General features: G+C 69.2%; 227 protein-coding genes (2 of these 227 only partly in view). 110 read left to right on the top strand and 117 right to left on the bottom strand.

Features of this window, described 5'->3' with window-relative positions; translation table 11 throughout:
- The 8 genes from AMK34_RS29960 to AMK34_RS29925 form a co-directional block, all read right to left on the bottom strand.
- Positions 1-763: the 5' portion of a carbohydrate ABC transporter permease gene (locus tag AMK34_RS29960; protein WP_073847561.1), read on the bottom strand. 227 nt of this gene lie to the left of the window's left edge; only the first 763 of its 990 coding nucleotides appear in the window; it begins with the start codon at positions 761-763; the stop codon falls past the left edge of the window.
- Positions 764-767: 4 nt separating this feature from the next.
- Positions 768-2150, bottom strand: coding sequence for an extracellular solute-binding protein (locus AMK34_RS29955; RefSeq protein ID WP_037332011.1), 1383 nt, complete (start codon positions 2148-2150; stop codon positions 768-770).
- A 10-nt stretch (positions 2151-2160) separates the two neighbouring features.
- Entirely contained in the window at positions 2161-3411 is a 1251-nt protein-coding gene (locus tag AMK34_RS29950; protein WP_073847560.1) for an ROK family transcriptional regulator, read from the bottom strand.
- Positions 3412-4203: 792 nt separating this feature from the next.
- On the bottom strand, positions 4204-5217 hold the full coding sequence (nudC, locus tag AMK34_RS29945) for an NAD(+) diphosphatase (protein ID WP_073847559.1): 1014 nt from the start codon (positions 5215-5217) through the stop codon (positions 4204-4206).
- The gene (locus AMK34_RS29940) at positions 5217-6593 is read right to left on the bottom strand and encodes a M16 family metallopeptidase (protein WP_038518922.1); all 1377 of its coding nucleotides are present in this window, start codon (positions 6591-6593) and stop codon (positions 5217-5219) included. The genes nudC and AMK34_RS29940 overlap by 1 nt, the downstream gene beginning before the upstream one ends.
- Entirely contained in the window at positions 6590-7894 is a 1305-nt protein-coding gene (locus AMK34_RS29935; protein ID WP_073847558.1) for a M16 family metallopeptidase, read from the bottom strand. The genes AMK34_RS29940 and AMK34_RS29935 overlap by 4 nt, the downstream gene beginning before the upstream one ends.
- Before the next feature lie 21 nt (positions 7895-7915).
- Positions 7916-9505 carry a DUF2207 family protein gene (locus AMK34_RS29930; protein WP_073847557.1) on the bottom strand — a complete coding sequence of 530 codons (1590 nt, stop codon included), beginning with the start codon at positions 9503-9505 and terminating at the stop codon, positions 7916-7918.
- Between the two features lie 31 nt (positions 9506-9536).
- Positions 9537-11306, bottom strand: coding sequence for a DUF2207 domain-containing protein (locus AMK34_RS29925; RefSeq protein WP_338020568.1), 1770 nt, complete (start codon positions 11304-11306; stop codon positions 9537-9539).
- Between the two features lie 267 nt (positions 11307-11573).
- On the opposite strand from AMK34_RS29925, the gene AMK34_RS29920 reads away from it, so the two are divergent.
- Positions 11574-12836, top strand: a complete 1263-nt coding sequence (locus tag AMK34_RS29920) for a neutral zinc metallopeptidase (RefSeq protein WP_083650032.1) — start codon at positions 11574-11576, stop codon at positions 12834-12836.
- A 205-nt stretch (positions 12837-13041) separates the two neighbouring features.
- Here the strand turns inward: AMK34_RS29920 and AMK34_RS29915 are convergent, their stop codons facing one another.
- On the bottom strand, positions 13042-13923 hold the full coding sequence (locus tag AMK34_RS29915) for an RDD family protein (protein WP_073847555.1): 882 nt from the start codon (positions 13921-13923) through the stop codon (positions 13042-13044).
- Between the two features lie 61 nt (positions 13924-13984).
- Here AMK34_RS29915 and AMK34_RS29910 point away from each other — a divergent pair, with 61 nt between their 5' ends.
- Positions 13985-14992, top strand: coding sequence for a stage II sporulation protein M (locus tag AMK34_RS29910; protein WP_038518935.1), 1008 nt, complete (start codon positions 13985-13987; stop codon positions 14990-14992).
- Between the two features lie 17 nt (positions 14993-15009).
- Positions 15010-16083: a hypothetical protein gene (locus AMK34_RS29905; RefSeq protein ID WP_038518938.1), complete on the top strand. Its 1074-nt coding sequence runs from the start codon at positions 15010-15012 to the stop codon at positions 16081-16083.
- Between the two features lie 80 nt (positions 16084-16163).
- Here AMK34_RS29905 and AMK34_RS29900 read toward each other — a convergent pair whose 3' ends face one another.
- The 7 genes from AMK34_RS29900 to AMK34_RS29870 form a co-directional block, all read right to left on the bottom strand.
- Complete coding sequence (locus AMK34_RS29900; protein WP_073847554.1) at positions 16164-16946, bottom strand: RICIN domain-containing protein; 783 nt, start codon at positions 16944-16946, stop codon at positions 16164-16166.
- Positions 16947-17031: 85 nt separating this feature from the next.
- Positions 17032-17778, bottom strand: coding sequence for a maleylpyruvate isomerase family mycothiol-dependent enzyme (locus AMK34_RS29895; protein ID WP_073847553.1), 747 nt, complete (start codon positions 17776-17778; stop codon positions 17032-17034).
- A 58-nt stretch (positions 17779-17836) separates the two neighbouring features.
- On the bottom strand, positions 17837-19123 hold the full coding sequence (locus AMK34_RS29890) for a DUF58 domain-containing protein (RefSeq protein ID WP_073847552.1): 1287 nt from the start codon (positions 19121-19123) through the stop codon (positions 17837-17839).
- Positions 19123-20082, bottom strand: a complete 960-nt coding sequence (locus AMK34_RS29885) for an AAA family ATPase (protein WP_073847551.1) — start codon at positions 20080-20082, stop codon at positions 19123-19125. Before AMK34_RS29885 ends, AMK34_RS29890 begins: the two co-directional genes overlap by 1 nt.
- 17 nt (positions 20083-20099) lie before the next feature.
- On the bottom strand, positions 20100-21224 hold the full coding sequence (locus AMK34_RS29880; RefSeq protein WP_073847550.1) for a DUF4350 domain-containing protein: 1125 nt from the start codon (positions 21222-21224) through the stop codon (positions 20100-20102).
- On the bottom strand, positions 21221-21862 hold the full coding sequence (locus AMK34_RS29875) for a DUF4129 domain-containing protein (RefSeq protein ID WP_038518953.1): 642 nt from the start codon (positions 21860-21862) through the stop codon (positions 21221-21223). Before AMK34_RS29875 ends, AMK34_RS29880 begins: the two co-directional genes overlap by 4 nt.
- A complete protein-coding gene (locus tag AMK34_RS29870) occupies positions 21856-22989 on the bottom strand; it encodes a hypothetical protein (RefSeq protein ID WP_038518956.1) in 1134 nt (377 codons plus the stop codon). Before AMK34_RS29870 ends, AMK34_RS29875 begins: the two co-directional genes overlap by 7 nt.
- A 216-nt stretch (positions 22990-23205) precedes the next feature.
- Here AMK34_RS29870 and AMK34_RS29865 point away from each other — a divergent pair, with 216 nt between their 5' ends.
- A complete protein-coding gene (locus tag AMK34_RS29865; protein WP_228694704.1) occupies positions 23206-24291 on the top strand; it encodes a neutral zinc metallopeptidase in 1086 nt (361 codons plus the stop codon).
- A 609-nt stretch (positions 24292-24900) separates the two neighbouring features.
- On the opposite strand, the gene AMK34_RS29860 is transcribed toward AMK34_RS29865, so the two are convergent.
- A complete protein-coding gene (locus AMK34_RS29860; protein WP_143202652.1) occupies positions 24901-25305 on the bottom strand; it encodes a hypothetical protein in 405 nt (134 codons plus the stop codon).
- Between the two features lie 126 nt (positions 25306-25431).
- Positions 25432-26508, bottom strand: coding sequence for a potassium channel family protein (locus tag AMK34_RS29855; RefSeq protein ID WP_037332041.1), 1077 nt, complete (start codon positions 26506-26508; stop codon positions 25432-25434).
- An 88-nt stretch (positions 26509-26596) separates the two neighbouring features.
- Between AMK34_RS29855 and AMK34_RS29850 the strand changes: the two genes are divergently transcribed.
- A complete protein-coding gene (locus AMK34_RS29850) occupies positions 26597-26983 on the top strand; it encodes a DoxX family protein (protein ID WP_038518959.1) in 387 nt (128 codons plus the stop codon).
- On the opposite strand, the gene AMK34_RS29845 is transcribed toward AMK34_RS29850, so the two are convergent.
- Positions 26980-30237, bottom strand: coding sequence for an ATP-dependent helicase (locus AMK34_RS29845; RefSeq protein WP_073847549.1), 3258 nt, complete (start codon positions 30235-30237; stop codon positions 26980-26982). The genes AMK34_RS29850 and AMK34_RS29845 overlap by 4 nt on opposite strands.
- Positions 30234-33449 carry an ATP-dependent helicase gene (locus AMK34_RS29840; protein ID WP_198941768.1) on the bottom strand — a complete coding sequence of 1072 codons (3216 nt, stop codon included), beginning with the start codon at positions 33447-33449 and terminating at the stop codon, positions 30234-30236. The genes AMK34_RS29845 and AMK34_RS29840 overlap by 4 nt, the downstream gene beginning before the upstream one ends.
- A 54-nt stretch (positions 33450-33503) precedes the next feature.
- Here AMK34_RS29840 and AMK34_RS29835 point away from each other — a divergent pair, with 54 nt between their 5' ends.
- Positions 33504-33827, top strand: a complete 324-nt coding sequence (locus AMK34_RS29835) for an MGMT family protein (RefSeq protein ID WP_073847548.1) — start codon at positions 33504-33506, stop codon at positions 33825-33827.
- Between the two features lie 14 nt (positions 33828-33841).
- Positions 33842-34672 carry a siderophore-interacting protein gene (locus tag AMK34_RS29830; RefSeq protein ID WP_073847547.1) on the top strand — a complete coding sequence of 277 codons (831 nt, stop codon included), beginning with the start codon at positions 33842-33844 and terminating at the stop codon, positions 34670-34672.
- Positions 34673-34938: 266 nt separating this feature from the next.
- Here the strand turns inward: AMK34_RS29830 and AMK34_RS29825 are convergent, their stop codons facing one another.
- The 3 genes from AMK34_RS29825 to AMK34_RS29815 are packed head-to-tail and all read right to left on the bottom strand — an operon-like array spanning position 34939 to position 38053.
- The gene (locus AMK34_RS29825) at positions 34939-36228 is read right to left on the bottom strand and encodes a sensor histidine kinase (protein ID WP_038518965.1); all 1290 of its coding nucleotides are present in this window, start codon (positions 36226-36228) and stop codon (positions 34939-34941) included.
- Between the two features lie 54 nt (positions 36229-36282).
- Positions 36283-37092, bottom strand: a complete 810-nt coding sequence (locus AMK34_RS29820) for a uroporphyrinogen-III synthase (RefSeq protein ID WP_073847546.1) — start codon at positions 37090-37092, stop codon at positions 36283-36285.
- Entirely contained in the window at positions 37085-38053 is a 969-nt protein-coding gene (locus tag AMK34_RS29815) for a helix-turn-helix transcriptional regulator (RefSeq protein WP_073847545.1), read from the bottom strand. The genes AMK34_RS29820 and AMK34_RS29815 overlap by 8 nt, the downstream gene beginning before the upstream one ends.
- 60 nt (positions 38054-38113) lie before the next feature.
- On the opposite strand from AMK34_RS29815, the gene AMK34_RS29810 reads away from it, so the two are divergent.
- The 3 genes from AMK34_RS29810 (at position 38114) to AMK34_RS29800 (ending at position 40912) form a co-directional block, all read left to right on the top strand.
- Complete coding sequence (locus AMK34_RS29810; RefSeq protein ID WP_073847544.1) at positions 38114-38509, top strand: DUF3224 domain-containing protein; 396 nt, start codon at positions 38114-38116, stop codon at positions 38507-38509.
- Positions 38510-38518: 9 nt separating this feature from the next.
- Positions 38519-39637, top strand: coding sequence for a DNA glycosylase AlkZ-like family protein (locus tag AMK34_RS29805; protein ID WP_073847543.1), 1119 nt, complete (start codon positions 38519-38521; stop codon positions 39635-39637).
- A gap of 93 nt (positions 39638-39730) precedes the next feature.
- A complete protein-coding gene (locus AMK34_RS29800; RefSeq protein WP_241832891.1) occupies positions 39731-40912 on the top strand; it encodes a Kelch repeat-containing protein in 1182 nt (393 codons plus the stop codon).
- 62 nt (positions 40913-40974) lie between these two features.
- Here the strand turns inward: AMK34_RS29800 and AMK34_RS29795 are convergent, their stop codons facing one another.
- Genes AMK34_RS29795 through AMK34_RS29770 form a run of 6 tightly spaced genes read right to left on the bottom strand, consistent with a single transcriptional unit; the run spans position 40975 to position 49804 of the window.
- The gene (locus AMK34_RS29795; protein ID WP_038518978.1) at positions 40975-42078 is read right to left on the bottom strand and encodes a uroporphyrinogen-III synthase; all 1104 of its coding nucleotides are present in this window, start codon (positions 42076-42078) and stop codon (positions 40975-40977) included.
- Positions 42075-42422: a nitrite reductase small subunit NirD gene (nirD, locus tag AMK34_RS29790; RefSeq protein ID WP_073847541.1), complete on the bottom strand. Its 348-nt coding sequence runs from the start codon at positions 42420-42422 to the stop codon at positions 42075-42077. Before nirD ends, AMK34_RS29795 begins: the two co-directional genes overlap by 4 nt.
- A complete protein-coding gene (gene nirB / locus AMK34_RS29785) occupies positions 42419-44923 on the bottom strand; it encodes a nitrite reductase large subunit NirB (protein WP_073847540.1) in 2505 nt (834 codons plus the stop codon). Before nirB ends, nirD begins: the two co-directional genes overlap by 4 nt.
- Positions 44923-46281, bottom strand: coding sequence for a nitrate/nitrite transporter (locus AMK34_RS29780; protein WP_038518984.1), 1359 nt, complete (start codon positions 46279-46281; stop codon positions 44923-44925). The genes nirB and AMK34_RS29780 overlap by 1 nt, the downstream gene beginning before the upstream one ends.
- Positions 46282-46310: 29 nt before the next feature.
- On the bottom strand, positions 46311-47738 hold the full coding sequence (locus AMK34_RS29775; protein WP_073847539.1) for an FAD-dependent oxidoreductase: 1428 nt from the start codon (positions 47736-47738) through the stop codon (positions 46311-46313).
- Complete coding sequence (locus AMK34_RS29770; protein WP_241832890.1) at positions 47735-49804, bottom strand: molybdopterin oxidoreductase family protein; 2070 nt, start codon at positions 49802-49804, stop codon at positions 47735-47737. Before AMK34_RS29770 ends, AMK34_RS29775 begins: the two co-directional genes overlap by 4 nt.
- Before the next feature lie 518 nt (positions 49805-50322).
- Between AMK34_RS29770 and AMK34_RS29765 the strand changes: the two genes are divergently transcribed.
- The 3 genes from AMK34_RS29765 to AMK34_RS29755 are packed head-to-tail and all read left to right on the top strand — an operon-like array spanning position 50323 to position 53783.
- Positions 50323-50847 carry a PadR family transcriptional regulator gene (locus AMK34_RS29765; protein ID WP_038518989.1) on the top strand — a complete coding sequence of 175 codons (525 nt, stop codon included), beginning with the start codon at positions 50323-50325 and terminating at the stop codon, positions 50845-50847.
- Positions 50848-50862: 15 nt separating this feature from the next.
- Positions 50863-51543, top strand: coding sequence for an ABC transporter ATP-binding protein (locus AMK34_RS29760; protein WP_038518992.1), 681 nt, complete (start codon positions 50863-50865; stop codon positions 51541-51543).
- Positions 51540-53783: an ABC transporter permease gene (locus AMK34_RS29755; RefSeq protein WP_073847538.1), complete on the top strand. Its 2244-nt coding sequence runs from the start codon at positions 51540-51542 to the stop codon at positions 53781-53783. The genes AMK34_RS29760 and AMK34_RS29755 overlap by 4 nt, the downstream gene beginning before the upstream one ends.
- A 1-nt stretch (position 53784) precedes the next feature.
- On the opposite strand, the gene AMK34_RS29750 is transcribed toward AMK34_RS29755, so the two are convergent.
- Entirely contained in the window at positions 53785-54582 is a 798-nt protein-coding gene (locus tag AMK34_RS29750) for a TIGR02569 family protein (protein WP_038518996.1), read from the bottom strand.
- 105 nt (positions 54583-54687) lie between these two features.
- Here AMK34_RS29750 and AMK34_RS29745 point away from each other — a divergent pair, with 105 nt between their 5' ends.
- Entirely contained in the window at positions 54688-55656 is a 969-nt protein-coding gene (locus AMK34_RS29745) for a hypothetical protein (protein WP_073847537.1), read from the top strand.
- A 229-nt stretch (positions 55657-55885) separates the two neighbouring features.
- Here the strand turns inward: AMK34_RS29745 and moeZ are convergent, their stop codons facing one another.
- From moeZ to AMK34_RS29730, 3 genes are all read right to left on the bottom strand, one after another.
- Positions 55886-57064 (bottom strand): adenylyltransferase/sulfurtransferase MoeZ, encoded by a 1179-nt coding sequence (gene moeZ / locus AMK34_RS29740; protein WP_073847631.1) that lies wholly within the window; start codon positions 57062-57064, stop codon positions 55886-55888.
- 119 nt (positions 57065-57183) lie between these two features.
- On the bottom strand, positions 57184-58365 hold the full coding sequence (locus tag AMK34_RS29735; RefSeq protein ID WP_038519003.1) for a DUF3152 domain-containing protein: 1182 nt from the start codon (positions 58363-58365) through the stop codon (positions 57184-57186).
- An 81-nt stretch (positions 58366-58446) separates the two neighbouring features.
- Positions 58447-59304 carry an alpha/beta fold hydrolase gene (locus tag AMK34_RS29730; RefSeq protein ID WP_073847536.1) on the bottom strand — a complete coding sequence of 286 codons (858 nt, stop codon included), beginning with the start codon at positions 59302-59304 and terminating at the stop codon, positions 58447-58449.
- 244 nt (positions 59305-59548) lie between these two features.
- On the opposite strand from AMK34_RS29730, the gene AMK34_RS29725 reads away from it, so the two are divergent.
- The gene (locus AMK34_RS29725; protein ID WP_037332079.1) at positions 59549-60172 is read left to right on the top strand and encodes a TetR/AcrR family transcriptional regulator; all 624 of its coding nucleotides are present in this window, start codon (positions 59549-59551) and stop codon (positions 60170-60172) included.
- A 73-nt stretch (positions 60173-60245) separates the two neighbouring features.
- Here AMK34_RS29725 and AMK34_RS29720 read toward each other — a convergent pair whose 3' ends face one another.
- Both AMK34_RS29720 and AMK34_RS29715 read right to left on the bottom strand, forming a co-directional pair.
- The gene (locus tag AMK34_RS29720; RefSeq protein WP_073847535.1) at positions 60246-61664 is read right to left on the bottom strand and encodes an amidohydrolase family protein; all 1419 of its coding nucleotides are present in this window, start codon (positions 61662-61664) and stop codon (positions 60246-60248) included.
- A gap of 35 nt (positions 61665-61699) precedes the next feature.
- Positions 61700-62740: an amidohydrolase family protein gene (locus tag AMK34_RS29715; RefSeq protein WP_073847534.1), complete on the bottom strand. Its 1041-nt coding sequence runs from the start codon at positions 62738-62740 to the stop codon at positions 61700-61702.
- Positions 62741-62819: 79 nt separating this feature from the next.
- On the opposite strand from AMK34_RS29715, the gene AMK34_RS29710 reads away from it, so the two are divergent.
- On the top strand, positions 62820-63356 hold the full coding sequence (locus AMK34_RS29710) for a carboxymuconolactone decarboxylase family protein (RefSeq protein WP_038519011.1): 537 nt from the start codon (positions 62820-62822) through the stop codon (positions 63354-63356).
- A 207-nt stretch (positions 63357-63563) separates the two neighbouring features.
- Here the strand turns inward: AMK34_RS29710 and AMK34_RS29705 are convergent, their stop codons facing one another.
- Both AMK34_RS29705 and AMK34_RS29700 read right to left on the bottom strand, forming a co-directional pair.
- Complete coding sequence (locus AMK34_RS29705) at positions 63564-64487, bottom strand: alpha/beta fold hydrolase (protein WP_073847533.1); 924 nt, start codon at positions 64485-64487, stop codon at positions 63564-63566.
- The gene (locus AMK34_RS29700; protein WP_037332087.1) at positions 64484-65392 is read right to left on the bottom strand and encodes an AurF N-oxygenase family protein; all 909 of its coding nucleotides are present in this window, start codon (positions 65390-65392) and stop codon (positions 64484-64486) included. The genes AMK34_RS29705 and AMK34_RS29700 overlap by 4 nt, the downstream gene beginning before the upstream one ends.
- A 50-nt stretch (positions 65393-65442) precedes the next feature.
- Here AMK34_RS29700 and AMK34_RS29695 point away from each other — a divergent pair, with 50 nt between their 5' ends.
- Entirely contained in the window at positions 65443-66210 is a 768-nt protein-coding gene (locus tag AMK34_RS29695; RefSeq protein WP_038519016.1) for a TetR/AcrR family transcriptional regulator, read from the top strand.
- Positions 66207-66533 (top strand): DUF4873 domain-containing protein, encoded by a 327-nt coding sequence (locus AMK34_RS29690; RefSeq protein WP_016331491.1) that lies wholly within the window; start codon positions 66207-66209, stop codon positions 66531-66533. The genes AMK34_RS29695 and AMK34_RS29690 overlap by 4 nt, the downstream gene beginning before the upstream one ends.
- 112 nt (positions 66534-66645) lie before the next feature.
- Here AMK34_RS29690 and AMK34_RS29685 read toward each other — a convergent pair whose 3' ends face one another.
- The 3 genes from AMK34_RS29685 to AMK34_RS29675 all read right to left on the bottom strand — a co-directional run bounded on the left by AMK34_RS29685 (position 66646) and on the right by AMK34_RS29675 (position 68985).
- Entirely contained in the window at positions 66646-67926 is a 1281-nt protein-coding gene (locus tag AMK34_RS29685; protein ID WP_073847532.1) for a heparan-alpha-glucosaminide N-acetyltransferase domain-containing protein, read from the bottom strand.
- A 114-nt stretch (positions 67927-68040) separates the two neighbouring features.
- Positions 68041-68271, bottom strand: coding sequence for a DUF3107 domain-containing protein (locus AMK34_RS29680; protein WP_005167610.1), 231 nt, complete (start codon positions 68269-68271; stop codon positions 68041-68043).
- Positions 68272-68331: 60 nt separating this feature from the next.
- Complete coding sequence (locus AMK34_RS29675) at positions 68332-68985, bottom strand: ferritin-like fold-containing protein (protein ID WP_037335764.1); 654 nt, start codon at positions 68983-68985, stop codon at positions 68332-68334.
- A gap of 463 nt (positions 68986-69448) precedes the next feature.
- Here AMK34_RS29675 and AMK34_RS29670 point away from each other — a divergent pair, with 463 nt between their 5' ends.
- Together AMK34_RS29670 and AMK34_RS29665 are read left to right on the top strand one after the other, a co-directional pair.
- Positions 69449-71041, top strand: a complete 1593-nt coding sequence (locus AMK34_RS29670; protein ID WP_073847531.1) for a DEAD/DEAH box helicase — start codon at positions 69449-69451, stop codon at positions 71039-71041.
- Between the two features lie 35 nt (positions 71042-71076).
- Entirely contained in the window at positions 71077-72471 is a 1395-nt protein-coding gene (locus AMK34_RS29665) for an Rv3212 family protein (RefSeq protein WP_038519023.1), read from the top strand.
- Between the two features lie 41 nt (positions 72472-72512).
- Here the strand turns inward: AMK34_RS29665 and AMK34_RS29660 are convergent, their stop codons facing one another.
- The 7 genes from AMK34_RS29660 to AMK34_RS42840 all read right to left on the bottom strand — a co-directional run bounded on the left by AMK34_RS29660 (position 72513) and on the right by AMK34_RS42840 (position 77042).
- Positions 72513-73157 carry a hypothetical protein gene (locus tag AMK34_RS29660; protein ID WP_038519026.1) on the bottom strand — a complete coding sequence of 215 codons (645 nt, stop codon included), beginning with the start codon at positions 73155-73157 and terminating at the stop codon, positions 72513-72515.
- A 118-nt stretch (positions 73158-73275) separates the two neighbouring features.
- Entirely contained in the window at positions 73276-73614 is a 339-nt protein-coding gene (locus AMK34_RS29655; RefSeq protein WP_073847530.1) for a hypothetical protein, read from the bottom strand.
- Between the two features lie 34 nt (positions 73615-73648).
- On the bottom strand, positions 73649-74509 hold the full coding sequence (locus AMK34_RS29650) for a RecB family exonuclease (protein ID WP_073847529.1): 861 nt from the start codon (positions 74507-74509) through the stop codon (positions 73649-73651).
- 246 nt (positions 74510-74755) lie between these two features.
- Positions 74756-75385 (bottom strand): MarC family protein, encoded by a 630-nt coding sequence (locus AMK34_RS29645; RefSeq protein ID WP_016331481.1) that lies wholly within the window; start codon positions 75383-75385, stop codon positions 74756-74758.
- Positions 75382-76245, bottom strand: coding sequence for a PHP domain-containing protein (locus AMK34_RS29640; protein ID WP_038519030.1), 864 nt, complete (start codon positions 76243-76245; stop codon positions 75382-75384). The genes AMK34_RS29645 and AMK34_RS29640 overlap by 4 nt, the downstream gene beginning before the upstream one ends.
- 51 nt (positions 76246-76296) lie before the next feature.
- The gene (locus tag AMK34_RS29635; RefSeq protein WP_016331479.1) at positions 76297-76857 is read right to left on the bottom strand and encodes a PH domain-containing protein; all 561 of its coding nucleotides are present in this window, start codon (positions 76855-76857) and stop codon (positions 76297-76299) included.
- Positions 76858-76880: 23 nt separating this feature from the next.
- The gene (locus tag AMK34_RS42840; RefSeq protein WP_005167589.1) at positions 76881-77042 is read right to left on the bottom strand and encodes a hypothetical protein; all 162 of its coding nucleotides are present in this window, start codon (positions 77040-77042) and stop codon (positions 76881-76883) included.
- Between the two features lie 186 nt (positions 77043-77228).
- Between AMK34_RS42840 and AMK34_RS29630 the strand changes: the two genes are divergently transcribed.
- A complete protein-coding gene (locus AMK34_RS29630) occupies positions 77229-77648 on the top strand; it encodes an NUDIX hydrolase (RefSeq protein ID WP_038519033.1) in 420 nt (139 codons plus the stop codon).
- Between the two features lie 340 nt (positions 77649-77988).
- On the opposite strand, the gene AMK34_RS29625 is transcribed toward AMK34_RS29630, so the two are convergent.
- The gene (locus AMK34_RS29625; protein ID WP_073847528.1) at positions 77989-79104 is read right to left on the bottom strand and encodes a DUF2332 domain-containing protein; all 1116 of its coding nucleotides are present in this window, start codon (positions 79102-79104) and stop codon (positions 77989-77991) included.
- Positions 79105-79137: 33 nt separating this feature from the next.
- Entirely contained in the window at positions 79138-79716 is a 579-nt protein-coding gene (locus AMK34_RS29620; RefSeq protein WP_225949972.1) for a MaoC family dehydratase, read from the bottom strand.
- A gap of 250 nt (positions 79717-79966) precedes the next feature.
- Here AMK34_RS29620 and corA point away from each other — a divergent pair, with 250 nt between their 5' ends.
- The 3 genes from corA to AMK34_RS29605 all read left to right on the top strand — a co-directional run bounded on the left by corA (position 79967) and on the right by AMK34_RS29605 (position 82717).
- Positions 79967-81055: a magnesium/cobalt transporter CorA gene (gene corA / locus AMK34_RS29615; protein WP_037332108.1), complete on the top strand. Its 1089-nt coding sequence runs from the start codon at positions 79967-79969 to the stop codon at positions 81053-81055.
- Positions 81056-81233: 178 nt separating this feature from the next.
- A complete protein-coding gene (locus AMK34_RS29610; RefSeq protein ID WP_037332110.1) occupies positions 81234-81881 on the top strand; it encodes a metallophosphoesterase family protein in 648 nt (215 codons plus the stop codon).
- Positions 81878-82717, top strand: coding sequence for a ParB N-terminal domain-containing protein (locus AMK34_RS29605; protein WP_016331473.1), 840 nt, complete (start codon positions 81878-81880; stop codon positions 82715-82717). The genes AMK34_RS29610 and AMK34_RS29605 overlap by 4 nt, the downstream gene beginning before the upstream one ends.
- Positions 82718-82795: 78 nt before the next feature.
- Here AMK34_RS29605 and AMK34_RS29600 read toward each other — a convergent pair whose 3' ends face one another.
- On the bottom strand, positions 82796-84319 hold the full coding sequence (locus tag AMK34_RS29600; protein WP_073847527.1) for an MFS transporter: 1524 nt from the start codon (positions 84317-84319) through the stop codon (positions 82796-82798).
- A 122-nt stretch (positions 84320-84441) separates the two neighbouring features.
- Here AMK34_RS29600 and AMK34_RS29595 point away from each other — a divergent pair, with 122 nt between their 5' ends.
- Complete coding sequence (locus AMK34_RS29595; RefSeq protein ID WP_038519045.1) at positions 84442-85122, top strand: TetR/AcrR family transcriptional regulator; 681 nt, start codon at positions 84442-84444, stop codon at positions 85120-85122.
- Positions 85123-85189: 67 nt separating this feature from the next.
- Here the strand turns inward: AMK34_RS29595 and AMK34_RS29590 are convergent, their stop codons facing one another.
- A complete protein-coding gene (locus AMK34_RS29590; RefSeq protein ID WP_038519047.1) occupies positions 85190-86113 on the bottom strand; it encodes a hypothetical protein in 924 nt (307 codons plus the stop codon).
- 199 nt (positions 86114-86312) lie between these two features.
- Here AMK34_RS29590 and AMK34_RS29585 point away from each other — a divergent pair, with 199 nt between their 5' ends.
- On the top strand, positions 86313-86513 hold the full coding sequence (locus tag AMK34_RS29585; RefSeq protein ID WP_063774594.1) for a PspC domain-containing protein: 201 nt from the start codon (positions 86313-86315) through the stop codon (positions 86511-86513).
- Positions 86514-86520: 7 nt separating this feature from the next.
- On the opposite strand, the gene AMK34_RS29580 is transcribed toward AMK34_RS29585, so the two are convergent.
- The 7 genes from AMK34_RS29580 to AMK34_RS29550 form a co-directional block, all read right to left on the bottom strand.
- The gene (locus tag AMK34_RS29580) at positions 86521-87282 is read right to left on the bottom strand and encodes an NPP1 family protein (protein WP_038519050.1); all 762 of its coding nucleotides are present in this window, start codon (positions 87280-87282) and stop codon (positions 86521-86523) included.
- Between the two features lie 262 nt (positions 87283-87544).
- Positions 87545-88723, bottom strand: a complete 1179-nt coding sequence (locus AMK34_RS29575) for an ABC transporter ATP-binding protein (protein ID WP_073847525.1) — start codon at positions 88721-88723, stop codon at positions 87545-87547.
- A gap of 3 nt (positions 88724-88726) precedes the next feature.
- Positions 88727-89569, bottom strand: a complete 843-nt coding sequence (locus tag AMK34_RS29570) for a carbohydrate ABC transporter permease (protein WP_038519055.1) — start codon at positions 89567-89569, stop codon at positions 88727-88729.
- On the bottom strand, positions 89569-90519 hold the full coding sequence (locus AMK34_RS29565; protein WP_038519058.1) for a carbohydrate ABC transporter permease: 951 nt from the start codon (positions 90517-90519) through the stop codon (positions 89569-89571). Before AMK34_RS29565 ends, AMK34_RS29570 begins: the two co-directional genes overlap by 1 nt.
- Entirely contained in the window at positions 90516-91838 is a 1323-nt protein-coding gene (locus tag AMK34_RS29560; protein ID WP_038519060.1) for an ABC transporter substrate-binding protein, read from the bottom strand. Before AMK34_RS29560 ends, AMK34_RS29565 begins: the two co-directional genes overlap by 4 nt.
- Positions 91839-92063: 225 nt before the next feature.
- Positions 92064-92579 (bottom strand): general stress protein, encoded by a 516-nt coding sequence (locus AMK34_RS29555; RefSeq protein WP_073847524.1) that lies wholly within the window; start codon positions 92577-92579, stop codon positions 92064-92066.
- A 60-nt stretch (positions 92580-92639) separates the two neighbouring features.
- Complete coding sequence (locus AMK34_RS29550) at positions 92640-93836, bottom strand: acyl-CoA dehydrogenase family protein (protein WP_037332128.1); 1197 nt, start codon at positions 93834-93836, stop codon at positions 92640-92642.
- Positions 93837-93994: 158 nt separating this feature from the next.
- Here AMK34_RS29550 and AMK34_RS29545 point away from each other — a divergent pair, with 158 nt between their 5' ends.
- Genes AMK34_RS29545 through AMK34_RS29535 form a run of 3 tightly spaced genes read left to right on the top strand, consistent with a single transcriptional unit; the run spans position 93995 to position 95430 of the window.
- A complete protein-coding gene (locus tag AMK34_RS29545; protein WP_051972673.1) occupies positions 93995-94312 on the top strand; it encodes a DUF4190 domain-containing protein in 318 nt (105 codons plus the stop codon).
- 31 nt (positions 94313-94343) lie between these two features.
- The gene (locus AMK34_RS29540; protein WP_038519068.1) at positions 94344-94733 is read left to right on the top strand and encodes a DUF4190 domain-containing protein; all 390 of its coding nucleotides are present in this window, start codon (positions 94344-94346) and stop codon (positions 94731-94733) included.
- Between the two features lie 52 nt (positions 94734-94785).
- Complete coding sequence (locus AMK34_RS29535; protein ID WP_038524390.1) at positions 94786-95430, top strand: DUF4190 domain-containing protein; 645 nt, start codon at positions 94786-94788, stop codon at positions 95428-95430.
- An 18-nt stretch (positions 95431-95448) separates the two neighbouring features.
- Here AMK34_RS29535 and AMK34_RS29530 read toward each other — a convergent pair whose 3' ends face one another.
- Both AMK34_RS29530 and AMK34_RS29525 read right to left on the bottom strand, forming a co-directional pair.
- Positions 95449-96537 carry a hypothetical protein gene (locus AMK34_RS29530; protein ID WP_241832889.1) on the bottom strand — a complete coding sequence of 363 codons (1089 nt, stop codon included), beginning with the start codon at positions 96535-96537 and terminating at the stop codon, positions 95449-95451.
- 66 nt (positions 96538-96603) lie between these two features.
- Complete coding sequence (locus AMK34_RS29525; protein ID WP_073847523.1) at positions 96604-97449, bottom strand: slipin family protein; 846 nt, start codon at positions 97447-97449, stop codon at positions 96604-96606.
- 88 nt (positions 97450-97537) lie between these two features.
- On the opposite strand from AMK34_RS29525, the gene AMK34_RS29520 reads away from it, so the two are divergent.
- From AMK34_RS29520 to AMK34_RS29505, 4 genes are read left to right on the top strand one after another with little or no spacing between them, the layout of a single operon-like run.
- The gene (locus AMK34_RS29520; protein WP_073847522.1) at positions 97538-98449 is read left to right on the top strand and encodes an aminoglycoside phosphotransferase family protein; all 912 of its coding nucleotides are present in this window, start codon (positions 97538-97540) and stop codon (positions 98447-98449) included.
- Between the two features lie 44 nt (positions 98450-98493).
- On the top strand, positions 98494-99792 hold the full coding sequence (locus AMK34_RS29515) for a magnesium transporter MgtE N-terminal domain-containing protein (protein ID WP_038519074.1): 1299 nt from the start codon (positions 98494-98496) through the stop codon (positions 99790-99792).
- Positions 99785-100294 (top strand): DUF1003 domain-containing protein, encoded by a 510-nt coding sequence (locus AMK34_RS29510; protein ID WP_037332140.1) that lies wholly within the window; start codon positions 99785-99787, stop codon positions 100292-100294. The genes AMK34_RS29515 and AMK34_RS29510 overlap by 8 nt, the downstream gene beginning before the upstream one ends.
- Before the next feature lie 9 nt (positions 100295-100303).
- Positions 100304-101449: an Mrp/NBP35 family ATP-binding protein gene (locus AMK34_RS29505; protein ID WP_037332142.1), complete on the top strand. Its 1146-nt coding sequence runs from the start codon at positions 100304-100306 to the stop codon at positions 101447-101449.
- A 97-nt stretch (positions 101450-101546) separates the two neighbouring features.
- Here the strand turns inward: AMK34_RS29505 and tatB are convergent, their stop codons facing one another.
- Together tatB and AMK34_RS29495 are read right to left on the bottom strand one after the other, a co-directional pair.
- The gene (gene tatB, locus AMK34_RS29500; protein WP_073847521.1) at positions 101547-101957 is read right to left on the bottom strand and encodes a Sec-independent protein translocase protein TatB; all 411 of its coding nucleotides are present in this window, start codon (positions 101955-101957) and stop codon (positions 101547-101549) included.
- 55 nt (positions 101958-102012) lie between these two features.
- Positions 102013-103554, bottom strand: coding sequence for a trypsin-like peptidase domain-containing protein (locus AMK34_RS29495; protein ID WP_073847629.1), 1542 nt, complete (start codon positions 103552-103554; stop codon positions 102013-102015).
- A 160-nt stretch (positions 103555-103714) separates the two neighbouring features.
- On the opposite strand from AMK34_RS29495, the gene AMK34_RS29490 reads away from it, so the two are divergent.
- The gene (locus tag AMK34_RS29490) at positions 103715-104350 is read left to right on the top strand and encodes an LppU/SCO3897 family protein (RefSeq protein ID WP_073847520.1); all 636 of its coding nucleotides are present in this window, start codon (positions 103715-103717) and stop codon (positions 104348-104350) included.
- A 9-nt stretch (positions 104351-104359) separates the two neighbouring features.
- Here the strand turns inward: AMK34_RS29490 and AMK34_RS29485 are convergent, their stop codons facing one another.
- Both AMK34_RS29485 and sigE read right to left on the bottom strand, forming a co-directional pair.
- Entirely contained in the window at positions 104360-105055 is a 696-nt protein-coding gene (locus AMK34_RS29485; protein WP_073847519.1) for an anti-sigma factor family protein, read from the bottom strand.
- Positions 105052-105672, bottom strand: coding sequence for an RNA polymerase sigma factor SigE (gene sigE, locus AMK34_RS29480; protein ID WP_037332153.1), 621 nt, complete (start codon positions 105670-105672; stop codon positions 105052-105054). Before sigE ends, AMK34_RS29485 begins: the two co-directional genes overlap by 4 nt.
- Before the next feature lie 178 nt (positions 105673-105850).
- Between sigE and AMK34_RS29475 the strand changes: the two genes are divergently transcribed.
- Positions 105851-106501: an O-methyltransferase gene (locus AMK34_RS29475; RefSeq protein ID WP_038519085.1), complete on the top strand. Its 651-nt coding sequence runs from the start codon at positions 105851-105853 to the stop codon at positions 106499-106501.
- 13 nt (positions 106502-106514) lie between these two features.
- On the opposite strand, the gene AMK34_RS29470 is transcribed toward AMK34_RS29475, so the two are convergent.
- The gene (locus AMK34_RS29470; protein WP_073847518.1) at positions 106515-107759 is read right to left on the bottom strand and encodes an MFS transporter; all 1245 of its coding nucleotides are present in this window, start codon (positions 107757-107759) and stop codon (positions 106515-106517) included.
- A gap of 105 nt (positions 107760-107864) precedes the next feature.
- On the opposite strand from AMK34_RS29470, the gene AMK34_RS29465 reads away from it, so the two are divergent.
- On the top strand, positions 107865-108749 hold the full coding sequence (locus AMK34_RS29465) for a LysR family transcriptional regulator (RefSeq protein ID WP_073847517.1): 885 nt from the start codon (positions 107865-107867) through the stop codon (positions 108747-108749).
- Between the two features lie 69 nt (positions 108750-108818).
- Complete coding sequence (locus AMK34_RS29460) at positions 108819-109430, top strand: phosphatase PAP2 family protein (protein WP_073847516.1); 612 nt, start codon at positions 108819-108821, stop codon at positions 109428-109430.
- A gap of 8 nt (positions 109431-109438) precedes the next feature.
- Here the strand turns inward: AMK34_RS29460 and AMK34_RS29455 are convergent, their stop codons facing one another.
- Together AMK34_RS29455 and AMK34_RS29450 are read right to left on the bottom strand one after the other, a co-directional pair.
- Positions 109439-110902, bottom strand: a complete 1464-nt coding sequence (locus AMK34_RS29455) for a leucyl aminopeptidase family protein (RefSeq protein WP_073847515.1) — start codon at positions 110900-110902, stop codon at positions 109439-109441.
- Positions 110903-110992: 90 nt separating this feature from the next.
- Positions 110993-111160 (bottom strand): DUF3117 domain-containing protein, encoded by a 168-nt coding sequence (locus tag AMK34_RS29450; protein ID WP_005155393.1) that lies wholly within the window; start codon positions 111158-111160, stop codon positions 110993-110995.
- 196 nt (positions 111161-111356) lie between these two features.
- Here AMK34_RS29450 and AMK34_RS29445 point away from each other — a divergent pair, with 196 nt between their 5' ends.
- Both AMK34_RS29445 and AMK34_RS29440 read left to right on the top strand, forming a co-directional pair.
- Complete coding sequence (locus AMK34_RS29445; RefSeq protein WP_073847514.1) at positions 111357-112151, top strand: enoyl-CoA hydratase-related protein; 795 nt, start codon at positions 111357-111359, stop codon at positions 112149-112151.
- Positions 112152-112260: 109 nt separating this feature from the next.
- Positions 112261-112734 (top strand): hypothetical protein, encoded by a 474-nt coding sequence (locus AMK34_RS29440; protein WP_073847513.1) that lies wholly within the window; start codon positions 112261-112263, stop codon positions 112732-112734.
- Here the strand turns inward: AMK34_RS29440 and AMK34_RS29435 are convergent.
- From AMK34_RS29435 to AMK34_RS29405, 7 genes are read right to left on the bottom strand one after another with little or no spacing between them, the layout of a single operon-like run.
- Positions 112731-113300 carry a DNA-3-methyladenine glycosylase I gene (locus tag AMK34_RS29435; RefSeq protein WP_073847512.1) on the bottom strand — a complete coding sequence of 190 codons (570 nt, stop codon included), beginning with the start codon at positions 113298-113300 and terminating at the stop codon, positions 112731-112733. The genes AMK34_RS29440 and AMK34_RS29435 overlap by 4 nt on opposite strands.
- Entirely contained in the window at positions 113293-113742 is a 450-nt protein-coding gene (locus AMK34_RS29430; RefSeq protein WP_038519104.1) for an SRPBCC family protein, read from the bottom strand. The genes AMK34_RS29435 and AMK34_RS29430 overlap by 8 nt, the downstream gene beginning before the upstream one ends.
- Entirely contained in the window at positions 113739-114041 is a 303-nt protein-coding gene (locus AMK34_RS29425; RefSeq protein WP_037332168.1) for a DivIVA domain-containing protein, read from the bottom strand. Before AMK34_RS29425 ends, AMK34_RS29430 begins: the two co-directional genes overlap by 4 nt.
- On the bottom strand, positions 114038-114712 hold the full coding sequence (locus AMK34_RS29420) for a permease prefix domain 1-containing protein (RefSeq protein WP_083650031.1): 675 nt from the start codon (positions 114710-114712) through the stop codon (positions 114038-114040). The genes AMK34_RS29425 and AMK34_RS29420 overlap by 4 nt, the downstream gene beginning before the upstream one ends.
- Positions 114709-115359 carry a permease prefix domain 1-containing protein gene (locus tag AMK34_RS29415; protein ID WP_073847511.1) on the bottom strand — a complete coding sequence of 217 codons (651 nt, stop codon included), beginning with the start codon at positions 115357-115359 and terminating at the stop codon, positions 114709-114711. Before AMK34_RS29415 ends, AMK34_RS29420 begins: the two co-directional genes overlap by 4 nt.
- A complete protein-coding gene (locus AMK34_RS29410) occupies positions 115356-116021 on the bottom strand; it encodes a permease prefix domain 1-containing protein (protein ID WP_073847510.1) in 666 nt (221 codons plus the stop codon). Before AMK34_RS29410 ends, AMK34_RS29415 begins: the two co-directional genes overlap by 4 nt.
- Positions 116018-116344 (bottom strand): helix-turn-helix transcriptional regulator, encoded by a 327-nt coding sequence (locus AMK34_RS29405; RefSeq protein ID WP_005155407.1) that lies wholly within the window; start codon positions 116342-116344, stop codon positions 116018-116020. The genes AMK34_RS29410 and AMK34_RS29405 overlap by 4 nt, the downstream gene beginning before the upstream one ends.
- A gap of 140 nt (positions 116345-116484) precedes the next feature.
- Between AMK34_RS29405 and AMK34_RS29400 the strand changes: the two genes are divergently transcribed.
- From AMK34_RS29400 to cydC, 4 genes are read left to right on the top strand one after another with little or no spacing between them, the layout of a single operon-like run.
- The gene (locus AMK34_RS29400) at positions 116485-117663 is read left to right on the top strand and encodes a cytochrome ubiquinol oxidase subunit I (RefSeq protein WP_073847509.1); all 1179 of its coding nucleotides are present in this window, start codon (positions 116485-116487) and stop codon (positions 117661-117663) included.
- Positions 117664-117666: 3 nt separating this feature from the next.
- A complete protein-coding gene (locus tag AMK34_RS29395) occupies positions 117667-118659 on the top strand; it encodes a cytochrome d ubiquinol oxidase subunit II (protein WP_073847508.1) in 993 nt (330 codons plus the stop codon).
- 11 nt (positions 118660-118670) lie between these two features.
- Positions 118671-120230: a thiol reductant ABC exporter subunit CydD gene (gene cydD, locus AMK34_RS29390; protein WP_073847507.1), complete on the top strand. Its 1560-nt coding sequence runs from the start codon at positions 118671-118673 to the stop codon at positions 120228-120230.
- Positions 120227-121777, top strand: a complete 1551-nt coding sequence (gene cydC / locus AMK34_RS29385; protein ID WP_073847506.1) for a thiol reductant ABC exporter subunit CydC — start codon at positions 120227-120229, stop codon at positions 121775-121777. The genes cydD and cydC overlap by 4 nt, the downstream gene beginning before the upstream one ends.
- On the opposite strand, the gene AMK34_RS29380 is transcribed toward cydC, so the two are convergent.
- Positions 121766-122668: a glucosyl-3-phosphoglycerate synthase gene (locus tag AMK34_RS29380; protein ID WP_073847505.1), complete on the bottom strand. Its 903-nt coding sequence runs from the start codon at positions 122666-122668 to the stop codon at positions 121766-121768. The genes cydC and AMK34_RS29380 overlap by 12 nt on opposite strands.
- A 51-nt stretch (positions 122669-122719) precedes the next feature.
- Between AMK34_RS29380 and AMK34_RS29375 the strand changes: the two genes are divergently transcribed.
- Positions 122720-123394, top strand: coding sequence for a lysophospholipid acyltransferase family protein (locus AMK34_RS29375; RefSeq protein WP_038519126.1), 675 nt, complete (start codon positions 122720-122722; stop codon positions 123392-123394).
- Between the two features lie 258 nt (positions 123395-123652).
- Here AMK34_RS29375 and AMK34_RS29370 read toward each other — a convergent pair whose 3' ends face one another.
- From AMK34_RS29370 to AMK34_RS29360, 3 genes are all read right to left on the bottom strand, one after another.
- The gene (locus AMK34_RS29370) at positions 123653-124231 is read right to left on the bottom strand and encodes a TIGR00730 family Rossman fold protein (protein WP_037332184.1); all 579 of its coding nucleotides are present in this window, start codon (positions 124229-124231) and stop codon (positions 123653-123655) included.
- Positions 124231-125016, bottom strand: a complete 786-nt coding sequence (locus tag AMK34_RS29365; RefSeq protein WP_016331429.1) for a TIGR00730 family Rossman fold protein — start codon at positions 125014-125016, stop codon at positions 124231-124233. Before AMK34_RS29365 ends, AMK34_RS29370 begins: the two co-directional genes overlap by 1 nt.
- Before the next feature lie 113 nt (positions 125017-125129).
- Positions 125130-126992: a glycoside hydrolase family 9 protein gene (locus AMK34_RS29360; protein ID WP_073847503.1), complete on the bottom strand. Its 1863-nt coding sequence runs from the start codon at positions 126990-126992 to the stop codon at positions 125130-125132.
- 182 nt (positions 126993-127174) lie between these two features.
- Here AMK34_RS29360 and AMK34_RS29355 point away from each other — a divergent pair, with 182 nt between their 5' ends.
- The 6 genes from AMK34_RS29355 (at position 127175) to AMK34_RS29330 (ending at position 136305) form a co-directional block, all read left to right on the top strand.
- Positions 127175-128497 carry a helix-turn-helix domain-containing protein gene (locus tag AMK34_RS29355; protein WP_083650030.1) on the top strand — a complete coding sequence of 441 codons (1323 nt, stop codon included), beginning with the start codon at positions 127175-127177 and terminating at the stop codon, positions 128495-128497.
- Between the two features lie 277 nt (positions 128498-128774).
- Positions 128775-131042 (top strand): M4 family metallopeptidase, encoded by a 2268-nt coding sequence (locus tag AMK34_RS29350; protein WP_143202627.1) that lies wholly within the window; start codon positions 128775-128777, stop codon positions 131040-131042.
- A 96-nt stretch (positions 131043-131138) separates the two neighbouring features.
- Positions 131139-132725, top strand: coding sequence for a M28 family peptidase (locus AMK34_RS29345; RefSeq protein WP_073847501.1), 1587 nt, complete (start codon positions 131139-131141; stop codon positions 132723-132725).
- 203 nt (positions 132726-132928) lie between these two features.
- The gene (locus AMK34_RS29340) at positions 132929-133984 is read left to right on the top strand and encodes a chitinase (RefSeq protein ID WP_073847500.1); all 1056 of its coding nucleotides are present in this window, start codon (positions 132929-132931) and stop codon (positions 133982-133984) included.
- Positions 133985-134167: 183 nt separating this feature from the next.
- On the top strand, positions 134168-135421 hold the full coding sequence (locus tag AMK34_RS29335) for a helix-turn-helix domain-containing protein (protein ID WP_073847499.1): 1254 nt from the start codon (positions 134168-134170) through the stop codon (positions 135419-135421).
- Positions 135418-136305 (top strand): aminoglycoside phosphotransferase family protein, encoded by an 888-nt coding sequence (locus AMK34_RS29330; RefSeq protein WP_198941766.1) that lies wholly within the window; start codon positions 135418-135420, stop codon positions 136303-136305. The genes AMK34_RS29335 and AMK34_RS29330 overlap by 4 nt, the downstream gene beginning before the upstream one ends.
- A 163-nt stretch (positions 136306-136468) precedes the next feature.
- Here AMK34_RS29330 and dapE read toward each other — a convergent pair whose 3' ends face one another.
- A complete protein-coding gene (gene dapE / locus AMK34_RS29325; protein WP_038519142.1) occupies positions 136469-137545 on the bottom strand; it encodes a succinyl-diaminopimelate desuccinylase in 1077 nt (358 codons plus the stop codon).
- Positions 137546-137587: 42 nt separating this feature from the next.
- Here dapE and AMK34_RS29320 point away from each other — a divergent pair, with 42 nt between their 5' ends.
- From AMK34_RS29320 to AMK34_RS29310, 3 genes are all read left to right on the top strand, one after another.
- Complete coding sequence (locus AMK34_RS29320; RefSeq protein WP_083650029.1) at positions 137588-137983, top strand: hypothetical protein; 396 nt, start codon at positions 137588-137590, stop codon at positions 137981-137983.
- A gap of 28 nt (positions 137984-138011) precedes the next feature.
- Positions 138012-138998 carry a 2,3,4,5-tetrahydropyridine-2,6-dicarboxylate N-succinyltransferase gene (gene dapD, locus AMK34_RS29315; RefSeq protein WP_073847497.1) on the top strand — a complete coding sequence of 329 codons (987 nt, stop codon included), beginning with the start codon at positions 138012-138014 and terminating at the stop codon, positions 138996-138998.
- Between the two features lie 242 nt (positions 138999-139240).
- Positions 139241-140212, top strand: coding sequence for a CHAD domain-containing protein (locus tag AMK34_RS29310; RefSeq protein WP_073847496.1), 972 nt, complete (start codon positions 139241-139243; stop codon positions 140210-140212).
- On the opposite strand, the gene AMK34_RS29305 is transcribed toward AMK34_RS29310, so the two are convergent.
- Complete coding sequence (locus AMK34_RS29305) at positions 140188-141591, bottom strand: FAD-dependent monooxygenase (protein WP_073847495.1); 1404 nt, start codon at positions 141589-141591, stop codon at positions 140188-140190. The two genes, AMK34_RS29310 and AMK34_RS29305, sit on opposite strands and share 25 nt — an antisense overlap.
- Positions 141592-141672: 81 nt before the next feature.
- Between AMK34_RS29305 and AMK34_RS29300 the strand changes: the two genes are divergently transcribed.
- On the top strand, positions 141673-142281 hold the full coding sequence (locus tag AMK34_RS29300; protein WP_073847494.1) for a TetR/AcrR family transcriptional regulator: 609 nt from the start codon (positions 141673-141675) through the stop codon (positions 142279-142281).
- Between the two features lie 76 nt (positions 142282-142357).
- Here the strand turns inward: AMK34_RS29300 and dapC are convergent, their stop codons facing one another.
- From dapC to AMK34_RS29285, 3 genes are all read right to left on the bottom strand, one after another.
- Entirely contained in the window at positions 142358-143449 is a 1092-nt protein-coding gene (gene dapC / locus AMK34_RS29295) for a succinyldiaminopimelate transaminase (RefSeq protein WP_073847493.1), read from the bottom strand.
- Complete coding sequence (gene fdxA, locus AMK34_RS29290; protein ID WP_016331413.1) at positions 143446-143766, bottom strand: ferredoxin; 321 nt, start codon at positions 143764-143766, stop codon at positions 143446-143448. Before fdxA ends, dapC begins: the two co-directional genes overlap by 4 nt.
- A 111-nt stretch (positions 143767-143877) precedes the next feature.
- Complete coding sequence (locus AMK34_RS29285) at positions 143878-144078, bottom strand: hypothetical protein (protein ID WP_073847492.1); 201 nt, start codon at positions 144076-144078, stop codon at positions 143878-143880.
- 53 nt (positions 144079-144131) lie between these two features.
- On the opposite strand from AMK34_RS29285, the gene AMK34_RS29280 reads away from it, so the two are divergent.
- The 8 genes from AMK34_RS29280 to AMK34_RS43295 all read left to right on the top strand — a co-directional run bounded on the left by AMK34_RS29280 (position 144132) and on the right by AMK34_RS43295 (position 149940).
- Positions 144132-144866, top strand: a complete 735-nt coding sequence (locus AMK34_RS29280; protein ID WP_073847491.1) for a GNAT family N-acetyltransferase — start codon at positions 144132-144134, stop codon at positions 144864-144866.
- Positions 144863-145861, top strand: a complete 999-nt coding sequence (gene cofD / locus AMK34_RS29275; protein WP_038519166.1) for a 2-phospho-L-lactate transferase — start codon at positions 144863-144865, stop codon at positions 145859-145861. Before AMK34_RS29280 ends, cofD begins: the two co-directional genes overlap by 4 nt.
- Positions 145854-147191, top strand: a complete 1338-nt coding sequence (locus AMK34_RS29270) for a coenzyme F420-0:L-glutamate ligase (protein WP_038519168.1) — start codon at positions 145854-145856, stop codon at positions 147189-147191. The genes cofD and AMK34_RS29270 overlap by 8 nt, the downstream gene beginning before the upstream one ends.
- On the top strand, positions 147188-147733 hold the full coding sequence (locus AMK34_RS29265; RefSeq protein WP_038519171.1) for an NUDIX hydrolase: 546 nt from the start codon (positions 147188-147190) through the stop codon (positions 147731-147733). The genes AMK34_RS29270 and AMK34_RS29265 overlap by 4 nt, the downstream gene beginning before the upstream one ends.
- Before the next feature lie 30 nt (positions 147734-147763).
- A complete protein-coding gene (locus tag AMK34_RS29260; RefSeq protein ID WP_233629594.1) occupies positions 147764-148426 on the top strand; it encodes a hypothetical protein in 663 nt (220 codons plus the stop codon).
- A gap of 71 nt (positions 148427-148497) precedes the next feature.
- Positions 148498-149283: a hypothetical protein gene (locus AMK34_RS29255; RefSeq protein ID WP_073847490.1), complete on the top strand. Its 786-nt coding sequence runs from the start codon at positions 148498-148500 to the stop codon at positions 149281-149283.
- Positions 149284-149316: 33 nt separating this feature from the next.
- Positions 149317-149718, top strand: a complete 402-nt coding sequence (locus tag AMK34_RS29250; protein WP_073847489.1) for a GntR family transcriptional regulator — start codon at positions 149317-149319, stop codon at positions 149716-149718.
- Between the two features lie 54 nt (positions 149719-149772).
- Positions 149773-149940, top strand: coding sequence for a hypothetical protein (locus AMK34_RS43295; RefSeq protein ID WP_198941764.1), 168 nt, complete (start codon positions 149773-149775; stop codon positions 149938-149940).
- A gap of 1 nt (position 149941) precedes the next feature.
- On the opposite strand, the gene AMK34_RS29245 is transcribed toward AMK34_RS43295, so the two are convergent.
- Entirely contained in the window at positions 149942-150838 is an 897-nt protein-coding gene (locus AMK34_RS29245; protein WP_038519179.1) for a DNA-3-methyladenine glycosylase family protein, read from the bottom strand.
- Between the two features lie 74 nt (positions 150839-150912).
- Between AMK34_RS29245 and AMK34_RS29240 the strand changes: the two genes are divergently transcribed.
- Positions 150913-151365, top strand: coding sequence for an adenylyltransferase/cytidyltransferase family protein (locus AMK34_RS29240; protein WP_038519182.1), 453 nt, complete (start codon positions 150913-150915; stop codon positions 151363-151365).
- A gap of 125 nt (positions 151366-151490) precedes the next feature.
- Positions 151491-151991, top strand: a complete 501-nt coding sequence (locus AMK34_RS29235) for a hypothetical protein (RefSeq protein ID WP_038519184.1) — start codon at positions 151491-151493, stop codon at positions 151989-151991.
- Between the two features lie 59 nt (positions 151992-152050).
- On the opposite strand, the gene AMK34_RS29230 is transcribed toward AMK34_RS29235, so the two are convergent.
- Together AMK34_RS29230 and AMK34_RS29225 are read right to left on the bottom strand one after the other, a co-directional pair.
- Positions 152051-153091: a serine hydrolase domain-containing protein gene (locus tag AMK34_RS29230; protein ID WP_073847488.1), complete on the bottom strand. Its 1041-nt coding sequence runs from the start codon at positions 153089-153091 to the stop codon at positions 152051-152053.
- Positions 153092-153149: 58 nt separating this feature from the next.
- Positions 153150-154013, bottom strand: coding sequence for a glycosyltransferase family 2 protein (locus AMK34_RS29225; protein ID WP_198941762.1), 864 nt, complete (start codon positions 154011-154013; stop codon positions 153150-153152).
- 234 nt (positions 154014-154247) lie between these two features.
- Between AMK34_RS29225 and AMK34_RS29220 the strand changes: the two genes are divergently transcribed.
- Positions 154248-154586 carry a hypothetical protein gene (locus tag AMK34_RS29220; RefSeq protein WP_241832888.1) on the top strand — a complete coding sequence of 113 codons (339 nt, stop codon included), beginning with the start codon at positions 154248-154250 and terminating at the stop codon, positions 154584-154586.
- Between the two features lie 123 nt (positions 154587-154709).
- Here AMK34_RS29220 and AMK34_RS29215 read toward each other — a convergent pair whose 3' ends face one another.
- Both AMK34_RS29215 and AMK34_RS29210 read right to left on the bottom strand, forming a co-directional pair.
- Entirely contained in the window at positions 154710-155846 is a 1137-nt protein-coding gene (locus AMK34_RS29215; RefSeq protein ID WP_037332234.1) for a glycosyltransferase family 4 protein, read from the bottom strand.
- Positions 155847-155916: 70 nt separating this feature from the next.
- The gene (locus AMK34_RS29210; RefSeq protein ID WP_073847625.1) at positions 155917-156972 is read right to left on the bottom strand and encodes a glycosyltransferase family 4 protein; all 1056 of its coding nucleotides are present in this window, start codon (positions 156970-156972) and stop codon (positions 155917-155919) included.
- Positions 156973-156991: 19 nt separating this feature from the next.
- Here AMK34_RS29210 and AMK34_RS29205 point away from each other — a divergent pair, with 19 nt between their 5' ends.
- From AMK34_RS29205 to AMK34_RS29195, 3 genes are read left to right on the top strand one after another with little or no spacing between them, the layout of a single operon-like run.
- Positions 156992-157903, top strand: coding sequence for a glycosyltransferase family 2 protein (locus AMK34_RS29205; protein ID WP_073847487.1), 912 nt, complete (start codon positions 156992-156994; stop codon positions 157901-157903).
- 32 nt (positions 157904-157935) lie between these two features.
- Positions 157936-160449: a glycosyltransferase gene (locus tag AMK34_RS29200; protein ID WP_073847486.1), complete on the top strand. Its 2514-nt coding sequence runs from the start codon at positions 157936-157938 to the stop codon at positions 160447-160449.
- On the top strand, positions 160442-161530 hold the full coding sequence (locus tag AMK34_RS29195) for a glycosyltransferase family 4 protein (protein WP_073847485.1): 1089 nt from the start codon (positions 160442-160444) through the stop codon (positions 161528-161530). The genes AMK34_RS29200 and AMK34_RS29195 overlap by 8 nt, the downstream gene beginning before the upstream one ends.
- A gap of 59 nt (positions 161531-161589) precedes the next feature.
- Here AMK34_RS29195 and rfbD read toward each other — a convergent pair whose 3' ends face one another.
- Together rfbD and rfbB are read right to left on the bottom strand one after the other, a co-directional pair.
- On the bottom strand, positions 161590-162462 hold the full coding sequence (rfbD, locus tag AMK34_RS29190) for a dTDP-4-dehydrorhamnose reductase (RefSeq protein WP_073847624.1): 873 nt from the start codon (positions 162460-162462) through the stop codon (positions 161590-161592).
- 4 nt (positions 162463-162466) lie between these two features.
- A complete protein-coding gene (rfbB, locus tag AMK34_RS29185) occupies positions 162467-163450 on the bottom strand; it encodes a dTDP-glucose 4,6-dehydratase (protein WP_038519200.1) in 984 nt (327 codons plus the stop codon).
- Positions 163451-163601: 151 nt separating this feature from the next.
- Between rfbB and AMK34_RS29180 the strand changes: the two genes are divergently transcribed.
- From AMK34_RS29180 to AMK34_RS29170, 3 genes are all read left to right on the top strand, one after another.
- Positions 163602-165134: an LCP family protein gene (locus AMK34_RS29180; RefSeq protein ID WP_038519202.1), complete on the top strand. Its 1533-nt coding sequence runs from the start codon at positions 163602-163604 to the stop codon at positions 165132-165134.
- Between the two features lie 88 nt (positions 165135-165222).
- Positions 165223-166548: an LCP family protein gene (locus AMK34_RS29175; RefSeq protein ID WP_073847484.1), complete on the top strand. Its 1326-nt coding sequence runs from the start codon at positions 165223-165225 to the stop codon at positions 166546-166548.
- Between the two features lie 10 nt (positions 166549-166558).
- Positions 166559-167266 (top strand): TIGR03089 family protein, encoded by a 708-nt coding sequence (locus AMK34_RS29170; protein WP_073847483.1) that lies wholly within the window; start codon positions 166559-166561, stop codon positions 167264-167266.
- A 63-nt stretch (positions 167267-167329) separates the two neighbouring features.
- On the opposite strand, the gene AMK34_RS29165 is transcribed toward AMK34_RS29170, so the two are convergent.
- Positions 167330-167755 carry a DoxX family protein gene (locus AMK34_RS29165; protein ID WP_007031884.1) on the bottom strand — a complete coding sequence of 142 codons (426 nt, stop codon included), beginning with the start codon at positions 167753-167755 and terminating at the stop codon, positions 167330-167332.
- A 135-nt stretch (positions 167756-167890) separates the two neighbouring features.
- Between AMK34_RS29165 and AMK34_RS29160 the strand changes: the two genes are divergently transcribed.
- Positions 167891-168343 carry a hypothetical protein gene (locus AMK34_RS29160; protein ID WP_073847482.1) on the top strand — a complete coding sequence of 151 codons (453 nt, stop codon included), beginning with the start codon at positions 167891-167893 and terminating at the stop codon, positions 168341-168343.
- Here the strand turns inward: AMK34_RS29160 and AMK34_RS29155 are convergent.
- Positions 168291-168719, bottom strand: a complete 429-nt coding sequence (locus AMK34_RS29155) for a hypothetical protein (RefSeq protein ID WP_037332246.1) — start codon at positions 168717-168719, stop codon at positions 168291-168293. The two genes, AMK34_RS29160 and AMK34_RS29155, sit on opposite strands and share 53 nt — an antisense overlap.
- 106 nt (positions 168720-168825) lie before the next feature.
- On the opposite strand from AMK34_RS29155, the gene AMK34_RS42355 reads away from it, so the two are divergent.
- Positions 168826-169092 (top strand): DUF3027 domain-containing protein, encoded by a 267-nt coding sequence (locus AMK34_RS42355; RefSeq protein WP_083650027.1) that lies wholly within the window; start codon positions 168826-168828, stop codon positions 169090-169092.
- Positions 169093-169168: 76 nt separating this feature from the next.
- Here the strand turns inward: AMK34_RS42355 and AMK34_RS29145 are convergent, their stop codons facing one another.
- Positions 169169-170341: an acyl-CoA dehydrogenase family protein gene (locus AMK34_RS29145; protein WP_174492065.1), complete on the bottom strand. Its 1173-nt coding sequence runs from the start codon at positions 170339-170341 to the stop codon at positions 169169-169171.
- Positions 170342-170446: 105 nt separating this feature from the next.
- On the opposite strand from AMK34_RS29145, the gene AMK34_RS29140 reads away from it, so the two are divergent.
- Positions 170447-172096 (top strand): class I adenylate-forming enzyme family protein, encoded by a 1650-nt coding sequence (locus AMK34_RS29140; RefSeq protein WP_073847481.1) that lies wholly within the window; start codon positions 170447-170449, stop codon positions 172094-172096.
- A 73-nt stretch (positions 172097-172169) separates the two neighbouring features.
- Here AMK34_RS29140 and purE read toward each other — a convergent pair whose 3' ends face one another.
- From purE to AMK34_RS29115, 5 genes are all read right to left on the bottom strand, one after another.
- A complete protein-coding gene (purE, locus tag AMK34_RS29135) occupies positions 172170-172667 on the bottom strand; it encodes a 5-(carboxyamino)imidazole ribonucleotide mutase (RefSeq protein ID WP_038519216.1) in 498 nt (165 codons plus the stop codon).
- Between the two features lie 12 nt (positions 172668-172679).
- Positions 172680-173864, bottom strand: a complete 1185-nt coding sequence (locus AMK34_RS29130) for a 5-(carboxyamino)imidazole ribonucleotide synthase (RefSeq protein WP_073847480.1) — start codon at positions 173862-173864, stop codon at positions 172680-172682.
- Between the two features lie 13 nt (positions 173865-173877).
- Positions 173878-175083 (bottom strand): glycosyltransferase 87 family protein, encoded by a 1206-nt coding sequence (locus tag AMK34_RS29125; RefSeq protein WP_073847623.1) that lies wholly within the window; start codon positions 175081-175083, stop codon positions 173878-173880.
- Entirely contained in the window at positions 175058-176410 is a 1353-nt protein-coding gene (locus AMK34_RS29120) for a glycosyltransferase 87 family protein (protein WP_038519224.1), read from the bottom strand. Before AMK34_RS29120 ends, AMK34_RS29125 begins: the two co-directional genes overlap by 26 nt.
- Before the next feature lie 82 nt (positions 176411-176492).
- A complete protein-coding gene (locus tag AMK34_RS29115) occupies positions 176493-177365 on the bottom strand; it encodes a hypothetical protein (protein ID WP_037332256.1) in 873 nt (290 codons plus the stop codon).
- Positions 177366-177622: 257 nt separating this feature from the next.
- Here AMK34_RS29115 and AMK34_RS29110 point away from each other — a divergent pair, with 257 nt between their 5' ends.
- The 8 genes from AMK34_RS29110 to AMK34_RS29075 all read left to right on the top strand — a co-directional run bounded on the left by AMK34_RS29110 (position 177623) and on the right by AMK34_RS29075 (position 185596).
- Positions 177623-179857: a sigma-70 family RNA polymerase sigma factor gene (locus AMK34_RS29110; protein WP_073847479.1), complete on the top strand. Its 2235-nt coding sequence runs from the start codon at positions 177623-177625 to the stop codon at positions 179855-179857.
- Between the two features lie 10 nt (positions 179858-179867).
- Positions 179868-180368, top strand: coding sequence for a GtrA family protein (locus tag AMK34_RS29105; RefSeq protein WP_038519230.1), 501 nt, complete (start codon positions 179868-179870; stop codon positions 180366-180368).
- Positions 180369-180547: 179 nt separating this feature from the next.
- Positions 180548-181087: a GtrA family protein gene (locus AMK34_RS29100; RefSeq protein ID WP_016331373.1), complete on the top strand. Its 540-nt coding sequence runs from the start codon at positions 180548-180550 to the stop codon at positions 181085-181087.
- 248 nt (positions 181088-181335) lie between these two features.
- On the top strand, positions 181336-182694 hold the full coding sequence (locus AMK34_RS29095) for an MDR family MFS transporter (protein WP_038519233.1): 1359 nt from the start codon (positions 181336-181338) through the stop codon (positions 182692-182694).
- An 11-nt stretch (positions 182695-182705) separates the two neighbouring features.
- Positions 182706-183542, top strand: a complete 837-nt coding sequence (locus tag AMK34_RS29090; protein ID WP_073847478.1) for an NAD(P)H-binding protein — start codon at positions 182706-182708, stop codon at positions 183540-183542.
- 220 nt (positions 183543-183762) lie between these two features.
- Positions 183763-184410: a response regulator gene (locus AMK34_RS29085; RefSeq protein WP_073847477.1), complete on the top strand. Its 648-nt coding sequence runs from the start codon at positions 183763-183765 to the stop codon at positions 184408-184410.
- A gap of 135 nt (positions 184411-184545) precedes the next feature.
- Positions 184546-185178 (top strand): helix-turn-helix transcriptional regulator, encoded by a 633-nt coding sequence (locus AMK34_RS29080; RefSeq protein ID WP_016331368.1) that lies wholly within the window; start codon positions 184546-184548, stop codon positions 185176-185178.
- 4 nt (positions 185179-185182) lie between these two features.
- Positions 185183-185596: a hypothetical protein gene (locus tag AMK34_RS29075; RefSeq protein WP_037332271.1), complete on the top strand. Its 414-nt coding sequence runs from the start codon at positions 185183-185185 to the stop codon at positions 185594-185596.
- Here the strand turns inward: AMK34_RS29075 and AMK34_RS29070 are convergent.
- The 3 genes from AMK34_RS29070 to AMK34_RS29060 form a co-directional block, all read right to left on the bottom strand.
- Positions 185574-186086 (bottom strand): hypothetical protein, encoded by a 513-nt coding sequence (locus AMK34_RS29070; protein WP_228694714.1) that lies wholly within the window; start codon positions 186084-186086, stop codon positions 185574-185576. The genes AMK34_RS29075 and AMK34_RS29070 overlap by 23 nt on opposite strands.
- 64 nt (positions 186087-186150) lie before the next feature.
- Positions 186151-187434, bottom strand: a complete 1284-nt coding sequence (locus AMK34_RS29065; protein WP_037332277.1) for an ATP-binding protein — start codon at positions 187432-187434, stop codon at positions 186151-186153.
- Position 187435: 1 nt separating this feature from the next.
- Positions 187436-188140, bottom strand: coding sequence for a response regulator transcription factor (locus AMK34_RS29060; protein WP_038519243.1), 705 nt, complete (start codon positions 188138-188140; stop codon positions 187436-187438).
- 42 nt (positions 188141-188182) lie between these two features.
- Between AMK34_RS29060 and hisN the strand changes: the two genes are divergently transcribed.
- A complete protein-coding gene (gene hisN, locus AMK34_RS29055) occupies positions 188183-188968 on the top strand; it encodes a histidinol-phosphatase (RefSeq protein ID WP_073847476.1) in 786 nt (261 codons plus the stop codon).
- Between the two features lie 142 nt (positions 188969-189110).
- Here hisN and AMK34_RS29050 read toward each other — a convergent pair whose 3' ends face one another.
- The 5 genes from AMK34_RS29050 to AMK34_RS29030 form a co-directional block, all read right to left on the bottom strand.
- Positions 189111-189386 carry a hypothetical protein gene (locus tag AMK34_RS29050; RefSeq protein WP_007031910.1) on the bottom strand — a complete coding sequence of 92 codons (276 nt, stop codon included), beginning with the start codon at positions 189384-189386 and terminating at the stop codon, positions 189111-189113.
- Positions 189383-190183: a TNT domain-containing protein gene (locus AMK34_RS29045; protein WP_073847475.1), complete on the bottom strand. Its 801-nt coding sequence runs from the start codon at positions 190181-190183 to the stop codon at positions 189383-189385. Before AMK34_RS29045 ends, AMK34_RS29050 begins: the two co-directional genes overlap by 4 nt.
- A gap of 119 nt (positions 190184-190302) precedes the next feature.
- The gene (locus tag AMK34_RS29040) at positions 190303-191235 is read right to left on the bottom strand and encodes a hydroxymethylglutaryl-CoA lyase (protein WP_073847474.1); all 933 of its coding nucleotides are present in this window, start codon (positions 191233-191235) and stop codon (positions 190303-190305) included.
- On the bottom strand, positions 191235-191807 hold the full coding sequence (locus AMK34_RS29035) for a PH domain-containing protein (RefSeq protein ID WP_037335809.1): 573 nt from the start codon (positions 191805-191807) through the stop codon (positions 191235-191237). Before AMK34_RS29035 ends, AMK34_RS29040 begins: the two co-directional genes overlap by 1 nt.
- A 97-nt stretch (positions 191808-191904) precedes the next feature.
- The gene (locus AMK34_RS29030) at positions 191905-192729 is read right to left on the bottom strand and encodes a biotin--[acetyl-CoA-carboxylase] ligase (protein ID WP_073847473.1); all 825 of its coding nucleotides are present in this window, start codon (positions 192727-192729) and stop codon (positions 191905-191907) included.
- An 80-nt stretch (positions 192730-192809) separates the two neighbouring features.
- Here AMK34_RS29030 and AMK34_RS29025 point away from each other — a divergent pair, with 80 nt between their 5' ends.
- Both AMK34_RS29025 and AMK34_RS29020 read left to right on the top strand, forming a co-directional pair.
- Positions 192810-193925, top strand: a complete 1116-nt coding sequence (locus AMK34_RS29025; protein WP_174492066.1) for a C40 family peptidase — start codon at positions 192810-192812, stop codon at positions 193923-193925.
- 53 nt (positions 193926-193978) lie between these two features.
- Complete coding sequence (locus tag AMK34_RS29020; RefSeq protein WP_143202624.1) at positions 193979-194449, top strand: hypothetical protein; 471 nt, start codon at positions 193979-193981, stop codon at positions 194447-194449.
- Between the two features lie 95 nt (positions 194450-194544).
- Here AMK34_RS29020 and AMK34_RS29015 read toward each other — a convergent pair whose 3' ends face one another.
- On the bottom strand, positions 194545-195315 hold the full coding sequence (locus AMK34_RS29015) for a histidine phosphatase family protein (RefSeq protein WP_241832887.1): 771 nt from the start codon (positions 195313-195315) through the stop codon (positions 194545-194547).
- Positions 195312-196142, bottom strand: a complete 831-nt coding sequence (locus tag AMK34_RS29010) for an alpha/beta fold hydrolase (RefSeq protein ID WP_073847471.1) — start codon at positions 196140-196142, stop codon at positions 195312-195314. The genes AMK34_RS29015 and AMK34_RS29010 overlap by 4 nt, the downstream gene beginning before the upstream one ends.
- A 27-nt stretch (positions 196143-196169) precedes the next feature.
- Between AMK34_RS29010 and AMK34_RS29005 the strand changes: the two genes are divergently transcribed.
- The 5 genes from AMK34_RS29005 to AMK34_RS28985 all read left to right on the top strand — a co-directional run bounded on the left by AMK34_RS29005 (position 196170) and on the right by AMK34_RS28985 (position 198825).
- Positions 196170-196565, top strand: a complete 396-nt coding sequence (locus AMK34_RS29005) for a nitroreductase/quinone reductase family protein (protein WP_073847470.1) — start codon at positions 196170-196172, stop codon at positions 196563-196565.
- Positions 196566-196607: 42 nt separating this feature from the next.
- Complete coding sequence (locus tag AMK34_RS29000) at positions 196608-197003, top strand: MerR family transcriptional regulator (protein WP_016331353.1); 396 nt, start codon at positions 196608-196610, stop codon at positions 197001-197003.
- Positions 197004-197339 (top strand): thioredoxin, encoded by a 336-nt coding sequence (gene trxA, locus AMK34_RS28995; RefSeq protein ID WP_073847469.1) that lies wholly within the window; start codon positions 197004-197006, stop codon positions 197337-197339. It abuts the gene before it with no gap.
- A 390-nt stretch (positions 197340-197729) separates the two neighbouring features.
- A complete protein-coding gene (locus AMK34_RS28990; RefSeq protein ID WP_073847622.1) occupies positions 197730-198353 on the top strand; it encodes a LysE/ArgO family amino acid transporter in 624 nt (207 codons plus the stop codon).
- Between the two features lie 46 nt (positions 198354-198399).
- Positions 198400-198825 (top strand): VOC family protein, encoded by a 426-nt coding sequence (locus AMK34_RS28985; RefSeq protein ID WP_073847468.1) that lies wholly within the window; start codon positions 198400-198402, stop codon positions 198823-198825.
- On the opposite strand, the gene AMK34_RS28980 is transcribed toward AMK34_RS28985, so the two are convergent.
- The 5 genes from AMK34_RS28980 to AMK34_RS28960 are packed head-to-tail and all read right to left on the bottom strand — an operon-like array spanning position 198822 to position 203162.
- Positions 198822-200582 carry an alpha/beta hydrolase family protein gene (locus AMK34_RS28980; protein WP_073847467.1) on the bottom strand — a complete coding sequence of 587 codons (1761 nt, stop codon included), beginning with the start codon at positions 200580-200582 and terminating at the stop codon, positions 198822-198824. The genes AMK34_RS28985 and AMK34_RS28980 overlap by 4 nt on opposite strands.
- 4 nt (positions 200583-200586) lie before the next feature.
- Positions 200587-201027 (bottom strand): SRPBCC domain-containing protein, encoded by a 441-nt coding sequence (locus AMK34_RS28975; RefSeq protein ID WP_038519273.1) that lies wholly within the window; start codon positions 201025-201027, stop codon positions 200587-200589.
- A complete protein-coding gene (locus AMK34_RS28970) occupies positions 201024-201341 on the bottom strand; it encodes an ArsR/SmtB family transcription factor (protein ID WP_038519275.1) in 318 nt (105 codons plus the stop codon). The genes AMK34_RS28975 and AMK34_RS28970 overlap by 4 nt, the downstream gene beginning before the upstream one ends.
- A 59-nt stretch (positions 201342-201400) precedes the next feature.
- Positions 201401-202099: a lysoplasmalogenase family protein gene (locus AMK34_RS28965; protein WP_037332304.1), complete on the bottom strand. Its 699-nt coding sequence runs from the start codon at positions 202097-202099 to the stop codon at positions 201401-201403.
- A gap of 52 nt (positions 202100-202151) precedes the next feature.
- Positions 202152-203162, bottom strand: a complete 1011-nt coding sequence (locus AMK34_RS28960) for a GlxA family transcriptional regulator (protein ID WP_073847466.1) — start codon at positions 203160-203162, stop codon at positions 202152-202154.
- Positions 203163-203205: 43 nt separating this feature from the next.
- On the opposite strand from AMK34_RS28960, the gene AMK34_RS28955 reads away from it, so the two are divergent.
- From AMK34_RS28955 to AMK34_RS28905, 11 genes are all read left to right on the top strand, one after another.
- The gene (locus AMK34_RS28955; protein WP_073847465.1) at positions 203206-203976 is read left to right on the top strand and encodes an NAD(P)H-dependent oxidoreductase; all 771 of its coding nucleotides are present in this window, start codon (positions 203206-203208) and stop codon (positions 203974-203976) included.
- A gap of 52 nt (positions 203977-204028) precedes the next feature.
- Complete coding sequence (locus AMK34_RS28950) at positions 204029-204847, top strand: SRPBCC family protein (protein WP_073847464.1); 819 nt, start codon at positions 204029-204031, stop codon at positions 204845-204847.
- A gap of 68 nt (positions 204848-204915) precedes the next feature.
- Positions 204916-206067 carry a sensor histidine kinase gene (locus AMK34_RS28945; RefSeq protein ID WP_073847463.1) on the top strand — a complete coding sequence of 384 codons (1152 nt, stop codon included), beginning with the start codon at positions 204916-204918 and terminating at the stop codon, positions 206065-206067.
- A complete protein-coding gene (locus AMK34_RS28940; RefSeq protein WP_073847462.1) occupies positions 206064-206726 on the top strand; it encodes a response regulator in 663 nt (220 codons plus the stop codon). The genes AMK34_RS28945 and AMK34_RS28940 overlap by 4 nt, the downstream gene beginning before the upstream one ends.
- A gap of 470 nt (positions 206727-207196) precedes the next feature.
- Complete coding sequence (locus AMK34_RS28935; RefSeq protein WP_016331340.1) at positions 207197-208834, top strand: acyl-CoA carboxylase subunit beta; 1638 nt, start codon at positions 207197-207199, stop codon at positions 208832-208834.
- Positions 208831-209049, top strand: coding sequence for an acyl-CoA carboxylase subunit epsilon (locus tag AMK34_RS28930; RefSeq protein WP_037332313.1), 219 nt, complete (start codon positions 208831-208833; stop codon positions 209047-209049). The genes AMK34_RS28935 and AMK34_RS28930 overlap by 4 nt, the downstream gene beginning before the upstream one ends.
- Before the next feature lie 61 nt (positions 209050-209110).
- On the top strand, positions 209111-209944 hold the full coding sequence (locus AMK34_RS28925; RefSeq protein WP_073847461.1) for a helix-turn-helix domain-containing protein: 834 nt from the start codon (positions 209111-209113) through the stop codon (positions 209942-209944).
- 197 nt (positions 209945-210141) lie between these two features.
- Positions 210142-210348 carry a DUF397 domain-containing protein gene (locus tag AMK34_RS28920; protein ID WP_038519296.1) on the top strand — a complete coding sequence of 69 codons (207 nt, stop codon included), beginning with the start codon at positions 210142-210144 and terminating at the stop codon, positions 210346-210348.
- Complete coding sequence (locus AMK34_RS28915) at positions 210345-210665, top strand: hypothetical protein (RefSeq protein WP_016331336.1); 321 nt, start codon at positions 210345-210347, stop codon at positions 210663-210665. The genes AMK34_RS28920 and AMK34_RS28915 overlap by 4 nt, the downstream gene beginning before the upstream one ends.
- Before the next feature lie 99 nt (positions 210666-210764).
- Positions 210765-211391, top strand: a complete 627-nt coding sequence (locus AMK34_RS28910) for a PadR family transcriptional regulator (RefSeq protein WP_038519299.1) — start codon at positions 210765-210767, stop codon at positions 211389-211391.
- Positions 211372-212982: a DHA2 family efflux MFS transporter permease subunit gene (locus AMK34_RS28905; RefSeq protein WP_073847460.1), complete on the top strand. Its 1611-nt coding sequence runs from the start codon at positions 211372-211374 to the stop codon at positions 212980-212982. The genes AMK34_RS28910 and AMK34_RS28905 overlap by 20 nt, the downstream gene beginning before the upstream one ends.
- A 123-nt stretch (positions 212983-213105) precedes the next feature.
- Here the strand turns inward: AMK34_RS28905 and AMK34_RS28900 are convergent, their stop codons facing one another.
- On the bottom strand, positions 213106-214911 hold the full coding sequence (locus tag AMK34_RS28900) for a glycoside hydrolase family 3 protein (RefSeq protein WP_073847459.1): 1806 nt from the start codon (positions 214909-214911) through the stop codon (positions 213106-213108).
- A gap of 166 nt (positions 214912-215077) precedes the next feature.
- Between AMK34_RS28900 and AMK34_RS28895 the strand changes: the two genes are divergently transcribed.
- Positions 215078-215704, top strand: a complete 627-nt coding sequence (locus AMK34_RS28895; protein WP_073847458.1) for a Maf family protein — start codon at positions 215078-215080, stop codon at positions 215702-215704.
- A 100-nt stretch (positions 215705-215804) separates the two neighbouring features.
- Positions 215805-217169, top strand: coding sequence for a dicarboxylate/amino acid:cation symporter (locus AMK34_RS28890; protein WP_038519306.1), 1365 nt, complete (start codon positions 215805-215807; stop codon positions 217167-217169).
- A gap of 118 nt (positions 217170-217287) precedes the next feature.
- On the opposite strand, the gene AMK34_RS28885 is transcribed toward AMK34_RS28890, so the two are convergent.
- Positions 217288-217971, bottom strand: a complete 684-nt coding sequence (locus tag AMK34_RS28885) for a hypothetical protein (RefSeq protein ID WP_083650026.1) — start codon at positions 217969-217971, stop codon at positions 217288-217290.
- 83 nt (positions 217972-218054) lie between these two features.
- On the opposite strand from AMK34_RS28885, the gene AMK34_RS28880 reads away from it, so the two are divergent.
- The 5 genes from AMK34_RS28880 (at position 218055) to AMK34_RS28860 (ending at position 221719) form a co-directional block, all read left to right on the top strand.
- Entirely contained in the window at positions 218055-218339 is a 285-nt protein-coding gene (locus tag AMK34_RS28880) for an SAV_915 family protein (RefSeq protein WP_037332331.1), read from the top strand.
- A gap of 110 nt (positions 218340-218449) precedes the next feature.
- Complete coding sequence (locus tag AMK34_RS28875) at positions 218450-220240, top strand: acetyl/propionyl/methylcrotonyl-CoA carboxylase subunit alpha (protein ID WP_073847456.1); 1791 nt, start codon at positions 218450-218452, stop codon at positions 220238-220240.
- 46 nt (positions 220241-220286) lie between these two features.
- Positions 220287-220751 (top strand): DUF1707 SHOCT-like domain-containing protein, encoded by a 465-nt coding sequence (locus tag AMK34_RS28870; protein WP_073847455.1) that lies wholly within the window; start codon positions 220287-220289, stop codon positions 220749-220751.
- A gap of 41 nt (positions 220752-220792) precedes the next feature.
- A complete protein-coding gene (locus tag AMK34_RS28865; protein WP_038519317.1) occupies positions 220793-221167 on the top strand; it encodes a DUF1707 SHOCT-like domain-containing protein in 375 nt (124 codons plus the stop codon).
- Between the two features lie 21 nt (positions 221168-221188).
- A complete protein-coding gene (locus AMK34_RS28860) occupies positions 221189-221719 on the top strand; it encodes a GNAT family N-acetyltransferase (RefSeq protein ID WP_125732402.1) in 531 nt (176 codons plus the stop codon).
- Between the two features lie 93 nt (positions 221720-221812).
- Here AMK34_RS28860 and AMK34_RS28855 read toward each other — a convergent pair whose 3' ends face one another.
- Together AMK34_RS28855 and AMK34_RS28850 are read right to left on the bottom strand one after the other, a co-directional pair.
- A complete protein-coding gene (locus AMK34_RS28855) occupies positions 221813-223276 on the bottom strand; it encodes an aldehyde dehydrogenase family protein (protein WP_073847454.1) in 1464 nt (487 codons plus the stop codon).
- 98 nt (positions 223277-223374) lie between these two features.
- On the bottom strand, positions 223375-225114 hold the full coding sequence (locus AMK34_RS28850; RefSeq protein ID WP_052120197.1) for a glycerol-3-phosphate dehydrogenase/oxidase: 1740 nt from the start codon (positions 225112-225114) through the stop codon (positions 223375-223377).
- Positions 225115-225348: 234 nt separating this feature from the next.
- Here AMK34_RS28850 and AMK34_RS28845 point away from each other — a divergent pair, with 234 nt between their 5' ends.
- Both AMK34_RS28845 and glpK read left to right on the top strand, forming a co-directional pair.
- Positions 225349-226104, top strand: coding sequence for an MIP/aquaporin family protein (locus tag AMK34_RS28845; protein ID WP_174492067.1), 756 nt, complete (start codon positions 225349-225351; stop codon positions 226102-226104).
- A gap of 14 nt (positions 226105-226118) precedes the next feature.
- Positions 226119-227248, top strand: partial view of a glycerol kinase GlpK gene (gene glpK, locus AMK34_RS28840; protein WP_073847453.1) — the 5' portion only. It continues 382 nt past the right edge of the window; only the first 1130 of its 1512 coding nucleotides appear in the window; the start codon lies at positions 226119-226121; its stop codon lies beyond the right edge, outside the window.

Here is a 227248-nt window from a genome sequence, read left to right as displayed (position 1 = left end):
ATCCCGCGACGATCGCCTGCGTGAAGAACTGCAACGCGAAGATCATCGAGTTGACGATGCCGAACAGCAGCACCGGCGAGATCGACGGGAGCGTGACGTGCCAGAACCGGCGGACCGGCCCGGCACCGTCGAGTTCGGCGGCCTCGTACTGTTCCTGCGGCACGTCGAGCAGTGCCGCCAGGATGATGATCATCAGCTCGCCCGAACCCCACATCACCAGCAGGGTCAGCGCGGGCTTCGACATCGCCGGATCGTTGAACCACAGGCCGCCGTCGATGCCGACCGCCCGCAGGAACGCGTTGACCGGGCCGTATTCCGGGTTGAACAGGAACACGAACGCCAGGGTCGCCGCGGCGGGCGGGGCCAGCGAAGGCAGGTAGCAGAGCGTCCGCACCAAGCCGACGCCCGACTTCAGCCGCGAGATGATCGACGCCACGCCGAGCGAGAACACGACCCGGCAGAACGTCAGCACGATCACCAGCCACAACGTGTTGTACGCGGCGGTACCGACCAGCGGTTCGCTGGTGAACATGCGGATGTAGTTGTCGAAACCGATGAACTCGGGCGCGTTGATCAGGTCGTAGCGGGTGAACGAGTAGTACACCGTGGCGATCAGCGGGTACCCGAAGAAGATCAGGAATCCGAGGGTCGCCGGTGCGATGAAGTAGAAGACGGTGCGACGGCGGCGCGCTGCGTTCCCCTTCCGCGTCCGGGTGGACGCGGAAGGGGAGGCGACCGCCCTGGAATCCAGGGTCGAAGTCATGCGATCAGCCGCCGGCGCGTTTCTGGGCCAGCTCGTCGTTGATCTGAGCGTCGACCTGCTTGAGCCCCGCGATCATGTCGGGGACGTTGCCCGCCTGCCACTTCTCCGCGAAGTCGTTGACGGCCTTGAGGTGCGCGTCACCGATCGGCGTCGACGGGTTGGGCATGAGCTTTCCGCCGTTGTACAGATCGAGGAACGTCTTGAACTCCGGCGTGACCTCGAGCTTCGGGTCGGTCAGCGCGGCCTTGGTGCTCGGGACGTTCTTCAGGCCGTTCGACAGGTCGACCAGCGTCGAGGTGTCGAGGGTGACCTGCTTGATCAGTTCCCAAGCCGCGCCGGGGTTCTTGGCGCCCTTGGGGATCGCGATGATCGTGCCCGTGGTGAACGCGCCGCCGTAGCGGTCCGGCTTGCTGTCGAGCACCGGCGGGGCCGCGGTGCCGAACTTGAGCTCCGGCGCCTGGTCCTTGATGAACGCGGTGCGGTACTCGCCGTCGATCATCATCGCGAGCTTGCCGCGCTGGAAACCGTGGTCCGCCGAGTACTCCTCGCCGAGGCCGGCCTTGAACTGTTCGACCTTGGCGTGGCCGCCGTAGAAGTCCACGAGCTGCTTCTGGAAGTCGAACATCGCCTTCCACTCGGGGCTGTCGGCGAGGTGCGACTGGCCGTCGGGGCCGATGTAGGTGGCGCCGAAGTTCGGGGCCCAGTACTGCGCCATGTTGGCGTAGAACGGCATCGAGGGCAGGAAACCGGCGACCTTGATGGAGCCGTCCGGGTTGAACTCGGTCAGCTTCTTGGTGGCCTCGAACAGTTCCGAGGTCGTCTTCGGCGGCGACGTGATGCCCTTCGCCGCGAACATGTCCTTGTTGTAGTAGAAGCCGTAGACGTCGGCGAGCAGCGGCATGGCACAGCGCTTGCCCTGGTATTCGGTGTAACTGCGGACGGCGTCCGGGATCTGGTTCAGGTCGATCTTGTCGCGATCGATGTAGGGCTTGAGATCCTGGAAGCTACCCGTCGAGCACCACGCGCCGAGGTTGTCGGTGAAGAACGAAATCGCCACGTCCGGCGGGTTGCCACCGCGGATGGACTGGGTGATCTTGTCGTCGTCCTGCTGGCCTTCGTGCTTGATCTCGATGTTCGGGAACTTCGCCTTGAGCTTGTTGAGCCCGGCGGTGACCACGTTGTACTCACGGTCGGTGAACTTGCTGTAGACGGTCAGCGTGAGCTTCGCGTCCGCGGCCGGGGCGGCCGCCGCGTCACCCGACCCGCCGTTCGGGCCGCTTGCGGCGCCCGAACAGGCGGACACCAGCGCGGCGACGGTGACCGCGCCGAGCACTATCGAGCCGCGCCAACGGCGGCCGCTTCTCCGAACCTGGGTCGTGGAACTCATGACCCTCCTCCTAGTTGGTTGGGGCGGGAGACGGTGGTTCTGTTCGTGAATCCGGGATAGCCACGATCGGGTTCGGCTCTCCCGCCCCGGACCGTCTCGGCCCGAGGAGCGAAGGGGTGTTGACGCCGAAGACGTCCCTGCGCACGGTGGCGAGCGCCGACTGGAGGGCGCCCGCGCGGACCGCGTTGCCCTGCACCGAAGCGACCCCGACGGGGGTGCGGGGCAGGACCAGTTCGTGCAGCCTTTTCGCGACCAGCGCGGCGAATTCGTCGCCACCGGCCCGGCTGGTGTCGCCGGAAAGCAGCACGAGTTCGGGGTCGACGACCGCGATCAGGCTGGCCGCTCCGCCCGCGACACGGCGGGCGAGGTCGTCGAGGAAGGCTTCATTGCCGCTCTCGCGGGCTTTGGCGACCGCGTCGGCGCCGGTCTCGGCCTCGAAGCCGTGCGCGGCGGCCAGCTCGACGACGGCCGGCGACGCGACGAGGTCGCCGAAACGATCTCCCCCGCGTGCCGTTTCCTTCCGTGTGGCAACGGAAACCGGATCGGGGACGCGCATCCAGTCGATCTCGCCGCCACCGCCGGTCGCGCCGCGCAACAGCCTGCGGCCGACCACCACCGCACCGCCGACGCCGTCGCTGAGCCAGATCATCACGAAGTCGTCGAGCCCGACGGCCTGGCCGACCGTCATCTCCACGATCGCGACGAGGTTGACGTCGTTCTCGATGGTGACCTCGACACCGAGCTCCCGGCTGAGCCTGCTCGGCACGTCGAACCCGAGCCAGCCGGGGATGTGCGGCGCGGAGGAGAGCAGGCCGGTGCGCGGGTCGAACGCGCCCTGTGCGCCGATGACGACGTGGCGGAGATCGGTGGCGGCGAGCCCGGCGCTGTTCGCGACGTGGGTGAGCGCCGCGCCGAAGGTGCCGACGACGTCCGCGCCCTCGTGGACCGGCAGCGGGACCTGGTACTCGGCGAGCACCGCGCCCGTGACGTCGGAAACGACGAAGTCGGCCGTCTGCGGGGTCAGGTCCACGGCCGCGACGTAGGCGACGCCGCCGTTGACCTGCCAGAGCTGCGCCCTCGGGCCACGGCCGCCACCGCGGACGCCGGCCTTGGTGACGACGTCGTCCTGTTCGAGGCGGGTGAGCAGCTGCGCCGTCGCGGGTTTGGACAGGCCGATCGCGACTTCGAGCTCGGAGCGCGTCAGCGGGCCTTCCCTGAGGAGGACCTCGATGGCCGCGCGATCGTTGATCTCGCGCAGCATTCGCGGACTGCCGGCTCGCACTGGAGTTCACTCCCGACTTCGTTAGGAAACTTTACAGACGGTTTCCGGGGACTGTAGTGAGCCGAGCCACAGCCGTCAACGGGGTCGGGAAACGGGGAGGTAACGCTTGCCGTGTTCCGCACAGCGGGTATACGTACCGGTGCGGAGGGTGGCTGTTCGGGCGGACCTGCCTGGTGAGTGGTCCGTGCCAGACGACGAAGGGCCGCTCAGGAGGTTCGAGGCCTCCCGGGCGGCCCTTCGGCGACGCGGTGGGGACGGCGAACCGCCGCAAGGTGTTCTTCGCCGCCTTGAGGGCGAATCGCCAACCCTTCGGCTCTGGCTACCGGCTCGTGGTCGAACCCGCCTGAGTACATGAAGGCCCCCTTCATGGCGCTAGGCGCAATGAAGGGGGCCTTCATGTACTCGGCAAAGGCGTGAAGGTCGAGTTTCCTCGGCTGAGCCGAGGAAAGGGGCCTTCACGCGCAGCCGTTGTGACTGCTGGTGCGAGTGAGGCGAACGCGGCGATTATCGAGTCCGTGAAGGCCTCCTTGAGGGACTCTGGGTCCCTCAAGGAGGCCTTCACGGAACGATATTTGTTGATCTACGGCTGACCTGTGCGTGGGCGCCGTTCCGGACCGGGCCGAGCGTTGTCGATGAAGGATTTGGGACGTTCACTGTCCCAAATCCTTCATCAACGGATGTACAACGCCCCAAACCCGTCAGGCGCGACCCACACCAGCGGGCAAGCAAAGACGAGTCCCTCAAGGAGGCCTTCACGGACCGGGTCAGCCGTCAGACGCCGGCCCAGGCCGCCAGCATCACGCGCGCGATCGACGAGTTCCCCGGCAGCACCAGCTGCCGCGTCCCACCGGCGATCGGGGTCGGCACGGCGCCCGCGTTCCGCAGCTGACTGTTCGCGAAAGCGGCCCGCACCTCCTCGCGCGAAACCCAGAACGCCTCTTCGATCTCGCCCTCGGCGGGCACCAGCTGAGAAGAGATGTCCGCCCGCGCGGTGAAACCGAGCATGATCGACCGCGGGAACGGCCACGGCTGGCTGCCGAGATAGCGCACATCGCGCACCTCGACGCCGACCTCTTCGCGGATCTCCCGCTCGACACAGCCTTCGAGCGACTCCCCCGCCTCGACGAAACCGGCGAGGATCGAATACCGGTCCGGCGGCCAGATCGGCTGCCGCGCCAGCAGGACGTGCTCGCCGTTGACACCGGCGTCGTCGTGCACGAGGCAGATCACGGCCGGGTCGGTGCGCGGGTACTCCTCCCGGCCGCAGCCGGTGCATTTGCTCGCCCAGCCCAGCTGGACCAGCTCGGTCGAGCTTCCGCAGCGCGTGCAGAACTTCGCCTGCCGCCGCCAGGCCTGCAGCGCCTGCGCGGTGGTGAACAGCCCGGCCGACGTGTCGTCGAGCAGGTCGCCGTAGCCGCGCAGGTCGACCCAGATCTCGCCTTCGTGCCGGGCGACCTGTTCCACGACGCCCCAGCTGCCCGCCATTTCGACGGTCTCGGTCTCGCCGGCGGGGCGGCCGGGCATCGACCAGTAGTCGGTGCCCTGCCACTCCCCCAGGAAGACCGCCTCGGCGGGCGGCTCGGTGCCGAACTCCTGCGACTTGCGGGTCGCGAGGCTGCCGGAACCCTCCACCACCGGGGTGCGCGCGTGCTCGTCGAGCAGCACGACCCGGGCGTTCGGCCAGCGCTCGGCGAGCCTGTCCGGGTTGGTGCGCAAGGATTCCTGACGGTCCGCCGTGGAGCGCGAAAGCGTCGGGAGCGCCCCTAACCCGAACGGCGTCTCCATCAGGCGGGCTCCCCGACGGTCACGTCGCCCAGCGCCGTCAGCTTCGGCGCGAGGACGTCCGCGTCGCCGACGACGACACCGGTGAACCGCTTGGGCGCGAAGAACTCCAGGGCGGCGTTCGCGACGTCTTCGGCGGTGACCGCGGCGAGGCGCTCCGGGTGCCCGGCGAGCCATTCGACACCCAGCCCCGTCGCGGCGAGCGCGGACAGCTGCGCGGCCAGGCCGCCTTGCGACGACGCGGCCGTCACCAGCGAACCGATCGCGTACTGGCGCACCGACTCGACCTCTTCGGCGGTCGGCGGCACGAGACCGAGCCTGGCCAGCTCGTACCGCGTCTCCATGAGCGCGGCGGCGGTCGCGTCGGTCGCGGTGTCCGCGTCGACGTTCACCACGGCGGTCTTGTCGGTGAACTCGAATCCGGAGTGCGCGCTGTAGGTGTAACCCTTGTCCTCACGGATGTTCTCGACCAGCCGCGAGGAGAAGTACCCGCCGTAGACGAGGTTCGCCAGCTGCAGCGCCGGGTACCGCGGGTCCGTACGCGACACGGTCTGCGCGGACAGCCGGATCTGCGACTGCACGGCACCGGCCCGCGGCACCAGCAGGACATTGCCGCCGACGAGGTCGGGCAGCGGGGGCAGGCGGACGGCGGAACGATCCGAAGCCCAGCCGCCGAACGCCTTCTCCAGGTCGCCGATGACGGTCTCGGGGTCGATGTCGCCGACGATCACCAGCACGGATCCCCGCGGCAGCACCGAAGCCCGGTGCAACGCGCGAACCTGCTCCGGCGTCACGACGGCCACGTCTTCGGCCTGCGGGACCTCGCGCACGGCGGGGTGGTCGCCGTAGCGGTGCTTCTGCAGCGCCTCACGGGCGATCGTCCTCGGCTGCGTGCGGGACACGGCGATCCGCTCGATGAGCCGCTCGCGTTCCCGCTCGACCTCGGCGTCCGCGTACGACGCGCCGGTGAGCGCGTCGGCGAGGACGTCGAGCATCGTCGGCAGGCCGTCGGCCAGCGAGGTGCCGGTGACGACCAGGCGCTCCGGGTCGACGCCGGACGCGAGGTCGCCGCCGATCAGCGCCAGATCCGCGTCGATCTCGATGCGGTCGCGGCGGGCGGTGCCGGTCAGCAGGGTTTCGGCCAGCACCTCGGCGGTGGCCGGGTGCAGCTTGTCCTCACCGGCGAATGGGATCCAGACGCGCAGCTCGACCAGCGGCACGGTCGGCTTGCGGACGGCGAGCACCCGCAGGCCGTTGCTCAGCGTGGTGTCCACATGGGACAGATCCGCGGCGGCGCGCTGCGTCCCCAGCGACGGGACCGGACGCGGCCCGGCGGCCGTGCGGCCGATCTCCTCGGCGGTGCGGTGCGGTGCGCTCACTGCTCGGAACCTTCCTGCTCGGAATCAGCACTACCGGGACGGATGACGAGGACCGCCCGCGAGTCCGGCCGCAGCGCCTTCGCCGCCGCCGAAACGGCTTCCGCGGTGACCGCCGACATCTTCTCGGCGAGCCGGTACACCAGCGACGCGTCGCCGTAGAGCAGCTCGAACGAGCCGAGCGCCAGCGTGCGGGACACCAGCTTGTCGTGCTCGGAGTGCAGGCTCGCGGCCCAGCGCGCGGTGACCTTCTTGAGTTCCTGGTCCTCCGGCGGCGTGGCCGCCAGCTTCTCCAGTTCCTCGTCCAGCGCGGCGAGGACCTGGTCGGTGCTCACCTCGTGCGGGTGGATCGCGGTGATGGTGAACGTGTCCGGGTCGCGCGCCTCGAACGGGCCGAAGAGCCCGGCGCCCGCGCCGATGTCGACGACCAGCGGCTCACGGTGCACCAGCCGCTGCTGCAGCCGGGAGCCGTCGCCATCGGTCAGCACGCCGGCGAGCACGAGGTTCGCCAGGTAGCCGTCGAGGTCGTTGATCGGGTCCGGCATGCGGTAGCCGACGCCGACCGCGGGCAGCGGGGCGTGCGGGTCGACGTGCTCGCCGCGCAGCTCGCCCTCGGGGGCGGGCTCGGCGAACGACGGACGCTGCGGCGCGGGCCGGTGCGGAACGTCGCCGAAGTGCTTCTCGATCAGCTCGCGGGCCTCCTCGACGGTGAAGTCACCGGCGACGGTCAACACCGCGTTCGCGGGCGAGTAGTAGGTGTCGAAGAAGGCCGCGCAGTCGTCCAAGGTGGCCTGTTCGAGATCCTCGAAACCGCCGTAACCGTTGTGCGCGTTGGGGAACGTGGAGTACAGCACCGGCGGGAGCAGGATCCACGGGAACCCGCCGTACGGCCGGTTCAGCACGTTGAGGCGGATCTCCTCCTTGACCACGTCGATCTGGTTGGCCAGGTTCTCCTGCGTCAGCTTCGGCGCCCGCATCCTGTCCGCTTCGAGGAACAGGGCGCGCTCGAGAGCCGCGGCGGGGAGTACCTCGAAGTAGTCCGTGTAGTCCGGATGGGTGGAGCCGTTGAAGCTGCCACCACTCGACTGGACGTACCGGAAGTGCGCGAGCTTCTCCAGGCTCTCGCTCCCCTGGAACATCAAATGCTCGAAGAGGTGCGCGAAACCGGTGCGCCCTTCGGGCTCGGAACGGAAGCCCACGTCGTAGTGGACGCTGACACCCACCACCGGAGCGGTCGTGTCGGGCGCGAGCACCACGCGCAGACCGTTGTCGAGGGTGAATCGGACAAGCTCGGGATCGGCCATGCGCACCACCCTACGGGCTACTCAGGCCTCCAGGCGACGACCCTGGCGGGTCGCGGCGAAGGTTCCCACCAGTGCGGCGGTGAAGTCGCTCACCCGCGCGATCGGGACCTCGCCGTCGTCTTCCTTGCCGTACCAGTAGATCTTGGGCGGACCCTTCAGTTCGGCGAATCCGGCGACCCACCGTTCTTGTTCGCCGAGAGCGAGCGCGTACGGCAGCGCCCGGGAAAGGAGCACCTCGCGTTCGAGCTTCGGGACGTCCGTCGCCTTGGTCGCCAGCAGTGCCTCACGGACGCCGAGCAGCCGCCGGTGCAGCAGCACTCCGGCGCCGGTGCGCACCGGCAGCCATCGGGCGGCGACGGCGAGTACCGCGCCCGCGGCGATGACGATCAGTCCGAGCTGGGCGTAGCCGACGGTCAGGGCCAGCAGGACGGTGAGGAACAGGCCGTAAAGGCAGATCCGCAGGCCGACGCGCGTCAGCCTGCCCGGCAGACGCGAATACCAGCGGCGCTCGACAACGCTGTCGTCCAGCTTCTCCCGCACCGATTCGACGCCGATCCGCGCGGCTGGGATCTCCGACAGCAGTACCGACTCGCTTTCGCCGGGCAGGAGGAGGTCGAACACGGCGCGTTCGTAGTCGGTCAGCTGCTCGTCCGGCGGATTGCGGCGGACGAGCCGCCAGCCGGTCAGCTCGCCGGGCTCCTCACTCACCCAGAGGTAGTTCCGGACCGCGAGGTCGACGACCGTCGCGGCCAGGTCGACGGCGTCGGCGCGGCCCGAGAGGACGGTCCCGACCTGTCCGGGAAGCACACCGTCGGGTGACGAGAACGCCTTCCCGGTGAGCAAGCGGACCGGGAGCGCGTCACCCGGGTGCCTGTCCCGCCTCCGCAGGAGGGCCAGGCCGACGGCGGCCGCGATCAGCACGAGGGCGAAGCCACCCCACGCCCAGCCGACCGGGGCGGTGAGCACGAACGCCCCGGCGAAGGTCTTCGACGGCTCCAGCCGCGCGTTCGCCGGGACGGTGCCACCGGGCAGTTCGACGGAGATCTCCATCCGCTGCCCCGGCGCGAGGTTCTGCTGGCTGAACCGGGTCAGCCCGGAATGCGCGATCTGGGCGGTCGCGCAGTGCGCGCGCGACCCCTCGGGCCCGGCGTAACAGGAGACCGCGTTCGGGATGGCCGGCGCGGCGAAGCTCGCCCGCACGAGTTCGAGCCGGGCGTCCCAGCCGCCCGCGAGCTGCCAGCTTACCCGGGTCAAGCCGTCGGCTTCGGCGACCGCACCGTCCACTGTGTACCGGACGATCGAGGTGCCGCCCTTGAGCTTGACGGTGAACTCGTCATCGGTCAGCTCGGCGTTGCCCGCCCCCTCGATGACGACGTCCCGGATGCCGATGATCCGGTCGCGGTCGCGCGGGGCGGCCGTGCGGAGCGGGATACGGCGGGTCATCGTCGCCTCACTCGGCACGGAGACCGCCTCGACGACCGTGAGGGCGCCGTCGCGTTCCACCTTGAGCGAGATCTCCGCGCTGTTCGGCAGTGCGGGCAGTTGCGGTTCGCTCTGCGCCCCCGCCGGTGCCGCACCCAGCACCAGCAGGAGAAGCACCGGCAACAGCACGCATTTAGTCCTCTGAATGCGGTACTTCACGTCAGGCGGGGACCGGCTCCGGGCGCAGCGAGCGCAGATGCCCGGATTCGGCGAGCAAACCGTCCAAAGCGGACAGGAACGACGGCAGATGCGCGGCGAACCGGCGCAGATCCCGATCGCCCTCGAGCCCGCCGAACCAGTACAGCCCGGCCGAACCGTCCGCCGACGGGTCGAGCCCCTCGAACGTCCGGAGCCAGTGCTCGGTGTCGCCGAGCACGATGGCGTACGGCAGCGACCGGGAGAACACCATTTCCCGGTCCCCCAACGGGATGTCGGCGACCTTGACGGTGTGCAGATATTCGAGCAGCCCGCGCACCTGGCCGACCAGGCGCCTGCCGCGCGTGGTCCTCGGCGGCACCCACGCGGCGCCCAGCAACGTCGCGACCCCGGCGAGCGCGACCGCGACGCCGAGCAGCGCGTGGCCGGCCGTGAAGGTCAGGACGACGGTGGCCACGAGTCCGAGCGCGATCAGCCCGATACCCGCCCAAGTCAGCTTGCTCTTGCCTTTGTCCGGGCGCCGGGAGAACCAGCCCTTGCGCACGACGTCGGCGTACATCGCCTCGCCCGCCACGCGGAGATCGACGGTACCGCGGCCGCGGAGTTCCGACAGCAGCACGGAATCGGTGCCCTCGGGCAGGAGCGCGGTGTAGATCTCGCGTTCGAAGGCGGCGAGGTGCTCGTCCGGCGCGTTGCGGCGCGCGATCTGCCAATCGACCGTGCCGGCGCCGCGGACCTCGGCGATCCACAGGTAGTTGCGGACCGCGAGATCGACCACCGTTCCGCTGACGTCCACGACGTCGACCGTCTCGTCGACGACCGTCCCGACCTGTCCGGGCAGGACACCGTCGGGCGAGGCGAAGGAGACCCGATCGCCCTCCCGCATGAGGACGTCGACCGGGCCGGTGCCCGCGGCGAGCGCGCCCCGGTCACGGCGGCGCAGCAGCCAGACGGCGAGCGCGCCGAGGATCAGGAACAGAGCCAGTGCCCCGAATCCGATACCGGCGAGGGTGGTGAGAGCGAAGGCGCCGCCGACCGAGGCGATCTGCTCGAAGCGCGCGTTCGCGGGCACCGTGCCCGCCGGGAGCTGGACGGCGAGGTCGACCCGTTCGCCCGGCGCGAGCTTGTCCTGCTCGATGCGGACGACGCCACTGTGGTCGGTCTCCGCGAGCGAACACTGCCGGTCCGAACCGAGCGGCCCGGCGAAACAGTCCACTGTGGGCGTTTCGCGCGTCGGCGCGCTGAACGAGGCGGACACCCGGGACAGTTCGCCGTCCCAGCCGCTCGCGACCTGCCAGCGCACCTGCTGCGCGCCGTTGACGTCCGCGACCGCACCGTCCACTTTGTACTTGAGGGTGGCCGCGCCGCCATCGAAGGTGGCGACCAGCTGTTCGCCGTTCGTCTCCGTCTTGCCCGTGCCCTCGACCGAGACGTCACGGATCGCGTACACGCGGTCCTGCTCTTCACCCGCGGGAACCTTCAACGGGATCCGGCGCACGAGGTGCTGTCCACCCGGGACGGTCACCTGCTCGGTGATCGACAGCGAACCGTCGCGTTCCACCTTCACCGCGACGTTCGCGGACGCCCCGCTCGGCGGCTGGAGCAGGCCGAGCTGGCCGCGCGCGCCCAGCGGCGGCGGCTTCGGCAGCTGTGGCGCGTTGGTCAGCGAAGGGCCCGCTCCGGGCGCCTCCGGAACGTTCGTATCCGACGGCGGGGCCATCAAGGCCGAGCTCGCCGCGACGGCCACGACCGCCGTCCCCCATTTCGTCAACACAGCCACACACTCTAGGGCAGCCGATCTATGCTGACCGCCGAAACGCCGAATCCGCCACCTGGGCGAACGGCGTTGCCGAACGCATGGGGGATCCACTCGATGAACCAGCAGCCGCCCGGCCCGCCTGATCCGCGGCGCCGGCCGACTCCGCCACCGCCACGGCAGCCACCCCGGCCGCCGCAGGGCGGCCGACCGCTTCCGCCACAGGGCGGGCGTCCACTCCCGCCGCCGGGAGCGCGTCCGCTTCCACCGCGCGGGGGCCGGCCGATGCCGCCGCCGAACCGGCCGGGTCCCGTCCCGCCCGGTCGCCCGCCGATTTCCCGGCCGACGCCGGTTCCGCCGCCGTTCCGGCCGGGTCCGCCGAGCGGTGGCATGCCGCTGCCCCCGCCGGGCGCGGCACCGCTGCCGCCGCCGCAGATCGGCGCGCCGGTCCCGTTCCGGCCCGGAGCCGTCGGCCCGCCGCAGCTTCCGTACGGCCCGCGGTTCGCTCAGCCCGCTTTCGCGCCCTACGGCGGATACCAAGCCAAGAAGTCGAACGGCGGGGTGATCGCGGCGGTCGCGATCGTCGCCGTGATGGCGGTCATGGGCGGGCTGCTCATGGTGATCACCATCGCGAACGGCAAGTCGAAACACGTCGCGGACGTCGGCTACTCCAGCTATTCGGCAACCTCCACTTCGGACTACACGACGACCAGCGATACAACTTCGTCGACGACGACGGCCACAAGTTCGCGTGATTCGACCGGCACACGCGAGACGTCGACCGGCTCCACCCGGGAGACGTCCGCGAGCCGTGCCCCGTCCGGCCCGCAGCCGCACCACAAGCTGGCGGACAACCCGCTGTGGCTCGATTCCCAGGTCGGCCTGCCGAACCAGCCGTGCAACCTCTCGCGCTGGGCGAACAACCCGGACGCGGCTGCGGCGTTCTTCGAAAGCGCGCGGCCGTGCCTGGACAGCGTCTGGCAGCAGGTCATGAACTACACGAAACTGCCGTTCCGGGTCCCGACCGTGAAGTACCCGTCCGGCAAGAACTGGTCGAGCCCGTGCGGTGACGCCAGCGGCGGCTCGGTGGCGGCGTTCTACTGCTCGCAGAACGAGACGCTGTACATGCCGTACGAAGGCCTTCAGGTCTCTCAGTACGGCAACCGGCCCGGGGTCTATCTGGCGGTCTTCGCCCACGAGTACGCGCATCACATCCAGGCGCTTTCGGGGATCTCAGAGGCCTATTGGGACGCACGGTACGAGGCGGGCACAGACTCGGCGGCGGGACTGGAGATGTCGCGGCGCAACGAGCTTTCGGCGCAGTGTCTCTCCGGGACGTTCCTGGGTTCGACGGTGGGGCGCGGCGGCTCGGTCGATCAGGCGATGTACCGCGACGCCTGGCAGACACAGGACCGCGGCGACCACAACGGCGGCCCGCGCGACCACGGTTCCGACGCGCACGCCGTCTCGTGGTGGCAGCACGGCGCGCAGAAGAACCGGATGTTCCAGTGCAACACGTGGGCGGCGAAGTCGGCCGACGTTTCCTGATGCGCGGCTGCGATCCGGGTCGCGAGTGGCGGCGGGTTCGCGTGACCAGCGGGACGACACACGTGACTGGACGGACGACACACGGTGGCACCCCGGCCGCGCGAGTGTCGTCCGTCTGGCCGCGTGGGTCGTGAGTGGCAACTGTCGTTCTAACGCTCTTTACCACTCACGACCCACCCGAGCGGCGGCTATGCGACTTTGCCGGTCAGCCCGGAGGCGCGAAGGGGTTTTCCGGGGCCGGTTCCGCGGGCGGTTGCGGTTGGGCGACCGGGGCGGGGGCAGTCGGCTGCGGATAGGACTGCACGGCAGGCGGCCCGTACTGGACCGCCGGCTGCAGCTTCGCCTGGTCCCGTTGCCGCCGCTCGGCCAGCACCGCCGACAGGTACGCCCAGGACGGCACCCCCGGCGGCACCGGCGCCCCGATCGCCGCCGCGACCTGCTGCGCGAGCCCGTACCCGAGCGCTTCGGCCGCTTCGGGGCGAAGCTCGCTCGTGCGGCCCAAGTACTGGCGGACGGCCAGCGCGAGATCGTTCGGCAGCCGGGTCAGGTCCAGCTGCGAAGCCCAGTACGCCAGCTGCGGCGGCATCCCGACGTACGGCGTGCGGGCCGCGGGCATGCGTTCCCTGATCACCAGCGTGCCGGCGAGGTAGTCGCCGACGCGACGGCCGTTGGGTGACAGCAGCGACGTGACCACCGCCACGACGCCGAGCATGCCCAGCGCCCAGAAGTCGATGAAGAATCCGGCGAGCCCGCGGACCAGCGCGTGCCGGAACCGCACCGGGCCGCCGTCGGTGCGGACCACCCGCAGGCCGAGCGCCATCTTCCCGAGCGTGCGGCCGCGGCTCAGTGTCTCGCAGATCACCGGGTAGCCGACCATGATCAGCACAAGGGTCACCAGGAACAGCGTCAGCGCCAGCGCCTCGTCACCGAAGACGGCGACCTGGCTGAGCACCAGCATCGCGACGATCAGGGCGATCAGCTGGAGAGCGACGTCGAGCATCATGGCGAGCCCGCGGCTGGCCAGTTTCGCCGCGCGCACGTCCAGGACGACGGCCTCACCGGTGACGAGTTCGGACTCTTGTTCCACCCGGCAAGCGTAGTGACGAATAGGCTGGGCGACCAAGGACGATCGCCGGGAGGGCTCCGAGTTGGACGTGGACGTGTTCGTCGCCGCGCACCAGGCCGAATGGAACCGGCTGCGTGACCTCGTCGGCCGCGCCGGGAAGCTCAGCGGCCCGGACGCCGACGAGCTGGTGACGCTGTACCAGCGCGTCGCGACGCATCTTTCGATCATCCGCTCGGTCGCGCCCGACCCGGTGCTCGTGGCGCAGCTGTCCGGCCTCGTCGCGAAGGCGCGCTCGGCCGTCACCGGTTCGCACAGTCCCGCCTGGCGCGAGGTCGGCCTGTTCTTCACCCACCGGTTCCCGGCGGCGCTGTACCTGAGCCGTCGCTGGTGGCTGGCGTCGGCGGCGGCGTCGATCGCGGTGATGGCGATCGCGGCGGTGTGGATCGCCGGAGACCCGCAAGTGCTCGCGTCGCTGGCGTCGCCCGAGGAGTTCAAGGACCTGACCGCGCCGGGCGGGAAATACGAGACGTACTACTCGTCCGACCCCGCGGGTTCCTTCGCCGCGCGCGTCTGGACCAACAACGCCTGGGTGGCCGCGACCTGCCTGTTCCTCGGCGTGGTGCTGGGCGTCCCGGTGATCTACGCGCTCTGGGCGAACTCCCTGAACCTCGCGATCGGCGCGGCGCTGATGTCCTCGGCCGGACGGCTCGACGTGTTCTTCGGGCTGATCCTGCCCCACGGCCTGCTGGAGCTGACCGCGGTGTTCGTCGCGGCCGGGACGGGCCTGAAACTCGGCTGGACGGTCATCGACCCGGGACGCCGTTCCCGGACGGCGGCGCTCGGCGAGCAAGGGCGGTCGGTCGTGGTGATGGCGCTGGGGCTGACCGTCGTGCTGCTGATCTCCGGCGTGATCGAGGGTTTCGTGACGCCGTCGGGCCTGCCGACCTGGGCGAGGATAGGAATCGGAGTAATCGCCGAGATCGCATTCTTACTTTACGTGTTCATTGTCGGGCGTCGCGCCGCGAAAGCGGGCGAAGTGGGTGATGTCGACTGGCGATACGCTGGAGATTCTCGACCGGAAGCGGGCTGACCTGGTTAGCTCCTTTCATGGGGAGAAAACGGTTACGCGCCTTCGCGATCGTCGTCCTGTCCGTACTCGCCTCGACGCTCCTCGTCGGCGCGTCCCAGGCCAGGACCGTGTCCGCGCCGTCGGGCAAGCTGAACTGGGTGGTGAGCGTCGGCGGATTCCGGACCGACGCCGACCGCAATTACGTCCGCCTCGGCTATCTCGTGTTCAACCCGGCCGACAACACCGTCGCGCACAACTTCTGGACCTGGAGCCAGGCGGGCTTCCCCGTCCCGGTCGACAGCGGCGACGTCTACTACTGCGGTGACTGGGCGCCGGGTACCAATCCCCGCAACAACTGCCCGATCAAGACCGCGCCCGGTTTCACCGGCGCTCCGAACGGCCACTTCACCGGCACCTACGCCGAGAACTCCGGTCAGGTGGCCATCACCTGGACCAGCAGCACCGTCGACGGCACCACCACTCCCGTGAACCTCACGGAGACGTGGGCCGTTTCGGAGACGCGGCCCGGTCTCGGACGTCTGCAACTGGTGAGCGACAACTACTCGATCACCAGCGGCATCGCCTACGGCAGCAACGCCTCCCTCGCGCAGACCAGCAAGGCCCCGATGAGTTCGGTCCGCGCGACCCAGCGGTCGTACCTGCTCGAAGGGCAGGGCGTGAACCGCCGCGCGATCACGAACTGGACCCGCGGTAGCAGCGGCGCGCTCGGCGTCGGCCCGGCGTGGAACAAGTGCGACGACGGCTCCTGCCTCGGGTACGTGCAGTACGACTCCGGATGCGACCCGACCTCCTGTTGCCTCCCCGGCGCCGGATACGAGGCCTGCGCGAAGAAGATCATCGACACCGGCGACAGGCGGTTCTACTACCTGAGCGACGCCTTCGGCGGACGGCGCAACAGCTACGAGTTCTGGTGCGAATGCCTGTCCTACAACGGTTGCTACCTCGGCAACAGTCACGTCCGCCCGCTGCTGCAGGTGATCGACGACGCGGGCGCGTTCCAGGGCTGGGTCGGCGCCGAGGTCAGCCCGGACCGGAACGGTTCGCGGGATCCGTCGGCTGAGTACTACTCGAGTTTCGCGCTGGTGGCTTAGGTCCGCGTGGGCCGGGTTGGTCGTGAGTGGCGTTTCGGGTTAGAACCCGAAACGCCACTCACGACCAACCCGGCCGAAGCTCAGCAGGTGCAGCTGCCCTCGAAGGTGATGCTGTTCCCATCCTCCAGGCTCGCGCTGCCGGTGAACCGGATCTCGAACTCGCCCGGTTCGGTCAGCACGATCTTCGGGCTGGTCGCCGAACCGTCGGCGCCGGTCTTGGCCGCCGCCGTCTCGGAGCCGCCTTCGAAGACCAGCACGTTCTTCGGTCGTGCCGCGCGGACGAAGAAGTTCACCGGCACGTCCGCCGCGGGCTGGCCGTTCTCACCGATCACGCGCACCACGAACGGCTGGCCGGGCGTCTTCGTGGACAGCCGCTGCCCGTTCCCCGACAGGATCGCGAGTGTCCGCACCCCCGCCGCCCAGGTGTTGGACAGCCCCGGCAGCGAACAGACCTCCTGGTACAGACGCGATCCGACGGCGGGCGCCTCCGCGGTCAGGCAGCGCGCGGTCGCCACGTTCGCCAGCAGAACCAGCCCGGGCAGCCCGGCGTTGCGGCGCCACTGCTGGTGGCGGTCCTTGCCGTCGCACGCCACGAGTTTGACGCCGACACCGTCGACGGGGCTGATCGCCGTCAGGCACTGTCCACTCGCGACATGCTTGTACGACAACGCCGCCTTGTCGTACACCCATTGCGCGTTGGCGTCCTTCGCGTCCGCGAGCGAGAGCTTGCCGTCGGCCGCGGCCAAGGAGACGGTTCCGCCCCCGTCGGCGAGGTAGACGGGCTTCCCGGCGGGCTGCGCGGAAGCGGGTGACACGAGCAGCACCACCGGAAGCACCGCGAGGAACAGCACGAGCTTGCGCAAACCTGGCCCCATCCTGTCGGTCCGGATCTCCTTCCGAGCTAACCGCCCGCGCCCCCGCCCGCCAACCGGCACCACTCCATCGGGTTCAGCCGAACCGCACATGCGTCTGCCACAGCTTGAACAGATCAAGATCACCGACGACGTCCTCGGCGTCCTCGCGCTGGTAGAGCGCCAGCAACAGATTCGTCAGCGAGCCACGCACGGTCACGGCGGCCCCGCGCCGACCCCGCTCCCAGGTGACGACCGGGCCGTCGAGGCCGAGGAACCACGCGTGCTCCCCCGACTCGAAACCGACGGACCGGCCGGAACCGAGGATCTCCCGCTTCTCCGGCCTGAACTCGAAATGCAGCGGGAGCGATTCGAGTTCCATCCACTCGTCGATCGCGTCGCGGACGACTTCGGACGAAGCGCGGAACTCCAGGCCCGCGGACAGCGTCGCGTCGGCGCGGTGAACCAGCGTCTCGTGGGTGAAACGGCGCGCGTAGAACGACGCGGTCCGGTAGTGGAACGGCACCCAGACTTCGGCGTCGGGCCCCGCTTCCCGCAGCGCCGACGCCAGCGCGGAAGCGCCGTCCACCAGCCAAGACGCGGGCAACGGGCCGGAATCGTCGCCGTCCACCCGGCGCACCTGGTCGTCGGGAACCGGCGCCGTCGCCCGGCTCCGGACGATCTCGGCCGCCCAGCGGTGCCCGCCGCCGAGATGCCGCACCAGCGCGCCCAGCGTCCAGCCGGGACAGGACGGCACGGGCGCCGTCAGGTCGGCGTCCGCCAGTTCGGTCGTGAGCAATTCGGCCTGGGTGACGATCTCCGCGCAGTGCCGGTCGAAATCCATCGTGTCCTCCTGGTGATCGGTTCGCCAGGAGGTCGGAGCCGGCGCGCGGCTCTCGACATCAGAGCCGTCCGGCGGCCTTCAGCGCGAGATACCGGTCCGCCAGCCGCGGCGGCAGATCCTCGGGCACGGCGTCGACGACCTCGACCCCGTGCCGCGCCAGCCGCGCGGTGACCTGGCGCCGTTCGGCCAGCACCCGCTCGGCCGCCGCCGCGTCGTAGACGGCTTCCGCGTCGCCACGGCCCGCCGCCATCTCGGCGACCCGCGGGTCCGCGACCGAAGCGATCATCAGCTGATGCCGTGAGGTCAGCTTCGACAGCACCGGGAACAGGCCTTCTTCCAGCGGCGCCGCGTCCAGCCCGGTCAGGAGGACGACCAGCGCGCGCCGCCGGGTCCGCCGCAGCACCTCCGCGACCATGCCCCGCGCGTCGGTCTCGACCAGCGACGGTTCGAGCGGCGCCATCGCGTTCACCAATGCGGGCAACAGATCCGTCGATCCCTGGACCGCCGCGTGGACCTGCCGGTCATACGCCAGCAGATCGACGCGGTCACCCGCCCGGGCGGCGAGCACGGCCAGCAGCAGGGCCGCGTCCATCGCCGCGTCGAGCCGCGGCGCGTCCCCGACCCGGCCGGCCGAAACGCGGCCGGTGTCGAGCACCAGCACCACGTGCCGGTCGCGTTCGGGGCGCCACGTCCGCACCATGACATCGGACGCGCGCGCCGAGGCCCGCCAGTCGATCGACCGGACGTCGTCGCCGATCACGTACTCGCGCAACGAGTCGAATTCCGTGCCCTGGCCCCGGATCAGCACCGCGTTGCGGCCGTCGAGCTGCTGCAGCCGCGCCAGCCGCGACGGCAGATGCTTGCGGCTGTGGAACGGCGGCAGCACCCGCACGGTCCACGGCACGTCGTGCGAACCCTGCCGGGCGGCGAGCCCCAGCGGCCCGGTCGACCGGACGGTGACCCGGACCGCCGTCCGGTCACCGCGACGGGTCGGCAGGAGTCGTGTGGTCACGACACGGCGTTCGCCCGCGGGCAAGGTGAGGCGGTGCCGGTCCTCCGCGCCGGCGCTGGGCGGCCAGGCGTCGCGGAGCCACGCGCGCACCGGACGGCCGCCGGGATTGGCCACGGTCAGCGTGACCTCGCACTCCTCCCCCAGCCGCACGGACGTCGCGCCGGACCGCGCGAACTGAAGCCGTCGCACACTCCCGGCGAGCAGGAGATCCAGCACCACCAACAAAAGCAGCACCGCCGCGGCCAGCCCGATCCCGGCCCACGAGGGCAGCAGGAAACCGACCACCGGCGCCGCGAGGAGCGCCAGCAGCCCGAGCCGCCCGGTGACGGCCATCAGCGCGGAACGGGCACGGACGCGAGGACGCGGTCCAGCACGCCGTCGGCGGTCGCGCCTTCGAGTTCGGCCTCGGGCCGCAGGTCGAGACGGTGCCGCAAAGCCGGCCGTGCCAAGGCTTTGACGTCGTCCGGGGTGGCGTAGTCACGGCCCGCGAGCCACGCCCACGCCCGCGTCGCCGCCAGCAGCGCTGTCGCGCCACGCGGGGAGACGCCGAGCCGCACGGACGGCATCGACCGCGTCGCCCGGCAGACGTCGACGATGTAGGCGAGCACCTCGGGCCGCACGGTGACCCCGGCGACGGCGCGCCGTGCGGCGTCGAGCTGGGCGATCCCGGCGACCGGAGTGACCCCGGCCGCGCCGAGGTCACGCGGGTCGAAACCCTGCGCGTGCCGGGAAAGGATGCCGAATTCGTCCTCGCGGGACGGCATCGGCATGGTCAGCTTCAGCAGGAACCGGTCCAGCTGCGCCTCGGGCAGCGGGTACGTGCCTTCGTATTCGACCGGGTTCTGCGTCGCGATGACGATGAACGGGTCGGGCAGCGGCCGCGTCTTGCCGTCACTGGAGACCTGACGCTCTTCCATCGCCTCCAGCAGCGAAGACTGCGTTTTCGGCGGCGTGCGGTTGATCTCGTCGGCCAGCAACAGGTTCGTGAACACGGGGCCCTCGCGGAAGGAGAACTCGCCGCTGTGCGCGTCGTAGACGATCGAGCCGGTGATGTCGCCCGGCATGAGGTCCGGCGTGAACTGAACCCGGGTCGTCTCCAGGTCCAGCGCGGCCGCCAACGCCCGCACCAGCAAGGTCTTCGCCACCCCGGGAACGCCTTCGAGCAGCACGTGTCCCCGGCACAGCAACGCGATGATGAGCCCGGTGACGGCCGCGTCGTTGCCCACCACGGCCTTCCCGACCTCGGCGCGCAGGGCGATCAGCGCCGCCCGGGCTTCGGCCGCACCGTCCATACTGGACTGATCGCTACTCAAGACCGCTCCACCTCTCGTTCCACGACATCGAGTCCGTCCGCCAGCCGCACCAGCGCGGCGTCATCCGCGGGCGGATCCCCGTACAACAGCGCGCCGATCTCCGCGGGCGCCCGGCCGGTCCGCGCGGCGACGGACTCCACCAACGCGGCCGGTTCGGCGTCTCGGGTGAGCCCCAGCAACGGCCGGAGCCGCGCGCGGGCCGCCTCACGCAAGGTTTCCCCGGCGTGCGCGGCGGCCTTCGCCTTGCGATACAACCTCGCCCTGCCCTCGGTGGCCTCGGCCGCGCGGACCACGACCGGGATCGGCTCGGTCACCACCGGCCCCAGCCGTCGCGAGCGCCACAACGCCAGCAGCACCACCGCGACCCCGGCCTGCAGAGCCGCGTACGACCAGCCCGCCGGGATCAGTTCGGACAGCGGCTTCTTCTCGGTCTCCAGCGACGGGTCGGCGGGCGTCGGCAGGTACCAGACGAGCCGCTCGTGCTTGCCGAGCATCCGCATCGCCAGCGCCGCGTTGCCCTCGTCGGCCAGCCACTCGTTGGTCAGCGGGGCGGGGGTGCCGAGCACGGTCACCGTCCCTTGTGGACCGGGGACCTCGAGATACGAGCCGCCGTAGCAGTCCAGCGCCCGCGGTTGCGTGGCCGAATACTTCAGGCCGCCCATCGTCGCGCTCCCCGCCGCCACGGGATCCACGGCCTCGCACTCGGGCGTGCGGGTCTCGATCTCGGCCTGGCCGCTCACCCGCACGCCGGGAAGGACTTCCTCGACCGTGCCGGGGCTCGGCTGCACCAGCACGATGTGCTCGGCGTTCTGCCTGATCTCCGCGAAGGCGCTCTTGGGCACGTACTCGGGTTTGGTGATCAAGACCGTCGCGTCCCTCGCGACCCCCTTGGCCTCGGCGGCGGTGCGCACGATCGGGATCTTGACGCCTTCCCGTTCCAGCAACGTCGCCAGCGCGCGGCCGCCGCCGGGCTCGTAGGAACCCGGTTCGAGCGCGCCGGTGGTCTGCTCGCCCTGGAGGAGCACGAGCAGCGTGCCGGTCAGCACGATCATGAGGACGACCGCGAGCGGGAGCCGCACCCCGCGCCAGATCCGGCGGGCGTCGGGCGAAACCGAGGTCATCCGGCCGCCAAGGCGACCGGCCGGGCACGACGGCAGCGTTCGTCCAAATCGGACAGTGACCGGTAGCCGTCCGCCGTGGCGGGGATGTCTCCATAGTGGACGTCGTCGAACAGCCGGGCGCCGGCGCGCAGGGGCTCGGCGACGTCGGGAAGCAGCCGTCCGGCTTCGAGGGCGGCCTCGTCGGCGGTCCGTCCGGACTTCTCGTCGAGCAGCGCCCGCTCCTCCAAGGACCGCACCACGGCACGGAACCGCTCACGCACGGCGTCGTCGAAGTCGCCCCGCGCCGCGGCTTCCTCGGCCGCCTTGCGATGTTCGCCGGAAGCCTTGCGCTGCCCGGCGAACACGGCGCGCCCGCTCCTGGCCGACGTCGCCAAGGGTCCGGACTTCAGCCGGATCACCACGACCAGCACGATCAGCACGACGGCCAGCAGCACCACGGCGAAGATCCCGCCGGGCACGACGCCATTGACCGTTTCGAGGAAACCCAGCAGTTTCTCGACCACCCAGGTGAACGCCTCGGACAGCCAGCTCGGTTTCGCGGCCTGGTAGGCCGGTCCCGAGAGCTCCTCGGCGGCGCGCAGCCGGGCGGTGTCCCGGTCGATGTCGACCGGGACCTCGGTGAGGAAGCGCGTCACCATGCCTGCGGCGGAGGCGGCGTCTGGATGCCGGCCGCGCGGGCCAGCTCGATGTCCATGCCCTCGCGTCGCATCCGCTGGTCGATGTAGAGGATCACGGTGACCAGCGCGGTGAACGGGCCGACGATCGTCTGGGCGATCACCGTGCCGACCGACTGGAGGATCAGGTCACCGGTCGACGGGACGTAGATCTGGTCCAGATTGCCGAAGATCGACAGGAAGGCGCTGAAGCTGAACGGGATCGTGATGATCGACGCCAGGAACGACGAGATCACGTACGCCAGCAACAGGATCCCGAAGACCCGCCAGAACATGCCGGAGACCAGCTTCACCGACCGGCGGAACGCCTCCATCACGGTGCCGCGTTCGAGGATGAACGCCGGGCTGGCCAGCGCCCAGAAGGTGTAGGGGATGATCGCGGGCAGCAGGCAGAAGATCGCCCCGACCAGGATCGCCAGCGTGTAGAGCACGGTCAGCCCGAGCAGCGGCAGCAGCCGGGGCGCCGCCTCCTTCGCGGCCTCTTTGAACGTGACCGGTTTGCCGAGGACGGCCTTGCCCATCAGGACGGTCAGGAATCCGGTCAGGACAGTCGTCCCGAGCAGGGTGGCGACGAGGGTGATGAACGACGTCGCCAGCGTCCCGCCGAGGATGCCGACCATCTGGTTCATCAGTTCCTGATCGGTGGCCGCCGGGCCGAGATCACGGACCTGTTCGAGGTCGCCCGTCGTGTCGACCAGCAGCAGTCCGACCAGGTTGATGGCCGCGGTGAGCACGGCGGTGACCGCGGCGGCGCCGAAGACCATCCGCCAGTACTTGCGCATGGCCGTGACCGCGCCGTCGAGGATGTCGGTCAGGTTCAGCGGGCGCAGCGGGATGACGCCGGGCCTGCCGAGGCCGACCTTCCAGTTCGGGTACTGCTGCTGCGGCGGGGGCTGGTACGACGGCAGCGGAGGCGGAGGCGTCGCCCCGGAGGGTGACTGCCACTGCTGCGCCGCTTGCCCCTGCGGCGGCGTCGGCGTGTCCGACTGCGGCGGGGCCGGTGTATCCGCCTGCGGCTGTGGTGATTCCCCCGCCTGCGGCTTCGGCGTCTCGGTGCCTTCCGGCCCGGACGGTCCGCCGGTCTCCGTCATGCGACAGCCCCTTACCCGTTCACGTTGCTTACGAACACTCTTCCAGAGGGTCCGACACCCGGCCAGAGCTGGGGGGACGACACTGATGGGTGACCGCTCGCCTCACGCTGGATACCCTCTGCAGCCGAGCTGTGGGTGGGGACGCCGTTAGCTCGTTATGCTGAACATCGGACCGGGTGCCCCCGGTTCGCCCCTAGAACCACCGGGACCGACTTGATGACGCAACCGCCCCACGGCCAGTGGCCGCCACGCGGCGCCGTCCAGCCACCGCCGGTGCACGGCCAGCCCCCTGCCCAGTGGCAGGGCGCGCCGCACCACTTCCCGCCTCCGCCGCCGCGCCGGTCCGTTGGCGCGATCGTCGCCATCTGCCTCGGCGCGGTCGCCGTGCTGGTCCTCGGCCTGGTCGCGATCGTTTCACTCAATCGTGACGACTCCGATCACGTAGCGAATGCGGGCTACAGCACCCTGCCGAACACGCCTTCGCAGGCTGGGCTGCCGCCGAGCGGGTCTTCGTCGCCCTCGTCGTCGACGAACCCGTTCCCGTCGTCACCGACCAAGGCGCCGTCTTCGTCGAGCGGGCCGCAGAAGATCCTCAAACTCGGTGACCACCCGATCCTCCAGGACCCGAACGCCGGCCTGCGGAACCGGGTCTGCACGCTGCCGCAGTGGCAGAGCAGCCAGCAGGCCGCCGAGGCGTTCTTCACCGCCGCGGGCAAATGCCTCGACAACGCCTGGGGCCCGTTCCTCGACGCCTACGACCTGCCGTTCACCCCGCCCGCCCTGCACTTCCCGACCGGGGCCAGCTTCGAAACCGAATGCGGCACGATCCAGGTGGGCATCGCGACGGCGGCGTACTACTGCGAGAACAACCTCTACGTGCCGTTCCGCGGTCTGCAGACCGACCAGTACGGCAACAACCCCGGCGTCTACCTGGCCCTTTTCGCGCACGAGTACGGACATCACGTGCAGGAGGTCGCCGGGCTGATGGACGCGGCCTGGCAGAAGATCTACGACGCCGGCCAGAACAGCCCAGCCGGCTTGGAGATGTCGCGGCGCAAGGAACTGCAGGCGCAGTGCTTCTCCGGGATGTTCCTCGGCGCGCACGTCGACCAGGGCGGCACGGTCAGCCGGGACATGTACAACAAGGCCTGGAACGACCAGGAGACCCGCGGCGACAACACCTCGCGCAGCCAGGACCACGGGACGAACGCGCACTACGCGTCGTGGTGGCGGGCCGGTGCGAGCAACAACCGGATCGCCGACTGCAACACCTTCTCGGCTCCCTCGAGCGCCGTTTCCTGACTTTTCGCGCGTGAAGGCCCCCTTCCCTCGGCTAGACGCGAGGGTCCCGGCAAAGTCGCCTAAGCGCTGGCCGGTACCGCTCTCGGCGAACGGTGGGGTCGTGAGTGGCGATTGTCGTTAGAACGACCAAAAACACTCACGACCACCCCAGAAAACGCCCAAACCGGGCATGACCGCCTTGGCGGTGTCCCCTGTGAACGGTCGAGCGATGTGGGGATCAGTGACGAACCTCCCTTGGCCGCCGCTTGACCAGTGCTTGTGCGCCTTTGCCGTGCCCTGGCGCAAGACGCAGCGAGAGGGCCTTCACGTACTTGGAGGTGGGGTGCCGCTCGCCGACGGATGCGGTGCCGTGGGCGATTCCGGCTTGCCCGGTGCGGCCGATCGCCCCAGAACGCCGACTGTGTGGATTTTGGGGCGTTGGATGACCAGAAATCCACACAGTCCCCCCATGACCGGTTCGGTCACGACGGGGTGTGTGGAAATAGGGACATTGAACGTCTCTATTTCCACACACCCCTCACCCGCGGTAACGCTCACGCGCTCTCGACCACGTCGAGTAGCCATAGGAGGCAGCGCGTCGGGTCTTAGCGGCCACTCACGAGCCAGGGATCAGGCCGTCACCGGAACCCGAGGCCCTCGCAACACCAGGAAGACGTACATCCCGCCCGCGAAGCAGCTGAACACCAGCAGCGCCAGCCCGAGCGGCCGCCGCGCGTCGCTCGCTCCGGCCGTCGCGTCGGCCGCGTGCACCGACACGGCGTCCCCCGCGGCCCCGTCCGGGACGACGACCTCGATGCGCTCACCCTGGCCGTGTCCGCAGCCGTTGAGCGAACCTTCCATGGGCGCGCCGCCGAATTCGAACTTGACCCTCTCGGTGGCGCCGCCGGTACAGGGTGCGGGCTGAACGACCTCCGCCTGCACGGTCGTCCCCTTGGTCTCGTTCGAGATACCGAACAGTCCCGGCCCGGCGAACCACGCCAGGAAGACCACCAGCAGGCCGACCCCGGCCGCCACGGCCAGGGAGTTCCACCCCGGGGTGAGCCCTCTGGCGGGGTCCGATCGCTTGCGCACGAACGCCATGCTCCCAGAACCTCGCGGCAAAACACAGGAGCCCGCGAGCGTGGTAGCAAAGGTCCCCTGCTACCGCTCGATCGTCTCCGCCGCGGTCACCTTGCGGATGTACAGCAGCTTGTCCCCCGGCTCGATCGCGTCCGCCTGCGGGGCGTCCACCCGGTACAGCACGCCGTCGCGGACGACACCCAGCACGATGTCCGGCAGATGCCGCGGCGACCCGCCCTCTTCGGACGGCTCCACCGGGCGTTCGGCGATCGCGAGACCGGACTCGGGAGTGAGCAGGTCCTCGACCATGTCGACCACCAGCGGCGTCGACGTCGCCATGCCGAGCAGGCGCCCGGCGGTCTCGCTCGACACCACGACCTGGTTCGCGCCCGACTGCTTCAGCAGGTGGACGTTCTCCGCCTCCCGCACCGACGCCACGATGTGCGACTTCGGCGCCAGCTCACGGGCGGTCAGCGTGACCAGCACGGCGGTGTCGTCCCGGTTCGGGGCGACGACGACGGCGCGTGCCCGCTGGACCCCGGCGACGCGCAGCACGTCGGCGCGGGTGGCCGAGCCGTGCACGGTCACCAGCCCGAGTGACGTGGCCGCTTCGAGGGCCTGCTGGTCGGTGTCGACGACGACGATGTGGTCGGGTTCGACGTTCTCGTCCCCGAGCAGCGCGTTGACCGCCGACCGGCCCTTCGTGCCGAATCCGACGACGACCGTGTGGTCACGCACCTTCGTCCTCCACTTTTGGATCTTGAAAGCCTGGCGGGAGCGCTCGGTGAGCACTTCGAGTGTGGTACCGACCAGGACGATGAGGAAGAGCACCCGCAGCGGGGTGATCACCAGGACGTTCACCAGCCGCGCGGACGGCGTCGCGGGCGCGATGTCGCCGTAACCCGTGGTCGACAGCGACACCGTCGCGTAATAGAGGCTGTCGAGGAACGTGAGCCCGTCGCCGTTCGCGTCGCGGTAACCGTCCCGGTCGAGGTAGACGATCAGCACGGTCGCCAGCAGGGCGAGCATCGCGCCGATGATCCGTTTGAGGATCGACCGCAGCGGGCTGACCGTCAGCTCCGGCATCCGGATCACACCGACGAGCTCGTGGTCCGGGCGGTCGCTCAGCCTGACCGGGAAACGCTTGAGAACCCTCATGCACAGGCTCCGGCCTGGTCCGCGTCACTCACGGTCGGGAGGATAGCCGAAGTACCTTCCGTTCAGCTCGGTATGCGAAGCTCAGGGCATGTCTTCGGATTCCCGACCGTCTCAGCGGCCCGCCCATTTCCTCGCCGGCCTGCTCGGCGCGGCCGGTGTCCTGCACTTCGTCCAGCCGAAACCGTTCGACGCCATCATCCCGAAGCAGCTTCCCGGCTCCCCTCGGGCGTGGACCTACGGATCCGGCGTGGCCGAGCTGGGCGTCGCCGCCGCGGTCGCCAATCCGAAGACGCGGCGGCTCGGCGGGCTCGCGGCCGCGCTGCTGTTCGTCGTGGTCCTGCCTGGCAACGTGAAGATGGCCGTCGACGCCGACCGCCGGAAGGCCCCGAAGCACTGGCGGGCGGCCTTCTGGGCCCGAGTCCCGCTGCAGATCCCGTTGGTGACCTGGGCACTCAAGGTCCGCGACCGCGCTTAGATCGTCGGGACGCTTCGCAGGAGCCGGCGTAGTCCTTCGGCGTCCAGCAGATCCGCCGGGCGGACGGTCTTGTCGTGTTTCACGTAGTGGAACGCCGCCCGTACCTTCTCCACGGGGATGTTCTTCAACGCCGCCCAGGCCAGCCGGTACGCCGCCAGCTGCACGGCCAGCGACTCGACCCGGTCGGCTTCCGGAACGGCACCGGTCTTCCAGTCGACGACGGTCCAGCCGCCGTCGGCGTCGGCGAACACCGCGTCCATCCGCCCGCGCACCGTCACGCCCACGACGTCCGCCGAGAACGGCACCTCGACCGCGTGCGGCACCCGGTGCGCCCACTCGCTCTTCTCGAACGCGGTCTGCAGCGCTTCCAGTTCGGTGTCGGGCGCCTCGTCGACGTCCGCCGCCCCCGGCAGGTCGTGGATCTCCAGCAACTGCTCGCCGCCGAACCGCTGCTCCAGCCAGCCGTGGAACGCCGTCCCTCGCCGCGCGTACGTGTTGGGGCGTACGGGAAGTGGCCGCCGAAGCCGTTTGGCCAGCGCGACGGGATCGGCCGACAGCTCGACCAGCTGGCTCACCGACAGATGCGGCGGCAGGACGACCTGCTGCACCCGGTCCCGCGCCCGCGCCCGCTCCTCCAGCAGCACCTTGGTGTCGGAGATCCAGCCGTCCGGATCGTCCTCTTCCTCCTCTTCCGCATGCTCGGCGTCCTCCATCGCCCCGAGCACCATGTCGACGCCGTTCGTGACGCCCTCGCGCCGCGGCCACAGCGGATCGACCGGCCACCGCGACCGGCGGGCGTCGGCGACCAGCGGGTTCTCGCCGTCGGTCTCGGGCTCGTCGGCCCAGTACTCGATGCGGCCGACCGAGTTGCCCCGCATCACCTCGCCGATTTCCAGCAAGAACTCCGACGGCCCCTTCGGCCGCGCGCTGCTCTCGTTCCACCAATGGCCGGAGATCAGCATGGTGTGCTCGGAGCGGGTCAGCGCGACGTAGCAGAGCCGCCGCTCTTCGTCCGCTTCCCGCGCGACGAAGCCTTCTTCGTGCAGTTCCAGCGCTTCCTGGACTTCCTTGCGGTCCGCGCCTTCGGGGATCCGCAGCTCCGGCAGATCCTCCGAGTCCCCGCGCAACGCGGCGGGCAGCGAGGTCGACGTCCGCAGCCACGACGACGAACGCCGCCGCCCGGGGAAGACCTCCTTGACCAGATGCGGAATCGCGACGATGCGCCATTCCAGCCCCTTGGCCGAATGCACCGTCAGCACCTGGACCCGATCCGGGACCACCTCCACTTCACCGGGGGTGAGCCCGTCTTCCGCGTGCGCGGCCGTGTTCAGATAGTCCACAAAGGACAAAAGGGTGGCCGTCGGCGAGGTCTCGGCGAAATCCGTGACGACGTCGGCGAAAGCGTCCAGGTGCGCGCGCCCGGCCGGGCCGGGACGGGCCAGTGACTCGACGTCGAGCAGCATCGTGCGTTCCACGTCGGCAACCAGTTCGGGCAGCGATTGGTCGAGCCGCCGTCGCAACGCCGAGAGCTCGGCGCCGATCTTCCGGATACGCCGGTATCCCTCGGTCGAATAGCGTTCCGGCGTCCCGGGATCGTCGATGGCGTCGGCGAGCCCTGCCTGCTCGACCCGCTCGGTCACCAGCACCGGTTCGTCCACATCGGACTTTCCCGACGGCGGCACCGGCGACGAGAGTTCACCGGCCCGGCGCCACAACGCCGCGAGGTCGGCCGCCGCGATTCGCCAGCGCGCCCCGGTCAGCAGCCGGGCGGCAGCGCTGCCCGCGAGCGGATCGGCGAGCACCCGCAACGTGCTCACCAGATCCGCGACCTCGGGTTCGTCGAGGAGGCCGCCGAGACCGACGACCTCCACCGGAAGCCCACGCGCCCGCAGCTCCGCCGCGATCGGCGCCATGTCGGCACGACGACGCACCAGAACCGCCGCGGTCGGTGGCTTTCCGGTCTCCTCCACGGTTTCGAACCAGCGTTTCGCCACCGCGTCGGCCACCCACTCGCGTTCGGCGCGGATGTCCGGCAGCAGCGCGGCGGCGATGTCGGCGGCCCCCGCGCCCTCCAGCGCGCGCAGCCGCGCGACACCGAGGCCGCGTTCCCGCAGCGGCTCCGAGATCGCGTTCGCGAGTTCGAGCACCTCGGGCGGATTGCGGAAACTGGTCAGCAGCCCGAAATCCAGGGCCGGAACGAGCCGCTCGCCGTTGTCACGCGGGAAGTCCGTGGTGAACCGGGGCAGGTTCGCCGCGCTCGCGCCGCGCCAGCCGTAGATGGCCTGCGCCGGATCGCCGACCGCGGTCACCGGCATCGGCGGATGTTCGACCCCGCCGAACAGCGAACGCAGCAGGATCCGCTGGGCGTGCCCGGTGTCCTGGTACTCGTCGAGCAGGACGGCGCCGTAGCGTTCGCGCTCCCCCGCGACCACCGCCGGATAGCTGCTGGCGAGCTGCGCGGCCAGCGACATCTGGTCGGCGAAGTCGAGCGCGCCTTCCGCTCGTTTCCGCGTGTGATACGCCTCGACCAGCGGCAGGAGCGCGAGGCGGAACCGTTGCGCCGTCATGACTTCGGCCAGCTTCTGCGGCAGCGAAGCGCGCTGCCCTTTCGCCCTCGGCGCGTTCTCGATGACCTCGCACAGCCAAGACGTGTACTGCGCCAGCCGTTCGGTCTCGACGAGGTGTTCGCCGAGTTCCCCGGCCAGCGCCAGCAACTGCGCCGTCACCGTCGAGGGCACGCGATCGGTGTCGAGGTCGTTGTCCCAAGTGGACACGACGCGATGCGAGAACTGCCACGAAGACGTCTCCGACAGCAGCCGGACGCCGGGCTGGACGGGCAGCCGCAGGCCGTGTTCGGACAGCAGCCGCCCGGCATACGCGTGATAGGTCAGCACCGTCGGCTCGCCGGCGGTCACCGTCGTGCGCAGGTCGCCGGTCGGGTCGATCTTGTCGAGCAGCCCCGATCCCACGAGCCGCCGCAGCCGGGTGCGGACGCGTTCGCCGAGCTGACGAGCGGCCTTGCGGGTGAAGGTCAGGCCGAGCACGCGTTCCGGCGGCACGACACTGTTGGCCACCAGCCAGACGACGCGCGCGGCCATCGTCTCGGTCTTGCCCGCGCCCGCGCCCGCGACGACCAGCGACGGCTCGATGGGTGCCGCGATGACCTCGGCCTGCTCGTCGGTGGGGCTGTGCAGGCCGAGCGCGCGGGCGATCTCGCCCGGTTCGACCTGGCGGCGCTGGAGTTCGGAGATCAAGGGCCGGTCACCTGCCTGCCCTCGGGGCGCAGCGGACAGCAACCCCTTGCCGGGCAACGATCACAGTCCGGATTCTCGGTGACGCCGTACTCCGGTCCCGCGGCGGATCCGGCCGCCGAGCGCACCAGTTCGAGCCATTGCTTGCCGCCGTCCTCGTCCAGCGGCGCCTGCTCACGCTGAGTGGATCCGGTCTTGTTGTTGGACTTCGCGACGTAGACCAGCCGCGCGCCACCGGGTTTCGAACCGCCCTCGACCGCGCCTAGCAGCACGGCGAGCTGATACGCGGCCAGCTGCGGATGTTGTTCGGCGTCGGCGGCGGAGATCGGGACCTTGCCGGTCTTGATGTCGATGACGACCGGACGGCCGTCCTTGTCCATCTCCACGCGGTCGACGCGGCCGCGCAGGAGCACACGAACGTCGTCATCGCCGACGGGCAGTTCGACCTCGATGTCCTGCTCGACCCCGGCTTCGATCAGCTCCTTGCGGCTGGATTCCAGCCAGGAGATGAAGTTCCGCAGCATCTGCTCGACCCGCGACCGCTCGCGGCGCGAGAACCACGGCGCCCCGGCGTCGACCCGCACCCAGGCGTCGTCGAGGGCGGCGCGGATCTGCTCGTCGCTGCTGCCGCCGGCGACCGCCTGCGCGAGCCCGTGCACCAGCGTTCCGGTGACCGCGGCGAGCTGCGCCGGGTCACTGCCGCCGTGGCGTTCGATCAGCCAGCGCAACGGGCATTTGACCAGAACCTCCACAGTGGACGGTGAGATGCGGATGAGGTCGCCCGGCCCGTGCACGGGTTCGCCGGTGGACGGTTCCAGCAGGCCGTACCAGGTGCCCGGATGCGCGCCCGGCACGCCCGCGGAGGCCAGCTTCGCGAGCTGACGGGCCGCCCGCTGCCGCCGTTCCGAGTCGCTCGTCTCGTCACAGACGACCTCGCGCAGCTCACCGACGAGTTCGGCGAGCACCAGCGAACGTCCCGCCGGTTTCATCCGCGAGTCGAGCCCGCCGTCGTCCGCGCCGTTCTCCTCCAGATCGTCGATGAACCGCGAGGGCTGCTCGTCCTCCCCCGCGACCGCGCTGACCAGCAACGTCTTCCGCGCGCGGCTCGCGGCGAGGTAGAACAGCCGCCGCTCTTCGGCGAGGATCGGCGCGGTGGCGGACACCTTTTCGTCGTCGACCCCGGACATGAGGTCGACCAGCCGCTCGACGCCGAGCACGGATCCGCGCAACCGCAGATCCGGCCAGCTGCCTTCCTGGACACCGGCGATCGAGACGACCGTCCACTCGCGACCCGCGGACGCGTGCGCGGTGAGCAGCGAAACGCCTTCGCTCTTCATGGCCGCGGGAGCCAGCGTGTCACCCGCGATGTTCTGCGAGGACAGGTAATCCGCGAACGAAGCGACACTCGCCTTCGGCAATCTGTCGACATAACGACCGGCCGCGTCGAAGAGCGCGACGATCGCGTCGAGATCCCGATCCGCCTGCGAACCCAGCGATCCGCCGCGATCGACCAACCGCAGCAAACGCTGCTCCAGCCCACTGGCCTGCCACAGATCCCACAACACCTGCTCGACGCCGTCACCGCGCACCACGGCCTGATGCGCCGCGTGCAGCAGACCGCCGATCCGGCGCATCGGGAGCGACTCGGCTTCCGCGAGGCCGGTGAGAACATCGTTGGCGCGTAAGGCTTTGACCAAAAGTTCGTCGCTTGAGCGTTGCCCACCGCCCGCGAGCTCCAGCCTGCGCAAACCGCGCCGCAGCCGCCTCAGGGCGAGCGGATCCGCGCCCCCCAAGGGCGAGGAAAGCAGCATCTCGGCGAGGTCGACGTCGAGCAGTTCCGGATCCGCGGCGAGCCGCAGCATCGCCAGCAGAGGACGAACTGCGGGTTGTTTCGCGAGCGGCAGCTCTTCGGTGGCGGAGCCGATGGGCACCCCGGCCGCGCGCAGAGCACGTTGCAGGACAAGAAAAGTACGGGCAGGCGACCGGACGAGTACCGCCATCTCCGACCACGGCACGCCGTCGACGAGGTGCGCGCGACGCAGCTGATCGGCGATCCAGCTCGCCTCTGAGGCCGGGGTCGGCATCAAGCGCACACGGACGACACCGCCCTCGGCGTCCGGCGCGTCGACGAGTTTGCGCTGCGGCGACGACCCGGGCAGCACGGAACCGAGTTTCGTGACGGCCGTGCGGATGACCGGCGCGAGCCGATGCGCCGTGGTCAGCAAAACCGTGCGCTCGCCGTCCTCGTCCGCGTCGGCGAACAGGCGGGGATCCGCGCCACGGAAGGAGAACACGGACTGATCGGGGTCGCCAGCGACGACGAACTCGTCGGCCGCGTGCCCGATGAGCCGGACGAGCTGGGTCTGCAGCGGGTCGAGATGCTGCGCGTCGTCGACGAACAGGTGCCGGACGCGCCGCTGCTCGCGTTCACGCAGGTCCGGGTCGTCCTCCAAGGCGAGCAGGGCGGAAGTGACGAGCTCCGCCGCGTCCAGCGCGGGCGCGCTCGCCACGCCGAGCGCGTTGCCGCCCGCGCCCTGCAGCAGGGTGACCTCTTCGTACTGGCTCCAGAAGCGCCCGGCCGCGATCCACTCTTCGCGGCCGCGCCGCCTGCCGAGTTCGACCAGATCCTCCGGGCCGAGCCCGCGTTCGGCGGCGCGAAGCAGGAGGTCTCGCAGCTCCTCGGCGAAACCGGGCACGCCCAGCGCGGGGCGCAGCTGCTCCGGCCAGTCGAGCGCGCCTTCCTCGATGTCGCCGGCGAGCAGATCGCGGACGACGACGTCCTGCTCCGCCCCGGCCAGCAGTCGGGGCGGCGGGAGTTCGTCGGCCTGCGCCTCCATCCGCAACAGCGCGTACGCGTACGAATGCACCGTGCGCACGAGCGGCTCGCGGATCGTGCGCGGCAGCGGATCCTCTTCGGGATCGGTGGTGAGCCGATGGGTGATGTCGGCGCGCAGGGCCTCGGCCGCCTTGCGGGACGTGGTCAGGATGAGCACGCTCTCCGGATTCGCGCCCTCCGCGATACGCCGCGACGCCGCCGACGCCAGCAAGGCCGTCTTACCGGTGCCGGGGCCGCCGAGGACCCTGCGGAACCCGTCCGGGGCGGCCAGCAGGCGGCGGGCGCCGGAATCCCACTGGAAGGACGGCGTGCCGGTGACCGGCGTGCGGACCAGCCGCGCGTCGGTTCCTGCCGCTGTTCGCCGCCCGTTCACGCCCACGATGGAACCACGCCCCGCCGACACAACCTCGCAGCGGCACGGCAAAGTGGTCCCATGGATGACGAACTGCACGAGCGGGTGCGCGAGGTCATCGCGAGCGTGCCCGCCGGCTCGGTCGCGACTTATGGGGATATAGCGTCGGTTTCGGGAGCGCCGTCACCGCGGCTGGTCGGCCGGATCCTCGGCGAGGACGGCCAGGACCTGCCTTGGCACCGCATTCTGCGGGCCGACGGGACGCCGGCTCCGCATTTGGTCGACGAACAGCTGCAACGACTGCGCGCGGAAGGCGTCATACCCGACGGACAGCGCGTCGACCTGCGGAAATACCGCTGGCAACGTGATCCCGACGACGACGCTGGTCCCGGCGCGCTCTTTTAGGTTAGCCTCCCCTAATGAGCTACATCGAGGCGAAGGTGACCGGCGTCAGGCGGCTCACCCCGCATATGAGCAGGGTGACCTTCTCGGGGGCGTCGCTGGTGGACCAGGCGCCCGACCAGTACCTGAAGGTGTTCTTCCCGCAGCCCGGCCAGGCGGAACCCGTGCTGCCCGCGCCGCTGAGCGGCGACGAAGTGCTGTCCTGGTACCGGACCTACCTCGCGATGCCCGACGACGTCCGCCCGCCGATGCGCACGTACACCGTGCGCGCGCTGCGGCCGTCCGTGCAGGAGGTCGACATCGACTTCGTACTGCACGGCGACGAAGGCCCCGCCTCCGCGTGGGCTTCGCGCGCTTCGGAGGGCGACAGGGTCGCTTTCCTCGGGCCGCACGGGCTCTACGACGTGCCTTCGGAGACGAACTGGCAGCTGCTGATCGGCGACGAGACCGCGATCCCGGCGATCGGCGCGATCGTCGAGGCGCTGCCGGCTGGGACGCGAGCGCTGGTCTACATCGAGATCAGTGATCGCGAAGACCGGCAGGTCTTCGAAACGCAGGGAACCGTGGAGCTGCACTGGGTGGTGCGCGGTTCCGGCGACGTCGGCTCGGCGGTTCTGGAGGCCGTGCGGAAGGCGGAACTGCCGGGCGGGACGGCCTACGCGTGGATTTCCGGCGAGGCGAACATGGTGAAGCTGGTGCGGCGGCACCTCGTGCGGGAGCGCGGGATCGACAAGCGGGCGATCTGCTTCACGGGGTACTGGCGGCAGGGGGTCAGCGAAGAGGCCGCTGGGCGTGAGGCGATGCGGCAGGCGGAGGCTGGGGAGGCTCCGGCGGCCGAGGAGGACTGAGGGGCTTCTCGCGTTGTGTCATGAAAGGGCCGTTCAGGACGTTTTTCGTCCTGAACGGCCCTTTCATGACATGCGGCATGCCGGTGGCATGCCCTGAAGGCCACCTTTGGGACGTTGGACGTCCTGAAGGGCCCCTTTGAGACATCAGCACCGGCCCTAGTAGGCCCTGACCTGCGGAAAGAGAGCAAGGGACCTTTGCTACCACTTACGTAGCCATGCTAAGCAAGCGAGAGCAAAGGTCCCTTGCTCCCGGAGCCCGTCGGCGCTCAGTGCGGCACCCAAAGCGTCACCCGGGTTCCCCGCCCCGGATGCGAATCGATCGTCCCCCGCCCGCCGACCTCCGCCAGCCGCGCCATGATCGACTGGCTGATCCCGAAGCCCGGCGGCCGGTCCAGCATGCTGAAGCCGGTCCCCTGATCCCGCGCGATGACCGCGACGCCGCCTTCGCACTCCTCGACGCGAAGCACGACCTGTTTCGTCCCAGCGTGCTTCACAGTGTTTCGAAGCGCTTCGCGGACGGCGTCCCGGATGGCGGTCCGGCGCGCGTGCGAGAGGCGGTAGTCCTCTTCGGTCTCGGCGGCGACGAGCTGGGTGCGGAGGCCGTCGCGCGCCATTTCGGTGGCGACCTCGGCGAGATCCGCCGCGAGGCCCCGGGCCGAGGGCGCGTCGGGGCCGGTCAGTTCACGCCGGAGTTCGGCAGCCTGCGCCCGCGCCGTCGCGCGCATCTCCGCGAGCCGTTCCGAAGCGGCGGAATCGTCGTCCGGCGCTTCGAGCCCCATCGCTTCCAACGTCTGCAGCACGGAATCGTGCATCACCCGCTGGGTCCGCAGACGTTCGGCGCGCTGCCCCCGCCGCATCCCGATACCCAGCGCGAACCGGGTCCCGACGCCGAGCAGGATCAGGATCCCGGCCGTGGTCACCATCGCCACGACGAGCGCGACCATGCATCCCACCGACCGGCTCAGCGCGAGCGGATGATCGAGCGGGAGCCCACCGACCCACGTCAGGAAGGCCCGGAACGGCACGGCCGCGATCAGCAGCAGACAAGCCGCGGGCAGCCCGAACGACAGCGTCCACAACGCCACCGTCCCGACCATCCACGTCCACGCGACGTCGATGGCGAACGGCTGGATCTCAGTGGGCGCCGCGGCGGCCACGATCGTCGTGAGCACCACGCCCACGGCGAGATCCGCGTACATCAGCCGTCCGGACGTCTTCGCCCGGATCCCGCGGCCGCGCACCACCCACCAGACCGCGAAGACGTTGAGCAGCATCCCGAGGATCGTCGTGCTCAGCACCGGCACGATGCCCGCCGAGCCGTTCGCGACCAGGAAACCGATGTACACCTTCGGAAACGCGGCCACGCGGTAGAAGATCGGGCCCAGCGCCGAGTACCGGATCGCGCGCATCAGCAGCGTGTCCGCGGAGTCCTCGCGATAGCGCCAGTCCGGCACCGAATCCGGGTCGGGTGCTTCGTCGGCCGGGCTGGCGCCCAGTACCGAAGAGCCCTTTCGCAACATCGCGCGCACGAAGGTGACCGATTGAGACTCGGACATCCGCCGCCCTCCCCGCGTCCGATGTGTCGAGCCTGGCAAAGCGGACTTCCCGCGTCAAGACGGCCGAATGCGCAGTTCCGCGACGAGAAGTTTGACCAACGCGCCGAGCCGCTGACGTTCGGGCTGGACGGTCGGCACCCCGGCGGCTTCCAACGGCGCCGCGGTCACCGGGCCGACGCACGCGCACAGCACCGGACCTCGCAGTGCGGCAAGAAGTTCCTCTCGGCGCGGGCCCGCCAGCGTGAGCAGGTTCGCCGCCGCGGGAGCGGAAGTGAAGGCCAAAGCGTGCACCCGTCCGGCGATCACGCTTTCGACGAGTTCGTGCACAGGTGCGACGTCCACGGGCGAAAGCCAGCGGTACGGCTGTGCCTGGACGACGTCCGCGCCCGCGTCCCGCAGCGACGCGGTGAGCTCGGGCAGCAGGGTGCCGTGCAACTGGACCGCGACCCGTTCGCCATGAACCCCGGCGTCCCGCAATCCTTCGAACAGTTCGGCGTTGCTCTCCTCGGGCGCGGAAAACTCCTCCCGGAGGCCGAAACCACGCACGGCGCCCACCGCCTTCGGCCCGCGCGCGAAGATCCGCGACGCCGCCAGCCGCTCCAGCAACGGTTCGCGCAGCCCCCAGCCTTCGGCCGCCGAAAGCCAGCCACGGAATCCGGCGCCAGTGGTGACGGCGGTGAACCCGACCGGGCCGGCCAGCACGGCGTCCGTCGCCGCCCGCAGTTCGGTGTCGTCGGGCAACGGGACGATCCGGATGGTGGGCGCGTGCAGCACCGTCGCGCCCTGCCGGGTCAGCGCGCCGATGAAGTCGTCGGCCCGCCGCTCCGCGGTGATCCCGATCGTGATGCCGTCCAGGTCAGCCATAAACCGCGCCCATCTTCTTGATCTCCTCCGCCAGCCGCTCGCGCAGCTCCGGCGGTTCGAGCACTTCGAGGTTCCCGCCGAACCGCAGTAGCTCGCCGACGGCCGATTCTCCCGGTTCCACGGGCAGTTCCATCGTCAGCCAGCCGTTTTCGTCGGGCTCCGCGGGTGTTTCCCGCAACGCCCGGGCCCCGACGGCCCCGAGATAGAACGGCAGCAGTATGCGGGCGAATTCGTTCAACCGCACCACCGCCGTCCGCGAGTACATCCGCTTTTCGAACTGCTCCGACCATTCGTGCCAGTAGCGCGCGAGGTCGAAGTCCGACGGCCGCTCGAAGGTCTCGCCGAGATCTTCGAGTTCTTCGATGCGGGAGATGCGGTACGTCCGGTCGGTGCCGTCGCACCGCGCCGCGAGATACCAGTTCCCCGCCTTGAGGATCAGACCCAGCGGATCGAGCACGCGGTCGACCTTCCGCTGCCCCCAGCGTTCGTACCGGACCTTGACGCGCCGCCCGTGCCAGACCGCGTCGGCCAGTTCGGACAGTCGCGGCAGGCTTTCGATCCCGCGATGCCAGCCGGGGACGTCGAGGTAGAACCGTTCGGAGATCTTGCTCGCCCCGGCACGCAGCTCCGACGGCATGGCCGCGTGCAGTTTGAGCTGAGCGGCGGCGAGGACCGTGCCGAGCCCGAGTTCGGTGGCCGCGCCGGGCAGGCCCGCCAGCGAAAGCGATTGCGCCTCCTCCTCGGTCAGCCCGGTCAGCCGCGTGCGATAGCCGTCGACCAGCTGATAGCCGCCGGTGCGCCCGCGATCGGCGTACACCGGCACGCCGGCCGCGGACAGCGCCTCGACGTCGCGGTAGACCGTCCGGACCGACACCTCCAGCTCGGTCGCCAGCTCCTCGGCCGTCATCCGGCCGCGGTTCTGCAGCAGGAGGAGGACCGACAGGAGTCTGCTCGCGCGCATGAATCCAGTATCCCCTAAAACCTGACACATCCTGACAGGTATGGCTGACAGGGTGAACCCATGAACACGTTCGCCATGAAGAACTGGGAAGAATCCGTCGTCAGCGGCACGGAGGGCGCGCCGCGAGTCGCCTACGCGCACGCCACGCTCGCCTACAGCGGGCTGATCGAAGGTGAGTCCGTCCTCGACTACCTGCTGTACTACGCGGGTGAGGGCTACGACGGCGGCGACACGACCTCTCCCGGCCTCGAACGGATCGAGGGCAGCGTGGACGGACGCAAGGGAAGCTTCGTGATCAAGCACGACACCGGGTTCGACACGCAGGGGATCAAGTCGGCGTTCACGGTGGTCGAGGGCTCCGGAACGGGTGAACTCGCCGGGATCACCGGCAGCGGCACCACGACGGGCGCCCTCGGCGAGCCGACGATGTCGTACACGCTCGACTACTCGCTTTAAGGAGGACAGGTGCTCGAGGTCGATCGCGAGCAGGTGCTGGCGTACCGGATCGCCGCGCACGGCCTGCACCGTGAGGAGACGGATCCGGCCGCGGCGGCCGTGTTCGACCTCGGGCTGCAGGATTCCGTGCGGGACACCGCCCTGCTGGGCCTCGCCGCCCGGATCGACGGCGACATCACGCCCGGCGTCTGGGACGACGACCGTTTCGTGCTCGCGTGGACGCATCGCGGCGCGCCGCATTTCCACCGCCGTGCGGAGCTGGACGCGATCCGGGCCGCTCTCGTGCCTCTCGACGAGAAGGACGCGATGGCCCGGATCCTCTGGCAGCGCAAGCAGGTCGACGACGCGGGCATGTCCGCGACGGACGCGTTGTTCACCGCGGCGAAGGCGATCCGCGAGGTCGTCACCGGCGTCCAGACCAAGGGCACAGTGAGCGGCGCGGTCACGAAACTGATCCCCGACGGCCTGTCGTACGCCTGCCGCGGCTGCGGGGTCGTGCACATCTACGAGCAGTTGATGCGGGTCGCGTCGCTCCACGCCGGGGTCCGGCTGGAGGCGGGCGCGACCCCGGCGACGTTGGCACCGCTGGAAAGACGCGGACGGCTCAAGACGTCGCCGGACGCCAAGGCGGCCACCCGCGTGGTCGAGGGTTACCTGCGGATCAACGGTCCCGCCGCTCCCGGCGACGCCGCCGCCTATGTCGGGACGACCCGCACCGGGGTCGACGCGATGTGGCCGGACGGCCTGGCCGAGGTCCGCGTCGACGGCAAGAAGGCCTTCCTGCCGGAAGACCGGGTGGCGCTGCTGGAGAATCCGCCGGAGCCGGACGTGGTGCGCCTGCTGCCGCCGCTCGACCCGTTCGTCCAGGCACGCGACCGAGCCGTGCTGGTGCCGGACAAGGCCCGGCAGAAGGAGGTCTGGAAGATCCTCGGCAGCCCCGGCGCGCTGCTGGCCGACGGCGAGATCGCCGGCGTGTGGCGGGCCAAGGCGAGCGGGAAGAAGCGGCTCGACTTCACCGTCACCCCGTTCGACGCGCTCCGCCCGGCCGTCCGGAAAGCGGCCGAAGCGGAGGCGGCCCGTGTCGCCGCCGCCCGGGAGTTCCCCGGCTTCCGCGTCACCTGGGCCTGAAGGCGGTCCGATCGGTCCCGTTCCGGGTGCCCAAGAGGTAGGCCATCGCGCAACCGCTTGCCGCCGGAGAACCCGGCGGCGACCGTCGAAGACATGAGCACACAGACGGAATCCCGGACGATGGCGAGCGGCTGGGCGGCCACCGGCGACCTGCCATGGGCGCGCCAATGGGACGGCATGAACGAAGGCCCGGTCCTGCTGCCGGACGGGCGTGTCCTCGCCGCGGGCGGCGGCAACAACCGCGGTGCGGTGACGTACGCCGACGCCGCGCTCTACGACCCGGGCAGTGGCCAATGGACGGTCACCGGATCGCTGGCGACCAGCCGTCGCCTGCACTCGCTGACCGTCCTGCCGGACGGCAAGGTGCTGGCGGCGGGCGGTTTTCACGGCCATCCGTCCACTTCGCCCAACATCCTCACCTCCGCGGAGGTCTTCGACCCGGCGACCGGGACCTGGAGCCCGACCGGCTCGATGCACACCGCCCGCTGCAACCATCACGCGATCGCGCTGGCGGACGGCCGGGTGCTCGTGATGGGCGGCGGGAGCGAACGGCCGCCGATCGATTCCCTCGTGATCGCGGCGGCGGAGATCTACGACCCGGCGACGGGAACCTGGACCGAGACCGCGCCGATGATCCACGCCAGGGCGGCGTTCCCCGCGGTACTGCTGCCGGACGGCAAGGTGCTCGTCGCGTCGGGTCTCGTCGAAACCGGCGGCGATCTCGTCGGCCTGACCTTCTGCGAGATCTACGACCCGGTCGACGGCACCTGGAGCCCCACCACGCCGATCGGTACCCCGGTCCCGCTCGAAACCGGGCGGCCGCGTGTCGGCGCGCAGATGGTCGCGCTCGCCGACGGGACCGTGCTGCTCACCGGCGGCCACACCGGCGGGCCGCAGAACTGGAACTACGCGCCGTTCAGCCTCGGCGAATCCGAACGCTACGAACCGGCCACCGGCAAATGGACCGACGCGGCGCCGATGGGGATCCCGCGCGACGAATTCCGCCTGATCCGCTTGGACTCCGGAAAGGTGCTGGCCATCGGAGGCCTCGAATACGGCGGGTACGACGCCGGGTATCAGAACTCCGAGATCTTCGATCCCGCGACCGGGCAATGGGGGCCGCTGATCGGGCTCACCATCGGCAGGGCGAAGTTCGGCGCGGTCAAGCTCGCCGACGGCCGCGTCCTCATCGCGGGCGGCGCCGCCGTGCTGGCCAACGCCGGCCCGGACGGCAACCACGTCCTCATCACCAAGACCGACCTCTTCACCCCGTGACCCACCCCCCGCATTTCGTCCTCTGAATGCGGTATCCGCATTCAGAGGACGAAACGCGGGCGTCAGGGGTCGACGGCCAGGCGGTAGCCGCGTTTCACCACCGTCTGGACCAGTTTCGGCGTGCCCAAGGAGTTCCGCAGGCGGCCGATGGCGGTCTCGACGGCGTGTTCCTCGCCGCCGTCGGGGAGCGCGGAGACCAGCTCCCGCCGGGAGAACACCCTCCCCGGCGATTCCGCCAGCGCCCGCAGGATGGCCATCGGCGCGGGCGCGATGTCGCACCACTGCCCGTCGACCAACGCCGCCTGGCCTCGCAGTTCGATACTCCGCCCGCCCGCGGTCAGTCGCGGCGAACGGGCTTCGAGCGCGTCGGACACCGTCCGCGCCAGCGCCCCGATCCGCGACCGTGTCGGCTGCACCGTCGGGATCCCGAGCGCGGCCAGCGGTGCCGCGGTGATCGGCCCGACGCAAGCCGCCACGACCCGCTTCTCCAGTGCTCCCACGACTCCCGGCAACCGCCCGGTCCGCTTCGCCACCGCCAGCAGGGACGCCGCCGCGGGCGCGCTGGTGAACGGCAACGCGTCCACCGAACCGTCGAGGACACCGTCCAGCAGCCGGTCCAGCGGCCCGGGATCGGACGGCCCGACCCACCGGTACACCGGCACTTCGATCACTTCGGCGCCCGCGGAACGCAGACTGTCCACAAAGTACGGAAGCGGCTCGCCGTGCAGCTGCACCGCGATCCGCTGACCGTCCACACCGGAATCGAGCAGATGTCTCAGCACCTCGGCGTTGCTCTCCGACGCGGGCGAGTAGTCCTCCGAAAGCCCGGCCGCGCGGATCGCCCCCTTGGCCTTCGGGCCGCGCGCGAGCAGCGAAGACTTCCCCAGTCTGTCCAGCAGCTCCTCCCCCAGGCCCCAGCCTTCGGCCGCCTCGACCCAGCCGCGGAAGCCGATCCCGGTCGTCGCGACGACGACGTCGACCCGGTCTTCCAGCAGGCGCATGGTGGCCGACCGCAGTTCGGTGTCGTCGGCGAGCGGCACGATCCGGATCGCCGGGCCGTAGCGCACGGTCGCACCTTTACGCACGAACAGCGCGCCGAGCTCGTCAGCCCGTCGCGCCGCCGTGATCCCGATGACGAATCCCGCCAGGGGAAGAACGTCCGTCACGGCGAGAATTCCACCTCCACCACACCCCCGGCGACCCGGACCCGATACGCGGCGACCGAGACCTCTTCGGCGTCGATACAGGCGCCGGTCCGCAGATCGAAGCGTTCCTTGTACACCGGCGAAGCCACCACGGGAACGCCGCCCGCGTCACCGACGATGCCTCGCGAAAGCACCGCCGCTCCGCTGATCGGGTCCACATTGGACAGTGCGTACCACCGGTCGCCGGGGAGCCGGAAGATGGCCACCTGCGTCCCGCCGTCGAGCAGGGCGGCGACACCGGACCATTCGGGGACGGCGCCCGCCGCGCAAACGGCGGTCCAGGTGCGCTCGATCGACGTCGTCACTGTTTCACCTCCGGGATGCCCAGCAGTACTGGCACTTTCTGGTCGCGTTCGGTACGGAACGAGATCGTCGGATCCGGTGTGCCCGGCGCGTTGACGAACGAGCTGAACTTCGCCAGCTTCTCCGGATCCTCCAGCACGCCGCGCCATTCGTCGGCGTAGTCGCCGACGTGTTTGGCCATCGCCGCGTCGAGGTCCTCACAGATGCCGAGCTTGTCGTCGACGATCACCGCGCGCAGGTGGTCGAGCCCGCCTTCCATCTCCTCGACCCACGGCGCGGTGCGCTGCAGGCGGTCGGCCGTGCGGACGTAGAACATCAGGAACCGGTCGATCGTGCGGATCAGCGTCTCGGTGTCCACTTCGGACACGAGCAGATCCGCGTGCCGCGGGGTCGCGCCGCCGTTGCCGCCGACGTAAAGGTTCCAGCCCTTGTCGGTGGCGATGACGCCGAAGTCCTTGCTCCGCGCCTCCGCGCATTCCCGCGCACAGCCCGAAACGGCCGACTTCAGCTTGTGCGGCGAGCGCAGGCCGCGATACCGCAACTCCAGCTCGATCGCGAGCCCGACGCTGTCCTGCACGCCGTAGCGGCACCACGTCGAACCGACACAGGACTTGACCGTGCGCAACGACTTCCCGTACGCGTGCCCCGACTCGAACCCGGCGTCGACGAGCCGCCGCCAGATCAGCGGCAGCTGGTCGACGGTGGCGCCGAACAGGTCGATCCGCTGCCCGCCGGTGATCTTGGTGTACAGCCCGAAATCCATCGCCACCTGCGCGATCACCATGAGCTTCTCCGGCGTGACCTCGCCGCCGGGGATGCGCGGGACCACCGAATACGTCCCGTTGCGCTGCAGGTTCGCGAGGAACTTGTCGTTGGTGTCCTGCAGGGTCGCCTGCTCGCCGGCGAGGATGTGCCCGTTGCCCAGCGTGGCCAGGATGGACGCGATCGCCGGTTTGCAGATCGCGCAACCGGTCCCGGTGCCGTAGCGGTCGATCATCTCGCTGAACGTGGTGATCCGGGTGGCCTGCAGGATCTGGAACAGCTCCGCGCGCGACTGCGTGAAGTGCTCGCACAGCGCCTTCGACTGCTCGACACCGCACGCCGTCAGCAGCTTGCCCAGCAACGGGACGCACGAGCCGCACGCCGTTCCGGCCCGCGTGCAGCCCTTGATCTTGGCGACCGAATCGCAGCCCTCTTCGGTGATCGCGTGCGTGATCGCGCCCTTGGAAACCGCGTTACACGAACAGATCTGCGCGGCGTCCGGCAGCGCGTCGACGCCGACCGCCGCTCCACCACCGGCCGGGGCGAGGATCGCACCCGGTTCGGCGGGCAGCGGCCTGCCGACCATCGCGCGCAAGGTGTTGAACTCGCTCGCGTCGCCGACCAGGACACCGCCGAGCAACGTCTTCGAGTCGTCCGAGACGACGAGCTTCTTGTACGTCCCCGCGACGGCGTCGTTGAACGCGACCTCCAGCGCGCCCTCGGTCGCCGCATGCGCGTCGCCGAAGCTGGCGACGTCGACGCCCATGAGCTTGAGCTTCGTCGACATGTCCGGCTCGGGGAACGTGCCCTCGCCGCCGGTCAGCCGCGCCGCGACGATCTCCGCCATCGCGTAACCGGGCGCCACGATGCCGTACACCTTGCCGTCGACGGCCGCGCATTCGCCGATCGCGTACACCGCGGGATCGGCCGTCCGGCAGGTGTCGTCGACCAGGATCCCGCCGCGCGCACCGACTTCCAGCCCGGACGAACGCGCCAGGTCGTCGCGCGGACGGATACCGGCGGAGAACACGACCAGGTCGACGTCGAGCTCGGTGCCGTTGCCGAGCCGCGCGATGTAGCGTTCGCCATCCGGCTCGATGGCGTCGGTCGAAGTTCCCGTGTGGACGGTCACGTCGAGGTCGGTGATCAGCCGCCGGAGCAGGCCGCCGCCGCCCTCGTCGACCTGCAGCGGCATCAGGCGCGGCGCCATCTCGACGACGTGCGGCGAGAGACCCATGTCCCGCAACGCCTTCGCGGCTTCCAGCCCCAGGAGCCCGCCACCGATGACGACCGCCGAACGACGTCCACGGCCGGGCCGCTGAGCCGCTTCCCGGATGGCGTCGAGGTCCTCGATCGTCCGGTAGACGAAACAGCCGGGGAGATCGTGTCCCGGCACCGGCGGGACGAACGGCCGCGAACCAGTCGCGAGGACGAGCGTGTCGTATGGCTGCTCGTGACCCGCTTCGGTGACGACGATCTTGCGCTCGCGATCCACCGAAGCGACGGTATCGCCGAGCCGCAGCTCGACCAACGGATCACCCGCGTAGTCCGCGCCCTCCAAGGCGAGGGAGGCCGGATCCCAGGTGTCCACATAGGACGTCAGGGCGACCCGGTCGTACGCGGGACGCGCCTCCTCGGCGAGCACCACGACCTGCCACTGGCCGTCCTTGTCCTCCGCGCGCACCGCTTCGACGAGCCGGTGCGCGACCATGCCATGTCCGACGACGACGAGTTTCCGCATCAGACCTCCGCTCCGGCGAGCGCCAGGCCTCGGGTGCTCGCCACCTCCGACTGCTGTTTGCGCAGATACACCGCCCACGTGACGGCGAAGCACAGGCCGTAGAAGACCAGGAAGGCGACGAACGCCGGCACTCCGCTCTTCGTGTCCGCGAACGACTGGCGGAAGGCCAGGTTGATGAACAACCCGCCGAGTGCGCCGATCGCGCCGGCCAGCCCGATCAACGCGCCGGAAAGCTTGCGCGCCTTGAGCATCTCCAGCGTCTCGTCCGCGCCCTCGCTGATCGCGACCTTCGCCTTGGCGCGGAAGATCGCCGGGATCATCTTGTACGTCGAGCCGTTGCCGATTCCGGTGAGCACGAACAGCACGATGAACGCGACGGTGAACAGCGCCAGCGAATTCGACGTCGAGGCCAGGATCAGCACCACGGTCGCCGCGGCCATGCCGACGAACGTCACGAAGGTGATCTTGCCGCCGCCGATCCGGTCGGCCAGCCAGCCGCCCGTCGGCCGCGAGAACGAGCCGAGCAGCGGGCCGAGGAACGTCACCGCGGCCGCCTGCAGTGGCGTGCGGCCGAACTGGTTCTGCAGCACCAGCCCGAAAGCGAAGCTGTAGCCGATGAACGAACCGAACGTGCCGACGTAGAGGAACGACATCACCCAGGTGTGCGGATCCTTGACGACCTCGCGCATCGCCTTGGTGTCGCCCTTCATCGACGCGAGGTTGTCCATGAAGAAGTACGCGCAGGTCGCGGCGACCACGATCAGCGGGATGTAGATGTAGAGCACCACCCGCGGCGCGGTGGCGCCGACGGTGCCGATGACCAGCAGACCGATCAGCTGGATCGCGGCCACACCGAGGTTCCCGCCGCCCGCGTTCAGCCCGAGCGCCCAGCCCTTGTGCTTCTCCGGGTAGAACGCGTTGATGTTGGTCATCGACGACGCGAAGTTCCCGCCGCCGACCCCGCCGAGCGCGGCGATCACCAGGAACGTGCCGAGCGAAGTGCCCGGCTGCATCGCGATCGCCGCCAGGATCGTGGGCGCCAGCAGCAACAGCGCGCTGACGATCGTCCAGTTCCGGCCACCGAACTTCGCCACCGCGAACGTGTAGAGCGGCCGCATCAGTGCGCCGATCAGCGTCGGGGTCGAGACCAGCAGGAACTTGTCGGCGGCGGAGAAGCCGTACTGCGGGCCCATAAACAGGACCATGACCGACCACAGTGTCCAGACGGAGAAACCGATGTGCTCGGCCAGGATGGAGAACCAGAGGTTCCGCCGGGCGATCTTCTTCCCGGTCTCCTCCCAGAATTGCTCGTTCTCGGGATCCCAGTGCTCGATCCAGCGCTTTCCACGAGCTTCCATGAGGTCCTCCTTGGTGGATGCGTTCGGGTTCACTGGGCGGCCAGCCATTTCGCGACCCCGCTCACGGCGTCCTTGCAGCCGCCGCAGCCGGTCGTCGCGCGGGTCGCCCCGGCGAGGGCGGGGACGTCGGTGGCGCCGCCGCGCCACGCTTCGACGAGCCGCCCCTTGGTCACCGCGTTGCAGCGGCAGATGACCGCCGACGCGGGCAGATCGGCCGGGCTCGACGCCGACGGCGCTCCCGGCGGCAGCGAGCGTCCTAAAAGGACAGCCAGCCGGTCTTCGGGCACCGGGGTGCCCCGGTCGTAGAGCTGCGTGATCGTCGCGGCAGCGTCGGGCAGGCCGAGCAGGATCGCGCCGGCCACCCGGTTCTCGCGGACGACGAGCTTGCCGTAACGGCAGCCCGCCGGGTCGCTGAACGTGAGCACTTCGGCGGCCGGGTCGTCCGCGCCGGTCATCGTCTCGCCGAGCGCGGTGAGGTCGATGCCGCGCGCCTTGAGCCTCGTCACCGCTTGAGTACCGCGGTACCGCGACGCGGATTTCGCGCCGGTGACCAGATCCGCGACGACGGCGGCCTGTTCCCACGCGGGCTGCACGAGCCCGCCGAACGCGCCGGGATGCTTGGCACAGTCACCGATCGCGTGGATCCGGCCGTCGCTGGTGCGCAGCAGATCGTCGACGACGATGCCGCCCTCGACGGTCAGCCCGGCGTCCACGGCCAGTTTCGTCTCGGGCCGGACGCCGGTGGAGACGACGATGAGATCGGCGGGAACGTGCGTGCCGTCGTCGAGTTTGAGCCCGTCGCCGCTGACGTAGCGCGCCGCTCCGACACCGAGCCGGAAGGCGACGCCGAGTTCTTCGAGCTTCCTGGTCAGCACCCGCGCCGATTCCGCGTCCAGCTGACGTTCCATGATGTGCGGCATCGGATGCACGACGGTCACGAGATTCCCGCGTCCGGCGAGACCTCGCGCGGCCTCCAGGCCGAGCAGCCCGCCGCCGAGCACCGCGACCGGCGCGCCCAGCCTGGCGGCGTCGAGAATCCGGGCGCAGTCGTCAAGGGTGCGGAACGCGACGACGTCCGGGCCGGGTTCGAGCCCTTCCACCGGCGGCATCCACGGATTGGCGCCGGTGGCGAGCACGAGCGCGTCGTAGTCCACAGTGGACCCGTCGTCGAGGTGAACCCGCCGCGTGTCCCGGTCGATCGACGTCGCGGAGACCCCCCGGCGAAGATCCGCACGGGTACGGGACGGCCATTCGTCGTCGTGCAGCCGGACGGCCTCGGGCCGCATGGTGCCGGCGACCACCGACGAGAGCAGTACCCGGTTGTAGGCGGTGTGTTCCTCCGCGCCGACGACGGTGAGCCGCACGCGCTCACCCTCCGGGTCGCGGCGCTGGATCTCGTCCGCGAGCCGCGCGCCCGCCATCCCGTATCCGGCGATGACCACCGACCGGGGGCTCACGCGACGACCTCGGCCGGGGCGAGCGCGACCGCGCACGCCTTGAACTCGGGCATCCGGCTCGTCGGGTCGAGCGCCGGGTTGGTCAGCAGGTTCGCCCTGCCCTCACCGGGGAAATGGAACGGCAGGAACACCAGGTCGGGGCGCAGCGACGCCACACAACGGACGCGTGCGACGGTCTCCCCGCGGCGGGAGCGCACGAGCGCGAGGTCGCCCTCGGCCAGCCCCGCGCGGGCAGCGGTGTCGGGATGAACTTCCACGAAGGCCTCCGCCACGACGTCGTTGAGTTCCTTGACCAGCCGGGTCTGCGCCCCGGACTGGTAGTGCTGCAGGACCCGCCCGGTGGTGGCCTGCAAGGGGAATTCGGCGTCCGGCAGCTCGGCCGGGCCGACGTGGTCCACCGGCACGAACCGCGCGCGGCCGTCCGGGTGAGCGAAGGAGTCGAGGAACATCCGCGGTGTACCGGGATGTGATTCCGCCGGGACGGGCCAGTAAAGGGCTTCGCCGTCGCGGAGCCGGTCGTAAGTGATGCCCGAGTAGTCGGCGACGCCGCCCTTGGACGCGCGGCGGAGCTCGGTGAAGACCATCTCGGCGTCCGTCGGGAACCGTCCGTCGGGCTGACCGAACCGGCGGGCGAGTTCGGAAAGCACATAAAGATCGGTCTTCGCGCCGGACGGCGGATCGATCGCCTTGCGCCGCAGGAGGATCCGGCCTTCGAGGTTGGTCATCGTGCCGTCCTCCTCGGCCCACTGGGTGACCGGCAGGACGACGTCGGCCATCGCCGCCGTCTCCGAGAGGACGAGGTCCGAGACCACCAGGAAGTCCAAAGAGGACACTTTGTCCTGGATGTTCCCGGCGCCGGGCGCGGAAACGACGAGGTTGCTGCCGAACACCATCAGCGCGCTCGGCCCGTCTTCGGTGCCGAGCGCCTCCAGCAGCTCGACGGCCGAACGGCCCGGCCCCGGCAGGGATTCCGGTGGCACACCCCAGACCCCGGCGACGTATTCGCGCGCGGCGGGGTCGTCGATCTTGCGATAGCCGGGCAGCTGGTCGGCTTTCTGCCCGTGCTCGCGACCGCCTTGGCCGTTGCCCTGCCCGGTCAGGCAGCCGAAACCGGATCCCTTGCGCCCCGGCAGGCCGAGGGCGAGCGAGAGATTGATCCAGGCGTTGACCATCGCGGTGCCGTTGGCGTGCTGTTCGGTGCCGCGCGCGGTGAGGACGTAGGCGTTGCGGGCCGCGGCGAGCTTGGCGGCGACCCGGCGCTGGTCCGCGGCGGAGACGCCGGTGATCTGCTCGACGCGCTCCGGCCACCAGGCCGCGACCGAACGCCACAGCTCTTCGAAACCGTTCGTCCTCGAGACCACATAGGACTTGTCGAGGAGGCCGTCGGCGACGACGGCGTGCAGGATGCCTTGCGCGAGCGCGAGGTCCGTACCCGGCGCGGGCTGCAAGTGCAGTCCGGCCAGTTCGGCGGTCGGCGTGCGGCGCGGGTCGACGACGATCAGATCCGCGCCCCGCAGGTGCTGGGTGAACGGCGGCATCGTCTCGGCCGGGTTGGCGCCGATCAGCAACACCGCGTCGGCGTCGGCGAGATCCGTGACCGGGAACGGCATCCCACGGTCGGCGCCGAACGCCTTGATCCCGGCGGCGGCCGCCGACGACATGCAGAACCGGCCGTTGTAGTCGATCTGCGAGGTGCCCAGCGCGACGCGGGCGAACTTCCCCAGCAGATAGGCCTTCTCGTTGGTCAGCCCGCCGCCGCCGAAGACGGCGACCGCGTCGGCACCCTTGGCCTCGCGGATCTCGGTGAGCCGCCGGGCGACGAGGTCGAGCGCTTCCGTCCAGCTCGCGGGCCGGAGTTCGCCGTCGACCCTGATCAGCGGCGTCGTCAGGCGGGACGGCGAAGTGAGCAGCTCCCCCGACGTCCAGCCCTTCTGGCACAGGCCGCCGGCGTTGACCGGGAAGTCGCGCGGGGCGACCCGGGCGCCGTCGAGGCTCATCCCGCACTGCAGGGCGCAGTAGGGGCAGTGCGTGTCCACCGCGGTCACGGTGGGGGCGGCGAGCGGCACGGGCACCTCCTCCAGGCGTCGATAGCGCTTGAAGGTAGGTAGGCCGTGTTACCTGAAAACTCCTGAATGTTTCAGGCGTTTGACATTGCCCGCCGCCGATGGACGTCACACCGTGAGGTCGCCGGGCAGGTCCGTGAAGGCAACCGATGCCCCCAATGCCACATTGGGGACACTCGACCGCCGACGAGCCGAACCAAACGGTCATTCAGTCGAAATCGGGCAAGATCTCCCCAAGGCTTCGGTGATCCGACACAGCCAGCGAACTCCTCGACACGGCTCCGCCCCCTTGTCTCCCGGATCGCGCGCGAAAGCCACTTTCAGGACATCTGACGTCCCGAAAGTGGCTTTCGCGACACCTCTCGATGCGGCACAGATCCCATGAGGGCCGAAGGGGCCCTTCACCGCATGCCACGCGGCGAAGGGAGCTTTCACCACGTCACATGCGGCGAAAGGCCCCTTCAGCAACTATTCACCATGTGTATAGACCGTGCGTATACACACTGTGTATAGTCGCCCGCATGTCCATCGGGAACACCCTGCTCGGCCTGCTCGAAGCCGGTCCGAAGCACGGTTACGACCTCAAACAGCTCTACGACAAGCAGTTCCGCCAAGACCGTCCACTGCACTACGGACAGGTCTATTCGACGTTGAACCGGCTCCTGAAGAACGGCCTCGTCGAGGAGAACGGCGTCGAAGCGGGCGGCGGTCCGGACCGGAAGCGGTACGCGATCACCGACGCCGGCGTCACCAACGTCGAGGAATGGCTGAAGAGCCCGGAAAACCCCTCCGTCTACCTGCAGAACACGCTCTACACCAAGGTCGTGCTCGCGCTCCTGTCCGGCCGCGGCGCCCAGGATCTGCTCGACGCGCAGCGGAGCTCCCATCTGCGCGCCATGCGCGAGCTCACCGCCCGCAAGACCGCCGGAGACCTCGCCGACCAGCTGATCTGCGACCACGCACTGTTCCACCTGGAGGCGGATCTGCGGTGGCTGGAGCTCACCGCCGCCCGCCTCGACGACCTCGCGCGCCAGCTGACGCGCTGATCTGGGGACCACACAGTGGAAACACCGTTGTTACACGGGCTGGGCCTGCACAAGGCCTTCGGTCCGAATCAGGCGCTGGCCGGGGCCGGGTTGACGCTCGAACCCGGCGAGATCGTCGCGGTCATGGGGCCGTCGGGGTCCGGGAAGTCGACCCTGCTGCACTGCCTGTCCGGGATCGTCCGGCCCGACGAAGGTCAGGTCTCCTTCCGCGGGCGTGACCTCGCGAGCATGTCCGACGCCGAACGCAGTGCCCTGCGGCGTACCGAATTCGGTTTCGTCTTCCAGTTCGGGCAGCTCGTGCCGGAGCTGACCTGCCTGGAGAACGTCGCGCTGCCGCTGCGGCTGAGCGGGATGAGGCGCCGCCCCGCCGAGCGGATCGCGCGCGGCTGGCTCGACCGGCTGGCGGTCGGCGACATCGACGACAGCACGCCCGGCCAGGTTTCCGGCGGGCAGAGCCAGCGCGTCGCGATGGCCAGGGCATTGGTCACCGAACCGTCGGTGGTCTTCGCCGACGAACCGACCGGCGCGCTGGACACGCTCAGCGGAGAACTGGTCATGCGCCTGCTGTCCGAGGCGGCGAAACAAACCGACGCCGCCGTCGTCCTGGTCACCCACGAACCGCGGGTGGCCGCTTACTCCGATCGGGAGGTCATCGTGCGCGACGGCCGGACACGGGAACCGGTGGTGACCCGATGACCGGGCGCGAAGACCTGATGCTCGGGTTCCGGCTGGCCGTCGGGGGCGGCCGGGGCTCGATCGTCAGGCTCCTCCTGAGCACGGTCGGCATCGGGCTCGCGGTCGCGGTACTCCTGATCGGCGCCTCCGCGGGCACCGTCAAGGAGAACCGCGACCAGCGGACGTACGCCGCTTCCCCGCGGTACGGACAGATCCCGGGTATCGCACCGCTGAACTACCACGCGACGACGACCGACTTCCGCGGTCAGGCGATCTCGCTCGTCCATCTTCAAGCCACCGGGCCGAACTCGCCGATCCCGCCGGGAGTGGACCGGCTGCCCGCGCCGGGCGAGGTCTTCCTTTCCCCGAAGCTCGACGAACTCGTCGCGGCCGACACCAGTGGCCTGTTGCGGCCCCGTCTGCCCGGCAAGCCGGTCGGGATCATCGATGCGGAAGCCGTGCTCAATCCGAATGATCTCGTCGTCTACGCAGGCACGGGCAATCCGCGGAACGGCGTCGCGATCTATGCCTTCGGTGCCCCTCCCGGCTACGAAACGCCGTTCGAGCGGGGACTCCTCTCGCTCCTGCTGCTCGGGCTCTTCGTCCTCCTCACGCCGGTGTTCATCTTCGTCGGGACGGTCTCCCGGCTCGGCGGCGCGGCCCGGGACCGGCGGCTCGCCGCGTTGCGGCTGGCGGGTTCGTCCCTCGCGCAGTTACGCCGGATCACCGCGGCGGAATCCCTAGTGGGCGCCGCGGCCGGGTTGGTCGTCGGTACCGCGCTGTTCCTGCTCTTCCGCGGCACGGCGGCGAACTTCCAGGTGTTCCGGTTCGGGTTGTACCCGGACGACCTGACGCCGTCGTGGCCGCTGGTGGTGCTGATCGTGCTCGCGGTCCCGGCCCTGACCGTGGCGACGGCTTGGGCGTCCCAGCGGCACCTGGTCGTCGAACCGCTCGGCGTCGTCCGCGAGACCGCGCAGCCGAAGCGAAGGTTGTGGTGGCGGCTGCTGCCGGTCGTCATCGGAATCCTGTTGATCGCCCCGGATTTCGGTGTCGCGAGCGAACTCGGCCGCTGGGCGCTGATCGGCGGCGCGGCACTGCTGATGGTCGGGATCCCCGCGCTGCTGCCGTGGCTGCTGGAACGCGTCGTTTCCCGGATCAAGGGCGGGCCGCCGTCGTTCCAGCTCGCGATCCGCCGTATGCAGAGCGACAGCGGGACCCCGTCACGGGTGGTCGCGGGTCTCTGCGTGGTCCTCGCCGGGGCGATCGCGCTGCAGAGCCTCCTGGCGGGACAGGCCGCGATGGAGGCCGATCGCCACGACGACACGGGAGGCCGGATCACCGTCTACGCGGACGGTTCCGTGGCCGATCGGGCGATCGCCGCGGTCCGCACGGTCCCCGGCGCGGCTGATTTCCAGGTGTTGCGTTCGCTGTTCGTCGAGGGGAAGCGCCAGGACGGCATGCTCGTACTGATCGCCGTCGCCGACTGCGCCACGATCGAGGCGACGACCACCGCTACCGGTTGCCGTGACGGCGACGTGTTCGCCGACCCGTCCTTCCTCCACATAGGACAGTCAGCGAAGATCACGGACAACGACAAACGGGAGCAGCCGTGGACCGTTCCGGTCACACCGCGACCGTTCGAGGTGAAGCCATCGAGCGTCACCGAGACTCTGGCGCCACAAGTGCTCGCGACGCCCGCGGCGGTGGCGGGTGTCGACCTGGCCGCGGCCTTGGTCACGGCGACCCTGCGCGGGACGACCGGGAATCCGGATTTCGTCGAGCTGGTGCGGAACTCCGCGGCACCGTACAGCGGGCAGGTCACCGTGGCGGCCTACAAGGGGGAACGGGCCTCCACCGAGGCCCTGATGTTCGACGACGCGCGGGACATCCTGCTCGGCGGCGCGCTGTTCGTCCTGCTGCTGGCCGGGGTGAGCCTGCTGGTGCTCGCCCAGGAACAGGTCCGTGAACGGCGGCGAGCCCTCGGCGCGCTGTCCGCCACCGGCGTCCCGGTGCGCGTGATCGTCCGGTCCTTGCTGTGGCAGAACGGAATCCCGCTGCTGCTGGGCATCGTGCTCGCGACGGCGACCGGGATCGCCGTCGCCGCGCTGGGCAAGCGGCTGTTCTGGGACGGGCTGTACGTCGACTGGTCCGCGGTCGCGCTGCTCGCCGCGGCGGCCGTCGTGATGGTGCTGCTGGTGACGGCATCGACGGTGCCGTCCGTGCGTTCGGCGGCGAAGGCGGAGAACCTGCGCACCGAGTGACCTACAGTACGGCGCTCACGTCCCGGGCGGCGGCACGAAGTCCGTCGTGCGCCGCCCGGGTCGACCGCGGGTCGAGGGCGTTGGCCGCCAGGCGGAAGAGGACGGCCCGCAGGAGAAGCTGCGGCCATTCGGGCAGATGCGCCCAGCGTTCGAGAAGATCGATGGTGGCGCCGCCCCAGGCCAGCGCGTCGACCGCGACGATCGCGGCGCCCCATTCACCCGGCCGGTAGTACGGCACGAAATCGACGATGCCGGGCGCCGCGTCGCCGTCGAACAGCACGCCGGCGAGCAGCTCCCCGTGGACGACCTGGTCGGGCAGTTTGACCGGTCTTCGGGACCCCGCCAGTACCTCGAACCAGCGGCCGCCCTTGTTCTCGTCGAGGGACATGTCCGCCTCGCCCCAGGCGAGTTTGTCGGCCAGCGCCTCGAGATCGGTGCGCCGTCCCAGGAAATCCGGCCGGGGCAGACCGGCCGTCGCGCGATGCAGTTTGACCGCCGCGTGCACGACCTCGTCGTACCGGTGCTCGGCCGTGCCGGACACGAACCGGTTCGCCGACCAGCCGCCGACCACCCAACGGCCGTCACTGGACCGGACCGGTTTCGCGACCCGCAGACCCGGCTCGTCGACGGCTTCCAGCGCCCGTGCCGTCCACAGGGTCCGGGACTTGTCCACGACCGGCTTGAGCACGAGATCGTTGTAGCGCCAGGAATCGGTGCCGGGCATCGGTTCCGCGTCACCGGTACGTCCGCCGAACGCCGAACAGACGTGTTCCGGAGGGCTCTGAAGGGTGGCACGCACGGCTCGGCACGTTACCCCGTCTTCCGCGCCACGAACGAGAAGACGCGCTGGTCTTGAGTAGCGATACTCAAGACACGATCGCTTCTGACCTGCCATTCTTCGACCGTGATCCCCCGAACGGCGCAGCGCCGCCTCACCGACGGGCAACTCACCGCCCTCGCGCTCGGTTCACTGTGGCTGCTCGGCACGCTGGGCGCGGTCACCATGGGCCTGTTGCTCCTGCTCGCCGCGTTCCTGCACGTCCCGTGGATCGCGTTGCCGGTTCCGCTCGCGTCGATCGGGATGGTCTACGTCGTCGGTCTCGCGGCGCCAGAGGCTTTTCCGGCCGTCGCGAAGCCTTGGCCGCGGCTGGCGTGGGCTTCCGTGGCCGGGATGTCCGGCGTTTTCGGCGCGATCTTCGTGCTGGAGGTGGCGGAGGCGTTCGATCCCTGGTTCGCGTTGCCGTTCTTCGGCGTGCCGGTGCTGCTCGTCGCGGGTCTGTTCGCGCGGGGGCCGGGCGTCCGGGCGGGCGCGGGAGTCCTTTTGGTCGCGTTGGTCGCGGGCGGGATCGCCGTGCCCGCGTCGCTGCCTTCGGACACCGCCGCCCGGCGGCTCGCCGCGACCGGCGTCCCGCACGACCGCACCCTCGCCGCGGACCTCGGCCCTCATCGGCTCCCGACCAAGACGACCGAAGACTCCGGGTCGCTGATCGTCGAGTACGCGCCTCAGCTGTGGATCTCGCCCGTCTGGACCTTCGCGACCGATGTCGTCGAGAGCTGCGAGACAGCGGTGAAGACCGCTTGGCGCCTCGAAAACGCTACGTGCACCCCGGTCGGCGACGGCGAGTTCGTGCGGCGCGACGCCGAGCGGATCGAGTTCGTTCAGCGCCGTGGCGCGCTGTCGGTGCACGTCGCGGGCAACCACAACTGGAAACCCGAGGAACTGCGGGAACTGGCCGGGAAGACCCATCCGCTGACCGACGCCGAGATCATCGCCGCGGTGCCGAAGTCGCGGGGCGGGAACCGGACCGATGTCTTGGCGGGATTCACGGTCTTCGTGCGGGCGATCTTCACCGGCCGCTCGATCGGCTACTGACGCTCGGGGGAGCAAGGGACCTTTGCTACCACCCGCGCCTAGGTACATGAAGGACCCCTTCCTGTACCTAGGCGCAAGGAAGGGGGCCTTCATGTACTCAGTCTTGTGGCGTGCGCGCTGTCGGGGACCGTGTGGATTTTGGTGCGTCAGATGACCCGAAACCCACACGGTCACCACGCCGACCTGCAGAAAGAGAGCAAGGGACCTTTGCTACCACCCGCGCGTAACGTCAGTAGGTCGGCAGGCTCTGGTCGATCTGCCGCGCCCAGGCCAGCACGCCGCCACCGAGGTGGGTCGCGTCCTTGAACCCGGCCTTGTGCAACGCCGCCAGCGCCTCCGCCGAACGCGCGCCCGACTTGCAGTGCAGCACGATCGGCTTGTCCTGCGGCAGTTCCGACAGCGCCTCGCCCGAAAGGATCTTGTCCTTCGGGATCAGCGTCGCGCCCTTGATGTTCACGATCTCGTACTCGTGCGGCTCGCGGACGTCGATGAGGGCGAAGTTGTCGCCGTTGTCGAACTTGGCCTTGAGCTCCGCCGGAGTGATCGTGCTTCCCGAAGCGGCCGAAGCGGCTTCGTCGGACACAACGCCACAGAACGCTTCGTAGTCGATGAGTTCGGTGATCTTCGGGGTCTCCGGATCCTTGCGGATCTTGACCTCGCGGTACTTCATCTCGAGCGCGTCGTAGCTGACGAGCCTGCCCAGCAGCGGCTCGCCGATACCGGTGATCAGCTTGATCGCCTCGTTGACCATGATCGAGCCGATCGACGCGCACAGCACGCCCAGCACGCCACCCTCGGCGCACGACGGCACCATGCCGGGCGGCGGCGGCTCGGGGTAGAGGTCGCGGTAGTTGAGGCCCTTGCCGTTCGGCGCGTTCTCCCAGAACACGCTCGCCTGGCCCTCGAACCGGTAGATCGAGCCCCACACGTAGGGCTTGCCGGTGAGCACGGCGGCGTCGTTCACCAGGTACCGCGTCGCGAAGTTGTCGGTGCCGTCGAGGATCAGGTCGTACTGCTCGAACAGTTCGAGCGCGTTCGACGACTCGAGCCGGTCGGTGTGCAGGTGCACCTTCACGAACGGATTGATCTCGGCGATCGTCTCCTGCGCCGACGCGGCCTTGAGCTTGCCGATGTCGGACTGTCCGTGGATGACCTGGCGGTGCAGATTCGATTCGTCGACCTCGTCGAAGTCGACGATGCCGAGCGTGCCGACCCCGGCCGCGGCCAGGTACAGCAGCGCCGGGCTGCCGAGGCCACCGGCACCGATGACCAGCACCTTGGCGTTCTTCAGCCGTTTCTGCCCGGTCACCCCGACGTCCGGGATGATCAGGTGACGGCTGTACCGGGCCACCTCGTCCTTGGTGAGCTCGGCGGCCGGCTCTACGAGCGGCGGCAGCGTGCCTGACATCGGGTCCTCCATCTCGCGTGGATCGCGGGTCGCATCCCAGTATCTACAACACGAAGAGACGGAAACGCCTTCCCCTGTTTCACATCCTGGGATTTCCCAGCAGGCGAGACGGCCTGGACTTAAGGTGCCTGATTCGGCCAGGAGCCCGGCTTGCAGACCTTGCCGTCCGCGGGCACCTTGCCGCGGTCACCGCCGGGGAGATTGTTCAGCTGCGCCACGAAGTCGTTGGAGACGCCGAACGTCTGCTGCATCATCACCGGCGCGATCCCGCCGTTCTCCTTGCAGCCCTGGTGCTTTCCGCCGAGGGCATGCCCGACCTCGTGATTGATGGCGTACTGCCGATACCCGGTCATGTCGCTCTCGAACGCCATCGCACCCCGCACCCAGCGGGCGAGGTTGATCACCACGCGCTTGTCGAAGCTCGCGCGGTAGCACGAGGTCTCGTAAGTGATCTGGAACATGCAGACGTCCGCGCGATGCGTCGTGTTCGGTGTGGTGAGACTCACCCGGAAGCTGGGGTTCGGGAAACTCGCGTCGACGCGCTGAAGCGCCTTCCTGCCGTCCCACGTCCAACTCTTGGGATTGGACAGGGTGGCCTCCACCATCGTGGCGAAGCTGTCGTCACCGCCGTAGCTGGCCTGATCGATGCCGTCCTCGACCTCGACGGTGTACGTGTACAGCTGCCCCGTCCCGACCTTGTCCCCCTTGCCCGGCACCACGTGATAGGTGCCCTTGCCGGACTCGGTGAAGGGGCCGCCCTTCGGCAGGTCCGCGGTCGGGATCTTGAGGTCGATCGGTTTGGCCGGGTTCTCGGGAAGGACGTCGCCGCCCCCGTCCACACCCGCGCCCGGCTCGCCGCCGTTGCCGGCGGATCCGTCGGCACCGTCGGCCGCGGCCGAAGTCGTCCCGTCGGAGGCGATCGGCTCGGCCGGGCCGGTGGCGGTGTTGAACACGACCAGCGCGGTGATCACCACGAGGATCGGCAGCGCGTACACACGCCAGCCGTAGGTCTTGGCGAACTGGCCGATGCCGCCCTTGCCCTTGCGTTTGGCGGCCTTGGCCTTGGCGGCGCCGGTCTCGTGCGGCTTCCAGGACGCGCTGAGCGGCTGGGCGCTGGTCCGGCGGCCGCCGGGACGGTAGCGGTCCTCGTCGAGCCGCTGCGACGGCGGCGGCGTCGGCCGGTACTGGCCCGTGCGCGGCACGTCGGAAGACCGGGGCTGGGCGCGCGGCGGACGGCGGGCGGATGCGGAGTACTGAGACCGCCGACCCTCGCCCTGCGCGCCTTGCTTTACCCGATCCACGCGCACCAGGGTGCCATAACCGAACTGTGATGTTGTGAGCGACCGGCGCTTCGCACGGCGTGTCCTACCCACCCGAATGGGCTACCAGGTGCCCGATTCGACCGATTCCCACATCCCCAAAACGGCCTTCGCTACGACATTCGGGCGTTCCATCTGCGCCACGTGGCCGGTTCGGGGCAGAACGAGCAACCGCGCGTGCGGAAGTAGCCGAGCGGTGCGCTCGGCGCGCCGGACGGAGATCACCCGGTCGTGCTGCCCCCACACGACGAGCGTCGGCGCGTCGACGGTCGGCGCGACCGCCCACAGCGACGCGGGACCGCGTGCGGACCACGTCCGGAAGATGCCAAACGTGCTGCGCGCCAGCGCGGGGGCGGCCCAGGCGAACCCGGCGCGGGCGCTGTGCTCCTCTTCGAGCTCGTCCAGCCTGCTCTCGGCGAAGCGGCCCGGGTCGGCGAAGCACAGCTTGATGACCTGCATGGCTCGTTCGCGCGGGCCGAGCGCGGCGAGCTGACGGCGTACGGCCGGGCCGATCAGCGGCAGGTACGCGAACGCCATCCGTGGGTCGGACAGCCGCTTCATGCTGGGGCGGAGGTCCGGCATGGCGGGCGAGATCAGCGTCAGCGTCTTCACCAGCTCCGGGCGGCGGGCCGCGACGAGCAGCGCGACGGCGCCGCCCATCGAGTTGCCGAACAAGTGCACCGGCCCCGCTTCGAGGCTCTCGATGTGGCTCGCCACGACGTCGGCATGCGCGTCGAGGCTGAAGTCGAAGTCGTCGGGCGGCTCCGAATAGCCGAAACCCGGCAAATCGACCGACGTGCCCGCGGCTTGGGGCGCCAAGAGGGCGGCCAGGTCGGTCCAGTTCGTGGACGAACCGCCGAGACCGTGGACGTAGACGGCCGTCTCGGGACCGCCCGGTGTCCGGCGGATGTGCAATTTCACCCCGCCGACACCTATTGTTTCCCCGGGCCAAGGGGGCGGCGCCGGGTCCAGCGACGGCAATGACCTGCGCGACAGCGGCACATGGGTCAGCGGAGAGCGGCCCCCGGCGGCACGGGAAACTGAAGAAGACACAGCATCAAGGATGCCCGACCCTTGGCGGTCCGGCCGTACCGGCGAGTAATCTCGAGCTCACTTCACGCGGCGGTGACCCCGCCCCGCGGAGCCCGCGGCTACTGGAGGAACGATGACAGAAATGGCGCGACTGCAGGCCCGAGGTGTCCGCCTGCCCCGAACGGAACGCCGCGCCCAGCTGCTGGCCGCCGCGCAGCGGGTGTTCGCCGCGAACGGATACCACGCCGCCGCGATGGACGAGATCGCCGAAGAGGCCGGAGTCAGCAAGCCGGTCCTCTACCAGCACTTCCCCGGCAAGCTCGACCTCTACATCGCGCTGCTGGAGAGCCACGTCGACGAACTGGTGCGGCGGGTCAAGGACGCGCTCGACTCCACGTCGGACAACAAGCAGCGCGTGCCGGCGACCGTCGGCGCGTTCTTCGACTTCGTGAACAACGACGCCGGCGCGTTCCGCATGGTCTTCGAGTCCGACCTGCGCGGCGAGCCCGCCGTCCAGGAGGCGGTGGACCGGGCGACGTCGGCCAGCGTCGACGCGATCACCGAGACCATCACCGCCGACGCGGGCCTCGACGAGGACAAGGCCCGGCTGCTCGCCGTCGGCCTCGTGGGCCTCTCGCAGGTCAGCGCGCGCTTCTGGCTGGCGCACCACAAGTCGATGAGCCGCGAAGAGGCCGTCGCGCTCACCGCCAACCTCGCCTGGCGAGGCATCGGCGGTGGCTTCCCGCTCCAGCACTGACCCCCGCGTTTCGTCCTCTGAATGCGGTCCTTGCGCGTGCAACGACCGCATCCAGAGGACGAATTGCGTCAGGTCACTGGGGCAGGAGCTTCTTCAGGCGGTCGGCGGCGGCCTGGGCGTCGGCGACGACCTTCGCGGTGTCGATACCGACAACGCGGCCTTCGCGCTTGAGGGCGCGCCCGTCGACGAACACCCATGAGACGTTCGCGGGCTGGGTGTTGAAGACCAGCTGATTCACCCAGTCCACCTTCGGCGCGAAGTTGACCGCTTGGGCGTCGACCAGCTGGAGATCCGCTCGCTTGCCCGGCGTCAGCGACCCGATCTCCTTGTCCATCCCGAGCGCCTCCGCGCCGCCGAGGGTCGCCATGCGCAGGACGTCCGTCGTGGTCGGGTAGACCGCCGGATCCGTCGTGGTCGCCCGCTGGAGACCGACGGCCGCGCGCATCACGTTGAACATGTCGCTCGTGTCGTTGGTGCCGCCGTCGAGGCCGAGCCCGACCTTCATGTTCCGCTTCTTCATCTCCGGCAGCCGGATGACGCCCGACGCGAGCCGCATGTTCGACAGCGGGTTGTGCGCCACGCCGACCCCGGCGGCCGCGAGTTCGTCGAGATCGGCGTCGGTGGTCTGGATGACGTGGTTCGCCACCAGCCCGGAGTGCACCGCGTTCGCGCGCCGGAGCGCGTCCATCTGCCCCGCGGTCAGATCGGCCTTCGATTCGAGCAGGTGCACGTTCAACGAGACGCCGAGCTCGCGCGCGAGCTTCTCCGAGGCTTCGACGCTCGGGAAGTTCCCCGTGGACGGATGCGTGCCGATCTGCAGGCGTGCCAACGGGTTCGGATCGATGACCTCGCGCTTCACGCGGCGGATCTCGTTCTGCAGCGCGGGATCGGTGGTGCCGTTGTAGGAGTAGAGGAACCGCAGCTTCGACTCGCCGAGCGCGCGGAGACCGCCCTTGGCGAAGTCGGTGTTGAACGCGTGCGACCAGTCGGTGACCGTGGTGATCCCGGTCGAGACGACGTCGGCCGCGGCGAGTTTCGTGCCCGCGTACGCGTCCGCGTCGGTCACGGGGGCGCGGTACAGCGGGATGACGCATTTGCCGAGCCAGCCGATGAGTTCCTTGTCGGCCGCGCAACCGCGGATGAGCGACTGCCACAGGTGGTTGTGCAGGTCGACGAAGCCGGGCAGCACGATCTTGCCCCTGCCGTCGACGACTCTCGCGGTGCCGGCGTCGAGGTCCTTGCCGACCTGCTTGATCTTGGTGCCTTCCAGTACGACGTCGGCGTCGGCGAGGGCGCCGAGCGGTCCTTCGCCGAGGCTGGGATCCATCGTGAGCACCATCGAAGCGTCACGGATGACGACCCGGCCTGCGCCGGTGAATTCCGCGTCGCCGGCTTCAGTGGTCTCGCCACCCAGGTCGGTGAGCAGAGCCGCTCCGAGGACGACGGCGATGGTAAGGCTGAAAACGGACAGGATCGATCTGTTTCGTTTCATCGTTTCAACTCCCCAGTCGAGAAGATCACGCTAGCTCACCTGACGCGGACGCCCCGCAGAATCACCGCGACGGGATGCTCCAGCCGTGCCAGATCTTCGCGCGGATCCTCCGCGTAGACGACGGCGTCGGCGGGCGCGCCCGGGACCAGTCCGGGCAACCCCAGGTATTCGCGCGCGGCCCACGAACCCGCGGCGAGGGCGTCGTGCGGTCGCAGCCCCGCTTCCGCGAGAGCGCGGATCTCGACGCCGACGCGGCCATGCGGCCGGGAGTCTGTACCGGCGAGGATCTTCACCCCGGCTTCGGCCGCCGCCGCGATCAGCCCCGGATGCGCCTCCGCCCCGCCGACGAACCACCGTTTCCGCGGGGTGTCCTCACGGTTCCGCGCCTGTCCCAGCGCCGCTTGGAAGACCGAAAGCGTCGGTGTGAGCGCGGTTCCGCGGGCCGCCATGTCCGGCAGGTACCGGGGATCGAGCCACATCCCGTGTTCGACGGAGTCGACTCCCGCGGCCACCGCCGCTTCACCGCCGGCGGCGTGCTGCGAGTGCACGGCGAGCCGCCCGCCCACCGCGTGCACCGCCTCGACGACGGCGGTCATGACGTCGGACGGCACGGCGTCGTCCCCGACCTGCCAATCGGCGATGATCTTGGCCCAGCCGGTGCGTTTGGCCTGCGCCGCGGCCAATCCGGGGAGCTCCGCGTGCGTGGCGCGGCGGCCCCAGCCGTCGAAGAACTGGCCGTGCTGGGCGATCCACGGACCGGCGTGCACCGCGCGGGGCACGCCGGGTTCTGCGCCGAACCACTCGGGCGGCTCACCGGGCAGCCCCGGCGAACGGATCATCGTGACCCCGGCGTCGACGTGCCGGCGCAGATCGGCGCGCAGGATCTCCTCGTCCATCGGGTCGCCGGGCTCCTCGGCGCCGGGATGCGTGTGGGCGTCGACGAGGCCCGGCAAGAGCCAGCCCTCGGCGACCAGATCCGCTCCCGGGACCGGATCGGTTGTCCAGCGGTCGCCGTCGGCGTAGAGATCGACGTACTCGCCGTCGGGAAGCGCACGGCCCCGGATTCTGACGATCACAATGCCCCCTTGCTCTCGTGTCGAGCCCGTTTTCGGCTATGAATCAAGTGACCGCGTTGCCGATCCGCGAGGAGTCACCATGCCGCATATCGCGCTCGACGAGAACCTTCCCGGCATCATCGCCTTGTTCGCGTACCGGCCGGAGACGGCGGCGCCGCTCGGGCAACTCGCCGATGTCCTGCTTCGCGGCCCGAGCAGCCTCAGCGTGGGCGAGCGCGAACTGATCGGCGCCGTCGTCTCGCGCGGCAACGACTGCACGTTCTGTTCACGCAGCCATGCCGCCGTCGCCGCCGAAGCACTCGAAGGCGGCATGCCGGTCGTAGAGGCGGCGTGGAAGGACGTCGACGGCGCCCCCGTCTCGGCCAAAATGAAGGCGCTCCTGCATATCGCGGTCGCCGTTCGCGAAAGCGGGAAGTCGGTGGGCGAAGACCTGATCGAGACCGCCCGCGCGGAGGGCGCGACGGACGTCGAAATCCACGACACGGTCCTGATCGCGGCCGCGTTCTGCATGTTCAACCGCTATGTCGACGGGCTGGCCACGCTCGCCGTCGACGACCAGGACGCCTACCAGGCGGTGGGCGTCCGTCTCCTGGCGAACGGCTACACGAACCTCTGAAAGGGAGCAGGGGACCTTTGCTACCACCCGCGCCGGCCACACGTCGCGAACGCCACTTTCGCGACGTCTGATGTCCCGAAAGTGGCTTTCGCGACACCTCGAACACCTCGCCCGAGACCCTGACCTGCAGAAAGAGAGCAAGGGACCTTTGCTACCACCTGTCTCAATGTCGAGAGAAGTGGTAGCAAAGGTCCCTTGCTCCCTCTTTCAGACCCTCGCGGCGCGGCGGACAAGTGCCGCGATGCGGTCCGAAACCTCCTGAGCCCGTTCCTGCGGAAGCATGTGCCCCGCCCCCGGATACCGCACGAACTCGGCCTCCGGCAGCTCGTCGGCGATGACCTTGGCGTGCGGCGGCGGACAGAGCCGGTCCCGCTCCCCCGCCAGCACGATCACCGGCTTGCCCTGCAGCGCAGCCAGCGTCACCCGGCAGTCGTGCCGCGAAATCGCGTCCTGGAATCCCGCGACACTCGCCGGATGCGCGCACAGCAACTGCTCGGCGACCGAGTCGACGTCGGCGCGCTGAGGCCGCCGCCCGAAGACGAGCAGCCGCGCACCGGGCCGCACCACCGACAGCGGCAGCGGCAAGGCGTCCCGGCGGTTCTTCGCGAGCAGCTTCGCGAGCCTCCGTTCGAACCTCGCCGCGCCGCTGCCCGCGATCCCCGGCAGGCCGAGGGTGATCCGGTCCATCTCACCGGACGACGTGGCGACGAACGCGACCCCTGCGACGCGCCGGGCCACGAGATCGGGGTGCCTGCGGGACAGTTCCATGATCGTCATACCGCCCATGGAGTGTCCGGCGAGCACGATCGGCCCGTTCGGGACGCGGTCCTCGATCAGCTCGGCGAGGTCGTCGGCGAGGGTCGCGATCGTGGCCGTCCCCGGTTTCGCCGGCGCGGAACCGCCGTGGCCGCGCAGGTCGTAGCGCAGGGTCCGGACGGAGTCGCCGAGCCGCGCCACCACGCCGTCCCAGGTCCGATGGTCCTGCGTCCAGCCGTGCACGAGCACCAGCGTGAGCTCGGAGTCGGCGGGCCCGCTCGTCTCGACGTGCAGGGCGGTGCCGTCACCGGTCACGAACCGATGTTGCCGCGACGGGTCCCACGAGACGGCGTCGCGCTGCTTGACGCTCCTCATCGCTTCCCCGGCAGCAGGAAGGACTTGCGCCAGAAGTACATGCCCGGTTTGCCGACCAGGCCGGATTCCTGCAGGAACGGCATGATCTTCTCGCCTGCCCATTGGATGCTTTCGCGCCAGTTGGGGTTGTTCAGCGCGGCCTCGACGCCGTCACGCGGACGGATGCCGACGGCCTTGTAGACGTTCGGATTGATGAAAGCCCGGGTCACGAAATACGAAACGAGCGCGATGATGAACTGCTGATAGACGATTTCCTTCTTCGACAGTTTCGCCATCCCGCGAGTCACCTCTTCGCGGGCGAAGGTGACGTGCCGGGCTTCTTCGAGCACGTGGATCCGGTTGACCATGCGCACCAGCGGCTGGATGTCCGGGTCGTTCATCTGCTCGCGCTGAAGCCGGTCGAGTACCTCTTCGGCGACCAGGATCGCGCCGTAGCGCGCGGGGCCGTAGCTGATCGCCGGCATCAGTTTCGCCAGCCGCCGCAACCACGGCACCGGCCCGTAGGACGGGCAGCCGATCCGCGAAGCCATCCGCGCGAACATCGTCGAGTGACGGCATTCGTCCGCGATCTCGGTCAACGCGTACTGGGCGTGCGAACTGGTCGGATCCTCTTCGTAGACCTCCTTGAGCAGCATCTGCATCAGGAGGATTTCGAACCACAGGCCGGTCGTGGCGACGCTCGCGACCTCGTGCTTGCCGAGTTCGATGCGCTGCTCTTCCGACAGCGAGTCCCACAATTTCGTGCCGTAGAGCGAAGAACGGTGTGCCGGGATGAAGCGCTTCCCGTCGACGAGCGGGGCGGTCCAGTCGATGTCGACGTCGGGATCGTAGAACTTGTTCGCGGAGGACTTGAGCAGCCGCTCGGCCGTCTTCTCCCGGTCTGTTTCCTTCAGCGCCCGCGTCATTGCCGACACACCCCTATCTGTAACTCGTGGTAACAGTTACCTCTGGTAGCATGACTGGGGTGATCGAACGTGTCAAGCGCAACAGCAAGCAGTCGAGCAAGCACCCCACGGCGGGTGAGGCCGACACGGGCGACGCCCGTCGCGACCGCTGGCGCAAGCACCGGATCGCGCGCCGCGCGGAGTTCGTCGAGGCCGCCCTTCGCGCGCTCGACACGCACGGCCCGGACCTCGGCATGGAGGACGTCGCCGCCGAAGCGGGCGTCACGAAACCCGTGCTGTACCGGCACTTCGACGACAAGGCGGATCTGTACGTCGCGCTCGGGCAGCGCGGCACGGAGATCCTCTTCCAGCGGCTGATCCCGGCCATCAACTCCGAGCTCGCCCCGGTCCCCCGGATCCGGATGGCGCTCGACTCCTTCTTCAGCGTCATCGAGGAGCACCCGAACCTGTACCGCCTGCTCGCGCGCGGCGGCCTCCAGGAGAAGGTGGTCGTCAAATCCGACGTCGTCGCCGAGGACAAGGAACTGATCGCCACCGCGCTGACCGCGCTGCTCGGCGACTACATGCGGATGTTCAACATGGACTCCGGCGCCGCCGAACCGTGGGCGCACGGCATCGTCGGGATGGTGCAGAGCACCGGCGAATGGTGGCTGGACCGGCGCTCGATGGGCCGCGACAGCGTCGTCGAGTACCTGACGCAGATCATCTGGGCCGCGATCGACGGCCTCTCCCGGCAGCAGGGCATCGTCATCGACCCGAACCTGCCGCTCGAAGAGAACAAGGTCGTCCAAATGCGGAAGGAATCGGAGGCACAGTGAGCGAGCACGACGAAGACGGTTACGCCGGCGAAGCGGTCCTCGTGATCGACGGGACCGAGATCGCGACCACGGTGGACCTGCGGGGCTACTTCCAGCCCATCGACGGGTACTACCGCTGGTACGGCCGCGTCGCCACCAACGAACAGGTGTCCGCGGCCGCCGGCGGCAAGAAGACCGCCGTCGAGATCCGCGCGGGCGAGTACAGCGCGAAGGGCGAGCTCTCCGACCCGGACCCGTGGGACCGCTACCGCATCATGGGCACCAGCACGCCGCCCTTCCACGTGCCGACCAGCCTCGAAGAACTGAACGAACTCAACGCCTGACCAGGCGGAAGTACATGAAGGCCCCCTTCCTTGCGTCTAGCGCAAGGAAGGGGGCCTTCATGTACTTTCCGTGAGCGCGGGGAGCAAGGGACCTTTGCTACCACTTCGCAGGTCAGCCCCGCCGTTGAGCGGGCACCCGAGCACCGGGCACCAGGTACTTCGGCCAGCTCGACAGCTTGTTCATCGTCCATTCCAGCGGTCCGCGCCCGATGAATTTCCGCCACAGCACCGCGGCGGTCAGCGCCACCACCGAGAACTCGACGAAGTGCAGCACGCTGAAGATCGAATCGCCGTCGCTCTCGTCCCACAGCAGCGCGATCGCCACGAAATGCAGTACGTACGCGCTCAGCACCCGCCCGCCCAGATCCGAAAGCGGCCACAGCACGCGCTCGAACTTCGGCATCAGCAGCTGGCAGCCGCCGATCACCGCCGCCGCGATCCCGATCGAGATCAGCAGGTCGAACGGCGTGTACGAGGTCCCCGTCGGCAGCAGCTCCCAGGCCCAGCTGGTGGTCGGCGGCGTGCCGTGGATCCAGGTCTGGTGCAGCCGCAGGAATTCCGGCGGCGTCATGCCCATCTGCGCGGCGGCCGGTTCCAGCGAGCGGTAGATCGCCTGCATGCCACCGAGCGGCCCGGTCGCGAGCCAAGAAACGAAATATCCGCCCACCGCGAGCGCCGAACCACCGAAGAACAGCCGCCGGCAGACGCCGCGCGAGGTCAGGTCCATCCGCCCGATCGCCATCCCGGCGAACACGTACGCCATCAGCGTCAACGCGGGGAAGGTGCCGGTCAGGACGAGGACGGTCGCGGCCTTCAGCAGCCCGGTCGAGGTGACGTCGTCCGCGGTCAGGTCCGGCGCGAAGAACAGCAGGTCACGGGGAAGCAGCTGCGCCCTGATCACATGTGAGAGCAGCGGGCCCACCACGGCGACGGTGGCCGCCGCGATCGCCAGCGTCTTCGCGCCCGCGCGCAGCCACGGGATCGCGAAGAGGAAACAAGCCCCGTAGTAGGCCAGGATCACCATGTAGCCGGTTTCGAGGCTGGTCAGCCACAGCCCCAGCACCACCAGGAGCGGGGCGCGGGTCGCCAGTTTCAGCGCGACACGGGTCCGGTCGCGGCCCTCTTTGGGACGGCGTCCGCCGGACATCAGCGCGATCGAGACCCCGGCCAGCACCGCGAACAGCGCGGCGGAATGGCCTTCGAACGGTTTGAACAGCACCCCGATGCCGCCTTTGGCCGGATCGGGGCCGACATGCACCGCGTACATGCCGAGTACGGCCAGGCCGCGGGCGACGTCGATACCGGTCAGCCGCCCTACGGCCCGTTTGCCTTGTTCGGGAACAGTGCGCACGCCGTCGACCAGCGCGCGGTCCATCACAGTGACGCCGTCCACCTCATTTCTCGGCTAGCCCCCTGCCGTCCCCGCCTTAGCGTGACGATCAAATCTGAGAGCTGGCTGAGACGCGGCGGTGACGCCACTGTGACATCCGACTACAACCCGATCGGGTTAGCCACCAACAGCGAAGCCGACCTTGCGAACATCCGACGGCGCGATCTCGACGTAGGCGATCCGGTCGGTGGGCACGATGTACTTACGGCCCTTTTCGTCGTCGAGGCGGAAGATCCCGTCGCCGGCCCTCAAGGCGTTCGCGACCAGTTCCTCGACCTCGTCGGGCGACTGGCTGCTGGACACCACGAGCTCCCGCGGCGTGTCCTTGATGCCGATCTTGACCTCCACGTGGGACCTCCGCTTGAAAGTTCGAAATTTACTGGTGCGCCAAGGCTAGCCGAAGTGACCTCAGCCGAGGCCCAGCACCTGCATGCGCTTGGTGTGCCCCTGCTGCAACCGGCGGAACAGCGCGGCGATTCCCGAAAGGTCACCAGAGCCCTCGACGATCAGTTCGGCGAGCCCGTCCCGCTCGGCCACGACGTACTGGGCCTGCGTCAACGCCTCTCCCAGCAGGCGGCGGCCCCACAGCGCGAGCTTGTCGCGCGCCTTCGGATCGGCCTCGATACCGGCCGCGACTTCGCGCTCGGCGAACGCGGAATGGCCCGTGTCGGCGAGCACGGTGAGCACCAGGTCCTTGGTCTCGGGGTCGAGCCAGCTGGCCATCTCGCGGTAGAGGTCCGCGGCGAGCCCGTCGCCGACGTAGGCCTTCACCAGGGACTCGAGCCAGGAACGCGGCGCCGTGGAGGCGTGCCAGGCGTCGATGTGCCCGACGAAGGGCCGCATCGCGTCCTCGATCGCGACGCCGTGCCCCCCGAGATGCTTGGCGAGCAGGTCGTAGTGCCCGATCTCGGCGGCCGCCATCGACGCCAGCGCGGCCCGGCCGGACAGCGTCGGCGCGGTGCGCGCGTCCTCGGCCATGCGATCGAATGCGGACAATTCCCCATAGGCGAGTACGCCGAGCAAATCGACTACGCCTTCACTGATCTGCTTTGCCTCGGTCACGGCGGAAAGGGTATCGCCGAACACACCCGCCCGGTCCGGAAGAGACCGATCCCACCTTCGTCGGCGCGCCGGGGGCTATCGAAAAACCGCAGATCAGGTAGACTGGCCGCCGGATACGACGGATCTTCCGTCCCGGATCGGGACGCCGCTGCGGCTGAAGGACAGCCGGTGTGGCCCCGTTCAGCACAAGAATGATGTGCGTGCACGCCATCCTGCGGCATTCCCACGAAGGGCCGCTCCAGCGCCAGTAGCGCGGAGCCCGAGCGAAATTTCGTGGTCGAGTGTCGATCGGTGACCAGGGCAGTGCGCGCTGGTCACGAGAGAGGCGAGCACCCTGACCACGAACGAAACCACAACCGAAGAGAACATCACCACCGGCGTCCCGGAGGCCGTCGCGCTGGAGCACAGCGAGACCGGCCCGGCCGCGCTGGACACGTCGCACCCGCTGCAGGCGGGCGCACCGGTGGAGCCCGAATCCCCCACCTTCGCCTCCTTCGGCGTCAAGCCGGAGATCGTGAAGGCCCTCGGCGAGGCCGGCATCGAGCGCACCTTCGCCATCCAGGCGCTGACGCTGCCGCTGGCCATGGCCGGCGACGACCTGATCGGCCAGGCCCGCACCGGTATGGGCAAGACGCTGGGCTTCGGCGTCCCGCTGCTGCACCGCGTCGAGGTCCCCGGCGACGGCACCCCGCAGGTGCTGGTCGTCGTGCCGACCCGTGAGCTGTGCATCCAGGTCGCGAACGACCTCAAGGGCGCGGGCAAGCACCTCGGCATCCGCACGCTGGCCATCTACGGTGGCCGCCCGTACGAGCCGCAGATCGCGGCGCTCCGCAACGGTGTCGACGTCGTCATCGGCACGCCCGGCCGTCTGCTGGACCTGGCCGAGCAGAAGCACCTGGTGCTGGGCAAGGTCCGCGGTCTGGTGCTGGACGAGGCCGACGAAATGCTCGACTTGGGCTTCCTGCCCGACATCGAGCGCATCCTGCGGATGGTCCCGGACAAGCGCCAGACGATGCTGTTCTCGGCGACCATGCCGGGCCCGATCATCACGCTGGCCCGCACGTTCCTGACCCAGCCGACGCATATCCGCGCCGAGGAGAACGACGCCGGCGCCATCCACGAGCGCACCACCCAGTTCGTCTACCGGGCGCACTCGATGGACAAGCCCGAGCTGATCGCCCGCGCGCTGCAGGCCGAGGGCCGCGGCCTGACGATGATCTTCACCCGCACCAAGCGCACCGCGCAGAAGGTCGCCGACGAGTTGGTCGAGCGTGGCTTCGCGGCCGCCGCCGTGCACGGTGACCTGGGTCAGGGCGCCCGCGAGCAGGCACTGCGCGCGTTCCGTTCCGGCAAGGTCGACGTGCTGGTCGCCACCGACGTCGCCGCTCGCGGTATCGACATCGACGACGTCACGCACGTGATCAACTACCAGACGCCGGAGGACGAGAAGACCTACGTCCACCGCATCGGCCGCACCGGCCGCGCGGGGCGCACCGGCGTCGCGATCACCCTCGTCGACTGGGACGAGGAGCCGCGCTGGAAGCTGATCTCCGACACCCTCGGCCTCGACATGCCCGAGCCCGCCGAGACGTATTCGTCGTCGAAGCACCTGTTCAGCGACCTGGGCATCCCTGAGGGGACCACTGGCCGCCTGCCGCTGTCGAAGCGGACCCGTGCCGGCCTTTCGGCCGAGGTCGAAGAGGATCTGGGCGGCAAGCGCCGGGGCCGTGGCCACGGCCCGGCCTCGAAGGATGAAGAGGCTCCTCGCAAGCGGAACCGCGCACCGCGCAAGCGGACTCGCGGTGGCGCCGACGCGGCAGCCAAGATCGAGGCGGCGGACGCCGCCGCGGCTTCGGCGGAGGGCACCGAGGGCGAGACCTCGTCCGAGGGCCGCACGCGGACCCGTCGCCGCAGCCGAGGTGCCGCGAAGCCGAGCCCCGAGGTCAGTGGCCCGGCGGTCGAGAAGGAGGCGGGCGACAGCGCCGAGCGTCCGGCTCGCCGACGCCGCCGTCGCCGTCCGTCGGCGACTTCTGATACACCTGCGTCGGCAGACTGAGCTTTCATACTGCGGACATGGGGAGCTAGGGGCACGTGAGCGAACGCTGGGACGCCGCGCCGGACAACGAACCGGCGCGGCCCGTGCCCGCCGATCCCGAGCAGTCGACCGGCGGCGAGCCGGAGACGGCCGAGAACGCGATCGGCACCGAGGACGTGCTGGACGCCGACCCCGCTCAGCCGGTGGCCACCGAGCCGCCGCTGGGCGGGAAACGCGCCCGGCCCTCGCCGTGGAATCGCAAACGGGATCGCGTGATCGCCGCGGCGATCGTCGTGGTCGTCGCGGTCACCGGTGTCGTCATCGGCGTGACCAGCGACAACGCGGCCACGGTCGCGCAGGTCGCCACCACCCTGCCGCCCGGGCTCCCGCCCGCTCCGGCGCAGGTTCCCGGCTCGTTGAGCGAACTGTGGCAGGCGCCGAGTGCGTCGACACCCGTCCCGATCGGCGAGGCCAACAGCGTCGTCACCGCCGACAAGGGCGAAGTACTCGGCCGGGATCCGTACACCGGCGACGTCCGCTGGCGCTACTCGCGCGATCTCGAACTGTGCACCGTCGCGCTCGCCGGCATCAAGGTGGACGCGGTGTACCGCAAGGACACCGGTTGCAGCGAGGTCACCCAGCTAGACGCGGGCACCGGGCGCCGCACGGCACAGCGCAACGGAGACGCCGAGCTCGGCACGAGGCTGGTCGTCGACGGATCGCATGTCACCACGACCGGCAAGAAACTGCTGAACACCTGGCGCGATGACCTGGTCAAGAGCATGGAGTACGGCCAGGTCCCCGCCATCGTGAACCCGAACAAGCAGCCGAGGACGGGCTGCACCTACGGCACGGTGGCCGCCGCGGCGGGCAAGATCGGCGTGATCGAGCGCTGCCCCGGCGACCCGGCCGACCGGTTCACCGTCTACCGCGCGACCAACGACGAGGCCGACGACCCGAAGGTCGACTACAGCACCGTGCTCGCCGGGAAGAACGCGAAGGTCGTCGCGATGTCCGGCGATCTCGCGCTGATCGTGCTGCCGGAACAGAAACTGCTGGTCATCTACGGCGGCGACGGCCTGCAGAAGTCGGCCTACCCGCTCGACCTGCCCGAAGCGGAAATCACGCAGGATCCGGTGGACGGCGTCATGACGACCTCGTGGACCGCGCAGGGCGTCTACTGGTTCACCGGCTCGAAGACCATGGCGTTCTCGCGGGACGACCTCACCCCGCGCTGGACGCTGAACAACTCGACCGGTCCGGGCGTGACCTTCGGGGAACAGCTGGTCGTGCCCATCCAGGGCGGCCTGGCCGTACTCGACGAGACGACCGGCGCCACCATCCGCACCGTCGGTGTCGACAGGCGAGGCTACACCGGCCCGGTGCTGCTCTCGTCGGTCGGGCCGGTGCTGCTGGAGCAGCGCGGCCCCACCGTCGTCGCCCTCAAATGACCGGCGAGTGGTAGCAAAGGTCCCTTGCTACCGGCCCGCCGTCATCGCGTCGTCGTCGAGGTCTTGCTCCGCAGCCGTCCGATTTCCTTCCAGCACCACTTGCCGCCCTCGGAGGCGAGCTTGCCGGAACCGCTCCGGGCTCGCCCTTCGACGGTCACCGTGACTGCCACCGTGTACTCGGTTTCGGAGACCTTCGTGACCCCGTCGAGCGTGGCGCTCGAAACGTCGTTGACGCGCTCGATGGACTGGACGACGTCCTGTTCCGCGTCGCTGCACTTGAGCGCCGTCAGGGCGGCCCTGTCATGGGCGTTGATCCCGTCGACGATCGCCTGAGCGGTGCTTTCGGGGCCGGACGACTTACCGGCCTTGTCGTCGCCGAGGAAGAAACCGGGAGCGACGAATCCGGTGATACCCAGGACGATCACCACCACGGCCGCGGCGGCGATGCCGACGATCAGGCCGGTCTTGTTGTTCTTCGGCGGCGCGGGCGGCCCGCCGAAGCCCTGGGGATACTGCTGGTTCTGACCGTAGGGCTGCTGGCCGTAGCCGGGGTATTGCTGCTGCTGCGGATACGCGCCGCTCTGGTCGTAACCGCCCTGCTGGTACTGCTGCCCTGGGTATTGCTGTCCCGGGTACTGCTGCCCGCCTTGGCCGTCGGGCTGTCCTGGCTGGGGTGGGTAGGTCATTTCAACGGTGCCCTTCGTCCTCGCCGCGGGGCAGCGTGTTCTCTACGACGTGCCCCGTGAGCCACAGTTTCGCAGGGGAGGAAGGGTTTTTGGGCGAACTGGCACTTTCCTGCCGTGGTCAGCTCCACCAGAAGAGGCTCAGCGCGGCCGTCACGCTCACCACGACACCGAGACCGGCGAAGCCCGCGACGCGGCCATTACGCGTGTCGGCGACCCGCTGTGCCAGCAAGGCGAGGACCGCCGCGACCGGATGCCCGATCAGCATCAGCGGCCCCGGCCCAGGCGCACCGGTGAGCAGGCAGATCCCGGCGATCGCGAGGACGCACACCGCGAGCACGACCATCCCGGCCGCGAGCGATCCGGTCAGCCCGCGCCAGAACCGACCGCTTCGGGGCGTCTCGGGCTCGTCCGCGGGAGGTGGGGTGGTCGCGAGCTCTTCGGTGTCCGGTGACGACACGTCCTCGCCTGTCCAATCGTCGGGTCTCGAGAATCTAGGGCGCCAGCAACTCCCACGGCTGAGCCGCGGGACCGGCCTCCTGGCCGGCCGCGCAACTGGGCCGGAAGTCGCACCATGAGCAACGGCGGCCCGGGCGCGCCGGGAACAACACGTCCTCGTCGCCGCCGGCGTCCAGGGTATCCGTTGCCAGCCGCAGGTCCCCGGCGGTCTCGTCGGCGCGTTGGAGATGCCGCTTGAGGCTCTGCTCGGTGTGCTCGGCGGCCGCGATGGTGCCGGTGGGCACGTGGTGCAGCTCGACCTGGTAGCACGGCGTGCGCAGGGTCCTGGCGGCCGCGACCGCGTACAGCGCCAAGGCCTGCGACGAACGGGCCTCGTACTCGTCCGGCTCACGACGGCCGGTCTTGTAGTCGATGATCACCAATTCCCGGCCACGCTGGTCGATCCGGTCGGCGCGGCCCTCGATGATGAGGCTGGGCCCGCTGCCCTGCTCGAGCGTGACCGGCGCCGAAACCCAGCGCTCCAGCCCGACCGGATCGACGCTGACGTCGTTGTGCTCGACGTACTCCGCGACCCAGGCCTTGGCCCTGGCGCGGTACCGGGCGGCCTGGTCGGCGTCTTCGAACCCGGCGTCCTTCCAGTGTTCGGCGACGAGCGCCATCGCCCGCTGCGGCACGCGCTTGACCACCGGCAGATCGAACAACGCCCGCAAAGCGTTGTGCACCACCGCACCCAGCGTGCTGTGCGCCCACGCGCCGGTGCGTACCGGAGACGGACGGTCCAGATACGACATGCGGTAGCGGCGCGGGCAATCTTCGAACGTCGCGAGGCGCGCGGGCGAGACCTTCGTCAGCTTGCGCGGCGCTTCGACGCCGAAGTCGAAACCAATCTGCTCCATCGGATCACCCCGCGCGCAACGCTACGCACCCCCACCGACACTTTTCGAGGGGATCCCCGCCGAAGGGAGCAAGGGACCTTTGCTATCACCGCACGAGGCCGCAGGCCGTGCCGGGGGTCGAGTGGGTCGGGCGTGCAATGAAAGGCTCTTTCCTTGCAAATTTTGCAAGGAAAGAGCCTTTCATTGCATCGGGCAGGCGGGAGCGCGAGGCGGAAGGAGCAAGGGACCTTTGCTACCACCCGGCGGTCACGTGCCCGAGATGAAGCCCTTCACCGAGTTCGCCACCAGCTCGACCGCGATCGCGGCCAGCAGCAGACCGGCGATCTTCGCCAGCAGCGTGATCCCGCTTTCCTTGATCAGCCGGATCACCACGCCCGAGTACCGCATGCACAGGTACAGCACGAAGTGCACCGTCACGATCGAAAGCGCGAGAGCCACGTACGCACCGACGTGACCATCGGCCTGCCGCACGAAGACGATGGTCGCGGCGATCGCGCCCGGGCCGGCGAGCAGCGGCGTCCCGAGCGGGACGAGGGCGACGTTGACGTCGTCGCCCGCCGCCTCGGCCTCGCCGCCGGTCTTGCCGGTCAGCAGTTGCAGCGCGATGAGCAGCAGCAACAGTCCGCCCGCGCCCTGCAGCGCCGGGATCCCGATGCCCAGGTAGGACAGGATCGCCTGTCCCGCGACGGCGAACAGCGAGATCACCAGCAACGACACCAGCACCGCTTGCCGCGCGGCCTTGGCACGGAACGCCACCGACTTGCGGCCGGTCAGGCTGAGGAACACCGGCACCGTGCCGGGCGGGTCCATGATGACGATCAGCGTGATCGTCGCGCTCATGAACAGGCGCGCGTCGAAGAAGTCCGTGATCGTCACCGGGTCACGACCTGATAGCCGGTGGACCGCGCGACGAGCTCTTCGAGCGCGAGCGGATCGGTGGTCTCGTCACCGAGGTCGATGGTCTTGTTCGTGCCGTGGTAGTCGCTCGACCCGGTGCGCACGAGCCCCAGCTCCCCCGCCAGCCCGTGCAGCCGGACGCGGGTCTCCTCGTCGTGGTTCGGGTGGTCGACCTCGACACCGGTGAGCCCGTGCTCGGCCAGTCCGGCGAGCACGTCGACGCTGATGGTCGCCCCGCGTGTGTAAGCGAAGGGATGCGCGATGACGGTGACCCCGCCCGCCTCCGCGATCATGTCGATCGCGTCCTCGACGAGCGTGTCCTGCCGCGCCACGAAGTATCCGCTGCCGTTGCCGAGATAGCTCGCAAAGGCCTCGTTCACCGACGAGACGACACCGGCACGCACCAAGGCCTGCGCGAGATGCGGCCGTCCGGCGGAACCGTCCTCGGGAAGCAGCGACATGACCTCGTCGGGATCCACCGGGAGACCGTCGGCGGCCATCCGTTCGGCCATCACCCGCAGCCGCCAACGCCGCTCCGACCGCAGCCGCGTCTGCTCGGCGACGACCGCCGCCGACTCCGGGTCGAAGAGGTACGCGAGCAGGTGGACGCTGATGTGCCGCCCGGTCACCGGGTCGACGGAGATCGTGGACAGCTCGGCGCCGGGCACCAGGGTGAGCCCCGGCGGAAGTGCCTCGGCGGCCGGGGCCCAGCCGGCCGTGGTGTCGTGATCGGTGATCGCGACGACGTCGAGGCCCGCCTTCGCGGCGGCGGCGACCAGCCCGGCAGGGCTGTCGGTACCGTCGGAGGCGGTGGAGTGGGCGTGCAGGTCGATGCGCATCGCGGATCAGTATCGACGATGCGCCAGGTCACAGCGACCCCGGGACCTGCGCTAACCGACCTTCTTCTTGCCGCGGGCCGCACGCTGCGCCTTGATCATCGAAAAGCGCTCGGCCTGCTTCTGCTTGTCGCCGAAGACGAGCTCGGAAATCGTGTCGTAGAACTCTTCCGGCTTCGGCAGGTAGTCGATGCGGTTCAGCGCCTGGATCTGACCGGCGGACTCGACCACCATCGTCCCGTACCCCATCATCCGGCCCCACGCCGAACGTTCGTAGGTGAGGTCGGTGACCTTGGTGATCGGCATCATCAGCACCTTGGTGGTGTAGACGCCGGTCGTCATCACGAACCGTTTGTCCGTGACGACCAGTCGCTCGACCCACCACTCCATCACCACGTACGCGAAGCGCAGGATGACGAGCAACGCGGCATACCAGAGGATGTTCTGGATGACCCACGCGGCGGGCGGCAGCAGGTAGGACACCAGGACGCAGATGGCCAGCAAGGCCACCGCCTCGAAGGTGTCCCACAGCAGCACCGCCCAGTGACGGCGGATCCTGATGACCCGCCGCTCGGTGTCGAGGAGATACTCGTCTGGATCGCGTGGGGCGAACATACCGATAGAGTATCCGCCGTCCGCTAGCTGAAGACGTTGCTGACGAAGGTGATCACCGATTCGGCCGAGTCACGCAGGAAGCCGATGATGTTTCCCACGAGGCCCGCGGCCTGACCTGGCTGCGCGATCACGAAGAACAGCACCAACGCGATTCCTGCGAAAGTGAGGAGCTTTTTCGCGTTCACAGCGATCAATCCTGTCTCTTACGGTGACTGACTGCGGATACTGACCATTCATTTTGTACCGCACCTTCCACCGGCGCGGGAGAGAAGTCCCGCGCTTGGGTCAGCCGGCAGGGGGAAGTGTACCGCACGGCTACTCTCCGTGTACAGGACAGCCATTGTCAGGAAGCCCGCGTCTACCATTCGGGAATGAACACCGTTTCGGACAGCACCGTCCGCTGTGTCGGCGGCATCGTCCATGACGAACTCGGCCGGATTCTGCTGATCCGGCGCGCGAATGAACCCGGACGTGGACTGTGGTCGGTCCCCGGCGGACGCGTCGAACCAGGCGAAACGGACGAAGCGGCCGTCATTCGCGAGATGTGCGAAGAGACCGGGCTCGACGTGATACCGGGCACACCTGTCGGCAACGTCCGCCGCGGCCCGTACGACATCCACGACTACGCCTGCACGGTCACCGGCGGCACTCTCCGTGCCGGGGACGACGCCACCGACGCCCGGTGGATCGACGCCGAAACCTTGATCGAACTCGACAAAGGCGGCCACCTGGCCGAACTCCTGTTCGTCACTCTCCGCGACTGGGGAGTGCTGCCGACCGGGCGCTCGTGAAAGACGCGGGGATAAAGCGGCGCGCGAGGTGAAAATTATCCTCGCCGATGCTTTCGCGTCATCTTCGAAGAGCGGAAACGCTAACGACCATCAGTCGCTGGCGTCTTGGGCACCTACTGACGATCTTGCGTGGCTGGATGGACGACACACGTGATCCGACGGACGACACGCGTGTCTGGACGGACGACTCGCAGCGAGGGGCTCGCCGCGGTCGTGTCGTCCATCTGGTCACGCGTGTCGTCCGTCGGATCACACGTGCTGTCCGTTCAATCACGCGAAACCCCAGCCTGACCTCACGTTGGTCGTGAGTGGCGATTCGGGTTAGAACACGAAACGCCACTCACGACCGGACCGGCAGCCAGGTCATCCGCTGCCCGTGCGGCGCCGTTCTGGCCAGCGCCCGCACGTCCGGGACGCCGGCTTCCCACCGGACGAGCCCGAGCACGGCCTGGTCCGCCGGTTCGGCCAGATCGGTCCTGCCGGGCACCAGCGGCTCCAGCGCGGCGGCGTAGAACTCCTCGCTGACCCACCACAGCGGCCGGTCCGCGGCGAGCTTCCGGAGCGCTTCGAGGAAGTCGGCCCGCCGCTCCCCCAGGTACGCCAGCACGTGGCTGGTCAGCACGACGAGCGGCGCGTCGGCGGGCAGCGTGGCGGCCGCGGAGGCGAGATCGTCGACGGCGTCGCCGGCGATCAGTTCCGGCCGCTGCTTGCCCTGTGCCGCCGCGGCCGTGCGCAGGAGCCGGATCCGGTCCGGCTGGTCGGCCCAGACACACGCTTCGAGCCAGGCGAGTTCGTCTTCGTCGGCCAGGTCCACCGGGGCGCGGTCGAGGCCGGCGCGGGCGGTGATCGTCAGCTTCTTCGGCACCTTCGGCGTGACGGCGCCGGGCGCGAGGTCCAGCGCGCAATGCAGGCCGACGGCCGTCTTCGCGGGCCCGGCGGTGAGCTGCTCGCCGCCGTCGCACTGATAGCGATAGCCGTACTTGTCCAGGCCGAGGAGCAGGCCCGCGCTGCAGCCGACCTCGAGCAGCGCGATCTTGCCGCCCGCCTCCTTCGCCGCCGCCGTCACCGCGGGATAGAGCAGCGCGGCCCGGCGGACCTCGTTGGTCTGCGTGTACCGCGAGGAGATGATCGCGCGCGCCTTGTCCGCCCGCTCCAGCAGGAACGAGCGGAACAAGGGCCACGTCTCCGAATCCACGCCGTCGAAACCGCCGACGGACGGGTAATACCGCGAGAGCGGGTGGATGGGGTCGGCCTGGATGAGCCGGTGCGCGGTCGCCATGAGCAGCGTCCCGCGTGCTTCACCGTCACCGCCGCGGGCGTCGGTCAGCAGCCCGGCGACGTCGTCGTCCTCGGCCGCCTGCGCCGCCAGGTGCTCGTACAGCGGCGAAACACCGGCCGCCTCGACCGTCGCGAATTTCCGCAGGCGGCTCTTGATCTCATCCAGCCCGATGGGCATCGACGCGCTCCCTTTTCCCGTTCGTGACACCCATTATTCGTGCGGCACGGGACGGCCGGGCTGTTCACCGCCCCTGGAGTCACCGTAAGACCGCTTCGGCACCATCACCTTGCGACGGAACACACAGACGATCGTGCCGTCCTGCTTGTAGCCGCGGGTCTCGACGTAGACGACGCCCCGGTCGTCCTTCGACTTCGACGGCGTCTTGTCCAGCACCTCGGTCTCGCCGTAGATGGTGTCACCGTGGAAGGTCGGCTTCACGTGTTTCAGCGATTCGACCTCGAGGTTGGCGATCGCCTTGCCGGACACGTCCGGCACCGACATCCCCAGCAGCAGCGAGTAGATGTAGTTGCCGACCACGACGTTCTTGCCGAAGTCGGTGGTCTCCTCGGCGTAATGCGCGTCGAGGTGCAGCGGATGGTGGTTCATGGTGATGAGGCAGAACAGGTGGTCGTCGTACTCGGTGACCGTTTTGCCCGGCCAGTGCTTGTAGACCGCACCGACCTCGAACTCTTCGTAATAGCGACCGAACTGCACCCATTCCTCCTGCACGAGTAACGCGGCGTGAGCCTGGAACGACAGGCCTTCGTGTTGAGGAGTACCCTCGACCATTGGTGTCGGGTCGTCAACGCGACCCACACCACTGCGTAACCGTCCGCCGAGCCGAAGGAGGTGAGGAACCCGATGTCCAGTGGCGATAGTCCGCTTCCTAGTAGTCGCAGCGTTTCCGCCTTCACATCTCGCCGGATCCCCACCTGGCAGGGCTGACGAAACCGGGAACGCTGGCCTAGCCGAGCGGCCCCCCGACCGCTTGGCCCGTCGTCTTCGCGCTTCAACGCACGACGTCTGCCCAGGAGATCCCATGCCTGCCATCCCCTCGCTCGGCGGCCTTCGCGGCCGGAGCAACGGCCGCGCCAAGAGCGTCCCCGAACGCCCGCTGCCCGTCCCCCTTTCGGCGTACGTCGTCGATTGCGCGGTGTACGTGGAGGGCAAGCGCCTGCCCGGCCGCTGGACGCACGCCGAGGCCATCAAAGAGGTGCGCAAGCGGCACGCCGGGTTCGTCTGGATCGGCCTGCACGAGCCCGACGCCGTCCAGATCCAGGGCATCGCGGACACCTTCGGCCTGCACGAGCTGGCCGTCGAAGACGCGCTCGAAGCACACCAGCGGCCCAAGCTGGAGCGCTACGACGACACGCTGTTCATGGTGCTGAAGACCGTCCGGTACGTCGAGCACGAATCGCCCGCGACGGCGAACGAGATCGTCGAGACCGGCGAACTGATGGCCTTCCTCGGCCGCGACTTCGTGATCACCGTGCGGCACGGGAACCACTCGGGGCTCGCGAGGCTGCGCCGTGAACTCGACCAGGACCCGGAGCGGCTCGACCTCGGGCCGTCCGCGGTGCTGCACGCGATCGCGGACCACGTCGTCGACCACTACCTCGACGTCACCACCGCGATCGAGTCGGACATCGACGAGATGGAGACGCACGTCTTCGCACCGCGCTCCAAGGTGAGCGCCGAGCAGATCTACTTCATGAAGCGCGAGGTGCTCGAACTGCGCCGAGCGGTCATGCCGCTCGGCACCCCGCTGCAGCGGCTCGCCGAGGGCTACACGCGGCTGATCCCGGACGAGGTCCGCTCCTACTTCCGCGACGTCTCCGACCACTTGACGACCGTTTCGGAGCGGGTCTCGAACTTCGACGAGCTGCTGACCACCCTGGTGGACGCCACGCTGGCGAAGATCACGCTCCAGCAGAACACGGACATGCGCAAGATCACCGCGTGGGCGGCGATCATCGCGGTCCCGACGGCGCTGGCCGGCATCTACGGGATGAACTTCGACTACATGCCGGAACTGCATTGGCGTTTCGGCTACCCGGTGGCGATGACGGTCATCTTCGGCGTCTGCATCCTGCTCTACCGAATATTCAGGAAGAACCGCTGGCTCTGACCTTTCTTCCCCTTTCGGTAGTTCTGGAGTTCCCTCATGCCAAGGATCCTGACCAACCTCAAGTTCTGGGCGCTGGCCTTCTGCGTCGTCTGGCTCGGCATCGTGATCGCGATCATCGCCAAGGACCCCGCGTTCGCGCACGGCACGAAGTAGCGCCGCCGGGCTTACCCTGGAGCGCATGAAAGCGCTGGTGGTCGCGGACGAGGTCGAAGAGCGGCTGTGGACGTCCGCCGTCCGCAACCACCCGGCCGACCTCGTGATCGGCGCCGGCGACCTGCCGTACGACTACCTCGAATTCCTGGCGGGCGCGCTCGACGTGCCGTGCGTGTTCGTCCCCGGGAACCACGACCCCGACCTGTCCGGCTACACCCGCTACGGCGGACTGTCCATGAAGGACGGTTTCCCCGCGGTGTGGCCCGGGCCGGCGGGCGGGGTGAACGCGGACGGCCGGATCGTCGACGTCGGCGGGCTGCGGTTCGCCGGGCTCGGCGGCTCGGTCCGCTACAACGACGGCCCGAACCAGTGGACGCAACGTCAGCAGGCGCGGCGTGCCCGCAGGCTGGTGCGCCGGGCCCGGTTCCGTCGCTGGCGGGACGGCCGGGACGTCGACGTCCTGCTCACGCACGCGCCGCCGCGGCACTGCGGCGACCGCGAGGATCCGCCGCACCGCGGGTTCGACTGTCTCCATCGCACGATCGAGTTGCTGCGGCCGAAATGGTTGCTGCACGGGCATATCCACCCGCACGGTGAACCCGTGCCGGACCGGGTGGTCGGCGGGACCACGGTACGCAACGTGGTCGGGCACCGGATCATGGAGTTCGTATGAAGGACACCGGTTTTCCCCGTGCGGACGCGGAACACGACTTCCTGCGCGCACGACGACGTCAGGTGTTGTCACGGCTGGCGAACTGGCTGCGCGGCGAGCCCGACGACGTCAACATCATGCTGCCGTTCCACGAGGTGGTCGACGCGCTCGGTTATCTCGGCGAGCGGAAGATCGGGGCACGGGTGATCCGGCTCGACTCGATCGTCGGCAGCGTCGACCGCGGCCGCGATTTCGACCGCCGTTTCCGCCCCACGTCCGGGCGGGTGCGCGAACGCTGGGAACGGCTGGCGCTCGCCACCCGGCGCGGCGAATCGATCCCGCCGATCGAGGTGTACCGCGTGGGCGAACTGCATTTCATCATCGACGGGCACCATCGTGTCTCGGTGGCGCACGCGATGCGACTGTCCACAATAGAGGCGATGGTCACCGAGGTGCGGACCAAACTGGACCCGAGCGGGATCCGGTACCGCGGCGACCTGATCGTCAAGGACTACCGGCGGCTGTTCCTGGAGCGGGTCCCGCTTTCGGGGCACGCGCGGGCTTCGGTGGTGTTCACCGATCCGTGGGATTACGCGCGGCTCGGCGAGCACGTGGAGGCGTGGGGTTTCCGGCTGATGCAGGACGAAGGGGCGTACTCGGATCGGGCGACGCTGGCGCAGCGGTGGTTCGACGAGGAGTTCGTGCCGGTGGTGGCGATGTTGCGGCAGGCGGACCTGATCGGCGCGCGGACGGACGCCGAGGCGTATCTGTGGGTGGCTTGTGAACGGTACCGGCTGATCCGGACGCATCGGTGGGACGACGAGGTCTTCGAGGCGGTGCGGTCACAGTCCCGCTGATGCCCCCACCCCGTGCTAGGAAAGGACCGTTCCTTGCAAATTTTGCAAGGAACGGTCCTTTCCTAGCATTCGAGGGGCCTACATGTGCACGGCGACCGGCGTAGCCTCCGAAGCGCCTTCGGCAGCCTTCGCCGGAGCACCCGACCGCAGCAGCAGCCCGCAGATCACCGCACCGATGACGAAGATCCACCCGCCCCACACGAAAGCGGTCGTGTAGCTGTGCACCGCCGCTTCGGCCGCCAGCTGCGCCGAAGGCACCTTCCCGGCCGTGAACGACGTCGCCGCGTTTCCGGCCAGCGTGCTCAGCAGCGCGGTCCCGATCGAGCCGCCGACCTGCTGCGCGGTGTTGACCGCCGCCGACGCGACACCGGCGTCGTGCGTGTCGACGCCGAAGGTCGCGACGCTCATCGCGGGCGCCATCGCGAGGCCGATGCCGACGCCCATGACCATCAGCGGGAACAGCACCCCGCCGGTGTACGTGCTCGTGACGTCGATGGCCGAGAGCCAGAACAGCCCGGCCCCGGCGATCAGCATTCCCAGTGACACCAACGGTTTCGCGCCGAACTTCGGCAGCAGCACGGCCGTCGCCGACGTCGCGCTGGCCATCAGGGTGGCCACCATCGGCAGGAACGCGACACCGCTCTGCACCGGCGTGAACCCGAGGTTCAGCTGGATGTAGAAGGTGAGGAACAGGAAGATCGAGAACATCCCGATGGCGAGCAGGAACATCGCGAGGTACGACCCGCCGCGGTCGCGGTCGAGCAGCACGCGCAGCGGCAGGAGCGGATGTTCGGCACGCTGCTGGATCACCACGAAAGCGGCGAGCAGCACGACACCGGCGGCGAGGAAACCCCACACCGAGATCGAGGACCACGAGTCGCGCTCGGCGTTCGCGAAGCCGTAGACGAGCGCGAAGAGACCGGCCGACGCGGTGATCGTGCCGGGGATGTCGAGCTTCGGGCGCGGGCCCTCGGTCTCGGAGTTCTTCAGCAGCACGAACGAACCGGCGAACGCGATCACCGCGAAGATGATGTTGACGTACATCGACCAGCGCCAGTCGAGGTACTCGGTCAGCACGCCGCCGAGCAGCAGGCCGATCGCCGCGCCGCCACCACCGATGGCTCCGAAGACACCGAACGCCTTGCCGCGCTCCTTCGGATCGGTGAACGTCGTGGTCAGCAGCGAAAGGGCCGCCGGGGCGAGAAGCGCGCCGAAGACACCCTGTGCCGCACGGGCGACCAGCAGCATTTCGATACTGCTCGCGGCGCCGCCGATCGCGGACACGATGGCGAAGCCGGCGAGCCCGACGAGGAACGCGCGTTTGCGGCCGAAGAGGTCCGCGAGCCGCCCGCCGAGCAGGAGCAGGCTGCCGAACGCGAGCGCGTAGGCGGTGACGACCCATTGGCGGGCGTCGTTCGAGAAGCCGAGGTCCTGCTGCGCCGACGGGAGCGCGATGTTCACGACGGTGGCGTCGAGCACCACCATCAGCTGGGCGAGCCCGATCATCACCAGGATCAGCCATCTCCTGGCGTGGTGCGGGTTGGAGTGCTGCGCGGCCGCGTCCCCCGGCGGCGTGGCGACAGCGGTGGATGAGTCAGACATACGGGCGGTTTCCTCACCGATAGTGACGAAGAAGCTATGTGGAGTAGGTATCTCCCCTTTCCGCGCCCAAGGTACACAAGAAGTGGAGAAGTGTCCTCTACTTCGTTTGTTAAGCTGGACGAATGGCTCGGGACCTCGCTCCCGCCGCACCGGCGCGGCCGCTGCGGCGCGATGCTGAACTCAATCGGCAACGCATCATCGCGGCGGCACGCGATGTCTTCGGCGAGCGCGGGCTCGAAGCGACACTCGACGACGTCGCGCATCACGCGGGCGTCGGCGTCGGCACCGTCTATCGCCGCTTTCCCAGCAAGGAACACCTGGTCGAGGCGATGTTCGTCGACCAGTTCGAGACGATCCGCGAGTTCGCCGAAGAAGCGCTTCGCGCCGAAGACCCGTGGGACGGCTTCGCGGACTTCACCTGGCGCGCGGCCGAACTGCACGCCGGTGACCGCGGGTTACGGGAAGTCATGCTGTCGAACGTCTTCGGCCAGGAGCGCGTCGCCGAGGCGAAATCGCGCATGGTGCCGTTGATCACACAGCTCGTCGAACGGGCTCAGACGGCCGGAGTGCTCCGCGCCGACATCGTGCCGACGGACATGCCGCTGCTGCACCAGATGATCGGCTCGGTCATCGAGTTCACGCACGGTATCCAGCCGGACCTGTGGCGCCGGTGCCTCGCGATGCTGCTGGACGGCCTGCGTGCCGAACCCGGCCGCGCCACCCCACTGCCGCATCCCCCGCTGGACGTCGAAGCGCTGGAAGAAGTCATGTGCTCCTTCCGGCTGCCGAAGCTGCGCTCCTGACCCCGCGTTTCGTCCTCTGAATGCGATCCTTGCGCGTGCAAGGACCGCATCCAGAGGACGAAACGCGTCAGGGGAGCTTCGGGAACACGGCGGCGGCGACCTCCCGCGCCGCCCCGCAGGTGACGTCCTCCGCCGCGCCGTCGACACCGACCACGGAAAGCGCCGCCTGCTCGACCCGGTCCGGAGTGCCCGGGATCGGCCGGTGCGTGGTCACCTGGCAGAACGCGCCGGAAGTGGCGACCTGGGCCTGCCGGCCGCCCAGCGCCTCCGTCGCGCCCGGCGTGGTGTCCGCGCCGACGGACAGCGAGAAGCTGACCTTGCCGCGGATGCAGCTGTGCCCGGACAGCGCCGGGGCCGGTTTGGTCTCCGCTCCGGCGGCGGCGTCGAGTTCGTGCTGATCGAGCAGCGCGCACGGGGCGACGCGGCCCCACGAGCGCTGGTCGAGGTTCAGCCGCCCGACCGTGCGCGCGGCGATCACCCCGGCCGCGCTGCCGACCGTCGCGTCCGCGGTCCGGCACCGGTCGGCCTGGTCGGCAGGCGCCTTGTCGTCGGAGGTGACGGCGACGGACAGCCGGATCCCGTCGGCGAAGGTGAGCAGCCGCGTGCAGACGGTGTCCTCGTTGAACGTCGACTGCTGGACGCTGAGGCCCTCCGGCAGCGGCCCGGCGTATTCGTAGGGCTGATTGTTCGGATCCTGCCCGGAAGTGATCGGGCCGGTGGTCACGGTGTAGCGATTGGCGCCCTCGACGAATTCGAGGCGGCAGAACTCGAAAGAGGACAGCGGCGGTTTGACCGCGTTTCCGCCGCCGATCACTTTCCGCTGGTCGACAAGGCTGCAGTAATCGAGCGACGAGTATTCGCCGAGCGCCTCGGAAGCGGTCAAGGCCTCGTCGCCCGCCGTGGTCGGCGAAGGCACCGCCGGTTCGGGCGTGGCACAGGCCGCGGCGAGGAACAGGCCGCAGAGTACTGCGCTCAGTCTCTTCGGGGGCACCGGAGCAGTATCGTCAAAAGATCCGGGAACACCACCCCCTACGGGCGAAGAACACAGGGCTCGCCGCGTTTTCCCAGGTGGGTGCTTTACCTCGATTTCACGCCCTTAGGGGTGCGTTTCGTTCCGCGGTGGGATGCGGGCGGGCCGCCACTCGACGAAAATGGGTTTCACACACAGTGATGACAGAGAGGGAAGACCCGTGACGAACCCCGTAGCCGCCCGCTTGACCCGACCGCGCCAGGGCCGCATGATCGGCGGCGTCTGCGCCGGGATCGCCAAACGTTTCGGCACCACGCCGGGCAAGGTCCGACTGCTCGCCGTGCTGTCCTGCCTGCTGCCCGGGCCGCAGTTCATCGTCTATCTCGTGCTGTGGCTCGCCCTGCCCGAGAGCGAGTACTGAGCCGGCCTCAGGCGTTGGGATCGAAGGGGATCCCGGCCGGTTTGGCCTTGCCGAGGTTGTATTCGAACGAGCCGTCCTTGATCGCGAGGCTCGCGCTGCCGAAGTCGGCGCGGACGAGCGTGTCGCGGATACCGGGCGGGAATCCGTCCCAGCTGACGAGATCCGGGTACTGCCAGGCGTTGTAGTGGTTCTCCGGCGGCTCGGTCGCGCTCGCGATGCGGAAGCAGTGGGTGCTCGCGCCGTCCTTGTGATAGACGATCTTCGGGTGCGTCCCCTCCCAGGAGACCTTCGAGCGGTCGTAAGTCGAGTAGTTGCCGTGCGCGGACGTCGAGACGTACCGGGCTTGGCCCTCGTTGACCCAGACGACGACGTGTTCGATGTCGTGCCGGTGCCCGCAGCAGTCGACGAGCGGGACGGCCTGGTCCTTCTCGAAGTACAGGTCGTACAGGTGGGCGCACCAGCCGTTGTTGCACTTCGATCGCGCGTAGGAGTTCGTATTGTCGAGGTCGGACCTGTCCCGGCACTGACCGTTGAGGGCTCCGGAGTTCTTGAGTCCGGTCGCCACCGCGCCGGTGGGCGAGATCGCGGGGGTCGGGTAGCAGCCGTCGGTGTCGTAATCGAACGCGGGCTGCCAGGTGCGGTCGGCCTCGGTCGCGTTCGACGGCAGCGCCTGCGGGGGTTCGGCCCAGGCGACGGCCGGGGCGAGCGTGGTGAGCAGGACCGCGCCGACCAGGCCCTGCAGGAGACGGCGTGAAAGCTTCTTCGGCAAGGCAGGCGCCCTTCTCTCGGTACCGGGGAGGATTCCCGATCACCTCCAGAGACGTAAACCGCCGAAGGTGGGGAGTCGCGTGAATGCCGCACACGCGTGATCGGACGGCGAACTCGCGTGATTGAAGGCGGAACTCGCGTGATTGGGCGGCGAACTCGCGTGATTGGGCGGCGAACTCGCGTGATTGGGCGGCGAACTCGCGTGAAGGCCCCCTTTCCGCGGCTGAGCCGCGGGAAGGGGGCCTTCACGCGCAACAGGAGACCTAGTCGGTGTAGGTCAGGTTCTTGCCGCTGGCCCCGTCGAACAACTTGATCTTGTCCGCGTCGAACCACAGTTCGACGTTCTGGTTCTCCGCCGCGGAGGACGCCGCCGAGAGGCGGGCGACGATCTGCGACTCGGCGCCCGGAACGTCCGAGGATCCGCTGTCGGCGGCGAGATCCGCGAGGTCGGACGACGACGCGGCCTCCCCTTCGACCGAGAAGTGCGCGAACTTCTCCGAACCCATCGACTCGAGGACGTCGACGTGGGCGGTGAACGTCGCACCCTGACGGGCGTTGGCGTCCACCAGCGAGGCGTCCTCGAAATGCTCCGGCCGGATGCCGACGATGACCTCACGCGGCGCGTCGGCGGCTTCGACCAGTTGCCGCACCCGGTCGGTGAGCGGGATGTCGCCCAGCGCGCTGCGGGCGGTCCCGTTCTCCAGCGTGGCGGGCACGAAGTTCATCGACGGGCTGCCGATGAATCCGGCCACGAACAGGTTCGCCGGGTTGTCGTAGAGGAACTGCGGCGACCCGATCTGCTGCACGTAGCCCGCCCGGAGCACGACGACCCGGTCGCCGAGGGTCATCGCCTCGGTCTGGTCGTGCGTGACGTAGAGCGTCGTCGTGCCCAGCTGTTTCTGGATCTTCGACACCGAGGTCCGCATCTGGCCGCGGAGCTTGGCGTCCAAGTTGGACAGTGGCTCGTCCATCAGGAACGCCTTGGGGTTGCGGACGATCGCGCGTCCCATCGCGACGCGCTGCCGCTGCCCGCCGGAGAGGTTCGCCGGCTTGCGGTCGAGATGCCCGGTCAGATCGAGGATCTGCGCCGCCTCCTCGACCTTGGCCCGCACCGTCCGGTCGTCGACCTTGGCCAGCCGCAACGGGAACGCCATGTTCTCCCGCACGCTCATATGCGGGTACAGCGCGTAGGACTGGAACACCATCGCGATGTCCCGGTCCTTGGGCGCCTTCTCGTTGACGCGCTGGCCGTCGATACGCAGTTCGCCGGAGGAGATGTCCTCCAGGCCCGCGACCATGTTCAGCGTCGTGGACTTGCCGCAGCCGGACGGGCCGACCAGGATGATGAACTCACCGTCGGCGATCGTGATGTCCACTTCGGACACCGCGAGGGCGCCGTCGGGGTACTTCTTGGACACTTTTTCGAGAACGATTTCAGCCATGGGTCAGCCCTTCACCGCACCGGACGTCAGCCCCGCCACGATGCGACGCTGGAAGAACAACACGAACAGGATGATCGGGACGGTGATCACCACGGCGGCCGCGGAGATCGTCCCGGTGGGGTCTTCGAACTGCGAGGACCCGGTGAAGAACGACAACGCCGCCGGGACCGTGCGCGAGGCCTCGGTCGAGGTCAGCGAGATCGCGAACAGGAAGTCGTTCCAGCAGAAGATGAACACCAGGATCGCGGTGGTGAACACGCCCGGTGCCGCCAGCGGCGCGATCACCTTCCGGAACGCCTGCGCCGGGGTCGCGCCGTCCATCTTCGCCGCCTTTTCCAGCTCCCACGGGATTTCCCGGAAGAACGCGGAAAGCGTGTAGATCGACAACGGCAGCGCGAACGTGATGTAGGGCAGGATCAGCCCCGGCCAGGTGTCGAACAACCCCAGCTCACGTTCGATGTTGAACAGCGGCGTCACCAGCGAGACCTGCGGGAACATCGCGATCAGCAACGACATCCCGACCAGCACCTGCTTGCCGGGGAAGTCCAGCCGCGCGATCGCGTACGCCGCCATCGTGCCGAGGACGACCGCGATCACCGTCGCGATGATCGCGATACCGATCGAGTTCACCAGTGCCCTGATGAACTCCGTGGTCTCGAAGATGTCGGCGTAGTTCTGCCACGTCCATTCCGACGGGATGAAGTTCCCGTCGTCCAAGGTCTCCTTGGTCTTGAACGAAAGCGAGACCACCCAGAGCACCGGGAACAGCGCGAACACGAGGACCAGGAGGTCGACGAGGCCCCATTTGAATTTGCGGCCGGGAGTGACCGCTCCACCGATGGCCATCAGCGCTTACCCCCATTGTCACTACCGGGTGCGGCCGTGCCGAACACCTTGATGAAGATGAACGCGATGATCGCCACCGTGATGAAGATCAGCACCGCCATCGTCGACCCGATCCCGAGGTTCAACCCCTTGACCAGGTTGTTGTAGGTCTGCATCGACACCGACGACGTGTCCTGCGCCCCGTTGGTGAGCACGAAGATGTTGTCGAAGATGCGGAACGCGTCCAGGGTGCGGAACAGCAACGCCACCAGGATCGCCGGCTTCATCACCGGCAGCATCACCTTCGTGAACCGCTGCCACGCCGTCGCGCCGTCCATCGACGCGGCCTTCAGCAGGTCGTCCGGCACCAGCGCCAGCCCCGCCATCAGCAGCAGCGCCATGAACGGCGTCGTCTTCCACACCTCGGCCAGCACGATGATCGCCAGCGAAGGCCAGTATTCGGTCAGCGGCGCGCTGTCCGGGAAGAACAGATTGGCCAGATAGCCCGTGTCCGGCGTCCAGGCGTAGTACCAGGAGAACGCGGCGACCACGGTCACGATGCCGTACGGGATCAGGGCGACCGTCCGCACGAGGCCCCGGCCGACGAGCGTCCGGTGCATGATCAGCGCCAGGCCCATGCCCAGCACGAACTCGATCACCACCGAAACGATGGTCAACCCCATCGTCGTCCCGAACGCCGTCCACCAATAACCGTTGGACAGCACCGCGATGTAGTTGTCGAGGCCGACGAACTCCTGCTGCGCCGGGAACCTGAGGTCGTAGCGCTGCAGGGAGAGCCAGATCGAGTAGATGATCGGATACCCGGTGACCGCGATCATCACGATCGCCGCCGGGGCGCACAACCACAGCCCGAGCCTGCGCTCGGCCTTCTTTCCTTCGCTGAGAACCGGTTTCGCCTTCTTGCCCGGTTTGCTCGCGGTCGCCGAACCGGCGGTCTCCTGCACGGTCACGGGATCACTCCCTTCGACTGGAGCGCGTCGGCGAGCTGTTCCTTCAGCTTCTCCGCCGTCTTCTGCGGATCGATTTCAGAAGGCGGGGAAAGCACCTTCGACAGCACTGTCGAGGCGTTCTGGTACGCCGGGGTCAGCGGACGCACCGCCGCGTCCTTGAGCGCGTCCAGGATCGTCTCCCGCATCGGGTACTTCGTTTCCATACTCGGGTTGTCGTCGCTCTGCGGCGCCGTCGCGTCGAGCGGCAGCGTGTCCGTGTAGAGCGATTCGATCGTCGGCGGGACGCCGTCCTTGAGCGCGGAGAACTTCTGGTTTTTCGCGCTGCGCAGGCACAGCGCGACCTCGGTGGCCTCGGCCTTGTGCTTCGACGTCGAACTGACCGCCAGGTTGTAGCCACCGATCGTGGTCTTGGCGGGCTTCCCCGCTTCGAGCTGCGGATAGGTGGTCCACTTGAAGTGCTTCAGCTCGTCCTTCTTCTCCTTGGCGTAGGAGGCGTAGACGAACGGCCAGTTCAATTCGAAGGCGGCGTTGCCGCGCTGGAAGGACTGACGGACCTCGTCCTCCTTCGAGTTGGTCAGCGACGGGTCGGTGATCCCGGCCGTGGTGACCTTCTTGAGCATCTCCAGTGCCTTGATCGCGCCGGCGTCCATCACGACCGACTTACCGTCGTCGGAAAGGATCTTCCCGCCCGCGGACTCGACGAGCGTGTTGTAGATGACGACGAGGCCCTCGTACTGCGCGCCGGTGAACACGACGTTCGCCGGTTTGCCCTGCGCCTTGAGCGCCTTCGCCTGGTCGATCATCTCGTCCCAGGTCTTCGGCGGCGTCGGCGTCAGCCGGTCGTCGTACCAGAGCAACTGGACGTTGGTGTTCTTGGTCGCCGCGTAGAGTTTTCCGTTCCACGTGGCGGTTTCGAGCGGTCCCGGCAGGACACCCTCGGTCGCCTCTGCCTTGGCCTCGCCCGTCCATTCGTCGATCCAGCCCGCCTCGGCGAACTCCGAGACCCACGTGACGTCCAGCCCCAGTACGTCGAGCGAATCGTCCCCGGCGGCCAGGCGGCGCACCATCTGTTCCCGCTGGCCGTCGGCCGGTCGCGGGAGCTTGTTGTAGACGACCTCGTACCGCCCGCCCGAGGCCTTCGTGCAATCGTCCACAACGGACTGGAAATTGTCTTCGGGCGCGTAGTAGACGTTGATCTTCAGTCCGGCATCCGAACCGCAGCCCGCCAGCAGGCCGACCGTCAGCGCTGTCGCGCCGAGTAGCGAGCCGGTGCGGCCTGGTGAGCGGCCCCTCCGGCTCGCGCTCATCCTCTTCCCCATGAGGCCTCCTCACCCGCGCACGCCTGGGGAACGGCGGCACTAGGACGCGTTGAAGAAGCCCGCGCGCCAGCACCCCGACGTGCTAGTGCTCGGGCGGACACGCTGGAGTACATGACCGCCCGACTGGTGTTGTGCAACCTATTCCGGGCGATCACCGCCCGCAAGCAGTATCGGTAACGATTCAGCGGACTGCACGACGAACAGGTGAACGAGTACCGCCGAATGTCATCCGGCGGGGCGGCCGCCCAACGCCAGCTGGGCCAGGAGCTCACGGCCCTGTTCGGCCGAACGCGGCTGGCAGAGTACGTCGTAACGGCCGGCGACCAGTTGGCTCGCGGAGGAGAAGTCGCGGCGGGACATGCTGTAGCTGATCGCGGCGAAGACCGTCCACGCCAGGATGCCGAGCACGAGCCCGCCGATCATGGGCTGCCAGGCGAAACCCTGGTTGTTGAACATGCCCAGCAGCAGACCGATGATCAGGCCGAACCACGCGCCGGACACCGCGCCGGTGCCCAGCACCCGTCCCCAGCTCAGCCTGCCGACGACGCGCTCGACGAGCATCAGGTCGACACCGACGATGGTCACGTCGGTGACCCCGAACTCCTTCTCCGCGAGGAAGCCGACGGCTTGCTGGGCTTCGCCGTACGTCGCGTAGGAACCGATCGGCCAGCCGGAAGGCGGTGTCGGCAGCCTGGGCAGCCCACCCGCGGCCCGGCCGCTTCCGCCAAAGGGAGCACTCACGTAATCACCTCTCGCCCGTCCTGGTCCATCTTCTCAAGGACGGGCGAAAGGCGCGAACGTTCAGGAGCGGGACTTGTACTCGCGGAGCAGACCCCGGCTGATGATGGTCTTCTGGATCTCGCTGGTGCCCTCGCCGATGAGCAGGAACGGCGCCTCGCGCATGAGGCGCTCGATCTCGTACTCCTTGGAGTAGCCGTAGCCGCCGTGGATGCGGAACGAGTCCTGGGTGACCTCGGCGCAGTACTCGCTCGCGATCAGCTTCGCCATTCCGGCCTCGACGTCGTTGCGCGCGCCGGAGTCCTTGAGGCGGGCGGCGTTGACCATCATCAGGTGCGCGGCCTCGACCTTGGTGGCCATCTCGGCGAGTTTGAACGCGATCGCCTGGTGCTCGGCGATCGCCTTGCCGAAGGTCTTGCGCTGCTGGGCGTACTCCACCGCGAGTTCGAACGCGCGGATCGCGATACCGCAGGCGCGGGCGGCGACGTTGACCCGGCCGACCTCGACACCGTCCATCATGTACGCGAAGCCCTTGCCCGGCGCTTCGCCGAGGACCTTGTCGGCACCGACCTTGTAGCCGTCGAACACGGCTTCGGTGGTGTCGACGCCCTTGTAGCCCATCTTGTCGATCTTGCCGGGGATGGTAAGGCCGGGCGCGACCTCGCCGAAGCCCTCGGGCTTCTCGATCAGGAACGTGGTGAGGTTCTGGTGGGCCTTCTCCGCGCCTTCGTCGGTCTTGACGAGCAGCGCGATCAGGTTGGAGCTGCCGCCGTTGGTCAGCCACATCTTCGAACCGTCGATGACGTAACCGTCGTCGGTCTTGCGGGCGCGGGTCTTGATCGCGGCGACGTCGGAACCGAGGTCCGGCTCGGACATCGAGAACGAGCCGCGGACCTCACCGGTCGCCATGCGCGGCAGGAAGTGCTGCTTCTGCTCCGGCGTCCCGTGCTGTTTGATCATGTGCGCCACGATGAAATGCGTGTTGATGACGCCGGAGACGCTCATCCAGCCGCGCGCGATCTCCTCGACCACGAGCGCGTAGGTCAGCAGCGATTCGCCGAGGCCGCCGTACTCCTCCGGGATGGTGAGCCCGAACAGGCCCATCTCCTTCATCCCCTCGACGATTTCGGCGGGATAGGTGTCGGAGTGCTCGAGTTCCTGCGCGCGCGGGATGACCTCCTTGTCCACGAACTGGCGGACCGTGGCCAGGATTTCGGACTGCACGTCGGTCAAGCCGGCGGTCTGGGCGAGGCGAGCCATCGCTGCTCCTAAATTCGCGCGCACCGGGCTCCCGGCGCTGGGTTACCGGTGAGTATGCCGTCTGACGTGGGACCTCGCTATGAGCGCAGTCACGCGTACGCCATCCGTGAGCATGCCACTACAGTGACAAGCCGATCACAGTCCGAGGGGGACGAAACGTGGCTCAGCAGCCTTTCGGCGGGTTCCCGCCGCAACAGCAGTACGCCTTCCCGAACCAGCCTCCGGCGCGGAGCAAGGATTCCGGCCTCGCGACGGTCGCCTTGATCTTTTCACTCTTCGGGCTGATCGGGCTGGTGTCCGTGATCCCGGGGATCGTCCTGGGGCACGTCGCGTTCGCGAAAGCCCGGCGCGGTGAGGCCGGCGGCAAGGGCATGGCGCTCGCCGCGTTCATCGTCGGCTACCTGATGATCGTCCTGTACGCCATCGCGATCCCGGTCCTGCTCAACGTCGCCGCGAAACACGGCGCTTTCCGGTAGCGATACGGTCCTCGTCTACGAGGGGACCAGCATGACGAATCCGCACGACCCGTATGGGCAGCAGCCGTACGGGCATCAGCCGTCCGGGCAGTTCGAGCAGCCCTACGGACTCCAGCCGTACCAACCGCCGCCGCAGCAGTACTACGTCCAGCAGGCCTATGTGCGGCCGCCGGACCAGGGCATGGCGGTGGCGTCGCTGGTGTGCTCGCTGATCGGGCTGCTCATGTGCTTCCCGGCGATCCTGGGGATCATCTTCGGGCACATCGCGCTCTCGAAGGCCAAACGCGGTGAAGCCGGCGGCCAGGGCATGGCGCAGGCGGGCATGATCATCGGGTACGTCGTCACCGGGCTGTGGCTGATCCCGGTCATCCTGTGGTTCATCTTCGTGGTGCTCGCGATCGGTGCCGCGGGCGTCTCGTGACCCGTCCCCGGACGATACGGTGGTGTCCCGCACGAACCAGGGGGCCAACCGGATGAGCAGTTCCGACTCGCAGGACACACCGTCGACGTCGTCCTACACCGACTCGAACACCTTCTCGGATCCGACTTCCGCGTCCTCGGCGTCCGAGACCGCGTCGAGCCCGCAGCCGTTCCAGCCGCCGGAGCCGTTCACCCCGCCCCCGCCGTTCGTGCCGCCCGCCCCGTTCGAGGTGCCTTCGGCTTCCGCGCCCGACCCGGCTCCTGTTCCCGAGCAGACTCCCGTCCCGGTCGAGACGTACGGGCAGACCATCGACCCGCTGACCGCCGAGCCCGTCCCGCCGCCCTTCACGGCTCCGGACACTTCGGTCCCTCCGGTGTACACGCCCGTGCCGTTGCCTGCCGCTTATCCGCCGCCGCAGCCGTACAACCCGTACGCGATGGCGGCACCCCCGCGTTCGCAGGACAACGGGATGGCGATCGCCGGGCTGGTGTGCTCGCTCGTCGGGATCTGCTCGTGCGTCACCGTGATCGTCGGGCTGATCCTGGGGCACATCGGGCTGGCGAAGGCGAACCGTGGCGAAGCGGGCGGACGCGGCATCGCGCTCGCGGCGGTGGTCATCGCGTACATCGTCATCGCGCTGTACGTCGGGTTCATCGGGACGATGATCATCCTCGGGGTGAACGGCGAACTCGATTAGCGTCGGGCCTCGTCCGGCCTAGAGGTCGGCCGTCGTCGCCGCGTTCTCCAACGAGTGCAGGGAGACATACCGCTGCCGCTGGACGAATGCCGAGCCTCTGCCGGTGCCGAGGTGGGGTAACGCCGCCCGTAGCCGCCGGTGGTCGGGATGGCCTGGACCGGTCAGCAAGAAGACCTGATAGCGGCCATCCCTCCAGTTCTCGTCCGACGCTTCGATGACTTTGGCGATCTTGCGGTCGAGCCGATCGTCGGAGGCACCGAGCCGCGCTGCCTCTTCCGAGGACCACTCGACATTGTCCCGGCGGTGAAGCACGGCGGGCACGTCGAGCTTCACCTGACGGTCCGCGTAGAACGCCACACGCTCGATCGGCCGGAATGCCCGCCCGGATTGGCACACGTAAGCGGAGCAGGTCTCGTACAGCGGCCAAGCGTGCTTCGCCGACACGACGACGGTGTCGTCGATCGTGACCGGTCGTTGTGCGTAGACGGTCATCAGTCCGCTGCACCGCTTCAGCCATCGCGCGGCATCCGCGTCGATATACGCTGCCAGTTCGAACATCTGGCGAAGCTCGAAGGGTATGTCGACGTTGATCGTCGAGTCGTGGTGCGCGAGCCGGTTCCGGAACTTGCGGACCCGCTCGACCGCGACGGCGACCTGTTTTCGCTTTCCCGACGAGTTCGGGAAAGCGCGATGAAGACAGTCGCGCCAGAGTTCCTCGTACTTGGGGCCGAGCAAACCGGACCAGAAACCGAAGCTCAACCCTGCGATGATCTGATGCCGGGTTTCCTTCCGCTGGGGGCGCAGCCGCTCCCGCACGGCGGCGACGGCCTCCGCCACATGGTCCCCTCCCGGAGTCGGCAGCAAGAACCACGGGATGCCGCACTGATCCTCTCGGAAGTGCTCGCGAAGACACCTATCCAGAGCGTTACGAAGGAGCACCTCGAGATGACCCACCACCTCGAAAGCGGCGGAGGACGTGCGCGCGCTCCACTCGTACAACCGCAGGGCCGCGACCTGGTCTCCCGACGCTCCTTCGAGATAGGGAGCCATTCGGGGTTCGGACAGCAGGTTCCAGACCATGGACTCTTCGGTCTCGACGGATGGCACCCGAAGATGCTACCGTCAGTGACGAACGCCCCAGTGTCGCCTCTGATGCAAGCGCCTGGGGCTTCTTCACGTCTCGGAAACTTGCCCCACGTCGCCCGGTTCCCTCGGCGCCGGCGCCACCTGACCATTGGCCGGCGCGTCCTCCGGAAGCGCCTCCTTCTTGGGCGTGTTCGCGTCCAGGAAGCGCAGCAGTTCCACCGGGAACGGCAGAACCAGCGTCGAGTTCTTCTCCGCCGAGACCTGCACGACCGTCTCCAGCAGCCGCAGCTGCAGCGCCGCCGGGGTGTCGGCCATGGTCGCCGCCGCCTGCGAGAGTTTGTGCGACGCCTGCAGTTCGCCGTCGGCCGAGATGACCCGCGCCCGCCGCTCGCGTTCGGCTTCGGCTTGGCGTGACATCGAGCGTTTCATCGACTCCGGCAGCGCGACGTCCTTGATCTCGACCCGGTCGATGTGGATGCCCCAGTCCAGCGCCGGGCTGTCGATCATCAGCTCCAGGCCCTCGTTCAGCCGCTCACGGTTGGACAGCAGGTCGTCCAGGTCGCTCTTGCCGATGATGGACCGCAGCGAGGTCTGCGCGACCTGCCCGACGGCCGAGCGGTAGTCCTGCACGTTGACCGCGGCCAGCACCGGGTCGATCACCTTGAAGTACACGACCGCGTCCACCCGCACGGTGACGTTGTCGCGGGTGATGCCGTCCTGTGCGGGGATCGGCATCGTGACGATCTGCATGTTGACCTTCTGCAGTCTGTCCGCGATCGGCACGAGCAGCGCGAGCCCCGGCTCCCGGATGGCCGGGCGCACCCGCCCGAACCGGAACACGAGACCGCGTTCGTACTGTTTCACCACGCGAAGGCTGGCCGCGAGCCAAGCTCCGCCCGCGACGGCGACCGCACTGAGAATCTCCACCACCATGGCTGCTCCCGGGGTTGTTCTCGCTGTTCACGGTACGCCCGGCGAGTCACGGGGGAAACACGGTGGACAGGCCTGCCAAGGTGGGTTCGTGACCGGTTTCAAGATCCCGCCCAAGTTCCTCGACCGCGCCGCCGACCTCGGCCCCGGAGCCGCCGAGTGGCTCGATTCCCTCCCGTTCCTCGCCGAGAAGTACACCGCCAAGTGGCAACTCGAATACGACGGCGAGGCCATGCACGGTTTCGTCGGTGTCGCGCAGCCCGTGCGCCGCGCGGACGGCTCCCCCGCGATCCTCAAACTCGGCTGGCCGCACGAGGAGTCCGACGACGAACCGCTCGCACTGTCCACTTGGGCCGGTCAGGGCGCGGTCCTGATGTACGACAACGTGCCCGAGGACGGTGTGCTGCTCCTGGAGCGGCTCGACGCCACCCGGTCGTTGGAAACGGAGCCGATCCAGGAGGCCGTCGAGACCGTCGGCGCGCTGGCGCGGCGGCTGGCCGTCCCCGCTCCCGAAACACTGCAGCGATCTCTTCGGGAAGAGGCCGCGGAGCTGGTCACCGAACTCCCGGAGACCTGGAGCGAACTGGGCGAACCGTTCGAGCGCAAGTACGTCGACGCCGCGGTGGAAATCTGCGTGAACCTCGGGCCGGAAGCCGGTGAGCTGATGGTGAACGAGGATCTGCACTTCGAGAACGTCCTCGCCGGGACGCGCGAACCGTGGCTGGTGATCGACCCGAAGCCGCTTTCGGGTGATCTGGAGTTCGGCGCGATCTCGATCCTCTGGAACCGCGCGGAAGAGTCCACAATGGACGACAAGCTCAAGTGGTTCTGCGCGGCGGCCGGGGTGGACGCGGAACGGGCGCGGGCGTGGACGCTCGTGCGCGCGGTGCAGAACTGGACCTGGCTGTACGAAGACCTCGCCGAGGGCGCCTCGCCCGAGACCATCGCCGAAGACCCGGCCTACGCCGCCGTCCCCGGAATCGCGGCGTGGGCATTGCGGTGATCACACGAATCGTCGCGGGCCCCGGGAGCGGATAACCTTCGGGCATGGCAGCCGTGAACAGGGTATTCGCAGCTCAGCTGGCCGGTTTGCCGGTTTTCGGGCCCGATGGCGAATCGATCGGCAAGGTGCGGGACCTGGTGGCGGGCCTGCGCCTCGATCAGCAGCCGCCGCGGATCCTGGGCATCGTGGTCGAGCTGACGACGAGGCGCCGCGTGTTCGTGCCGATGTTGCGGGTGACCTCGATCGAGCCCAGCGCGGTCACGCTCGCCACCGGATCGGTGAACATGCGGCGCTTCCACCAGCGGCCCAACGAGGTGCTCGTGGTCGGGCAGCTCTTCGACGCGTACGCCACGCTCGCGGGCTCGGACACCAGGATCACCGTCGTCGACGCCGCCATGGAACCGACGCGGACGCGGGACTGGGTGCTCGCGAAGCTCGCGATCCGCGAACGGTCGAGCAGGCTCGGGCTCGGCAGGCGGCGTTCGGCGATGCAGGTGCTGCCGTGGTCGGAGGTGTCCGGGCTCGGGCTCACCGACCTGACCGGCCAGACCCAGGGCGCGGCACAGTTGCTGATGTTGTTCGACACGATGCGCCCTGCCGACGTCGCCGCCACGGTCCGCGATCTGCCGCTCAAACGACGACACGAGGTCGCCGACGCGATGGACGACGAGCACCTCGCCGACGTCATCGAGGAGCTTCCCGAGGACGACCAAAAGGAACTGCTGTCCTATCTCGCCGAGGAACGCGCCGCCGACATCCTCGAAGCGATGGACCCCGACGACGCCGCCGACCTGCTGGCCGAACTGGCGCCCGCCGAGCAGAACCGCTTCCTGGAGCTGATGGAACCCGAGGAGTCGGCGCCGGTGAAGCGGCTGCTGGAGTACTCCTCCGACACCGCGGGCGGTCTGATGACCCCCGAGCCGGTGGTGCTGACCCCGGACGCCACGATCGCCGAGGCGCTCGCGCACATCCGCAACGCGGACCTCCCGGTGGCGCTGGCGAGCATGGTGTTCGTCTGCCGTCCGCCGACGGAGACGCCGACAGGGCGCTTCGTCGGCGTCGTCCACTTCCAGCGGCTGCTGCGCGAGCCACCCGCGGAGATGGTGGCGGCCGCCATCGACTCCCAGCTGCCCGCGCTGCGACCGAAGGCCACCTTGTCCGAGGTCACGCGCTACTTCGCCGCCTACAACCTCACCTGCGGGCCGGTGGTGGACGCCGAGGACCACCTGCTCGGCGCGGTCACCGTCGACGACGTGCTCGACCACCTGCTCCCGGAGGACTGGCGCGAGACCGGGCTGCACGACATCACCGGCGAGATCACCGAGGAGGCCGAACGTGCCTGAACTGACGTCCGGGCGGCGGCTCGACCAGCCCCGCGGCCAGAGCCGGTTCAGGCTGAACATCGACCCCGACTCGTTCGGCCGGTTCACCGAACGGATCGCGCGGTTCCTCGGCACCGGCAAGTACCTGTTCTGGCAGACGCTGATCGTCATCGTCTGGATCGTGCTGAACCTGGTCGCGGTCTCGCTGCGGTGGGACCCGTACCCGTTCATCCTGCTGAACCTGGCGTTCTCGACGCAGGCCGCGTACGCCGCGCCGCTGATCCTGCTGGCGCAGAACCGGCAGGACGACCGCGACCGCGTCTCCCTCGACGAGGACCGGAACCGCGCCGCGCAGACGAAGGCCGACACCGAATACCTCGCGCGGGAGCTCGCGTCGCTGCGGATCGCGCTCGGCGAGGTCGCCACCCGGGACTTCCTGCGGGGCGAGCTCGACCGGCTCCGTGAGGATCTTGACGCCAAGCCGCGCAAGGCCAAACCCGACCGCACGCCTACCGGTACGTAACATGGTGGGGTGACCAGTACGCAGCAACTCCCCAGCGTCGACGATGTCCGCACCGCGCTGAAGGCCGTGTACGACCCGGAGATCAAGAAACCGATCACCGAACTCGGCATGGTCAAGGACGTGGAGGTCGGCTCGGACGGTGTGGTCACCGTCGGGATCTACCTGACGGTCGCCGGCTGCCCGCTGAAGGCGACGCTGACCAACGACACCACCGAAGCCGTCAAGAAGCTCCCCGGCGTCAACGACGTCCGGGTCGAGCTCGACGTGATGAGCGACGAGCAACGCACGGAGCTGCGAAAATCCCTGCGCGGTGACGCCGCCGAACCGGTGATCCCGTTCGCGCAGCCGGGCTCGCTGACGCGCGTCTACTGCGTCGCGTCCGGCAAGGGCGGCGTCGGCAAATCCTCGGTGACGGTGAACCTCGCGGCCGCGATGGCCGAACGCGGGCTGTCCGTCGGCGTCGTGGACGCGGACATCTACGGGCACTCGGTGCCGCGGATGCTCGGCGCGCGGGAGAAGCCGACCAAGGTCGACACCATGATCATGCCGCCGCAGGCACACGGCGTGAAGGTGATCTCGATCGGCATGTTCACCCCGGGCAACACCCCCGTGGTGTGGCGCGGGCCGATGCTGCACCGCGCGCTGCAGCAGTTCCTCGCCGACGTGTTCTGGGGCGACCTCGACATCCTGCTGCTGGACCTGCCGCCGGGCACCGGCGACATCGCGATCTCGGTGGCGCAGCTCATCCCGAACGCGGAGATCCTGGTCGTCACCACCCCGCAGCAGGCGGCCGCCGAGGTGGCCGAGCGCGCGGGCGCGATCGCACTGCAGACGCGGCAGCGGGTGGCCGGGGTCATCGAGAACATGTCGTGGCTGGAGACGCCCGACGGCCAGAAGATGGAGATCTTCGGCTCCGGTGGCGGGCAGTCGGTCGCCGACTCGCTGTCGAAGTCGGTCGGCTCGACGGTGCCGCTGCTCGGGCAGGTCCCGATGGACCCGCGCGTGGTCTCGAACGGCGACGCGGGCACGCCGATCGTGCTGGCCGAGCCGGACGCGCCGGCGTCGCTCGTGCTCAAGGAGGCGGCGAAGAAGCTGACCGTCCGGGCGCGCGGGCTGGCCGGGATGATGCTGAACGTCACCCCCGCTGGCCGCTGACCGTCCCCCTACTCATGCATTTAGTCCTCTGGATGCGGTACTTGCGCACGCAAGGATCGCATCCAGAGGACTAAATGCATGGGGTCGAAGGCCTGGGTCAGGTGGCGTCCGGGTCGACCGGAGGGCGCTCACCGGGCTTCAGCGGCTCAGGCTGCGAAGCCGGCGCCGGGTGCCCGTTGGGCTTCGAGGCACCGTTGGCGCCGTTCGCCCCGTTGACGTTGTTGAGCCCCAGCGGATCCGTGTCACCGTCGAACAGGTGCTGGGTGACGACCCTCTTCGGGTCGAAGTTCCGCAGGCCGCGCAGATCCTCCAGCGGCTTGCGCAGCTGATCGAACTCCGGGCCCATCTCCTCGCGCAGCTGCGTCTTGGCCCCGGTCGCGAAGTCGCGGACCTTGCGGACGCTCTTCGCCACCCAGGACGCCGCTTCAGGCAGCCGCTCCGGACCGAGGATGAAAAGACCCGCGACGACGATGATGAGGATCTCTCCCCAGCCGACACTCTCGAACACCCGTGTGAACCTCCGCCTCGGCGTCTTCCCCGTTCAGGGTACCCGTCCGAACTCGCTAGTCCGAGGCCAGTTTCACGTCCACGACAAGTGAAGACCCATCCCGGACAAGCCGGACAGGGACCACTTCGCCGACTTCGCGGGCGCGGACCGCGACGAGCAGTTCCGCCGAGTCGCGCACGAGCCGGCCGCCGACTTCCGTGATGACGTCGCCTTCTTTGATCCCCGCCGAGGCCGCGGGGCCCCCAGGGGCGACGTTGCGGACCTGTGCGCCCATGGTGCTGGAGCCCGCGACGGTCGACGAAGCGTTGATGCCGATGTCGGGGTGGACGACCTTGCCGTCCTTGATCAGTGTTTTCGCGATCTTCACCGCGTAGTCGCTGGGAATGGCGAATCCGATGCCGATGCTGCCGCCTTCGGCGCTGGACGAGCGGATCGCCGAGTTGATCCCGACCAGCGCGCCGGTCGCGTCGACGAGCGCGCCACCCGAGTTGCCGTGGTTGATCGCCGCGTCGGTCTGGATGGCTTCGTAGATCACCGGCGCGCTGCCGCCGTCGCCGCCCGCGGTCACCGGGCGGTTGAGCGCGCTCACGATGCCGGCGGTGACCGAGTTCTGCAGCGCCAGCGGCGAACCGACGGCGATCACCGAGTCGCCGACGGCCAGGTCGGAAGACTTCCCGACCTGCAGCGCGGTGAGGTTCTTGACGTCGACCTTGACCACGGCCAGGTCGGTTTTGGCGTCGGCGCCGACGACCTTCGCCTCGACGCGCTTACCGTCGAAGAACACGGCGGTGACCTTGGTGGCCGCGTCGGCCGTCGCGGCGGAGATCACGTGTTCATTGGTGAGCACGTAGCCCTGGTTGTCGATGACGACACCGGAGCCCTGCTGGCCCGCGTCGGCGCCGGGTTTGAAGACTTCGAGGGAAACCACGGCGGGCGCCACTCGGTGGGCGATGTCCGCGATCGAACCCGCCGGACGCTCCTTGGCCGCGTCGGCCTCGGAGATGCTGGCCTGGCCGGTCAGTTCGGTGCCGGTGTCGGCGAACCACCAGCCGATCAGCCCGCCGACCGCGCCGATGACCAGCGCGACCGCGGCGAGCATCGCCAGTGCCTTCGTCTGCACACGCCGCCCGAAGAGGACCTCCGGAAGGCTCAGCAGCGCACCCTGCGGGCGCTTCGCCTGCTTCTCTTCTTCCGTGTCCTGCTGCACGGCGGGCCCGGCGAGCACCGCGCCGGAACCGGGATCACGCCACGGGTCCGACGTCGTGGTCCAGAGCGGGTCTTCCGCGCCGTTCGCGGACGGCCCGGAGCCGTTGGTCCCGTGCGGCCGCTCCAGCACGACACCTTCGGCGCCCGGCGGGCGACGGAAGGCTTCGGCGAGTGATTCCGGCGTCGGCGGCGCCAGATTCAGGCCCGGTGCGGGCTGTCCGTTCGGGCTGGGCTGGTACAGCTTGTCGAAGGCGCCATCGACGCCATGCGGCCTCCCGAACGTGGCCGCCTGCGCCGGATCGACGGCGGGCCGGGCCAGCGGGCGCGGTGCCAGCCGATCCCCCGCCGGGTCACCAGGCTGCTGCGGTTTCGCGTTCGGCTGCTCGGTCATCATTCCCCGGGGCTGAGATCAGGTTGGCCGGACGCGAGAGTACGCCAAGCCTCACCGTGGATTCTGCCGTGACCACGGTGAAGTGCGCGTTGATTCCCCGGACCGGACAGAAATGTGACACTTGCCGCGAAGATGTCTCACTTGTGGCACGCTGACGGCCATGTCGCAGAACCCGGGGGCCCCTTATCCGCCCCAGAACGTCCCTCACCAGCAGTGGCCGCAGCAGCAGGGCTGGCCGCAGCAGCCACCCCAGAAGAAGGGCATGTCCACCAAGCTGAAGGTGCTGCTGCTCGTGGCGGCGCTCGTCGTGGTCGGCGGCGGGATCGGCCTGGTCGTCGTGATGAAATCGGTCGCGGGGCCGGAGAAGCAGGCCGCCAAGGTGGAGGCCGGCGACTGCGTCCAGCTGACCGGCGCCGGCAAAGAGGCGGACGCGGTGAAGGCCGCCTGCGACGACCCGCAGACGCCGTACGTCGTGAGCGTCAAGGGCACGGTCAAGGGCGACTGCCCGGAGGGCTTCTACACCTACTCGGTGGCGACGCCGCTGCGCGGTGAAGGCGTCGGACTCTGTCTGGGGATCAACGCCCGGATTGGCCTGTGTTTCGACGACATCAAGACCAAGACCCCGCCGCCGCTGGTGAACTGCTCGGGAGCGCGGCTGAGGATCAGCGAGGTGTTCGGCGAGGCCAGCTACGTGAACAGCCCGTGCAAGGAGGGCACAGAAGAGGTGATCTCCTACTCGGCGTACGGCGCGACGCAGAAGTTCAAGAGCGCGACGATCTGCTTCGTCAAACCCTGACGAAGCGGATCAGCGGGCCGAGACGGGCATGGGCCGGCTGGACGTGCTCGGGCTCGGCGTGGTGCTGCGCGGCGGTTCCGGCTGGGTGCCGCCGCCCAGCTGCGCGGGCAGCAGCCCGGCGTTGACGCCCTGCGGCGGGGTGAAACCGGTGGCGGGCTGGTCTTCGGTGCCGTCACCCGAGGTCGCGACCAGGGCCAGGGCACTCAGCACCAAGCCCGAAACGACGACTCCGGCGCCTTGCGCGTACTTCCGCCGGGCGAGACCGAACCGCCCGCCGCCGAGGACGTTCGGCGACTGGCCCAGCGGCGCCGATGATCCCAACGGCGCTGTGCCTCCCAAAACCCCCGTACCGCCCAAGACCCCGGTGTCGCGAAGGCCGGCGACCCGGTCGGGGCGCTGGATGGCCACGAGCTGGCCGTCCGCGGTCATCGCCAGATTGTCCGGCGTGCCGGGAAGTTCGGTGTTCTGCGGGATGGAGCAAAGGCTGGCCAGGAAACCCGCCGACATCGACGGGGCTCCCGCCTGCTTCACGGCCGCGACGGCCTGGCGCTGGGCGGTCACCTCGGCGGCGCAGGACTGGCAACGGGCGATATGCGCCGAAGCCCTGTCCTGGGCGCCGAGGGTCAGCTCGCCGTCCACGAAGGCGACGATGGCGTCCGGAAGCAGATGCGACTCGGGGAGTCCCCAACCTCGCGGTGCGGTCATACCCCCACCTTCGCAGACTCCTGCGCCGCGGCGCGACGACGCTCCAAAGAAGCGCGAAGCGCCTGGCGGCCGCGGTGGATCCGGCTGCGCACGGTGCCGAGCTTGACACCGAGGGTGGCGCCGATCTCCTCGTACGAGAGGCCTTCGACGTCGCACAGCACGACCGCGGCACGGAACTCGGGCGGCAACTCGTCGAGCGCGGCCTGCAGGTCCGGGTCGAGATGCGTGTCCGAGTAGACCTGCTCGGGGCTCGGGTCGTCACCGACGATGCGGTCGGTGTCCTCGGGGAGGCCTTCCATCCGCACGCGCGAGCGGCGGCGGGCCATGTCGAGGAAGAGGTTCGTGGTGATGCGGTGCAGCCAGCCTTCGAACGTGCCGGGCTTGTAGGACGCGAGGGAGCGGAAGACCCGGATGAAGGTCTCCTGCGTCAGGTCCTCGGCGTCGTGGGCGTTACCGGTCAGGCGGTATGCCAGCCGGTACACGCGGTCGGCGTGCTCACGCACGACCTCGTCCCACGAGGGCGGCGTCCATGCGGCCTCGTCCACCGTCACCGGCGTGACCTGGTCCGCGTGCTGGTCCTGCATCGTGTCCTGCATCGGGGAAGTAGGCACCTCCATCAGCGTCTTCTCCCAACTACTCCACCCAACGCGGGCGATGAGCACGGTGTTCCCGTTGTCGAGGACCAGTCTGTCCGGCCTGCTTATGTTTCTAGTGAGACTGGACTGAGAGGAGGCTGAGAAGTCGTTACCAGGAGTCTTCTGCTCTTTTGGCGATAGGCAGCGCTAACCTCCGCGTGTGAATTCCGGGACGCATGCGGGCTCGCCTGCCGAGGCCGCCGACGCCGATCTCGTCGACGGCTACGTCCCCGACGACGAGGTACTGGCCGCCGCGCGGGCGCGGTCGGCCGATCTGGGATGCGGCCCGCTGAGCGCGGGCGCGGGCGCGACTCTCCGTTTCCTGGCCACGACGCTGCGGGCGAAGGCCGTCGTCGAGGTCGGGACCGGGGCCGGGGTGAGCGGGTTGTGCCTGCTCGGCGGCATGGTCGACGACGGGATCCTCACTTCGATCGACATCGAGCCGGAGTACCACCGGGCGGCGCGGGCGGCGTTCCGCGAGGCCGGCTACCCGCCGGGGCGGACCCGGCTGATCATGGGTCGCGCGCTCGACGTCCTCCCCCGGCTCACCCCCGGAGGCTACGACCTGGTGTTCGTCGATTCGGCGCCGGTCGAGTACCCGAGTTGCTACGAGAAGGCCGTCGCGCTGCTGCGGCCCGGCGGGATACTGGCGTTCCACAACGTCTCGGGGACCAGGGTGACCGATCCCTCACGTCGTGATCCGGACACCCTCGCGCTCCGGGAGGTCGCGCGGGCCTTCCGGGAGGACGAGCGGCTGGTCCCGGCGCTGTTGCCGGTGGGCGGCGGGCTGCTGGTCGCCGCGATCGCGTAGCAAGGGACCTTTGCTACCGCCGGGGGCTGAAGGACGCTTTCACCGCATCGGACGCGGCGAAGGGCGCTTTCATCGCGTGTGATGCGGGGAAAGTCCCCTTCAGCACGGCCACCGCGGCGATGGCCAGCCAGGCGGCGGTGAGCACGATCAGCCAGGTCCAGCCCGCGTGTCCGTACACGGTCGCACCGACGGCACCGCCGACACTGCTGCCGAGGTAATACGAAAGCGTGTAGAGCCCGCCCACCTGGCCCCGAGCGTTCTCGGGCGCCTCCGCCGCGGCCCAGCCGTTGGCGACGGCGTGCGCGGCGAAGAACGCGCCGGTCAGCACCACGAACCCGGCGACGACCATGGGCAGTGAGTCGGACAGCGTCAGCGCGGCGCCCGCGATCGTGAGCAGCAGGGCACCGGCGAGCGCGCGGCGTCGCCCGAAGCGGCCGACGAGCTTGCCCGCCGTCGCCGAAGAGACCGAGCCGATCGCGTACGCGAGGAAGACGAGCGACGCGATCGCGGGCGAGAGGTTCAGCGGCTCGCCGGTCAGGCGGAAGCCGGCGGCGTTGTAGAGCGCGACGAACGAGCCCATCGCCAGGAGCGCGACCGCGTACTGGACCAGTAGGACCGGCTTCCGGACGGCCGCGCCGAGCCCGGCCAGCACCGCCTTGCCCTGGTCGCGAAAGCGCTCTGACCTGCGCCGATCCGCGAAAGTGGTAGCAAAGGTCCCTTGCTCCCCCGGCGGCAGGGCCAGCACCGTGACCACAGTGCAGACCAGCCCGATCACCGCGACCACGAGCAGCGCGCCCTGGTAGCCGAACGGTCCGGCGGTGAACCCGGCCGCGAGCCGTCCGACCATGCCGCCGACGGTGTTCCCCGCGATCATCGCGCCCACCGCCGCCGCCAGCCCGGCCTTGCCGAGCCGTTCCGCGAGGTAGGCCGCGGCCACGCCGGGGAACCCCGCGATGGCGACCCCCTGCAGTGCCCGCAGCACGAGCAGCGCCGGATAGCTCGGCGCCAGCGGCAGCAGGAAACCGAACACGACCGACGCGACCACCGAGGCGATGATCACCGGACGCCGCCCCACGACCTCCGAAAGCGCCGCGATCGGCAGCACGGCGATCGCGAGCGCGCCGGTCGCGACACTCACCGCGAGCGAGGCGCCACCGGGATCGAGGTGGTACTGCTCGGCCAGTTGCGGCAGCACCGGCTGCGGCGCGTAGAGCAGCGCGAACGAGGAGATCCCGGCCGCGGCGACGGCGATCGTCACGCGGCGGGTGGTTCCGGGGGCAGGCACGACCTCGAAGCTAAGCCTGGCTAAACGATACGTCTAATACGCTCATCTGCCACAATCGATACCGTGCTGAATGAAAGGATGACCGCCCAGCTAGCCCCCCAGCTCGCTCTGCTCACCGCACTGCGCCGCACGACGAACGTCACACGCGCGGCCGAACTGCTCGGTGTCCCGCAACCCACGGTGAGCCGCCGGATCGCGGCGCTCGGCGAGGCCCTCGGCGCACCGCTGACGGTCCCCGACGGCCGCGGCATCCGGCTCACCCGGGCCGCCGAGCTGCTCGCCGACGCCGCGGAGCGCGCGCTCGCCGCCGTCGACGCCGGGGTCCGCCAAGCCCGCGAGGAGGTCGACCCCGAATCCGGGCACATCGTCCTCGGTTTCCTGCACCTGCTCGGCCGGTCGCTGGTCCCCACGCTGCTCCGCGGCTATCGCGCGGACCACCCGGGAGTCCGGTTCACGCTGGTCCAGGGCTCACGTCAGGACATGGTCGACCGGCTGACCAGTGGCGAGCTCGACCTCGCGCTGCTCGCACCCGCCCCCGTCGACGATCCGCTGCTCGACACCGCCGTGCTGTCCGAGCAGGAGATCTTCCTGTCCGTACCGACGTCGCACCGCCTCGCCGACCGGCCCAGCGCCGCCATCGAGGACCTCAAGGACGAGGAGTTCGTGCTCCTCGAGACCGGCTACGGCCTCCGCACCATCACCGACGAACTGTGCGCCGCGGCCGGCTTCGAGCCGAAGATCGCCTTCGAAGGGCAGGAGTCCGACACCGTGCGAGGCCTCGTCGCGGCGGGGCTCGGCGTCGCGCTGCTCCCCCGTTTCGAGCCGGGCAGCCCGGCGGGTGTCGCCGAAGTCCCGCTGGTGCCGCCGATCGGACGGACCATCGGGCTGGCTTGGCGCAGGGACGTCGTCCTGCCGCCCGCCGTCCTGCGGTTCCGGGAACGGGTCCGCGCGCACCCCTGGTGACGATCGTCAGGGTCGATCCCTGCCGTTCGTCCACCCTGCGGGCGCGTCGTTTTCGCTAACTTCGGGTGAATGTACGACGACATCGTGGAGTTGGCGGGGGAAAGCCCGAGCTGGCTTCAGGCGGCAGGAATCCTGTTCACCGAAGCAGGACTGCTCGTCTTCGCGGGGCTTTTCGCCTGGATGTTGTGGCGGGCGCGCACTTCGCCCACCCGGATCGCCGTGGCGCTGCTGCCGCCCGCCGCGACCGCGATCGCGTACCTGATCAGCGAAGGCCTGAAGAGCGTGATCCAGGAGGACCGGCCGTGCCGGAACCTCGTGACGCTCGTCGACTGCCCGCCGATCGGCGACTGGTCCTTCCCGAGCAACCACTCCACCATCGGGGCGGCGGCCGCCGTCGGGCTGGCACTCGCCTGGCGGCGACTCGCGCCGTGGGTGCTCCCGGGTGCGGTACTGATGGGCTTCTCGCGGGTCTTCGTCGGCGCGCACTACCCGCACGACGTACTCGCCGGGCTCGTCCTCGGCTCCGTGACGGCGTGGCTCGTGTACCGATACCTGACCGGTCCCGCGACCGGGATCGCCCGGCGGCTCACCGCCCACGCCGGGGACGCGCCGACCCAGCCCATGCCGAAGGTCGATCTGCGGGGTGGGAGCAAGGGACCTTTGCTACCACCCCGCAGATAAACCGCAGGTCAGGCGTAAGAAGCGACCAGTTCGACCAGCGTCCGCGCCGCGAACCCGGTGGCCCCGGGCACGACGTCCACGTAGGTCTTGTCGGCCCGCGCGGGGCCGGCGATGTCGAGATGCGCCCACGGCACGTCCCCGACGAACTCGCGCAGGAACAGCGCCGCGACGATGCCGCCGGGGCCGCCCGGCGCCTGCCGGACGTCGCCGAGCGAGCCCTGGACGGTCTCGGCCAGATCCTCCAGCAGCGGCATCCGCCACCACGCCTCGCCGACCCGCTCGCCCGCCTTCGTGACCCGCTCCGCGAGCGCGTCCTCGGTGGCGAAGACACCGCCGGTGCGGACGCCGAGCGAGACCTTCATGGCGCCGGTCAGGGTCGCCGCGTCGATCACCGCGTCCGGCTTGTGCTTCTTGATGCCGTAGACGAGGGCGTCGGCCAGGACCATGCGGCCCTCGGCGTCGGTGTTGCCCACCTCGGTCGTCTTGCCGCCGTAGTGCCGGACGATGTCGCCGGGCCGGTACGACGAACCGGAAACGTGGTTCTCGGCGGCAGGCACCAGCGCGGTCACCTTGACCGGCAGGCGCAGCGCGGCGATCGCGCGGACCGCGGCGATGATGGCCGCGCCGCCCGCCATGTCGGTGCGCATGAGGTGCATGCCGTCGGCCGGTTTGATCGAAAGGCCGCCGGTGTCGAAGGTGATGCCCTTGCCGACCAGCAGCAGATGCGTTGTCGCCCCGCGCGGCCGGTACTCCAGTTCGATCAGCCGCGGCGGCGCGGCCGAACCGCCACCGACCGCGAGGACACCGCCGAAGCCCTGCTCGGCCAGCCACTTCTCGTCCCTGGCCGTCACGGTCAGGTTCGGGAGGCCGCCGGCGACGCGGACGGCCGTGTCGGCGAGCCAGGCGGGGGTCTTGATGTTCGACGGCGTGTTCGCCAGGTCGCGCGCGAACGCGGCGGCCGCGGCGAGTTCGCGGACCCGCTCCAAGGCGTCCGCGGCGTGCTCGTGACGTGTGATCAAGCGCACGGTCCGCAGGCTCGGCTTCGGGTCCTCGGCCGTCACCGTGAACCGGTAACCGCCGAGCAGCAGCCCGAACGCGAGCTCCTCGACGTGCTCGGTGCCCGCGTCCTCGGGCAGCTCGACGGCGAAGGCGCGGAACGCCTTCTGGCCCGCCTTGACGTCTTCCTCCAGCGCCGACGAAACGGCGCGGACCAGCGCGGCACCGGCCTTGCGGTACTGCTTGGGCTCGCCGTCTCCGACGCCGGCCAGCCAGCGGACGCCGCCGGTCGGCACGGTCTGTACGTCACCGGCCTTGCCGGTGGGCCGCACGCCGCCGATCTCCGCGAGTCCGGCGTCACCGTCCTCTTCGGACGGCGCCGCGATCAGCGTGGCCAGCGGCGTACCGCGCCTTAGGTCGTCCGAGACCTCGAGTTCGAGCAGCTTCCCCGGAACGGGGGGTAGCGGGTTACGCACAGTGAGCGACCTCCGGGCGCAGATGAACCGCGACCCCGGCCTCCGAAGGGAGACCGGGGTGCGGGTGGTTGAACGTTGGTGCGGTCCGGCTCAGCCGGTGACCTCCTGCAAGGCCGCGCCGAGATCCTTCGCTTCTTCCGCGGAGAGTTCGACGACGAGGCGCCCACCACCTTCGAGTGGTACGCGCATCACGAGGCCCCGCCCCTCCTTAGTCACTTCGAGGGGACCATCTCCGGTCCGGGGCTTCATGGCCGCCATAGCGTGCTCCCTCCGTCTCAACCGGCGCGCCCGGGTCGCGCTCGTCAAAGCCAGCCGGGTCTACTGTCCATTGTCCCTCATCAGCGGCCGAGCGCGAACGCGGACCGATCTTTTGCCGCCGTATCGGTGCTGGTATGCGGCTCGCGAGGCTGAAAGACTTCGTCTCAGACCGCAGTTTCGCCGACTAGGAGATCCCGTGACCACATCCGACGTTCTGCTGACCGCCGACGCCGATGGCGTGCGCACCTTCACGCTGAACCGGCCGCAGGCGTACAACTCGCTGACCGTCGAACTCAAGGAACTGCTGCTGGCGGGCCTGACCGAGGCCGCGGCCGACGACAGCGTCCGCGCGGTCGTGCTGACCGGTTCCGGCAAGGCCTTCTGCGCCGGGCAGGACCTGAAGGAGCACGTCGGGCTGCTGCAGGCGGGTGACCCCGCGCCGCTACACACGGTCAAGGAGCACTACAACCCGATCGTCAAGACGATCGTCGGGATGCCGAAGCCGGTCATCGCGGCGGTGAACGGCCCGGCGGCCGGCGCGGGCGCGGCCTTCGCGTACGCGAGCGACCTCCGGATCGCGGCGACGTCGGCGAACTTCCTGATGGCGTTCGCGAACGTGGGCCTCGGCCCGGACTCGGGCGCGTCGTGGACGTTGCAGCGGCTGATCGGTCTCGGCCGCGCGGCCGAGCTGATGCTGATGGCGCGCACGGTCGATTCCGCCGAGGCGCTGGCGCTCGGCCTGGTCGGCGAGGTCGTCCCGGACGAAGAACTCGCCGCCCGCGCGCAGAAGGTCGCCGCGAAGCTCGCGGCCGGACCGACGGTCGCGTACGCGAAGATCAAGAACGTCCTCGCGGTCGCCGCCGAGTCCACGCTCGAAGAGGCACTGGACGCCGAGGACGCCGCGCAGTCCGCGCTCGGCGCGACCGCGGACCACACCGAGGCCGTCGAGGCCTTCGTGGGCAAGCGCAAGCCGAACTTCCAGGGCAAGTAGCCGCTCGCCGGACATGTCATGAAAGGGTCGTTCAGGACGAAAGATGTCCTGAACGACCCTTTCATGACATCCGGGACCGGTACCGGGCAACCGCGGCTAACCTCCCGCAGTGATCCCGCCCCACCTCCAGGCGACAGCCGCCGAGCACGACCTCGGCGGATTGCTCCACCGCTATCGCCGCAGGCCGGGCATTGTCGGGACCTTCTTCGCCTTCGCGCCTCTCGCGGGCGCGCTGGCGCTCGGGATCCGCGAAGGTGACCTGACCGGGGCGCTCGCGATCACGCTGTTCGTGTGGCCGCCACTCTTCCTCTGGTGGTGCGTGTCGACAAGGAGACGGCTCGACGGTGGCCTGTACGTTTTCGAAGGCGGTTTCGCCGACGTACACGGACGCAAGGTGCTCCACGCGATCACCTGGCCCGAAGTCCGCTCGGTCCAGTACTCGACCCGCTCCCTCTGGACGGGCCTGATTCCCGTCGCCCGCTCCGCGCGCTGCGTGATCGAACTCCGCGACGGCGGCAGGATCGAACTCGACGGCAGCTACCGCACGTTGCACAGACTGGCCGAAGACCTGCACGCGGGCTAAGCGGCCCGGAAGCAGTCCTTCACGTGGTCGTCGACCATTCCAGTCGCCTGCATCAGCGCGTAGCAGGTCGTCGGCCCCAGGAACACGAAGCCGCGCTTCTTGAGTTCCTTCGCCATCGCCTTCGACTCGTCGGTGATCGCCGGTACGTCCGCCATCCGCCGCGGCCGCTTCTGCCGAACCGGCGCGAACGACCACAGCAGGTCGTCCAGCGAACCGTCCAGTTCCGCGATCGCCCGCGCGTTGTTGATCGCCGCCAGGATCTTCGCCCGGTTCCGCACGATCGACGCGTCTTCCATGAGGCGGGAAACGTCGTCGTCGGTGAAGACCGCGACCTTCTTGGGCTTGAACCCGGCGAACGCCTTCCGGAACGACTCCCGCTTCCGCAGGATCGTGATCCACGAAAGCCCGGACTGGAACGACTCCAGGCACAGCCGCTCGTACAGCTCTTTGTCACCGTGGAGCGGGACGCCCCACTCGGTGTCGTGGTACTCGACGTAGTCCGGCGCCGAGTTGCCCCACGAACACCGTTTGATCCCGTCCGCGCCCAGCAGACCCGCCTCAGCCAACCCGGTACCCCTCCGCGTACTTCACGAATCTCTGCAGGCACAACCGCAGTCCCAGTTCGAAGCCCGGTTTCGCGACCGGCCAGCCGAGCCGTCCGACGACGCCGAACGGCGGCCGCAGATGCTCCGCCCAGACGAACGTCGAGGAATGCGGCCCCTTCTCGATCACCTGGAAGACCCCGGTGCCCTGCACGATCTTGCCGGTATGCCGCACGACGCAACGCAGCGGCGGCTCCCAGCTGGTGATCTCCATGGTGTCGGTGAAGCCGATCCCCACGACACCGGTGAACGCCGACAGCTTCGACCCCACGCTGCGCCCGTTGCCCTCGACGACCTTGACCTCGGTGCCGAGCATCCATTCGCCCTGGCGTTCCCAGTCGGTCAGGGCGAGCCAAGCCGTCCCGGCCGGTACCGCGACGTCGACGGAGACGACGACATCGGTCACCTGGCGCCCTCGCGCTCGGCCTCCAGTTCGGCCACCTTGGCCCGGAGGTCCTCGATCTCGACGCCGAGCCGCCGCATCACCCAGTCCACTTCGGACATCTTGTAGCCGCGCAGCACCATCTGATAGCGGACGGCGTGGACGTCCTCGGCGGTGATGTCCTCGGCGGGCAGCCTGGTCGGCGAGCCGCCGGGCGGCAGCGGGGCCAGCTCCTCACCCCTGCCGAACACCACGGCGGCCAGCAAGAACACCACGGCGGCCACCAGCAGCATGACTACGAGATAGATCAGGGCGGTCGTCACGCCACGATCGTGGCACACGAACGCCACGATCGTCGCGCCAGCAACGCGAGTCGCACGCTGAGCACCACCCAGAGCACCATGAGGATGCCGCACGGCACCGACAGGAACAGCCTCGACGCGTCGATGAACCCGGTGGCGATCACCAGCAGTGCCACCGAAAGCAGGTTCAGCCCGACGGCCTCGCCGATCAGGACGCCGGCCGTCCTGACCAGCCGCGCGCCGTCCATCCGCCGGGAAAGCCAGCGCATGCAGAGCAGCGCGATCACGCCCAGCATCGGCACGATGAACACCGAGCCGTGGGTGAACTGCGCGACGTACTTGTACCAACCCGGGGTCGGCGTCGAAAGCTGCGACCAGTCACCGAAGGTCCATTTGCGGGCGAACTCCCAGGCGAGCTGCATCATCGGCACACCGAGGATCAGTTTCCACAGGGTGCGGGTGCCGCTGTGCATCCCCAGTTCGGCCTGATAGTCCCGTGCGATCAGATGCACCGGCCCGAAATCGGCGACCGCGCGCCGTTGCGCCTCGTGCTCGCTCCAGCCTCCATCGCGATACGCGTCCGCGGCGTCGTTGAGCCCGTCCCGTGCCTCGCGCAGCAGATCCCGCTTCGCCGACGCCGGGCCGTCCAGGCGGGTGCGCAGTTCCCCGAGGTACGCCTCGATCACCGTCATGCCGTGGCTCTCCGACTCCGCGCGGCGACCGCGAGCCGCATGCTGAACAGGATCCAGGTTCCGGACATGACCGCGCACGGCACGCTGACGAGCATGCGCGCGGGTTCCAGCAGTCCGGTCGCGCCGCCGTACGTCGCGACCGCGAGCAGGTTCAGACCCACCGCGCCCGCCAGCGACCACGAGACCGCGCGGGCGACGGGCGGACCGCCCGCACGCCGGGAAAGCAACCGCGCCGCGAGCAACCCGGCGACCGCGATGGCCGGGGACAGCGCCGCGAGTGTGTCGGCCGCACCGATCGCTCGGTGATACCAGGACGGCGCGTCGCCGAACCGCGACCAGTCGCCGAAGCCCCGTGCGAAATCCCAGCCGAGGATCAGCAGCGGGACACCGGCGATCAGCTCCCACAGCACGCGGATGTCGCGCCGGAGTCCCAATTCCGCCTGGTAGTCACGAGCGATCAGGTCGGCGGGCCCGAAATCGGCGACGGCACGGCGTTCGGCCTCCGCCTCGTCGACACCACCCTCGCGATACGCCTCGGCGGCGTCGACCAGACCGTCCCTCGCTTCGGTGAGCAGATCGGCCTTCGCCGACCGCGGCCCGCGCAAGCGGCCGTCCAACTCGTCGATGTAGGCCTCGATCGCGTTCATGCGGCGAGCGCGGGCCGGGGCCGGAAGGCCGGCGGGAGCAGCCAGAAGCTGAACGCGACCCAGCCGATCGCCAGCACGTTGCACACCAGGCTCACGTTCAGCCTGGACGGATCGAGGGCCGCCGTACCCACGGTGAGCAGCAGCAACGCCAGCAGGTTCGTGCTCGCCGCGGCGCCCACCGTCCACCGCGTCACCTTCCCCAGCCGGACACTGTCGAGCCTGCGCCCCAGCCGTCGCGTCCCGAACAGCGCGACCACCCCGATCACGGGTGGAACGAGAACGAGGACGCCGAAGAGTTCGATGACGGACATGTACCACTCCGGATGCGAATTCCCGCTCCGGCTCCAGTCGCCGTAGGTCCAGATCCGCGCCAGCTCCCAGCCCACCTGGATCAGCGGGATGCCGACGATGACCTTCCACAACGTGCCGATGTCGCCGCGCAACGCCAGCTCGGCCTGGTACTCGCGGGCGATCACGGCGGCCGGGCCGAAATCGGCGACGGCACGGCGTTCGGCCTCCGCCTCGTCGACACCACCCTCGCGATACGCCTCGGCGGCGTCGATCAGACCGTCCTTGGCCTCGGTGAGCAGATCGGCCTTCGCCCCCGCCGACCCGCGCAATCTCGTGTCCAGATCGCCGATGTAGGCCTCGATCGTGCTCATGCCGTGCTCCCCCCGAGGACACCACCGATCACGGTGGTGAACTCCTGCCACTCCGCCCGTTCCGCCGCCAAGGCCTTCTGCCCCGAGCGGGTGAGCTTGTACGTACGACGTTTGCGGCCGGACACGACATCCCATTCGCTGGCGAGGAATCCGGCGCGCTCCAACCGGCGAAGCGCCGGGTAGACGGTGCCCGTCGGCAGGTCGAGCGCACCGTCGCTGCGGAGCTGGAGCGCCTCGATGATGGCGTATCCGTGCAGCTTCCGGCCGTCGAGGACGGCGAGGAGCAGCGCGTCGAGGTGCCCGCGCAGGCTGTCGGCCTTCATAGATAGACAGTCTACACATCGCCGCCTGCCAGGGTAGCCGGGACTTTCCCGGACCGGCCTCAGGGAATGTCCCCGAGATCACCCCGATTTCATAGATTTAGTGGCTACATGTAGCCAGGCTACGTATACAGTGCTTCGGCATGGACGCACTCCCGATCGCGAGACTCCAGTTCGCGACGACGACCTCGTTCCACTTCCTGTTCGTGCTGCTCACACTGGGGCTCGTGACACTCGTCGCGGTGATGCAGACACGCTCCGCGTTCGGCGAAAAGCCGGAACTCACGCGGATGACTCGCTTCTGGGGCAAGCTTTACGTGATCAATTACGCGCTGGGAATCGTCACCGGAATCGTGATGGAATTCCAGTTCGGACTCACCTGGACCGGCCTGTCCGCGGTCGCGGGCGACGTCTTCGGCGCCCCGCTGGCCATCGAGACGCTGGTGGCGTTCTTCGCCGAATCGACCTTCCTGGGGCTCTGGATCTTCGGCTGGGGGCGGCTGAACAAATGGGTCCATCTGACGCTGATCTGGCTGGTCACGCTGACCGCGTACGCCTCGGCGCTGTTCATCATGGTGGCCAACTCGTTCCTGCAGAACCCGGTCGGCACGCACGCCGAAAACGGCGTGCTGAAGCTCGACGACTTCGGCGCACTGTTCACCAACCCGGCACTGATGAGCTCGCTGCCGCACGTGCTGAGCGCGGCGCTCATGACCGGCGGCTTCTTCGTGGTCGGTGTCAGCGCGTACCACTTCATCAAGCGCACCAAGGAGATCGAGTTCTTCCAGCGCTCGATGCGGATCGGCGTGCTCGCCTCGCTGGTCGGCAGCACCCTGGTGATCGGCTTCGGTTTCGGCCAGTTCGGCCCGCTCGGCGAGTACCACCCCGACAAGCTCAAGTCGCCTGATCCGCTGGTCGGCGCGTCGCTGGGCTTCATGATCCAGATCGGGTTCATCGCCTTCCTCGCCTCGATGCTCGGCACACTGCTGCTGTTCCGGAACTGGATCACCAAGGTGCGGCCGCTGCTGTACGTGATGGTGCTGGCCATTCCGCTGCCGTTCGTCGCGGCGATCCTCGGCTGGCTGGTACGCGAGATCGGCCGTCAGCCGTGGCTGATCCGCGGGCAGCTGACCACCGCCGACGCCGTCGCGGCGATCCCTGCCGGGCAGATCCTGTTCTCCTTCATCGCGTTCACGGTGCTGTTCGCGGCGCTCGCGATCGCCGACTGGGTGCTGATGTCACGGGTCGCCAAACGCGGCCCCGACGCGAGCGAAGAAGCGGCCGCGCCGCGTCCCGAACTTCCCGTCCTGAGCGGAGTCTGACCGATGGTGATCCTCTGGTGGTGTGTGCTCGGTTTCCTGACGGCCGGCTATTTCGCGCTGGCCGGCTACGACTACGGCGTCGGCATGCTGCTCGGCAGGCTCAGCCGTGACGAGGCCGGGCGACGGCGCGTGCTCGGCGCTTTCGGTCCGTTCTTCCTGGCCAACGAGGTGTGGCTGGTGGCCGCGGTCGGCGTCCTGTTCGGCGCTTTCCCGCATCTGGAAGGGAAAGTGTTCTCCGGGGCGTACCTTCCGGTCGTCACCCTGCTGCTCGGGCTCGTCACGTTCACCGCGGCGGTGCAGTTGCGCAGCAGGAGGCTGGACGCGGGCCGCGGCGCCTGGACGCTGGCGATCACCGTCGGCGCCTGGGTGACGGCGGTGTCGTGGGGCGTGTTCCTCGGCAACCTCGTGCTCGGGCTCCCGCTCGACGCGGCCGGGAAGCCGACCGGCGACGTCCTCGCGGTGTTCAGCCCGTACGCGCTGCTCTGGGGTGCCGGGTTCGTCGCGCTGTTCGCCTTGCAGGGAGCGGCTTTCCTCGCCGTCCGGGCACCCGCCGAATTCACCGCCCGCGCGAACCGGATCGCCAAGGCCCTGCTCGCGCCGGCGCTCGCGTTCCTGGTCGTGGCGGTCGTCTGGGGCGCCGTCGAGACCACCGCGTCGTGGTCGGTGCTGCCCGCGATCGTGCTGGCGTTCGGCGCGCTGGGTGTCGCGGCCGTGGCCCTGCGCGCGGGACGGCACAAGGCGGCGCTGGTCGCCACGATGATGCTGTCCGCGTCACCGGTGCTGGCGGTCGGAACCCTGCGCCTGCCGGACGCGCTGGTGTCCTCTGTGGACGGAGGCTTCTCGTTGAGCCTCACGGAGGCGGCCACCAGTACCGAGATGCTCAGCCTGCTCACCTTCGTCCTGCCGCCCGCGCTCGTGGCGATCGCCGCCGTGCAATGGGTGACCTGGCGCAGGCACGACACCCGCGTCGACCAGCGTTCGCTGCTGCACTTCTAGGAGCCCGAGAGATGCCTCCCCTTCCCGGATTGCGGCGCCACTTCGGCGTACTGGCCGTCCTCGGAACGCTGACCGCCGCGGCGATCCTCGTCCAGGCCGACGGTCTCGCGACGCTGCTCACCGGCGGTGGCGTGACCTGGACGCTCGTCGCCGCCATCGCGGTGCGGGCGCTGCTCGCCGGCGTCCAGGGTTCCGTCGGCGGCCGGTTCGCGGCGAAGGTCAAATCCGGGCTGCGCAAACGGCTTCTCGGCGCGGAGGCGGAGAACCCGGGCAAGGTCGCGACCCTGGTGACCAAGGGGATCGACGCGAGCGACGCCTACCTGACCGGGTATCTGCCGACAGTGGTGCTCTCGGCGATCATCCCGGTCGCGGTGCTCGTCCGGCTGTTCGCCGCGGATCTGTCGTCAGCGCTGATCATCACGGCGACGCTGCCGCTGATCCCGGTGTTCGCGATCCTGGTCGGACAGCACACGAAGGCGAAGACCGCCAAGCAATGGTCGCTGCTTTCCAAGCTGGGCGGGCATTTCCTCGACGTCGTGCGCGGGCTCGGCACGCTCAAGGTGTTCGGCCGCGCGGAGGCGCAGGCGAAGACCGTGCGGGCGATGGCGGACGCGCACACCGACGCGACCATGCGCACGCTGCGAGTCGCGTTCCTGTCCGCGCTGGTGCTGGAACTGGTGGCGACGCTTTCGGTGGCGCTCGTGGCGGTGCCGATCGGCTTCCGGTTACTGGAAGGCGGCATGGTCGTGCACACCGCGGTGCTCGTGTTGCTGCTCGCCCCGGAGGCGTATCTGCCGCTGCGAGCCGCGGGGGCGAAGTTCCACGCCAGTGCGGAAGGGCTCGCCACGCTGCGGGAAGCGCTGGCCGTCCGTTCGGAGGACGTCGTCCCCGGTTCGCTCGTGGCCGGTCGCGGTGCGCCGCGGATCGTGCTGGAGAAGGTGAGCGTGGCATACGGCGACGAGACCGTACTGTCCGAAGTGGACATGACGATCGAATCGGGTGAGCACGTCGCGCTCGTCGGCCCCAGCGGTTCCGGCAAGAGCACGTTGCTGGCAGTGCTGCTGGGTTTTGTCACGCCGACGTCCGGCCGGGTCCTCGTCGACGGCGTCGACCTGCGCGAGCTGGATCCGGCCGGGTGGCGGGCCAGGACGGCGTGGGTGCCGCAGCGGCCGACGTTGTTCACCGGGACCGTCGAGGAGAACATCGCCATGGGCCAGGTGCCGGACGTCCAAGCCGCGGCACGCGCGGCGGCGTTCGACGAGGTCGTGCACGGTCTGCCCGACGGCTACCGGACCCGGATCGGCGAACTGGGCGCGCCGCTTTCGGCCGGTCAGCGGCAACGGCTCGGCCTCGCCAGGGCGCTGGCGCGCACCGAGGCAGGCCTGGCGCTGCTCGACGAGCCGACCGCCAGGCTCGATGCGGGGACCGAAGCGGCCGTGCTCGACGCGACCCGGGAACTGCTCACCGGCCGGACCGCGGTACTCGTCGCCCACCGGCCGGCGATGACCGCGCTGGCCACCCGCGTCCTCGAAGTCCACGATGGCGCCGTACGAGAACGGGAACTGGTGTGAACGTCTGGGGAGTGTCCACAAAGGACGTCGTACGGCTGGCCCGTGCCGGGCTGATCGCGGCCGGTGCCGAGCTGGCGGGACTGGCGCTGATGGCCACCGCCGCGTGGCTGTTGCTGAAGGCGGCCGAGCAGCCGCCGCTGGCGTCGCTCACCGTGGCGATCGTCGCCGTGCGGACGCTGGCGCTGCTGCGCGGCGGGCTGCGTTACGCGGAACGGCTCGCCGGGCACGAGGTCGTCCTGCGCTACCTCGGTGCCCTGCGGACCCGCGTGTACACGTCGTTGCTGCCGCACCGGGTCTCGCGACATTCGGGCGGCGACCTCATCACGCGTCTGGTGTCCGATGTGGACGCCGTGCAGGACGCGATCCTCCGCTGCCTGCTGCCCGCCGGTGTCGCCGCCTTCGTCGGCGCGGTGTCGACGACGGTCGCGCTGATCGTCAGCCCGGCCGCCGGGCTCGTGCTCGCGTCAGGCCTCGCCGTCGCCGGGATCGGCTTGCCGTGGCTGTGCGTGCGGATCACCCGCGCGGCGGCGGAAGCGAGCGCCCCGGCCCGGGCCGACCTCGCCGAACGGACCGTGGAACTGATCACCGGGCGACGCGAGCTGATCGCCTACGGCGTCCACGAGTCCACTGTGGACTCCGCGCACGCTGCTGTCGATTCCCTTGCTTCGCGGGACCGGACGACGGCGAACCGCACGAGCCTGCTGACCGCGGCCGGAATCCTCACTCAGCTGCTGACCTGCGTCGCCATCGCGCTGACCGCCGGGGTTTCGGCGCCCCTGACCGCGGCACTGGCCCTGGGCGCGCTGGCCGTGTTCGAGCTGGTCCTGCCGCTGACCGCGGCCACCCAGCGCTGGGTCGAGGTCCGCGCGTCGGCCGAGCGGGTGCGCGCGCTGCTGACCGAACCGCCGCCCGCGCGCGGGACCGCGGTGCCCGAGCCGGGACATCTGCGACTCGAAGGCGTCGGCGTTCACTTCGCGGGCAGGGCTCCGGCGCTGGACGGCGTCGACCTCGACCTGCCGCCGGGCAAGCGGATCGGGATCGTGGGGCCGAGCGGGGCGGGGAAGACGACGTTGCTGAACGTCCTGCTGGGATCCGTGGCGCCGACGTCCGGGCACGCTCTGCTGAACGGGAAGCCGCTGGACACCTACGACCCGGCGCTGCTGCCGTCGGTGATTTCGGGTGCGCTCGCGGACGCGCACGTCTTCCACACGACCGTCCGCGAGAACCTGCTGCTCGCGAAGCCCGGCTCTTCCGACGCCGAACTGCTCGACGCGTGCGCGACGGCCGGATTCGATCTGCCGCTGGATCGCGAAGTCGGCTCCGACGGCGACGCGTTGTCCGGTGGGCAACGCCAGCGGCTCATCCTGGCGAGAGCAGTGCTCTCGGCACCGCCGATCCTCGTCCTGGACGAGCCCGTCGAGGGTCTGGATCCGGCGCACGGTGACGCCGTCCTGGCCGACGTGCTCGCCGCCGCGCGCGGGACCGTCGTCCTCGTGACGCATCGCGAGTCGCAGGTAGCCGGGTTCGATGAGGTCCTACGCCTGTAGGCCGCGCACTTCGCGCATCGGCGGTCGGTCGCTGACCGACACCTCGGCCACGTCCGGCAGCCATTCGTCACCCACCTGCGCGAACTGCGTGAGCTGGGCCGGGTCGTCGGACTTGACGCCGCAGCGCGCGAGCGCCGTCCCGAGGATCTGACGCGCCATCACACCCAGCTGAAGCAGCGAGCGGTTGCGATGCTTGCGTACGCCGAGGTTGACCTGAGCGAGCCCTTCGAGGCCGTAGCGCGCTTCGGCGTCGAGGATGAGCCCAATCTCTACGCCGTACCCGGCCGCGAAGGGCACCGACTCGAGAAACTCGCGCGTCGCGGCGTACTCGCCGCCAAGCGGCTGGATCAGCCCCGAGAGTGACGGGCGCAGCGCCGAGAGGACCGGTCGCGCCAGCAGCTCGGTGACCCGGCCGCCGCCGCTGCTCTCCAGCCGCAGCGGCCGCCGGTAGAAGCCCTTGACCAGGTGGACGCCTTCCTCGCAGAGCAGGGGCCCGAGAAGGGTCGGCACGAACGCCGGATCGGGGTCGACGAGGTCGGAGTCGAGGAACACGACGACGTCACCGGTCGTCGCGGCCAGCGACCGCCACAGCACCTCGCCCTTGCCCGGCACCGGCGGCAGTTCGGGGAGCACGTCCTCGCGGTGCACCACGCGCGCGCCGGCGCGGGCGGCGAGCTCGGCGGTGGCGTCGGTGGAGCCCGAATCCATCACGACCAGCTCGTCGACGACCGTGCCCACCAACGGGCGGACCGTGCCGACGACTTCGGCGACGGTGTCCTCTTCGTCGAGCGCCGGTAGCACGACCGAAACCGTCCGGTCACCCTTCGCAGCGACGATGTCGTCGAGCGTCCAATCGGGGTTCTGCCAGGTACGCCGCTCGAACCAACTCATGAGTAGTGATCGTGCCATGCTGGAGTCCGACACCCTGTCGATGGAGGAACCTTGCTACCGCTGCTCGTCCGATTCGTGCTCGGCCCGCTGGTCAGAGCGCTGTACCGCCCCGAGATCCGCGGCGTGGAGAACATCCCCGCCACCGGTCCGGTGCTGCTGGCACCCAACCATCGGGCGGCGCTGGACACCGGCGTGATCACTTTCACGGCGATGCGACAGGTCAAGTTCCTCGGCAAGGCGGAGTACTTCACCGGCCGCGGGCTCAAGGGCAAACTGATGGCCGGTTTCCTGGGCGGCCTCGGCTACGTCCCGGTCGAACGCGGCAACGCGCAGGCCGGTCTCGCCGCGCTCGAAGCGGCGCGGAAGGTGCTCGACGCGGGCGGCGCGTTCGCGATCTACCCCGAAGGCACCCGCTCGCTGGACGGGCGGCTGCACCGCGGGCACACCGGTGTCGCGGCGCTGGCGCTGGCGACCGGGGCGAAGGTGGTGCCGGTCGCGCTCAGCGGGACCGAAGACCTGCAGCCGGCCGGGAAGCGGATCCCGCGGCGGGCGAAGATCACGGTGACCTACGGTGCGCCGTTGGACTTCTCGCGGTACGAGGGGCAGGACTCGTCGCCGGCGATCCGGCGTTCGGTGACCGACGAGATCATGTACGCGATCCTGGAGCTTTCGGGGCAGGAGTACGTCGACTCTTACCACAAACGGCCTGATCAGAGCGCTGCCTGACGGTTGCGGTGGCGCGGGGTGGTAGCAAAGGTCCCTTGCTCCCCCGCTGCTCACGGCTCCGCCTCGCCGCTGCAATGAAAGGCTCTTTCCTTGCAAATTTTGCAAGGAAAGAGCCTTTCATTGCACGCGCGAGTGAGACTAAAGGGACATTTGGCGCATTCCGGTGCACCTTACCTGGGTGAAGTACATGAAGGCCCCCTTCACGGCGCTAGACGCAATGAAGGGGGCCTTCATGTACCGAGGAGCCGAGCCGAAACCCTACTTAGCCCACTTAGGACGAGGCGGCGGCACGTAGTCCACGAAGCCGTCCAGAAGCACCGAAGCGTCCGAGTCGATCGACAGCATGTCCCGGTACCCAGCCGACAGAAAGCCCTCCGACACCATGTGGTCGGCGAACTTCAGCAACGGCGCGTAGTACCCGCCGACGTCGACCAGCCCGATCGGCTTCTCGTGCAGCCCGAGCTGGGCCCACGTCCACACCTCGAACAGCTCCTCCAGCGTCCCCGCGCCGCCGGGCAGCGCGAGGAAACCGTCGGACAACGCCGCCATCTTCGCCTTCCGCTGGTGCATGTCGGCGACGACGTGCAGTTCGGTCAGGCCCGCGTGCGCGATCTCGACGCTGCCCAGCGCCTCGGGGATCACGCCGATCACCTCACCGCCGGCGGCGAGCGCGGCGTCCGCGACGACGCCCATGGTGCCGACCGAGGCCCCACCGTAGACCAGCCCGATCCCCCGTGAGGCCAGCAGCGTGCCCAGGGCTCGGGCCTCGTCGGCGTACCTCGGGTCGAAGCCCATCGACGAGCCGCAGAAGACACAGATCCGGCGCGGCGCCGCCATCAGTGGGTGTCCTCCCATGCCTGGTACGACTCCTGCACGACGCGCACGGCGTCGTCGATGTCGTCGGTGACGTGCAGCAGGTCGAGGTCCTTCTCACCGATCTTGCCCTCGGCGAGCAGCGTCTTGGCGATCCAGTCGTACAGCCCGCCCCAGTAGTCGCTGCCGAACAGCACGACCGGGAACTTCGTGACCTTCTTCGTCTGCACCAGGGTGAGCGCCTCGAACAGCTCGTCGAGCGTGCCGAAGCCGCCGGGCAGGCAGATGAACGCCTGCGAATACTTGATGAACATGGTCTTGCGGGCGAAGAAGTACCGGAAGTTGACGCCCAGGTCGACCCACGGGTTCAGGCCCTGCTCGAACGGCAGCTCGATGCCGAGGCCGACGGAGAACCCGCCCGCCTCGTTGGCGCCGCGGTTCACCGCTTCCATCGCGCCGGGGCCGCCGCCGGTCATCACCGCGAAGCCCGCGTTCGCGAGCGCGGCGCCGATCTTGCGGCCGAGTTCGTACTCCGGGTGCTCCCGTTTGGTCCGCGCGGAACCGAACACCGTCACCGCACGCGGCACCTCGGCCAGCGCGCCGAAGCCCTCGACGAACTCCGCCTGGATCCGCAGCACCCGCCACGGGTCGGTGTGCACCCAGTCGCTCGGCCCCCGCGAGTCCAGCAGGCGCTGGTCGGTGGTGCTGCCCTGGTCACGGCGATCCCGCCGCAGCACGACCGGGCCCTTGTGGCGCTCGATCGGACGTTCCGGGTACTGGCCGTCGGGGAACTCGCTTGTCTCACTCACCCCGCCAAGACTACGACGTCGTCACCGTCCGGAGCGGCGGCATCGCCGCGAACAGGAGTTGTCGGGTACGCGAACGCGGGGCCCGCCGCGAAAGCGGGCCCCGCGATCACGCCTCAGGAACGTCCGGTCAACGCGAACGCGAGCATGGCCGTCGAGGTGAAGTCGATGGCGGGCTCGTTGCTCGGCCACGAGGCGAGGTCGTCGGCGTAGCGGGCCTCGGGGGTGTCGAAGGCTTCGAAGGGCTTCTTGCATTCCTTCGAACCGGGAGGGAGCTCCATGTGCTCGAAGTTCTCCGCTCCGTTGGGGCCGTTCACGACGGCACCGTAGAGCAGCTTCTCCTCGCCGGCGAGGTTCGCCGCCTGGTGGTGCGGGCAGCGCGGGTACGTGGTGCCGACCCCGACGACCAGCGAGATGCCCCAGGCGTTCGCGCCGAGGGTGAAGTTCCGCTGCTGCGAGCCGAACGCCGCGTACCGGCGGTCACCGGTCAGATCCGCGTACAGCCGCTCGGTCGCGGCGAACCCGAAGCTCTTGCTGGCCGCGTCGAACTCCTTCACCGAGACGGCGGTCCGGAAAGGACTCTGAGCCGCGCCCGCGACACCTTCGTCGAGCTGACGGCGGAGGTCGCCGATCAGCTCCTTGGGCCCGAGCGCGGCGCCCGGGGCACCGTGCCGCAGGAGCTTCGCCAGTTCGGCGTGCGCCAGCGCGCTGGTGTCGTACAGATTGAGCGTGCTCTTCTCTTCGACGTCGATGTAGGCCTTCGCCCAGTGCGCCGCCTGCCGGGTCCATTCGGCCGACCGCGGGTCCCGCAGGGCCTTGGCCGCCAGGGCGAGCTGCGTCGCGCCGAGTTCCATGTCGTCCCGCCAGGACGATTCCGGGTAGTACGCGTGCGGGAACGCAGTGACCAGCTCGCCGACGTTCTCGGTCTTGGCCTGCGCGAACACCGAGGCCGCCTCGGCGAAGTACTTCCTTGCCAGCGCGGGGTTCCGCTTGGCCTCGACCTGCGCGCCGAGGGCGAACGCGGCGGCCACGCGGCCGGCGAGGTTCGGGCTGAGCGCGGAACCGCCGGGGTTGGCGGGGAAGACCGGCCGGTGCTTCACGAAGTACTTGGGGTCACCCGGCTTCACGTCGAGCGGGTCGTCGTCGTGCGGGTTCCGCCAGACGTCGTGGTCGCCGAGGAAGCCGAACTTGTCACTGCCCGTCCCGATGCCGACCTGGGCGTAGAGCGTCTTGCTCTTCTCATCCCACATCTTGTCGAGCCAGTCGAGACCGAGCTTGACCTCCTTGGCCAGCGCCCGGTCGTAGTCCTCGCGGAGCACGTATCCCAGCTCCGCCAGCGAATACGCCGTGTTCGAGGTGAACTTGACGAAGTCGCCCGCGTCGACCCAGCCGCCCTCGACGTCGATCGGCCCGCCTGCCGGCTTCAGCGGTTCGGTGATCTCGTCACCGAATTCACCGCCGAACGCGGGCCATTCGTAGACCGTGGCCTGTTTGTCGGCCAGATGCGAGGGTTTGCGGTCGAGCCTGCCGGGGATGATGTCGTCACCGTCGCGCTGCGCCTGGAAGAACTCGTTGGTGGCGCGGACGAGCGGGGTGAAGAGCCGGTCCTTGGTGTCCACCCGGAACGTCGGCGACGTCGCCTTGGTCTCGCCGGTGACCTCGATCCGGTACTTGCCCGGCAGCCAGACCTTCGACAGGTCCAGCTGGTACACCGCCGGGTATTTCGCGTTCCAGGCGCCGAGCGACTGTCCGGTCCGTCCACGATGGACGGTCCGGCCGCGTTCGTCGATCACCGAGAACGAACCCGGCGCGCTGGAGAGGAGATAGGCGTGCTTGGTCTCGGTGATGCCGTAGCCGACCTGGTCGACCCGGACCTCGCCGTGCACCGCCGCCGCGGCCGAAACCGCCGGAACCGTCAAACCCCCGAGGATCAGTGCCGAAACCGCGGCCACCGTCCGGGACCAGGAACTCACCATCATCGGCGCCCCGCTCGAATTAGTTAAGAAAGTTTCCTTTTTATGGCGCAAGACGCTAGCGTCCGGAACGCCACCAGTCAATATGTCCGTTTCGACGGTCGAAAGTCACCGGATCCGGGCGTTGTTGGCGGGTATCCGCCCTGCTCAACCCGGATCCCCGCCGGGAAATCGTCTACCGTGGTCGGGTGCCGTCCAAGCCGAACGGGGCAGAACCACTCGGCGCGCGGATCCGGCGGTTGCGCCGGGCACGCGGGCTGACCCAGCGTGAGCTGGCCGAGCCCCGCTACGACCGCGGCTTCCTCGCCAAGGTCGAGTCGGGCGGCCGCCTGCCCTCGGACGACGTGCTCTCCCACCTCGCTCGACGGCTCGGCCTCACGCCGGACGAGCTTCGCTTCGATCGGCCGCCGGGTGCCGCCGAGGAACTCACCGACGCCCTCGAAACCGCGTATCGCGAGTTGCAGAAGGGCGGGCTCGAAGCCGCGGAGCGCGAATTCTCCCGTGTGGAGCGACGTGCGGCCGAGTATCGGCTGCCGGACGTCCGATGCCACGCCCGCTTCTATCTCGGCGAGGTCCAGTGGCAGCGTTACGACATCCCGTTGGCGGACAAGGGTTTCATGCACGCCATGGAGCTCGCCGACGCCGCTTCACCCCGGTTGCGCGCGATGATCGTCAACCGGCTGGCCGCCTGCCGCGCGCTGTCGGGCGATCTGGGCGCGTCGGTCGCGCTCGTCGAAACGGCGCTCGCCGAACTCCGCGCCACCGGCGCGAGCGATCCGGACGCCGAACTGGCCCTGCTGACCGCGTTGATCCACCCGCTCATCGAAATGGGCGCGCTGCGCCGGGCGCGCCGGGCCGCCGAGGAAGGCCGTCGCATCCTCCCTTCCGCCCACCGCAAGGACATCTCCGCGCGCTACCACCGGCAGGCGGCGCAGCTGTGGCAGGAGATCGGCCTGGTCGACCGCGCGGAGAAGGACCTTTCGCGGGCGCTGCGGCTGTTCACTTCGATCGGCTACGACCGTGACGCCGCCCGGAGCCGCTGGGCCCGCGGCTTCCTCTGGCGACGGCTGGGGAAACTCGACGAGGCGCACGCCGAACTCCGGCTCGCGCGCGATCTGCTCGCCAAGGCCGGATCACAGGAGGGCGTACTCGGCGCGACCATCGAGCTCGCCGACGTCCGCCGCCGCCAAGGGGAACTCGACGAGGCGGCCGAACTCGCCGAAGGGATCCGGCCGCTTCTGGATCGATCCCCCGATATCGAGGCGAGGGCCGAGGTTCTCCGGTTACTGGGACTCATCGCCCGCGCCCGCGGCGATCTGCCCGGAGCGACCGCGTTGCTCGAAGAAGCCGCCTCCGCACAGGAAAAGTCCGAACTACGCGGCGCGCTCGTCGCCACCTCACTGCATTTGGGCGATACGTTGCGAGCCCGCGGATTAATCGAAAAAGCGGCGGAGGCCTATCGGCGCGGTGTACGCGCGGCCGCTATGTCCGATTCCGGGCCGGCGGACTGAAAACCATACGAAAGTCGCCATATATCGCACATGGCGGGAAAAACTCTTACTACACAGGGATTTTATTCCTTGCATGTGGATCTTCGTCCGCCCCGCTAGGCCATCCGGCCCATTGACGGCCTTGTGAGCGGCTCCTTTACTCGGACGTGTCCATCGGGATAACTCCAGTTATCCGAATGGGCACGCTCCCCGTCCCCCGCCGTGCACCCGCACCGGTCTGATTCCCCGCCGCGCCACTGGCCGTCCGGGTACACGGTCCTGCCCATGGAAGGTTCACATGACCGTTCAGCGAGGGCTCAGAACAGGGTTGGCGGCTGTCGCCGGCCTTGCCCTGAGCATGACGTTCCCGGTGACCCCGGCGAACGCGACCACCGCCACCATCCAGCCCGCGAGCCCCGACGCCGTGGCCGCGAGCGCGGCCGACCAGGCCGCCGCGGCCGGAGTGGATCACCTGCGAAGGGGAGCCAACGAGGACTTCCGTCGCGTCGGGCTGACCCAGGGCGGCGGAGGACTCTTCTACGCCGCTTACGAACGAACCTACCGTGGCCTGCCGGTCGTCGGCGGGGACGCGGTGGTGGTCGCCGACGGCGCCGGACGCGTCCGCGGCACCAGCGCGGCGGAGACCGCGACGATCTCGGTCGACACCAAGGCCAGGATCTCCGCGGCGAAGGCGACCGAGGTCGCCCGCGGCCAGCTGTCCAAAGTAGACAGTGTGGTCGCGCCGAAGCTCGTCGTGCTGGCGGGGAACTCCCCCAAGCTCGCCTACGAGGTCGTCGTCGCGGGCACCAAGGCGACGGCACCGAGCAACCTGCACGTGTTCGTGGACGGCGCCACCGGCGCGGTGCTCGAAACCCGTGACGACGTCAAGATGTCGAACCTCCCGACCGCGGCGAAGAAGTCCACGTCGAACGAGCTCGGCACACTCGGCGCCGGGAACAGCTACTACGTCGGCAACGTCACCATCGACACGACGAACTCCGGCGGCACGTACACGATGCGCGACCCGCAGCGCAGCAACATCAGCTGTGCCCGCCAGAACGGCTCGCCCTACAGCGGACCGGACGACAACTGGGGCAACGGCTCCGGCACCGACCTGGAAACCGCTTGTGTCGACACGCTCTTCGGCGTCCAGACCGAGTGGAAGATGCTGAGCGAATGGCTCGGCCGCAACGGCATCAACGGCAACGGCGGCGGCTTCCCCGCCTACGTCGGCCTCAACCAGGTCAACGCCTACTGGAACGGCTCTTCGACCACCTTCGGCCACTCGCAGGACAACCAGCGCCAGGCCACCCCGATGGACGTCGTCGCGCACGAGTACGGCCACGCCATCTTCCAGACCACGCCGGGCGGCGCGGGCAGCGGCAACGAGAACGGCGGGCTCAACGAGTCCACCGGTGACATCTTCGGCGCCATCACCGAGCACTACGCCAACAACGCCAAGGACGTCCCGGACTACGACGTCGGCGAGGGCGTGAACCTGGTCGGCCAGGGCCCGATCCGCTACATGAACAAGCCGAGCAGGATCTCCGGCAACCCCGACTGCTACACGTCGTCCATCCCGAACACCGAGGTGCACGCCGCCGCGGGCCCGCAGAACCACTGGTTCTACCTGCTCTCCGAGGGCACCGCGCCGGTCGGCAAGCCGGCCAGCCCGACCTGCAACAACACCTCGATCACCGGGATCGGCATCCAGAAGGCCGCGAAGATCTTCTACAACGGCCTGCTGAAGAAGACCTCCAGCTGGAACCACAAGGCCGCCCGCAAGGCGACCCTCGAAGCGGCGCTCGCGCTGTACCCGGGTTCCTGCACCGAGTTCAACACCACCAAGGCGGCGTGGGACGCGATCAGCGTCACCGCCGCGACCGGTGAGCCGACCTCCTGCACGCCGTCCGGCCCCGACTTCTCGGTCGGTGTCACCCCGGCGTCCGGCTCGGTCAAGCCGGGCGAGTCGGCGACCGTCACGGTGAACACCGCGACCGTCAACGGTGCGGCGCAGTCGGTGAAGCTCACCGCTTCCGGCCTCCCGGCCGGGGCGACCGCGACGTTCAACCCGGACACCGTGCAGTCCGGCGCCTCCTCGACGCTCACCATCGCGACGTCGGCGAGCACCCCTGACGGCACCAGCACCATCACGGTGACCGGCACCGCGGCGAGCGGCGCGCACACCGCTCAGTACAAGCTGACCGTCGGCACCGGCGGCGACCTGCGGACGTACACCAACGACACCGACTACGCGATCAACGACTACGGCACGGTGAACAGCCCGATCTCCTCCACCGCCACCGGTAACGCGGTGTCCCCGGTGAAGGTGACGGTCACCGGTACGCACACCTGCTCCGAGGACCTCCGCATCAGCCTGCGGGCACCCGACGGCAGCACGTATTCGGTCAAGCCCACCGGTTCCCTGCCCTGCACCGACCTGGGCACGCGGAACTACTCGGTGAACGTGACCAACGAGGTCGCGGCGGGCACCTGGACCCTCGTGGTCTACGACGCCTACGCACAGGACACCGGCACGCTCTCCAGCTGGTCGATCACCGTCTAGTTCCCGACTCCACAAGTCCGTGAAGGCCTCCTTGAGGGACCCAGGGTCCCTCAAGGAGGCCTTCACGGACCATCACCCAGAAAGGAACACCCCGGCATGAAGTGGGGAAAGCGAATAGGAGCGGCCGTCGTCGGCATGGCCGCCGTACTCGGTGTCGTCACCGCGCCCGCGCAGGCGACCACCACCGCCGCACCGGACATCTCGCTCGCCAACGTCAAGGCGCATCTGAGCGCGTTGCAGACGATCGCCAACCAGAACGGCGGCAACCGCGCCTCCGGGCGGCCGGGCTATCCGGCATCGGTGTCCTATGTGGCACAGAAACTGCGCGACGCCGGCTACAACGTCACGCTGCAGACCTGTTCGAGCTGCGCGGGTTCGAGCCAGAACGTGATCGCGGAATGGCCGCAGGGTGACGCGAGCCAGGTCATCATGCTCGGCGCGCACCTCGACAGCGTCAGCGCCGGTCCCGGTATCAACGACAACGGCTCTGGTTCGGCCTCGATCCTCGAAGTCGCCCTGACGCTGGCCCGCGAGAACCCGGCGATGGCCAAGCGCGTCCGCTTCGGCTGGTGGGCCGACGAGGAGTCCGGCCTGCGCGGTTCCAAGTTCTACGTCAACAGCCTGCCGCAGACCGAGCGCACGAAGATCAAGACCTACCTGAACTTCGACATGATCGGCTCCGACAACTGGGGCTACTTCGTCTACGACGACGTGGCTTCGGTCAAGGCGGTGTTCGACGAGTACTTCCGGACGATCGGCATCCAGACCGAGGGCGACACCGAAGGCGACGGCCGTTCGGACCACGCGTCGTTCAAGAGCGCGGGTATCCCGGTCGGCGGCCTCGCGACCGGTGCCGGCTACACGAAGAGCTCCGCGCAGCAACAGAAATGGGGCGGCACCGCCGGACAGGCGTTCGACAGCTGCTACCACCGCGCGTGCGACACGCTGTCCAACATCCCGGACACCCCGCTGGAGAAGAACAGCGACGCGATCGGCTACGCGCTCTGGAAGCTCGCCGTCGGCACGTCGACGGGCCCCGACTTCTCGCTCGGCCTGACCCCGTCCTCGGGCACCGTCCAAGCCGGACAGTCGGCGACCGTCACGGTCAACACCACGACGACTTCCGGTGCGGCACAAGCGGTTTCACTGAGCGCCAGCGGCCTCCCCGCCGGAGCCACCGCGACGTTCAACCCCGCTTCGGTGCAGTCGGGCGGTTCTTCGACGCTCACCATCGCGACGTCGGCGAGCACCCCCAACGGCACCAGCACGATCACCGTGACCGGTGACGGGACCTCGGTGGACCGCACGGCGCAGTACACGCTCACCGTCGGCGACGTCAGCGTGCGCACGTTCACCAACGGCACCGACTACGCGCTCAACGACTACGCGACGGTCAACAGCCCGATCACCTCCAGTGCGACGGGCACGGCGACGTCGCCGGTGAAGGTGTCGATCACCGGGACGCACACCTGCTCCGAGGATCTGCGGATCAGCCTGCGGGCGCCCGACGGCAGCACGTATTCGGTCAAGCCCACCGGTTCCCTTCCGTGTACCGACCTCGGCACGCGGAACTACTCGGTCCCGGTGACCAATGAGGCCGCTTCCGGCACTTGGACGCTCGTGGTCTACGACGCCTACGCGCAGGACACCGGCACGCTCGACAGCTGGACCATCACCGTCTGACCATCCGAATGGCGAGGGCCATCTCACGAGGACACCCGGCCTCGTGGGATGGCCCTCGTGCGTGAGGGGGAATTTCGGACAACTCTTCGATATCTGGTCTAGACCACCCGATCGTCGGTAGCGGGGGCCGGGCACCGCGACCTATGTTGAGCCGAACGGCCGCTTCCTGTTCGTTCAAACCGCTTTCGAGATGGGAGCTGGGTATGTTCGGTCGCGTCTCACGGCTGCTCGCAATCACCGGCGCGGCGGTACTCGCCGTCACCACACTCGTCGTCCTGAGCCCGGCACACGCCTCGCCCGACGCCGAGGTCTGCGCGGTCAAATCGAAGCCCGCGGGCAAGGTCCTGCAAGGCTATTGGGAGAACTGGGACGGCGCTTCGAACGGCGTCCATCCGCCGCTGGGCTGGATCCCGATCACCGACGCCCGCATCAAAGCCAACGGGTACAACGTGATCAACGCTGCCTTTCCGGTCATCCTGTCCGATGGAACGGCCAAATGGGAGGATGGGATGGACGCGACTGTGAAGGTCGCGACCCCGTCCGAAATGTGCGCCGCCAAGGACGCGGGTGCGACGATCCTGATGTCCATCGGCGGTGCCACCGCGGGGATCGATCTGAATTCGGCCACCGTGGCGGACAAATTCGTCGCGACCATCGTGCCGATCCTGAAGAAGTACAACTTCGACGGGATCGACATCGACATCGAAACCGGGCTCACCGGCAGCGGGAACATCACCACGCTTTCCGCGTCTCAGAAGAACCTGATCCGCATCATCGACGGCGTCCTCGCCGCGATGCCGCCGAACTTCGGGCTCACCATGGCCCCCGAGACCGCGTACGTCACCGGAGGCAGCGTTGTCTACGGCTCCATCTGGGGCGCGTACCTGCCGATCGTCAAGAAATACGCGGACAACGGCCGGCTGTGGTGGCTGAACATGCAGTACTACAACGGAAGCATGTACGGCTGCTCCGGCGATTCGTACCAGGCCGGGACGGTCCAGGGCTTCGTCGCGCAGACCAACTGCCTCGACAAGGGCCTGGTGATCCAGGGCCAGACGATCCGCGTTCCCTTCGACAAGCAGGCCCCCGGCCTGCCGGCGCAGGCGGGCGCGGGTGGCGGTTACATGTCGCCGAGCCTGGTTTCCCAGGCTTACCGCAGCATTCCTTCGCTCAAGGGCCTGATGACCTGGTCGATCAACTGGGACGGTTCGCGGAACTGGACCTTCGGCCAGAACGTGAAATCCCTGCAGGGCCGCTGACCTCCCGTGTCGTCCGTCTGATCACGCGAGTTCCGCCCCCGATCACATGAGTTCCGCCTTCAATCACATGAGTCCCGCGTTTCGACCGCCTGGGCTCACCGGGAGGAAACGGCGAACTCGCGTGATCAGAGGCGGAACTCGCGTGATTGAAGGCCGATCTCACGAGTCGTATCGTTATCGGTCATGGGCGAGGAGGTCGGCGGACGACTGCGGCGGCTGCGCGCCGAACGCGGCCTCACCCAGCGCGAGCTCGCCGAGCCGCACTACACCGCCGCATACGTCTCGTCCGTCGAGACGGGTGCGCGGACGCCGTCCGGTGACGCGGTGCGCCATTTCGCCACCCGGCTCGGCATGGACACCGGTGAGCTGTTGGGCGTGACTTCGCCGCGCGACGACGTCCGGCTCGACCTGGACATCGCGGCGGCAGCGGCGGATTTCCTGGCGGGGAACGGTTCGGCGCCGAAGATGCGACGCCTGGCGCGGCGGGCGGAGGAGATCGGCCGTGACCGCCAGGCCGGACTCGCCTGGCTGTGGCTCGCGCGATTCGCCCGCGGCGACACCCAGCCCCGGCTGGTGGCCGCCGCCGAAACCGCGCTCGCGACCGACATACCGTCGTACCGGGGACTGGCCGCCGCGCTGCGGGCGAACGTCCTGGTCGGCCGGGGCGAGCCGCACCACGCGATGCACCTGCTCCGGACTGCGCTCGACGCGAGCCTCGACCGGCATCCGCATCCGGTGCTCCTACTGACCCTGCACGCGTACCTCGCCGACGGGCAACTCCGTCTCGGCGAGACCGTCCAGGCCGCGCATCACGCGGGAGAGGCACTGCGGCTGGCTCGCGGCGACGAGGAGATCCTGGCCGAACTCGCCGAGAACCAGCGCCGGCTGGCCGAGGCTTATCTCGATGACGGACGGGTGGCCGACGCCGTCGCCGCCGTGTCGGCGCTGCACGACCTGCTCCACGAACGAGCCCTGCGGCCGGTGCTGGCCCGGTGCCTGTTCGCGCGAGCGCTGGTCCGGCGTGCCGACGACCTCGAAGGCGCTCTCGCGGACCTTCGCGCGTCACGCGCGGCCGCGCCCGATCACGCCGTCACGCTGGAGCTCGCCGACGTCTGCCGCGAATTCGGTCGTCTCGACGACGCCGCCGGTCTACTCTCCGAAGCGGCCGAAGCCATCCCCGCGGACTCGGCGTTCTCCGCGTCCCTCGTGTTCCAGCAGGGGTCGCTGGCGCTGGCTCGCGGAGACCTCGAAGCAGCCGAAGCGGGCTTCGCGCACGCCATCGACGTAGCGGCCCTCCGCGACGCTCGCGGCGTCTTGGCCGCTTCGATCGACAAGGCGGGAGAGCTGCTTCGCGATCAGGGGCGATTCGAAGAGGCCGCGGACCTACTGCGGCGTGGACTGCTCCTTCTCGGAGCCGAGGAGGACGTTTCTCAGTGACCGAAGTGGACTTGGACGACATCGGCGCCCGTTTGGTCGGCCGCTTCGGCGCCGATGCCGAAGGGTGGCTCGCCGGTGTGCCCGCCCTCGCCGAACGCCTGGCCTCCCGATGGGACTTCGCACTCGGCGAGTTGTTCGACAGCGGAGCCTCGTCCGTCGTCCTTCGCTGCCGATGGTCCGACGGGACACCGGCGGTGCTCAAACTCAGCCCGGACGGGCCGCTGCTGACCAAACAGCTCGAAATGCTGCGGGTGTTCGCGCCGTCGGGGCGGGTGCCCGCGGTCCTGGCCGCCGACGCGGACGCCGGCGCGATGGTGCTGGAGGAGATCCAGCCGGGCACCGAAGCCGAGCACCTGCCGTCATCGACCCTGCCGGCGCAATGGGGAGAGCTGCTCGCGGCTCTGCACTCGGTGGCCCCACCCGAGGGCTGGCCGTGGAGTCTGCGCGGCCGGTTCGAGGAGTCCTTCGACCGGATCGGCCGTCGCATCACCGAACCGGCCATCGCCGCCCAGGTCGGCCCGGCCACCTGGCGGCGGGCGATCGAGCGCTGCGAGAGACTGCTGGACACGCAGGCCGACGTCGTGCTGCTCCACGGCGATCTGCATCTCGGCAACGTCCTGGACGGCGGCACGCGCGGCCTGATCGCGATCGACCCGAAGGCGTGCGTGGGTGATCCGTGCTTCGACGCCGTCGACTACGTGGTAGGCGGCGCCGGACGCGAAGGAGTCGAAGCCCGGTGCCAGGTGGTGGCGACCGCGTGCGGGCTCGACGGCGACCGGCTGTACGCCTGGAGCCGCGTGATCGCACCCATGTTCGCCATCTCGCACCTCACCTACGGCGGCCCGGAGGCGGCTCTCGACGAGTTCCTCGCCCTGGCTAGCTGAGGGCCTATCGGCGGAGCTTGAGGTGTCTCGGAAAGTGACCATACGCGTGAACCCGCCCGGCCGAAGGCCCCGCTATCGCGGTGGCAGGGCGCCCGATCCGCTGTCGTGACGTGCCTTGCCAGCGAGCGCCCTGCCGACGTCGATCGCGGACGCGGGTTCACCTTCAGACACTGAGGAACGCGCGCAGCACCGAAGCGACCTGCCGGATCTCGCCCGCTCGCACGTTCTCCTGGCGGGTGTGCGCGAGCGTCGGGTCGCCGGGCCCGAAGTTGACCGCAGGGATCCCGAGAGCCGCGAAGCGCGCGACGTCGGTCCAACCCAGCTTCGCGACCGCCTTACCGCCGGCCGCCGCGACCAGCTCGGCCGCCGCGGGAGCGCTCAGCCCGGGCAACGCTCCTGGCGACAAGTCGACAACCTTGACGTCGTAGCCCTCGAAGAGCTCGCGAAGGTGCGCTTCGGCCTGCTCGCCGCTCCTGTCGGGAGCGAAGCGGTGGTTGATCGTGAGCACGGCCTCGTCCGGCACGACGTTGCCCGCGACCCCGCCGCCGATCTTCGTGGCCTGGAGCCCTTCGCGGTAGGTCAGGCCGTCGATGTCGACCACGCGCGGCGTGTACTCGGCCAGCCTGCGCAGCGGTTCGGCGAGACCGTGGATCGCGTTGACGCCCATCCAGCCGCGCGCCGTGTGCGCGCGGGCGCCTTCGACGCGGATCTCGATCCGCATCGTGCCCTGGCAGCCGCCCTCGATTCCGCCGTTCGACGGCTCACCGAGGATCGCGAGGTCGGCCCGCAGCCACTCGGGCAGCTCGCGCTCTATTCGGCCGAGGCCGTTCTTCGTCGCTTCGATCTCTTCGCAGTCGTAGAACACGAAGGTGACGTCGTGCTTCGGCTCCCGAAGGGCTGCGGCGAGGTGCAGGAAAACCGCGTCGCCGCTCTTCATGTCGACGGTGCCCAGCCCGTGCAGGATCTCGTCGTCACCGGTCCCCTCGCGGCGCACAGGCATGTTCTCGTTGACCGGAACGGTGTCGAGATGCCCGGCCAGCAGCACCCGCGACGGACGGCCGAGGTTCGTACGGGCGAGGACGGCGTCACCGTTGCGGATCACCTCGAGATGCGGCGCCTGCGCCTGGAGCGCGGCCTGCACGGTGTCCGCGATGACCTTCTCCTCCTCCGAGACGCTGAAGATGTCCACCAGCGCGGCGGTGAGGTCGACGGGGTCGGCGTGCAGATCGAGCGAAGGCATGCCCGCACCGTACCGCCGGGCGCCCGGGGCTACCGTGAAGGAGTGCGCATGCGAACGATCTTGGTCGCCCTCCTCCTGGTACTCAGCGGCTGTGGATCGGGGGAAGTCCCGGTGAAGGTCCGTCCGACCCAGAGCACCGGGCCGGACGTGCTGCCGATCAAGCTCAAAGCGCTGACGACCGACCAGTGCTACCTGGCGCCGGGGACCGAATCGCCCAAGGGCTGCCAGAAGTACGTCACCGAACTCTCCAGCGCCGCGGGCACCATCCGCAAACGCCGCCCGGACCTGTCGTCGCACGCCGACGTCCTCGACCGCCCGATCGCCGCCTTCCGTGCCGCGAACTGCCAGGACGTGACGGCTCCCGGCGGACCGTGCGGCCAGGCGCTCGGCGACATGGCGACGGCGCTGACCAGTGTGAAGAGCCTCGTCGGCGGCTGACGGGGGTCACTGGGTTACCGTTCAGGACGTGAGCGAGCAGACCCCTGATCCCGAAACGACCGGCGCCACCGGCGTCGGACTGGCCACCGTCACGACCGACGGCACGGTGCTGGACACCTGGTTCCCGCTGCCCAAGCTGATCGACGGCGCCGAAGGCAAGGCCGGCACGGTGCGGCTGACCGCCGAGGAGGCTTCCGAGGCCCTCGGTGAGGCGGCCGCCGCCCAGCTCGGCCCGGACACCGACCGCGGTGTCGAGGTCGTCGCGGTCCGCACGACCATCGCCCGGCTCGCCGACGCCCCCGGCGACACGCACGACGTCTACCTGCGCCTCCACCTGCTGTCGCACCGCATGGTCCGGCCGCACGGCGCGAGCCTCGACGGCATCTTCGGCCTGCTGGCGAACGTCGTGTGGACCAACCACGGGCCGTGCCCCGTCGAGGGCTTCGAGGCGACCCGGCTGCGGCTGCGGGCGCGCGGCAACGTCACCGTCTACGGCGTGGACAAGTTCCCGCGGATGGTGGACTACGTCGTGCCGACCGGCGTCCGCATCGCCGACGCCGACCGCGCCCGCCTCGGCGCGCACCTGGCCAACGGCACCACGGTCATGCACGAGGGCTTCGTCAACTTCAACGCCGGCACGCTCGGCGCCTCGATGGTCGAAGGCCGGATCTCGGCGGGCGTCGTGGTCGGTGACGGCTCCGACGTCGGCGGTGGCGCGTCGATCATGGGCACGCTGTCCGGCGGCGGCAAGGAGACCATCTCGATCGGCGAGCGCTGCCTGATCGGCGCGAACGGCGGCGTCGGCATCTCGCTCGGCGACGACTCGGTCGTGGAGGCGGGCCTGTACGTCACGGCCGGCACGAAGGTGACCTTCGAGGGCAAGGTCGTGAAGGCGCTGGAGCTGTCCGGCATCTCGGGCGCGGTGTTCCGGCGGAACTCCGGGACCGGCGCCGTCGAGGTCGTCGCGCGCACCGGCGTCGGCATCGAGCTGAACGCGGCCCTGCACGCCAACTGACCTGCGAAAAGGGAGCAAGGGACCTTTGCTACCACCTGGGTGGCCAGGGATGTCGCGAAAGCCACTTTCGCGACGTCTGATGTCCCGAAAGTGGCTTTCGCGACATCCTCGACCGAGTCGCCCGAAGCCCTGAACGACAGCAAGGGACCTTTGCTACCACTCTCCCCCGGAGGGCGGTAGCAAAGGTCCCTTGCTTCTCTCACGGCCTGGACCACCTTGCCGGTTCACCTAGAATTCATCTTGTGACAGCCGAGACCCTGCCGCGCAAGAACGTCCCTTCGACCACTCCTACCGCGCTCGGGCTCGGCGACCGGCCCGCGAAAGCGGGGCCGGGCGATCCGGCGGCCACCCACGTCCGGGTCAAACTCGACGTCGAGATCCGCGCCCTCCTCGCGCACGAACCGGGCACCAAATCCGGTGCCGACCCCGAAGACCTCCACCAGATGCGGGTCGCCCTGCGCCGCATGCGGAGCGTCCTCAAACTCTCGGGCCGCCTCGTCGGCCCGGACGCCGAGCCCGTGCGCACCGAACTCGGCTGGCTCGGCCAGTCCCTCGGCGACGTCCGCGACTACGACGTCCTGATCGGGCACCTCCGCGAGGTCGTCGCCGAATTCGAGGTGCGCGACCAGCCCGCCGCGCGCCGTCTGGTCTCGAAGTTCGTCACCGAACGCGGTGTCGCGAAGCGGCGGCTCACCCGGGCGCTCGCCAGCCCCCGGTACGCCTCGATGTTGCAGGACATCGGCCGTCTCGCCCGGCAGCCCGCCACCGAGGAAGCCGCCGCCGAAAGCCCCCAGACTTCCGCCGATCTCGTCGCCGGTCTCGCGAAGCCACATCGAAAGCTCGCGAAGGCCGTGAAGGCGCTTCCTGCCGATCCCCCGGACGACGACCTTCACGCGCTTCGCATCTACGGCAAGAAACTCCGCTACGCCGCCGAAATGGCCAAGCCCGCGGCGAAGAAGAAGCAAGCGGAACGAATCCAGCGGCTGATCAAGGCCACGAAGAACTTCCAGACCGTTCTCGGGGAGCACCAGGACGCCTGCGTCGCCGCGGATCGGATGCGTGGCGTGGTGGCGTCCGTCGACGCCGAAGTCGCGTTCATCGCGGGCCGGGTCGCGGAGAAGGAACTACTGCGCCGCGCCGAGGTCCGTGCCGTATGGCGCGACGTCTGGGCGGAGGTCGACGCGGCCGCTCAGGCGGTGAGCCCGCGGATGTAGCCGTCCGGGCGGATCTCCACCTGCCGCCCGTTCTCGGCTTCGTACGCCGCGAAAGCGTGCCCGCCGACGTCTTCGAAGTCCACATCGGACAGTGTGCTGCCCGGCGGCAGGATCCGCCGCGCGCCTTCGGGCGCCGGACCGTCGCCGAACACCAGAAGCGTCGCCTGCGGGCCGCGCAGCAGCTCGAACAGCCGGACGGATTTGCCGTTCGCGTCCTTCAGCGGCGCGTCCGGGGCGCGGTCGCCGGGCCGGATCCGGCCGGTCGCCGCGGGCGCGAGCGGGCCGCCGCGGTAGCCGATGTCGAGCTGACGCGTGTTCTCGCCGCGCTCGTGCGCGTCTTCGGTGCCTTCCTTGTACTTCTCGAGGATCTCGGCGCTGATCTTCAGCACCCGCGCGGCGACCCCGCGACGCTCGGCCTCGTAACTGTCGAGCAGCTCCGGTGAACCGTCGGCGAGTTTCCAGCCCAGGTTGTACGCGTCCTGGACGCCGGTGTTGAGCCCTTGCCCACCGGTCGGCGGGTGGACGTGTGCCGCGTCGCCGGCGAGGAACACGCGACCGTCACGGAACCGCTCCGCGAGCCGGATATTGGGCCGCCACACCGTCGACCAGGCGAGGTCGTGCAGCCGGACCTCGCCGCCGGACAGTTCGTCGAGCCGGGACTGCAACGTGCCGAGCGACGCCTCGACCTCCTCCTCGCCCAGTGGCGCGCCGAACTGGAAATGCGGCACTCCAGGCAGCGGCGTGAGCACGATCCCCGACATCGGATCCTCGGGCTTCGCGAACCAGTGCCCGTACGCGCGATCGAGCCCCTCGGCCTGGACATCCCCCAGCAGCATGCGGACCGATTCGTCGGTGGTGCCCTCGAACGCGATCCCGAGCGCCTTGCGCACGAAGCTCTTCCCCCCGTCCGCGCCGACGAGGTAGTCGACCCGGACGCGCTCGCCCGGCAGCTCGGCGGTCACCCCGTCGGCGTCCTGCTCGAAACCGAGCAGGGGCGTGCCGAGCTCGACCTGGACGCCGAATTCGGCGAGCCGCTCACGGAGGATGCCCTCGGTCCGCGACTGACCGAGGAAGAAGCCGTTCGGGTACGGCACGTCCGGCGTCGGCTCGGCGAGCTCGGCCATCCACCGCTCGCCGACGACTTCGCCACCCAGATGGATCTTCATCGCCACGGGCGGCTGTCCGGCGGCCAGCACCGCGTCCAGGACGCCGAGGTCCTCGAAGACCTCCAGCGTGCGCGGCTGCAGGCCGTCGCCCCGCGAGCCCTCGAAGAACGTCTCGGCCTTCTCCACGATCCGCACGCCGACGCCGCGGCGCGCGAGGTCGATGGCCAGCGTGAGCCCGGTCGGCCCGGCTCCCGCGATCAGCACCTCGGTCATCTCTCTCCTCCAGTGAATTGCAATTCAGTGAATCTGAATTCACTATGCTCGTTGCTAGCCTTCCGTGTCAAGGAGGTGCCGATGACGGCGATGAGCCGCAAGGAGAAGGCGGCGGAGACCGAGGCCGCGCTCAAGGAGGCGGCGAAGCGCGTTTTCGCGGCGAAGGGGTACCTGAACACCAAGATCACCGACATCACGGCGGAGGCCGGACGCGCGGCGGGTTCGTTCTACAACCACTTCGCGAGCAAGGAAGAACTGCTCGAAGCACTTCTCGAAGATCTCGCGGCGGCGAGCGACGTCGACGCGGCCTCACCCGAGCACATACCCGACTTCACCGACCCGCAGGCCGTACGCTGGCACGTCTGCGCGTACTGGGATTTCCACCGTGACAACGCGGCGACGATGCTCGCGCTACGCCAAGCCGCGATGGTCAGCGACGAGTTCGCACGCACCTATGCGCGCTTCGGCGCCGCCCAGGCGGCAGATCTCCTGGACCACCTCGGGTACATCACCGCGGCGGGTATGGAGCTCCCGGCGTCGGAGCGGGTCACGCTCGCGATGATGGCCGAACTGGTCAACGGTTTCGCGCACACATGGCTGCTCGACCCGTCGGCGATCTCCGAAGAGGAGGCCGTCGAGGCGCTGACGCGGTTCGTCTACCGGGGTTTCACCGGTCGCGACGTGCCATGAAAGGTCCTTTCCTTGCGAAATTTGCAAGGAAAGGACCTTTCATGGCACGCGATGGGGCGCACGAAACGCGCCGAAATCAGGCGGCGAGCCGCTCCACGGCCGCGTCGATCCGCTCGTCCGTCGCCGTCAAGGCGATCCGGACGTGGTTCCCGCCGGTCGGCCCGTAGAACGTGCCCGGCGCGGCGAGGATCCCGCGGCCGGCGAGCCAGTCGACCGTGTCGAGCGCGGATTCGCCGCGCGTGGACCAGAGATACAGTCCCGCCTCGGAGTGTGAGATCTCGAAACCGCTGTCCAGCAACGCCTTCCGCAGCACCAGCCGACGGCGCGCGTAGCGTTCCCGTTGCACGGCAAGCGCTTCGTCGTCCTTCAGCGCGGCGACCATGGCCTCCTGCACCGGCCGCGGCACGATCAGCCCGGAATGTTTGCGGATCTCCAGCAGACCGGCGACGAGCTTCGGGTCACCGGTGACGAATCCGGCGCGGTAGCTCGCGAGGTTCGCGGACTTCGACAGCGAATGGACGGCCAGCAGACCGTCGAGGGAGCCGCCGTGCACGTCCGGGTGCAGGATCGACACGGGCTCGCTTTCCCAGCCCAGCGCCAGATAACACTCGTCGGACACCACGACGACGCCGCGTTCCCGCGCCCAGTCGACGACCTTGCGCAGGTGGTCGACGCCGAGCACGCGCCCGGTCGGGTTGGACGGCGAGTTCAGCCACAGCATCGACGGCCGCTGCGGCCCGAGCGCGAACGTGCTGTCCGCACGCAGCAGCGAAGCACCCGCCAGCAGCACACCGACCTCGTAGGTCGGGTACGCCACCTCGGGGATGACGACGAGATCACCGGGGCCGAAGCCCAGTTGCCGCGGCAGCGAAGCGACCAGCTCCTTCGAGCCGATCGTCGGCAGCACGGCGGCCTCGGGAACACCCGAGATGCCGTGCCGCCGCGAAAGCGCTTCGATCGCGGCGGCCCTGAGCTCGGGGATCCCGTGCGTGGTCGGGTACCCCGGGATCTCCGACACGGACGCGAGCGCCGCGCGGATGCTCTCGGGGACCGGGTCCACCGGCGTGCCGATCGACAGGTCGACGATGCCGCCGGGATGTGCCTGGGCCTTCGCCTTGGCTTCGGCGAGGGAATCCCAGGGGAAATCGGGAAGAGCGACCCGGCTCATTCGCCCTGCGGGGGAAGAGCCTTGATGAAGGCGGGGTCGTGACTGGTCTTGCCGACCTTGGAGGCGCCACCGGGCGAGCCGAGTTCGTCGAAGAAGTCGACGTTGGCCTTGGTGTAGTCGTTCCACTCGTCGGGGACGTCGTCCTCGTAGTAGATCGCCTCGACGGGGCAGACCGGCTCGCAGGCACCGCAGTCGACACATTCGTCCGGGTGGATGTACAGCATGCGGTCACCCTCGTAGATGCAATCCACGGGGCACTCGTCGATACACGCCTTGTCGAGCACGTCGACGCAGGGCTCGGCGATCACGTAGGTCACTGCGTACTCCTGCTTTATCTCTGCTTCACCAGTCTGCAACGGACATTACGCGCCCACGGGCGCTACCGGCCCGCTTAGGCCACCCTTATCGCCTACCCCGGGTATGGGCTTTCAGCGGTCCTTCCGGCGCGGCGGCGGAGTGGCCCTGCTGTCCCCGGTGATGCGGAACTGCGGCGCGGCGGGCTTCGCCGCTGCTGCGTCCTTCTCGTCCTTCGCGACGGCCTTTTCCGCGCCCAACGCCCGGTTGAAGCCGTCGGAGATCTCGCGAACCAGGTCTTCGTTGTGCCTGTCGTCCTTGCGCGCGATGCTCATCGGGGTCCCTCCACTGCCTTCCTTGGCACAATCTAACCGTGAACAGTGCGGAAATGCTCGAGCTCACCTGTAGCCGCGCTTGGACTCCCCTGCTGGAGAGCCGGATCGGCGACTGGAGGCTCCGCTGGGCGGACGGGTTCACCGCCCGGGCCAACAGTGCCCTGGCGATCGGTGACCCGGGAAAACCGCTGCCAGACGCCCTGCGGGCGGTCTGTGACTTCGCCCACGATCATGCCATCCCCGCGGTCGTTCAGGTGATCCAGAACACGTCTCTCGAAGACGACCTCGCCGCCTCCGGCTGGGTCCACCATGTGGAACACAAGCCCGCGCACGAGGTTCGCCTGCTCACCGGGCCGCTCTCACTCGGGACCTCGGCGGAAGCGGTGATCCGCGACGAGCCGACGTCCGGATGGTGGGAGATGACGGCGGGCAGCGCCGACCCGCCGGAGGCGCCGCGCCACGTCCTCGGTACCGGCAAGGTCGGCTTCGGGATCGTGGAGCTGGACGGTGTCACGGCCGGCGCGGTGCGCGGGGCGGTCGTCGGCGAGTGGCTGCACATCGCCCGTTTGGAGGTACGGCCGGAGTTCCGGCGGCGGGGGCTGGCCCGCGGGCTGATGAACGCCGTGGGCGCCTGGGGCGCCGGTCAGGGCGCGACCGGGATGCTCCTGCAGGTCGCGATGGCGAACTCCGGCGCGCTGAAGCTGTACGAAAGCCTGGGCTGTACGGAGCACCACAGGTACCGCTACTGGGCCCCGGGACCCGGCGCGTGCGAGGATCGCCCGTCGTGAAGGTCGTCATTTTGGTCGGCGGAGTGGGCGGGGCCCGCTTCCTGCTGGGGGTCAAGCAAGCACTGGGTCTGCCCGCGACCGGCTCCGCGCCGGAATCGCCGCACGAGGTGACCGCGCTGGTGAACACCGGGGACGACGTGTGGATGCACGGTCTGCGCATCTGCCCGGACCTGGACACCTGCATGTACACCCTCGGCGGGGGGATCGACACCGAACGCGGCTGGGGCCACGCCGGTGAGACCTGGACGGTCAAGGAGGAGCTCGCCGCCTATGGCGCCGAGCCGACCTGGTTCGGCTTGGGTGACAAGGACATCGCGACGCATCTCATCCGCTCGCGGATGCTGCGCGCGGGCTATCCGCTGTCCCAGGTCACCGAGGCGTTGTGCGATCGCTGGCAGCCGGGCGTGCGCCTGCTGCCGATGTCGGACGACCGCGTCGAAACGCATGTCGTGATCGACGATCCGGAGGATCCGGACCAGCGCAAGGCGATCCACTTCCAGGAGTGGTGGGTGCGTTACCGCTCCGAGCCGAAGGCGCATTCGATCATCGCCGTCGGCGCCGACGAGGCCAAGCCGGCGCCGGGCGTGCTCGACGCGATCGCGGCCGCCGACGTCGTGCTGTTCGCGCCGTCGAATCCGGTGGTCTCCGTGGGCACGACGCTCGGCGTCCCGGGAATCCGCGACGCGCTGCGGAAGACGCGCGCCAAGGTCGTCGGGGTCTCGCCGATCATCGGCGGGAAGGCGTTGCGCGGTATGGCCGACGCGTGCCTGAGCGCGATCGGCGTGGAGACGTCCGCCGAAGCCGTCGGGCGGCATTACGGTTCCCGCAAGGAATCCACCGACGGTGTGCTCGACGGCTGGCTGGTCGCCGAGGGCGAAACCGTCGACGTGCCGGGGGTCGCGGTCCGCGACGTACCCCTGCTGATGTCCGATGTGGACGCTACGGCCGCCATGGTGCGCGCGGCCTTCGATCTGGCTGGAGTTCCCGTTGAGTGACCACGCTTCGGCGAAGATCGAGATCCTCCCGGTCGAGGGCCTGCCGGAGTTCCGGCCCGGCGACGACCTGACCGGCGCGATCGTCGAGGCGGCCCCGTGGCTGCGCTCGGGCGACGTCCTGGTCGTGACGAGCAAGATCGTCTCCAAGGCCGAGGGCATGCTGATCCGCGTCCCGTCCGATCCCGAGGAGCGTGACGCCGCCCGGCGCAAACTCGTCGAGGAGGAGTCCGTCCGCGTGATCGCGCGGATCAACCGGACGGTGATCACCGAGAACAAACTCGGCATCGTGCAGGCGGCGTCCGGTGTGGACGCGTCGAACGTGGCCTCCGGTGAGGTCGCGCTGCTGCCGTCGGATCCGGACGCGTCCGCGCTCGCGCTGCGGAACGGGCTGCGCGAGCGGCTCGGCGTCGAGATCGCGGTCGTGGTCACCGACACGATGGGCCGCGCGTGGCGGGTCGGGCAGACCGACGCCGCGATCGGCGCGTCCGGCCTGCGGGTGCTGCATTCGTACGCGGGCGAGGTCGACGGCCAGGGCAACGAACTCGCCGTCACCGAGGTGGCGATCGCCGACGAACTGGCCGCCGCGGCGGATCTGGTGAAGGGCAAGCTCGGCGGGACGCCGGTCGCCGTCGTGCGCGGCCTTCGGCTCACCGACGACGGCTCGACCGCCCGGAACCTGCTCCGGCCGGTCGAGGAGGACCTGTTCCGCCTCGGTACCAACGAATCCATCGCGCAAGGCCGACGGGAAGCCGTGCTCGCGCGGCGTTCGATCCGGTCGTTCACCGACGAGCCGGTCGATCCCGAAGTGTTGCGCCGCGCGGTCGGGACGGCGCTGACGGCGCCCGCGCCGCATCACACGAAGCCGGTCCGGTTCGTGTGGCTGCGCGAGGAAGGCTTGCGCCGCAAGCTTCTCGACGCGATGAAGGCGTCGTGGCAGGCCGATCTCGAAGGCGACGACTTCACCGCCGAGCAGGTCGCGAAACGGCTCAGCCGCGGCGACATCCTGTACAACGCGCCCGAGGTCGTGGTGCCGTTCCTCGTCGCCGAGGGCGCGCACACCTACCGCGACGACCGCCGGAACGCTTGCGAACACACGATGTTCACCGTCGCCGGTGGAGCGGCCGTGCAGGGCCTGCTGGTCGCGCTCGCCGCCGAAGACCTCGGCTCGTGCTGGATCGGGTCGACGATCTTCGCGTCCGCCATCGTGCGCGACGTCCTCGGCCTCGACGAGCGCTGGGAACCGCTCGGCGCGGTCGCGATCGGCCATCCCGCCGCCCTCCCGCCCGCGCGCGGCCCCGTCGAACCCGGTGAAGGACTTCTCGAACTGTGACCCTGCACGACGACGTCGTGTCCACATTGTCCGGTTGGCGACCGGTGGACGCGGCCCAGGAATCCTTGCGCCAGGCCTATCTCGGCTTCCTCGCCGCGCGAGACGACGTCTGCCGTCGCGAATGCGCGGCCGGGCACATCACCGCGTCGGCCGTCCTGCTCGACGCCGACGCGGAGAACGTGCTCCTCACCCTGCATCCGCGGGTCGGACGCTGGCTGCAGCTCGGCGGGCATTGCGAACCCGGCGACGCGACGCTCGCGGACGCCGCTCTTCGTGAGGCACGCGAAGAATCCGGCATCGAAGACCTCGTGATCGACCCGGCTCCGGTGCATCTCGACGTCCACCCGATCACGTGCTCGCTCGGCGTGCCGACCCGGCATTTCGACGTGCGTTTCGTGGTGCGCGCACCCCGCGGGGCACAACCGGTCCAAAGCGACGAATCGGACGATCTTCGTTGGTGGCCGGTGAATTCCCTCCCGAAAGGGTCGGAAGATCTCGCCGAACTGATGGAAGCCGCCGTGCCCGCGGCGTCCGGCCGTTAGGGTGTCGGCTGACGTTCTTAAGGGGGAATGATGCTGACGACGCTGACGCCATACCTGGACCGGGTCCGGGTCCACAGCAGCGGTGACGGTGAAGGCTTCGGCTGGTTTCTGCTGGTGCTGGCGATCATCGTCGTCATCATCGTGATCGTGGTGATCATCGTGAAGGTCAACCAGGCGAAGAAGCCGCCGATGACCTTCCCGCAGAACCCGAACTTCGGCGGTGGCGGCCCGGCTCCGGGCTTCCCGCCGCCGCCTCCGCCCGCCGGTGGTCCCGCCCCGCAGGGCAACTGGCAGCAACAGCCCGGCTTCCCGCCGCCCCCTCAGCCCGGCTTCGGCCAGGCGCCCGGCTTCCCGCCGCCTCCGGCCCCGGCCCCGGCGGGTTTCGCGCCGCCGCCCGGCGCCCCGGCGCCCAGCCCGTTCGGCGCGCCCGGTATGCCCCAGCCCGGTTTCCCGCCGCCTCCTCCGCAGGCCGGGCCGCCGATCGACCCGAACGCGGACCGCACGCAGGTCGTGTCTCCGCAGCAGCAGGCGGCCGCGGACCGCACGCAGGTGGTCTCCCCCGCGAACGCCGACCGCACACAGGTCGTGTCGCCCGCGAACGCCGACCGGACGCAGGTGGTGTCCGGTGACGCCACCCAGGTCGTTCCCGGTGGCGGCGGCGACCGGACCCAGGTGGTCCCGCCCAGCCAGTAACCGCTTGCTTTTGTGTCAGTAATTGTGTCATCGTGGTGATACGATCACTGGCACAAAGGGGGAGTGGCGTGATGGTGGAACTCAGTGAATCCCAGCGGCTTCAGTTGGCCAGGATGAAGCTTCGGAGCCGGATCAAAACGCAGACCGTCGTCGTGGCCGTGGTGTTGTTCGCGGTGACCTGGGGAACCTGGTTCCTGCTGAGTCAGGAGTTCTTCGTCCGGACTTCGGACGGCACGCCGGGGCTTTACTCGCGCCGGAAAGCCGACTGGCCGACGGTCTCCGCATCAGTGGGCTTGATCGCAGTTCTGGTGAGCTTCGTCGTGCTGGCAGGGCTCGTCTCCTGGACCTTTCTGCGAGTGCGCAAGGCAGAACGGCGGCTGGCACGGTCGCTGCCGCGCCGGATCGCGCACGGAAAGAAGCTGGGCGTCCCCGACGTGGCAGGCCTCGGGTCGTTCGGGCTGTGGCTGCTCAGCACGATCGGCGGGATCGTCATCGGGCTGGGAATCGGCCTGTTCGCCGAAGCGGCCGCGACCCGGCTGCTCGGCTTCACCTACGCGGCGGGCGTCGTCGTGCTCGGCGGGCTGTCTCTCGTTCTCGTCCGTCAGGTGATCGAGCAGCCCGCCCTGGCCGACGACGAACGTTCCCTGCGCACGGACGACGCTCTCCGCCGGAAGGACGCGCAGTTGGCCCTGGTGCCCGCCGGAATCTACCTCGGACTCCCCATGACCTCCGCGGTTCCGGAGTTCGCCGGGTGGCTGTGGTGGTTTCTCGTGGGATACGCCGCGATCGTCCTCATCGGCGTACTGGCGGCGTGGATCCGCAGGTCGACACAGCGCCCGCCGAGCACGGTGCTCTAATCAAGGCCGCCGACAAGAGACCTGGAGCACGAAGTGATCGTCAGCGTCGACACGAACTCACCGGTTCCCCCGTACGAACAGGTACGGGCGGCCTTCGCCGCGCAGATCACGGACCGGACGCTGTCCGTCGGAACGAAACTCCCGACGGTCCGCAAACTGGCCGAGGATCTGGGCATCGCCCCCAACACCGTCGCCAAGGCGTACCGCGAACTGGAAGAGGCGGGTCTGATCGAAACCCGCGGCCGGGCGGGCACTTTTGTTGGGGACTCGGGCGACCAGAACCGGAAGCTGGCGCAGAAAGCAGCCGCCGAGTACGCGGCGATCACCCGCAAGCTGGGGTTGAGCCAAGGTGAGGCGAGCGCCATCGTGAACGCCGCACTGGCCGCGAACGTAACCGCCTATCGCACGCGGCTACAGGAACGCCCCGCGCACTGAGCCAGGAGCGATAGCCGCCGCGCTAGCGACCGGACCGCGGGTTAGTCTCTCGGCATGGTCTTCCTTCTGGTGCTGGTGGTCGGCGTCCTGATCCTGGCCGGGATCGGCGTCGGGATCTACTTCCTGGTGAAGTCGAACAGCAAGCCACAGCCGCCCGCTCTGCCGTACCAGCAGTACCCGAGCCAGCAGCAGCCCTACCCGCCGCAGGGCTGGGGCAACTGAGTCACATCGCGCGGTAGTCGCGGAGTTCGATCTTCGGCCCGAACCTCGGCCGCCGGAAACCGGCCGTCGAGAGGTAGCGCACCACGCGCTGCCGCTGCGGCGAATACGGCGCCAGCACTTCCGACATCCCGGCGTCGTCGAGTTTCGTGCCGACGAGCGCGTGCCCGACCATCGACGGGATGTTGTAGTCGCCGAAGCTGACCGCGTCCGGGTCTCCCCAGGCGCGCTGCGCGATCTCCGCCGCGGTCCACACGCCGATGCCGGGCACCTTCCGCAGCCAGGCCCGGCCCTCGACACCCTTCAGTTCGACGGCCTTCTCCAGGCGCGGCGCGACACGGGCCGCCGCGATCAGCGTCGTCCGCCGTTTCAGATCCACTCCGGCGCGATGCCATTTCCAGTCCACAATGGATCGGATGGCGACGGGCGTCGGCGGCACGCGCAACCGTGACGGCCCCGGTCCTGGCGCCGGTTCGCCGAACCAGCGGCACAGTTCGCCCCACGACCGCAGGGCCTCCGTACTGGTCACCTTCTGTTCCAGCACGGCGAGCACCAGCGCGTCCCACACCCGGCCGGTCGAGCCGAGGCGCAGTCCCGGGTTCCGGCGCCGAGCCGACGCGACGACGTCGTGGTGCGCGACGAATCCGGAGTCGTCGTCGTGCGCGCCGAGCATCGCCGGGACCCCTTCGAGCAGCCTTTCCGCGCCGGGCCCCCAGGCCTCCGCCTCGATCTCGCCGTCCGCGCGCCGCAGCAGCGCGAGCGTGCCCGCGCCGTCCGCGGTGTTCACGGCCAGCCAGGTGACCCCGGCCTCGGTCCGGACGACGTTGGGCGAACGCGACCCACGGCTCAGCGGGCCCAGAACCGTGTCCAGGTCCAGCTCGAAGGCAGGACGGAATCGCACACACGGAAACTACCCGGCACTCGGCTAGGGTGAGCGGGCCACCCGAACCCGTAAGCCTATGGAGGACAGCGACGATGACCGAGCGACCGGCGAAGGCCTCGATCGTCAGCGGGTACTTCAACCCGCTCCACCAGGGCCATCTCGACCTGTTCGAAGCCGCTCAGGCACGGTCGGGCTACCTGATCGTCATCGTCAACAACGATCACCAGCAGGTCCTCAAGAAGGGCAGGGTGATCCAGGTCGAGGACGTCCGGGCCCGGATCGTCCGCGCGCTGCGCATCGTCGACGACGTGTACATCGCCGTCGAGCAGGGGCCGGGCATCAACGAGTCGTTCGACCTGATCCGCGCGGCGTACCCGGACACGGAGCTCGAGTTCTGCAACGGCGGGGATCGGCGCAACGTCGACGAGCTGCCCGCCGACGAGGTCGAGGCCGGGGCCCGGAACGACATCTCGATGATCTACGGCATCGGCGGCACGGACAAGGCCGACTCCAGCACCCGGATCCTTTCGGACATGGAAGCCTGACACCGATATTTGTCGGACGACGTTCGCGGGTCTGCTGACGGCGGCCGCTCCTAGGGCCTACCCTAGACAACACACAGTCGGCCCTGAACCCAGAGGGCCCCAGGTCAGTCGGGAGGCCTAGGGGAATGGACCCCCGTGCTCGGGCGGACGCCTTGCTCGCACGCGCTAGCGCGCGTGGAGCCTTCGTCGTGACACCGGACAACGCGACGTCTCCGATGGACTCCGCGAACACTCAGCAGATCCCCCGGTCGGTGGTCGCCGAGATCGATCGTTCGTCGGACCCGGACACGACCACTCAGCTACCGGCTTCGCTGATCGCGGAGAACGACCACCCGCTCGCGGGACCCGAACCGACGACGCGGCTGGACCTGCCGCCGGCGCGGGGCGAAGGCTCGACCCAGCCGCAGCCGTATCCCCGGCGTCCCGGCACCCCGCAGCCGACCAGACCGCTCCCGCAGGCGACGACCCCGCTCACCCGGCGGCCGCCCGCCACTCCGGTGCAGAGCCCGCTGATCGAGCAGCCGGAGCCGGAGACCGTCGAGAACGAGGTCGGCGGCTTGGTGCCGACGGTGAAGCAGAATCCTTCGGGGCGTTCGAACCTTTCGCGCCGGCTGGACGGCATCTAGCCCCCACGCGCGCGCTATGAAAGGTCCTTTCCTTGCAAATTTTGCAAGGAAAGGACCTTTCATAGCATCCGGATCACGCGATCGATCTCCTTGATCGCCGCTCCCCCGCCGTACGTGGCGTTGGACAGCATCGCGACGTCCAGCCCTTCGGCCGGGTAGTGCCGCATGAGCGAGCAGACGCCGACGTTCCCGCCGTCCTTGTAGTAGTGCCGCACCGAACCGTCCGGTGCCAGCACGAATTCGAGGCCGAAGCCGTACCGAACACCGCTGCTGTGGAGCACCTGAGGCGTGAGGAACTCCTTCGTGCGTTCAGGGCTCAAGAGCCGTTCTTCGCGGATCGCCCGCAGAAGCCGCACGAGGTCACCGACGGTGCAGTACGCCCCTCCGTCGGGTGAACCGATCGGCGGGTAGCTGAAGATATTCTGCTTCCAGCCGGTGATCTGGTCGCCGTCGAGGATCGGGTCCCAGCCTTCGGCGACCCTCGGCTGCGGATCACGCCGGTCGAAGAACCCCGAATCGGTCATCCCCGCGCGGTCGAGCACGGCCTCCCGGACGTGGTCGCGATACGGCCTTCCGGTGATCTCCTCGATCACCAGCCCCGCGAGGACATAGCCCGAATTGCAGTACCGGCAGCCCTCGCCGGGCGCGAAATTCGGTGCCCGGTAAGCGAAATTGGGCAGATGGTCACGCGTCTCGACGACCGAGTACACCGGCTTGTCGACCCACAGCGCTTCGTAGCTCTCGCCGGCTTCCTCGTCGGCGTCGTCGGCGATCCCGGACGTGTGCGTGAGCAGCTGTCGCGTCGTCACCCCGGCCGCGATCACGGTGCCTGCGAGGTCGATGATCCCGCCGATCGGGCGGTCGAGGTCCAAGCGGCCTTCGTCGACCAGCCGCAATGCGGCGATCGCGGTGACGACCTTGGTGATCGACGCGGTGTCGTACCGGACGTCCGGCGCGTTCGGCACCGACCAGCGGCGGCTGGCCAGGCCGTAGCCGCGTTCGAACAGCGTCTCGTCGCCGCGCCGGATCAGCACGACTCCGGAGAAGCGGTCCTCCCCGGCGCGTTCCGTCAGCCAGGTGTCCAGTGCGGCGAAGTCCATGCACCGACGGTAACGACGACGAGGAACCCGGTCGCGTGAATTCCGGTGGCCGGAACGGCTACTTCTGGCGCGTTTCGAGCTTGAGGCGCAGCGCGAGACCGGCCTTCACCGCGAGCATGACCGGCTTCCACAGGAGACCGCGGTGACGGTCCGCGAGGTAGCGGTACGCACTGTCGTGGTGCGCGCGCAGCATCTTCGCCGAAGCCTGCGACGTCGAGTGACCGCCGATGTGCATGACACTGGACGAAGGCGCGTACACGTTCAGCCAGCCGGCGCGGGTCATCCTGTCGCCGAGGTCGACGTCCTCGAAGTACATGAAGTAGCGCGTGTCGAACCCGTCGACCGAATCGAAGGCCTCGCGACGGAACAGCTGGCAGGACCCGGAAAGCCAGCCCGCCGTGCGCTCGACCGGGGTGCCGGTCTCCTGCCGGTACTGCCGCGTCCACGGATTGCCCGGCCAGATCTTGCCGAACGCCGCGTGCCCGATCCCGCGGCCGAACGACGGCAGCAGCCGGGCCGACGGGTACACCGTGCCGTCGAGATCGTGGATGAGCGGGCCGAAGGCGCCACCGCGCGGCCAGCGCTCGGCCACCTCGAGCAACGCGTCGAGCGAACCGGGCTCCCATTCGACGTCCGGGTTCACCACGGCGACCCAGCCGTAGCTGTCGTCGAGTTCCGCGACGCCCCGGTTGGCGGCGGTGCCGTAACCGACGTTCTCGCCGATCCTGAGCAGCTTGACGTTGTCCCGGCGGGCGGCCTTGTCCAGCGCGTCGTCCGTGGAGTCGTTGTCGGCGACGACGACCTGGATGTCCCGGTCCGTCGCCTTCTCGAGGGTGTCGAGGAACTTCTCCAGGGTCTCGCCGGGGAAGTACGTCACGGTCACGACGGCGATCCCGTCGCCGTAGCTGGGGTGCTCAGTCACGCGGCCATTGTCCACCCGTCACCGAACGCGACTTCGGCCCACCCACTTCGGCCACGCCGATTGCGCGGCCGCAACGGAGCGTGCACACCCGACTGCTTTCCGCAATCAGCGCCAGGCAGAATGGACCGATGCCCGTGCACGCCTTCATCGACGAATCGGTGCGAGACCAGCGGTACCTCCTGTGCATGACGCTGGTCCCCCCGGCGCAGGCAACTGATCGACCGCATCGCCGCCTTGGAAGTCACGACGATCCTGTATCTGGGCTCGTGTACGCGGAAAGCAGAGGAAGAGGCCAGGCAGAAATGCCTTGAACATGCCGTCGCCGATCTACTCGCCAAGAACGCACACCGGTTGGTTCTCGACTCGCGCGACCATCGCGATGTCCACGACCGCAGGACGTTGCAGCGAGCTCTGGGTCATCGGCCCTCCAAGACCGAGCTCACCTACGAGCACCTGAACTCGACCGCCGAACCGCTGTTGTGGATTTCCGACGCGGTGGGATGGTGTTTCGGCGCGGGCGGTCACTGGCGCCGAAAAGCAGACCGGCTCGTCGATGCGATCATCGAACTCTGAACAGCGAAAAGCCCGCGAGACGACCGTCCGGACGCGTCACGGGCCTTCATACTCGGCCCCACCGGGGCCTCGCACCTCAAGCATACCCCACATACCGAACAGCTCCCCTGGCAGAAGCAGGACTCAGCTCGCCCGCCGCTGCGCATGCCGGTGCCAAGCCTTCGCGTAAGCCTCACGATGCCGCTCCGCGGTCGTCGCCCACGAGAACTCCTTCGCCCGCCGAAGCGCGGCTTCGGCCAGCTCGGCCCGACGAGCCGGGGCGTCGAGCAGCTCGGAGATGGCCGCGGCGACGTCTCCGGCGCCGACACCGCAGTAGGCGACCGCGTCCCCGCCGACCTCCGGCAGCGAAAGCCGTCGCGTCGTGAGCACGCTCGCGCCGCACGCCATCGCCTCCAGCACCGGCAGCCCGAATCCCTCGCCGAGACTCGGATAGGCGACCAGTTCGGAGCCGCCGAGGAAACCGGCGAGCGTGTCGAACGGCAGATATCCCGCCCGGATCACCCGCAGCCGGTGCGGAACGGCGTCCAGTGCGCGTTCGACCTGCGAGTCCCAGCCCGGCTGCCCGGCCAGCACCAGCGCAGGCGGGTTCGGCCTGCCGATCACGGCGTGGGCGAAGCCACGGATCAGCGCGGGCACGTTCTTGCGCGGTTCCAGCGCGCCGAGGAAGGCGACGTACGGCGTCTTCCCGAGTCCGACGGCCTTGCGCGCGGCCTCGATCTCCGCGGGCGACGGCGGATGAAACCGGTCCGGTTCGACGCCGTGGTGGATGATCTCCAGTTCCGCCGTGCGCACCTGGCCGACGCGCTCCAGTTCGGCCGCCGTCGCGATGCTCGGCACGACGCACAGCGTCGCCCGGCGAAGCGCAGTCGCGGTCCAGGCGCGGAAGAAGCGCGCCTTCACCGAAGAGTGCAGGACCGCGTCGGTGAAGAAGGTCGCGTCGTGCAGCGTCACCACCGAAGCGGCCGGGCTCGCCAGCGGCATCGTGTAGTGCGGCGAATGGACGACGTCGGCGGCGAGCCGGCGGACCAGCCGGGGCAGGGTCGCCTGCTCCCAGGTCAGCCTGGCCGTCCTGGTCGATGTCGACGGTGAGGTGGGCACGATCCGCGCGCCGGGCGCGAGCCGGTCGTACAGCACCGCGTCCCGCGGCTGGCAGACGACGGTGATCCGCGCGCCGTCCTCGTCCAGCGCCGCGACCAGCGAATCCACGTAGCGACCGACGCCACCCCGGTCCGCGGGGACGGCGGTCGCGTCGATAAGCACGCGAGGGTCATCGGTCACCCTAGGAGGGTACGGCCGTGCACCAGGCCCGCGGTGGGGAACCGACAAACTGCTAGCGCAAGTGGAGGCCCCAAACCGCGGAAGCGGCTCGTTGCCAGGTGAACTCACTCGAACGACTGAGACCACTGTCACGCAGGGCTGCCGCACGTTCCGGATGGTCGAGGACGTCGCGAAGGGCATCCGCAAGCGCTTGCGCATCGCCGACGGGGACGGTGACGCCCGCTCCCCCGGCCACCTCGACCAGGGCGGGAGCGTCCGAATGCACCACCGGCACCCCGGCCGCCATCGCCTCGATCAGCGGCAGCCCGAACCCCTCCGCCCGGCTCGGCATCGCCAGCACCGACGCGCCCCGCAGCGCGAACGCCAGCTCCGCGTCGCTCACCTTCCCCAGTACCCGGACGTCGGCGCCGTGCTCGCGCGCCAGCGCCGACGGGTCGATGCCGCCCCACCCCGGCTGGCCGGCCAGCACCAGCGGCACCCCGATCCGACCGGCGGCGTCGATCAGCACGTCGATGCCCTTGCGCGGTTCGATCGTCCCGATCGCGAGCACGTACTTCTCCGGCAGCGCGACCTCGGCGAACCCGGCGGGCGGCCGCACCCCGTGCGGGATCACGCGCACCGGTACCGAAACCGGGACGAGCCCGGCGAGCTCGTCCGCAATCGCTTGCGTGGGCACGGTCAGCGCGGTCGCCCGCGACGCGGCTCGCGCGATCACCGCCTTGTGCCACGCGACGCCGCGCGGGGTCAGCGTCTCAGGATGCGTCCACGGCACGGTGTCGTGCACCGCGACCGACAGCGTCCGCCCCCTCGGCACCCTGGCGGGCGCGAGCGGCGTCGGCGCGTGGACCGCGTCGCCGCCCGGCCACCACGGCAGGCCCAGCTGCCAAGCGGCGATCAGCCCCCGGGGCGGGATCGGCAGCACGCGCGGCCCCTCGACCCCCTCGACGACCGCGGCTTCGATGTCGGCGTGCCGCGCGACGACGCTCGACACCGTCCAGCCCGGCGGCGCCGTCTCGGCGAGCGCGCGCAGCAGCTCACCGGTGTAGCGGCCGGTCCCGCCGGGGACCGGCGCCAGCAGCTGCTCGGCGAGCACGACCAGTTCGGGCATGGTCACTATTCTCTCCACCATGACCAGCACCACCGTCGTCGTGGTCACCTGGCGCGGCGCCGCGCACATCACCGCCTGCCTCGACGCCCTCGCCGCGCAGACCCGCGCGCACCGGACCCTGGTCGTCGACAACGCCTCCGACGACGGAACGGCCGCCCTGCTCGCCGCCCATCCGTCGAAGCCCGAAGTGCTCCGGCTGCGGCGCAACACCGGCTACGCGGGCGCCATGGCCGCCGCACTGGACAAAGTGGACACTCCGCTGATGGCCTGGCTCAACGACGACGCCGCGCCGGCCCCGGATTGGCTCGCGACCTGCGAAGACACGCTCACGAAGGCGCCGCTCGCCGCCGCCGTGAGCGCCCGGCTGACGCTCCCCGACGGGACCGTCCAGTCCACCGGCGTCCGCCTGACGGCCGACGGTCACGGCGCCGACCTGCCGGAACCCGTCGAAGAGGTCTTCGGCTTCTGCGGGGGCGCGGCCGTCCTCGACGTCGAGGCACTCCGTTCCGTCGGCGGCGTCCCCGCCTCCTATTTCTGCTACTACGAGGACACCGACACCGCGTGGCGGCTGCGGCTGGCGGGCTGGGACGTCGTCAGCGCCGAAGCCGACGTCACCCATGAGCATGGCGCGAGCACTCTGCCGGGTTCGGTCCGGTTCCACCTGTGGAATGAACGCAACCGCCTCCTGACCCTCCTGCGCTGCGCCCCGCGCGCGGTGGCGATCCGCCAGCTGGTGAAGTTCGCCGTACTCACCCTGGTACTGCCCCTCCGGGGGAAACCGATGGCACCGAACTTCCGTCTGAGTCTCCGGTGCCGCGTCCTGGGCGCCGTCGCCGCGCGCCTGCCGCGCACGCTGGTCGAGCGGCGGGCTGTAGGGCGACGGGCGACACTGGGCCGAGGCGCGGTCTGGGAGGCGTGGGCGGGCAATTAAGCTTGCCCCAATCGAGAGCAGGGAGTACGGCTTTGGCGCAGGGGGAAACGCAACCGGTCGTCTCGGTGATCGTCGTGAACTACCGGGGGGCCGCCGACACCGTCACCTGCCTGCGCGCACTCGCTGAACACGATTACCCGAACCTCGAGGTCATCTGCGTCGACAACGCCTCCGGCGGCAGCGACGTCGCCGAGATCAAGGCCGCCGCACCGGGCGTCAAGCTCGTCGAATCGCCAGTGAACTCCGGCTTCGCGGGCGGCTGCAACCTCGGCGCGCGGCACGCCACCGGCACCGTCCTCGCCTTCCTCAACAACGACGCCCGCCCGGCCCCCGGCTGGGTCGGCACGGCCGTCGCCGAGCTGCGCGCCCAGCCGACGGTCGCCGCGGTGGCCAGCAAGGTCCTCGACTGGGACGGCACCGGCACCGACTTCGTCGACGCGGGCCTGACCTGGTTCGGCATGGGCTACAAACGCCACGCCGGCAGCCTGCTGGCCGACGTCCCCGCCGCCGAACACGAGATCGCCAAGGACGTCCTGTTCGCGACCGGTTCGGCGATGTTCGTCCGCGCCGGGGTGTTCGCCGAGCTCGGCGGGTTCGACGAGCGGTTCTTCATGTTCTACGAGGACGTCGACCTCGGCTGGCGGCTGAACCTGCGCGGCTGGCGCGTGCGCTACGTGCCCGAGTCGCTGACCTATCACAAGCATCACGCCACGATGTCCACAGTGGACGCTCCGGACTCCGGGCGCGAAACGTTCTTGCTGGAGCGCAACGCCTTGGCTGCGCTGTACAAGAACCTCTCCGACGAGACCCTTTCGCGCGCGCTCCCCGCCGCGCTGGCGCTGGCCGTCCGCCGGGCGACCGCGCGCGGGGACCTCGACGCCACTCAGTTCGATCTCGCCCAGGGTGTCGGCCCGGCCGAAACCGGCCCGGTCGAGGTGCCGAGGACGACGTTGGCCGGAGTACTGGCGATCGACCAGTTCGTCGAACTCCTGCCGTCGCTCACCGAGTCCCGTGCCGCCGAACAGGCCGCCCGCGTCCGCACCGACGCCGATCTGCTTCCCTTGCTGCGCAAGGCCTTGGAGCCCGCATACCCGCTGCCGCGCTATCTCGCCGCGCACGACGTGCTGGTCGAGACGTTCGGCATCGACGCGCTCTTCGGGCAGCGCCGCAAGGTACTGGTGATCACCGGTGACTCGATCACCGAGCGGATGGCGGGCCCGGCGATCCGCGCGTGGAACATGGCCGCGACCCTGGCCACGGAGCACGACGTCCACCTGGTGACGATCAACCCCCTCGCCGACCCGCCGCCCGCGGCGTTCCGGGTCAGCGCGGCGACCAGGCGCGATCTGGAGACACCGATCGCGTGGGCCGACATCATCGTCCTGCAGGGGCACGTGCTGGAGCTCGCACCGTCGCTCAAGGAGCAGTACGCGCACAAGATCGTCGTCGCGGACCTGTACGACCCGATGCATCTGGAGCTGCTCGAACAGGGAAAGGGCGTACCCGACGACAAACGGGCACTGGACCTCATCGGGGTCACCAAGGTCCTCGACGCACAGCTGGAGCGCGGCGACTTCTTCCTGTGCGCGTCGGAGCGTCAGCGCCACTTCTGGCTGGGCCACCTCGCCGCTATGGGCAGGCTCTCGCCGCGGCTGTACGACGCCGACCCGACCACCCAGTCGCTGCTGTCGATCGTCCCGTTCGGCCTGTCCCCGCAGGCTCCGGTCCGCACCGGACCCGGCCTTCGGTCCACTTTGGACGGCATCGGCGAGACCGATCACGTCGTGCTGTGGGCGGGCGGGGTCTACAGCTGGTTCGACCCGTTGACCCTGGTCCGGGCGATCGAACGGCTGCGGCAGCGCCGCGGCGACGTCCGGCTGGTGTTCCTCGGGATGAAACATCCCAACCCCGAGGTCACCGAGATGGACATCGGCGCGCGCACGATGCTGCTCTCGGACACGCTCGGGCTCACCGGCAAGCACGTGTTCTTCAACCAGCAGTGGGTGCCGTACGAGGAGCGCCAGAACTGGCTGCTCGACGCGAACTGCGGTGTCACCACGCACTACGAGCACGTCGAGACGACGTTCGCGTTCCGCACGCGGGTGCTGGACTACCTGTGGGCCGGGCTGCCGATCGTCACCACCGACGGGGACTCGTTCGCCGACCTGGTCCGCGAGGAGAAGCTCGGCGTCGTCGTCCCGGCCGAGGACGTGGACGCGCTGGCCGACGCGCTGGAAAAGGCGTTGTACGACGAGGAGTTCGCCGCCGGCTGTGTCGAGCGGATGGCCACCGTCGCCCAGCGCTACGCCTGGCCCGAGGCGCTGAAACCGCTGGTGGAGTTCTGCCGGAACCCGCGGCCCGCCGCGGACCGGCTGCCCGGTTCGGCGGACCTCGTGGTCAGCGTACCGGTGCGGGGCAAGGAAATGCTGCGCCGCGACGTCGACCTGATCCGCGAGTACCTCGCCGACGGCGGACCGAAGGAACTCGCGCGGCGCGTCGGCGGCCGGGTGGTCAAGGTCGCCAAGCAGAGGCTCGGCCGTGGCTGACCGCCCCTTGCGCGTTCTGCTCGACGGGACCCCGCTGCTCGGTGCCAGGACGGGTATCGGCCGGTACACCGTCGCGCTGTCCGAAGAGCTCGCCTCCATGTCCGAAGTGGACACCCGCGCGGTCGCGTTCACCTTGCGCGGCTGGCGACGGCTGCGGCACGTGCTCCCGCACGGCGTCCGGGCCCGCGGGATGCCGGTGGCCGCACGGCTGCTGCGGAAGGCGTGGCTGCGTTCGCAACTGCCGCCGGTCGAGCTGTTCGCCGGGCCGACGGACGTCGTGCACGGCACCAACTTCGTGCTGCCCGGCCGGTTCCGCGCGGCGGGTGTGGTGACCATCCACGATCTGGCCTTTTTGGAGGCTCCCGAGGAGCTCGCGCCGAGCGATCACGAGCTGCCGCGGCTGGTCCGGCGCGGCGCCCGGCTCGCCGACGCGATCTGCACGCCCACCAACGCCGTGGCCGACCAGGTCGCCGAACGGCTCGACGTGGACCGCGGCAAGATCATCGTCACCCCGCTCGGCGTGAACCCGGCGTGGTTCACCGCGCGCCCGCCGGATCCCGAGCGCCGCAAGGAACTCGACCTCCCGGACAAATACCTGCTCTTCGCCGGCGCCCCCGGCCCCCGGAAAGGCCTGCACTGGCTCCAGCAGGCCCACGAGGCCGCGTCGGATCTGCCGGATCTGGTGTTCGTCGGCCCCGGTTCGTTCTCGGTGGGCTCACGCTCGCGGCACGTCGGCTACCTGTCGGACGTGAACCTCCGGCGGGTCGTCGCCGGGGCGAGTGCGCTGGTGCTGCCGTCACGCGACGAAGGCTTCGGGCTTCCGGTGCTGGAAGCGCTGGCATCGGACGTTCCCGTGGTGTGCACGGACATCCCGGCGCTGCGCGAGGTCGCGGGGAACTGCGCGAGCCTGGTGCCCTACGAGGACGTCGACGGGCTCGTGGAGGCGCTGCGGATGGCCGTCAGCGACCCGCACGCCGTCGCCACCTCGGCCGCGCGCCGCGCCCACGTCGCGAACTTCACCTGGCGCGCGTGCGCCGAACTCACCGTCGCCGCGTACCGCCAGGCGAGCACGAAGCACTGACCTCCCGCATTTCGTCCTCTGAATGCGATCGCATTCAGAGGACGAAATGCGGGGCGGGGTCAGGAAGCGAAGTAGGCCTTCAGGGCATCGGACCAGTCCCGAAGCGGCGTGAGACCCGCCTCGCGCCACGAAGCGTTCGACAGCACCCCATAAGCCGGACGTGCCGCCGGACGCGGGAATTCCGCCGTCGTACACGGCTTCACCCGAGCCGGATCCGCGCCGAGTTCCGCGAAGATCGCCTTCGCGAACCCAAACCACGTCGTCGACCCGCCACCCGTGCAATGCAGCACGCGCTGCGAAGGCCCTTCACCCGCGGCGACCCGACCGGCCAGCTCCAGCAGTCCGGCGGCGAGATCTCGCGACCAGGTCGGCGAACCGGTCTGATCGTCCACTACGGACAGTTCCTCGCGCTCCTTTTCCAGGCGCGCCATGGTCTTCACGAAGTTCGCCCCGGTTTTGCCGTACACCCAGGACGTCCGCACGATCCAGGACCGCGCTCCGGACCCGAGCAGCGCGTCCTCACCGGCCGCCTTCGTCCGGCCGTAGGCGTTCAGTGGGCCCAGCAGGTCGCCGGGCTCATACGGCGAAGTCCCGTCACCGGCGAACACGTAGTCCGTGGACACATGGATGAGCGGAACCCCTCGCGACGAGCACGCGGCGGCGAGCACCCGGGGACCGTCGGCGTTCACCGCGAACGCCCGCTCCTCGTCGGTTTCCGCCGCGTCCACCGCGGTGTAGGCGGCCGCGTTGATCACCACCGGCGACGTCCCCGTCGCCCGCGCGCGGTCCGCCAGTTCGGTCACCGCGGCGACGACCTGGCCGGTGTCGCGCACGTTCAGCTCCGAAGACGACGGGGTCGCGGCCTCCGGGGCCAGCGCCGCGAGGTCCTGCCCGAGCTGACCGGATCCGCCCGGTACGAGAATGCTCAGCACCCGCTCACGCCCCCGCACGCTTCTTCAGCGGCTCCCACCACGACCGGTTTCCGCTGTACCAGGCGACCGTGTCGGCCAGTCCGTCCTCAAAGGACTGACGCGGCGCGTAACCGAGCTCCGTCGATATCTTGGTGATGTCGACCGAGTACCGGCGGTCGTGCCCCTTGCGGTCCTCGACCGGCTCGACGCTCTCCCAGTCCGCGCCGACGGCGGTCAGCAGCCGCTCGGTCAGCTCGCGGTTGGTGAGTTCCGTGCCGCCGCCGATGTTGTAGACCTCGCCCGGCCTGCCGCCGTCGGCGACGAGTTGGATGCCGTGACAGTGATCGTCCACGTGCAGCCAGTCACGTACGTTGAGCCCGTCGCCGTAGAGCGGGACCTTCTTGCCGTCGAGCAGATTGGTCACGAAGAGCGGGATGACCTTCTCCGGGAACTGGTACGGACCGTAGTTGTTCGAGCACCTCGTGACACAGACGGGCAGCCCGTGCGTGCGGAAGAACGAACGGGCCAACAGATCCGAGGACGCCTTCGACGCCGAGTACGGCGAATTCGGCTCCAGCGCGTGGTCTTCGGCCCAGGAACCCTCGTCGATCGAGCCGTAGACCTCGTCGGTGGACACGTGGACGAACTTCCCGACCTCGGCCTCGAGCGCGGCCTGCAACAGGGTCTGCGTGCCCAGCACGTTGGTCAGCACGAAGTCGGCCGCGCCGGCGATCGAACGGTCCACATGGGACTCGGCGGCGAAGTGCACGACCAGGTCGACGCCCCGCATGAGCTCGCTGACCAGGGCGCCGTCACAGATGTCGCCCTTTTCGAACCGGTAGCGCGGGTTCTTGCGCACCGGCTCCAGGTTCGCCTCGTTGCCCGCGTAGGTCAGCTTGTCGAGCACGATCAGCTCGGCGTCGGCCAAGCTCGGGTACGCGCCCGTCAGCACCTGCCGGACGTAATGCGAACCGATGAACCCGGCACCCCCGGTGACCAGCACTCGCATCCCGCGATCCTCCCTCTACGACTTCACCGACCGGCCGAGTGTGTCACGACCGGGGCAACCTTTCACCAGCCTACGGACGTCTAACACGAGGATCAGTAGAGTTATGGGCGAGGCACGCGTGTGCCCTGGGGAGATTCGTGGAGGACCGCACGTGACCGAGTGGCCCGGGCCACCCATTCCGGCGCGCCGTGGCGGCGGCGTCGTGGTGTTCGCCCGCCGCGGCGTGAAGGTCGTGTTCAGCCTGGTCTCGATCACGATCCTGGCGCTGACCTGGTGGGGCTGGCAGTTCATCGGTGACCCGTCGCAGGGCTTCGCGACCACGAACATCTTCGAGGACAACGGCCATCCACCGGCGAAACCGCTGGACGGCGCGATCGACATCCTGCTCGTCGGCCAGGACAGCCGCACCGACGCGCAGGGCAACCCGCTGCCGCGCGAGGTCCTCGACATGCTGCACGCCGGTGTTTCGGACGGCGAGCGCCAGACCGACACGATGATCCTGGTGCACATCCCCCAGAACGGTAAGAAGGCGGTCGCGATCTCCTTCCCCCGTGACTCGTGGGTCGAGATCACCGGCGGTTTCGGCAAGCACAAGCTCAACAGCGCGTACGTGTACGCCTACAACGACACGTCGAAGACGCTGCAGCAGCAGGGCAACTCCGATCTCAAGGACGTCGACGCCAAGGCCAAGGACGCCGGCCGCAAGAACCTGATCGCGACGCTGGAGAAGTTCATCGGCAAGCCGAAGATGATCGACCGGTACGCCGAGGTGAACCTGTCGAGCTTCTACGAGATCACCAAGGCGATCGGCGGCGTCGAGGTCTGCCTCAACAACGCGGTCAAGGAGAAGAAGTCCGGCGTGGACCTGCCCGCGGGCAAGTCCACCGTCGAGGGCGTGCAGGCGCTCGCGTTCGTCCGGCAGCGCTACGACCTGCAGAACGGCGACCTCGACCGGATCGCGCGGCAGCAGGCCTTCCTGTCGGGGCTGGCGAACAAGGTGCTCTCCTCCGACGTCCTGATGAACCCGGCGAAGATCTCCGACCTGATCGACGCTGTGAAGAAGTCGGTCGTGCTGTCGGCAGGCTGGGACCTGCCCGAGTTCGCCGCCCAGATGCGCGGGCTGACCAGCGGGAACGTCGAGTTCCACACCATCCCGACCCAGGGCGACGCGAATATCGGCGGCGCCGCCGTGCTCCGGGTGGACCCGGCGCAGGTGCAGGCCGAGGTCACCCGCCTGACCGCCGACGGCGAGACGGCACCGACGGAGACCCCGGCCACCCTGCCGGGCGCGGAAGCGGTGACCGTCGAACTCTTCGACGGATCCGGTTCGCCCACGGTGGCCACCGAGACCCGGAACCTGTTGCAGGGCAAGGGTTTCAAACTCGCTGCCGACACCAAGCTCAGCACCCGCAACTCGACGGTCATCCGGTACGCGCCGGGCGACGACGACGCGCTGGCCCTGATCAAGCAGGTCTTCGGCACCGCGGTGCAGGCCGAGGCGGACCGTGACGTCGCCCCCGGCAAGGTGCGGGTGCTGCTCGGCAAGGACTTCAAGGGCGCGAACGCGACCACGGCCCCGTCGAAGACTTCGATCCCGTCGAAGCCCGCTCAGCCGCCCTCCAGCGCTCCCGCGGCGCCCAGCACGACGCCGATCGTCGCGGGCAATGTGCCCTGCGTCAATTAATCCCGGGTACTCAGCGTGGCCGACCTCACGGTGGCATAGCCTTCTCTTACGATCGGACCAGCGACAACGCCAGGGGAGGTGATCAGGGATGAGCGACGAGGAAAAGAGCGTCAACGCGCGTTCTGAGCAGTTGGACGACGAGGAGCAGAAGTCCGAAGAGGACACCAAATCGGACACCGAGAGTGACGAAGAGCCCCAGTTCGTCCCGACGCCGCACCCGCGGAATCCGCCGCTCCCCCAGCCCTCCACGCCGGCCGAGGACGAAGACGAAGCCGTCTCGGGCACGCTCGTCGTTCCCGAACGCCCGCTGCGCCGCGCCGGCCGGATCACCCGCCGGATCGCGGTCGGCCTCGTGTCCTTGCTCGCCCTCGGCACGACGGGCTACGCGTACGTCACCAAGGACCAGCTGCAGAACAACGTCCCCACGACGAACGCCCTGAGCAAGCCCGACGATCCCGCCGCCCCGCCCGCCGACGACGGCGCGACCGACATCCTCCTGGTCGGCAGCGACGCGCGCACCGACGCGCAGGGCAATCCGCTGCCGCTACGGGTGCTCAAGGAGCTGCGCACCGAGGAGAAGCCGGGCGTCAACACCGACACCATCATCATCCTGCGGATCCCGAAGAACGGCGGGAAACCGTCCGGCGTCTCGATCCCGCGGGACACCTGGACCGACATCCCCGGCCGCGGTCCGAACAAGATCAATTCGGCTTACGGCGTCGCGAAGGCCAACTACACCAACGCGCATCGCGGTGAATCCGATCAGGCGAAACTCGAACGCGATTCCGATCAGGAAGGCCGCAAGGCACTGGTCCAGACCGTTCAGGACCTGACGCAGATCCGGATCGACCACTACGCCGAGGTCAATCTGCTCGGGTTCTATCTGCTGACCGAGGCGTTGGGCGGCGTCAAGGTCTGCCTGAACCACTCGACCGAGGACAAGGACTCCGGCGCGAACTTCCGGCGCGGCGAGCAGACCGTGTCGGGCGGTGAGGCGCTTTCGTTCGTCCGGCAGCGCAAGAACCTGCCGCGTGGCGACCTCGACCGCATCGTGCGGCAGCAGACGTTCCTGTCGTCGGCGCTGAACCAGGTGCTCTCGGCGGGGACGCTGACCAGCCCGTCGACGATGGCGGGCCTGATGGACGTCGTGCGCCGGTCGATCGTCCTCGACGAAGGACTGGACCTGCTGGAGTTCGCGCAGCAGGCGAAGGGGATCGCGTCGGGCGATCTGACGTTCACGACGATCCCGGTGGTGAACATCAACGGCCGCAGCGCCGACGGCCAGAGCATCGTCGAGATCGACCCCGCCGCCGTGCGGTCGTTCGTCTCCGGACTGGTGGGCCGGGGTGGTGGCGGTGGGGCGCCCGGGGCGGCTCCGCTGCTCGCCGCGTCGAGCGTTCCCTGCGTGAACTAGCGTTGGGGGCGTGAGCCTCACCGAACTGCTGCTGCGGCCCGTGCTCGGGTCGCCCGCGAAACCGCTGATCACGCACTACGACGACAAGCAGGGCAGCCGGGTCGAACTGTCCGTGGCGACCACGGTGAACTGGGCCGCCAAGACGGCGAACTGGCTGGTCGACGAGTTCGACGTCGAACCGGGCGACGAGGTCGCCGTGGTGCTGCCGTCGCATTGGCAGACCGCCGGTGTGCTGCTGGGCGCGTGGTGGTGCGGCGCCAGGGTGGTGACCGAGACCGCGGGCGCCCGGGTGGCGTTCGTCGCGCCGGGCGGCGCTTCCGACGCGGCCGCGACCGCCGTCGTCTCGCTGCACCCCATGGGTCTCGGGCTGCCCGCCGGCTCCGTACCCGACGGGGCGATGGACTACCTGACCGAAGCCCGGCTTTCGGGTGACCAGTTCAGCCCGCTGTTCCCGGTGCCCGGCGACACTCCCGCACTGGGCTCGTCCACTGTGGACGAAGTGCTCGCCGAGGCGCGCTCTCGCGCTTCCGGACTGGGGCTGTCCGCCGACGACCGCGTTCTGTCCACTGTGGAATGGGCCGGCGCGGAAGGGATCCTGGCCGGGTTCCTGACGCCGCTGGCGGCCGGTGCCCATCTGGTCCAGGTCACCGACGCGGATCCGGCCAAACTCGCTTCTCGACGCGAAGCGGAGCGGACTACCGCGGATCTCCCCTCCTGAAGTGCCAGGAACGGTCCTTTCCTTGCAAATTTTGCGAGGAAAGGACCGTTCCTGGCGTTGAGGTCAGGCGTCCTGGAGCTGCTTCGCCTCACGCTTGCGTCCGAAGAGCGCGTGGTCGAGCGACAGCTTCCCGGCATTGAAACCGAGCGCGAGCCCGGCGACCGCCAGGACCAGGACGAGTTCGTAACCGCCCTGACCGGTGAGGCCGTTGTCGAGGTGCACCGAGAGCAGGGCGCCGACGGAGACCACGACGAAGCCGAGGCCCACCAGCGGCGTCAGGAAACCGACGATGAACAAGATGGCTCCCACGATCTCCACCGCGATCGCGAAGATCGCCGCGAGCGTCGGGAGCGGGATTCCGGTCTGCTCGAAGAACTTCGCGGTGCCGTCGATCCCGTTTTCCCACTTCTGCAGGCCGTGTGCGAGGAAGACCACACCGACACCGATCCGGCCCAGCAGGAGGGCGACATCCTTGAAACGAGCGAACATCGGGTATCAGCTTTCTGGTCGGTGAATATTCAACTTACCCGGATCACGGTAGGGCACCGAGCGCCTCCGACGGCACCTCCGGAGCGTGATCGACAGGTACCCGACAGGAACTCCCATACGGCAGAATCCCCCTTCGTGACGGACGAACGGCTGGCCGGCCTCTGGTCGGACGAGATGGTGCATCCGGGCAGCGTCGAGTCCGTCGACCTGGCGTTTCGGGACGACGGCTCGGGATGGCTCTATTGGTCGAGCTGGAGCACCGAATTCGCGGTGTCCCGTTTCATGTGGTCGACGCCCGGCGAACTGGTCTTGAAGTTCCATCACACTCTCGGCGGCACGTGGTCGATCGAAGACGGTGTCACCCGTCACGAAGTCGAGTCCGACGAGAAAGAAGAGTCCGTCATCCGGCTCGGCTACGAAATCGCGCCCGGCGAGGATCCGTTCGGCAATCCGGTGACCCTGCTCTCGCTGGACCGCGCGTTGGACGAGCACCTGGCGGGATCGCGGTTCGCCTGGGTCGAGAAACCGGAATCGCTCAGCGACCCGTCCGCCGATGCTCCGCGGCCAGACCCGTCCAGCCGCCACTGACGGCCAGCAACTCGAGCACCCGCTCCGCCTGCTCGGCGAACCCGGCCAGATCGGCGTGCAGCAACGCAATCCGCTCGGCGTCGAGCGGGACCTCGTCGTCGGCCCACAGCTCGATGACCGTGCTGACGGTCCACACGAGGAACTGGATGATCCGGATGAACTCCTCGGACGGCTCGTCGACGGCGCCGCGGTACCCCGTCTCGATCTCGTCGCAGGCCGCGACCAGCTCCCGCAGCGGCCTGACGACGTCGGCCGCCGTCCCGTCCCACGCGGCCGACGGCCACGTGCGATCCCCGAGTTCGAGCCACAACCGCCAGCCGGCGATCAGCTCGGCCTCGTCGTGCGGTGTCCACGACACCGGAGCGAACCAGAACATCCTTCGAGAGTGACACCGGCGGCCCATGATCGCCGTACTTCCGTGAAGCATCTCACCGAGGGTCAAACCGATCGCCCGCGCGAACGGGTGCCTCTAACCTCACACCGTGCCCGCCACGAACCAGCCCTGGTCGGGCGACGACGAAAAGTTCAACCGCGCCTGCCACGCGCGCTGGCGCGAACGATTCAACCGCCTCGGTGACCGGCAGGGCGAGCAATGTGGCGGATGCGCCTTCTGGGTCGCCTTGCACGGACGGCTCGGCGACGACTACGGCGCCTGCACCAATGCGCGTTCGTTCTTCGACGGAGTGGTCCGCTTCGAACATGACGGTTGCACTGCTTTCACAGAACGCGGCGACCGCTCATTCGGCTGACGCGCGCCTAAGTACATGAAGGCCCCCTTCCTTGCGCTAGACGCAAGGAAGGGGGCCTTCATGTACTTCGAGGGGCTCAGCCCTTGAGCAGGGCGCGCGCCATCACCATGCGCTGGATCTGGTTGGTGCCTTCGTAGATCTGGGTGATCTTCGCGTCGCGCATCATGCGCTCCACCGGGAAGTCGCGCGTGTAGCCCGCGCCACCGAAGAGCTGCACCGCGTCCGTGGTCACCTGCATCGCGATGTCCGACGCGTACGCCTTCGCGGCCGCGGCCATGTAGCCGCCGCGCTTGTCGCCACGCTCGGTCGCCGCGGCCGAGGCGTAGACGAGGTTCCGCGCGGCCTCGATCTTGATGCCCATGTCGGCCAGCATGAACTGGACGCCCTGGAACTCCGAGATCGACTTGCCGAACTGCTTGCGCTCCTTGACGTACGCGATGGAAGCGTCGAGCGCGCCCTGCGCGATGCCCAGCGCCTGCGCGCCGATGGTCGGGCGGGTGTGGTCGAGGGTGCGCAGCGCGGTCTTCAGGCCGGTGCCGGGCTCGCCGATGATGCGGTCGGCCGGGATGGTGGCGTTCTCGAAGTGGATCTCGCGGGTCGGCGAGCCCTTGATGCCGAGCTTCCGCTCCTTCGAGCCGACGGTGAAGCCGGGGTCGTCCTTGTGCACGACGAACGCGGAGATGCCGTTGGCCTTCTTCTCGGCCTCGGGGTCGGTCACCGCCATCACGGTGTACCAGGACGATTCACCCGCGTTGGTGATCCAGCATTTGGTGCCGTTCAGCACCCAGTGGTCGCCGTCGAGCTTCGCGCGGGTGCGCATCGAGGCGGTGTCCGAGCCGGCTTCGCGCTCCGAAAGCGCGTAGGACGCCGAGGCCTCGCCGGAGGCGATGGAAGGCAGCACGAGCTTCTTGAGGTCTTCCGACGCCGAAAGGATGATCGGCACCGTGCCCAGCTTGTTGACCGCCGGGATGAGCGACGCCGACGCGTCGACCCGCGCGACCTCTTCGATGACGATGCAGGCGGCGATGGCGTCCGCGCCCTGGCCGTCGTAGGCCTCGTCGATGTGCACGGCGTTGAAACCCGACTTGACCAGCGCGTTGTACGCCTCGATCGGGTAGCGCTCGTTCTCGTCGACCTCGGCCGCGTACGGCTCGATCTCCTTCTCCGCGAGGGCACGCACCGCGGCCCGCAGCTCCTCGTGCTCTTCGGCAAGCTGGTACAGACCCGGGCCGTCAGACACCTTCGTCACCTCTTCTAACCGCGTTTGGGAGTTTGACCGATGTTAGCGCTCGTTCACATGGTGCGACATCGCGAGCGCTTGTGTCTTTGACCGCAAAGTCCGTACGTTCGAGTGATGGAGCTCACCCCGTTCCCCCGGTCGCTCGATTATCCCGAGGTCCCGGTCGGCTCGGTGCTCGCCGGCGCCGCTGCTCGCTGGGGCTCCCGCACGGCCTTCGCCCACGGAGACCAGAGCCTCACCTTCGCCGAGACGTACAGCGCGGCCTGCCGGTTCGCGAACGCCCTGCGCGCCGAGGGCATCGGCCGGGGCGACGTCGTCGCGCTCCACCTGCCGAACTGCCTGGCGTACCCGGTCGCCTACTACGGAACGCTGCTCGCCGGGGCGACTTTCAGCCCGGCGAATCCCCTGCTCCCGCCCGACGACCTCGCCGTCCAACTGGCTGATGCCGGGGCGGTCGCCGCCGTCACCGTCGGCCCGTTCGCGCGCGTGCTCGCTTCGGTGCGCGATCGGACGTCGGTCCGGCTGACCATCGTCGTTCACCCGCCGGAGGCACTCGGGCAGGGAGAGGTCGAGTTCACGGAGTTCCATTCCGGTCACTCCGACGAGCGGCCGGACGTCGAGATCGACATCTACCGCGATCTCGCCCATCTGGCGTACACCGGCGGCACCACCGGACGATCGAAAGGTGTCCGCCTGCCGCATCGGAACGTCGTGGTCAACAGCCTGCAGAGCTCCTGCTGGCGACTGGGCGCGGTCCCCGCCGTCGACGATTCGGGAGAAGTGATCGTCGAGCAGCTCGGCGGCCCGGACGAGTGGCCGTCGCGGATCGGCACCGGGATCGCCCTCAACCTGACGCCGTGGTTCCACGCCATGGGCACCATCGCCGCGCTCAACGTCCCGCTGCTCGACGGCGGCACCATCGTCCTGCACGACCGCTTCGACCCGGCCGCGTACGTGGCCGACGCCGAACTGCTGCGGGTCACCACGATCGGCGGCGCGCCCGCGCTGTTCGCCGCGTTGCTCGCCTGCCCCGAGTTTCACACAGCCGACCTGTCTTCGGTACTGACCATCGGTTCCGGCGCGGCGCCGATGAACCACGAGATGATCCGCGCCCTGCAGAAACGCTTCCCCGGTGTGCTCGTCATCGAGGGTTACGGCCTCACCGAGGTCACCATGGGAGCCGTCATCGCGCCGGCCTACCGCTCCGCGGTCCGGAAGGTGGGCTCGGTCGGCCTGCCGCTCCCCGACACCGAGATCAAGATCGTCCCGGCCGAAGGCGGCGAAGATCCTTTGCCCGCCGGGGAAAGCGGCGAGGTCTGCCTACGCGGCCCGCAGGTGATGATCGGCTATCGCGACCGCCCCGAGGAGACCTCGGCCGCGCTCGTCGACGGCTGGCTGCACACCGGCGACATCGGCATCCTCGACGAGGACGGCTATCTGTCCATTGTGGATCGCAAGAAGGACATGCTGCTGTACAAGGGATACAACGTCTTCCCGCGCGAACTCGAAGAGCTGCTGATCACCCTGCCCGGCGTCTCGGCGGCGGCCGTCGTCGGCAAACCGGACACCGAGGTCGGCGAACTACCGGTCGCGTTCGTGGTGCGCAGCGACGAGAACGTCACGGCCGAACAACTCCTGGAAGCCGTCGGCGCACGCGTGCTGCCGTACAAACGACTGCGGGCGATCCACTTCGTCGACCAGATCCCCGTTTCGGCGGCCGGGAAAGTGCTCAAACGGGAACTGCGGAAGCAGCTCGCCGACTGAACCCCGCGCGTTTCGTCCTCTGAATGCGATAGTTCGCCATCGAACCACCGCATTCAGAGGACGAAATGCGGGGTCAGCCTTCGACGCGTTTCCGCAGCGCGGAGTCCTTGTCGAGCACCAGCTGCTCCAGATCCGCCTGGAATCGCGCCATTTTCGCTTGAAGCTCCTCATCGGACGCGGCGAGGATGCGCACCGCGAGCAGACCCGCGTTGCGCGCCCCGCCGACGGAGACCGTCGCGACCGGGACACCGGCGGGCATCTGCACGATCGAGAGCAGTGAGTCCATGCCGTCGAGGTACTTCAGCGGCACCGGCACCCCGATCACCGGCAGCACGGTCGCCGAAGCGACCATGCCCGGCAGGTGCGCGGCACCGCCGGCGCCCGCGATGATCACGCGCACACCGCGCGAAGCGGCCGAAGTCGCGTAGTCGAGCATCCGCTGCGGAGTGCGGTGCGCCGAGTAGACGCCGACTTCGTATTCGATGCCGAACTCGGCCAGCGCCTGCCCGGCCGCTTCCATCGTCGGCCAGTCCGAATCGCTGCCCATGATCAGGCCAACCTGCGGCGACATACTCAGTTACTCCTAGTGGATCTCGTAGCCGTCGAGCCAGACGGCGTGGGAAAGCCAGTGCGCGGCGAGCAGCGCGCGGTCGCGCAACTCCTCCATGCGTTCGCCGACGAGGTTGACGTGGCCGAGTTTGCGGCCGGGGCGTTCTCCCTTGCCGTACAAGTGAACGCGGATGTCCGGGTACCGCGCGAACAGATGGTGCAGCCGCTCGTCCGGGCCCATCTCCGGTGCCTCGGGCGCGCCGAGGACGTTCGCCATCACACAGGCGGAGGCGATCAGGTCGGTCACCCCGAGCGGGTAGTCGAGCACGGCCCGCAGGTGCTGCTCGAACTGCGAAGTCTTCGAACCGTCCTGGGTCCAGTGGCCCGAGTTGTGCGGGCGCATCGCGAGTTCGTTGACCAGCAGGCCTTCGTCGGTCTCGAACAGCTCGACGGCGAGCAGGCCGGTCACGTTCAGCGTCGCGGCGATCCGCAGCGCCAGGTCCTGCGCCTCCTGCGTGCGTTCGAGGCTCAGCCCCGGGGCGGGGGCGAGCACCTCGGTGTTGATCCCGCCGGACTGCACGGTCTCCACCACCGGCCACGCCGCGCCCTGCCCGAACGGGGACCGGGCCACGAGCGCGGACAGTTCGCGCCGCATGACGACCTTTTCCTCGACCAGCAAGGGGGTTCCGGCGTCGAGCAGTTCGGGGACGGTCTCGCGGGCGTGCTGCGCGGTGTCGAGCATCCAGACACCGCGGCCGTCGTAGCCGCCCTGCGCCGCCTTGAGCACCACCGGCCACGAGTGCTTGTCCCCGAAGGTCAGCACATCGTCCACAGAGGACACTTCGGCGAAGGCGGGGCCGGGGATCTCGAGCCCGGCCATCATCTCGCGCATGACGAGCTTGTTCTGCGCCATCGACAACGCGGCCGGATCCGGCCGGATGGTGACGCCTTCCATCGCGAGCGTCAGCAGGTGCTCGCCGGGAACGTGCTCGTGGTCGAAGGTCAGCACGTCGACCCCGGCGGCGAACGAGCGCAGCGCTTCGAGATCGGTGTGGTGGCCGTGCACGACCTCGCCCGCGACGAGGCCGGCGGATTCGTTCTCCCCGGCGGCCAGCACGCGCAGGGACTGGCCGAGGGAGATCGCCGCCTGGTGGGTCATCCTGGCCAGCTGTCCGCCGCCCACCATGCCCACGATCGGAAGACCGGTTCGTTTGTCCATAACGTCGTGCAGATTACTTGGCCGCCACCGCCGCGACCTGGGCGGACCCGCGTCGCAGCTCCCGCACGGCCAGGCCTGTGATGGCGATCGCAGCGGTGAGGACGTAGACGTTGCCGAGCAGCGACCACCCCAGCCCCCAGCCGAACTCGGTGTCCCCGCCGTTGGGCACGAACATGATCACGCCGCTCGCGAACAGCACCGCGACGCCCGCGGCCGGAACCCACGATCGGCGGACGACGAGCAGGACGAGCAGCGGCACCGTCCACACCCAGTGGTGTGACCACGACACCGGCGAGAGCAACAGCCCGTAGAACGCGGTCACCAGCAGCGCGCCGACCGGGTCGCCGCGGCGGTGCAGGCGCACGACCAGCCAGACGGCGGGAACGGCCAGGACTGCGGCGACGGCGACGGCCACCGCCAGTGACCACGACGCGAGTTCCGAAGCGCGGTTCACCAGGCCGTTGAGTGACTGGTTGAAGATCCAGTGCACAGAGCCGACCCGGCTGGGATCCGTCGCCGACTCGGTCCAGAACCGGACGGCGTCACCGGGGATCACCGCGAACATCACGGCTTCGAGGGCGACGAACGTGCCCAGCGCCCGCAGCGCGTCCTTCCAGCGTCCGGTGAAGAGCAGATGCGGCACGAAGATCAGCGGCGTCAGCTTGATCGCGGCCGAGATCCCGATCAGCACCCCGGCCCAGCGCGAACCGCGCGCCGAAAGCACCAGGACGTCGACGACGATCAACGCCATCAGGATGAGGTTGATCTGCCCGAGGAAGATCGTCTTCCAGACCGGCTCCAGCGCCAGCGCGCCCGCCGTGGCCAGCGGCAGCACCCACCATCGGGTGAGCGGGGCGCCGCAGGCGCGGGCGACGACGGAGATCACGACGCTGAGGCAGACCAGCGACAGAGCGCCGACGACGCCCCAGGTCAGCCCGGCGGGCACGATCGCGAGCGGCAGGAACAGCGGCGCCGCGGCCGGGGTGTAGGTGAACGGCAGCAGCACCCACGGCGGCAGCGTCGTCAGCGCCTCGCGGGTGTAGAGCGGTTCGCCCTTCAGCAGCGTGAGAGCGCCGGCCCGGTAGACGGCGCTGTCCGCGCCGAGGTGCCATTCGCCGAGCCACGCGACGACGCCCAGCGTGAGCATCGCCAGCGCGAGCACACCCGCCAGCGTGATCCCGACGAGCCGGGCCTCAGCCGCCGGACGTGACTTCAGCATGCTTTCCGGTGTCCCCCGTGCCCTGCTTCCGCCGCAGGTACCACCAGCGTCCGGCGAGCGCGACCGCCAGCACCAACGGCATGAAGATGTACGCGCTGCCGAGGATGTTCTGCCACACCTTCCAGTGCAGCTCGACGTTGCGGCCGTTCGGCAGGATCAGCAGCACACAGCTGATGAAGACGAAGAACACCGCGAAGGTGCCGAGCCAGCGTTTCCACGCGGTGGCGGGCGTGGTCTTCGGCAGGCGCGAGACCAGCAGGACGACCAGCGGCGCCACCCACACCCAGTGATGGGTCCAGGAGATCGGCGAGATCAGCAGGATCCAGAACGCCGTCACCAGCATCGCCGCGAGCGCCTGGCCCTTGCGGTGGAAGCGCAGCACCAGCCAGATCGCCGGGATCGCGAGCAGCGCGCCGATCCCCATCGCCGCCTTCGACGCCCAGGGCGCGAGTTCGGTGAAGCGGTTCATCAGCGCGTTCAGCGACTGGTTGCCCGCCCAGTGCACCGGGCCGATGCGGCCGGTGTCGGGCAGCGTGTAGGTCCAGTAGCGGGCCGCGTCGTGCGGGATGATCAGGAACATCAGGCCCTGCATCACGACGAACGTGATGAGCCCGCGGACGGCGTCCATCCGGCGGCCGGTGATGAACAGATGCCCCAGGAACACGATCGGGGTGAGCTTCACGGCGGCCGCGACGCCGACGAGCACGCCGCCCCAGCGGCTGCCCCGCGCCCCGATGACCAGGATGTCGAGCATCACCAGCGCCATCAGGATGATGTTGATCTGGCCGAGGAAGATCGTGCGCCACACCGGTTCGAGGCCGAGGAAGACCAGGAAGAACGCGATCGTCGACCGGGCGGGCGATGCCCACCAGCGGGGACCGTCGGTCGAGGGCTTCGGCAGCGCGCCGATGGCGATCCGGACGCACAGTGCCAGCGCGAGCAGCGAAACCGCGGTCAGGAGCCCCCAGGCGACCTGCGTCGGGACCATCGCGAGCGGGATGAACAGCAGCGCGGCCGTCGGCGGGTAGGTGAACGGCAACAGCGCCCACCACGGCTCCACCGGAAGGGTGTTCGCGTCGTACAGCGGGTCACCGTTGAGCAAGGTCTCGGCACCGGCGCGGTACACCGCGCTGTCCACGCCCAGCACCCATTCGTGCTGCCATCCCCAGATGCCGAAACCGATCGCGACCAGCGGGATCACCGACAGGATCAGGATCGACCTCGGCCGGACGGACAAGCGGGCGAGCGACTTCCGCAGCGACAGACGATGCTGCGGTCGGCTCGCCGAAACGTCGCCGTTGGCGTCGGCGTCAACAGTCCGGGTCACGCAAACAGGAAATCATGAACCGGGTTGTGCCTGGTCGACAGGGTCGCCCGTGACCTGGAGAACCTCTTACGCTAACCCAGCGTCAGGAGCGGGCGAGGGAGCCGAGCAGATCGCACGCCAGGTCGTAGGTCGCCGGGAGCCGGACCGCCGAAATCTGCGGACGGCCCGTGTCGCGCAACTGCGCGTCCACCGAAAGCCGCTCGTTGAGCGCCCTTCGCAGCGCGACGCCGGACGAGGCGAGCCTCACGTCCTTCGGCACGAGGGCGCCCGCGACGGACGGCCCGATCGAGGCGACGCTCTCCCCGCCGTCGAAAACCTGCTTCAACGCGTCCGCGACCAGGATCATCCCGGTCAGCCGGGGCCAGCCCGCGACCGAACTGAAGTCCATGGAGACCACGAGCAGCGTGTGCGCCTCCGCGACCGGCCGCTCGTCGCGGCGGGCTTGGCGGTACAGCTCACTCAGCCGGGTCCTCAGGTACGCGGCGGTGGGCAGACCGGTGAGGGGTTCGGTGACCTCGGTGTTCACCAGCTGGTCGGTCGCGACGTCCGCCCACGCCAGCGCCGTCACCCGGAGTAGCCGGGAGGGCGTGGAGTCGACATCCGGAGCGAGGAAACCGTCCACCGCGTCCGGGTCGGCGAGCACGGCGTGCAGCGCCGCGAGGTCCGCGAGCGTCTCGGCCAGTCCCGCGCCCGCGGCGGCCCGTGCCCGGCCCAGCCCCGCGAGGGCGGTCTCCGCCACTTCCGCGGGAGCGACCCGGCCGTTCTTGATCACCGCCGCGCAGACGGCGTCGACCTCGGGCAGGCCCCAGTCGCTGGGGAAACGCCAGCCCGCGGCCAGGCTGGCCGTCCGCCAGCGGGCCCGCAGTGCGCGGAGCGTGCGATCTCGTTCGAACCGGTTCCAGGCGGCTTGCCCGTCGGATCCCCCGGACGGCGCACCGGTGGCCGGTACGTCCACTGCCCACCGCCCCTTTCCGTTCCGATCTTTTCGATCTTGCGATCGCTTCACGGTGGGGACGCCCGTCGACGCCGCGCGTGACGGCGTTTTTCAAGGATCTTTCCGAACTCTTCGGTAACCCATCCTGGGTGATGGCGTTGCGCCCTCCGGGTCATCGAAGGGACCGCGAGGTGACGTGCGTCGCCCGTTCCGTCACACTGAGCGTGTTCGGGCGTTAGGAAGAGTAGACCCGCCTAACCCGCAGATGAAGGAGCCCCGTGTCCACCGTTCCCGCCGATCTCTCCGGTAAGAGTGACGCCGAGCTGATCGCCGAGGTGCGTGACGGGAAGATCGCGTCTTACGGAACCCTTTACGAGCGTCACGCCGGCGCGGCGCACAACCTCGCCCGCCAGCTCGCCCGCTCGAGTTCCGAAGCCGACGACCTCGTTTCGGAAGCCTTCGCGAAGGTGCTGGACACGCTGCGCGGCGGCAAAGGCCCCGACGCCGCGTTCCGCGCGTACCTGCTGACCGCGCTCCGGCACACCGCCTACGACAAGACGCGCAAGGACAAGCGCGTCGACCTGAACGAGGACATGTCCGACGTCGGCGGTGCCGTCGGCGAAGCGTTGACCGTCCCCTTCTCCGACACGGCCGTCGCCGGGCTCGAGCGCACGCTCGCCGCGAAGGCGTTCGCCAGGCTGCCCGAGCGGTGGCAGGCGGTGCTGTGGCACACCGAGATCGAAGGGCAGACGCCCGCCGAGGTCGCGCCGCTGCTGGGGTTGACCGCGAACGGTGTCTCCGCGCTCGCCTACCGGGCGCGTGAAGGCCTGCGGCAGGCGTATCTGCAGGTCCACCTGGCCGAGAACTCCGCCGAACGCTGCCGCGCGAGCGCGGACAAGCTCGGCGCGTGGACCCGCGACGGATTGTCCAAACGCGAACGTGCCCAGGTGGAGAACCACCTGGACGAATGCGAGAAATGCCGCGCGCTGGCCGCAGAACTGGCCGACGTCAACACCGGTCTGCGCGGGATCATCGCGCCGATCGTGCTCGGTGGCGCGGCTCTCGGATACCTGGCGACGACCGGGGCGGGCAAGGCGGGCGCGGTCACCGCGGCCGCGACGGCCGCCGCCGCGGGTTCGACTTCGGGCGGCGCCGCCGGTGCCGCCGCGGCCGGACCGCGCCAATTCGCCGGTGTGGCCGGATCGAGCGCGGCCATCGTCGCCGCCGTCGCGGTGGCGCTCGCCGCCGGTGGCGGCACCCAGGAGATCCCGGCCGCCGCCGCGGTCCCTCCGCCCGCCGTCGCGCCTCCGGCGCCGCCTGCCGCCCCGCCCCCGGCTCCGCCCGCCGTCCCGCCGGCGCAGCAGCCCGTGCCGCCCGCCCAGCAGGAGCCACCTCCGGCCCAGGCCCCGGCACCTGCCCCGACGCCCACCCCCGCCGAGCCGCCCGCACCCACGCCGGTGATCCCGGCGCCTCCGGTGATGACGGCGTCGACCCCGCCCGGCGGTGTCCAGCTGAGGCCGGGCGAACCGGCCGACCTGCCGATCACCGTGCGCAACGACGGCGGAACGAAGTCCGAGCCTGTGGCCGTCTCGCTGAACCTGCCGAAGGGGGTGCGGGCCATTCCCGCCGCCGGCGGCGGTGGGGCGATGGGCGCCAACGGCTTCCGGCAGCAGGCACCCGGCCCGATCACGGTGAGCTGCCCCGGCGGCACCGGCACGGTGACCTGCCGGACCGGTACCGGTCTCGAACCGGGCCAGTCGGCGGTGCTGAAGTTCCGGCTGCGCGCCGACGGGACGGCCGAGGACGGCAGCGTGGTCACCGGTTCGATGACGGCGGGCGCGCAGATCAAGGTGTCGATCGAGGTGAAGGTCAAGGTGCCGGCGCCGCAGGACGCTCTCACTCTGCGTGCCAATAGCGTCTGGCCGTCCTCGTATCCCTGGATCCCCAATCCGCGGATGACCATCGACGTGACGAACACCGGTGAGTCGACGAAGCCGGTGACGATCACTCTCGACCACCGCGTACTCCACTCGTGGAGCTTCTCCGGCATCCGATGCACTCCGACCGGCGAAGGGGCGTCGTGTACTTCGCGTGGCTCGCTGACCCCGGGGCGTGAGGCGCACCTGACAGTAGTGCTGAAAGGCCGCCCGGCGGACGGGATGCCGGTGACGGTGAACGCCACCCTCGGCACCGCCAAGGCGAAGCCGGTCGCCGTCTACCTCGACTGCTGGCGCCACATGTGTGACGACAACTCGCTGCTTCCGCCGACTACGGTGCCTTCGCTGCCTTCGGTCACTTCGAAGCCTTCGGTCCCTCCGGACACGACGAAGCCTGGGCGTCCTGGATGGCCTGTCCCGACGAAGAAGCCTTCGCCGGCCGTGACGTCTTCGGAGCCCGCGCAGCAAGAGCCGGCCCAGCCGGAGACGACCACCACCACGAGCGCGCCGCCGCGGCCCGGAAAGTCCAAGCCGTCCACCCAGCCCAACGGAGTGGTCGACCGCATTTTCCAGTAGCGTCGCCCGCATGCTGGGGAAGCATCGCGAGCTGCTGCGGTTCGTCCTGGTCGGGGGCGCGAGTTTCGTCATCACGATGACGATCACCTACGGGCTGAAGTTCACCGTGCTGACTGACAAACCGGTGACCGCGCTGGTCATCGGTGTCCTGGTGGCGACCGTTTTCTCGTACGTCGCGAACCGTGAATGGTCCTTTCGCTCCCGCGGCGGCCGCGAGCGCGCGCACGAAGCGGCGCTCTTCTTCCTGCTCAGCGCGATCGCGCTCGGGCTCAACGCGCTTCCGCAGCTGATTTCGCGGTACGTGTTCAAGCTGGAGGAGCCGCATGTCTCGCTGCTGACCCAGGAGGTCGCCGACTTCGTCAGCGGGGTGCTCGTCGGGACCCTGCTCGGTACGGCGTTCCGGTGGTGGTCGTTCAAGAAGTGGGTCTTCCCGCAGGCCGGCGCGCGGCCGCGGCTGGTGCGGGGCGGCGGACGGGAGATTTCCGGCATTCCCGACGATCCGGCCGCCTGACCACCACGTGGTAGCAAAGGTCCCTTGCTCCCCCGGTCCCGTGGGTGGTGAGTGGCGTTTCGTGTTCTAACCCGAATCGCCACTCACGACCCACGCGCCGAAACACCCAAAGCGTCATATATCGCGCTGTCCATCCCCTGCCGACCCGTTCGGCGGGCGACGCGAATTAGACTGATCTGGTGACCGTGGTCGAATCCGTCCTTTCCAGGACGCCCGAGCCGCTCCGATCCGTGCTGATCAAGCACCGTGAGCTGTTGAAGTTCGCGATCGTGGGCGGCACGACGTTCCTGGTCGACAACGGCGTCTGGTACCTGCTGAAACTCAGCGTGCTGGAGTCGAAGCCGACCACGGCGAAGGCGATCGCGATCATCGTCGCGACGATCGTGTCGTACATCCTCAACCGCGAGTGGTCCTTCCGCACCCGCGGCGGCCGCGAGCGGCATCACGAGGCGGCGCTCTTCTTCGTGATCAGCGGGATCGCCGTGGTGGTCAACCTGATCCCGCTCTACACGTCGCGCTACATCTTCGATCTCGAAGTGCCGCACGTGACGCGGTTCGTCCAGGAGTTCGCGGACTTCACGAGCGGGTCGATCATCGGCATGCTGCTGGCGATGTTCTTCCGCTTCTGGGGTTTCAAGAAGTGGGTCTTCCCCGATGAGCTGGGCAAACGCCGCCGGGACAGCGACGAGCCGGACGACGACGTCGTTCCGCTCCACTGAAACACTTGTCAAAAGACATGTGATTGTCTAGGGTCATCCATGTCAACGTTCCTTCACTGATGACGCCGGCCGGGTTCGTACGGTCGAGCGGGACGAATTCGAGGTGATCGCCAAGCGCGAAGAGGACCGCATCCGGTTCGGATGACGGTTGAGCCTTTTCCCGTCTTGGCGGGGATCCGGGGCTGCTTTCGAGCACTGCTCCGCGTCCCTCGCGTTCCCTCGTTTCTTCCAGTGAACGGATCTCATTCTTGAGCACCACTCTCGGCGCGCCTCCGCGCGCCCGAAACACCCTTGCCCTCGTCGGGCTCTTCGCCGCCGTGTTCCTGGCGATGCTCGACGCCCAGGTCGTCGCGACCGCCCTGCCCCGCATGGTCGGCGAGCTCGGCGGCGCCACGTCGTTCGCCTGGGTCACCACGTCCTACCTGCTGGCCGGCAGCGTCAGCGCGCCCGTCTACGGGAAGCTCGGCGATCTCTTCGGCCGCAAGCGCGTCGTCCTCGTCGCGATCGCGCTGTTCGTCCTCGGCTCCCTCGCCTGCACCCTCGCGCCGACGATGCCGCTGCTGATCGCCGCCCGCGTCCTGCAGGGCATCGGCTCCGGCGGCCTGTTCGTCGCGGTCGCCGCGATCATCGGCGAACTGTTCCCCGGTCGCGAAGGCGCTCGCTACTTCGCCTGGTTCTCGATCTGCTTCGCCGGGTCCTCGCTGGCGGGCCCTGTCGTCGGCGGCGTCCTGACCGACCTCGCGGGCTGGCGGTCGATCTTCGGCCTCAACGTGCCGATCGGCCTGGTCGCGTTCGGTGTCGTCGCACGCTTCCTGCGGCTCGAACGACGCCGGACCGCCGCACCGTTCGACTTCGCGGGCATCGTCGTCCTGTCCGGCGCGATCGTCGGCCTGACCCTGGCGACTCCGCTGTCGGCGTCGATCGGCGCGGTGCTGCTCGTCGCCTTCCTGCTCATCGAGCGCCGCGCGGCCGAACCGGTCGTCCCGCTCCGGCTGTTCCGCTCCAGGATGTTCAGCCTGAGCGTGCTGGCCAGTGCCGCGGCCGGGTTCGTCTTCCTCGGTTCGGTCAACTACCTCGCGCTGTTCCTGCAGACCGCGGGTGGCGCCGGGCCGTCCGAAGCCGGGCTCCTGCTGCTGCCGATGACGCTCGCGGTCGCCGCGTCGTCGATGGTCGCGGGCCGCGTCATCGCCAAGACCGGCGCTTACCGCTGGGCGCCGATCCTCAGCATGACCCTCGGCCTCGCCGCCGCGCTCGCGATGTCCACAATGGACGAAACAACGCCGTTGCCGCTCGTCGTCGCCTATCTCGTCGTGTTCGGCGCGGCCGCCGGGCTCAACATGCAGGTGCTTTCCATGGCGGCACAGCAGAACGTCGCCAGGACCGACCTCGGCGCCGTTTCGGCGACCGTCGGCTTCCTTCGCTCCCTCGGCACCACTGCCGGGCTGACCGTTTTCGGCGCCGTGTTCACGAACGCCTTCACCGACGACAGTCCCGCCGGCTACTCGTCCGCGCTCGGCGGCGTGTTCTGGGTAATGGTCCCCGCCCTCGCCGTCGGCCTCGTCGCTTCCCTCTTCCTGCCGCGCGTTTCCTTGCGGCGCAACCACTAAGGAGTCTTCCGATGATCCTCGTTCTCGGTTCCACCGGCAAAATCGGCCGCGAACTCGTTCCCGCGCTGCTGGACAGGGGCGCTCGAGTCCGTGCCCTGACGCGCGATCCCTCCCGTGCCCGGATCGATCCGCGTGCCGAAGTCGCCGTCGGTGACCTCGACGCCTTCGAACCGGCGCTGCTCGACGGCGTCGAGCGCGTGTTCGTGCTGACCTCCGGCCACGGCTCGGACCCACTCGCCCAGGAACAAGCCGTGCTCAAGGCCGCCGCCGGCGTCTCACACGTCGTCAAGCTCTCCACCACCGGCGTCCACTTCGGACAGACCGATCCGATCTCCCTCGTGCACGCCGAGGCCGAGCGGGCCGTGCGCGAGGCCGGGCCGGACTGGACGATCCTGCGCCCCGGCACGTTCATGGACAACCGGTTCGCCTGGCTGCACGCCGTTCGCGGCGACGGCGTCATCCGCGTCCCCGAAGGCGATCCGGCGTCCGCGCTGGTGCACGTCCGCGACATCGCCGAGGTCGCCGCGACGGTGCTGACCGGCGACGGACACGCGGGCAAGACCTACCCGATCACCGGCGGCGAAGCGCTCACGACGCGGCGGCAGGTCGAGATCCTGGGCGACGCGCTCGGGCGGCGGTTGACCTACGTCGAGGAGCCCGAAGCCGCTTCGCGCGCCCGGATGCTCGGGTTCGGCTGGCCCGCTTCGGCGGTCGACGGGATCTTCGAACTCAAACGGCAGTCCGCTGGGAAGGAGGAGATCGTGTTCGACACCGTTGGCGAACTCCTCGGCCGGGCGCCGCTGACGTTCGCGGACTGGGCTCGCGAGCACGCCGCTTCCTTCGCCTGATCCGTGAAGGCCTCCTTCACTACCTTCAGAGTAGGGAAGGAGGCCTTCACGGACTTGAGACCCAAACGTGGGCCGAAAGGGTTAATGGGTTGGGCTGGCCCCCGCGATACGCGATACTCATCAGGCGTTTAATTCTCGCCGGTCCGCTGTCCGGACCTCGCGTTGTTCGTGACCGGCCCTCTCGCTTAACGTGCCGCGTCGGGGAGACAGGGGGAACCGTATGAACGAACGCCTTCGCGTGCTCGTGGTCGACGACCATCCGCTGTTCCGGTTCGGGGTCTGCACACTGCTCGACAACGAACCGCTGATCGACGTGGTCGGCGAGGCCGCGAGCGGCGCGCACGCGATCAGCGCGGCGAGCGCGCTCGCGCCCGACGTCGTGGTCATGGACCTGCATTTACCCGATATCAGCGGTGCCGAGGCCACCCGGCACATCGTCGCCGAACGGCCCGGCGTCGGCGTGCTCATGCTGACGATGGCCGACGAAAGCGAATCCGTTTTCTCCGCGATGCGGGCCGGAGCCCGCGGATATCTGCTGAAAGACGCGGAACCCGACGAAATCATTCGTGCCGTGCACGCCGTCGCGAGGCGCGAAGCGATCTTCGGGCCCGACATCGCGACCCGGGTTCTCGGCTTCTTCAATCACACTCAGCCGACCACGGACACGGTGTTCCCGGACCTCACCGTCCGCGAACGAGAGGTCCTCTCGCTCATCGCGGGCGGGCACAGCAACACCGCCATCGCCAGCACGCTGTGTCTCAGCCCGAAGACCGTGCGGAACCATATTTCGAACGTCTTCAGCAAGCTTCACGTCGCGGATCGCGCCGAAGCGATCGTGCGCGCCCGTGAAGCGGGGCTGGGTCGCTGAAAAAGCGACCCCGATAAGGGCGGCTTTTCGGGCAATTCCGGGACCGGAGTCCCATGCGCTCGGGACACCTCACCCGGCAGGGTGAGTAGGGCGAGGGGTGGGGCCCTCGCACCGTTCGAGGGGAATGGGAATCACATGTTCGAACCGAACCGGACACCGGTGGTCGTCCGCGCGACCGATCCGATCCTGCACAACGGCGTCTGCATGACGCTCCGCTCCCGTGACGACGTCTGGCTGGTGGACGGGGAGACCGCCGACCCGACCATGGTGGCGCTCCTGGTCACCGATCGCCTCGACGAGGCGATGACGCAACTGCTGTCCGCCTTGCACCACCAGGGCTTCACCCGCATCGTGCTCATCGCGGGCGAAGTCGACGACAACGAGATCCTCAGCGCCATCGAACACGGCGTCTGCGCCGTCGCCCGCCGCTCCGAGGCGGGCGCCGACGTCCTGGTCCGGCTGATCAAGGCGGCCGCGGCCGGGGAGGGCGCGCTGCCGCCCGACCTGCTCGGCAGGCTGCTGCACCGGGTCTCACGGCTGCAGCGTCAGGTGCTGCAGCCGCGCGGCCTGCACCTCGGTGGCATGAGCAACCGGGAGACCGAGGTGCTCAAGCTGGTCGCGTCGGGATTCTCGACGCAGGAGATCGCCGACCAGCTCTGCTACTCGCAGCGCACGGTGAAGAGCATCCTGCACGACGTGACCAACCGGTTCCAGCTCCGGAACCGCTCGCACGCGGTGGCTTACGCACTGCGTGAGGGATTGATCTGACCCCGTGATCAGCCAGGTCGACGAGGCGTTGTGCCGGCTCATCGCGCCCCATTTGCCGGAGGGGACGGTGGTCCGGCTCGATCCGCCGAAACCCACCTGGCAGACCGAGACGCGGGTGTCGAGCGTCGATCTGTTCCTCTTCGCCCTGCACGGCGCCGGCCCGGGAACCGGCGCCGTGCGGGCGAAGCGGTGCCGACTGTCCTATTTGGTCACCGCGCGGGCGGACAAGGTCCGCGACGAACACACGCTGCTCGACCGCTCGCTGGGCGTCCTGATCGGGACGGAATTCCTCGTGGTCGACGAGCAGCCGTTGCCGATCACCCTGGAGGAGACCGATCCGACCGGGTTGTGGGTCAGCCTCGGCCTGCCGGCCCGTGCGGCGTTCGTCGTCACGGTCACGGCGGAGTACCGAGACTGAGCACCGAGGCCCGCCGCAGGACCACCCCGCCGATGGACGCCAGCTCGCCGCCGAAGAGCTCGCACCATTCGGCGGCGCTCCCCGGCGGGCCGCAGTCACCCGCCCGTCTCGCCCACTCCGCGCGGACTTCGAGCCGGTAGCCGAGGATGCCGGTCAGGGTCAGCCCGTTCCGGCTGGCGCCGACCCCGCACATGCCGCGGTAGAGCCTGCCGTCCGGCGGCTCGAATTCGGCGCTCCGCTGGACGAACCGATGGCCCGCCGCCCCCGTGACGGTCGCGACCGGCGTGTCGATCCCGCTGACGAACAGGCCTTTGGAGAGCAGGTCGAGCGCTTCGGCCTCCATCCGCTCCACCACGCCGGGAGGACGTCGGCACGCGTACAGCGCGCCGTCGAAGGACAACCGCACGGTGACCGCCACCTTGCCGATCTCCAGGGTCGCCGCGGCCACCGGACTCACCGGTGGGCGGTACCGGAACGCCGTCGCATGCACCCCCCGACGGTAAGTCGCCGCGCTGACACGGCCTTGCCCGATCGGGACGTCCTTGGGGCGGCGGTTAGCGAGGGACCCGCTCGGCGGGCCACCGCACCTCGGCCACGTCTCCCGGCCGGGGCACCTTCAGGAAGAGGCTGAACACCGCAGGCTGCTTGCTCGACAGCTCCAGCCTGCCGCCGTCGGCCTCGATGAGCGCACGGGCGAGCGCGAGCCCGACACCGGTCGACCCGCCACCGGAGAACCCGCGTTCGAAGATATGCGGCGCCAGCTCGTCGGGCACCCCGGAGCCGGTGTCGGCGACCTCGATGACGACGGTGCCGTCCGCGTCGCCGCGCCGGGCGGCGAGCGTGACCGTTCCCGCGCCGTGGCGCAGCGCGTTGTCGAGCAGGACGCCGACGACCTCGCGCAAACGGCCGGGCGTCGCCCTCGCCCGCAGCCCGTCGGTGACGCGGATCCGCAGATGCCTGCCCTCGGCGCGAAGCAGCTGCCGCCACTCTTCGGAAACCTCGGGGAGCACTTCCGGCAGGTTCACCGGTTCCGCGCCGACCTCGCGCGCCGCCCGCGCGGCGGCCAGCAGTTCGTCGAGCGCTTCGGCGAGCCGGTCCGCCTGTTCCTGCGCGGCCTTCGCCTCGTCGACGACGTCCTGATCGGAGTGGACGGTCAGCGGTTCGAGCCGCAGCTGCAACGCGGTCAACCGGCTCCGCAGCTGATGGGAGACGTCGCCGACGAGCTGGCGTTCCCGCTGGACCAGCTGCGCGAGCGCCGAGCCGGACGCGTCGAGCGCTTCGGCGACCATGTCGAGCTCGCCGACGCCGTAGCGCTTCGGATCCGGCCGGAAATCACCGCCGCCGAGTTTGACCGCGCGATCCGCGACGTGTCTCAGCGGTTTCGCCAGCCTTCGCGCGGTCACCGTCGCGACCACCGTGCCGGTGCCCACCGACAGCACGACCAGCAGCAGCACCAGCAGCGTCACCTGCGTCTGGCGGGTGCGCATCGGCCCGGCGGGCACGGACAGCTCGACCTCGCCGTGCAGCGCGATCGGCGCCCGCTCGGACACCACGTCCGAGCCGGGGTCGGAGCCGTAGCGCTTCTCGATCTGCCCTTGCGCGCGGACGGTCAGCAAACCGCCCTGCGGCACGGCGACCCGGACCAGGTCGAGGTTGATCGGCTGGCCGACGGCGATCTCGCTGTCCAGCGTCGCCGCTATCCCACGGGCGGAGGACGCGAGGTTCTCGCGGTTGAGGTTCTCGACCAGCTGCCACGCGGTGATCCCCAGCGGGATGCCCAGCACGGCCGCGGTGACCGCGACGGCGAGCAGGATCGCCAAGAGGATGCGGCGGCGCATGCTATTCCGCGTTGAAGCGGAAGCCGACGCCGCGGACGGTGGCTATCCGCCGTTCGCCGTCGCCGTTCCCGCCGGGTTTGCCCGCGCGGCCCGCCGCCTCGTCGGCCGCGATGGCGAGCTTCCGCCGGAGCCACGACATGTGCATGTCGAGTGTCTTCGAGGTCTTCGATTCGAGGTCGTTCCACACCTCGGCGAGGATCTCGTCGCGGCTGACCACCTGCCCGGCGCGGCTCATCAGCACCCGGAGCAGCTCGAACTCCTTGTTCGCCAGCTGCACCTCGTGCAGGTCGACGGTGACCATCCGGGCACCGAGGTCCATCCGCACTCCCCCGGCTTCGAGCACGTCGGGCGCCCGGCGGCGGAGCAGCGCCCGGATGCGGGCCAGCAGTTCGGCCAGCCGGAACGGCTTGGCGACGTAATCGTCGGCGCCGGCGTCGAGCCCGACGACGAAGTCGACCTCGTCCGTGCGCGCGGTGAGCATCAGCACGGGCACCTCGGTGCCGCTGGCGCGCAGGCGGCGGCACACCTCCAGGCCGTCCATCCCCGGAAGGCCGAGATCGAGCACCAGGAGGTCCACGCGGTCGCTCTCGGTCGCGTCGAGGGCGGCGGGCCCGTCGCCGACGACCCGCACCTCGTACCCCTCCCGCTGGAGTGCGCGGGAAAGCGGATCGGCGATGGCCGGGTCGTCCTCGGCGAGTAGCACCATGCTCACCTGGTCAACTCTACGACTGCCGGGCGTGAAACCATCGTGACCGTGCCCGGCTACGAGAATGATCTTGAACTCGCCACTCGGCTGGCCGACGCCGCCGACGCCATCACCACCGCCCGGTTCCGCGCGCTCGACCTGGCCGTGGAACGCAAACCCGACCGGACGCCGGTCACCGACGCGGACACCGCCGTCGAGGACGCCATCCGCGCGATCCTCGCCACGGACCGGCCGGACGACGCGGTGCTCGGCGAAGAACGCGGCGGCACCGCCGCGACCGGACGCGCCTGGGTGCTCGACCCGATCGACGGGACCAAGAACTTCCTGCGCGGCGTCCCGGTGTGGGCGACGCTGATCGCGCTGGTCGAAGACGGCGACCCCGTGGTGGGCATGATCAGCGCACCGCTGCTCGGCCGCCGCTGGTGGGCCGCGGCCGGTGACGGCGCCTGGATGAGCGACTCCGCCGGGGAACGCCGCATCTCGGTGTCGAAGGTCGCGTCGCTCGAAGACGCGTATCTGTCCACAACGGACCTGAACTCGTGGGTGGAGTACCACTCACGCGAGAAGTACATCGACCTCGTCGACGCGTGCTGGGAAAGCCGCGCCTTCGGCGATTTCTGGCACCACTGCCTGGTCGCCGAGGGCGCGCTCGACGTCACCGCGGAATGCATCGTGAACCCGTGGGACGTCGCCGCGGCCCAGGTGCTGGTCACCGAGGCCGGGGGCCGCTTCAGCGACCTGAACGGCGAAGCGCGCTACGACAACGGGTCGGCGCTTTCGACGAACGGGCTGCTCCACGACGAGGTCTTGGCGATCCTGAAGCGCTGAACGCGCGTGAAGGCCTGGAGCGTGTCCCGAAAGCCACTTTCGGGACATCTGACGTCGCGAAAGTGGCTTTCGCAACACGCCGTCCTCGACTCACCCCTCACTGGGAACGCGCGCGTGAAGGCCTCCTTCACGCGCAACGAGGTCACTGCGCGCCGGGCAGCAGCCCGACGGCACCGCGCGCGACCTGCGACCAGGCGAGACGTCCGAAGAGGTAGTGGCAGGCGACCTGTTCGCTGGTGAACCGCGCCCAGTCGTACCGGTTGCCCTGCTCCCGCCAGAAGACCTCCCAGGCGGGCTCGGCCCCCTCTTCCTCGGTGCGCATGAGGCACCAGGCGTTGTCCACCTCCGCGCCGACCGAGACCACTTCGGGCGGCACGCCCAGCGCGGCCAGCCACCGCAGGATCGTCCCCGTGTTCACCGAACCTCCCCCGTGACGTCCGCCAGGAAGCCCAGCGTGACGAGTTCATCGGCGCCCAGCACCGTGCGAAAGCGCACTCCGCCGCCCGGCTGCCCGAACCATCCGGCGGTCACCGAACGCCAGACCGGCAGCGGCCGGACGACGCGGTAACGCCGGTAGGCACCGGCCTGGTCCGGCGGCAGCGAGCGCATCGGGAACAGGGTCGCGTCCTCGGCGAACACCCGGCCGTGCTGATCCCCGAAACGGTCGAGATGAGTACCGGCCTCGAGCATCGTCGGCGTCGCCGGATCACCGTCGGACGGCCACAGATAGCCCGTTCCGGTCATGAAGCGCTCTTTCCAGTCCTCTTCGGACATTTCGCCCCACGGATGGTGTCCCCTGGTCAACTCCGGTGGCGGAACGGCGGCCGGAGTCGTCGGCGAACGACGGAAACCGCTGCTGACGTGGGACAACGCGTCCAGGTCGTCGAGCACGTCCGCCTCGGGATGGTCCTGCGGGCCGGAACCGCCGTCGGGCAGCGGCAACTGACGCGCGGGTTTGCCCATCGCGACCGGGAGATGCCCGATCGGGAACATGTGCACGAGGAACAGCGCGATCACGCTCTCGCGTTCCGTCCGCAACGCCCCCATGGGCGGCGGGGCGGCGGGCTTCGGCGGGAAAGGCACCCGCAAGGGCGCCACCGAAGGCGGCCACGGCGAAGGCGCGTACGGAGCGCGAGCCCCGTGCGGTGGTGTCGGGGCGTCGTACTCGACGGGCAGCCGGATCGGGCCCGTTCCGGCCTCGCTCGGATCGGTCACCGCACCTCCCCCAGGAATCGGTTCCCACCGATGAACGGGGGAGGCAGCGGACAGGACGCGCTACGACCTTAGCGCCGGACGGCGTTCTCGTCGGCGGATACCCGAAAGCGCGGCGAACCTCAACCGGCCAGCGCGTTGACCACCCGGGACGGACTCGGCCTGCCCAGCTTCCCCGCCATCCACTTGCTCGTCGCCACCAGCGCGTCGAGATCGACACCGGTTTCGACGCCGAGACCGTCGAGCATCCACACGAGATCCTCGGTCGCGAGGTTCCCGGTGGCCGATTCGGCATACGGGCAGCCGCCGAGACCGCCGGCCGAAGAGTCCACAGTGGACACGCCGCAGCGGAGGGCGGCCAACGTGTTCGCGAGCGCCTGGCCGTAGGTGTCGTGGAAATGGACGGCCAGGGCGTCGACGCCGGCGAACTCCCCGATCAGCGTCTCGACCTGACCCGCGGTGGCGACACCGATCGTGTCGCCGAGCGAGAGCTGCGAGCAGCCCAGGTCCAGCAGCCGCTTACCCACTCCGGCGACCTGCGCGGCCGGGACGGCGCCCTCCCACGGGTCGCCGAAGCACATCGACACGTACCCGCGGACGTCGAGCCCCGCGGCCCGCGCCCTGGTGACGACCGGCTCGAACATCGCGAACTGCTCGTCGACCGTCGAGTTGAGGTTCTTCTTGGCGAAGGTCTCGGTGGCGCTGGCGAAGATCGCGATATGCGAGACACCGGCCTCCAGCGCCCTGTCCAGCCCGCGCTCGTTCGGCACGAGCACCGGGTACCGGACGCCCTCGCGCTGGTCGAGCCCGGCCAGGAGCTGCTCGGCGTCGGCCAGCTGCGGCACCCATTTCGGGCTCACGAAGCTGGTCGCCTCGAGCGTGGTCAGCCCGGAATCGGCGAGCCTGGCCAGGAATTCGAGTTTGACCTCGACCGGGACGATCGACTTCTCGTTCTGGAGACCGTCACGCGGGCCGACCTCCCAGATCGTCACCCGCTCCGGCAGGGAGTAGACGGACGGGACCTCCTCGGGCAGCCCCAGCTCTCGCGTGCCCATCAGCGGCGCCGGTTTCCGCGCGGCGGATGCCCTTGCGGCGGCAGCGGCTCGGTCTGCTGCGGTCCCGGCGCGAAGTCGTCGTACGGGTTGTCGTTGACTTCGCGGTAGATGACCGTGTGCACACGCTCGACCTTGGGGATGTCGTCGAACTTCAGCGGTTCGTCCGAAGCGGACTCGATCACCAGCGTGCCGCAGCCGAACACGCGGTCCAGCAGCCCGTGCTCGAACTGGACGCTGTTGATCCGCGACAGCGGGATGTCGATGCCGGTCCGCTTGAGCACACCCTCGCGGGCGATCAACCGGTCCGTGGTGACGATGAAATGCGTCGTGCGCCACCGGACGAACGGCGCCAGGAACAGCCATACGACGAGACCGAGCCCGACCGCGGCGATCGCGATCTCGGAGATCAGGTCCCACGGGGCCGTCGCGTCCTTCGCGATGACGGCCAGCCAAATCCCCACGCCGAGCGTGACGATCAGCGCGAGGAACGGGAAGATCAGCATCTTGAAATGCGGGTGACTGTGCACCACGACGTGCTCGTTCTCGCTGAGCAAATCGTCCGGATAGGCCACGACGGACGCTCCCAAAGTGTGTTCGGCGCTGGTGAGCTCACCGTACCGGCGAACGGTCCCGGCGGAAGAGGAGACGCCGGAAATCGAGACGCACGGATCAGGCCTTGGCGGGCCGCACGTGGACGACGTCTCCGGCGAACACCGTGTACCGCTCACCACCGGGAACGTCGACCTGGAGCTGGCCGGCGGGATCGATGTCGGCGGCACGGCCGGTGAGCGCCGAGCCGTCGGGCAGCTGGACCTCGACGTCCTGACCCAGCGTGGCGCAGTATCGCCGGTAATCCCCGAGCAGACCGGCCTCGGCCAGCGATCCGCCCGCGAGCCGCCAACGGCGTTCGAGCTCGTCGAACGCGGTGAGCAGCCGGACGGCGATGTCGGCGCGGTCGGTCTCCGTCGCCCCCTGCTCGGCCAGCGAGGTCGCGGGCAGGCCGCCGGGCCCGGCCGGGACGCTCTCGCCGAGCGGCAGCACGTTCACGCCGACGCCGAGGATCACGGTGGTGTCGTCACCGGCGACGGCCTCCGCCAGGATGCCCGCGCATTTGGCGCGGTCCGGGCCGGCGAGGACGTCGTTCGGCCACTTGAGGACGGCGTCGACGCCCAGCCCCTCGGCGACCTCCCGGACCGCGAGGCCCGCGACCACGGAAAGTGAACCCAAATTGGCGAACGGGACGCCGCCCGGGCGCAGCAGCACACTGACGTAGAGGCCCGATCCCTTCGGCGAAGACCAGTGCCGGGCGCGGCGGCCGACCCCGGCCGTCTGCTCCTCGGCGATCAGCACAGTGCGGTCTTCAGCCCCTTTCGCGGCGGCTTCTCGCAGGTCGGCGTTGGTGGACCCGGTGCTCGCCACGACCTGGATCGCGGCGTACCGGCCGGACAGCGCGGCACTCAGACGCCCGGCGTCGAGCGCTCCCGTCTCACTCATTCGTCCAGAATATGAGAGTCCCCCTAACGTGCAAGGCGTTCGCTCGTTACGCAGAGGTGGTCTCCAATAATCTGGACGGCGTGACCGAGCCCGAGCCCGCCCCGAGCGCGTCCGAACCCAGCCCGAAGAAGTCGTGGGCGCACGGCGTGGCGATGCGCGGCTTGGTCGCGCTCCCGCTGGTCGCGGGGCTCGCGACGGCGGGCTGGCTGCTCGCGGGCGGGAACGATCCCGCCCCGGTCGACGGACGTCAGCCCGTGCCCGTTCCCGCCGCGAAGCAGGACCCGGCCACCGTCGGCGGCGGCGCGGGTCCGTCGGTCCTGGAGGTCAGCGCGCCGGTCAAGGCGCAGGAGACGCCGAAGGGCGCCCGGCCGCTCGAAGAGTGGGCGGGGAAGCTGGCCGGGCCGCTCGACATCCCGGCGAAGTCGCTCATGGGTTACGCGAACGGCGAACTGGCGCTGCGCGGCGAGCAGCCGAACTGCCACCTGTCCTGGGTCACCCTGGCCGGGATCGGCGCGGCGAGCTCGAATCACGGACGAGGCGGGGACAACCCCCTCGGCCTGTCGGCGCAGCAGTGGAAGAAGCACGGCGCGTCGATCCCCGGCATCGCGAAACCCGCGCTCGCCGACCCGGACTCCGCTTCGGTCGCCGCGGGCCGCGCCCTGTGCGCTTCCGGAGCCGACCTCGGCGGCGGCAACGGCTGGTGGAAGGCCATCGCCGGTTACCAGGGCGGCAAGGGCAACGAGGCCGAACTGTTCCGCCAGCGCGTCCTGGGCAACGCGCAGCTGTACGCGACCCTGTCCCTCGACCCGGCGCGCTCCGCCAGCCCCGCCGTGAAGGCGACCCGCTTCGCCCTCGGTCAGCTGGGCCTCCCGTACGTGTGGGGCGGCAACGGTCCCGAAGCGGGCGCGGCGGGCTTCGACTGCTCCGGGCTGACCAAGGCGTCCTACGACGAAGCCGGTGTCGCGCTCCCGCGGACCGCCGACAGCCAGTTCCGCGCGCTGCCGCAGGTGCCCGGCGAGCCGAAGCTCGGCGACCTCGTCTTCTACGGGAACCCGTCGACGCGGATCCACCACGTGGGGCTGTACCTCGGGAACGGGCTGATGATCAACGCGCCCACCCAGGGCCAGGCGATCCAGATCCACACGTATCACTCGAAGGGCGACGATTACACGGGTGCCGGACGGCCCGCGGCCTGACCTCAACCTGCCAACCGGCGACGGCGCCCGTCGCCGATGCCTACCGTGTGGACATGCGTGAGATCGAGTTCCGCTCTGGCGTGCCAAGACGACCGGAGGAGCGGGATGCGTGGCTTCAGTTCCTGATCGACGGCGTCTCTTTCCTGGACCTGGTGCGCGAGGCCGAACTTCCCGACGCGCTCGCGGAACAGAAGGAGCGCAGCGATGAGTTCCCGACGGAGCCCGCGCCCTTGCTCGCCGGGGATTACGCGAATTCGACGCACCTTTCCGCAGGGCACCTGCTCGGCGAAGCGCCGGATCGCGTTCCGCATGGCGCGGAAGACGACGAGTACCTGTTGCTGGGGTGCGCGTGCGGTATCGAGGAGTGCTGGGCGCTGGTGGCGAAGATCGCGGCCGACGAAGACACGGTGACGTGGTCGGATCTCCGCAACACGTACCGGGACTGGAACTACGACGCGATGGGCGTTCTGACGTTCTCGCGCCGGCAGTACGAGAGGTCGCTCAGCGCCGCTTTCGGCAGCTGAACTTTCGGCCATCCGACAGATCCAGCCGGAGCCGGTGTCGCGAAAGCCACTTTCGCGACGTCTGATGTCGCGAAAGTGGCTTTCGCGACACGGCCTCACGGCGTGATCCAGACCGTCACCCGGGTAGGCCGATGACGCCCCGATCCCGGCGACGACTGACGCACGACTCGCCCCTCCGAGCGCCCTGTCAACGGCGTCGTCGCGTCTGCCTCGTACAGCACGATCTCCGCTTCCGCGGCCAGGGCGAGAGCCTGAGCGACCGAAAGCCCCACGAACTCCGGGACCGGCCACGGCACGTCGTAGTTCAGGTTCCGTGACACGCCACCCATGACACCTCCAGTTTCACGCAGCCGATGAACTGCGGGCATCGGCATGTCCCGGGAGAACGGCCAGTCGATTCCCGGCCCGGTTCCGGCCAGCAGGCGGGCCACGAAGGTTCCGTGACTGCCCACCAGCACGACGCCGCCGTCATACTCCTCCGCGAGCCGATCGACCGCGGCCATCGCCCGCGCGGTCAGCTGCCGCAGGCTCTCGCCACCCGGACGCGCGAAATCCGGATCGGCCCAGCTGCGCTCGTAGTGAGCGGCGTAATCCGGTGTCGGCTCCAGGCCCGAGTCCCACTCGCGCAGCTCCCAGCGCGTCGTGACTTCGAGCCCCGCCGCCCTGGCCGCGGGCGCGACCGTCGCGACGGCTCGCCGATAAGGGCTCGACACGACCGCCGTCGGGTTCATGTCGGCGAGTTCGTGCGCGAGCAGTTCCGCGGCCGCCATGCCCGCCGCGGTCAGCGGCCGCTCCGGGTCGTCGGGCTTCCCCGGCGAGGGCGGAACGGACTCGGCGTGCCGGACGAGGACGATCTCGCAGCTCACGAATGAGCGGCCAACCACTCGAGCGCGTCCTCCCCGTGGCGCAGAACCGAGACGTGCCCGTCTTCGGGGAACACGCGTGACTCGGCCGTGGCGCACTGCCGCGCCAGCCATTCGCCGTGCGCGAGCGGCACGATCCGGTCCTCGCCGCCGTGCAGGAACAGGGCCGGCGCCCGGAGATCGGACGGCTGGAAACCCCACGGCGCGACGTACGCGAGGTCGTCGTCGATCAGCGCGGCGGGTCCACCCTCGACCGCGGGGCCGACGACGTCGAGGATCCACTTCCAGTCACCCGCCAAGGCGGCATGGTCCGCCGGGGTGAACATCTCCGCGTCGTATTCGGCCGTCGCCTCGTACCGCTCTTTTTCGTCCCGCCCCGCCACGGCGGCCGTCAGAGATCCGACGCCCGCCGCGCCCATCCCGGCGAACCAGTCCAGACCGGCGGCGCCGTACGGGGCCAGGCTCGCGGCACAGACCATCGCCGACACCCGATCGGGCAGCAGAGCAGCGCAGGCGAACGCGTGCGGCCCACCACCGGAATGCCCGAAGACGGCGAACCGCTCGATTCCCAGGGTGTCGGCGATCTTCTCGACGTCCGACGCCGCCGATGCGACATCCCGGCCGGGCCGCGGCGACGAACCGCCGTAACCGGGCCGGTCGTAGGAGACCCATCTCAGTCCGAGCCGCTCGGCGGCCGGGAACAGCGGGGCGGGCGGAGCACCGATGTTCGGGGTCCCGTGGTGCCAGAAGACCACCGGACCGTCCCCGCCCGTGTCGTACGTGTGCAATGTGGCCCCGTCCCCCAGGTCCACGTCCGACTCGTTCACCATGACCCGAGCGTAGGGCACCCTGGAGCCATGTCCCGCTATCACGAGATCAAGCACCGGGTGGCCACGACGTTCCAGCGCCACGTCGGCAACCCGATCCTCGTCCGGCTGCCGAACCAGCCGATCCTGGAGACCACCGGCCGCAAGTCCGGCGAGGCCCGGCGGACGCCGATCGGGGGCCGCCGGGTGGGCCGTGAGTTCTGGATCGTCTCGGAGTTCGGCGAGAAGTCGCAGTACGTCCGCAACATCCAGGCCGATCCACGGGTCCACGTCCGGCTCCGTGGCCGCTGGCACACCGGCACGGCGCATCTGCTCCCCGGCGACGACCCCCGCGCGCGGCTCAGGGCGCTCCCCAGGCTCAACAGCGCCGCCGTACGCGCGATCGGCACGAACCTCCTCACGATCCGGGTCGATCTCGACGAATGAACGTTTGCCTTGACGCCAAGGGCAAGGTTTACGCTCGGGACCATGCGGATCGGCGAACTCGCCGCGCGTACCGGAACCACCACCCGCGCGCTGCGTTTCTATGAGTCACAAGGGCTTCTCGACGCACGGCGCGCGTCGAACGGGTACCGGGAGTACGACGAGGACGATTTCCGTCTGGTGAACGAGATCCTGACCCTGCAAGCGGTGGGGCTCAGTCTGGAGGACACCAGGCCGTTCGTCGAGTGCCTGCGCGCCGGGCACGAGACCGGCGATTCGTGCGCCGATTCGATCGAGGTCTACCAACGCAAACTCGCCGAGGTGGACGCCTGTCTGGCCAGGCTCAACGACGTGCGGGACAGCCTTCTGACCAAACTCGCCGGCGCGCTGAAAACGCCGCCGGGACCGTGCGTCGTCGTGCCGCGAACCGAGGAGGCCTGAGTGTCCCTTTCCGTCGTCACCGACGAAACCTTCCCAGCGCTCGTCCTGGACCAGGACAAGCCCGTCCTGGTGGACTTCTGGGCGCAATGGTGCCCGCCTTGCCACATGATCGCGCCGGTGCTCGAACAGATCGCCGAAGAACGTGCCGGATCGCTGATCATCCGCAAGCTCAATTCCGACGAAAACCCGCTCACGGCCAGGAATTATCAGGTCATGTCCCTGCCGACGCTGATCCTCTTCCGCGACGGGAGTCCTGTGTGGACGACCGTCGGCGCCCGGTCGAAGGCGCGGCTGCTGGCCGATCTGGACGCCGTTCTGCAGCCGTCCCTCTCGTGAGTGGCAGGACGGTTATCGAGGGGTAAGGCAAAGTTGGCGCATTTCGGGCACGACTGGGGGATGCGGCACCGCATTCGCGTGCTCAGACACGGATCTCGCGTGATTAAAGGCGGATCTTGCGTGCTTGGCAGGGGCGAAGGGGCCCTTCGCCGCATCGGACGCGGCGAAGGGAGCCTTCACCCCACCACCGAACCCGCCCACGAACCTGAAACGCCACTCACGAGCCCTATCGCGAACCGCGAGAGATAATTGTGTTGCGCGAGCGTCACCCCGCTCGCATCCTTCACCCATGACATCGACCCTCACCTTCCTGCCGCCGTCCACCGTCGTCCGACGGGTGCGGAAGCAGCAGCAGGCCGGGTCCGGGTGGAGGCCGACACCAGTCCGACCGTGAGCGCCGCGTTCGTCGCCGGCCTGCTCGCCGGGTATGGCATCGCCATCCCGGTGGGCGCGGTCGGGACCTATCTCGTGGTGTTGACGGCCAGGTCGGGCCTCAGGATCGGCGCGTACGCCGCGCTCGGGGTCGCCACCGCGGACGGGCTTTACGCCCTGGTGGCGGTCCTCGGCGGGGGCAAGCTGATTCCGGTCATCGAGCCGATCGCGGCGCCACTGCGCTGGATTTCGGTCGTGGTCCTGCTCGGGCTGGCCGTCCACATCGGATTCACCGGAATCCGGAACTACCGTGAATCAGCGAAGGCCGAGCTGACCGAACCGGTCGCGATCGGGCCGGTCAAGGCCTACGCGAGCCTCCTTGGAATCACCCTGCTGAACCCGATGACGGTGGTCTACTTCGCGGCGCTCGTCCTCGGCAGCAAGGACATGGCCGCGGCGAACGGAGCGGAACACGTCGTCTTCGTGCTCGCCGCGTTCGCGGCATCGGCCAGCTGGCAATTGTTCCTCGCGGGCGGCGGCGCCGTGCTCGGCAAGGCGCTGACCGGACGTCGTGGGCGGCTGGCGACCGCGCTGGCGTCCAGCGCGCTCATCACCGTGCTCGGCCTTCGCCTTCTTTGGTGACGAATCGAGGACTGTAGGTGTCCTCATCGGTTGCGAGGCTGTGCCCATGACCGAAACCCAGCAACGCCCGGCTTCCCTTCACTCCTACCTCGCGTACAGCGATGCCCCGAAGGCGCTTCGCTGGCTCGAACGCGCCTTCGGCTTCGAGACCACCACGGAGTATGCCGACGACAGGGGGTTGATCCTGCATTCGGAACTGCGGCGCGGCGAAGTCCGGATCATCGTGTTCAGCGCGGAAGAGGACTACGACCGCCCGGCCCGCAAGGGCGAAACCGTCGGCCACGGCCTCTACGTCAGCCTTCCGACGCAAGAGGCCGTGGACGCCGTCTTCGCTTCCGCCGTCGACGCCGGCGCGACGCCGGTCTGGAAGCCGGAGGACACCGAATGGGGCAACTACCGTTGCCGTGTCGACGATCTCGAAGGGTACGAATGGACTTTCGGCACGTACGTCCCCGGCGAGCCGCAGGGTTAGAGCAGCCGCGCGAACCACTCGCGGGTGCGGCGCAGCAGATCCAGCTGATGCGCCCGCCCGCGAATCGAATGTCCTTCGCCGGGATAGACCACGAAGTCGTGTTCGACGCCGAAGTGGCGTAGCGCGCGATGGAAGAATTCCGCCTGGGACAGCGGGACGTTCGTGTCGTCCGCACCGTGCACGATCAGCACGGGGGTCTCGATCTCCGACGCGTGGGAGATCGGGCTGAGCCGATCGTGCCGGTGCGGTCCTTCCCCTTCCCAGCCGGTACTTCCGCCGAGCGCGGCTTCGAACGGGCCGAACTCGCCGGTCGCGGCGAGCATCCCCCAGTCACAGATTCCGGCGCCCATCAACGCCGCCTTGAACCGCCTGGTCCGGCCGACGGCCCAGGCCGACACGAACCCGCCGTGGCTCCAGCCCGCGATGCCGAGCCGATCCGGATCGGCCACCCCTTCCGCGACGAGCAGATCGATCCCGGTTTCGAGATCGCTCCATTCCTCCAGCCCGACCCGTCCCGCGACGGCGGCGGCGAATTCGTGGCCATGTCCTTGTCCCCCACGGGCATTCGGCAGGAAGACCGCGTGCCCCGCCAACGCGAGCCATTGCGCGGACGGGAACCAGCCGAGCCGGAAGCCGTCCGCGTATCGGTCGTACGGCCCGCCGTGCGGCAAGGTGATCAGGGAGAACGGGCCGTCGTCCCGGGTCTTTCCCGGTGGGAGGACGAGCAGACCGTCCAGAGCCAGGCCATCGGAAGCCTTGCAGGACAAGCGTTCCTGAGCGCCCCAAGTAACTTCGGCGAACTCCGGCGCGGTGTCGCTCACCCGCGTCAACGGCTCGCCGATCGTTCCACAATGGACATCCTTCGGCCGGTGAGCGGTGCTCAGCACGATGGCCACGACCTCGCCGTTCGAAGCGACGGCGTCCGCTTGCCCGCGCCAGAACGCCACTTCTCCTGATCCGAGCCGATGGAGGGCCGTATCGAGCCCATCGGCGACGAGCATCAGCGGCGCACCGGAATCGACCTGCGCGAGCCTGATCGGGCAGGCCGATTCCGGCGTCATGTTCCGATGTTCGGCGGTTTCCACGGGCACGTCGAAGACCGCCCAGCCACCCACCATCTCCGGTGTCGCGAGATAGGCGACGTGCCAGTCTTCGCCGTCCCGCCACCAGACCGGGCTCGTGGCTTCGACCGCGGTCTTCCCGAGGTCGCGCCGCTCCCCGGTTTCCAGGTCCAGCACGGAAAGCCGGGGTTCGAGCCCGCCGGGATCGAGCTCCGGGGTGGGCCAGGTCAGCACCGCGAGCGCCCCGTCGTCCTGACGGCGGGCGACACCGACGACGTGCTCGTCGACCAGCGTCCTGATCTCCCCGGTCCGCCGATCGAAACTCCGGAGCCGCGCCGGGCGGAGGCTCTCACTCCAGACCCGGATGGCCGCGGCGGGTGTCTCGTCCTCGGCGATGAACACGATCCGTTCGCGCATCGGGAGGAACGCGGTGATCTCGCTCCGCCAGGCGAACAGCGGCCCGTCCACCGTGTGGATCAGGCCGTCCCGGAGGAAGCAGAGGGAGTTCGACGACCATTTGGGCATGGAGCCCTCGGCCAGCCTCCGGGGTTCCTCGCGACCGTCGACGGACGCGAACCAGATCTCGGGAACGGGGTCCGCGATGGTGTCGACCTGGTAGGCGACCCACCGCCCGTCGGCGGAAAGCGCGGGATTCGACGGGACTCGGCTGTCGGCGATCAGCTCAGCGGTCAGCATGTGTTCATACTGCCGACAAAGCCTTCCCCAGTGCGTCGAGCCAGCATCCGGTTCCCTGCTCGCGCCAGGCCGGTTCTTCCTGTCCGTCGAGGAAGGTGCCCTGCTCGATCAGCGTCAGGCGGGTGCCGTCCGCCTCGGGTTCGAGCAGCACCGTCGTGAGCGAGACGGTCGCGAGGACGTCGTCGGTGGACAAGGACGTGGCGTAGACGATCCGCTCGTTGTCGACGATGTCCTCGTACCGCGAATCGGCGATCAGCTTCCGGCCGTCGCCATGGGGACCCGTGGTGATCTCGCGGCCACCGACGCGGAAGTCCAGGGAATGCTCGCCACCGGACACGGTGAACCAGCCGGCTTTCGCGGCGGGATCGGCCCAGGCCGCGAAAACGCGTTCCGGCGACACGGGGTAGACGCGTTCGAGGGTGAACGTGGCGTGTTTGACGGTCATGACCTGTTCCCTTCGTCGGAGTTCAGAAAGCCACCAAGACGATCGAGCCGGTGTTCCCAGCCGGTGCGCTGTCCGCCGAGCCAGTCCTCGGCCATCCGCAGGCCGTCCGGTTCGAGGTGGCAGGTGCGGACCCGCCCCGCCTTCTCCGACCGGACGAGCCCGCTCGCCTCCAGCACCTGGAGGTGCTGCATCACGGCGGGCAGCGACATCGACAGCGGCTGCGCGAGCTCCCCCACCGAGGCGGGTCCCCGGGTGAGGCGCTCGATCATTTCGCGGCGCGTCCCGTCGGACAGCGCCTTGAACACCTGATCCATCCGTTGGTTAGGCACATGCTTAACCATCCACCCAGGCCGAGCGATAGTCAAGTAGATGCTTAACTTTCTGCGGTCATCCCCTCCACGAGCAGCCACTGCGACGCCAGGTACGAGGTCAGCACGAAGGTTTCGAGATTGGCTCGCACCCGCTCACTGGTGACGAAGTTGCGGCGGATCAGGATCGCCAGATCCGACGCGGAGAACAGCAGCGCACCGGCGGCGATCCAGGTCCGGCGGTCACCCGACGGGATCACCATCCCGCCCGCGACCTTGGCCTTCGGCGCCAGCACCGGATCCGCCGCGAGGGTCGACGTCGTGCTCAGCAGGCCTCCGTAGGCCGAAAGCACCGAAGAGACCGGAGACGGCTTCGGCAACGCCATCGCGACCGCGGCCGCCGCCCACGCCGCCAGCCGGGGCGGCGCGGTCGCCGCGCGCGGACGAGCACCCCGGCGCCACAGCAGCGCGGAGTACAGCACCTGCATCAAGCCGAACGACGTCGCGCCCTTGATCAGCTCGCCGTCTTCATCGGACCGGCCCATGAAATGGTCGCCCGCGCCGGCCGCGATCAACGCGGCGACGAGCAACCCCTTCTCCCCCGGCGCGAGCCCCCGCGAACGTGCGACCCGGGCGGCGAGTACCGGAACCGCGGCAGGTTTGGTCGCGAGTTGCAGCTTCCGATTACCCGTTCTGGCGGAGTACACCGTGCCGATCGCGGCACCGGCGAACAACACGCGTTCGGCGATCTTGAGGGCTTTCACCAACCACCTCCGGAACTTATTTCTGGGTAAGTTACCAGGAGGTCAGTCTGATTCAGACGGCTTCGCGGAAGGTGTTCCGGTACGCGCTCGGCGAGACCCCCAGCGCCGCCTGCAGATGCTGGCGCAGCGAGGCGGCAGTGCCGAAACCCGCCTCGGCGGCGACCTTGTCCACCGGCAGATCGGTCTCTTCGAGCAGCTGACGTGCCCGTTCGATCCGCTGCTGGGTCAGCCACTGCAACGCCGAGATCCCCACCTCGTCGCGGAACCGCCGCGTGAAGGTCCTCGTGCTCATCGCCTCTTTCGCCGCCAACTCGCGCAGCGTCAGCGGCCTGTCGAGATTCTCCAGCGCCCAGGCCCGGGCCGCCGCCGTCGACGAGGACTGCGGCTCCGGCACCGGCCGCCGGATGAACTGCGCCTGCCCGCCCTCGCGATGCGGCGAGACGACCGTTCCGCGCGCGACCTCGTTCGCGACCGCGGCGCCGTGATCACAGCGGATCATGTGCAGACAGAGGTCGATCCCGGACGCGACACCCGCCGCGGTGAGGACGTTCCCGTCGTCGGTGTAGAGCACGTTCGGGTCGAGGGCGACCTTCGGGAACTTCGCCTGGAAGTCCAGCGCCGAACGCCAGTGCGTGGTCGCCTTCCGGCCGTCGAGCAGGCCGGCGGCGGCGAGCACGAAGGCACCCGTGCAGATCGACGCGATCCTGGCCTCCGGCCGGATCAGCTCCAGCGCCCGGGCGAGCGGCTCGGTGAGGTCGTGCCCCGAGGGTTCGTATTCGGTGGAGGACGCCGGGATGACGACGGTGTCGGCTTCGGCCAGCACTTCCGGGCCGTGCGCGACCGAGATGGTGACGTCGGCGTCGGTCCGGATCTGCCCGGGTTCCGGCGTGCAGGTGACGACTTCGTAGAGCGGCTCACCGTCGGCCGATCTGGCCGTGCCGAACAGCCGGGTGACGATGCCCAGCTCCATCACCAGCATTCCGTGCCGGACCAGCACGGCGACCCGATGGCGGCCGGGATGCGCGAAAAAGCCCATGGCTCGATTCTTGCACATGTTGTCCATCGGGCCACTCGTTTCGACGACGGGACCGAGCGACGGTGGAACCATGAACGTGCTGTGGATCTTCGCCCACCCCGAACCCCGTTCCCTCGGCGGCTCGCTGCGCGACGAGGGCTTGCGCACCCTCCGCGCGCAGGGCGCCGACGTCCGGGAATCCGATCTGTACGCGATGAAATGGAAGGCCGTCGTCGACGCCGACGACTTCGGCCGGGCCGCTTCCCCGGAGCGGCTCGTCGTCGGCTCGACGTCGAAGGACGCCTTCCGGACGGGCGAACTCGGCGAGGACATCCGCGCCGAGCACGAAAAGCTGGCGTGGGCGGACACCGTGATCTTCCAGTTCCCGTTGTGGTGGTACGGAATGCCCGCGATCCTCAAGGGCTGGTTCGACCGCGTCTTCGTCAAGGGTTTCGCTTACGGCGTCCAGCGCCCCGACGGCCGGACGGCCCGCTACGGCGAAGGAGCGCTGGCCGGGAAACGCGCCATGGTCGTGCTGACCGCGGGCGCGCCGGAGGCCACCATCGGACCGCGCGGCGTCAACGGCGAGATCGGCGATCTGCTGTTCCCGTTTCAGCACGGAACACTGTGGTACGCGGGGATGTCCGTGCTGCCGCCGTTGACGATCTGCGGCGCCGACCGCGTTTCGCCCGAGCAGTACGAGGCCGCCGCGGAGTCACTCCGCGAGCGACTGCGGACACTGTCCACTCAGGACCCGATCCCGTTCCGCCGTCAGAACGGCGGCGACTACGACGACGCCCTGGTCCTGCGTGACGAGCTGGCGCCAGGGCGGAGCGGGATCGGCGTCCACCTCGCCGGTTGACCTAATATTACGTCGCGGTTATATTTCCCTCACGGCACATTAGGAGGTAACCGTGAACGCTCGCGCCCGGTTGGAAACCGTCGGAGAACGTCCGGCGCTGCGGATCGAACGCCGTCTCGCGCATCGGCCGGAACGCGTCTGGCGGGCGATCACCGAACCGTCGGAGCTCGCGAACTGGTTCCCCGCGGCGGTCACCGTCGACCTGCGGCCGGGTGGGGCGATCGAGTTCACCTTCGAAGACGAAGAGGCGCCGACAGTGGGCGAAGTACTCGAAGCGGACGAGCCCCGTGTCTTCGCGTTCAGCTGGAACGAAGACGTGCTGCGCTGGGAGATCGTCCCGGAGGGTGACGGCAGCCGTCTGCTGTTCACGCATACGTTCGGCCGGGGTGAACCCGCCATCGCCACGATCGCCGCGGGCCGCACGGCCGCCGGCTGGGACAGCTGCCTCGTCGCGCTCATCGCCTTGCTCGACGGCGAGGATCACGAGCCGCCGCAGGACTGGGTGGGCCCGATCGAGGCCTACACCGAGGAGTTCGGGCTCGCCGAGGGCGAGGTCCTGGAAACCGGCGACGGCAAGGTGATCCGCTTCCGCCGTGATCTGGTCTGGAAACCGCTCGACGAGGTCTGGGGCCTTCTCTCGGCCGAAAAGGCCGCGGGGACGGTCATCCGCGAAGAGCCGCCGCGGCTGCTGGAGTTCAGCCTGCCGCGAGGTGGCGTCGTCCGCTGGGAGTTCAGCCACTCCGAACTCGACGGCACCATGGTCGAGCTGACCCAGACCGTCCCCGCCGGACAGGACGACGTCGTACCCGAAGCGCTGCGAAGCTGGCGAGAGAAGTTGAAGGAGTTCTTCGCGGCGGCTCACGGAAGCTGATCTCCACCCTGGGGATGACCTCCACCGGACGGACGCGGAGACGCCGCCCGTCTGGTTGAGTTCGCCGTATGAAACAGCCGTCGGCGCTCTCCCAGCGGGTGGCGTACACGATCGACGCGCTCCTCGCGCTGGTGCTCGTCGTGGCCGTCGGCGGGAACCTCGCGGCACAGACCTGGACGTTCCTCGTCGTCATCCCGATGTGGCTCGCCTGGGCGACGGTCGCCGCCAGCGGGATCGCGATCGCGCTACGGCGGCACCGCCCTCTGCTCGCCTACGGCCTCGGCCTGGGCAGCCTCGTCCCGGCGCTGATCGCGGGCAACGGGCTGGCCCCGGCCGCGCTCCTGGCCACCGGATGTGCGCTGTACACCGTGGCGCTGGAACACCCGCGGGCCCGCTCGCTGATCGCGATGGGTCTGGGGCTCGTCGTCGTCATGATCTTCGAGGTACTGCGGCTCGGGCCGAACACGATCGCGTCGACGGCCTTCGCGGGCGGCGGCGTCGCGGGCTCGTGGGCGCTGGGCTGGATGACGCGGCAACGACGCGCGAACCTGGCCCAGCTCGCCGAAACCCAGGCCGATCAGGCGGTTTCCGACGAACGGCTGCGTATCGCGCGCGAGATGCACGACGTCGTCGCGCACAGCATGAGCCTGATCGCGGTCAAGGCGGCCGTCGGCAACCACGTCGCGGAGCAACAGCCCGAAGAAGCACGTGAGGCGTTGCGGGTCATCGAACTCACCAGCCGCGAGACCCTCGTCGAACTCCGTCGGATGCTCGGCGTCCTCCGTTCCGGTGACGGCACGCCCGAGGCCGCGCTCGGGCCCGCGCCGAAACTCGCCGACCTGCGAACCCTTGCCGAACGCGCCGGACAGGCCGGGGTGCGGGTCGAGCTGACCGGCGAGGCGGTGGACGACCTGCCCGAAGGCGTCGCGCTTTCGGTCTACCGCATCACGCAGGAGGCGGTGACCAACGTCGTGAAGCACGCGGGACCGTCGGCGTGCCGGGTCACGATCACCGAAGGCCCCGGTGAGGTCAGCGTCGAAATCGTCGACGACGGACGCGGCGAAGGCTCGCCGCCCGCCGTGGGCGGACACGGGTTGATCGGCATGCGCGAACGCGTCGCCGTCTACGGTGGCGACTTCGAGGCGGGCCCGCTGCCCGCCGGGGGATTCCGGGTGTTCGCGCGGCTTCCGTACGCCGCCAAGGAAGTGGGGACACGATGATCCGCGTACTGATCGCCGACGACCAGGCGTTGCTGCGCGGCAGTTTCCGCGTGCTCGTCGACTGCGCGCCGGACCTCGAAGTCGTCGGGGAGGCGAGCGACGGCGCGGAAGCCGCCGAACTCGCCGAGAAGGAACGCCCCGACGTCGTGCTGATGGACGTCCGCATGCCGGAGCTGGACGGGATCGAAGCGACCCGGCGGATCTGCGCGTCGCCCGCCACCGAAGGCGTCCACGTGCTGATGCTGACCACTTTCGACCTCGACGCCTACGTCTATTCGGCCCTGCGCGCGGGCGCGAGCGGCTTCCTGCTGAAGGACACCCCGCCCGCCGAACTGCTGACCGCGATCCGCGTCGTCGCGGCGGGCGAAGGACTTCTCGCCCCTTCGATCACGCGAAGGCTCATCGCGGAGTTCGCCCGGCTGCCCGAACCCGGCCAGCGCGTCGCGGCGTCGCTGGACAACATCACCACGCGGGAACGCGAGGTGCTGAGCCTGATCGCGCGCGGCCTGTCGAACGACGAGATCGCCGGGACGCTGCACCTCGGACTGGCGACGGTGAAGACGCATATCGGCCATCTGCTGCACAAGCTCGCGGCGCGGGACCGGGCGCAGCTCGTGATCGCGGCTTACGAGTCCGGGCTGGTGCGGGCCTCGGTCTAGCGGGTCGAGCCTGAGGGGTTCGCGGCGCTGAACGTCCTGGCTCCTCCACACAGGGATTCGTTGATGAAGGATTTGGGACAGTGGACGTCCCGAATCCTTCATCGACAACGCTCGACCCGGTCTGGAACGGAGCGAATCCCGCTCACGCACAGGTCAGATGTAGATCAACAAGTACCGGTCCGTGAAGGCCTCCTTGAGGGACTCTGGGTCCCTTAAGGAGGCCTTCACGGACTTGCGAGGCGCCACACAAGCCCCATGAACACCAGCAGTCACAGCGGCCGCGCGTGAAGGCCCCCTTCCCTCGGCTCAGCCGAGGAAACTCGACCTTCACCCCTTCCCAAGTAAGTGAAGGCCCCCTTCACTGCGCTAGACGCAGTGAAGGGGGCCTTCATGTACTTCAGGCCCCAGACCCCCAGGACGTTGCCTACGCCACACGCGAAGTGACCGTCGAGTAGCTAGGCTGCGGTTTCATGAGCAGTGCGACGGAGCCGCTCGGGACGCCGCCCGAGGACGAACCGGACATCCACACGACGGCCGGCAAGCTGGCCGACCTGTACCGCCGGTATGACGAGGCGGTGCACGCGGGTTCCGCGAGGGCGGTGGAGAAACAGCACGCCAAGGGCAAGAAGACCGCCCGCGAGCGGATCGACCTGCTGCTGGACGAGGGCTCCTTCGTCGAGCTCGACGAGCTGGCGAAGCACCGCTCGGTCAACTTCGGCCAGGAGAAGAACCGCCCCTACGGCGACGGCGTCGTCACCGGCTACGGCACGGTCGACGGCCGCCCGGTGTGCGTGTTCAGCCAGGACGTCACCGTCTTCGGCGGTTCACTCGGTGAGGTGTACGGCGAGAAGATCGTCAAGGTGATGGACCTGGCGATCAAGACCGGCCGCCCGATCATCGGCATCAACGAGGGCGGCGGCGCGCGGATCCAGGAAGGCGTCGTCTCGCTCGGGCTGTACGGCGAGATCTTCAACCGCAACGTCAAGGCGTCCGGCGTCATCCCGCAGATCTCGCTGATCATGGGCGCCAACGCGGGCGGGCACGTCTACTCCCCCGCGCTGACCGACTTCGTGGTGATGGTCGACAAGACCTCGCACATGTTCATCACCGGCCCCGACGTCGTGAAGACCGTGACCGGCGAAGAGGTCTCCTTCGAGGAACTCGGCGGCGGTCGCACGCACAACACCCGTTCGGGTGTCGCGCACTACCTCGGTTCCGACGACGAGGACGCCATCGCGTACGTGAAGGAACTGCTCGCGTTCCTCCCGGCGAACAACCTGTCCGAAGCGCCGCTGTTCGAGACCGGCTCGGCGCCAGGTGGGTTCTTCGACGACGTCACCGACACCGATCGCGAGCTCGACACGCTGATCCCGGACTCGCCGAACCAGCCGTACGACATGCACGAGGTCATCAACCGCGTCGTCGACGACGGTGACTTCCTCGAAGTGCACGAGCTGTTCGCGCCCAACATCCTGGTCGGCTTCGGCCGGGTGGACGGGCGCAGCGTCGGCATCGTGGCGAACCAGCCGACCCAGTTCGCCGGCTGCCTCGACATCGACGCCTCCGAGAAGGCCGCGCGGTTCGTGCGCACCTGCGACGCGTTCAACATCCCGGTGCTGACCTTCGTCGACGTCCCCGGCTTCCTGCCCGGCACCGACCAGGAGTGGAACGGCATCATCCGGCGCGGCGCGAAGCTGATCTACGCCTACGCCGAAGCGACCGTCCCGCTCGTCACCGTCATCACCCGCAAGGCGTACGGCGGCGCGTACGACGTCATGGGGTCGAAGCACCTCGGCGCGGACATCAACCTGGCCTGGCCGACGGCGCAGGTCGCGGTCATGGGCGCACAGGGCGCGGCGAACATCGTGCACCGCAAGACACTCGCCGCGGCCGCCGCCGACGGCAAGGACGTCGACGCGCTGCGGGCCGAGCTCATCCAGGAGTACGAAGACACCCTCCTGAACCCGTACGCGGCGGCCGAGCGCGGTTACGTCGACTCGGTGATCGTGCCCGCGCACACCCGCGGCCACGTCGCGAAGGCGCTCTCGCTGCTCCAGGGCAAGCGTGAGTCGCTGCCGCCCAAGAAGCACGGGAACATCCCGCTGTGACCGCGCCCGAAACCCCGCTGCTGCGCGTCGTCCGGGGCAACCCGGACGACGCCGAGCTCGCCGCGCTGACCGCCGTCGTCGCGGCGGTGGCCGGTGCGCGGGCACCGGAACCGGCGCCGAAACGGGATTCGTGGTGGGCGGACAAGGCATCGCTCGTGCGGGCCCCGCTCGCCCCGGGAGAGGGTGCCTGGCGGGCATCGGCGCTTCCTCGCTGAGACGGGCCCGGCGGGCTATCGTGACAGTCCTGCCGACCGCGATCGCCTCAGAAAGCCGTGCGTGACGAACCAGGACCACCTCTCCACCGAGTTGCGCCGTCTGCGCAAGGCCGCCGGGCTGTCCGGTACCGAAGCGGCGAGTCTCACCGGCCTCAGTCAGTCGAAGGTGTCGCGGGTCGAGACCGGCGCGTTCATGCCGACCGAAGAGCAGGTCATCGCGCTGTGCCGTGTCTATCGCGCGCCCGCGAAGGTCCGGCGGGAGCTGGTCGCGATCACCCGGGACCTCCGTGAAGAGGCGTCGTCCGCCCGCGTCGTCTTTCAGCGCGGTGCCTGGCGGATGCAGCAGCGCATCGGCAAGATCGAGACGGCCTCCGCCCGCATCCGGAGCTTCCAGCCGACCATCGTGTTCGGCCTGCTCCAGACCCGCGACTACATCACCGCGCTCTTCGGCGACGCGCTGCCGGAGGACGAACGCGACCAGACGGTCGAGGCCCGCCTGGAGCGCCAGCGGATCCTCGATTCGAACCGTCAGTTCCATTTCGTGCTCACCGAAGGCGCCCTGCGCTGGAACATGGGCGGCGCGGCGACCATGCTGGCCCAGCTCGGCCATCTCATCGAGATCTCCCGCCGCGACCGGGTGCGGCTCGGCGTGATCCCGTGGACGACTCCGGTGTCGGTCCCCGTCCTCCACGGTTTCGACATCTACGACTCGCGCGCGGTGCTCCTCGGGACGCAGACGGCCACGGCCCTCGTCACGGACGAACGCGAAGTCACCGACTACGAAAAGAACTTCGCCGAAGTCGAGCGCTACGCCACCTACGGCGACATCGCCTGCGGGCATCTGACGCGTATCGCCGCCGACTACCGAAAGCTCGCGGCCGGATCCCTTCGGTGACCTAAGACCCTTGGCCTTATGCACTCCGAGAGTGCATCGTGTGTAAAGCAGCTGTCGGTGAAGGTCCCTTTCCGTGCGCCGAACGCGATCAGCGGAGCCGCTCACCGACCGATCGGCACAGATCACCCGATCTCGCCAACCTTGCTGCCGCGCAACCCGTCTACTTGCCGAAACAGTCACTGGGGAAAGGCCCTCCTATGACCACCTGGCACGAAAACATGACCGGCTGGCACAAGTCGACCTACACGCACTGGGAAGAGAACGCCTGCGTCGAGGTCGGCACCGCACCCGGCCTCGTGGGCATCCGGGACACCAAACAGTGGGCGCTGCCGGACGAGAGCCGTCCGATCCTGGTGCTCCCGGCCGAGTCCTTCGCCGCGCTCCTCGAGCACCTCGGACGATGAACGACGTCGCCGAGCCGTACATGGTCCACGATCCGCGGGAGATGGCGGGCCAGCTGATCAACGGCAACTGGATCGTCGCGCGGTGGGAGCACCTCGGGGAGGACGAGGACCTCGACCACTGGACCGCCGTCCTGCGCGGGCACTGCGAAGAACTCGACGTCGATCCGTATGTCATCAACATCCCGCGGAAGAGCCTGACCATCGTCTTCAACGGCGCGCTCCCCGCGCCGACGTTCGAACAGCTGGAGAACTCGATCGCTGCCATCGAGTACCACCGCTTCCTCGAACGCGAGATCGGGCCGCGACCGCTCGACTAGCGGCCGGCCGACGCACCGAAGCCCCCTTGAAGGTTCAGCCCTGCCTGGCATATATTCCACACGGAATAATCAGCAGGGAATCTTCCAAGGGGGACATTCATGGCCGCGAAGCTCACCCCGCTCGCCATGGCGGTGCTCGAACTCCTGCATGAGCGGCCCATGCATCCGTACGAGATGGCGCAGCTGATGCGCGAGCGCTTCGTCAACACGCGCGTGAAGGTGAAGGCGGGCTCGCTCTACCACACGGTGGATCGCCTGGTGCAGAACGGTTTCGTCGAAGTCGTCGAGACACAACGGGACGGGAAACGCCCCGAACGCACCGTGTACGCGATGACGGACACCGGCCGCGACGAGTTCGTCACCAGGGCGCAGGACATGCTGGCCACGCCCGCCGAGGAGTACCCCGAGTACCTCAGCGCGCTCGCCGTCATCGACGAGCTCGGCCCGGAAATGTCGCTCACGCAGCTCAAGCACCGCGTGCTGCGGCTGCAGGCCGCCATCGCCTCCGACCAGGTCGTACTCGAAAACCTGGTCAACGAGCACAAACTTCCCGAGATCTACTGGCTCGACTGGTCCTACGCCACCGCGCGGCGGGCCTTCGAGCTCGAATGGACCCAAAAACTCGTCGCAGACCTGGAATCCGGCCGTATCCGGTTCCAGGGCCACTGCACGCCACAACTGAACCTGGTCACCGAGGACGACAGCGATGAACGCAAGACAAGCTAATCCCTGGGCCGCGCTTTCCGCGCTGTGCCTGGGTTTCTTCATGATCCTGCTGGACACCACGATCGTCTCGACCGCGATCCCCGCGATGCTGCGGGAGCTCGGCGCCGGGCTGAACGCGATCGTCTGGGTGATCAGCGTCTACCTGCTCACCTACGCGGTGCCGATGCTGTTCGCCAGCCGTCTCGGCGACCGCTTCGGCCCGAAACGCGTCTACCTGGCGGGGCTCGTGGTGTTCACCCTGGCCTCGCTGTGGTGCGGTCTGTCCGGTTCGGTCGAGATGCTGATCGCGGCCCGCGCGGTGCAAGGACTCGGCGCCGCTTTGATGACGCCGCAGACCCTGGCGTTCATCAGCCATCTGTTCCCGCCGTCGAAGCGTGGTCCCGCGATGGGGCTCTGGAGCGGCGTCGCCGGGATCGCGGCCATCGTCGGGCCGGTGCTCGGCGGCGTGCTCGTCGACCACCTCGGCTGGGAATGGATCTTCTTCGTCAACCTGCCGGTCGGCGTGGTCGCGATCGCGCTGGCGCTGCTCAAGGTGCCGGACTGGCAGCCGAAGCACTCGCATTCCTTCGACGTCCCGGGGATCCTGCTGTCCGGCGCGGGGTTGTTCTGCGTCGTCTACGGCGTCCAAAATGGACAGCACTACGACTGGGGGCGGGTGTTCGGGCCGGTCACCGTGTTCGAGATCATCGGTTTCGGCGTCGCCCTGCTGGTCGCTTTCGTGGCGTGGCAACGGTTCAACCGCCGGGAACCACTGCTTCCGCTCGGCGTTTTCGCGAACCGCAACTTCTCGGCGGGCACGCTGACCTCGGTCACCGTCGGTTTCGCGATGACCGGCATGTTCCTGCCGCTGGTGATCTACATCCAAGCGGTGCTGGGCGAGTCGCCGACGATGTCCGGCCTGCTGTTCGCACCGATGTCGTTGCTGGCCGGCCTGATCGGCCCGTTCGTCGGCCGCGCTTCGGACAAGGTCAACGGGAAGATCCTGCTGATCGTCGGGCTCACCGCGCTCGCCGCGGGAATGGGACTGGCGGCCCTGATCGCCGAGGCGGGCGCGAACGCGTGGACGCTCACCCCGGCGCTGCTGGTGGCGGGCCTCGGCATCGGCTTCATCTTCGCGCCGATGGGCAATCTGGCGATGAGTTCGGTCGAACCGCGGCTCGTCGGGACCGCGTCGGGCATCTTCAACACCGCCCGTCAGGTCGGCGGCGTGCTGGGTAGCGCGGCCGTCGGTGTGCTGCTGCAGGCACGGATCGGTACGTCGATCGCCGACGAGGCGGCGTCGGCCGCGCGCGCGTTGCCGGAGCAGTACCGGGCGCCGTTCGCGGAAGGCGTCGCGAAGGCCGCGGAATCGACCGGGGAGTTCGGTTCTTCCGGGGCGGCCGCGTTCCCCGGCTTGCCGTCCGGTGTCGCCGAGCAGGCTCAGCGGCTCGCGCTCGAAGCCGTCCACAATGGACTCACCGACGCGGCCCGCGTGACGCTGCTGCTTCCGGCCGCGGTGCTCGTGCTGGGCGTGCTCGCCGCGCTCACCATGCGCCGCCCTTCCCGGGCACCCCGCCCGCCCGCTCGCGAACCCGCCGCCAGCGCCGCCTGACCCTCCTCCCGCATTTAGTCCTCTGAATGCGGGTCGTGGGCCCACCACCGGCGCAATGAACGGTCCTTTCCTTGCACATTTCGCAAGGAAAGGACCGTTCCTCTCATCCGCGGGAGGCGGAAGCTACCGGCGGTACCGAAGGCCGTAGCCGTACGGGTACAGCGCCTTCTTGCCGTCACCGACGTTCACCGGTTCTTGCGCCGCACTGACCGGCCAGCTGAACGTCAGCTTCCCGGTCGGGTTGTAGTCGCCGTAAAGGACATCGGCGACGCCGGCGCCTTCACTGCCCGGCAGCCAGGCAGCGACCAGCCCGTCGAACCGCGGCAGTTGCGCGGCGATGTCGAGCGGACGCCCGGACACGGTCACCACGACGACCGGAACACCCGAACTCTTCAGCTTGGCGATCGTGGCGAGGTCTTCCGCGTCGAGTCCGAAGCCGTTCGGCCGGTCTCCCTGTCCTTCGGCGTACGGCGTTTCGCCCACCACGGCGACGGCGACCTGATAGCTGCCGTCGATTCCGTCACCCGCACGGTCATAGGTCACCGTGGTTCCCTTCCCCGCCCCCGACTTGATGCCGTCGAGGATGGTCGTGCCCGGGATCACCGGGCCGCTCTGTCCCTGCCAGGTGAGCGTCCAGCCGCCCGCCTGGTTTCCGATGTCGTTCGCGTTCTTGCCCGCGACGAAGATCTTGTTGTTCTTCTTCGCCAGCGGCAGCACACCGTCGTTCTTCAGCAGCACCTGGGATTCGCGGACCGCCTGCCGGGCCAGTTCGCGATGTTCCTTGCTGCCGAACGTCTTCTGGAGAGATCGGTCGGTGTACGGGTGCTCGAACAGGCCGAGTTCGAACTTCTCCGCCAGGATGCGGCGGTTCGCGTCGTCGATCCGGTCGCGCGAGACGCGCCCCGCCTCGACTTCGGCCTTGAGGTAGGCGATGAACTGCGGCGCGTCCCACGGGACCATGAACATGTCGATGCCCGCGTTCACCGAGAGCCGCACCTCTTCGGGGGTGAAGCCCTCCTTGCCGTCGATCTGGTTGATCGCGTTGTAGTCCGAGATCACCAGCCCGCGGAACCGCAGTTCCTTCTTGAGGACGTCGGTGATGAGGTACTTCTGGGCGTGCATGCGCACTCCCTGGAAACTGGAGAACGAGATCATCACCGAGCCGACCCCGCGGTCGATCGCCTCGCGGAACGGTGGCAGGTGGATCTGGCGCAGTTCGCGTTCGCTCACCTCGGTGTTGCCCTGATCGACGCCGTTCGTCGTTCCACCGTCGCCGACGTAGTGTTTCGCCGTCGCGAGCACGGATCCCGGTTTCTCGCCGAGCCTGCGTCCCTGAAGCCCGGTGATGGCCGACGCGTTCGCGATGGCGTCACGCGGGGATTCGCCGAAGGATTCGTAGGTCCGGCCCCAGCGGTCGTCGCGGGCGACGCACAGGCACGGCGAAAAGTCCCACTGCGGGCCGGTTCCGGCGACTTCGAGCGCCGTCGCCCGGCCGATCTTCTCGACCAGGCGCGGATTGTTCGCGGCACCGAGGCCGATGTTGTGCGGGAAGATCGTGGCGCCGTAGACGTTGTTGTGGCCGTGCACGGCGTCGACGCCGTAGATCGTGGGAATGCCGAGCGGCGTCGAGACCGCCGCCTTCTGATACGAGTCGACCATGTCGGCCCACCCGTTCGGGGTGTTGCTGGCGGGCACCGAGCCACCGCCGGAGAGCAAGGACCCCAGTTTGAGCGCGGCGGCCTGGTCGGGGGTGACCGCGCCGCGTTCGGCCTGCGTCATCTGGCCGATCTTGTCGTCGAGGCTCATCCGCTTGAGCAGGTCGTTCACCCGCGCGGACGTCGAAGCGTGCGGATTCTTGTAGAGCGGCCCGGGGGCGGCGGACGCGACCGGGGTCAGGGCCGAACCGGCCAGGAGCAGTCCTGCGAGCACTGTGGTTTGCGTCGTGCGAAGAGATCTTCTGACGCGGAGGCGGGGCGACATTGGTTCCTCCGTAGCTCGAACAATCCATATGTTGCGCGCCACAACAAACTAACTCCACGTTCGGGTGTTCCAGGTCACAATCAGGCAACGGCGAGCCGTCGAGTACCTTCCTCACGTGCGTTTCGTTCTCGCGTCCCAGTCTCCCGCCCGCCTCGGTGTCCTGCGTTCCGCCGGCTTCGATCCGAGCGTCGTCGTGTCCGGCGTCGACGAGGACGCGGTCGCCGCGTCCCTGACCGATCCGGCCCCCGAAGAGCTGGTCCGCGCACTCGCCGCCGCGAAGGCCGAAGCGGTTTTCGAGGCCCTCGACGGTCACTCCGACATGGTCATCGTGGGCTGCGATTCGATGCTGTCGATCAACGGCGAAATGGTCGGGAAGCCGATCACGCCGGAAGCCGCGCGCGAGCGCTGGGCGTCGATGGCGGGCAAAACCGGTGAACTTCTGACCGGCCACGCGATCATCCGCGTCGAGAACGGCGAGAGGACGAAGGAAACCTCCGGGACCGAAGGGACCACTGTTCGCTTCGGCACACCGTCCCAAGAAGAGATCGAGGCGTACATCGCTTCCGGAGAGCCGCTTCAGGTGGCCGGTGGTTTCACCCTCGACGGGCTCGGCGGCTGGTTCATCGAGGGAATCGACGGTGATTTCTCGAGCGTCATCGGCATCAGCCTGCCGCTGACCCGGCGTTTGCTGACGGAGGTCGGCGTGAGCGTCATCGATCTCTGGACCCGTCCCGCATCCTGAGACGACTCCCACACGATCGGGTGATCCGGAAGAGTCCTGCCTCGCCGAACGTTCTTCACGTTCGGGAAATCAGGAAACTTTCACGCACCGGAGTCGCCCCGTGTCTTTCATTCGGACCTACACAAGGCCAAGGGTCTTCGCGGCGGCGGTCCTCGGCTCGCTCGTCGTGGGCGCCCTGCTCGGCGTCCTCGCCAGGACGACCGAGGCGAGCTGGCTGACCGACCTGCTCGACCAGATCGGCACGATCTTCACGACGCTGCTGCAGATCGCGGTGATCCCGCTGGTCTTCACGGCGATCGTGGTCGGCATCAACAGCCTGCGCAATCTCGGCGGCGGCAAGAAGGCCGCGCGGCTGGGTGGCAAGACCGTCCTGTGGTTCGCGATCACCTCGTTCATCGCGTCGCTGATCGGCATCGCCGTCGCGAAGCTGTTCAACCCGGGCAGCGGCGGCCTCGGCGAAGGCGTCGCCGCGACCGCGAAGAACGCGGACAAGGCCACCAAGAGCGTCGACAACTGGGGCTCCTGGAGCGCCTTCGTCGAAGGCTTCCTGCCGAAGAACTTCTTCACGGCTTTCACCGAAGGCTCGACGCTGCAGGTGCTGTTCCTCGCCGTGATCATCGGCGCGGCGGCCTACAGCCTCGGTGACAAGGCCAAGCCGTTCGTCGACTTCACCACCAGCGTCTTCGAGATCATCCAGCGCTACCTCGGCTGGATCGTCCGGCTCGCCCCGATCGGCATCGTCGGCCTGATCGGCGCCGCGGTCGCGAACTACGGTGACGCCCTGTTCCGGCCGCTGTTCACCACCACTCTCGCGGTGTACGTCGGCTGCCTCGTGGTGCTGCTGGTGGTCTACCCGATCCTGCTGCAGTTCGTGGCGAAGGTCAGCCCGCTGAAGTTCTTCTCGAAGGCGGGCACGGCGATCCAGTTCGCGTTCGCGTCGCAGTCTTCGGCCGCGACACTGCCCCTCACCCGGCAGTCCGCCGTGAACCTGGGCGTCCAGCCCGCATACGCCGCCTTCGCGACTCCGCTGGGCAGCGCCACGAAGATGGACGGCTGCGCGGCGGTGTTCCCCGCGATCGGCGCCATCTTCATCGCGAACCTGTCCGGGGTCTCGCTGAACATCTGGCAGTACGTCGGGATCGTCGTGGTCGCCGTGCTCGGCGCGCTGGCCACCGCGGGCACCACCGGCTGGCTGACCGCGCTGACCCTGACCACCGCGTTCATCGGCCTCGACGCGCAGCAGGTGGCGCTCGGGATCGCGCTGATCTACTCGGTGAACCCGATCATGGACATGATGCGGACCGCGACCAACGTCGCGGGCCAGATCGTCGTGCCGGTGGTCGTCGCCCGTGGCGAAGGCCTTCTGGACGACGAGGTGCTCAACTCGCCGACGGACCCTTCGCCGACTTCCGACGGCGAAGCGGCTACTGCCTCCGCGAAGGAGCCTGCCACCGCTGGGGCCTGAGGCCCTTTGACGGTCCGTGAAGGCCTCCTTGAGGGACCCAGAGTCCCTCAAGGAGGCCTTCACGGACTCTCGCGTCCCGCAGCCGCCACCGGTGGTAGCAAAGGTCCCTTGCTCCCCGTCAGGGGCAGGCCCGCAGATCAGCCTTCGTCAACCGGACATCCGGCCAGCCCCTCAGCTCCGAAGGCGCGGTGTACCGCCGCGTGCACCCCACGGAACCGCGGGCGACGTCGTAGACCTCGGCGAGCACCGGCGCCGCCTGGCACCGCGCCGATCCGGACTGCGCGCCGGGGCATTCGTGCCGCACGACGATGACGTCCGCGACCCCGTCGGCGGTCACGTCGCTCAGGGCGACCGTCCCGGCGTCGGAGAAATACGGCTTCCCGGTGTCCCGCCAGATCCCGCCACGCGCGACGAACAGTTCCCCCGCCGCACCGGCGCCCGTCTCGCCGCGCACCAGGCACACCGGCGTCGCCCCGTCGACACAGCGCAAAGAATCGCCCTTCAGGGTGACCCCCATGTCGTTGATCATCAGCGGGTACGCGGTGTCCGCGCCGATCCGGACCACACCCTGCTTCCCCGCGCCGTCGGCCAGCAGCACGACGGGCAGCCCGCCGACGGTCATCGCGCCGATCTCGCGGCAGGCCGCGTCCCCGCAGTTCACCCCGGGCGCACTTGGGGCGCCATCGGACACCGGAGGCACGCCGGGGTCACCGTCGGGCGTCGGGGCGGCCGGGCGGAGCAGGATCACGGCGACGATCACGCCCGCCGTCACCACCACCGCCAGCAGGGCGGTGAACAGCACGGATAGTGGCGCCCGCGCTTCCTGTTTCCGCATATCCGAGAGCGTAAGTGATCTAGCGCAGAGTGCACGTCTATGTTGTTCCTGTGACGAACCCCGGACTGCCCACCGCACTGTTCCTTCCGACGGCGAAAAAGCCGAAGGACTACACGAGCGCGGAGATCGAACTCCGCGCGACCAAGGACGGCCGGATGGCGTTGATCGCCTTCAGTTCCGTGCAGCGTCTCGTCGAATGCTGCGGGCCGCACCAGCCGTGGGCACTGGTCAAATCCGAGCACCTCGGCCGCGTCCACCAGGCCCAGCCGTACGACCTGATCGTGCTCGATTCCGACCTTCCGGAAGAACTGCGGCACCGCGAAGCGCTGGTATAAAGCAAAGGTCACCGGGTGGCCTTGCTCTCATTAATCGGGGCGGGAACTTCACCTAAACTGCTGCGGAGCCGCATCGGGGCGGCCCGACGTGCGAACGCAGGAGGTACGGCGTGACCGAGCAGGCCGGCACAGGTGGTCCGGTGACCAAGATCCTGATCGCGAACCGCGGGGAAATCGCGGTACGGGTGATCAGGGCGGCGAAGGACGCCGGGCTGACCAGCGTCGCCGTCTACGCCGATCCTGACCGCGACGCACCCCACGTGCGCCTCGCGGACGAGGCCTTCGCGCTCGGCGGCACCACCGCGGCCGAGAGCTACCTCGTCTTCGACAAGCTGCTCGACGCCGCCAAGCGGTCGGGCGCGGACTCGGTCCACCCCGGCTACGGGTTCCTCTCCGAGAACGCGGACTTCGCCCAGGCGGTCATCGACGCCGGGCTGACCTGGATCGGGCCGAGCCCGCAAGCCATCCGCGACCTCGGGGACAAGGTCACCGCGCGCCACATCGCGCTGCGCGCCGGCGCCCCGCTCGTGCCCGGCACCAAGGACCCCGTCGCGAACGCCGACGAGATCGTCGCCTTCGCCGACGAGCACGGCCTGCCGGTGGCGATCAAGGCGGCGTTCGGCGGTGGCGGCCGCGGCCTGAAGGTCGCCCGCACCCGCGAAGAGATCCCGGAACTCTTCGAATCGGCGACGCGCGAGGCGATCTCCGCCTTCGGCCGCGGCGAATGCTTCGTCGAGCGCTACCTCGACAAGCCGCGCCACGTCGAGGCGCAGGTCCTCGCCGACCAGCACGGCAACGCCATCGTCGTCGGCACCCGCGACTGCTCGCTGCAGCGCCGCCACCAGAAGCTCGTCGAGGAGGCGCCCGCGCCGTTCCTGACCGACGAGCAGCGCAAGCGCATCCACGAATCCGCCAAGGCGATCTGCAAGGAAGCCGGCTACTACGGCGCCGGGACCGTCGAGTACCTCGTCGCCGTCGACGGCACGATCTCGTTCCTCGAGGTCAACACGCGGCTGCAGGTCGAGCACCCGGTGTCCGAGGAGACGACGGGCCTCGACCTCGTGCGCGAGATGTTCCGCATCGCGCGCGGCGAGAAGCTGCGCATCACCGAAGACCCGGAACCGCGCGGCCACTCGATCGAGTTCCGCATCAACGGCGAGGACGCCGGCCGCGGCTTCCTGCCCGCGCCCGGCACCGTGACGAGGTTCGTCGCGCCGAGCGGCCCCGGCGTCCGCGTCGACTCGGGCGTCGAGTCCGGCAGCGTCATCGGCGGCCAGTTCGACTCGATGCTCGCGAAGCTGATCGTCACCGGCTCGGACCGGCAGAACGCGCTCGAGCGCAGCCGCCGCGCGCTGGCCGAGATGGTCGCCGACGGGATGGCGACGGTGCTGCCGTTCCACCGCGTGATCGTGGACGACCCGGCCTTCATCGGCGACGAGAACGGTTTCAGCGTCCACACCCGCTGGATCGAGACCGAGTTCGAGAACACCATCGAGCCGTTCGTGGCGCCGGAAACCGTCGAGGCCGAGGAAGAGCAGCCCCGGCAGAACGTCGTCGTCGAGGTCGGCGGCCGACGGCTCGAAGTGTCGCTCCCCGGCGGTTTCTCGCTCGACGCCGGTGGCGGCGGGACGGCCGTGAAGGCCAAGCCGCGCAAGCGCGCGGGCGGCACCAAGGCCGCGGTGAGCGGTGACGCGGTCACCGCGCCGATGCAGGGCACCATCGTCAAGGTCGCCGTCGAAGAGGGCCAGCAGGTCGAAGCGGGCGAGCTGGTCGTCGTGCTCGAAGCGATGAAGATGGAGAACCCGGTCACCGCACACAAAGCGGGCACCGTCACCGGGCTTTCGGTCGAGGTCGGCGCCGCGGTGACGCAGGGCACGCAGCTGTTCGAGCTCAAAGACTGACGAATGTCGTGGTTGACGGGGCCTCGCCCGGCCTATTCTCGAAAGGGTGAGCGAGGTTCCGTCTCCGCGGCTGCGGATCAGTGATCAGGATCGCGAGTCCGCGCTGACCGCGCTCGGCGAGCACATGACCGTCGGCAGGATCGACATCGACGAGTTCGGCGACCGGTCCGCCCGGATCACCGCCGCCAAAACCCGCGGCGAGCTGGCCGAGATCTTCCTCGACCTGCCCGAGCCGCACCCCCATTACGACACGCCCAAGGCCGCCGTCGGCGAACCGGGGAAACCGGCGTCGACGTGGGCGGGCATCTCCCCGACGCAACGCGTCATGGGCGCGCTCCTACCGATCCTGTTCATCGCCACCATCGCGCTGATCATCACCACCGGCATCACCTGGTGGTTCATCCTCGTCCCGATCGGGATCAGCGCCGTCGGCGAGGGCATCTGGGGCAAGGGCTGGGAGAACTCGCACAAGAAGCTCGGGAAGCAGCGTCGACGGGAACTCGACGGCTGATCCGCCCGTAGACTCGGGACGTGAGTGCCGAGAGACCGGACATGCGGCTGAGCGACGCCGAACGCCAAGACGCGCTCGAGGCGCTGGAAGAGCATGTCCGCACCGGCAGACTCGACCTCGACGAGTTCGGTTCGCGGTCGGCGAAGGTCAGCGCCGCGAGGATGGCGAGCGAACTCGAACCGCTGTTCACGGACCTGCCTTCGCCCCGGCCCAGCGCGCTGCTCCCCCTGCCGCCGATGCCCGGCGTCTCGCAGGCGTCCGCGAAGAACGAGATCCAGCCGTCGAAATGGCTGACGGCCAGTGCCGTGCCGATCGCCGCCGCCGTCGCGATCGCGTTGTTCTTCTTCACCCGCGGGACGTTCCTGGTCTTCCTGCTGCCGCTGGCGGTCGCGCTGATCATGAGCCGCCGCCGCTGAAGCGCCGGTTACCCTCGAAGGGTGGAACCGGTGGAGATCAACGCGGGCGAGTACTACCTGCGGCAGCTGCGGGCGGACAAGGCCCTCGACGACCGTCCGGCGCTGGTCGCCGCCTTCGCGGACCCGACGCACCGCAAGTACGTCCTGAACTACCGCTTGCGGGACCTCGACGAGGCGACCGAGTACGTCGCGCTGCGCGCCGCCCAGTGGGCTGGTGACGAGCGCTGTTCCTGGGCGGTGGCCGAGCCGACGACCGGGGATCTGCTGGGCGAGGTCGGCCTGCGGGATCTCGATCTCGACGCCGGGTACGCGGAGGCGTCGGTCTGGGTGCGGGCGGCGTCGCGGGGTAAGGGGGTCGCGAGCACCGCGCTCAACGCGGCCCTGCGCTTCGGTTTCGGCGGGCTCGGCCTGCGCGAGGTCAGTTATCGCTACGAGGAGACGAACGAGGTGTCCGCCTCGGTCGCCCGCAAATGCGGGTTCACCCTGGTCGGGCCCGAACTCGATCCGGCCCCGACCGGAGAACGCCTCATCCGCTGGCGCCGCACCGCCTGACCTGCGTTTAGCGGGCTAATCGCGACGCGTTTCGTCCTCTGAATGCGGTAGTACGCGACACCAACTACCGCATCCAGAGGACTAAATGCGGGGTTAGAAGGGGTAGGTCGGGGGCGGGTTCCGGACGGTGACCCAGCGGGTCTCGGTGAACGCCTCGATGTTCGCCGCCGCACCGCCGAAGCGGCTCCCGGTGCCCGAAGCGGCGACGCCGCCGAAGGGGCTGTTCGCCTCATCGCTGACGGTCTGGTCGTTGATGTGCACGATCCCGGTCGGGACGCGGTCCGCGAGCTCCAGTCCTTTGAGGACATCGCGCGTGACGATCCCCAGCGAAAGCCCGTACTCGCTCGCCGTCGCGAGGCGGATGGCCTCCTCCGCGTCGGAGAACCGCACGACCGGCGCGACCGGGCCGAAGATCTCCTGGGCGACCGCGGGTGCCGTCGGCGGCACGTCGGCGAGCACCGTCGCCGAGTAGAACAGCCGGTCGTACTCGGCGCCGGCGGCGACCCGCGCCCCCGCCGCCACGCTGGCCGTGACCAGGTCGTGGATCTTGTCCCGCTGTCCGGCGTCGATGATCGGCCCGAGCGCGACCTCGTCCCGCGCCGGGTCGCCCACCCGCAACGCCGCCGCCTTCGCCGCCAGCCGCTCGACGAAGTCGTCGTAGAGCCGCTCGTGCACGAGGTGCCGCCCGGTGGTCATGCAGATCTGGCCCTGGTGGAAGAACGAGCCGAACGCGGCGACCCCGGCGGCCTCGTCGACGTCCGCGTCGTCGAGCACGATGAGCGCGGAGTTCCCGCCCAGCTCCAGATGTGCCCGCTTCAAATGCTTTCCGGCGAGTTCGCCGACCTTGCGCCCGGCGCCGGTCGACCCGGTGAACGAGATGACCCGGACCGCCGGATGCGTCACCAGCGTCTCGCCGACGTCCGCGCCGCCCGGCAGCATCTGCAGCACACCCGGCGGCAGGCCCGCTTCCTCGAAGATCCGCGCGAGGACGACGCCACCGGTGACGGCGGTGCGCGGATCCGGCTTCAGGATGACCGCGTTCCCCAGCGCGAGCGCCGGGGCGACCGACCGGATCCCCAGGATGATCGGCATGTTGAACGGCGAGATCACCGCGACCACACCGGCCGGGACACGGCGCGCCATCGACAGGCGCGGCTCCTCGCTCGGCAGGAGTTCGCCGTACGGGCGGCCGGGCAGGGCCGCCGCTTCGTAGCACTCCTGCTCCGCGACGTGCAGCGAAAAGCCCGCGACTCCCGGCACGGCGCCGACCTCGCGGACGTTCCACCAGCGGATCTCGTCGGCGTACTCCGACCACAGCGTGGCCGCCTTGCGCAGGATCGCGGCCCGCTGGACATGCGGTGTCGCCGCCCAAGCCCGCTGCGCCTCGGCCGCCGTTTCAGCCGCTTTCGCGGCGTCTTCGGCCGAGGCCATCCCGATGCTTCCCAGCACCGCTCCGGTCGCGGGCTCCGTGACCTTCCGGGTGCCGCCGGTGCCGGGCACCCAGGAACCGCCGGCGAAGATCCGGTCCGTCCACGTCGACGAGTCGAGAAACACCACAAGGCCGCCTTCCGTCTCTGGGACGGCCGACGCTATGCCAGATTCACCGGATCAGGCAACGATCTCTGCGCGCCTGGCACACCACGCGGCGGCGGCGATCAACTCACCGGCTCGATGATCCCCGAGCGTGCTTCCGGCGCGGCGGAGCGCAACGCGTCGGCGGCCTCGTCGCTCGGCTGCGACTGGGACTCCCGTTCCGCGTCGACCCGCGCCTTGTACACCTCGACTTCGCGCTTCTCCTCGTCCTTCGACCAGCCGAGCACCTCGCCCACCAGTGTGGCGACCTGCGCGGCGCAGTCGACGCCGCGGTGCGCGTACTCGATCGAGATCCGCGTCCGGCGCGCGAGCACGTCTTCCAGGTGAAGCGCGCCCTCGTGGCTGGCCGCGTAGACGACCTCGACGCCGAGGTAGTCCGGAGCGTGCTCCAGCGGCTTCAGCAGTTCCGGCCGTCCTTCGCCAAGCGCGAGGACCTCGTGCACCATCGAGCCGTACCGGTCGAGCAGATGACGCACGCGGTACGGGTGCAGCCCGTGCTCACTGGCCAGATGGTCGGCCTGGTTCACCAGCGCGTGGTAGCCGTCGGCGCCGAGCAGCGGCACCTTGTCCGTGATGGACGACTGCGGCCTGCCCGGCAGGTCGACGGCCGCGGCGTCGACGGCGTCCGCCGCCATCACCCGGTACGTCGTGTACTTGCCGCCCGCGATCGCGACCAGTCCCGGCGCGACACGCGCGACCGCGTGCTCACGCGAAAGCTTCGACGTCTCTTCGCTTTCCCCGGCGAGCAAAGGCCGTAGCCCGGCGTAGACGCCTTCGATGTCGTCGTGCGTGAGCGGCGTCGCGAGCACGGTGTTGACGTGTTCGAGGAGGTAGTCGATGTCGTGCTTGGTCGCGGCGGGATGCGCGAGGTCGAGGTTCCAGTCGGTGTCGGTGGTCCCGACGATCCAGTGGTTGCGCCACGGGATGACGAACAGCACGGACTTCTCGGTGCGCAGGATCATGCCGGATTCCGAGACGATCCGGTCGCGCGGGACGACGATGTGCACGCCCTTGCTCGCCCGCACACGGAACCGGCCGCGGCCACCGGAAAGGCGCTGCAGTTCGTCGGTCCACACGCCGGTGCAGTTGACCACCGCGGACGCGTGGATCTCGGTCTCGCGGCCGTCCTCGACGTCGCGCACGCGGACACCGGAAATGCGGTCCGCCTCGCGGAGGAAACCGACCACCTGGGTGGAAGTGCGCACGACGGCGCCGTAATGCGCGGCAGTGCGGGCGACGGTCATCGTGTGCCGCGCGTCGTCGGATTGCGCGTCGTAGTAACGGATCCCGCCGATCAACGCGGACCGCTTCAGCGCCGGGACCATCCGCAGCGCGCCCGCGCGGCTCAGGTGTTTCTGGCCGGGGACCGACCGCGCGCCGCCCATCGTGTCGTACATCAGCAGGCCGGCCGCGGTGTACGGACGCTCCCAGATCCGGTGGGTCAGCGGGTACAGGAAGCTGACCGGCTTCACCAGATGCGGGGCGATCGTCGTCAGCATCAGCTCGCGTTCCCGCAGAGCTTCCCGCACCAGCCCGAATTCCAGCTGTTCGAGGTAACGGAGCCCGCCGTGGAAGAGCTTGCTGGACCGGCTCGACGTTCCCGAGGCGAGGTCGCGCGCTTCGACGAGGGCGACCCGCAGGCCGCGTGTCGCGGCGTCGAGCGCCGTGCCCGCCCCGACCACTCCGCCGCCGATGACGACGAGGTCGAATTTGTCCTCACCCAGCCGCTGCCAAGACTCTTCCCGCTTGAGCGGTCCCAGCCTGGCGGGGCTGTTTTCGGCTTCGCGCTGAGAGCTTGCCACGTGACATTCCTCCTTGTGCCGCTGTGGCTCCAGCATCGCACGATCGGCCGCGACCGGTCCGTTATGCGGGTGACACGTGTGGCGTAACCCTCGTCGATCTTGAAAGGATTGGTTCCCGCGATGCCTGGAACGAACAAATACGCGACGGTAACGTGCCACGGACGTGGGTCGGCAAGGGCGCCGTAGCACACCGTGTTCGACCCTGCGCGGAATGTCCAAAGTGGAGGTCAAGCGGTGAGTGCAGGAGCCATATTCGTCTGGGAGCTGCTGGGAACGGCGGTCCTGATCCTGTTGGGTAACGGCGTGGTCGCCAACCACGTGTTGCGGAAGAACAACGGCCACAACGGTGGCGTCGTGATGATCACCCTCGGGTGGGCGTTCGCGGTCTTCGCCGGCGCGAGCATCGCCGCGCCGAGCGGCGCGCATCTGAACCCCGCGGTCACGCTGGGCCTCGCCATCGCGGACAAGACGAAGTGGGCGGACGTCCCGATCTACTTCGCCGGGCAGATGGTCGGCGCGATCCTCGGCGCCGTGCTCTGCTGGGCCGCCTACAAGCTGCAGTTCGACGACCACCCGCAGCGCGACGAGACGCTCGGCATCTTCTCGACCGCGCCGCAGATCCCGAACAAGGCGTGGAACCTCGTCACCGAGATCATCGGCACCTTCGTGCTGGTCGCGTGGATCCTGCTCAGCCCGGTCTACGCCAACGCCACGGGTGAGGGCGGCACGCCGAACTTCGGCAACTCCGCGCTCGGCTACGCGGGTGTAGCGTTCGTCGTGCTGGTCATCGGCCAGTCCCTCGGTGGCCCGACCGGTTACGCCATCAACCCGGCCCGAGACCTCGGCCCCCGCATCGCGTACGCGTTCCTGCTGCCCATCAAGAACAAGGCCAACCCGAACTGGGGCTACTCCTGGGTCCCGGTCGCCGGCCCGTTGGTCGGCGGTGCCCTGGCCGCCCTGCTCTTCCTCGCCGTCCACAACCTCACCTGAGACTGGAGTTTTCGATGACTTCGTACGTAGCCGCGATCGACCAGGGCACCACGTCGACCCGCTGCATGATCTTCGACCACTCCGGCCGGGTGGTCGCCGTCGACCAGCGGGAACACGAGCAGATCTTCCCGAAGGCGGGCTGGGTCGAGCACAACGCCGAAGAGATCTGGGAGAACACGCGGGCCGTCGCCGCGGGCGCGCTGGCCAAGGGCGACCTGGTCGCGGGCGACATCGTCGCGGTCGGCATCACCAACCAGCGCGAGACCACGCTGGTCTGGGACCGCACCACCGGCAAGCCGGTGTACAACGCGATCGTGTGGCAGGACACCCGCACCGACAAGATCGTGGCCGACCTGGGCGCGCTCGGCGGCGGGCAGGAGCGCTACCGCGCGAAGGTGGGCCTGCCGCTGGCGACCTACTTCTCCGGACCGAAGATCAAGTGGATCCTCGACAACGTTGACGGTGCCCGCGCGAAGGCCGAAGCCGGGGACCTGATCTTCGGCAACATGGACACCTGGGTGCTGTGGAACATGACCGGCGGGGTCGACGGCGGCGTGCACGTCACCGACCCGACCAACGCGTCGCGGACCATGCTGATGGACCTCGACACGCTGGCCTGGGACGCGGAGATCGCCGAGGAGATGACGATCCCGCTGTCGATGCTGCCGGAGATCCGGTCGTCGTCGGAGACCTACGGCAAGGTCCGGGAGAAGGGCGCGCTGGCCGGGGTCCCGATCTCGGGCATCCTGGGCGACCAGCAGGCGGCGACCTTCGGGCAGGCGTGCCTGTCGCCGGGTGAAGCCAAGAACACCTACGGCACCGGCAACTTCATGCTGCTCAACACCGGCACCGAGAAGGTCATGTCGGACAACGGGCTGCTCACCACGGTCTGCTACAAGATCGGCTCGAACGACACGGTGTACGCGCTCGAAGGCTCGATCGCGGTCACCGGCTCGCTCGTGCAGTGGCTGCGGGACAACCTCGGCCTCATCGGCTCCGCGGCCGAGGTCGAGCAGCACGCCCGGACCGTCGAGGACAACGGTGGCGCGTACTTCGTGCCGGCGTTCTCGGGTCTCTTCGCGCCGTACTGGCGCTCCGACGCCCGCGGCGCGATCGTCGGCCTCACCCGGTTCGTCAACAAGGG

This window comes from Amycolatopsis sp. CB00013, assembly GCF_001905755.1.
In the GTDB taxonomy this organism is placed as follows: Bacteria; Actinomycetota; Actinomycetes; order Mycobacteriales; family Pseudonocardiaceae; genus Amycolatopsis; species Amycolatopsis japonica.
Note: the sequence above shows the minus strand (reverse complement) of the source record. Positions and strands in the feature narration are given on the sequence as shown.

Excerpts from the sequence above, each read along its gene's own strand:
- AMK34_RS29955 (WP_037332011.1), bottom strand. The coding sequence starts at position 2,150 with ATGAGTTCCACGACCCAGGTTCGGAGAAGCGGCCGCCGTTGGCGCGGC.
- AMK34_RS29950 (WP_073847560.1), bottom strand. The coding sequence starts at position 3,411 with ATGCTGCGCGAGATCAACGATCGCGCGGCCATCGAGGTCCTCCTCAGG.
- nudC (WP_073847559.1), bottom strand. The coding sequence starts at position 5,217 with ATGGAGACGCCGTTCGGGTTAGGGGCGCTCCCGACGCTTTCGCGCTCC.
- AMK34_RS29935 (WP_073847558.1), bottom strand. The coding sequence starts at position 7,894 with ATGGCCGATCCCGAGCTTGTCCGATTCACCCTCGACAACGGTCTGCGC.
- AMK34_RS29920 (WP_083650032.1), top strand. The coding sequence starts at position 11,574 with ATGCCGCCGCCGAACCGGCCGGGTCCCGTCCCGCCCGGTCGCCCGCCG.
- AMK34_RS29905 (WP_038518938.1), top strand. The coding sequence starts at position 15,010 with ATGGGGAGAAAACGGTTACGCGCCTTCGCGATCGTCGTCCTGTCCGTA.
- AMK34_RS29895 (WP_073847553.1), bottom strand. The coding sequence starts at position 17,778 with ATGGATTTCGACCGGCACTGCGCGGAGATCGTCACCCAGGCCGAATTG.
- AMK34_RS29890 (WP_073847552.1), bottom strand. The coding sequence starts at position 19,123 with ATGGCCGTCACCGGGCGGCTCGGGCTGCTGGCGCTCCTCGCGGCGCCG.
- AMK34_RS29885 (WP_073847551.1), bottom strand. The coding sequence starts at position 20,082 with ATGGACGGTGCGGCCGAAGCCCGGGCGGCGCTGATCGCCCTGCGCGCC.
- AMK34_RS29880 (WP_073847550.1), bottom strand. The coding sequence starts at position 21,224 with ATGACCTCGGTTTCGCCCGACGCCCGCCGGATCTGGCGCGGGGTGCGG.
- AMK34_RS29875 (WP_038518953.1), bottom strand. The coding sequence starts at position 21,862 with ATGGTGACGCGCTTCCTCACCGAGGTCCCGGTCGACATCGACCGGGAC.
- AMK34_RS29870 (WP_038518956.1), bottom strand. The coding sequence starts at position 22,989 with ATGACGGAGACCGGCGGACCGTCCGGGCCGGAAGGCACCGAGACGCCG.
- AMK34_RS29865 (WP_228694704.1), top strand. The coding sequence starts at position 23,206 with ATGACGCAACCGCCCCACGGCCAGTGGCCGCCACGCGGCGCCGTCCAG.
- AMK34_RS29855 (WP_037332041.1), bottom strand. The coding sequence starts at position 26,508 with ATGAGGGTTCTCAAGCGTTTCCCGGTCAGGCTGAGCGACCGCCCGGAC.
- AMK34_RS29850 (WP_038518959.1), top strand. The coding sequence starts at position 26,597 with ATGTCTTCGGATTCCCGACCGTCTCAGCGGCCCGCCCATTTCCTCGCC.
- AMK34_RS29835 (WP_073847548.1), top strand. The coding sequence starts at position 33,504 with ATGGATGACGAACTGCACGAGCGGGTGCGCGAGGTCATCGCGAGCGTG.
- AMK34_RS29830 (WP_073847547.1), top strand. The coding sequence starts at position 33,842 with ATGAGCTACATCGAGGCGAAGGTGACCGGCGTCAGGCGGCTCACCCCG.
- AMK34_RS29825 (WP_038518965.1), bottom strand. The coding sequence starts at position 36,228 with ATGTCCGAGTCTCAATCGGTCACCTTCGTGCGCGCGATGTTGCGAAAG.
- AMK34_RS29820 (WP_073847546.1), bottom strand. The coding sequence starts at position 37,092 with ATGGCTGACCTGGACGGCATCACGATCGGGATCACCGCGGAGCGGCGG.
- AMK34_RS29815 (WP_073847545.1), bottom strand. The coding sequence starts at position 38,053 with ATGCGCGCGAGCAGACTCCTGTCGGTCCTCCTCCTGCTGCAGAACCGC.
- AMK34_RS29810 (WP_073847544.1), top strand. The coding sequence starts at position 38,114 with ATGAACACGTTCGCCATGAAGAACTGGGAAGAATCCGTCGTCAGCGGC.
- AMK34_RS29800 (WP_241832891.1), top strand. The coding sequence starts at position 39,731 with ATGAGCACACAGACGGAATCCCGGACGATGGCGAGCGGCTGGGCGGCC.
- nirB (WP_073847540.1), bottom strand. The coding sequence starts at position 44,923 with ATGCGGAAACTCGTCGTCGTCGGACATGGCATGGTCGCGCACCGGCTC.
- AMK34_RS29780 (WP_038518984.1), bottom strand. The coding sequence starts at position 46,281 with ATGGAAGCTCGTGGAAAGCGCTGGATCGAGCACTGGGATCCCGAGAAC.
- AMK34_RS29765 (WP_038518989.1), top strand. The coding sequence starts at position 50,323 with ATGTCCATCGGGAACACCCTGCTCGGCCTGCTCGAAGCCGGTCCGAAG.
- AMK34_RS29755 (WP_073847538.1), top strand. The coding sequence starts at position 51,540 with ATGACCGGGCGCGAAGACCTGATGCTCGGGTTCCGGCTGGCCGTCGGG.
- moeZ (WP_073847631.1), bottom strand. The coding sequence starts at position 57,064 with ATGTCAGGCACGCTGCCGCCGCTCGTAGAGCCGGCCGCCGAGCTCACC.
- AMK34_RS29725 (WP_037332079.1), top strand. The coding sequence starts at position 59,549 with ATGACAGAAATGGCGCGACTGCAGGCCCGAGGTGTCCGCCTGCCCCGA.
- AMK34_RS29720 (WP_073847535.1), bottom strand. The coding sequence starts at position 61,664 with ATGAAACGAAACAGATCGATCCTGTCCGTTTTCAGCCTTACCATCGCC.
- AMK34_RS29710 (WP_038519011.1), top strand. The coding sequence starts at position 62,820 with ATGCCGCATATCGCGCTCGACGAGAACCTTCCCGGCATCATCGCCTTG.
- AMK34_RS29705 (WP_073847533.1), bottom strand. The coding sequence starts at position 64,487 with ATGAGGAGCGTCAAGCAGCGCGACGCCGTCTCGTGGGACCCGTCGCGG.
- AMK34_RS29700 (WP_037332087.1), bottom strand. The coding sequence starts at position 65,392 with ATGACGCGGGCGCTGAAGGAAACAGACCGGGAGAAGACGGCCGAGCGG.
- AMK34_RS29695 (WP_038519016.1), top strand. The coding sequence starts at position 65,443 with ATGACTGGGGTGATCGAACGTGTCAAGCGCAACAGCAAGCAGTCGAGC.
- AMK34_RS29660 (WP_038519026.1), bottom strand. The coding sequence starts at position 73,157 with ATGACCTACCCACCCCAGCCAGGACAGCCCGACGGCCAAGGCGGGCAG.
- AMK34_RS29650 (WP_073847529.1), bottom strand. The coding sequence starts at position 74,509 with ATGGAGCAGATTGGTTTCGACTTCGGCGTCGAAGCGCCGCGCAAGCTG.
- AMK34_RS29640 (WP_038519030.1), bottom strand. The coding sequence starts at position 76,245 with ATGCGCATCGACCTGCACGCCCACTCCACCGCCTCCGACGGTACCGAC.
- AMK34_RS29635 (WP_016331479.1), bottom strand. The coding sequence starts at position 76,857 with ATGTTCGCCCCACGCGATCCAGACGAGTATCTCCTCGACACCGAGCGG.
- AMK34_RS29630 (WP_038519033.1), top strand. The coding sequence starts at position 77,229 with ATGAACACCGTTTCGGACAGCACCGTCCGCTGTGTCGGCGGCATCGTC.
- AMK34_RS29625 (WP_073847528.1), bottom strand. The coding sequence starts at position 79,104 with ATGCCCATCGGGCTGGATGAGATCAAGAGCCGCCTGCGGAAATTCGCG.
- AMK34_RS29620 (WP_225949972.1), bottom strand. The coding sequence starts at position 79,716 with ATGGTCGAGGGTACTCCTCAACACGAAGGCCTGTCGTTCCAGGCTCAC.
- corA (WP_037332108.1), top strand. The coding sequence starts at position 79,967 with ATGCCTGCCATCCCCTCGCTCGGCGGCCTTCGCGGCCGGAGCAACGGC.
- AMK34_RS29610 (WP_037332110.1), top strand. The coding sequence starts at position 81,234 with ATGAAAGCGCTGGTGGTCGCGGACGAGGTCGAAGAGCGGCTGTGGACG.
- AMK34_RS29605 (WP_016331473.1), top strand. The coding sequence starts at position 81,878 with ATGAAGGACACCGGTTTTCCCCGTGCGGACGCGGAACACGACTTCCTG.
- AMK34_RS29600 (WP_073847527.1), bottom strand. The coding sequence starts at position 84,319 with ATGTCTGACTCATCCACCGCTGTCGCCACGCCGCCGGGGGACGCGGCC.
- AMK34_RS29595 (WP_038519045.1), top strand. The coding sequence starts at position 84,442 with ATGGCTCGGGACCTCGCTCCCGCCGCACCGGCGCGGCCGCTGCGGCGC.
- AMK34_RS29575 (WP_073847525.1), bottom strand. The coding sequence starts at position 88,723 with ATGGCTGAAATCGTTCTCGAAAAAGTGTCCAAGAAGTACCCCGACGGC.
- AMK34_RS29570 (WP_038519055.1), bottom strand. The coding sequence starts at position 89,569 with ATGGCCATCGGTGGAGCGGTCACTCCCGGCCGCAAATTCAAATGGGGC.
- AMK34_RS29560 (WP_038519060.1), bottom strand. The coding sequence starts at position 91,838 with ATGGGGAAGAGGATGAGCGCGAGCCGGAGGGGCCGCTCACCAGGCCGC.
- AMK34_RS29550 (WP_037332128.1), bottom strand. The coding sequence starts at position 93,836 with ATGGCTCGCCTCGCCCAGACCGCCGGCTTGACCGACGTGCAGTCCGAA.
- AMK34_RS29540 (WP_038519068.1), top strand. The coding sequence starts at position 94,344 with ATGACGAATCCGCACGACCCGTATGGGCAGCAGCCGTACGGGCATCAG.
- AMK34_RS29535 (WP_038524390.1), top strand. The coding sequence starts at position 94,786 with ATGAGCAGTTCCGACTCGCAGGACACACCGTCGACGTCGTCCTACACC.
- AMK34_RS29525 (WP_073847523.1), bottom strand. The coding sequence starts at position 97,449 with ATGGTGGTGGAGATTCTCAGTGCGGTCGCCGTCGCGGGCGGAGCTTGG.
- AMK34_RS29515 (WP_038519074.1), top strand. The coding sequence starts at position 98,494 with ATGGCAGCCGTGAACAGGGTATTCGCAGCTCAGCTGGCCGGTTTGCCG.
- AMK34_RS29495 (WP_073847629.1), bottom strand. The coding sequence starts at position 103,554 with ATGACCGAGCAGCCGAACGCGAAACCGCAGCAGCCTGGTGACCCGGCG.
- AMK34_RS29490 (WP_073847520.1), top strand. The coding sequence starts at position 103,715 with ATGTCGCAGAACCCGGGGGCCCCTTATCCGCCCCAGAACGTCCCTCAC.
- AMK34_RS29485 (WP_073847519.1), bottom strand. The coding sequence starts at position 105,055 with ATGACCGCACCGCGAGGTTGGGGACTCCCCGAGTCGCATCTGCTTCCG.
- sigE (WP_037332153.1), bottom strand. The coding sequence starts at position 105,672 with ATGGAGGTGCCTACTTCCCCGATGCAGGACACGATGCAGGACCAGCAC.
- AMK34_RS29465 (WP_073847517.1), top strand. The coding sequence starts at position 107,865 with ATGACCGCCCAGCTAGCCCCCCAGCTCGCTCTGCTCACCGCACTGCGC.
- AMK34_RS29460 (WP_073847516.1), top strand. The coding sequence starts at position 108,819 with ATGTACGACGACATCGTGGAGTTGGCGGGGGAAAGCCCGAGCTGGCTT.
- AMK34_RS29450 (WP_005155393.1), bottom strand. The coding sequence starts at position 111,160 with ATGGCGGCCATGAAGCCCCGGACCGGAGATGGTCCCCTCGAAGTGACT.
- AMK34_RS29420 (WP_083650031.1), bottom strand. The coding sequence starts at position 114,712 with ATGACGGTGATCGAGGCGTACCTCGGGGAACTGCGCACCCGCCTGGAC.
- AMK34_RS29415 (WP_073847511.1), bottom strand. The coding sequence starts at position 115,359 with ATGAACGCGATCGAGGCCTACATCGACGAGTTGGACGGCCGCTTGCGC.
- AMK34_RS29410 (WP_073847510.1), bottom strand. The coding sequence starts at position 116,021 with ATGAGCACGATCGAGGCCTACATCGGCGATCTGGACACGAGATTGCGC.
- AMK34_RS29405 (WP_005155407.1), bottom strand. The coding sequence starts at position 116,344 with ATGAAGGCCGACAGCCTGCGCGGGCACCTCGACGCGCTGCTCCTCGCC.
- AMK34_RS29400 (WP_073847509.1), top strand. The coding sequence starts at position 116,485 with ATGGACGCACTCCCGATCGCGAGACTCCAGTTCGCGACGACGACCTCG.
- AMK34_RS29395 (WP_073847508.1), top strand. The coding sequence starts at position 117,667 with ATGGTGATCCTCTGGTGGTGTGTGCTCGGTTTCCTGACGGCCGGCTAT.
- cydD (WP_073847507.1), top strand. The coding sequence starts at position 118,671 with ATGCCTCCCCTTCCCGGATTGCGGCGCCACTTCGGCGTACTGGCCGTC.
- AMK34_RS29380 (WP_073847505.1), bottom strand. The coding sequence starts at position 122,668 with ATGAGTTGGTTCGAGCGGCGTACCTGGCAGAACCCCGATTGGACGCTC.
- AMK34_RS29370 (WP_037332184.1), bottom strand. The coding sequence starts at position 124,231 with ATGGCGGCGCCGCGCCGGATCTGTGTCTTCTGCGGCTCGTCGATGGGC.
- AMK34_RS29360 (WP_073847503.1), bottom strand. The coding sequence starts at position 126,992 with ATGATGGTGAGTTCCTGGTCCCGGACGGTGGCCGCGGTTTCGGCACTG.
- AMK34_RS29350 (WP_143202627.1), top strand. The coding sequence starts at position 128,775 with ATGACCGTTCAGCGAGGGCTCAGAACAGGGTTGGCGGCTGTCGCCGGC.
- AMK34_RS29345 (WP_073847501.1), top strand. The coding sequence starts at position 131,139 with ATGAAGTGGGGAAAGCGAATAGGAGCGGCCGTCGTCGGCATGGCCGCC.
- AMK34_RS29340 (WP_073847500.1), top strand. The coding sequence starts at position 132,929 with ATGTTCGGTCGCGTCTCACGGCTGCTCGCAATCACCGGCGCGGCGGTA.
- AMK34_RS29335 (WP_073847499.1), top strand. The coding sequence starts at position 134,168 with ATGGGCGAGGAGGTCGGCGGACGACTGCGGCGGCTGCGCGCCGAACGC.
- dapE (WP_038519142.1), bottom strand. The coding sequence starts at position 137,545 with ATGCCTTCGCTCGATCTGCACGCCGACCCCGTCGACCTCACCGCCGCG.
- AMK34_RS29305 (WP_073847495.1), bottom strand. The coding sequence starts at position 141,591 with ATGACCGAGGTGCTGATCGCGGGAGCCGGGCCGACCGGGCTCACGCTG.
- AMK34_RS29300 (WP_073847494.1), top strand. The coding sequence starts at position 141,673 with ATGACGGCGATGAGCCGCAAGGAGAAGGCGGCGGAGACCGAGGCCGCG.
- dapC (WP_073847493.1), bottom strand. The coding sequence starts at position 143,449 with ATGAGCCGGGTCGCTCTTCCCGATTTCCCCTGGGATTCCCTCGCCGAA.
- AMK34_RS29285 (WP_073847492.1), bottom strand. The coding sequence starts at position 144,078 with ATGAGCATCGCGCGCAAGGACGACAGGCACAACGAAGACCTGGTTCGC.
- AMK34_RS29280 (WP_073847491.1), top strand. The coding sequence starts at position 144,132 with ATGCTCGAGCTCACCTGTAGCCGCGCTTGGACTCCCCTGCTGGAGAGC.
- AMK34_RS29260 (WP_233629594.1), top strand. The coding sequence starts at position 147,764 with ATGCTGACGACGCTGACGCCATACCTGGACCGGGTCCGGGTCCACAGC.
- AMK34_RS29255 (WP_073847490.1), top strand. The coding sequence starts at position 148,498 with ATGGTGGAACTCAGTGAATCCCAGCGGCTTCAGTTGGCCAGGATGAAG.
- AMK34_RS43295 (WP_198941764.1), top strand. The coding sequence starts at position 149,773 with ATGGTCTTCCTTCTGGTGCTGGTGGTCGGCGTCCTGATCCTGGCCGGG.
- AMK34_RS29240 (WP_038519182.1), top strand. The coding sequence starts at position 150,913 with ATGACCGAGCGACCGGCGAAGGCCTCGATCGTCAGCGGGTACTTCAAC.
- AMK34_RS29235 (WP_038519184.1), top strand. The coding sequence starts at position 151,491 with ATGGACCCCCGTGCTCGGGCGGACGCCTTGCTCGCACGCGCTAGCGCG.
- AMK34_RS29230 (WP_073847488.1), bottom strand. The coding sequence starts at position 153,091 with ATGGACTTCGCCGCACTGGACACCTGGCTGACGGAACGCGCCGGGGAG.
- AMK34_RS29210 (WP_073847625.1), bottom strand. The coding sequence starts at position 156,972 with ATGCCCGAACTGGTCGTGCTCGCCGAGCAGCTGCTGGCGCCGGTCCCC.
- AMK34_RS29205 (WP_073847487.1), top strand. The coding sequence starts at position 156,992 with ATGACCAGCACCACCGTCGTCGTGGTCACCTGGCGCGGCGCCGCGCAC.
- rfbB (WP_038519200.1), bottom strand. The coding sequence starts at position 163,450 with ATGCGAGTGCTGGTCACCGGGGGTGCCGGGTTCATCGGTTCGCATTAC.
- AMK34_RS29175 (WP_073847484.1), top strand. The coding sequence starts at position 165,223 with ATGAGCGACGAGGAAAAGAGCGTCAACGCGCGTTCTGAGCAGTTGGAC.
- AMK34_RS29165 (WP_007031884.1), bottom strand. The coding sequence starts at position 167,755 with ATGTTCGCTCGTTTCAAGGATGTCGCCCTCCTGCTGGGCCGGATCGGT.
- AMK34_RS29155 (WP_037332246.1), bottom strand. The coding sequence starts at position 168,719 with ATGTTCTGGTTCGCTCCGGTGTCGTGGACACCGCACGACGAGGCCGAG.
- AMK34_RS29140 (WP_073847481.1), top strand. The coding sequence starts at position 170,447 with ATGGAGCTCACCCCGTTCCCCCGGTCGCTCGATTATCCCGAGGTCCCG.
- purE (WP_038519216.1), bottom strand. The coding sequence starts at position 172,667 with ATGTCGCCGCAGGTTGGCCTGATCATGGGCAGCGATTCGGACTGGCCG.
- AMK34_RS29130 (WP_073847480.1), bottom strand. The coding sequence starts at position 173,864 with ATGGACAAACGAACCGGTCTTCCGATCGTGGGCATGGTGGGCGGCGGA.
- AMK34_RS29125 (WP_073847623.1), bottom strand. The coding sequence starts at position 175,083 with ATGCTGAAGTCACGTCCGGCGGCTGAGGCCCGGCTCGTCGGGATCACG.
- AMK34_RS29105 (WP_038519230.1), top strand. The coding sequence starts at position 179,868 with ATGCTGGGGAAGCATCGCGAGCTGCTGCGGTTCGTCCTGGTCGGGGGC.
- AMK34_RS29090 (WP_073847478.1), top strand. The coding sequence starts at position 182,706 with ATGATCCTCGTTCTCGGTTCCACCGGCAAAATCGGCCGCGAACTCGTT.
- AMK34_RS29085 (WP_073847477.1), top strand. The coding sequence starts at position 183,763 with ATGAACGAACGCCTTCGCGTGCTCGTGGTCGACGACCATCCGCTGTTC.
- AMK34_RS29080 (WP_016331368.1), top strand. The coding sequence starts at position 184,546 with ATGTTCGAACCGAACCGGACACCGGTGGTCGTCCGCGCGACCGATCCG.
- AMK34_RS29065 (WP_037332277.1), bottom strand. The coding sequence starts at position 187,434 with ATGCGCCGCCGCATCCTCTTGGCGATCCTGCTCGCCGTCGCGGTCACC.
- AMK34_RS29060 (WP_038519243.1), bottom strand. The coding sequence starts at position 188,140 with ATGGTGCTACTCGCCGAGGACGACCCGGCCATCGCCGATCCGCTTTCC.
- AMK34_RS29040 (WP_073847474.1), bottom strand. The coding sequence starts at position 191,235 with ATGGGCACGCGAGAGCTGGGGCTGCCCGAGGAGGTCCCGTCCGTCTAC.
- AMK34_RS29030 (WP_073847473.1), bottom strand. The coding sequence starts at position 192,729 with ATGAGTGAGACGGGAGCGCTCGACGCCGGGCGTCTGAGTGCCGCGCTG.
- AMK34_RS29020 (WP_143202624.1), top strand. The coding sequence starts at position 193,979 with ATGCGTGAGATCGAGTTCCGCTCTGGCGTGCCAAGACGACCGGAGGAG.
- AMK34_RS29010 (WP_073847471.1), bottom strand. The coding sequence starts at position 196,142 with ATGGTGAACGAGTCGGACGTGGACCTGGGGGACGGGGCCACATTGCAC.
- AMK34_RS29005 (WP_073847470.1), top strand. The coding sequence starts at position 196,170 with ATGTCCCGCTATCACGAGATCAAGCACCGGGTGGCCACGACGTTCCAG.
- AMK34_RS29000 (WP_016331353.1), top strand. The coding sequence starts at position 196,608 with ATGCGGATCGGCGAACTCGCCGCGCGTACCGGAACCACCACCCGCGCG.
- AMK34_RS28985 (WP_073847468.1), top strand. The coding sequence starts at position 198,400 with ATGACCGAAACCCAGCAACGCCCGGCTTCCCTTCACTCCTACCTCGCG.
- AMK34_RS28980 (WP_073847467.1), bottom strand. The coding sequence starts at position 200,582 with ATGCTGACCGCTGAGCTGATCGCCGACAGCCGAGTCCCGTCGAATCCC.
- AMK34_RS28975 (WP_038519273.1), bottom strand. The coding sequence starts at position 201,027 with ATGACCGTCAAACACGCCACGTTCACCCTCGAACGCGTCTACCCCGTG.
- AMK34_RS28970 (WP_038519275.1), bottom strand. The coding sequence starts at position 201,341 with ATGGATCAGGTGTTCAAGGCGCTGTCCGACGGGACGCGCCGCGAAATG.
- AMK34_RS28960 (WP_073847466.1), bottom strand. The coding sequence starts at position 203,162 with ATGGACAACATGTGCAAGAATCGAGCCATGGGCTTTTTCGCGCATCCC.
- AMK34_RS28955 (WP_073847465.1), top strand. The coding sequence starts at position 203,206 with ATGAACGTGCTGTGGATCTTCGCCCACCCCGAACCCCGTTCCCTCGGC.
- AMK34_RS28945 (WP_073847463.1), top strand. The coding sequence starts at position 204,916 with ATGAAACAGCCGTCGGCGCTCTCCCAGCGGGTGGCGTACACGATCGAC.
- AMK34_RS28940 (WP_073847462.1), top strand. The coding sequence starts at position 206,064 with ATGATCCGCGTACTGATCGCCGACGACCAGGCGTTGCTGCGCGGCAGT.
- AMK34_RS28935 (WP_016331340.1), top strand. The coding sequence starts at position 207,197 with ATGAGCAGTGCGACGGAGCCGCTCGGGACGCCGCCCGAGGACGAACCG.
- AMK34_RS28920 (WP_038519296.1), top strand. The coding sequence starts at position 210,142 with ATGACCACCTGGCACGAAAACATGACCGGCTGGCACAAGTCGACCTAC.
- AMK34_RS28915 (WP_016331336.1), top strand. The coding sequence starts at position 210,345 with ATGAACGACGTCGCCGAGCCGTACATGGTCCACGATCCGCGGGAGATG.
- AMK34_RS28910 (WP_038519299.1), top strand. The coding sequence starts at position 210,765 with ATGGCCGCGAAGCTCACCCCGCTCGCCATGGCGGTGCTCGAACTCCTG.
- AMK34_RS28905 (WP_073847460.1), top strand. The coding sequence starts at position 211,372 with ATGAACGCAAGACAAGCTAATCCCTGGGCCGCGCTTTCCGCGCTGTGC.
- AMK34_RS28865 (WP_038519317.1), top strand. The coding sequence starts at position 220,793 with ATGCGGCTGAGCGACGCCGAACGCCAAGACGCGCTCGAGGCGCTGGAA.